Below are 201,867 nucleotides of genomic sequence, written 5' to 3' on the forward strand. Positions count from 1 at the left end.
GCCCGGTTACATTCCGAACCCGGAAGCTAAGCCTTACAGCGCCGATGGTACTGCAGGGGGGACCCTGTGGGAGAGTAGGACGCCGCCGAACAATCTTTGGAAGGACCCCTGGTCCCAGCGTTCAGCTGGGACCAGGGGTCCTTTTGCTTTTATCATGCTTGCGGTACCTAAGACAGGAGTCACCATGTCCACCAACTCTCCCGACGATCGGCCGGAGCGCGATCGCGATCAGCGGCGACGGGACGGTGGCCAGCGCGGAGATCGGGGCGGATTCCGCCGGGACGACAACCGCGGTGGTGGTGGCGGGTACGGGCGTCGGGACGACCGTGATCGTGGCCCGCGGCGCGACGACCGTGATCGTGGTCCCCGTCGTGACGATCGTGGTGAGCGGTCTCCCTTCCGTCGCGACGACCGTGACCGCGATCGCGGTCCGCGTCGTGACGACCGGGGTGACCGGCCGGCTTTCCGCCGTGACGACCGAGGTGACCGCAGGGACCGTGGCGGCTTCGGCCGGCGCGACGACAACCGCGGTGGTGGCTACCAGCGTCGCGACGACCGGGATCGCGCACCGCGCCGCGATGACCGTGGTGAGCGGCCTGCCTTCCGTCGTGACGACCGTCGCGATGACCGGCCGCCCTTCCGTCGCGACGACCGGGATCGTGGTCCGCGTCGTGACGACCGCCGTGACGACCGGCCTGCCTTCCGCCGCGACGACCGCCGTGACGACCGGCCGCCCTTCCGGCGTGACGACCGTGGCGAGCGCCCGCCGTTCCGCCGCGATGACCGGGACCGTGACCGCGCGCCGCGTCGTGACGACCGCCGGGACGACCGGCCTGCCTTCCGCCGCGACGACCGTCGTGACGACCGGCCGGGTTTCCGTCGTGACGACCGTCGCGACGATCGGCCTGCCTTCCGCCGCGACGACCGCCGTGACGACCGGCCGCCCTTCCGGCGTGACGACCGTGGCGAGCGCCCGCCGTTCCGCCGCGACGACCGTCGTGACGACCGGCCGGGTTTCCGCCGTGACGACCGGCCGGGCTTCCGTCGTGACGACCGGCCGGGCTTCCGTCGCGACGACCGGGGTGGCTACCGCGGACGGGACGACCGTCGTGACGGCGGCGGTGGGCGGTTCCGTGAGGAGCGTGACCGGGACCGGGAGCCGATCAAGCGGCTGCCGATCCCCGAGGACGTCACCGGCGACGAGATCGACAAGGACGTGCGGCAGGAGCTGCAGAGCCTGCCCAAGACGCTCGCTGAGGACGTCGCCAGGAACCTGGTGATGGTGGCCCGGCTGCTCGACGAGGACCCCGAGGCGGCGTACGGCTACTCCAAGGTGGCGCTGCGGCTCGCCTCGCGCGTCGCCGCCGTACGCGAGGCCGGTGGGTTCGCCGCGTACGCCAACCAGAAGTACGGCGAGGCGCTGGCCGAGTTCCGGGCCGCGCGGCGGATGACCGGGTCCGCGGAGCTGTGGCCGGTCATGGCCGACTGCGAGCGCGGGCTCGGGCGGCCGGAGAAGGCGCTGGACATGGCCGGTGCGCCCGAGGTGCACAAGCTGGACAAGGCCGGGCAGGTCGAGATGCGCCTGGTCGCGGCCGGTGCCCGGCGTGACATGGGGCAGCTGGACGCGGCCATCGTGACGCTGCAGAGCCCCGAGCTGGCCTCGAACTCCACCCAGCCCTGGACCGCCCGCCTGCGCTACGCGTACGCCGACGCGCTGCTGGCCGCCGGCCGGGAGGGCGAGGCGCGTGAGTGGTTCGCCAAGGCCGTCGAGGCCGACCGGGACGGCAGCACCGACGCCTCCGACCGGCTCGCCGAGCTGGACGGCGTCGAGTTCGTGGACGCCATGGGCGAGGACGACGAGGACCGGCCCACCGACGAGGGCCGCGAGCAGGACTGACGAAACACGAAAGGGGCGGGGCCGTAAGGTCCCGCCCCTTTCGCGTGCCCTCAGAGGTCCAGCGCGCGCAGCACCAGCCCCGACGCCGGCTTCGGGCCGAAGGACGTCGACTTGCGGGGCATCGTCACGCCCTGGCGGGCCAGGTCGCGGACGACCTCCTCGCGGACGGGGTGCATCAGCACGGCCGCGCCGCCGTCGCGTACCGCCTTGTCGACCGTGGCCGCCGTGTCGTGGATGTAGGAGACATGGGCCGCCGAGTCCTCCGGGACCTGCCAGACGTGGGCGAGGAGCGCGGCGTGCAGGACGGTGGCGTCCAGGGTGCGCCACGCCTCCGGGCGGTCCCGGCGGACGGTGCGGGCCAGCAGGCCGGGGTCGAGGCGGTCGACGAGGTGGAAGGCGCCGTCACCCGCGAGGAGGTAGGCGTTGCCCGCGCCGGCCGCCGCCGCGAGGGCGTCCAGGGCCTCGGGCAGCGGGGTGTCGAGGCGGCGGACGCGGGCGTGGCCGGCCAGGGCGGCGACCGCGTCGGACACGGGGACGGTGTGCAGGAGGCGGTGGATGGCGCGGACGCGAAGGGGGTAGCGGGCCGTGTCCACCAGCAGGACCAGGCCGTGGTCCCAGGGGCCGGGGGAGGGGTGCTCGGCGCGCAGCCTGCGGTAGGTGGCCCAGCGGTGGTGGCCGTCGGCGATCAGTGCCTGGTGCCGGGCGAGTCCGGCGCGGACGCGGGCCAGGTCGTCGGGGGCGGTGACCGCCCACAGGCGGTGGTGGAAGCCGTCCTCCGTGGTGGTCGCCAGGAGCGGCGGGCGCTCGGCGGCCTCCTCCACCAGGGCCGTCGTGTCGTCGGCGCCGCGGTAGGTCAGGAGGAGCGGTTCGAGGTTGGCCGAGGTCGCCCGCATGAGGTCGGCGCGGTCGGCCACGATGTGCGGCATGACGTCCTCGTGCGGGAGGACGACGCCGTCCGACGGGTCCGTCACCCGCAGGGCGCCGATGAGGCCGCGCTGGAGCAGGCCGTCGGGGGCGCGCTGCTCGTAGACGTACAGGCCGGGTTCCGGGTCGGCCGCCAGGACGCCCTCGGAGCGCCAGCGGCGCAGGGTGGCTGCGGCCTGGGCGTTGCGGGCCTGCGGGGTGGCGGCCTGGGGGAGGATCAGCCGGACGATGTTGTGCGGGTCGGCGGACTCCAGGTGGAGCAGGCCGTCCGGGCGGACCACGACGTCGTAGGGCGGGGAGGTCACGGCGGCCAGGCTGCCGACCCGGTCGGGGTCGTAGCGGAGACCTCGGAACGGGGTGAGTTCCAAGCCCCGGTGCGCCGTTGCTTCCGGGTGGCCTGCGGTGTTCATCCCGGCATCGTACGTGTGTCGGTGGCATGGGGGATGATCGGGGGAAGGCGGCACACGACACGGCGGACGAGGAGCGGAGACGGGATGAGCGGCAGCGTCAGGACCAGGCCCGAGGGCAGCGAGCGGGGGCTGAACGAGGCGTACGACACGGCGCTGCTCGACCTGGACGGCGTGGTGTACGCGGGCGGGGACGCCATCGCGCACGCCGTCGAGTCGCTCGCGACGGCCCGCGAGGGCGGCATGCACCTGGCGTACGTCACGAACAACGCCTTCCGCACCCCGGACGCGGTCGCGGAGCACCTGTCCGAGCTGGGGGTGCCGGCCGACGCCTCGGACGTGATCACCTCGGCGCAGGCGGTGGCCCGGCTGATCTCCGAGCAGGTGCCCGAGGGGGCGCGGGTGCTGGTGATCGGCGGGGAGGGGCTCACGGTGGCGCTGCGCGAGCGCGGTCTGGAGCCCGTGGAGTCGGCGGACGACGATCCGGCGGCGGTCGTGCAGGGGTACGGCGGGCCCGAGTTGGCGTGGGGCCGGTTCGCGGAGGCGTGCTACGCCATCGCGCGCGGCGTGCCGTGGTTCGCCTCCAACACCGACCTGACGATCCCCAGCGGCCGGGGCATCGCGCCGGGCAACGGCGCGGCGGTGGAGGTCGTGCGGATCGCCACCGGCGCCGAGCCGCGGGTGGCGGGCAAGCCGCTGCCGCCGATGCACCGGGAGACGATCCTGCGCACCGGCGCGAAGCGGCCGCTGGTGGTGGGCGACCGGCTGGACACGGACATCGAGGGCGCGGCCAACGGCGAAGTGGACTCGCTGCTCGTGCTGACCGGCGTGACGGACGGGCCTCAGCTGCTCGCCGCACCGCCGCAGCACCGGCCCACCTATGTCGACGCCGACCTGCGCGGGCTGCTCACCGGGCAGCCGGAGGTCACCGGGGACGCGGAGAGCGGGTTCTGCTGCGGGGGCTGGACGGCGAAGGCCGGCGGGGAGCGGCTGGAGCTGGAGGGCGACGGCGAGGCGCTGGACGGGCTGCGGGCGCTGTGCGCGGCGGCCTGGACGGCGGGCGGGGACAGCGGGTGCGAGTTGGACGGGGGCAAGGCGCTGGCCCGGCTGGGGCTGTGACGGGTGCCGTCGGCGTAAGGGGTGGGCAGGCGTTCGAGATCGAATGTGAGGGTAGGCTAACCTGACCGGGTGTTGGTCGACAGTCCCCCCGAACAGCGCGCGGAGACCGCCCCCGCGCCACCGAAACGCCTGGCCTTCCGCGTGGTCGGACTGCCCGTCTCCGCGGCGCTCCTGGTGGCCGTCGCGCTGCTGAGCCTCGCGGTCGGCGCGAAGGACCTGTCCCTGGCCCAGGTGTGGCACGGGCTGTTCCACGACACCGGGGGCTACGGCGACGTGGTCGTGGGCGACCGGCTGTCGCGGACCCTGCTCGGCCTGCTGGCCGGCGCCGCCCTGGGCGTCTCCGGCGCCGTCCTCCAGGCGCTCACCCGCAACCCGCTCGCCGACCCCGGGCTGCTCGGCATCAACGCGGGCGCCTCGGCGGCGGTGGTCACCGCGATCACGTACTTCGGCGTCACCTCGCTGACCGGCTACGTGTGGTTCGCCTTCCTCGGCGCGGCGGGCGTCGGCGCGCTGGTCTGGTTCCTCGGCGGCAGCCGCAGCGCCACGCCGGTGCGGCTGGTCCTGGCCGGCACCGCCATCAGCGCCGCCCTCCTCGGCTACATCCAGGCCACGATGATCATGGACGAGGCGGCGCTCGGCCGGATGCGCTTCTGGACGGTGGGCTCGCTGTCCTCGGCGACGGACGCGACGATCGAGCAGGTCGTACCGTTCCTGCTGGCCGGCACCGCCCTCGCCCTGCTGCTCGCCCGGCCGCTGAACGCCCTGGAGATGGGCGACGACACCGCCAAGGCCCTCGGCGCCAACCTCAACCGCACCCGCGCCCTCGCCATGCTCGCCGCGACCGTGCTGTGCGGGGCGGCGACCGCCGCCTGCGGGCCGATCGTCTTCGTCGGCCTGATGGTGCCGCACATCGTGCGCTCCTTCACCGGACCCGACCTGCGCTGGATCCTGCCCTACGCCGCGCTCCTGTCGCCGGTGCTGCTGCTCGGCGCGGACGTCGTCGGCCGGTTCGTCGCGCGGCCCGCCGAGATCCAGGTCGGCATCGTCACCGCCGTCCTCGGCGGGCCGGTCTTCATCCTCCTGGTACGGCGGCGAAGGACGGCCCAGCTGTGAAGAGTCCCCGCGCCGTGCGCAGCCCCGGCGGGCTCTCCGTCCGCCTCGACGTGCGCTCCCTCGTGGTCGTCGCCGGCCTGCTGCTCGCCGCCCTCGCCGCGAGCGTCGTCCTCATCGGCACCGGCGACTTCGCCATCCCGGCCGGCGACGTGCTCAAGACCCTGGCCGGGGGCGGCAGCGCCAGCCAGGAGTTCATCATCAACGAACTGCGGCTGCCGCGGGTCCTGGTCGCCCTCCTGGTGGGCGCCTCGCTCGGCGTGGGCGGCGCGCTGTTCCAGGCCATCTCCCGCAACCCGCTGGGCAGTCCGGACGTGCTGGGCCTCGGGCAGGGCGCGACGACCGGCGCCCTGGTGATGATCGTGCTGTTCTCCGGCAGCGCCGCGCAGGTCACCGCCGGCGCGCTGGTGGGCGGCCTGGTGACCGGCCTCGGCATCTACGCGCTCGCCTGGAAGCGGGGCGTGCACGGGTACCGGCTCGTGCTGGTCGGCATCGGCGTCTCCGCGATCGTCACCGGCGTCAACGGCTATCTGATGACCCGCGCCGACATCGTGGACGCCGCCCGCGCCCTGGTCTGGATGACCGGCTCGCTCGAGGGGCGGGACTGGAGCCAGGTCTGGCCGCTGCTTGTGCTGTGCGCCGTGCTGGTGCCGCTCGTGCTCGGCAACGGGCGGGCGCTGAAGATGATGGAGATGGGCGACGACGTCTCGTACGCCCTCGGGGTGCGCGTCGAGCGGGTGCGGATGGCGCTGCTGGTCGCCGCCGTGCTGCTCACCTCCGCCGCCACCGCCGCCGCGGGGCCGGTCGGGTTCGTCGCGCTGACCGCGCCGCAGCTCGCCCGGCGGCTGACCCGCTCGCCCGGACCCAACCTGCTGCCGTCCCTGTGCATGGGCGCCGCCCTGCTGGTCGTCTCCGACTGGGCCTCCCAGCGCCTCTTCGGCGCCGACCAGCTGCCCGTCGGCGTGGTCACCAACGTCGTCGGCGGCGTCTACCTGCTGTGGCTGCTGGTCAGCGAGCGCAGGGCGGGCCGGATATGAGCGCGAGCGCCCTTCACGACCGTGGGCCGAACGACAGCGGGCCGAACGGCCGTGGGCCGAACAACCGAAGGAGCACCGTGAACCGCCTGTCCGCAGAGAACGTCACCCTCGCCTACGACCAGCGGGTCATCGCCGAGCGGCTGTCGGTGGAGATCCCCGACAACTCGTTCACCGTGATCGTCGGCCCCAACGCCTGCGGCAAGTCCACCCTGCTGCGCGCCCTGTCGCGGATGCTCAAGCCCAGCACCGGCCGGGTGCTCCTGGACGGCGAGGTCATCCAGTCCCGGCCCGCCAAGCAGGTCGCCCGCACCCTCGGCCTGCTGCCGCAGTCGTCCATCGCGCCGGACGGCATCACCGTCGCCGACCTCGTCGGCCGGGGCCGCTACCCGCACCAGGGCCTGCTGCGCCAGTGGTCGACGGAGGACGAGCGGGTGGTCCAGGAGTCGATGGCGCAGACCGGCGTCGCCGAGCTGGCCGACCGCTATGTGGACGAGCTGTCCGGCGGGCAGCGCCAGCGCGTCTGGATCGCCATGGCGCTGGCCCAGCAGACGCCGCTGCTGCTCCTGGACGAGCCGACGACGTACCTCGACATCCAGCACCAGATCGACGTCCTCGACCTCTGCGCCGAGCTGCACGAGGAGCAGGGCCGCACCCTGGTGGCGGTGCTGCACGACCTCAACCACGCGGCCCGCTACGCCACCCACCTCATCGCGCTGCGCGCGGGCGAGGTCATCGCCGAGGGCAGGCCCAAGGACATCGTCACGGCCGAGCTGGTCGAGGACGTGTTCGGGCTGCGCTGCCAGGTCATCGACGACCCGGAGACCGGGACGCCGCTGGTGGTGCCGGCCGCGCGCCGGGCGCGGAGCGCGCGGACGGCCAAGGTGGGGGCGGCCACCGAGGCATCCTGAGCCACGGGGCTGCCGAGACCTCCGGAGCCGCGGCTACAGAAGCTTCCTGAGCCGGAACAGGTCACGCAGCCCGGCCTCCAGGCGCACCCGTCCCGACCCCCACGCCTTGGCGAAGTTCAGCTCCCCGTCGACCAGCGCCACCAGGTCGTCGCCGGTCATCGCCAGCCGGATCTCCACGCGCTCGCGGGGCGGCCCGGGCAGGGTCTCGCGCACCTCGATCCGGCCGCCGGTCATGCGGCCGGCGAAGGTGACGTCCAGGTCGGTGATGTGGCAGCTCACCGAGCGGTCGAGGTCGGCGGCGGCCCGCACGTCGCCCTGGGCGCCGCCCATGCTGTCCGAGAGCTTCTCGAGTGCGGCACGGCACTCCTCAGTCGTCGCCATCAGCGCCGACCGTACCCCAGGCGTTCGCGGTAGCGTCGGGGCATGAGCGACGCAGTACCGGAGACGGAGCCGGACCCACCGGCCGTGGAGCCGGTGGACGAGGGGTACGACCCCGCCGCCCCCGCCCCCCTGGAGGTCCCCCGCACCCCCACCGGCGACGCCGGGGTGGACGCCCGGCTCCAGCGGCTGGCCGACGCCGACCACCTCGCCACGGACGGGCACCTGGAGGTGTACGAGGATGTACACCGGGGGCTGCGCGAGGCGCTGACCGCGCTGGACGCCCGCCCCGCACCGTCCTCATGAGCACAAGGGAGCTGAACCGAACGTGGCAGGAGTCGCACGCCGCCGTCTCGACGCGGAGCTGGTCCGCCGGAAGCTCGCGCGCTCGCGCGAGCACGCCGGGCAGCTGATCGCCGCCGGCCGGGTCTCGGTCGGCAAGACCGTCGCGACCAAGTCCGCCACGCAGGTGGAGACCGCCGCGGCCATCGTCGTCAGCCAGGACGACAGCGACCCCGACTACGTCTCGCGCGGCGGCCACAAGCTGGCCGGCGCCCTCGCCGCCTTCGTGCCCGAGGGGCTGGTCGTCGAGGGCCGCCGGGCGCTGGACGCCGGCGCGTCCACCGGGGGCTTCACCGACGTGCTGCTGCGGGCCGGTGCCGCGCACGTCGTCGCCGTGGACGTCGGCTACGGGCAGCTCGCCTGGTCGCTCCAGCAGGATGAACGGGTCACCGTCAAGGACCGTACGAACGTACGGGAGCTGACGCTCGACGCGATCGACCAGGTGCCGGTGGACCTGGTCGTGGGCGACCTGTCCTTCATCCCGCTCGGCCTGGTGCTGCCCGCCCTGAAGGCGTGCACACGGCCGGACGCCGACCTGGTGATGATGGTCAAGCCGCAGTTCGAGGTGGGCAAGGAGCGCCTCGGCAGCGGGGGAGTGGTGCGCAGCGCCGAGCTGCGCGCCGAGGCCGTGACGGGCGTCGCCCGCCGGGCCTGGGAGCTGGGGCTCGGGGTGAGGGGGGTCACCGCCAGTCCGCTGCCGGGCCCCTCCGGGAACGTCGAGTACTTTCTGTGGCTGCGGGCGGGTGCCGACGAACTCGACCCGGCCGACGTTGACCGTGCAGTGGCGGAGGGGCCGCGTTGACACAGAACCGAGCACGAACGGTATTCCTGCTCGCCCACACCGGACGCCCGGCGGCCATTCGCAGCGCCGAGCTGGTGGTCAAGGGGCTGCTCCTTGCCGGGATCGGGGTGCGGGTCCTGGAGGCCGAGGCGTGCGACCTGCCGCTGCCGGCCGAGGTGGAGCTGATCGCCGAGGCCACCCCGCAGTGCCTGGACGGCTGCGAGCTGCTCATCGTGCTCGGCGGTGACGGCACCCTGCTGCGCGGCGCCGAGTTCGCCCGCGCCTCCGGGGTGCCGATGCTCGGCGTCAACCTGGGCCGCGTCGGCTTCCTCGCCGAGGCCGAGCGCGACGACCTCGACCAGGTCGTGGACCGGGTGGTGAGCCGGGCCTACGACGTCGAGGAGCGGATGACCGTCGACGTGGCCGTGCACCGCAACGGCGACATCGTGCACACCGACTGGGCGCTGAACGAGGCCGCCGTGCAGAAGGTCTCCGCCGAGAAGCTGCTGGAGGTCGTCCTGGAGGTGGACGGGCGCCCGGTGACCGGCTTCGGCTGCGACGGCATCGTGCTGTCCACGCCGACCGGGTCGACGGCGTACGCCTTCTCGGCCGGCGGCCCCGTGGTGTGGCCGGAGGTGGAGGCGCTGCTGATGGTGCCGATCAGCGCGCACGCGCTGTTCGCCAAGCCGCTGGTGACCTCGCCGGACTCGGTGCTCGCGGTGGAGGTGCTGCCGCACATCCCGCCGGGCGTGCTGTGGTGCGACGGGCGGCGGACCGTGGAGCTGCCCCCGGGCGCGCGCGTGGAGGTGCGGCGCGGGGCGGTGCCGGTGCGGCTCGCCCGGCTGCACCACGCGTCCTTCACGGACCGGCTGGTCGCGAAGTTCGCCCTGCCGGTCTCCGGGTGGCGCGGGGCGCCGCACTAGCGGGCCCGCAACGAGCCGGCGGCGGGCCGGTCACGGGTCGCCGCGTCCCCGGTCGGGTGGGGTGGCGTCGCGCGGAGCGGCCGAAACCTCGTATGGTCGTGGGCGTGCTTGAGGAGATGCGGATACGGTCGCTCGGGGTCATCGACGACGCCGTTGTCGAGCTGTCGCCCGGGTTCACCGCCGTCACCGGCGAGACGGGCGCCGGCAAGACCATGGTGGTCACCAGTCTGGGGCTGCTGCTCGGTGGCCGCGCGGACGCGGCGCTGGTGCGGATGGGCGCGCGGAACGCGGTGGTCGAGGGCCGCATCGCCGTGCCCGGCGACGCCGCCGCCGCGGTGCGGGCCGAGGAGGCCGGCGCGGAGCTGGACGACGGGGCGCTGCTGATCAGCCGTACCGTTTCCGCGGAGGGCCGCTCCCGGGCCCACCTGGGCGGCCGGTCGGTGCCGGTCGGCATGCTCGCCGAGCTGGCCGACGAGCTGGTGGCCGTGCACGGGCAGACCGACCAGCAGGGGCTGCTGAAGCTGAACCGGCAGCGCCAGGCGCTCGACCGGTACGCGGGCGACGCGGTCGCCGGGCCGCTCGCCAAGTACGCCGGGGCCTACAAGCGGCTGCGCGTCGTCGCCGCCGAGCTGGACGAGATCACCACGCGCGCGCGGGAACGCGCCCAGGAGGCCGACCTGCTGCGTTTCGGCCTCGACGAGGTCGCCGCCGTAGAGCCGCGCGCCGGTGAGGACACCGAGCTGGCCGAGGAGGCCGAGCGGCTCGGGCACGCCGAGGCGCTGGCGTCGGCCGCCGCCCTCGCGCACGCCGCGCTGGCCGGCGACCCGGAGGACCCCGAGGGCGTGGACGGGGCGACGCTCGTCGCCGGCGCCCAGCGGGCCCTGGACGCCGTACGCGCCCACGACCCGGCCCTCGCCTCCCTCGCCGACCGGATCGGCGAGGTCGGCATCCTGCTGCGGGACGTCGCCGGGGAGCTGGCCGGGTACGCCGACGACCTGGACGCCGACCCGCTGCGGCTGGCCGCGGTCGAGGAGCGGCGGGCCGCGCTCACCGCCCTCACCCGCAAGTACGGCGAGGACATCGCCTCCGTGCTGGCCTGGGCCGAGCAGGGCGCGGCGCGGCTGACCGAGCTGGAGGGCGACGACGAGCGCACCGGCGAGCTGACCGCGGAGCGGGACGCGCTCCGGGCCGAGCTGGGCGGGCTCGCGCAGGCGCTGAGCGACGCCCGGACGGAGGCCGCCGAGCGGTTCGCCGCCGCCGTCACCGCCGAGCTGGCCTCGCTCGCCATGCCCCACGCGCGCGTGTCCTTCGCGATCCGGCAGACCGAGGACCCCGAGGGCGTCGAGGTCGGCGGGCGCACGGTCGCCTACGGGCCGTCCGGCGCCGACGAGGTCGAGCTGCTGCTCGCCCCGCACCCCGGGGCCCCGCCCCGGCCCATCGCCAAGGGCGCCTCCGGGGGTGAGCTGTCCCGGGTGATGCTGGCCGTGGAGGTCGTCTTCGCGGGCACCGACCCGGTGCCGACGTACCTCTTCGACGAGGTCGACGCAGGCGTCGGCGGCAAGGCGGCGGTCGAGATCGGGCGGCGCCTGGCGCGGCTCGCGAAGACCGCCCAGGTCGTCGTGGTCACCCACCTGCCCCAGGTGGCCGCGTTCGCCGACCGGCAGCTGCTGGTGGAGAAGACCAACGACGGGTCGGTGACCCGGTCCGGGGTGAAGGTCCTGGAGGGCGAGGACCGGATCCGGGAGCTGTCCCGGATGCTCGCCGGCCAGGAGGACTCCGAGACGGCCCGGGCACACGCCGAGGAACTGCTCCGGGCGGCCCGGGCGGACGCCTGACTCGACGGGCTCCTCCCAGCTGATGCGGCCGGGACGCAACGCGCTGAGGAGACCGCCCACCCCGTTGTCCGCCAACTGCCGGACGCGTCACGGCTCGTCCGCCCCGTCCGCGCTCGGCGCCGAACCGCCGTTCGCCACCCGGCTGTTGCCGATGGCGCACGCCAGCTCGATCAGCGGTCGCGGACCGTCGGCGAGTCGCGTGCGGGCGATGTCCCGGGCGGTGGAGTCGTACGCGCGCCTGCCGGCCGGGGGCGAGCCGGACGTGATCGCCGCCGCGGTCCCGCCCGGGTCGCACATCCTCGAACTCGGCTGCGGCGCGGGCCGGGTGACCCACCCGCTGCTCCAGCGGGGCTTCACGGTGACGGCCGTCGACGAGTCGGCGGAGATGCTCGGCCGCGTGCGCGGCGCCCGCACGGTGTGCGGCACCATCGAGGACCTCCGGCTCGACGAGACGTTCGACGTGGCCATGCGCGTCCGCTGTCCGCCGAGCAGTTCGATTCGGCGCTCGCCGAGGCGGACCTGACGCCTGAGGGGAGCGCGGGAGCGCCCCTTAGGGTGATCCGGTGATCATGTCTGTCCGCCGCACCGGCGCCTCCTCGCTCCGTACCGCCGCCCTCACCCGCGTCGGCCTCGGCCTGCTGCGTGCCACCGCGCCCGGTGGCCGGGAGCGCTGGGAGCGGCGGAACCACGCCGGGCGGGCCGTCGGCCTGTACGCCGGGCCCGCCTGCGCCCTCGCGACCGCGGTGGGCGTGGGGCGGGTGCGGACCGCCGCAGGGCTCGCCGTGCTCGCCGCGGGGGCCTGCGGGGCCTACGACGACGTCGTGGGCGCCGGTGACCCCCGCAGCGGCTTCCAGGCGCACCTGGCGGCGCTGCGGCAGGGCGAGGTCACCAGCGGAGCGGTCAAGCTGTTCGGGATCTCCGCGGCCGGCCTCGCCGCCGGCGCCGCGCTGAAGGAGCGCCCGCTGGACCGGCTGCTCGCCGGTGCCGTCATCGCTGGGGCCGCGCACCTCGTCAACCTCGTGGACGTACGTCCCGGACGGGCCGCCGTGGCGGTTCTGGCGCTCGGCGCGCCGGCCCTGCCGCGCGGCAGGGCCGGCGCGCGGACGGCCGCGGCGGCGATGGGGGCAGCCGCCGCCGTGCTGCCCGACGACCTCGCCGAGCGCACCATGCTCGGCGACACCGGGGCGCACGCGCTCGGCGCGGCCGTCGGCGCCGCCGTCGTGGCAGGCACCGGCCGGGCGGGGCTCGTCGCGCACGCCGCCGCGCTGGTGGCCGCGGCGGCCTGCGGAGACCGGGTGAGCGCGCTGGCTCGCTCACTCGTGTGAGTGAACTGACCTTGTGGCGTTGCCCCGAGGGCCTACACTCCGGATCTGCGTCGTTCCCGGAACACCCGTACGGCCTGGCATCCTTGACGGTGCGGCGTGCGGGAACCCGCGCCGCATTCCCCCCGCCGAACCAGGAGCCCCGGCCCACGTGACCTCCGCGAACAGCCCCTCGCCGCACGGCCAGTCGCCGCTGCGCACCGTGCAGGTGCTGGGCGGCGGCGACGCCCGCAGCAGCGCGCACGTGCGCTCGCTCGCCGCGGGGCTGGCCGCCCGGGGCGTGCTGGTCACGGTGTGCGCCCCGCAGGAGGCGGAGGCGGCCTACGACTTCCGGGGCGCCGGCGCCGGACACGTACCGGTGCCGCGCAGCAGCGACCCGGTCTCCGTGGCCGCGCTGCGGGCGGCGCTCGCGGACGCCGACCTGGTGCACGCGCACGGGCTGCACGCCTCCTTCCGCACCGTGCTGGCCCTCGGCGGCCGGCGCGCCACCACCCCGTTCGTCGTCACCTGGCACGACCGCGTGCCCGCCGAGGGGGCCCGCGCCCAGTTCCTGCGCGTCCTGGAGCGGCGGGTGATGCGCGCCGCCACCGTGGTGCTCGGCGCCACCTCCGAACTGGTCGACCTGGCCCGCCGGACCGGCGCCCGGGACGCCCGGCTCGGCGCCGTCGCGCTGCCGGGGCGCCCCCGCAGGCCGGCAGGGCCGGACGGCGCGCCGCTGAAGCTGCGCGCCGAAGTGGGCGCCGTGGAGCGCCCGTTGCTGGTCGCCGTCGGCGCCCTGGACCGCGACGGGGGGTACGACGTGCTGCTCGACGCCGCCCGCGCCTGGCGCCGCCTCGATCCGCCCCCGCTGGTCGTCGTCGCCGGGGAGGGCCCGCTGCGCCCGGAGCTGCAGCGGCGCATCGAACGCGAGGAACTGCCCGTCGTACTGGCCGGCCGCCGGGACGACGTCACCGAGCTGCTCGCCGCGGCCGACCTCGCCCTGCTGCCAGGGCGCCGCGCGGCCCGCTCCGTCCTCGCGCAGGAGGCCCTCCACGCGCGCGTGCCGCTGGTCGCGAGCGACGCGGGCGGGCTGCGCGAACTTGTCGGCGACGCCGCCGCGCTGGTCCCGCCCGGCGACCCCGGGGCGCTGGCCGGCGCCGTCACCCGTCTCCTCGCCGACCCGGCGCGGTGCGAGGAGCTGCGCGAGCGGGGCGTCCGCCAGGCGACCGGCTGGCCGACCGAGGACGAGACGGTCGCCCAGGTGCTCAGCGTCTACGACGAGCTGACGCAGCCCCGGCCGATGCGCTGACCCCGGGTCGGGTCAGGAGACGTGCCGGCGGGCCCGCAGGGCCAGGCTGAGGGCCAGCACGGTCTGCGGGTCGTCCAGGTCGGTGCCGAGCAGCTCGCCGATCCGGGCCAGCCGGTTGTAGAGGGTCTGCCGGTTCAGGTGCAGCTCGCGGGCCGTCTCCGCCTTGCGGCCCGCGTGCGCCAGGTAGGTCTGCAGGGTGGGCAGCAGCGGCGGCCGGGAGCGCTCGTCGTGGTCGCGCAGCGGGCCGATCGCCCGCTCCACGAACGCCGCAAGGTCCGGGTGGTCGCGCAGCCGCCACAGCAGCAGGTCGATGTCCAGGCGCCGGGCGTCGTACCAGGGGCGGTCGGTCAGGCCCTGCGCCGCCGACGCGGTCTCCGCGGCGTGCCGCAGGCCCGCCGACGCCGCCGCCCAGCCGCCGGCCACCCCGACCACCACGACCGGCGGCTGCGCTCCGGGGCGCTGCATCCCGGCCCGCTCCACGCCCGCCCGCAGCGCCGCCGCGACCCGGTCGGCCACCGTCGCCCGCTCCGTCTCCGCGCGCAGGCCGAGCAGCAGGGGGACCCGGCCCTCCACCGGGCGCACACCGAGCAGCACCGGCACGCCGACCGACGCCAGCTCCTCGGCGACCGCGCGCGCCAGCACCGCCCAGCCGCCGCCGGCCGGGGCCAGCGTCTCGCCGAGCCGCATCACCACCGGGAGCAGGGGGCTGGTGCCGGGCTTGAAGCCGAGGACGCGGGCCTGGGCGGGGGCGTCCTCGGCGGTGATTCGGCCCTCGGCGAGGTCGGTGAGGAAGTCGCCACGGCCACGCGCCGCCAGCTCCTCCTCCTGGCGGGCCTGCATCAGCACCACGGCGAGGATGTCGGCGGTGCGTTCGGCCGCCATCCGGTGCACCGCCGCCAGCGGGGAGCGCACCGGCAGCAGCACCAGGCGGGCCCGGACGGAACCGGTGCCTGGGCCGGTGCCCGGGCCGCCGCCGGGGACGTCCACCAGGACCGAGCCCGCCGGGGGCGGGGTGTCCTTGTGCTGGGCGCGCAGGCCCTCCCAGACCTGGAGCGGGTCGGCGCCCTCGGGGCCCGCGCCGGCGGCGTAGAGCAGGCGGCCGTCGGTGGTCTCCAGGAAGAGCGGGTTGGCGCAGAAGTCGGCCAGGATGCCGAGGACCTGGGGGACGCCGCCACCGCCGAGCAGGGCCTCCGTGCAGCGGCGGTGGACCTCCTCGGCGCGCTGGAGCAGCGCGTAGTGGCCGTTGACGATCTCGGTGTGGATCTCCTCCGTGACCGTCACGAACGGGACCTCGCGGTGCAGCTGGACCAGGGGGAGGCCGGTGGCGCGGGCCGTGTCGACGAGGGCGCTCGGGAGGCGGGTGAAGCGGGGGCCCAGCTCCATGACGAGGGCGGCGATGCCGCGGTCGGCGAGGGTGCGGACGAAGGCGCGTTGTTCCGCGGGGCGGGTGCCGAGGCCGTAGCCGGTGGTGAGGAGGAGCTCGCCGCCCTTGAGGAGGGAGGCGATGTTGGGGACCTCGCCGGCGTGGACCCAGCGGACGGCCCGGTGCAGGCGGTCGGCGCCGGCGAGGATCTCGGGGAGGCCGCTGCGGAGGGCGGGCAGCTCCAGCGCGCGCTGGACGGTGATGCCGGTGGGGCGGGCGCTGGTGCTCATGCAACGGACGGTACCTGCTCCGGCGTGACGGGGTGCCGACGTGACTGCAACGCCCTCAGGGGCGCGGGGCTGTGTCGATTTACGGCTCCGCCGCGCGGGCGCGACCAGCCACGACGCGCCCGCACCCGGAGTCATAGCGCAACCCGGCACTACGGGGGGGCGTGGCGCAGCCCGGCGCGACGGGGTGCCGCTGCGCCCACCCGTGCCGCCCCAGCGGCACGACTGCCCGCAGCTGGGTCGGCGGGCTCAGCCCCCGTACGCCCCGCTCGCCGTCAGGCGCAACGCCGTGTCGATCAAGGGGACGTGGCTGAAGGCCTGGGGGAAGTTGCCGACCTGGCGTTGGAGGCGGGGGTCCCATTCCTCGGCCAGGAGGCCCAGGTCGTTACGGAGGGCGAGGAGCTTCTCGAAGAGACGCCGGGCCTCGTCCACCCGGCCGATCATCGCCAGGTCGTCGGCCATCCAGAAGGAGCAGGCGAGGAACGCCCCCTCGTCGCCCTCCAGGCCGTCCACACCCGCGTCGCTGCCCTCGGTCGGGTAGCGCAGGATGAAGCCGTCCGACGTGGACAGCTCACGCTGGATGGCCTCGATGGTGCCGATGACCCGCTTGTCGTCCGGCGGCAGGAAGCCCATCTGCGGGATCAGCAGCAGCGAGGCGTCCAGCTCCTTGGAGCCGTACGACTGCGTGAAGGTGTTGCGCTCCTTGTCGTAGCCCCGCTCGCACACGTCCCGGTGGATGTCGTCGCGCAGCCGGTGCCACCGGTCGAGGGGGCCGTCCGCGTCGCCGGACTCGATCAGCTTGATGGTGCGGTCCACCGCGACCCAGGCCATCACCTTGGAGTGCACGAAGTGGCGGCGCGGGCCGCGCACCTCCCAGATGCCCTCGTCCGGCTCGTGCCAGTGGTCCTCCAGGTAGCGGATCAGCTTGAGCTGGAGCACCGAGGCGTAGTCGTTGCGGGCGAGGCCCGTCATGTGGGCCAGGTGCAGGGCCTCCGTCACCTCGCCGTAGACGTCCAGCTGGAGCTGGTGCGCCGCGCCGTTGCCCACCCGGACCGGGGTCGAGCCCTCGTAGCCGGGCAGCCAGTCCAGCTCGGCCTCGCCCAGCTCACGCTCGCCGGCGATGCCGTACATGATCTGGAGGTTCTCCGGGTCGCCGGCCACCGCGCGCAGCAGCCACTCGCGCCAGGCGCGGGCCTCCTCGCGGTAGCCGGTGCGCAGCAGCGAGGAGAGGGTGATCGCCGCGTCCCGCAGCCAGGTGTAGCGGTAGTCCCAGTTGCGGACGCCGCCGATCTCCTCCGGCAGGGAGGTGGTGGGCGCGGCGACGATGCCGCCGGTGGGGGCGTAGGTCAGGGCCTTCAGGGTGATCAGGGAGCGGACCACGGCCTCGCGGTAGGGGCCGTGGTACGTGCAGTTCTCGACCCAGTCCTGCCAGAACTCCTCCGTCGCCGCCAGCGACTGCTCCGGCTCGGGCAGCGCGGGCGCCGACTTGTGCGAGGGCTCCCAGGAGATGGTGAAGGCGATGCGGTCACCCGGCGCGACGGTGAAGTCGGCGTACGTGGTCAGCGCCTTGCCGTAGGTGTCCACGGACGTGTCGAACCACACGGAGTCCGGCCCGGCGACGGCCACGGTGCGCCCCTCGTGCTTGTGCACCCAGGGCACCACCCGGCCGTAGCTGAAGCGCATCCGCAGCTCCGAGCGCATCGGCACCCGGCCCGAGACGCCCTCCACGATGCGGATCAGCTGCGGGGCGCCGTCGCGCGGGGGCATGAAGTCGGTCACCCGGACGGTGCCGCGCGGGGTGTCCCACTCGGACTCCAGGATCAGCGAGTCGCCCCGGTAGCGGCGCCGGGCGGCGGTGGGCGGCTGGGAGCCGGCGGCGTGCGCCGGGCCGAGCCGCCAGAAGCCGTGCTCCTCGGTGCCGAGCAGGCCGGCGAAGATGGCATGCGAGTCGAAGCGGGGCAGGCACAGCCAGTCGACCGTGCCGTCCCGGCAGACCAGGGCGGCGGTCTGCATGTCTCCGATGAGTGCGTAGTCTTCGATGCGCCCGGCCACGTGCATCTCCAGTAGAAAACGGCCGCGTCACCCCGCGTGGGGCGGTCGCTGGTGCGGTCAAGGTGTCTGTGGGGTCTGTCGTGCTCGTCGAGTCATGCAGCAAACCAGCCGTCGGGCCGTCGAGCCAAACGCGGTGCCACAAAGGGTCAAGTGTCCCTCAGCGAACTTCCCTCAACGAACTGACTGCCGCGAGGCAGCGAACGTCCGAGCAGGATACGACGCACGTAGATGATCTGTGTGCCCCTCCGGGCGACGCGCATCCGCCGAACGGGTGAGCAATGGGTGAGAAACCGGTGAGCGGCGCGCGTCCGTGGCCGTCCGTGCGCGCAGCGTGGCCGGAAGCCGTCCCCCTTCGGCGCTGATACGCTGGTAGCCCGTGGACCGGTGGGAGCAAAACGCCGGAACCGCAGCGACGGCGCCGCCGGCGACACCCGGGAGATCCGGGCCCCGACGACCGCACCGCACTCCAGATCGCGACCACGGGAGCCCCCTCTTGGCCATGCCGCCCAAAGCTACGACGACCAAGCACATCTTCGTCACCGGGGGTGTCGCCTCCTCCCTCGGCAAGGGGCTGACGGCCTCCAGTCTCGGCATGCTGCTCAAGGCCCGGGGTCTGCGCGTCGTGATGCAGAAGCTCGACCCGTACCTCAACGTCGACCCGGGCACGATGAACCCCTTCCAGCACGGTGAGGTGTTCGTCACCAACGACGGCGCCGAGACCGACCTGGACATCGGCCACTACGAGCGCTTCCTCGACCGCGACCTGGACGGCTCGGCCAACGTCACCACCGGCCAGGTCTACAACACGGTGATCGCCAAGGAGCGGCGCGGCGAGTACCTGGGCGACACGGTCCAGGTCATCCCGCACATCACCAACGAGATCAAGCACCGCATCCGCCGCATGGCGACGGACGAGGTGGACGTCGTGATCACCGAGGTCGGCGGCACGGTCGGCGACATCGAGTCGCTGCCCTTCCTGGAGACCGTCCGCCAGGTCCGGCACGAGGTCGGCCGGGACAACGTGTTCGTGGTGCACATCTCCCTGCTGCCCTACATCGGCCCCTCCGGCGAGCTGAAGACCAAGCCGACCCAGCACTCCGTGGCCGCGCTGCGCAACATCGGCATCCAGCCGGACGCGATCGTGCTGCGCTGCGACCGCGAGGTGCCCACCGCGATCAAGCGCAAGATCTCCCTGATGTGCGACGTCGACGAGGCGGCCGTGGTGGCCTGCCCCGACGCCCGCTCGATCTACGACATCCCGAAGGTCGTGCACACCGAGGGCCTGGACGCCTACGTGGTCCGCAAGCTGGACCTGCCCTTCCGCGACGTGGACTGGACGACCTGGGACGACCTGCTCGACCGCGTCCACAACCCCGACCACGAGATCACCCTCGCCCTGGTCGGCAAGTACATCGACCTGCCCGACGCCTACCTCTCGGTCACCGAGGCGCTGCGCGCCGGCGGCTTCGCCAACAAGGCCCGCGTGAAGATCAAGTGGGTCACCTCCGACGACTGCAAGACCGCCGCCGGCGCCGAGGCGCAGCTCGGCGACGTCGACGCGATCTGCATCCCCGGCGGCTTCGGCGATCGCGGCGTGCTCGGCAAGGTCGGCGCGATCCGCTACGCCCGCGAGCAGAAGATCCCGCTGCTCGGCCTCTGCCTGGGCCTGCAGTGCATCGTGATCGAGGCCGCCCGGAACCTGGCGGACATCGGCGACGCCAACTCCACCGAGTTCGACCCCGCCACCGGCCACCCGGTCATCTCCACCATGGCCGAGCAGTTGGACATCGTGGCCGGCGAGGGCGACATGGGCGGCACCATGCGGCTCGGCATGTACCCGGCCAAGCTGGCCGAGGGCTCGATCGTGCGCGAGGTGTACGACGGCAAGGAGTACGTCGAGGAGCGCCACCGCCACCGCTACGAGGTGAACAACACCTACCGCGCGGAGCTGGAGAAGAAGGCCGGCGTGGTCTTCTCGGGCACCTCCCCGGACGGCAAGCTCGTGGAGTACGTGGAGTACCCGCGCGAGGTGCACCCCTACCTGGTCGCCACCCAGGCCCACCCGGAGCTGCGCTCGCGCCCGACCCGCCCGCACCCGCTCTTCGCGGGCCTGGTCAAGGCCGCGGTGGAGCGCAAGACGGGCAAGTGACGGGCCGGTAGCCCGCCGGTTGTACGGTGGCCGGGGCGCGCCCGCTTCAGCGGTGCGCGCCCCGGCTTTCGCGTCGGTACGCGTCGGTGAGGCGCTGCTGGAAGGGGTAGAGGACACGGCATGACGATCAAGGACACCCCCGAGGAGTGGGAGGTCCGGGCCACCGAGACTCCCTTCCGGGGCAAGAAGACCTCCGTCCGCACCGACGACGTGGTCATGCCCGACGGCTCCGTGGTCACCCGCGACTACCAGGTCCACCCCGGCTCCGTGGCCGTCCTCGCCCTGGACGACACGGGGCAGGTGCTGGTCATCCGCCAGTACCGGCACCCGGTGCGCGAGAAGCTCTGGGAGATCCCGGCCGGCCTGCTCGACGTGCCCGGCGAGAACCCGCTGCACGCGGCGCAGCGCGAGCTGTACGAGGAGGCGCACGTCAAGGCCGGGGACTGGCGGGTGCTCACCGACGTGTACACCTCGCCCGGCGGCTGCGACGAGGCCGTGCGGGTCTTCCTCGCCCGGGGCCTGTCCGAGGCGGAGGGCGAGCGCTTCGCCGCCGAGGACGAGGAGTCGGACATGGAGCTGACCCGGGTGCCGGTCGCGGAGCTGGCGCGCGGCGTCCTCGCCGGGGACCTGCACAACAGCTGCCTGGTGGTGGGCGTGCTGTCGCTGGTCGCGGCGCAGGCGGGCGACGGCCTGGACGCGCTGCGCCCGGCGGAGGCGCCGTGGCCCGCCCGGCCGTTCGAGGTCTGAGCGGCCGTAAGGCCCCGTGCGGGGTGATGGTGTGACCATCTGTTGATCCGATCGGGCGATGTGCCCGCCGTGCCCCGCCCGGCTCCGCCGAAATCGCCCCAGAGCCTGAACTAGGCTCGGGAAACGCCCGAACCGGAGTTCCGGCGGGCGCCGGCGTTTCGGTGGGATCGGGAGTGTGGCCCGTGACGGATCAGGCGGTGGACACGGACGGCGTGCGGCTCGCGGACGAGCCGGGCGGGGAGAGCTGGTTCCTCGGCCGCAACAGAGAGCTGAAGGACCTGCGCGCCGACATCGAGCGCGCGGGTCTGGACACCCTGTCCGGCCGCAAGGCCCCGCGCGCCCGCGTGCTGCTCATCGCGGGCCGCCCCGGCTCGGGCCGCACCGCGCTCGCCGAGGAACTGGCCGCCCAGGTCGCCGACGCCTACCCCGACGGCGTGCTCCGCGCCCGGCTGAGCGAACCCGACGGCACCCGCGTCCCGCCCGACCGCCTCGCCCGCGACCTGCTCACCGAGCTGGACGTCAGCGCCCCGCCCGGCGCCGGCGCCGACGACCTCGGGGTGATCCTGCGTGACGCGCTGGCCGACCGCCGCGTGCTGCTCCTCCTGGACGACGCGGCAGACGCCGAGCAGGTCGACGCCCTGCTCCCCGACACCCCCGACTGCCTGGCCGTCGCCGTCGCCGAGGGCCCGCTGACCGGCATCGCAGACGTCCGCCCCTGCACCCTGGGCGGCCTGGACACCAAGTCCGGCGTGGAGCTGGTCTCCCGGTACACCGGCTCGGTCCGGGTCACCGTCGACCCCCGCGCGGCCGAGCACCTGGTCGAGGTCTGCCAGGCCCAGCCCGCCGCGCTGCGGCTGGCCGGCGGCTGGCTCGCCGCCCGCCCCAAGGCGGCCGTCGCGGACCTGGCCAAGCACCTGAACGCGGAGAGCGACGAGGGCACCGCGCTCAGCCGCGTCTTCCGCCTGGTCTACGCCTCGCTGCCCAGCCCCGCCGCCCGGATGCTGCGCCTGCTCTCCCTCGCCCCGGCCGGCCTGGTCGACCCGCACACCGCCTCCGCGCTGGCCGGCTGCTCGGTGGCCGGCGCCCGCGCCACCCTGGACGACTTCACCCGCCTCGGCCTGCTGCGCGCGGCCGGCACCGCACCGCCGCAGTACGAGGTGCCCGGTTGCCTGCACCCGCTGCTCAAGGCGCTCGCCGACAGCAACGACCGGGCCGGTGAGCTGCAACTGGCCCGCGCCCGGATGCTGGAGCGCACGGTGCGCCTGCTCCAGTCCTGCCGCGCGGTCACCGAGACCGACAGCGCGCAGGCCCGCGAGCGGCTCCTGACCATGCCGCGGGAGCAGCGTTTCGCGAGCCCGCGCGCCGCCGCCGACTGGCTGCGCGCCCGCCGGCCCGCGCTGCTCGCCTCGGCCCGCCTGGCGGTGGCCGACGGGGACCTCGACACCCTCGCCCGGCGGCTGATGTCCCAGCTGGTGCGCGCCATGGTGGCCCACGTCGGCACCCAGGCCGCCGCCCCCGACCTGTACGGCATCCACCGCCTGGTGCTCGACGTGGCCGTGCGCCGCGAGCTGCCCCGCGAGCAGGCCGCCGCCCTGCTGAACCTGGCCGACCTGGACGCGCGCACCGGCCGGACCGCCGAGGCGCTGGTCCGCTACCGCGCCGCGCTGGACGCCGGACGCGCGGCGGACGACCCGTACGCGACCGCCCGGGCGATGGAATCCGTAGGCGGCGCCCACCTGGAGCTGGGGGACTACGACCGGGCCGCCGACTGGTACGGCCGCGCCCTCGCCCACCGGCTGGCCCGCGGCGAGCGCGTGGACGCCGCCCGGCTGCACGGCCGGCTGGCCACCGCCCACACCTACGCGGGGCGCTACGGCGAGGCGCAGCGGGGCTGGCGTGCGGCCGTCGCCGGGTACCGCAAGGCCGGTGATGTGCCCGCGCACGCCCGGGCGTTGAGCGAGCTGGCCCGGGTCCAGGAGTACGCCGGGCGGCCCGGGGAGTCGCTGCGCACCTGCGAGGAGGCCGTCGAGCTGGCCCGGCGGGCCGAGGACGACCGGCTGCGGGCCGCGCTGCACCTGCGCCTCGCCGACACCCTGGAGCGCCTCGGCGACCCGGCGGCGGCCCGGCTGCACCGCGAGACGGGTTCGCGATTGCTGGGGGAGGGCGGCGGAAATGCCTGCGAAATCCGCAGCACATCTGGCGAAGATTGATGCATTGAAAGGCTAGACAGCGGGAACACCTTCATTAGACTGGCTCTGCCGCACCTTCTCCTGCGGTCTCTCCCGTTGTGCCCCCGCACGGACGGGTACGCGTAGCAATAGACCCATCCTCTGAGCCAAGGACCGTGATCGACGTGAAGGTCGGTATCCCCCGCGAGGTCAAGAACAACGAGTTCCGGGTGGCCATCACCCCCGCCGGTGTGAACGAGCTGGTGCGCCACGGCCACCAGGTCGTCATCGAGCGCGGCGCCGGCGTCGGCTCCTCGATCCCCGACGCCGAGTACGTGGCCGCCGGCGCGCAGATACTCGACACCGCCGACGAGGTCTGGGCCGCCGCCGACCTGCTGCTGAAGGTCAAGGAGCCGATCGCGGAGGAGTACCACCGCCTCCGCAAGGACCAGACGCTCTTCACCTACCTGCACCTGGCCGCCTCCAAGGAGTGCACGGACGCGCTCATCGAGTCCGGCACCACCGCGATCGCGTACGAGACGGTGGAGCTGCCCAACCGCGCGCTCCCGCTGCTCGCCCCGATGTCCGAGGTCGCGGGCCGCCTGGCCCCGCAGGTCGGCGCCTACCACCTGATGGCCGCCCAGGGCGGTCGCGGCGTGCTGCCCGGCGGCGTCCCCGGCGTGCTGGCCGGCAAGGCCGTCGTCATCGGCGGCGGCGTCTCCGGCTGGAACGCGGCGCAGATCGCCATCGGCATGGGCTTCCACGTGACCCTGCTGGACAAGGACATCAACAAGCTCAAGGAAGCCGACAAGATCTTCGGCACGAAGATCCAGACGGTGGTCTCCAACGCCCTGGAGCTGGAGAAGGCGTGCCTGGAGGCCGACCTCGTCATCGGCGCCGTCCTGGTGCCGGGCGCCAAGGCCCCGAAGCTGGTCACCAACGAGCTGGTCTCCCGGATGAAGCCCGGAAGTGTCCTTGTCGACATCGCGATCGACCAGGGCGGCTGCTTCGAGGACTCCCACCCGACCACGCACGCCGAGCCGACCTTCCCGATCCACCAGTCGGTGTTCTACTGCGTCGCCAACATGCCCGGCGCGGTGCCCAACACCTCCACCTACGCGCTGACCAACGCGACGCTGCCGTACATCGTCGAACTGGCCGACCGCGGCTGGGCCGAGGCGCTGCGCCGCGACCCCGCGCTCGCCAAGGGCCTCAACACCCATGACGGCAAGGTCGTCTACAAGGAGGTCGCCGAGGCGCACGGCCTGGACCACGTCGAGCTGCTCACGCTGCTGGGCTAGCCAACTCGGAGTCCCCAAAAGGCGATACGTCAACACACGTCGTCAACATCACGCATCCGGCCGGACCTTGCCGACAGGTCCGGCCGGATGTGTGTATGGTCACTTTGCGCTGCTCGGCCAACTCGCCTCGAACGCAACGCTTCGACCGATTCGTGCACCGGTGAAACCTGCCGTGCGACGGCTGTACGCCCTTGACAGAGGGTTGTTTCCTTGCCGACACATCCGGCCGGGTCCGGCGGATTGTGTTGCTGCGGACGCCCGACACGCCATAGAGTCGCCGAACGTCGGCATGGTGCCACGCTGACCTGTCGAGAAGGATCCTGGTCACCAAGGAGGTAAGACGACTTGTGAATGAGTCGACATTTACTCCCGGGGGTGGTCAACCAGGAGCCCCCGCGCGGGCCGCAGGCCCCGGGCACGGCGAGGCTGTCGGCTCCGTCGCAGTACGCACCCACACAGCCCACCGGAGTCCGCAGGAAACTCGGACAGCACACATGAGCATGGATGGCCAACACGTGAACGCCATGGCCGGCGACGGAAGTGGCGCCTCCCGCAACCACTTCACCTCCCTCGACGACGAAGTGCCCGAGGGGCACTTCTACGACCCGGACGCGGAGTACGAGCCCGATCCCGAGTACGCGGCCACGCTCGCGCCCGACGCGGCCCGCCAGCGCCGCGAGCGCGTCGGCCCGACCGGGCGTCCGCTGCCGTACTTCCCCATTCCGGGGCCGCTGACCGACCACGGTCCGGCGAAGATCATCGCGATGTGCAACCAGAAGGGCGGCGTCGGCAAGACCACGTCGACCATCAACCTGGGCGCCGCGCTCGCCGAGTACGGGCGCCGGGTGCTGCTCGTCGACTTCGACCCGCAGGGCGCGCTCTCCGTGGGCCTCGGCGTCAACCCGATGGAGCTGGACCTCACCGTCTACAACCTGCTCATGGAGCGGGGCATGGCGGCCGACGAGGTGCTGCTGAAGACCGCGGTCCCCAACATGGACCTGCTGCCCAGCAACATCGACCTCTCGGCGGCCGAGGTGCAGCTGGTGAGCGAGGTGGCGCGGGAGTCGACGCTGCAACGCGCCCTGAAGCCGCTGATGGACGACTACGACTACATCGTGATCGACTGCCAGCCCTCGCTCGGCCTGCTCACCGTCAACGCGCTGACCGCCGCGCACAAGGTGATCGTGCCGCTGGAGTGCGAGTTCTTCGCGCTGCGCGGGGTCGCGCTGCTGACCGAGACCATCGAGAAGGTCCAGGAGCGGCTCAACCCCGACCTGGAGCTGGACGGCATCCTCGCAACGATGTACGACTCGCGCACCGTGCACAGCCGCGAGGTGCTCGCCCGGGTGGTCGAGGCGTTCGACGACCACGTCTACCACACAGTCATCGGGCGCACGGTCCGCTTCCCGGAGACCACGGTCGCCGGTGAGCCGATCACCACGTACGCCTCCAACTCCGTCGGTGCCGCCGCCTACCGCCAGCTCGCCAGGGAGGTGCTCGCCCGGTGTCACGCCGAGTGAGTCTGCCGGGGGCCGACGAACTCTTCCGCACGACAGGGGGTACGGCGCTGCAGTCGTCCACCCCGCGGCGGCCGGCCGGGGGTGACACCCGGGTGCCGGCGCCGGCGGGGGAGAGCGACCCGGCGGGCGCCGAGGACGCGCCGCAGTCGGTGCCCGCGCAGGGCGGCGACGGCGAGGGCGCCGAGCACGCGGCGGCGGAGCCGGCCGGGGTCGGCGAGTCACGCAGCCGGGGCGGGGAGCGCCCGGGGCCGGACGAGGGCGGGGCGCAGGAAGGTTCAGCCGACCGGCCCCGCAAGCGCGGCGGTCGGGCCGCCGCCCGGCGGCCCAGCGGGCGTGAGCGGCACGACGAGAAGATCACCGTGTACGTCTCCGCCGAGGAGCTGATGGACCTGGAGCACGCCCGCCTGGTGCTCCGCGGCGAGCACGGCCTCGCCGTCGACCGCGGCCGGATCGTCCGCGAAGCGGTCGCGGTGGTCCTCGCCGACCTCGAATCGCGCGGGGACGCCAGCATCCTGGTGCGCCGGCTGCGCGGGCGGTGACGGGTAACCTGCGGGGGCGATGACCCCGACCGACCCGCCCCGCGCCCCCACCCGCCGCCGCACCCTGGGCAGGGGCCCGGGCACCCCGCCCGACACCGCCCCGGACTCCGAGCCGCGCGACTCGCCCCGGACCCCGGCGACCGGCCCCGCTGTCGCGCCGGACCCCGAGGTCTCGGCTGCCGACAGCGTGGACGCGTTGGGCCCGGCGGCCCGCAGCCTGGGACGGACCCGGCCGATCGCCCCTTCGCCCGCGCACCCGGCGACCGGCCCCGCTGCCGCGCCCGACCCCGAAGCCCCGGCTGCCGACGGCGGGGGCGAGCCGGATCCGGCGGCCCGCGGCCCGGTGCAGGCGCCGCCCGCCGTCCCGTCGCCGTCCGGTGAGGCCGCGGTCCCGCAGCCGGTCGCCGAGGCCGCGGCGGAGCCGTCCGGGCCGGAGGGCGACGGTGCCGGTGGGGTCTTCAAGGTGCGGCTGGCGAACTTCGAGGGGCCCTTCGATCTGCTGCTCCAGCTGATCTCCAAGCACAAGATGGACGTCACCGAGGTCGCCCTGTCGCGGGTGACCGACGAGTTCATGGCGCACATCCGGGCGCGGGGGAGCGACTGGGACCTCGACGAGACGACCGAGTTCCTGGTCGTCGCCGCCACCCTGCTCGACCTGAAGGCGGCCCGGCTGCTGCCCGTCGCCGAGGTGGAGGACGAGGCCGACCTGGCCCTCCTGGAGGCCCGCGACCTGCTGTTCGCGCGGCTGCTCCAGTACCGGGCGTACAAGCAGGTCGCCGACATCTTCAACCGGCGCCTGGAGGAGGAGGCCCACCGGTACCCCCGTACCGTCGGGCTCGAACCGCACTACGCCGAACTGCTGCCCGAGGTCGTCATCAGCATCGGCCCCGAGGGCTTCGCGCGGCTCGCCGTGAAGGCGATGCAGCCGAAGCCCAAGCCGCAGGTCTACGTCGAGCACATCCACGCGCCGCTGGTCAGCGTGCAGGAGCAGGCCGGGATCGTGGTCACGCGGCTGCGGGAACTGGGCGAGGCCAGCTTCCGGGCGCTGGTCGAGGACACCGACGACACCCTGACCGTCGTCGCCCGCTTCCTCGCCCTCCTGGAGCTCTACCGGGAGAAGGCCGTGGAGCTGGACCAGGAGACCGCCCTCGGGGAGCTGACCGTGCGCTGGACGGGCGGTGACGGCGAGGCCGCTCCCAGGGTCACCGACGAGTTCGACCGGGCGCCGGAGCCCGCCGAGGAGGGGAAGGAACCGTGAGCGAGACCACCGAGGTGCCGGCCGGCGCGGAGAGCGCCGCCGGGCTCGACCTCAAGCCCGCCCTGGAGGCCATGCTCATGGTCGTGGACGAGCCCGCGACCGAGGCGCACCTCGCCAGGATCCTGGAACGCCCCCGCCGCCAGATCGCCGACGCCCTGCGCGAGCTGGCCGACGAGTACACCGTCCAGAACCGCGGCTTCGAGCTGCGCTTCGTCGCCGGCGGCTGGCGCTTCTCCACCCGCGCCGCCTACGCCCCGGCGGTGGAGCGCCTGGTCCTGGACGGCCAGACCGCCCGCCTCACCCAGGCCGCCCTGGAGACCCTCGCGGTGGTGGCGTACCGCCAGCCGGTCAGCCGCAGCCGCGTCTCCGCGGTGCGCGGGGTGAACTGCGACGGCGTGATGCGCACCCTGCTCCAGCGCGGGCTGGTCGAGGAGGCGGGCACGGAACCCGAGACAGGTGCGATCCTGTACGTGACGACGAACTACTTCCTGGAGCGGATGGGCCTGCGCGGCCTGGACGAACTGCCGGAACTCGCGCCCTTCCTCCCCGAGGCGGCGGCGATCGAGGCCGAGACCCAGGAAGGGGTCCCGTCGTTCGATCCGGACGCCCCGGACTCCGGGGACGCAGACGACCAGACGGAAACTTGATGCGAAACAGCAGCGGCAGGAACAGCAGCGGAAACAACGGCGGGAGCCGTGGTGGCAACAGCGGCGGCCGCGGCGGGAGCAGTGGTGGCGGTCGCGGCAACTACCGCGGCGCCGGTAACGACCGCGACGACAAGCCGGCCGGCCGGCCGAAGAAGCCCCGCCCCGAGGAGCGGCGCTACGACGTCGGTCCCGGCGCCACCCAGGACGGGCCGAAGTCGGGCCGCGGCCCCTCGGCCCGCGGCGGCGCCAAGGGCGGCCCGAAGCGGCCCCAGCAGCGCGGCCGCTCGACCCCGGCCACGTCCCGCGAGTACGAGACCCGCGCCGAGGAGCGCAACCGGGACCGGTACGCCGGCAAGCCGGACGTCAAGCTGCCGAAGACCTTCCCCGGCGCCGAGCAAGAGGGCGAGCGGCTCCAGAAGGTCCTCGCCCGGGCCGGCTACGGCTCCCGGCGGGCCTGCGAGGAGCTGATCGAGCAGGCCAGGGTCGAGATCAACGGCGAGATCGTCCTGGAGCAGGGCCGCCGGGTCGACCCGGAGAAGGACGAGGTCAAGGTCGACGGCCTGACCGTGGCGACGCAGTCGTACCAGTTCTTCTCGCTGAACAAGCCCGCCGGCGTCGTCTCCACCATGGAGGACCCGGAGGGCCGGCAGTGCCTCGGGGACTACGTCACCAACCGCGAGACCCGGCTCTTCCACGTGGGCCGGCTCGACACGGAGACCGAGGGCGTCATCCTGCTCACCAACCACGGCGAGCTGGCCCACCGGCTGACCCACCCGAAGTACGGCGTGAAGAAGACCTACCTCGCGCACATCGTGGGCCCGATCCCGCGCGACCTCGGCAAGCGCCTGAAGGACGGCATCCAGCTGGAGGACGGGTACGCGCGCGCGGACCACTTCCGGGTCGTCGAGCAGACCGGCAAGAACTACCTGGTCGAGGTCACCCTGCACGAGGGCCGCAAGCACATCGTGCGCCGGATGCTCGCCGAGGCGGGCTTCCCGGTCGACAAGCTGGTGCGCACCTCCTTCGGCCCGATCACCCTGGGCGACCAGAAGTCGGGCTGGCTGCGCCGCCTGTCCAACACCGAGGTCGGCATGCTGATGCAGGAGGTCGACCTGTAGGGCGCACCTCGCGCCGTACGCCCCTCCCCCTTTATGGTCGTGCTGACGATAAGGGGGGAGTCGTACATGTCATCACGTACGACGAAGCAGCCGCCGTCGTCACCGACGACACCCAGATGACGCTGGCACTCGGCCGGGGCCTGCGCACGGCGATGGGCAGGTCGGCTCCAAGGGCTGCGGCGCCAACATGCGGGTCGCGCCGGTCGGCCTGGTGCCCGGCCTGAGCGACGAGCAGCGCGCGGGCGCGGCCCAGTTGCAGTCCGCGTTCACCCACGGCCATCCGACCGCGCCGGCCGCCTCCGACCTCACCGCGCACGCCGTACGCCTGCTCGCCGAGGGTGCCGAGCCCGCCGCGCTGACCGGCCTGCTGCGGGCCTACGCCCACGAGCACCGCACCCGCTACCGCGAGCAGTGGCTCGGCGACCTGTGGACCCGCTCCCACGACCCCACCCCCGAGCACTTCACCGCGCGCGGCTGGGACGAGTGCCTCGCGGTCCTCGACCGCCTGGAGGAGGCGGTGCGCACCGCCCCGCCCGAGGACGACCCCTGCCTGGCCGTCGGCGAGGGCTGGATCGCCGAGGAGGCGCTGGCCGCCGGACTGCTCCGCTTCCTGCTCTTCCCCGAGGACCCGGTCACCGCACTGCGCCGGGCCGCCTGCACCTCGGGCGACTCCGACTCCATCGAGTACCGGGGCGAACTGCTGGCGCTCGGGGCACTCTGGGACGCTTGATCCATGAACCCCGATGTCCGCGTCGACGCGCCCGCCGTCGACCTCGCCCCGGTGATCGCCGAGCAGCCGCACCCGGTGCTGTTCGCCACGGTCTCCGGCGCCCACCTCTACGGCTTCCCGTCCCGGGACTCCGACGTCGACCTGCGCGGTGTCCACCTGCTGCCCGCCGCCGACCTGATCGGGCTGCGGGAGCCGGAGGAGACGCGGTCGCGGATGTGGGTGCGGGACGGCGTCGAGATGGACCTGGTCACGCACGACCTGCGCAAGTTCGCGCGGCTGATGCTGCGGCGCAACGGCTACGTCCTCGAGCAGCTGCTGTCCCCGCTCGTCGTGCACACCGGGGAGGCGCACCGCGAGCTGGCGGCGCTCGCCCCGGGCGTCCTCACCAGCCACCACGCCCATCACTACCGGGGGTTCGCCGCGACCCAATGGCGGCTGTTCGAGAAGAGCGGCGAGCTGAAGCCGCTGCTGTACACCTTCCGGGTGCTGCTCACCGGCATCCACCTGATGCGCAGCGGCGCGCTGGAGGCCCATCTGCCGACCCTGATCGGGCACGTGGCGGAGGCCCCCGCCCACCTGCCGGAGCTGATCGCCGCCAAGGCGGAGCGCGAGCACGGGGACGCCGACGTGGACCACGCGCGCGTGCGGGGTGACGTGGAGCGACTGCACGCCGTCCTCGACGAGGCGCAGGCGGCCTCAGTGCTGCCCGGGGCCGCCACCGCGCACGACGCCCTGCACGACTTCGTCGTCCGGGTGCGCCTGGAGCGCTGAGGCGCGGCGGGTGCGGATCAGGAAGTCCTCCACCCGGCGGTGGTCGGGCTCCTCGGGGAGCGGGGTGCGGTGGGCGGCGTGGGCCGCCTCCTCCGTCAGGCGGGTCATCCTGGACTCCACCTCCGGCCAGGGGACCTCGCCCCGCTTCACCGCGAGGAGGGACTCGCGCTCGGCGCTCACGTCCAGGGTGAGGACGCCGGTGCGCAGCAGGTCGCGGGCGCTGGTCAGCAGGCGCAGCAGATGCATGGCGTGCTTCCAGCGCGGGGCGCCGTGCACGCGCACGTCGGCGTCCAGCCTGCGGCGCTGGCCGACGGCGTAGCGGACGAAGGTGTCGTGGACCCGGCGGGAGAGGAACGCGCCGCGCAGGGCGAGCAGTTCGCGGCCCGTGGCGTCGGCGTGCTCCACCAGCGGGGAGTGCAGGCACTCCAGGATGTTCGGGTTGGCGCGCAGGGCCAGCTCGCAGAAGCGCTCCAGCTCCCAGCTGAACTGCTCCGGCGCCGGCCCCTCCACATGGGTGGGCGGCTTCTCGAAGCGCCAGAAGAGCGGGGTGGGCGCCAGGTACACGCCCCGCCGGTCCGTGTCGCTGCCCTCCGTCGCCAGGCCGAAGGCGCGCGAGCCCATGACACAGGCGTAGACCGTGTGGTCGCGGACCAGGGACGCGGGCGGGAGTGGGGGAGGGGAGGGCATGAGGGGGAGCGTACGGCGGGCTGACGGGGCGGGCGCAGTGAATATGCCCGCGTCTCAGGGGTCGGGCCGCGCGTACCGGGGCCGCGCGTCCTGACTACGCTGGACGTGCCAGCAGACCACCCGCACATCAGCGGTACGCAGCAAGGAGCCGGAACGTGGCGGTACGAGCGGTGCGGGGCGCCGTCCAACTGGAGCGGGACGAGGCGGGGCACATGGACGAGCAGGTCGCCGCCCTGCTCACCGCCGTCCTGGAGCGCAACGACCTCACCGGCGACGACCTGATCAGCGTCTGGTTCACGGCCACGCCGGACCTGCACAGCGACTTCCCGGCCGCCGCGGCCCGCAGGCTCGGCATCACCGACGTGCCGCTGATCTGCGCCCAGGAGCTGGACATCGCCGGCGCCATGCCGCGCGTCGTGCGCGTCCTCGCCCACGTCGAGTCCGACCGGCCCCGGGCCAAGATCTCGCACGTCTACCTCGGCGCCGCCGCGGCCCTGCGCAAGGACATCGCCCAGTGAGAACCGCCCTCGTCATCGGCACCGGCCTCATCGGCACCTCCGCCGCCCTCGCCCTGTCCCGGCGCGGCGTCACCGTGCACCTCGCCGACCACGACCCCGAGCAGGCCCGCACCGCCGCCGCGCTCGGCGCCGGCACCTGCGAGGCCCCCGAAGGGCCGGTCGACCTCGCGGTGGTCGCCGCCCCGCCCGCCCTGGTGGCCGACGTCCTCGCCGACGCCATGGCGGCAGGGGCGGCCCGCGGGTACATCGACGTGGCCAGCGTCAAGGGCGGCCCCCGGCGCGAGCTGGAGGAGCGCGGCCTCGACCTGTCGGCCTACCTGGGCACGCACCCCATGTCCGGGCGCGAGCGCTCCGGCCCGCTGGCCGCCACCGCCGACCTCTTCGAGGGCCGCCCCTGGGTGCTCACCCCCACCCGGGACACCGACACCGAGGTGCTGAATCTCGCCCTGGAGCTGGTCTCGCACTGCCGCGCCGTGCCCGTCGTGATGGACGCCGACGCCCACGACCGCGCCGTGGCCCTCGTCTCCCACATGCCCCACCTGGTCTCCAGCCTGGTCGCCGCCCGCCTGGAGCACGCCGAGGAGGCCGCCGTGCGGCTGTGCGGGCAGGGCATCCGCGACGTGACCCGGATCGCCGCCTCCGACCCCCGGATGTGGATCGACATCCTCTCCGCCAACCCGGGCCCGGTCGCCGACCTGCTCACCGACGTCGCCGCCGACCTGGAGGAGACGGTGCGGGCCCTGCGCGCCCTGCAGTCCGCCGACGCCGACAAGCGTCAGGAGGGCGGCGGCGGCATCGCCGAGGTGCTGCGGCGCGGCAACGCCGGGCAGGTGCGGGTCCCGGGCAAGCACGGCTCGGCGCCCCGCGCCTACCAGACCGTGGCCGTCCTCATCGACGACCAGCCCGGCCAGCTGGCCCGCATCTTCGCCGACGCCGGGCGGGCCGGCGTCAACATCGAGGACGTGCGCATCGAGCACGCCACCGGTCAGCAGGCCGGCCTGGTGCAGCTGCTGGTCGAGCCCAAGGCCGCCGCGGGGCTCACCAAGGCGCTGGAGGAGCTGGGCTGGGCGATCCGGCAGTGACCCCGGTCCCCGGGGCCGGGGCCGGGCGGGCGGCTGTCGGAGGTGTCCCCGGGAGCCAGTAACCTGGTGCGGGGGGCCCTGGGCGTGTCCTGGCGCCCCGCACACCACCCACCGCATCGCACCAGGAAGGTGTCCTCCCGTGGAAAACGGCGCCGCCCCGACCGCCCAGGCCGTGATTGTCGCCATCGACGGCCCCTCCGGCACGGGCAAGTCGAGCACGTCGAAGGCCGTCGCCGCGCAGCTCGGGCTCAGCTACCTGGACACCGGCGCCCAGTACCGGGCGATCACCTGGTGGATGGTCACCAACGGCATCGACACCGACGACCCGCACCAGATCGCCGCCGCGGCCGGCAAGCCCGAGATCCTCTCCGGCACCGACCCGGCCGCCCCGACGATCACGGTCGACGGCACGGACGTCGCCGGGCCGATCCGCACCCAGGAGGTCACCTCCAAGGTCAGCGCCGTCAGCGCCGTCCCCGAGGTGCGGGCCCGGATCACCGAGCTGCAGCGCACCATCGCCGCCTCCGCGCCGCTCGGCATCGTCGTCGAGGGCCGCGACATCGGCACCACCGTGCTGCCCGACGCCGACCTGAAGATCTTCCTCACCGCCTCCCCGGAGGCCCGCGCGGCCCGCCGCAGCGGTGAGCTGAAGGGCGCCGACGTGCACGCCACCCGCGAGGCCCTGATCAAGCGCGACGCGGCCGACTCCAGCCGCAAGACCTCGCCGCTGGCCAAGGCCGGCGACGCGGTGGAGGTGGACACCACCGCCCTCACCCTCCCGCAGGTCATCGAGTGCGTCGTCACCCTCGTCGAGGAGAAGCGGGCCGGGAAGTGACCCAGCCCGCCCTCCCCTCCGAGAGAGGCGCCGACGTCGGGCGGCGCATCGGCGTCGGCCTGATGTACGGGCTGTGGCGCCCGCGGGTGCTCGGCGCCTGGCGGGTGCCCGCGACCGGTCCGGTGATCTTCGCCGTGAACCACTCGCACAACATCGACGGCCCCATGGTCATGGGCGTGGCGCCCCGGCCGACGCACTTCCTGATCAAGCGGGAGGCGTTCGTCGGCCCGCTCGGCACCTTCCTGACCGGCATCGGCCAGCTGAAGGTGGACCGCCACTCCGCCGACCGCGCGGCCATCGGCCAGGCGCTCGGCGTCCTGGCGGCCGGCGGCGTCCTGGGCATCTTCCCGGAGGGCACCCGGGGCGAGGGCGACTTCGCCTCGCTGCGCGCCGGGCTCGCCTACTTCGCGGTCCGCAGCGGCGCCCCGATCATCCCGGTCGCCGTGCTGGGAAGCGCGGAGCGCCGCGGACGGCTGATAGGGGGGCTGCCTCCGCTGCGCTCCCGGGTCGACGTCGTCTTCGGCGACCCCTTCGACGCCATCGAAGGGGTGCGAAGCTCGGATACGGGTGGTGGTGGGCGACGGGCGGGCGGCAGCGGGCGGCGCACCCGCAAGGCCCTGGACGAGGCGACCGAGCGGATCCAGAAGCAGCTCGCCGCGCACCTGGAGCACGCCAGGCGCCTCACCGGCGGCCGGGCGACACTTGAGTAGTGGATCACCCAGTACAGGGGTGTCCACCGATCACCACGATGAACGAGGTACGGACTTCATGAACGACCACATCCCCTCCGACGGCTCGGGCGAGGAGCACGACCACGGGGCGCTTGGCGACGCCGAATACGCGGCGTTCATGGAGCTGGCCGCCGAAGAGGGCTTCGACGCCGAGGAGGTCGAGGGCGCGATCGAGGCGGCCGGGCACGGCCCGCTGCCGGTGCTCGCCGTCGTCGGCCGCCCCAATGTCGGCAAGTCGACCCTGGTGAACCGGATCATCGGCCGCCGCGAGGCGGTCGTCGAGGACAAGCCCGGCGTCACCCGCGACCGCGTCACCTACGAGGCCGAATGGGCCGGGCGCCGCTTCAAGGTGGTCGACACCGGCGGCTGGGAGCAGGACGTCCTCGGCATCGACGCCTCCGTGGCCGCGCAGGCCGAGTACGCCATCGAGGCCGCCGACGCGGTCGTCTTCGTGGTGGACGCCAAGGTCGGCGCCACCGACACCGACGAGGCCGTGGTCCGGCTGCTGCGCAAGGCCGGCAAGCCGGTGGTGCTGTGCGCCAACAAGGTGGACGGCCCCAGCGGCGAGGCCGACGCCTCCTACCTGTGGTCCCTCGGCCTCGGCGAGCCCCACCCGGTCTCCGCGCTGCACGGCCGCGGCACCGGCGACATGCTCGACCAGGTCCTGGAGGCGCTGCCCGAGGCGCCGGCGCAGACCTTCGGCACCGCCGTCGGCGGCCCGCGCCGCATCGCCCTGATCGGCCGGCCCAACGTCGGCAAGTCCTCGCTGCTGAACAAGGTGGCGGGCGAGGACCGCGTCGTCGTCAACGAGATGGCCGGCACCACCCGCGACCCGGTGGACGAGCTGATCGAGCTGGGCGGCGTCACCTGGAAGTTCGTGGACACCGCGGGCATCCGCAAGCGCGTCCACCTCCAGCAGGGCGCCGACTACTACGCCTCGCTGCGCACCGCCGCCGCCGTGGAGAAGGCCGAGGTGGCCGTGATCCTCCTCGACGCCGCGGACACGATCTCGGTGCAGGACCAGCGGATCGTCACCATGGCCGTCGAGGCGGGCCGCGCGGTCGTGCTGGCCTTCAACAAGTGGGACACCCTTGACGAGGAGCGCCGCTACTACCTGGAGCGGGAGATCGAGACCGAGCTGGGCCAGGTCGCCTGGGCGCCCCGGGTCAACGTCTCGGCGCGGACCGGGCGGCACATGGAGAAGCTGGTCCCGGCCATCGAGGCCGCGCTGGACGGCTGGGAGACCCGCGTCCCGACCGGCCGCCTGAACGCCTTCCTCGGCGAGCTGGTCGCCGCCCACCCGCACCCCGTGCGCGGCGGCAAGCAGCCCCGGATCCTGTTCGGCACCCAGGCGGGCACCAAGCCGCCGCGGTTCGTGCTCTTCGCCTCCGGCTTCATCGAGGCGGGCTACCGGCGCTTCATCGAGCGCCGGCTGCGCGAGGAGTTCGGCTTCGAGGGCACCCCGATCCACATCTCGGTGCGGGTGCGCGAGAAGCGCGGCGCGAAGCGGAAGTAGCAGGGCAGCACGGAGGGGGGGGCCCCGCCCCCGGGCGGCCCCCCCCCCCCCCCCCCCCCCCCCCCCCCCGCCCCCGCCGCCCGCCCCCCCGGCCCCCCCCCCGGGGGGGGGGGGGGGGGGGGGGCCCGGGGGGCCCCCGGGGGGGGGGGCGGCCCCCCCGGGGGGGGGGCCCCGGCCCGGGGCCCCCCCCTCCGCCGTACCCGCCCGCTCGCTCAGAGGCCCCTGCGCGGCGCCGGCGGCAGCGCCGCCGGGATGTGGTGCGTGCCGGGCCGCTGCCAGAGCGCCTGCTGGCCCGAGCGGGCGCTCTGCGCCCCCGCGCTGTAGGCGCTGTAGCCGCCCCGGCTGCGCGGGATGCTCCGGAAGGAGGTGAACCCCAGCTCCTCCTCGCCGCTGCGGTCGCCCGGCAGCGAACGGAAGGACTTCACGTACTCGGCGTAGAGCTTGTCGTAGATCGGCGTGGCCGAGGGGCCGCCCTGGCGGTGGAAGGCGTCGTATGCGTGCACGTATGTCCAAACGACCCCGGGCGGGAAGGGATGCGGCCCGCCCGCCGGGGACGTCGGGCGGGAGGTCAGGTGCCCGCGAGCGGCAGCGCGGCGGTGACCAGGTGGCCGCCGGCGGCGGCCCGGTCCAGGGCGTCGCGCATCAGGTCCTCGCGCGGCTGACGCCCGATGGAGCCGGCCGGGCCGGCGAACATGAGCACCTGCTGGTGCTTGTTGGCCGCCGTGCGCCAGCCCTCGGTGACCTGGAGCGGCTGGTGCGCCTGCCACCAGGCCACCGGGCGTCCGCCGTCCGCCCCCGGCTGGAGCACCGCGTGCAGCTGGCCCATGGCGAGCAGCACCGACCAGCCGTGCAGCACGGACGGCACCACGGACAGCTCGGTGAGCGGCATGAAGCCCTGCTCGATCAGCAGCGGCAGGAAGTCGTCCCCGGGCCCCGTCGAGCCGGGGCGCGCGATGGGCCCGGTCGGCTCCACCACCAGGGCCGGGTGCAGCTCGCCCCCGAGCAGCACCAGGCCGCTGGTGACGCCGAGCACCGCCTGCTCGGTCGCCCCGGCGGGGGGCTCCGGCTGCTGCTGGGCGGCGTCCGCGCCGATGGAGCGCGCGGCCCCCTGGAGCTGCTCCTCGCTCACCCTGACCACCTGGGAGGGCAGACAGCCGGCGTGCGCGAAGGCGAGCACGGCCGTCTCCTCGCCGACGAACAGGACGGTGCTGGTCCGCTCCTGCTCGCAGTCGCCAGGGGTGCGGCAGGACGTGCAGTCGTAGGTGCCCGGGGCGGACTCCCCGGCGAGCAGGCGGTCGGCTTCTTCGTCGCCGATCTCGGCGCGTACGTCGTCGCCGACGTCGAGCATGCGCGGCACGGGTGGCTCCCTCGGATGCGGTGCGTGACGGGACCGGGTGGCTCCCCGGCCCTTGCAGGGGACAACGCCGGAAGCGGGGCCGGAGTAACGCCCTCGGGCCGGACGGAGCGGGGGAACCTGGCGGAAACCGTGAAGCCCGCGTGTGCGGTCCGTGTCGGTTTTCGGCGGTGGCGCATTGCGCAGAAAACGTCCTGGAAGTGAATCGGAGGCGACCGCGAAGTGCCGTCGCGGCCTTAGTCCGCCGTTCTTCCGGCGGCCGGTCGCGACACGCGGAAATGTCGCTCGAATGCCTGCTTCAGGCGGCCGGAACCGCCCATGCGGGTGACGGAGTTCGACCGGAACGTACGCCCGGTTCTTGTGACAGAAGCGTGACGGGGGCAGCGTTCGCCGCCTCGGCGGGCATAGCGTGGCGGCATGGCACCGATTCCGACACCGCAGCCCGAACCCCAGGACAGCACGGAGACCTACGTCGGCCAGGACGCCGAGGCGGCCGAGCGGCTCGCGCGCGAGCGGGGCTGGTCGACCGTCCGCTCACTGGCGCCGGGGACGGTAATCACCATGGAGTACCGGGTGGGCCGGCTCAACTTCGAGGTCGAGGACGGCCGGGTGACCCGCGCCTGGAAGGGCTGAGGCCCCGCCGGACGCCGTGGCCGCGGGGCCGTCAGCCGCCCGACAGGTGATGGCGCGGCGCCGGGGCAGCGCCCCGTGCGTGGCGCTCGGTGTGCGGCGGCCGACGGCTCCCGGCGGGGGTGACCGGCGTGCGCTCCGAGCGGGGCGTGTGCGGACCCGGGGCCAGGTGGACCGGCGTGCGGTTGCGCGCCGACGCGGCCGGCTCGCGCGCCGGGGTCCCCTCGCGGTCGGCGTCGGGCCCGGTGAGCAGCGCCGGGGTGACGGCCGGTCGGCCGGCCGGTGCGGGCCGCGGGCGGCGGCGCCGGGCGAGCCAGCCGTCGCGCAGGCCGAGCAGCCAGGTCTCGGCGCGGGTGATCAGCGGCTCGGTCCAGGGCAGCGCCAGCAGGACGAGCAGGCCCGCGGTCCAGCCCAGGACCACGTCGCTCAGCCAGTGCGTACCGAGGTAGACGGTGGACATCCCGACGCCGAGCGAGGTGACCGCCGAGATCGCGGACAGCCAGCGCCTGGCCCGCGGCGTGGACGCCAGATAGGCCAGGATTCCCCAGGTCACCACGGCGTTGGCGGTGTGGCCGCTGGGAAATATATCGCCGCCGCGCCACATCTCGTTCGAGCCGATCACGGTCGCGTAGTGCGGGCCGAGCCGGCCCATGCCGAGCTTCGCGGCACCGACGGTGATGTTCAGCAGGAGCAGCGAGGAGCCGAGCGCGAGCAGCGGGCGCAGGGTGTGCTGCCGCCAGGAGCGCCAGCCCAGCCAGGCCGCGACCATCACCGCGGTCGGGCCGCGCTGGCCGAGCACCACGTAGTAGTCGACGAAGGCGTGGATCTGCGGCCACTGCTGGTAGGGCCGGAAGAACATGACCTGCCAGTCGAGGCGGACCAGCCACGAGGTGACCACCACGGCCCACACGATGGCGCCGTAGAACACGAGGGCTCCGGCGAGCAGCGCAAGCCGGTGCCGGCTCATCGTCGGCACGTCCAGGAGGGCCGGGCGTTCCGGCTCCCGGTCGAGTCTCGCGAACACCCGGTCCAGACGGGTGAGGCTCCGTTCGGTATGCACCCAATCGACGTTACAGCGAGTGAGGTGTGAACCCGGCCGAATCAACGGCTTTGTGATGACGATGTGATGTGGGATTGCTCTCAGGCGACCACCAATTCGGGGAAATCCCTAATCCGCCCCCGTATGCGGGCTGCATTTCCTTTGATCGGCCCGGTCGGTGGTTTCCTCGTGATTGTCGATCCGTTCACCGAATACCGGTACCGAATTCAGGGCGGGCCTGATCCGTTCAGCCAGAACGCCCCGTACCCGGCCGACAGCAGCGCCACCCCGGCGAGCACCGCCGCCGGCCGGGGCATCCGCGCCCTGGCCAGGGCGAGGGCGAGCGGCAGCAGCAGCGGGAAGGCGGGCATCAGCAGCCGCGGCTTGGAGCCGAAGTAGCTCGACGCGCACAGGGCGAGGGCGGTGACGACCCCGGAGTAGACGAGCAGGGGCAGCGGCTGGCGCTGTCGTACCCCCGCCGCGTACAGCCACAGGACCAGGGCGACCCCGACGATCAGCGCGACGCCCGCGAGCGCGCCGGGGACGGACGTGAAGCGGGCGGCGACGAAACGGGCGAAGGCCAGGCCGCCGTCGAAGCCGTTGCGCCAGCCGGCCTGGACGTCGAGGTAGCCGAGGACGCCCCCGCCCGTGCGGTGGCCGACCCACAGCACGTACCCGGCGGCGCCCAGCGGCGCGAGCACCATCCCGGCGAGGCGCCGGGCGCCGCCGGGCCGGTCGTTCAGGGTCGCGGCGATCCCGGCAGCCCAGACCGCCGCCACCACCGCGAGCCCCACCGGCCGGGTCAGCCCGGCCAGCGCCGCCAGCGTCCCCGCGCTCACCCAGCGCCCGGTCAGCACCGCGTACAGCGACCAGGCGGCCAGCGCGGTGAACAGCGACTCGCTGTACGCCATCGACTGCACGATCCCGACCGGCAGCACCGCCCACACCAGCACCGCGCAGACCCCGGCCCGGCGGCCGTACACCCGGTCGGCCACCGCGAAGATGCCCCAGGCGGCGGCGAGCGAGGCGAGCAGCGCGACGGCGAAGCCGGCACCGGCGGCCGACAGCGGGGTCAGCGCCGCGCCGAGCCGTTCCAGCCAGGGCAGCAGCGGGAAGAAGGCCAGATTCGAGTGCACGTCGCCGTTGGGCAGCCGCACCTGGTAGCCGTAGCCCAGCTCGGCGACCCGGGTGTACCAGAGGGAGTCCCAGCGCGCGGTCAGCAGCGTCCAGGCACTGGTGCCGCGCGCCGCGCTCCAGACGGCCAGGACCAGCAGGCCCAGGGCGCGCACGGCCGCGTACCCGAGCAGCGCGGGGGTCGCCCGGCGCAGGGCACCGGGGCGGGCCGCCGCCGCGCGCGTCTCTTGTTCGATCACGCACCCGATTATCGGCCGCGGCACTTACCGGCCGGTCCACCGGGGCGCACGGCCCCCGCCGAGGCGGCGCCGAGTGTGAGCAGCACCATGCGGACCTCGCCGCCCCCTGGCGTAATCTGGCCAGTCACTCGCGGTCCGCGCGGGCCGGAAGGCGCCGCCGAAGCACCGGCCGAGGCGCGGGGAGTCCCCACCCCGCAGCCCACCGGACGCGAGGCACACCTTGGAGGTACGTACATGTCCGGGACGACCACGGCTGCCGCTGCCCCGCGCCGCCGGGCGGCCGGGGCCGGTGCCAACCGCTGGGTGGTCCTGGTGGTGCTCTGCGCCAGCCTGCTGCTCGTCGCGGTCGACGCGACCGTGCTCCACGTGGCGGTCCCCGCCGTCACCGAGGACCTGCGGCCGGGCGGGATCGAGCTGCTCTGGATCGTCGACGTCTACCCGCTGGTCTGCGCCGCGCTGCTGATCCTCTTCGGCACGCTGGGCGACCGGGTCGGCCGCAGACGGGTGCTCCTGCTCGGCTACGCCCTGTTCGGCCTGGCCTCCGCCCTCGCGGCCTTCGCCGGGAGCGCGCCGGTGCTGATAGCGGCCCGGGCGCTGCTCGGCGTCGGCGGGGCGATGATCATGCCGGCCACGCTGTCCATCCTGCGCCAGGTCTTCCCCGACCGGCGGGAACGGGCGCTGGCCATCGGGATCTGGACCGCCGTCGCCGCGGTGGGCGCGGCGCTCGGGCCGCTGCTCGGCGGCGCCCTGATCGAGCACTTCTGGTGGGGCTCGGTCTTCCTGGTCAACATCCCGCTGATGCTGGTCAGCCTGCCGGTCGGGCGGCTGCTCCTGCCCGAGTCCAAGGGCGACGGGCAGGGCCCTTGGGACGTGATCGGGGCGCTGATGGCCGCCGCCGGGCTGTTCGGCGTGGTCCTCGGGGTGAAGCGGCTCGGCGCCGGAGACCCGGTCCTCTCCGTCCTGACCTGGCTCCCGCTCCTGGCCGGCGCCGCCCTGCTGACCGGCTTCGTCCGCCGCCAGAAGCGCCGCACGCACCCGCTGGTCGACCTGGCGATGTTCCGGCGCCCGGCGTTCAGCACCTCGGTGGGCTGCATCGTGCTCGCCATGCTGGCCCTGGTGGGCCTGGAGCTGATCGCGGCGCAGTACCTCCAGCTGGTCCTCGGCCTCTCCCCGCTGCAGACCGGGCTGCGGCTGCTGCCGCTGACCTTCGCGGCGATGGCGGCGGGCCTCGTGGGGGCGCGGCTGCTGCGTTCCCTCGGGCCGCGCCGGATGGTGTGCGCGGGCTTCTGCCTGACGGCCGGCGCGGTGCTGCTGCTCACCGAGATGGGCCGCACCGACGACAGCGCGCTGCTGCTGACCGGCTTCGTGCTGCTCGGCTTCGGTCTGGAGACGACCCTGTTCGGGGCGTACGAGTCGATGCTGAGCGAGGTGCCCCCGGAGCGGGCCGGCGGCGCGGCGGCCATCGGCGAGACCTCCTACCAACTGGGCGCCGGGATCGGCATCGCCCTGCTCGGCAGCGTGATGAACGCCGCCTACCAGCCCGGCGCGTCGGGCGGCGTGCCCGGTGTGCCGGGCCCCGACTCCCGGGCCGCCGGGCACTCGCTGGGCGAGGCGTACGAGGTGGCCGCGCGGCTCGGCGGCCCGGCGGGCGTCGCGCTGCGCCGGGCGGCGACGGACGCCTTCGTGCACGGGCTGCACGTCACCCTGCTGGTCAGCGCGGCCCTGCTGGCGCTCGGCGCGCTGATGGCGCTGCGGTTGCCGCGGGTGATGCACTGCGAGCCGGCCAGGGTCCCGGCGCCGAGGGACGCGGCGGACTCGCGCGTCTCGGTGTAACGTCGGGGCCGAGCCGCCGTAACTAGCGGTGCTAGTTTTACGAAGCCAGGTTTCCGTCCCCGGAGGGTGTCCCATGGCCGCGTCCCGGAAGTTGCCCGCGTTCGACCCCGCCGACCCGCTCGGCCTCGACGACCTGCTGGAGCCGGAGGACCTGGCGGTCCGCGACACGGTCCGCGACTGGGCCGCCGACCGGGTGCTGCCGCACATCGCCGACTGGTACGAGCGGGGCGAACTGCCCGGCGTCCGGGAGCTGGCCCGCGAACTGGGCGCCATCGGCGCGCTCGGCATGTCGCTGAAGGGCTACGGCTGCGCCGGCGCCAGTGCCGTGCAGTACGGCCTGGCCTGCCTGGAGCTGGAGGCGGCCGACTCCGGCATCCGCTCGCTGGTCTCCGTGCAGGGCTCGCTCGCCATGTACGCGATCCACCGGTTCGGCAGCGAGGAGCAGAAGCAGGCGTGGCTGCCGCGGATGGCGGCCGGCGAGGTCATCGGCTGCTTCGGACTGACCGAGCCCGACCACGGCTCGGACCCGGCGGGCATGCGCACCCACGCGAAGCGGGACGGCTCCGACTGGGTCCTGACCGGCCGCAAGATGTGGATCACCAACGGCTCGGTGGCCGGTGTCGCCGTGGTGTGGGCGCGCACCGAGGACGGCGTCCGCGGCTTCGTGGTCCCCACCGAGAGCCCCGGCTTCTCCGCGCCGGAGATCAAGCACAAGTGGTCGCTGCGGGCCAGCGTCACCAGCGAGCTGGTCCTCGACGGCGTGCGGCTGCCCGCCGACGCGGTGCTCCCGGAGGCGACGGGGCTCGGCGGGCCGCTCTCCTGCCTCAACCACGCGCGCTACGGCATCGTCTGGGGCGCGATGGGCGCGGCGCGCAGCTCCTTCGAGGCGGCCCTCGAGTACTCCCGGACCCGGGAGCAGTTCGGGCGGCCCATCGGCGGCTTCCAGCTGACCCAGGCCAAGCTCGCCGACATGGCGCTCGAACTGCACAAGGGCATCCTGCTCGCCCACCACCTCGGGCGCCGGATGGACGCGGGGCGGCTGCGCCCGGAGCAGGTCAGCTTCGGCAAGCTGAACAACGTGCGCGAGGCCATCGACATCTGCCGGACGGCCCGGACGATCCTCGGAGCCAACGGGATCTCCCTGGAGTACCCGGTGATGCGGCACGCGACGAACCTGGAGTCGGTGCTCACCTACGAGGGCACCGTCGAGATGCACCAACTCGTCCTCGGCAAGGCGCTCACCGGGATCGACGCCTTCCGGTGAGGTGACACGAAGTCGGGCGAGGTGGGGCGGGGCCGCGGTGCGCGGCCCCGCCTCAGCTCTGGTTGAAGAAGCCGTCCGAGCGGTGCGCGGCCGGCTCGCCGGTGACGACCTGGGTGTCGGCCGGGCTGAGCAGGAACACCCGGGTGGAGACCCGCTCGATGGAACCGCGCAGGCCGAAGATGAGACCGGCCGCGAAGTCGACCACGCGCTTGGCGTCGGCGCCCTCCATGGCGGTCAGGTTCATGATGACCGGGACGCCGTCCCGGAACAGCTCGCCGATGGCCCGGGCGTCCCGGAAGCTGTCCGGGGTGACCGTGGCGATGCGCCGGCCCTTCTCCTCCGCGACGTCCGAGGCCGTCCGCACCCGCGGATCGGTGACCCAGGCGTCCCCGGAGCCGGTGGTGCCCTCGGAGTAGTCGTCGTCGTAGTAACGCTCGTCATCGTTGTCGTCGACGAGGCCGAGCCACGCACTCGCCTTGCGTACCGATCCCATGGACGCCTCCTCTCACAGCGGTCTTGTGCGCTTCCGCATCCCTATCGTCGTCCATGATGCGGACGTCGCGCCAAGTGGATAGACGCCGCACGGGGGGTTTGTGACGGTACTGGTGCACAGCGGATCCGTCGAGAGTCCATGTGTCCCAAGGGTCGTTGCTCAAACGGCCGCTGACTGCCTGTGAAATATGATGATCTGCGCGGACGGGTGAGTGACGGAGCGTACGGGTGAACCGGCGGCCGGTACGATGCCGCAGCTCAACGTCGTCCGCACCCACGGGGGAGTGCTGTGTTCGGAATCGTCAGGCCTTGCAGGCATCGGCTGGGGGAGCGGCTCGCCGGTCAGTGGATGGCGCACTTGTGCGGGTTGTGCCTCGCACTGCGGAAGGACCACGGACAGTTCGCGCGTGTCGTGACGAACTACGACGGGCTGCTCATATCGGTGTTGACGGAGGCTCAGGCCGCCCCGGGCGGCCGGGGCGCGGGGCGCCGCACCGCCGGACCGTGCCCGCTGCGCGGGATGCGCACCGCGTCCGTCGCGCACGGCGAGGGCGCCCGGCTCGCCGCGGCCGTCTCGCTGGTGCTGGCGTCGGCGAAGGTGCGCGACCACGTCGCCGACGGGGACGGACTGCTGGCCCGCCGGCCGGTCGCGCTCGCCGCCCGCCGGGTCGCCGCGGGCTGGGACGCGGCCGGCGCCCGCGGTGGCACGGCCGTCGGCTTCGACACCGCCGTCCTCCTGGACGCCGTCGACCGGCAGGCCGGGATCGAGGCGCTCGCCGGGCCCGGCACGTCCCTGCTCACCGTGACCGAGCCGACCGAGACCGCCACCGCCGCCGCCTTCGCGCACACCGCCCACCTCGCCGGCCGGCCCGGCAACGCCGCCCCGCTGGCCGAGGCCGGGCGCCTCTTCGGGCGGCTCGCCCACCTCCTGGACGCCGTCGAGGACCGGGCCGCCGACGCCGCCGCCGGCGCCTGGAACCCGCTCACCGCCACCGGCACCCCGCTCACCGAGGCCCGGCGGCTGGCCGACGACGCCGTGCACGGGGTGCGGCTCGCGCTGCGCGAGGCCGAGTTCACCGACCGGGGTCTGGTGCACCGGCTGCTCGCGCACGAGCCGGCCTCCTCGGTCGACCGGGCCTTCTCCACCGTCACCTGCGCGCACGGCGGCCCGCAGGGCGGCAACCCGTACGCCCCGCCCGGGCAGACGCCCGGCGGTCCCGGTGCGCCGCCGCCCCCGGAGCCGCCGCGCGGGAACCGGCGGGGCCTGCTGGCCGGGTGCGCGGTGTGGCTGGGACTGGCCTGCACCTGCCAGCTGTGCTGCGGCACCTACGAGGACCCGTGGAGCGGGGAGCGCAAGGAGTCACCGTGCTCCGACTGCTGCGATTGCGCCGACTGCTGCGGCAACTGCGCCGACTGCTGCAGCTGCGACGGCTGCTGCTGCGACGGGTGCGGCTGCGACTGCTGACGCCGCCCGGCAAGGCGGTTCCGCCCGTACATGTCCGCTTCACACTGGTGTGGAAGGGTGGCGGGCATGACGACGGACGCATTCGAGGAGTGGCGGCGCTGGCGCGAACACCGCGTCGCGGCGGTCTCGGCTCCCTACGGGCCGCTCGCGCTGACCGGCACGCACTGGCTGGCGGACTTTCCGGACGGGCGACTTCCGGACATCCCCGGGCACTGGACGGCCGACGGCGACGCGGTGCTGCTCTCCGCCGCCGCCGACGAAGGGCTGACCGTGGACGGGCGTCCCGTCGACGGCGAGGCCCGCCTCACGGCAGACACCGGACCCGCCGCTGAGGCCCGGGTGGCGTACGGGGACCGGCGCCTCGTCGTGCTGGCCCGCGAGGGCGTCTGGGGCGTGCGCGACTTCGACCCCGGCGCCGCGACGCGGCGGGCGTTCAAGGGCATCGCGGCCACGCCGTACGACCCGGCCTGGGCGGTGCCGGGCCGGTTCACCCCGTACGAGGAGGGGCACCGCAGCGTGCGGGTGCCGAACGCGGACGGGCGGGAGCGGGGGCTCGGGCTCGGCGGGGAGCTGGCCTTCGCCCTGGCCGGTGCGGAGCTGACCCTCCAGGTGAGCGTGGAGGCGGACGGCTCGCTGTGGGCCGTCTTCGCCGACGCCACCAGCGGGGTGAGCAGCTACCGGTTCCGGTTCCTGCGGCCGGCCGCGCCGGACGCGGAGGGCCGTACGACGGTCGACTTCAACCGCGCGCTGCTGCCGCCGTGCGCTTTCGCCGACCACTTCGTCTGCCCCTTCCCGCCGCCGGGGAACACGCTGGAGACGGGGGTGGAGGCGGGGGAGCGGGAACTGGGCTGACGCCGAAGGGGACTCGGCCGAGGCGCGAGTGAGTCCGACGGCCGAAAGGCACCCTTGTGCCGACCGGCCGTTCGGCCGAATACTCCGAACTCAGCGCTTGTCAGGGGCACGTCGTGTTCGAAATCCGGACACCCGGCCCGCTGGCTGCGCCTCACGGGCCCAACCCCACGAGAGGGCCCCCGACTTCCTTTGTGGAGGACCGAAAAGTGAGGATCAAGCGCACCAACCCCCGCAGCGGCATCACGAGACGGACCCGGCTGATCGCCGTGTCCACCGGACTCGTGGCCGCGGCCGCGATCGCGGTCCCCAGCGCGAACGCGTCCAACACCCCGGCCGCCTTCAGCGGAGCCGAACTCGCCGGCGCGAGCGCCTCGGTGCTGAAGGCCGACATCCCCGGCACCGCCTGGGCCGTCGACGGGAACCGGGTGCTCGTCACCGTCGACAGCACCGTCTCGCAGGCCGAGATCGCCCAGATCAAGGAGCAGGCCGGCGCCAAGGCCGGCGCGCTCACCATCAAGCGCACCCCCGGTACCTTCAACAAGCTGATCGAGGGCGGCGACGCCATCTACGCGAACAGCTGGCGCTGCTCGCTCGGCTTCAACGTCCGCAACAGCGCGGGCGCCTCCTACTTCCTGACCGCCGGGCACTGCACCGACGGCGCGGGCACCTGGTGGTCCAACTCCTCCCACAGCACGACCCTGGGCACCACCGCCGGGTCCAGCTTCCCGGGCAACGACTACGGCCTGGTGCGCTACACCAACACCTCGATCGCCAAGGCCGGCACGGCGGGCGGCGTGGACATCACCCGCGCGGCCACCCCGAGCGTGGGCACCACCGTCATCCGCGACGGCTCCACCACCGGCACCCACAGCGGCCGGGTCACCGCGCTGAACGCCACGGTCAACTACGGCGGCGGCGACGTCGTCTCCGGCCTCATCCAGACCACGGTCTGCGCCGAGCCCGGCGACTCCGGCGGCCCGCTCTACGGCAGCAACGGCACCGCCTACGGCCTGACCTCCGGCGGCAGCGGCAACTGCACCTCCGGCGGCACCACGTTCTTCCAGCCGGTCACGGAGGCGCTGAGCGCCTACGGCATGAGCGTCTACTAGACGCCCCCGCCAGGCCGGTCCCACCGGCCCGTCGTCCGGCACCGAGCCCCCGCACGCGTCCGCCGTGCGGGGGCTCTCCTTTGCCCGCACACAGGAGTGAAGGCCCTGTGACCGCCCTGCGTTTGTCGTGCGCACGTCCTGCTGGCGACCTTGTGTGTCCGCTGTGCGGACGGGAAGAGTGAGCGCTCGTCAACCAGCCTTCCGGCCCGCGGATCCCCCACGACCTGCGGTCCGACCCCCCACAGGAGGACGCGAGTTGAAGCACCGACGCATACCCCGGCGGCGCGCGGCACTGGCAGGCGCGGGCGTCGCCGCACTGGTCGCCGCGGGAGTCACCTTCCAGAGTGCGAACGCCAGCGAGGCCCCCGCGACCCCCGCGCCCCGGACCCTGTCGGCCACGGCGGCCGGGCAGCTCGCCCACACCCTGCTCGGCGACCTCGGCGCCGACGCGGCCGGCACGTACTACGACGCCCGGGCGAAGAGCCTCGTCGTCAACGTCCTCGACGACAGCGCCGCGCGGACCGTCGAGCAGGCCGGCGCGAAGGCGAGAGTCGTGGAGAACTCGCTCGCCGAGCTGAAGGGCGCCCGCACCACCCTCACCGCGCACGCCGCCGTCCCCGGCACCTCCTGGGCGACCGACCCGACCACCAACAAGGTCGTCGTCACCGCCGACCGCACGGTCTCCGAGGCCGAGTGGGCCAAGCTCACCAAGGTGGTCGACGGACTCGGCGCCAAGGCCGAACTGAAGCGGACCGCGGGGGAGTACAAGCCCTTCCTCGCCGGCGGCGACGCCATCTCCGGCGGCGGCGGGCGCTGCTCGCTCGGCTTCAACGTCACCAAGGGCGGCCAGCCGTACTTCCTCACCGCGGGCCACTGCACCGAGGCCATCTCCACCTGGTCCGACTCCTCCGGCACCGTCGTCGGCCAGAACGAGACCTCCGCCTTCCCGGACAACGACTACGGCCTGGTCAAGTACACCGCCGACGTGGCCCACCCGAGCGAGGTCAACCTGTACAACGGCTCCGCGCAGGCCATCTCCGGCGCCGCCGAGGCGACCGTCGGCATGAAGGTGACCCGCAGCGGCTCCACCACCCAGGTGCACGACGGGACCGTCACCGGCCTGGACGCCACCGTGAACTACGGCAACGGCGACATCGTCAACGGCCTGATCCAGACCGACGTCTGCGCCGAGCCCGGCGACTCCGGCCGCTCCCTCTTCTCGGGCAGCAGCGCGGTCGGCCTCACCTCCGGCGGCAGCGGCGACTGCACCTCCGGCGGGGAGACCTTCTTCCAGCCGGTCACGGAAGCCCTGTCGGCCACCGGCACGCAGATCGGCTGAGCACCCCCCCGGCCAAGTCCCGCCTCGTTTCTGAGGGGCGGGACTTCGCCGTGCCGTCAGGTGTCCTCCACCGGCAGCCGCAGCCGGAACAGCGCCCCGCCTCCGGGCGCCTGGTGTGCGGTGAGTTCGGCGCCGTGGGTCTGCGCGATCTGCCGGGCCATGGCCAGGCCCAGGCCCGAGCCGGGCAGGGCGCGGGCGGCGCGGGCCCGGTAGAAGCGGTCGAAGACGTGGGGCAGGTCGGCGGCGTCGATGCCGGGGCCGTGGTCCCGGACGGCGATCTCCAGCCGCCCGTCCTGCGGTGACCGGGCCGCGCTCACCTCGACCCGGCCGCCGGCCGGCGAGAACTTCGCCGCGTTGTCCAGCAGGTTGGCGAACAGCCGCGTCAGCCGGCTCGGCACGGCGGCGGCCAGGGCGTCCGGGGTGCCGGGGCCGAGGTCGAGGGTGAAGGCGAGGTGCGGCCAGTGGTCCCGGGCCGCGCCGACCGCGTGTTCAAGGAGGGCGGCAGGGCGGACCGGCTCCAGGGCCTGCCGCGGCTCCTCGTCGCGGGCCAGGTCGATCAGGTCGTTGACCATGGTCGTCACCTCCCGCAGCTGCCGGGTGAGGGCGCCGGTCGCCCGCTCCCGCTGTCGCGGGGTCAGCTGCTCCGCCCGCAGCAGGATCTCCGCGTTGGTGCGCAGCGCCGTCAGCGGGGTGCGCAGCTCGTGCGAGGCGTCGGCGACCAGGCGCCGCTGTGCGGCGAGGGACTCCTCCAGGGCGTCCAGCATGGTGTTGAAGCTGACCGCGAGCCGGCCGATCTCGTCCTCCCGGCCGCGCGGCGCGGCCGGCAGCTCGATGCGCAGGCCGGCGTCGCGGGTGGTGGTGATCCGCTCGGCCGTCGAGGTCAGCCGGACCACCGGGGCCAGGCCCGAGCGGGAGACCCAGTAGCCGAGCAGCGCGGCCACCGGCACGCCCGCCCCGCCGATCAGCGCCAGCAGCCCCGCGACCTGGTCCTCGGCCCGGCGTACCCCGTCCGAGCGGAGCGCCACCTGCATGGCCTCGCCCTTCCCGGCGTACGTGGTCAGCACCCGCACCGGGTGCCCGGCCACCCGGGCGGAGCTGTAGAAGGGCGCCCGGTCGCGGGCGGCGACCTCGCGCACGGCCCCGGTGACCGGCAGCAGGTACGCCTCCCCGGGGTCGTCCGCGGCCGAGACGGGCACGAGCTGTGCGCAGGCGGGCGCGGACAAATACCTGCACTCGCCGGCCTGTACTCCGGGCCCGTTGTCCCGCTGCTGCTGCACCGCCAGCGTCGCCGCCTGTGTCAGCTGGAGGTCGAACTGGCGGTGCAGGGTGTACACGGTGACGCCGTACGCGCCCGCGCACACCGCGAGGGCCACGCCGGCCACCGCGGCCGAGGCGGTGAGGGCGAGGCGGCGGCGCAGCGGCGGGCGGCGGTGCCGGCGAGGTGGGCGGGGCCGGCGTTGCGGGGTCACCGCTCCTCCAGCACGTAGCCCACCCCGTGCACGGTGTGCACGAGGCGCGCGGCGCCGCCGGCCTCCAGCTTGCGGCGCAGGTAACCGACGTAGACCGCCAGCGAGTTGGAGTCCGGGCCGAGGTCGCGGCCCCACACCCAGCGGGTGATCGTCTCCCGTTCGAGGACCTGGCCGGGGTGGCGGAGCAGCAGGTCGAGCAGGGCCCACTCGGTGCGGGTGAACTCCAGGCGCCGCCCCGCCCGCACCGCCGTACGGGACTCCGGGTCCACCACCAGGTCGGCGAAGCGCGGCCCGCCCGGCCGGTCGGCCTCCCCGGGGACCGCGCGGCGGAGCAGGGCGCGCAGCCGGGCCGCCAGCTCGTCCAGGGAGAACGGCTTGACCAGGTAGTCGTCCGCGCCCGCGTCCAGGCCGTCCACCCGGTCGCTGACCGCGTCCAGGGCGGTCAGCACCAGGATCGGCGTGCGGTCGCCGAGCGCCCGCAGCTGCCGGCACACGGCCAGGCCGTCCACCACCGGCATCATCACGTCCAGGACCAGGCAGTCCGGCTCCCAGGCCGCGACCGCCGTGAGGGCGGCGTGCCCGTCCGCCGCGCCGCGCACCGTGAAGCCCTCCAGGGCGAGGCCGTCCTCAAGCGCGGCGCGGACCTCGGGGTCGTCGTCCACGACCAGCACCCGGGCGGGGCCGGCGGGGGAGGGGGACCGGGCTGCGTCGTTCATGGTCCCAGCCTGCCAAAAGGCCCTCTTAGAAGCCTCTTAAGGCGGCCCCGGACCGTGTCGGCCATGAACACTCCGCTCTCCGTCGTGATCGGTGCCGGTGGGACCGGCGGTCACATCTATCCCGGGCTCGCCCTCGCCGACGCGCTGCGCCGCCTGGTGCCCGGCGCGGTGGTCTCGTTCGTCGGGACCGAGCGCGGCCTGGAAACCCGGCTGATACCGGGCGCCGGGTACCGGCTGCACACCGTGGACATGATCCCCTTCGACCGCTCCCTCGGCGCGAAGCGCTTCACCCTGCCCGCCGCGCTGCTGAAGTCCGCCGGGCAGTGCCGGGCCGTCCTGCGCGAGCAGGGCGCGCAGGTCGCCGTCGGCATGGGGGGCTATCCGAGCGCCCCGGTCATCCTCGGGGCCCGGCTGGCCGGGCTGCCCAGCCTCATCCACGAGTCGAACGCGGTGCCCGGCCGGGCCAACGCCTTCGCCGCCCGGCTCACCCCGCATGTCGCGCTCGCCTTCGCGGCCGGCGGCGAGCGGCTGCCCGCGGCCAGCCGGCCGGAGCTGGTCGGCATGCCGCTCACCGGGCCGCTGGCCGCGCTCGACCGGCAGGCGGAGCGCGCGGAGGCCCGCCGGGCCCTCGGAGTCCCCGCCGGGGCGCGGCTCCTCCTCGTCAACGGCGGCAGCCTGGGCGCGGCCCGGCTCACCGAGGCGGCCGTGGGCCTGGCGGAGCGCTGGCGCGAGCGCACCGACGTACGGCTGCTGATCAAGACAGGGCCGGACGCCCTGGACGCCGCCCGGGCCCGGCTGCGCGCCACCGGCGGCGACCGCGTCGCCGAGGCGGTGGCCTACCTGGACCGCATCGACCGGACCTACGCCGCCGCCGACCTGGTGGTGTGCCGGGCGGGCTCGGCGACCGTCGCCGAACTGGCCGCCATCGGGCTGCCCGCCGTCCTCGTCCCCTACCCGCACGCCCCGGGCGACCACCAGACCCACAACGCCCGCACGCTCACCGAGATCGGGGCGGGTCTCCTGCTGCGCGACCAGGACACCACCGCCGGCTCCCTCGACGCCGTCGCCGGCTCCCTGCTCGACGACCCGCACCGGCTGCGCGCCATGGCGGGCGCCGCCGCCGCGGCCGGCGTGGGCACGCACCACCGCGACGCCGCCGACCGGCTGGCCCAAAAGGTCATCCGGCTGGCCGGGCGCACATCTCTTGTCCCCTCCTGCTGAACTCCCTCCTGAAAGGCCCCCCATGAACACCACCGACTTCTTCCACGGCCGCACCGTCCTCGTCACCGGGGCCGAGGGGTTCATCGGCTCCACCCTGGTCGACCTCCTGCTCGCCCGGGGCGCCACGGTCCGCGCCTTCGTGCACTACAAGCCGTACGCCGAGAAGGGCAACCTCGCCCACGTCCTCGACCACCCCCGCATCGAGCTGATGGCCGGCGACGTGCGCGACGCGGGCCGGGTCATGGACGCGGTGGAGGGCTGCGACACCGTCTTCCACCTCGCCGCCCTCATCGGCATCCCCTACAGCTACGACTCCCCGGGCGCCTACGTGGCCGTCAACGTCACCGGCACCGAGAACGTCGCCGAGGCATGCCGCCGGCACGGGGTGCGCCGTCTCGTGCACACCTCCACCAGCGAGGTCTACGGCACCGCCCTGACCGCGCCGATCGGCGAGGACCACCCGCTCCAGCCGCAGTCGCCGTACTCGGCCTCGAAGATCGGGGCCGACATGATGGCCCTCTCCCACCGCCACGCCTTCGACCTGCCCGTCACCGTCGTGCGGCCCTTCAACACCTACGGCCCCCGCCAGTCGGCCCGCGCGGTCATCCCCACGATCCTCGCCCAGCTGCACTCCGGCGCCCGGGTGATCCGCCTCGGCTCGCTCACCCCCACCCGCGACTTCACCTACGTCACCGACACCGCCCGCGGCTTCCTCGCGCTGGCCCGGTGCGACCGGGCGCTCGGCGAGGTCGTCAACCTCGGCACCGGCGAGGAGATCGCCATCGGCGACCTGGCCCGGCAGCTCGTCGCCGTCTCCGGACGGGAGGCGGAGATCACCGTGGACGAGACCCGGCTGCGCCCGAGCGGCAGCGAGGTGCACCGCCTGCTGTCGGACAACTCCCGCGCCCGCGCCTGGGCGTCCTGGAAGCCTGAGGTCCCGCTGGAGGAGGGCCTGCGCCGCACCTCCGACTGGGTCCGCGACCACCTGCACCTGTTCGCGCCCGGGCGCTACGCGGTCTGAGCCGCCCCCGGCGCGGGCGGCTCGGTCTCCTGCCGCCTGCGGCGCAGCGTCGCCGCCAGCATCGTCACCGCGCTGCCCGCCACCGCCCACGCCGACAGCACGAGGAGCGGGGCGGTGAGGGCGTTGCCCTTGAAGTAGGCGATCGAGCGGGCCGCCCAGGTGCCCGCGCCCGGTGGCAGGGCCGGGCCGATCGCCTTCCAGAACGGCGGCAGCATCGGCAGCGGGAAGGCGCCGCCCGCGCTCGGGTTGCCGGCGATCACCACGAGCAGGATCGCCAGGCCGATGCCGATGATCCCGAAGAGCCCCTGGAGCGCGAGGGTGGCCGCGCCGACGGCGAAGGTGATCAGGGCGCCGGTCCACCACAGCCCCACCACGCTGCCCGGCAGGGCGCCCAGGATCGGGCCGATGATCACCGCGCCGCCCAGGCCGCCGGCGATCGCGACCAGCGCCATCACCAGCAGCCGGATCGCCGCGCGGCGCGGGTTGGCCGGCCGGGCGCCGGTGCTGATCGCCAGGATCGAGGCGCAGAGATAGCCGCCGACGCACCAGCCGACGACCAGGTAGAAGGACGACAGCCCGTTGAAGTCCTCCCCCGAGGCCGAGGCCACGTCGGCCACCCGCAGCTCGCGCCCCTCGGCCTGCTCCAGCTGGACGGTGAGGCTCTCCAGAGCGGCGGCGAGGGCCTTGCCGCCCCCGGAGGCGACCAGGAGGGTGTCGGTGCGGCCTTCCGGGTCGACGACCAGGGCGCCGTCGATCTTCCGGTCCAGGATCTGCCGCCGTGCGTCGGCCGCGTCGGCCACCGTGCGGGGGTCGAGCGGTGTGCCGGGCAGCCGTTCGAGGCGCCGCACGGTCTGCTCGGCGGCGCCCTTGGGTGCGGCGACGCCGAAGGGCACGTCCACCGGCTTCGGGGCGTGCAGGGCGCCCACGTAGGAGGCGATGAAGAGCAGCTGGAGCGCGAGCACGCCGAGGACGAGGAGGGTCGCCCGGGGGGTGACGGCGTCCCGCACCTCCCCGAGGAAGGAGCGGCGGTCCTGGGCACGGCCTGGGGTGCCGGTCGGCATGTCGTGTGACATGTCCTCATCGTCCGGGGCGCCGGGCGTTTGCGCAGGTGGGGAGGGGCCGGACGGGTATCGCACATGCATTCGAAATTTGGTCTATGGTGGAGGCGAGATAGCTGGGAACGGATGTTCGATAGAGCGTCTGCGGGTGAGAGTGCGGGAGGTGCGTGTGCCGGGTTTCACGCATCTGCACACCGTCTCCGGGTTCTCCGCGCGCTACGGCGCCTCCCACCCCGAGCGGCTGGCCGAGCGCGCCGCCGAGCGGGGCATGGACGCCCTCGCGCTCACCGACCGCGACACCCTCGCGGGCACCGTCCGCTTCGCCAAAGCCTGCGCCGCGGCCGGCATCCGCCCGCTGTTCGGCACGGAACTGGCGGTGGCACCGCCCGAGCCGGCCGCCGGTCGCCGCACGGACACCTCCGTACGCCGGGACCGGCCCCGCACCCCCGTGCGCGGCGGCGCCTTCCTCGACGAGTCCGCCCAGCGCGTCACCTTCCTCGCCCGGGACGGCGCCCGCGGCTGGGCCGACCTGTGCCGCCTGGTCACCGCCGCCCACGCCGACACGGGCGAGGCCGGCCCGCTGCTGCCCTGGGCCGGCAACCACGGCGACGGCCTGACCGTCCTGCTCGGCCCCGCCTCCGACGTCGGCCGCGCCCTCGCCGCAGGGCGCCCCGACCGCGCGGCCCGGCTGCTCGTGCCCTGGCGGGAGGTCTACGGCGACGCGCTGCGCCTGGAGGCCGTCTGGCACGGCCGGGAGGGCACCGGGCCCGGCTCCCTGCGGCTGGCCGCCCGGACCGTCGGCCTCGCCGCCGAACAGGGCGTCCGGCCCGTCCTCAGCAACGCCGTCCGCTACGCCGACCCCGGTCAGGGCCCGGTCGCCGACGTCCTGGACGCCGCCCGCCGCCTGGTCCCGGTCGGCGCCGTCGGGGAGCTGGACTCCGGCGAGGCGTGGCTGAAGGACGCGGGCGCCATGCGGGAGGCCGCCGAACGGATCACGGAAGCCGCGGGGCACCGGCGCGACACCGCCCACCGGCTCCTGGAGCAGACCCGGGAGACGGCCGCCGCCTGCCTGGTCGACCCCGAGGACGACCTCGGCATGGGCGCCGTCCACTTCCCCGAGCCGCACCTGGTCGGCGCGGGGCGCCGCACCGCCCAGCGGGCACTGGCCTCCCGGGCCGTGGCCGGCATGGTCAGGCGCGGCTACGACCGCGGGCCCGGCGCCCTGCGGTACTGGGAGCGGATGCACCACGAGCTGGACATCATCGCCCACCACGGCTTCGCCTCCTACTTCCTCACCGTCGCCCAAGTCGTCGACGACGTGAGGGAGATGGGCATCCGGGTCGCCGCGCGCGGCTCGGGTGCGGGCTCGCTCGTCAACCACCTCGTCGGCATCGCGCACGCCGACCCGGTCGCGCACGGGCTGCTGATGGAGCGGTTCCTGTCCCGGGAGCGGGTGGTGCTGCCCGACATCGACATCGACGTGGAGTCCGCGCGCCGCCTGGAGGTCTACCGCGCGATCATCGGCCGGTTCGGCACCGAGCGGGTCGCGACCGTCGCCATGCCGGAGACCTACCGGGTGCGGCACGCGATCCGCGACGTCGGCGCCGCGCTCTCCATGGACCCGGCCGAGATCGACCGCGTCGCCAAGTCCTTCCCGCACATCCGCGCCCGCGACGCCCGCACGGCCCTCGACGAGCTGCCCGAGCTGAAGCGGCTGGCGGGGGAGAAGGAGCGCTACGGGCGGCTGTGGGAGCTGGTCGAGGCCCTGGACGCCCTGCCGCGCGGGGTCGCCATGCACCCCTGCGGGGTCCTGCTCTCCGACGCCTCCCTCCTCTCCCGCACCCCGGTCGTGCCGACCAGCGGCGAGGGGCTGCCCATGGCGCAGTTCGACAAGGAGGACGTGGAGGACCTCGGGCTGCTCAAGCTCGACGTGCTCGGCGTCCGCATGCAGTCCGCGATGGCGCACGCGGTGGCCGAGGTGAAGCGGGCCTCGGGCGCCGAGGTCGACCTGGACGCGCTGCCCGAGGGCGACCCGGCGACGTACCGGCTGATCCAGTCCACCGAGACGCTGGGCTGCTTCCAGATCGAGTCGCCCGGCCAGCGGGACCTGGTCGGCCGGCTCCAGCCCGCCACCTTCCACGACCTGGTCGTGGACATCTCCCTCTTCCGGCCAGGGCCGGTCGCCGCCGACATGGTGCGCCCCTTCATCGAGGCCCGGCACGGGCGGGCGCCGGTGCGCCTGCCGCACGAGGACCTGGCGGAGCCGCTGGCGGGCACGTACGGGGTGGTCGTCTTCCACGAGCAGGTCATCGACATCGTGGCGATCATGACCGGCTGCGGGCGCGGCGAGGCGGACCGGGTGCGGCGCGGACTGTCCGACCCGGAGTCGCAGGGGCGGATCAAGGTGTGGTTCGCCCAGCACGCCGCCGAGAACGGCTACGACGCGGAGACCGTCGGGCGCACCTGGGAGATCGTCCGGGCCTTCGGCAGCTACGGCTTCTGCAAGGCGCACGCGGTCGCCTTCGCGGTGCCCACCTACCAGTCGGCGTGGCTGAAGGCCCACCACCCGGCCGCCTTCTACGCCGGGCTGCTCACCCACGACCCCGGCATGTACCCCAAGCGGCTGCTGCTCGCGGACGCCCGGCGGCGCGGGGTGCCGATCCTGCCGCTGGACGTCAACGCGTCCGGGGTCGCACACGGGATCGAACTGGTGTCTGAATCACCGGCGGTGTGGGGGCTGCGCCTCGCCCTCTCGGACGTCCACGGCATCAGCGAGGCCGAGGCCGCCCGGATCGCCGAGGGGCAGCCCTACGCCTCCCTGCTGGACTTCTGGGAGCGGGCCAGGCCGAGCAGGCCGCTGGCCGGACGGCTCGCCCAGGTCGGCGCCCTCGACGCGTTCGGCGCCAACCGGCGCGACCTCCAGCTGCACCTGACCGAGCTGCACCGGGGCGCCCGCGGCGGGCGCGGGGACCAACTGCCGCTGGCCGGCGGCCGGAGGACCGCCCCGGCCGGGCTGCCCGACCTCACCTCGGCGGAGCGGCTCAGCGCCGAGCTGGGCGTGCTCTCCATGGACGCCTCGCGCAACCTGATGGACGACCACCGGGAGTTCCTCGGCGAGCTGGGCGTGGTCTCCGCACGCCGGCTGCGCGATGCCCGGCACGGGCAGACCGTGCTGGTCGCGGGCGCCAAGGCGGCCACCCAGACGCCGCCGATCCGCTCCGGGCGCCGGGTGATCTTCTCCACCCTGGACGACGGGAGCGGCCTGGTCGACCTCGCCTTCTTCGACGACTCCCACGACGCCTGCGCGCACACCGTCTTCCACTCCTGGCTGCTGCTGGTGCGCGGGGTGGTGCAGCGCCGGGGGCCGCGCAGCCTCAGCATCGTGGGGTCCGCCGCCTGGAACCTCGCCGACCTGCTCGAGGTGCGCCGCGAGGAGGGCCTGGAGGGCGTCGCCGCGCGGCTGGCCGGGGCGTCCGGCGGCGCGGGGGAGGTGGCCGCGGCCCAGGACCCGGTGGAGCGCAACCGCGAGGAGGCCGGGCGGCGAACCATCCACATGCCCACGGGATACGAGATGCACCCCTGGGCCGATCTGCGCCCCGCGGGCGAAGGGCCCGCGGTGGGAAGGAAGTTGTGGCACCAGAGCCCCGGGAGTGCGGGATGAGGCACGGGACGAGGAGGAGTGCGGGATGACGATTCTCTGCGTACGTTTCCAGCCGCCGGCGAGCGAGACGGCCCTGCCCGGGCTGCTCGGTCTGCTGGAGGAGTTCACGCCGGTCGTCGAGGCGCTGCCTCCCGACGGGGCGCTGGCCGATCTCGCCGGCGCCGAGCGGTACTTCGCCCGCGACGCGGTGCAGCTCGCCTCGGTCATCCGGGTCCGCGCCCTCGCGCTGCACGGCGTCGACTGCGCGATCGGCGCCGGGCCCGGGCCGCTGCTGGCCCGCATGGCGCTGCGGGAGGCCATGCCGGGGACGACCCGCGCGGTGGACGCGGACGGGGCGGCGGAGTTCCTGGCCGGCAAGCCGGTCGCCGCGCTGCCCGGCGTCGGCACCGCCACCGCACGGGTGCTGTGCGAGTACGGCCTGGACACCCTCGGCCGGGTCGCCGCCGCGCCCCTGTCCACCCTCCAGCGCCTGGTCGGCGCGCGCACCGGCCGCGAACTGCGCGAGAAGGCCCAGGGCGTCGACCGCGGCCGGGTCGTCCCGAACGGCGTCTCCCGCTCACTGGCCACCGAACGCCCCTTCAGCCGCGACGAGCTGGACCCCGACCGGCACCGCCGCGCCCTGCTGTCGGCCGCCGAGGAACTGGGCGCCCGGCTGCGCGCCGTGGACAAGGTGTGCCGCACCCTCACCCTCACCGTCCGCTACGCCGACCTCCCCCACTCTCGAATCAGCTCGAGCGGGGGGACCCCCACCGCCACCACCCGCACCCGCACCCTCCCCGAGCCGACCGCCCACTCGGCCGCGCTCGCGAAGGTCGCGTACGCCCTGTACGAGTCCCTCGGCCTCCAGCGCGCCCGGGTCCGCGTCCTCGCCCTGCGCGCCGAGGGCCTCACCCCCGCCGAACACGCCTCCCACCAGCTGACCTTCGACCCGGTGGACGAGAAGGTCCGCCGCATCGAGGAGGTCGCGGACCGCGCGCGGGCGAAGTTCGGACCGAGGGCGGTGATGCCGGGGTCCCTGGCGGCCTAATTGGCCCACGGGGGCGTGAGCCGGGTGCCGTCGGCGAGTTCGGCCTCCAGGCCGACGGACGTGGTGACCCAGGCGGTGGCGGTCCGGTCGGCGGGGTTCTCCAGGGCGAGGGTCGCACCCGGATTGATGATCACCGTGTCCCCGGCGGCCACCCGCTCGGTGCGCCCGTCCACCGTCACCACCAGCTCCCCGTCGAGCAGGTGGAAGACCTCCTCCCGGCTCACGCGGTGCGCGGGCCCCCCGCTCCCCGCGGGGATCTCGACCCGCCAGGCGGCCAGCTCCCTGCTGCCGGTGCGCGGGGCGGCGTACGAGACGAAGCGGGCGCCGTGGATCTCGTGGACGACGGCCTCGGACGAGCGGACGACGGGCATGGCTGCTCCTCGGTGTGATCGGTGACCAGGATGGTCAAGCTGCTTGTCCATGCGGAACCATGGTCAAGCTGCTTGACCATTTCGTCAAGAGTGTTTCAATGGCCCCCGTGCAGCCCTCCGACGCCCTCGCCCTGTCCACCGCCCTGCTGGCCGCCGCCGGTGACCTCACCCGGCGCGTCCATGACGGGGTCGTCGCCCGGGGGTTCGAGGACCTGCGGCCCGCGCACGGGTTCGCCTTCGCCCGGCTCGCGCCGGGTGACGCGACGGCCACCGACCTCGCCGTACACCTCGGGGTGACCAAGCAGGCGGCCGGGCAGCTCGTCGACGAGCTGGTGCGCAAGGGGTACGTCGAGCGCCGCCCGCATCCCGCCGACGCGCGCGCCCGGCTGGTGGTGCTGACCGAGCGGGGCCGGGCCTGCACCCGGGCCGCCGACGAGGCCGCCGCGGAGGCGGTGGGCGCCTGGGCCGCCGTACTGGGCGAGGACGAGGTCCGCGCCCTGGCCGACCGGCTGCTCCGGCTCGCGCCCGGCGGTCCCATCCGCCCCACCTGGTGATCCCGGCGCGACGCGCCCGGAAGTTTTACCGACGCGTAACTTCCCCTTGTTCCCTACTCGCCCGTAACTTGACGGGTGAACAGCATCCCGTGATCCGGATCACAGGGCGTCATGCCGTCGCACCTCCCTTGAGCCGCAAGGAGATCACCCGATGCTGCCCTGGAGACGAGCCCTCAGACCGCTGGCCGCACTGCTGCTGGCCACCGCTGCCGCCGTCGTGCCCGCCACCACCGCCACCGCCGCCCCGGCCGCCGCCGCCCCCAGCAGCGGCTGGAACGACTGGTCCTGCAAGCCGTCCGCCGCCCACCCCCGCCCCGTCGTCCTGGTCCACGGCACCTTCGGCAACTCCGTGGACAACTGGCTGGGCCTCGCGCCCTACCTCAAGAACCGCGGCTACTGCGTCTTCTCCCTCGACTACGGGCAACTCCCCGGCGTCCCGCTCTTCAACGGCCTCGGCCCGGTCGAGAAGTCGGCCGAGCAGCTCTCCACCTTCGTCGACCGGGTGCTCGCCGCCACCGGCGCCCCCGAGACCGACCTCGTCGGCCACTCGCAGGGCGGCATGATGCCCCGCTACTACCTGCGCTTCCTCGGCGGCGCCGCCAAGGTGGGCGCCCTCGTCGGCATCGCGCCCAGCAACCACGGCACCACGCTGTCCGGCCTGACCAACCTGCTGCCCTACTTCCCCGGCGCCAAGGACCTGCTCACCACGGCCACCCCGGCCCTGGCCGACCAGATCGTCGGGTCCCCGGTGCTCACCAAGCTCAACGCGGGCGGCGACACCGTGCCCGGCGTCGCCTACACCGTCATCGCCAGCAGGTACGACGAGGTCGTCACGCCGTACCGGACCCAGTTCCTCACCGGCGCCGGCGTGCGCAACGTGCTGCTCCAGGACCTGTGCCCGCTCGACCTCTCCGAGCACCTCGCCATCGCCCTCACCGACCGGGTCACCTTCCACGAGGTGGCCCACTCCCTCGACCCCGCCCACGTCGGCCCCACCACCTGCGCGTCGGTCTTCGACTGACGGCCGCGCGTGATCATGCCGCGCACGGGCGGATACCGTGCGCGGCATGGCAGACGAGCAGATCAGGCGGGCGGACGCGGCCGACGTGCCGGCCGTGAAGGCGGTCACCGACGCGGCCTACCGGCCCTACATCGACCGCATCGGCGTGGTGCCGCAGCCGATGGAGGCCGACCACGCGGCGGACGTGGCCGCGGGGCGGGTCTTCGTCACCGGCGAGCCGGTGACCGGCCTCGTGGTCCTGGAGGCCCGCCCCGACCACCTCTTCCTCGACAGCATCGCCGTCCACCCCGACGCGCACGGCCAGGGGGTGGGGCGGCGGCTGCTGGCCTTCGTGGACGCGCACGCGCGCGCCCTCGGCCTGCCCGAGGTCAGGCTCTACACCAACGCCCTGATGTGGGAGAACCAGCGGATCTACCCGAAGTACGGCTACGAGCTGGTGGAACGCCGGGTCGACGGGCCCTACGACCGGCTCCACTACCGCAAGCGGCTGCTCTGACGCGTCTCACCGCGCCGCCCCGCTCACGCGTCCGGCCACCAGGTGCGCGCGATGTCCCGGCGCACCTCGGGCCGCCCGGCGGGGCGCTCGTCCGCCTCCTCGCGGACACGGCGGGCGTCGGTCCTCTTCAGGGGCTTCTGCACGGTCAGACGGCGCATGGCTGCCTCCTCACGGATCCACCGGGTTCCCGGGTTCTCACGGAGGTAGACCCCTTCCCCGCCCGTCACTCATCGATGCACGCGGAACGATGTCAGTTCTCACCGGGGAGACCCGGCCGTCACTCCAGGAGTCCGGCGAAGCCGTCCCCGCGGGCCAGCCGCTCCAGTTCGTCCAGCGCCGCCGTCGCCGCCGCGGCGGCCTCCGGGTCCCGCTCGGCCAGCCCGCTCGCGGCGAACTCGTCCTCGTCCAGGCGCCGTACGTCCGCGCGGTCCACGCCGCACCACAGGTCCAGGTCGAGGTCCTCGACGACCACTTCGCCGCCGCCGCGCACGGCGGGGCGGGTGACGTCGCAGTACCAGCCCTTCAGGGCCCCCGCGCCGTCCCTGACCTCCTTCACCGCGTACCAGCGGTCGCGCCAGTAGTACTCGGTGAACACGTCGCCCGGCTCGAAGCGCACGAAGCCGAAGTCGCGGACGCCGGCGCCCGCCCAGGGGGCGCGGACGGCGAGCCGGGTGCCGTCGTCGCGCAGCAGGCGGGCCGGGTAACGGATCTTCGTGCGGCCCGCCTTGACCAGCACGACCTCCAGCACCGGACCCTCAGGCGACGTCCCGGACATACCGCACCTCCGTACCGCAGATCTCGTAGCCGAACCCCTTGTTGATCGCCAGCATCGGGTCGTTGCCCGCGTCGTTGCCCGTCAGCGCCTCGGTGTACCCGGCGGCGCGGGCGCGGTGCAGCGAGGCGGCCTTGGCGAGCTTGGCCAGGCCCCGGCCGCGGAAGGCGCGGGCGGTGCCGGTCATGGCGGTGACATAGCGGGTGCCGTCGGTGTAGGCCACGCTGAAGGCGACCGGGCGGCCGTCCGCCACCACGACCGAGGTCAGCTCGCGGTTCAGTAGCGGATGGCGCCAGGTCTCCGCGAGCCACGCCTCGTAGTCGGTGAACTCCGTCTCCACGTCGCTCGGTTCGTCGGCCATGGTCTCCGCGTCCAGCGCGAACAGCGGGCGCGGGTCGGCGGCGAAGTCGGCCGCGGTGCGCAGCTCGACGCCCGGGGGAGCGGTGGGCGGGGGCGGCGGGGTGCCGTCGGTCAGGTCCAGGCGCAGGAAGTGGGCGGAGCGGCGCCGCCGGTAGCCGCGGGCCTCGGCGAAGGCGCAGTTCGCCGGCTCGTCAAGGACCCAGCTGTACAGCCGCGTCGCGCCCTCGGCCGTCAGATGCTCCTCGGCGGTGCGCACCAGCAGCCCGCCGGCGCCGCGCCGGGTGCGGTCGGGGCGGACGTAGACGTTCAGGTACCCCTGGCCGGGCTCCGGGCTGTCGTGGACGAGGCCGATCTGGGCGGTGCCGATCGTCTCCCCGTCCTCCTCCGCGACCAGCGAGCGGCTGCGGGCCTCGGCCGGGGTGTGCGCGAGCCGGTGCAGCACGGCCTCGGGCGTCCACAGGATGTACGGAAGGGCGAGGTGGCGGACATGGGCGAAGGCCGCGACATCGGCCGGGTCGTCCGGCCGGAGATCGCGTACGAGGACGGTCATGGGCAGGCACGCTACGGCCGCCGCACGCCCGGCTGCCTCCCATTTTCCACCCGCGATACGGGACAATCGGCCCCGTGACCTTGCAGATCGACATCGATGACGGCGCGGCGCCCTACGAGCAGGTGCGCGCGCAGATCGCCGAGCAGGCGCGCTCCGGGGCGCTGCCGGTCGGCTACCGGCTGCCCACCGTGCGGGGCCTGGCCGAGTCCCTGGGGCTCGCCGCCAACACGGTCGCCAAGGCCTACCGGGCCCTGGAGGCCGACGGGGTGATCGAGACCCGGGGCCGCAACGGCACGTTCGTCGCCGCCGCGGGCTCGGCCGCCGAACGCGAGCTGGCCGCGGCCGCCCGCGCCTACGCCGAACGCGCCCGGCGCCTGGGCCTCACCGAGCCCGCCGCGCTGGCCGCCGCCCGGGAGGCGCTGCGGGCGGTGTACGGGACGTAGGGGCCTCGCCCGGCCTCGCCGCCTACAGGTACAGCCCGGCCTCCGTGCCGGCCCGCGGCTCCGGCACCGCCGTCGGCGACGTGCCCCGGCGCAGCGCGAACAGCTCCGCCAGCGTGGCGCCCTCGCGGCCGAGGCCCTCCTCCGAGCCGAGCCACTCCACCGCCTCCGGGCGGGTCAGCGGGCCCACCTCGATGCGGGCCAGGCAGCGCCCTGGACGGACGACGGCGGGGTGCAGCCGCTCCAGGTCCTCGTTGGTGGTGACGCCCACCAGGACCTTGCGGCCCTGGCCGAGCAGCCCGTCGGTGAGGTTGAGCAGCCGCGACAGCGCCTGGCCCGCGGTGTGCTTGGCCTCACCGCGGATCAGCTCGTCGCAGTCCTCCAGGAGCAGCAGCCGCCAGCGGTCCTTGCCCGAGCCGTCCTCCTCGCCGATCGCGATGTCCATCAGATAGCCGACGTCGGAGAAGAGCCGCTCCGGATCGAGCACGCAGTCCACCTGGCACCAGTCCCGCCAGGACCGCGCCAGCGTGCGCAGCGCCGAGGTCTTGCCGGTGCCGGGCGGCCCGTGCAGGAGCAGCAGCCGGCCCGCGATGTCCTCCGGCGTCGTCTTCATCAGCCGGTCCATCGCGTCCGCGACCGGCGCCGTGTAGTTGGCCCGCACCTCCTCCCAGGTGCCGGCCGCGATCTGCCGGGTGGTGCGGTACGGGCCCCGGTGCGGGGAGACGTACCAGAAGCCCATCGTCACGTCCTCCGGCTGCGGCGCGGGCTCGTCGGCGGCGCCGTCCGTCGCCTCGCCGAGGACCCGCTCCGCCAGCTCCGCGCCGGTCGCCGTCACGGTGACGTCGGCGCCCCGGCTCCAGCGGCGGACCAGCAGGGTCCAGCCGTCGCCCTCCGCCAGCACGGCGCTGCGGTCGCCGTCGCGGGCGGCGCGCAGGACGCGCGCGCCGGTCGGCAGCAGTGTCGCCGACGCGCGCACCCGCTCGACGGCGGCCCCGTGCGCGTGCGGCTGCTCGCCGGTGGCGAAGCGGCCGAGGAACAGGGCGTCGATCACATCGGAGGGGGAGTCGCCGTCGTCGAGGGCCAGCCGGAGCGGCAGGGCGTCGTGCGGGTTCACGGACATGCCGCCATGATCCGGCACACACCCCTCGCGTGCACCCGGTTTCCCCGGTGCCCGGCGGGTCGCGGCGGGCCTCCCTGAGGGAACGTCAGTCTGAACGAGCGTCAGCCGAACCGGTGAACCTTTGACATGAACACTTCCCGCAAGCCCGTGTCGCTGCTACCACGGTGATGGCGGAGTTCCTGCTAAAGGGAGGTTCCATGAGACGTTCCCGACTTGCCGGCTTCCTGAGTTCCCTCCTCCTCGCCGCCGGCGCGGCCCTCACCGGCGCCACGGCCGCCCAGGCGGCCCAACCCGCCGCGGCGGGCGGCTATGTGGCGCTGGGCGACTCCTACTCCTCCGGAGTCGGCTCCGGCAGCTACATCGCCTCCAGCGGCGACTGCAAGCGCAGCACGAAGTCCCACCCGTACCTCTGGGCGGCCGCCCACTCACCCTCCACGTTCGACTTCACCGCCTGCTCCGGCGCCCGTACGGGTGATGTTCTCTCCGGACAGCTCGGCCCCCTCAGCTCCGCCACCGCCCTCGTCTCCATCAGCATCGGCGGCAACGACGCCGGGTTCGCCGACGTCATGACGACCTGTGTGCTCCAGTCGGACAGCGCCTGCCTGTCCCGGATCGCCACCGCCCGCGCCTACGTCGGCTCCACGCTCCCCGGGCAGCTCGACGGGGTGTACGACGCCATCCGCGCCAAGGCCCCCAACGCCCGCGTCGTCGTCCTCGGCTACCCCCGCTTCTACAAGCTCGGCACCACCTGCCTCGGCCTCTCCGAGACCAAGCGCAAGGCCATCAACGACGCCTCCGACGTCCTCGACACCGCCATCGCCAAGCGCGCCGCCGACCACGGCTTCGTCTTCGGCGACGTCCGCACCACCTTCACCGGCCACGAGATCTGCTCCAGCAGCTCCTGGCTGCACAGCGTCAACTGGCTCAACATCGGCGAGTCCTACCACCCCACCGCCTCCGGCCAGTCCGGCGGCTACCTCCCGGTCCTGACCAGCGCCGCCTGATCCCCTCCCGCGCGTCCCGCGCACCTGCGACACGCCCCGTCCGCCGGCCGGGGCGTGTCGTCGTCTGCGGTCACGCACCGTAACTCGCCGTCACTGTCGGCCTCGACGGGGGGTCGGCATCCGACCAGGCCGCGGGGCAGTTGTCCAACTCGCCCTGGAATGCGCTGGATTCGGAGAGTAATCGTCAACCCCCTTACGGGGAAGGTGAATACTGTGACCGCGATACACGCACGCCCCACCCAGGCGATAGGGTTACCCTGCCCGGGCCGGGTGGACTCGTACGGGTGGGGAGTGACATGGAACAGATAACGATGCGCAGCAGGGCAAGGGTCCCCGCGATCACCTGCGGGAGCAGCGCGACCAGTTCGCGTCTCGACCGTCATCTCGCCGTGCTCGGAGGGCCTGCCCTCCCGCAGCGGGAGACGGTGGAGGCCACCTCGCTGATGCGGGAGCTGACCGCACGCGACACCAGGCACGAGCGCGGCGGCCGGGGTGCCCGGGTGCGCCGGGTCTCGCTCTTCGCTCCCCTGCGACGCCTGCGCCGCACCCTCTTCGGCGCCAACTGAGGCCCGCGCCCCGGCGGTCACCCCCGTCCCGGCGCGGCGCCCAGGCCCGCCCGTGTCCCCTGGCGTCCACCCGGCAGCACGACCCCACCCGGCCGCCAGAGGCCGACCCGTCTCGCTCGACGCGCCCCACGGGCAGCGGCCCACCACGCGCGGGACGAGCACCACACGCTGCACCGCGCGCGCAGCGCCGAGGCCACCTCGCTGACCGGGTTCCAGCCGGCCGGGCTCCCTCGGCGACCGTCCGCCGCCGGCCCTCCGGGCCCGGTCAGAGGAGCGCCAGCTGACCCTCCGGGCCCTCCTCGCGGTCGTCCAGGACCGAGGCGGGCCGGCGGGCCGGGGCGGGCACCGGCAGGACGCCGGCGGCGCGCAGGTCGGCGGCCGTGACCTGGTCCGTGACCGTCAGCTCCGCCGCCTCCGCGCGGACCTCGGCGAGCAGCGCCAGGACCGTGATCAGCTCCAGCAGCTCCGAGGTGCGGGTCTGCGGCCAGCCGGCCGGGCCGAGGGCGGCCAGTGTGCCGGGCTCGGCGCCGGCGGTACGGGCCGCGAACCACTGCTCGAGCACCCGCGCCCCGCCCGCCTCGAACTCCCAGGCGCCGGGCGGCACGGGGGAGATCCGGCCGGTGTCCAGGTGCAGGGCCTCCTCGTCGCGGTCGTAGACCGGCGTCAGCGGGCGTGCGGGCAGCGGCGCCCGGACGTAGGGCCGGCGGCCACCCGGCAGCTTGGGGCGCTCCCCGTCGCGGCGCATCAGCCACAGGGCCCGGCGGCCCAGGGCGACCCCCCGATCCCACAGGGCCCGGTCCGCGGTGAGCGGCACCACCGGCGGCCCCGCCGCGCCGGTCCTGGCGGCGGTCAGGATCCAGGCCAGCACGTCCAGCGGGGCGGGGCGCCCGCCGAGGCGGGCGGCCAGCAGGTCGGTGAGTCCGGGGGCGAGGTTCGGCTCGGCCGCGCCGGGGCGGCGGTACAGGGGGCGGACGCGGGCGGTGGCGAACAGGGGCAGCAGGGAGGTCGCGAGGACCTGCGGGCCGGCCGGGGCGGCCGTCTCGACCAGGAAGACCTGCCGGGCGTCGGCCACCCGCCACAGCTCGGGCCGGGCCGCGTCGATCAGCCGGTGGTCGGGGATCAGCCACTGCTCGTCGAACGGGGCGCGCAGCACGCGGACGGGCTCCGGGCAGGGGCCCGCGGCCCGCGCCAGCCGCTCCGAACCGCCCCTCCCGCCGGGCAGCCGTCCCACCGCCGAGTGCAGGGTGCGCGAGCGGGTCGGCTGGAACAGGGCCGCGCGGTCGGGCCCCTCGGCCGCGACCAGCGCCGCCCAACGGGCCGTCAGGGACGCCGCGTCGGGGGCCGCCGGCCACCCGCGGCCCAGCCGGGGCGGTGCGACGGACCAGGGCATGAGGTCCGCCAGCGGCGGCGCGTCGTCGTCCTGCGTCACGCCGGGCATCGTACGACGGCGGGGCGCCCGCTCAGGTGGCGTCCAGGGTGACCGTGAAGGAGAACCGGTCGCCCCGGTAGTGGATCACCGCCACGTCGAGGACCCGTCCGGCCGGGTCGTGGGTGACCCCGGTGTAGTGCAGGATCGGGCTGAGCAGCGGCACGTCGAGCAGCCGGGCCGTCTCCGGATCGGCGAGCCGGGCCTCCACGGTGTCGGTGATCCGGCCGATCTCCACGCCCACCACGTCCCGCAGCACCTTGGTCATCGGCCAGCGGGCCAGGTCGGCGGGGTCGACACGGGCGGCAAGCTCGGGGCGGACGTAGTTGCGGGCGTGGTTGGTGGGCTCGCCGGTCTGCTCGTCCCGGCGCAGCCGGTGGAAGGTGACGGCCTCCGTCAGGTCCGGGTAGTGCTCGGCGGCCTCGGGCGGCACCGGCCCCGTGCCGTGGCCGAGCAGCTCGGTGCGCATGCCGGACTGCTGGGCCACGATGGCGTCCACCGAGCCGAGCAGCCGCACCGGGGCGCCCCGCCGCACGTCCGGCTCGATGAAGGTGCCCCGGCGCCGGTGACGGGTGATCAGCCCCTCCTCCTCCAGCTCCTTCAGCGCCTGCCGCATGGTCAGCACGCTCACCCCGTAGTGCCCGGCGAGCTGCTCCTCGGTGGGCAGCCGCAGCGGGTCCCGGGGCGAGCGGCCCAGTATCGAGGCGCGCAGCGACTGCGACACCTGGTACCACAGCGGCAGCTTGCGGTTCAGGACGATGGAGTCCGGGGCGAAGGAGGTCACGGGGTCATCCGTACCGGTCGGGGAAGGCTCTGAGCAAGGGGTCAGGCCCCGGCGCGGAAGTGCCGCTCCAGGCCCTGCCAGACGTCGTCGTACCGCCCCTGGAGGTGGTCGGCGCCGGCCGCGTGCGGGGTCAGCGTCACCGGCCAGCGGGTCTCGAACATGAAGGCCAGGCCGTCGTCGACCTTCTGCGGCCTCAGCTCGGCGGCACTGGCCCGGTCGAAGGTCTCCCGGTCCGGGCCGTGCGCCGACATCATGTTGTGCAGCGACCCGCCGCCCGGCAGGAAGCCATCCGCCTTGGCGTCGTAGGCGCCCTCGATCAGGCCCATGTACTCGCTCATCACGTTCCGGTGGAAGTACGGCGGCCGGAAGGTGTCCTCGCCGACCAGCCAGCGCGGCGCGAACACCACGAAGTCCACGCCGGCCAGGCCCGGGGTGTCCGACGGCGAGGTGAGCACCGTGAAGATCGACGGGTCGGGGTGGTCGTAGGAGATGGTCCCGATGACGTTGAAGCGGCGCAGGTCGTAGACGTACGGCACCAGGTTGCCGTGCCAGGCGACCACGTCGAGCGGGGAGTGGTCGTAGGCGGCGCTCCAGAGGTTGCCGCAGAACTTGTTGACCACCTCCACCGGCCCCTCGACGTCCTCGTACGCGGCGACCGGGGCGCGGAAGTCCCGCGCGTTGGCCAGGCCGTTGGCGCCGATCGGGCCGAGGTCGGGGAGGCGGAAGGGGGCGCCGTAGTTCTCGCAGACGTAGCCCCGGGCCTCCCCGTCGAGCAGCTCCACGCGGAAGCGGACCCCGCGCGGGACCAGAGCCACCTCGCCCGGCTCGGCGCGCAGCAGCCCGAACTCGGTGCGCAGCAGCAGCCCGCCGCGCTCCGGGACGACGAGCAGCTCGCCGTCGGCGTCGCCGAAGACGCGCTCCATGGAGGCGTTGGCGTGGTAGAGGTGCACGGCCATCCCGGTGCGCTGCGTCGCGTCGCCGTTGCCGCCCAGCGTCCACAGGCCGGCCAGGAAGTCGGTGCCGGCCGGCGGCTCGGGCAGCGGGCTCCAGCGCAGGCGGTTGGGGTCCGGGACGCACTCGGTGAACGGGCCGGTGCGCAGCGCGCCGTTGCCGGTGCGGGTGAACGCCGGGTGGGCGGCCGAGGGGTGGATGCGGTACAGCCAGGAGCGCCGGTTGTGCGACCGGGGTTCGGTGAACGCCGTGCCGCTGAGCTGCTCGGCGTAGAGCCCGAGGGGCGCCCGCTGGGGGGAGTTGCGGCCCTCGGGCAGGGCGCCGGGCACGGCCTCGGAGCTGTGCTCGTTGCCATAGCCGGTGAGGTAGGCCAATTGCTCCGCCGTCTTGCGCGCGTCCCCGCTCATCGATCGCTCCTCGCCATCGGATCCTGTCGCACACCGTATTCCTATGGCACACCATAGGAATACGGTTTCCATCGCGCAAGACCCGTACGGGGCGCGCCGGTCCCTCCTGTGGAGGACGGCCGAACCCGACCACGGGAGGATCCGCGGTGTCGGACCCGTGTTCTAGTCTCCGGACATGTCGTGGACACGGAGAGCGGGGAGGCGGAGTGCGGGGACCGCGCTCGCCGTCTGTGCCCTGCTGGCCGCAGCCGCGGGCTGCGGCTCACGCGGGGCGGACGAGTCGCCGGAGGGGACGTCGTCCACGTCCGCGGGGCGACCCCTCGGCACCGGGGACGAGGACGGCCGGCGTCACCGGGAGGCGGCGGCCGGGCATCCGCTCGCGGTCGGCGTCGAGGTGCAGCCCGACGACGCCGGCGGCTGGCAGGTACGCCTGACCGTGCGCGGCTTCCGCTTCTCGCCGCCCGGCACCGCGCCCAGTGCGCGGGGCGGGCGCGGCACCGCCCACCTGTTCGTGGACGGCAGGCCCGTCGCCCACCTGCACGGCCCCGACTTCCGCCTCGCCGCCGCTTTCGTGCCCCGCGGCACCCACCACGTCACCGCCCGGCTGCACGCCGACGACGGCGCGGTCTGGACGGTCGACGGCCGGCCCGTGCAGAGCACCGCCGACATCACCTCCTCGGGCCCCCTGCCGGGTAACGGAGGTCACGGTGCGCCGGACCGGGGCGGGAGGCGATCATGAGCACCGTGCCCGAAGAGACCTCGCTGCGCCGCGCCCCCGTGCAGCGGCGCAGCGCCGAGCGGCTGGCCAGGATCCTGGACGCCTGCGCCGAACTGCTCGACGAGGTCGGCTACGACGGCCTGAGCACCCGCGCCGTCGCCCAGCGGGCCGGCGTCCCCATCGGCTCGGTCTACCGCTTCTTCGGCAACAAGCGGCAGATGGCCGACGCCCTGGCCCGGCGCAACCTGGACCGCTACGCGCAGCGGGTCACCGAGCGGCTGACGCGCGGCGGCGACACCGCCCGCGCCGCCGGCGCCGGTGACGCCGGCGGCTGGCAGGCCGCGCTCGACGCGGTCCTCGACGAGTACCTGGCGATGATGCGGACCGCGCCCGGCTTCTCCCTGGTCGACTTCGGCAACCAGATACCCGTCGGCAGCCGGGGCGCCGAGCCCAACCACCGGGTCGCCGACCGGCTCACCGACCTGCTCTGCGGCCACCTCGGCCGCACCCCCGACGAGGCGCTGCGCCGGGCCTTCCTGGTGGCCGTCGAGACCGCCGACACCCTGGTGCGGCTCGCCTTCCGGGTGGCGCCCGAGGGGGACCCGCGGATCATCGAGGAGGCCCGCGGACTGCTGCGGGCCTACCTGGGGCAGATTCTGGGCTGACCCCCGCCCACCCCCTTGACCAGGACTTTCGCGCTTATTGCTCGCATGTCAACGTCTTGTTAACGCTGCTTTGCGCCACCTAACGTCGTCGCACCGCCTGCCCGGTGGGATGTTCAAGGGCGAACGTTAGGTATCCACTCATGCTGACCATCCTCGGCTTCGCCATGATCGCGACCTTCCTGGTCCTGATCATGCTGAAGAAGATGTCGCCGATCGCGGCGCTCGTGCTGATCCCCGCGCTGTTCTGTGTGATCGTCGGCAAGGGTGCCCACCTCGGCGACTACGTCATCGACGGCGTGTCCAGCCTCGCGCCCACCGCGGCGATGCTCATGTTCGCCATCGTCTACTTCGGCGTGATGATCGACGTCGGGCTCTTCGACCCGATCGTGCGGGCGATCCTGCGGTTCTGCAAGGCCGACCCGATGCGGATCGTCGTCGGCACGGCGCTGCTCGCCGCGATCGTCTCCCTGGACGGCGACGGCTCGACCACCTTCATGATCACGGTGTCGGCCTTGTACCCGCTGTACAAGCGGCTGAAGATGAGCCTGGTCGTCATGACCGGCGTCGCCGCGATGGCCAACGGCGTGATGAACACCCTGCCCTGGGGCGGCCCGACCGCCCGCGCCGCGACCGCCCTCAAGGTCGACGCCACCGACATCTTCGTCCCGATGATCCCGGCCCTGGCCGTCGGCCTGGTGGCCGTCCTGGTCCTGGCCTACGTGCTCGGGATGCGCGAGCGCAGGCGCCTCGGCACGCTGACGCCGGCCCTGGTGCTCCCCGAGGCCGAGCGGGAGGAGACGGTGCTGGTGGGAACCGGGGCCACGGCGAGTGGCGGCACGGGCGACGAGCCGGGCTCCCTGCCCGACGCCCCGTCCGCCGGCGCCCCCGGCGCGGGCGCCCCCGCCGAGGACGGCTTCCAGGGCCTCGACCCGCACCGCCCCACCCTGCGGCCCAGGCTGTACTGGTTCAACGCGCTGCTCACCATCGCCCTCCTCACCGCCATGATCATGGAGCTGCTGCCCATCCCGGTGCTGTTCCTGCTCGGCGCCGCCCTCGCGCTGACCGTCAACTTCCCGCAGATGGCCGACCAGAAGGCCCGCGTCTCCGCCCACGCCGACAACGTCCTCAACGTCTCCGGCATGGTCTTCGCCGCCGCCGTCTTCACCGGCGTCCTCACCGGCACCGGCATGGTCGACCACATGGCCACCTGGCTGGTGGACACCATCCCCGACGGAATGGGCCCGCACATGGGCCTGGTCACCGGCCTGCTGAGCCTCCCGCTCACCTACTTCATGTCCAACGACGGCTTCTACTTCGGCGTCCTGCCGGTCCTCGCCGAGGCCGGGCACGCGCACGGAGTGTCCACCCTGGAGATCGCCCGCGCCTCGATCGTCGGCCAGCCCCTGCACATGTCCAGCCCGCTGGTGCCCGCCGTCTACGTGCTGGTCGGCATGGCCAAGGTGGAGTTCGGCGACCACACCCGGTTCGTGGTCAAGTGGGCGGTCCTCACCTGCCTGGTGATCCTCGCGGCGGCCGTCCTCTTCGGCATCGTCTGACCGGCCGAAGGGACCCGATCATGGTGGCCGCAGCGCACCGCGGCTGGCTGCTGCGCCTCGTCGTCGCCTTCGGCTTCGCGCAGGGAGCGGTGTCGATGGCCCGGCCCGCCGTCTCCTACCGGGCCCTCGCGCTCGGCGCCGACGAACGCGCGGTCGGCGTCATCGCCGGCGTCTACGCGCTCCTCCCGCTGTTCGCCGCCGTCCCGCTCGGCCGGCGCACCGACCACGGGCGCTGCGCCCCGCTGCTGCCGGCCGGCGTGGTCCTCATCGCCGGCGGCTGCGCGCTCAGCGGCACCGCCGGCTCGCTCGCGGCCATGGCCCTGTGGAGCGGGGTCATGGGCCTCGGGCACCTCTGCTTCGTCATCGGCGCCCAGTCGCTGGTCGCCCGCCAGTCCACGCCGCGCGAACAGGACCGCGACTTCGGGCACTTCACCATCGGCGCCTCCCTCGGCCAGCTGGTCGGGCCCGTCGCCGCCGGCGCGCTGATCGGGGGGCCCGACCGGGCGGGCAGCAGCGCGCTCGCCCTGCTGGTCGCGGGCGCGGGCGCGGCCGTCGCCCTCACCTCGCTGTGGCGCATCGAGCACCGGGCGCCCGCGGCACCCCGGCCGGCGGTGGACGCGCGGGTCCCGCTGACCGGCATCCTGCGCACCCGGGGCGTGCCCGCGGGCATCCTGATCAGCCTGTCGGTGCTGTCCGCGACCGACGTCCTCACCGCCTACCTGCCCGTGGTCGGCGAGCACCGGGGCATCGCCCCGTCCGTGGTCGGCGTGCTGCTCAGCATCCGGGCCGCGGCCACCATCGCCTGCCGGCTGGTGCTGACGCCGCTGCTGCGGCTGCTCGGCCGCACCGCGCTGCTCACCCTCACCTGCCTGCTTGCCGCCCTGCTGTGCGCCGGGATCGCGCTGCCGGTGCCGGTGTGGGCCCTGGCGCCGATGCTGGCGGTGCTCGGCTTCTGCCTGGGCGTGGGCCAGCCGCTCTCCATGACCACCGTCGTCCGCGCAGCCCCCGACGGCGCCCGCTCCACGGCCCTCGCGCTGCGCCTCACCGGCAACCGCCTCGGCCAGGTGGCGGCGCCCGCCGGGGCGGGTCTGGTCGCGGGTGCGGTGGGCGCGGCGGCGCCGTTCGTGCTGCTCGGCGGCCTGCTGCTGCTCTCCGCCGGGGTGGCCCTGCGCGCGTCGGACGGGCCCTCGCGCGACCCCGGAGAGCGGTCGGGCGGGAACCGGCGGGTCCGCCACGCCATCAGTCAGGGCGAAGGTCCTCGCGACGGCCCGCCCCCGGGCCGGGGCTGACGGGACCCGACACGCACGGGCCCGAGGCCGACGGGACCACGACCGGAAACCGGGGATCACCATGTTCGCCACCTTCGTCCTTTCCGCCCTGGTGCTGCTCGCCCTCGGCGGCTGCGCCTGCGTCTACTGGGCCGAGCGGAACGGCGGCCCCCGCTGGGTCCGCGTGGTCTCCGCCATGACCCTCGGCGCCAGTGACATGATCCGCACGGCGCGCCGGAACTCGCGCCGGCGGAACGGGTGGGGCGGCCCGAGCGGCGGCGGGGGCGACTGACGCGGCTCCCGGGTCCCAGGTCCCGGCGGCCACCCCTGGTGCCGTAAAACTATCGGCGCTAGTTTGGGCTCCGGACGACGACGCCCGCCGGAGGGGACGCGATGAAGGCACACGACGACCTGTACATCGACGGAGCCTGGCGCCCCGCCGCCGGCCGGGACACGATCGACGTCGTGAACCCGGCCGACGAGCAGGTGATCGCCCGCGTCCCGGCCGGCACCGCCGAGGACGTCGACGCCGCCGTACGGGCCGCCCGCGCCGCCCTGCCCGGCTGGGCCGCCACCCCGCCCGCCGAGCGCGCCGCGCGGCTCGGCGCCCTGCGGGACGTCCTCGTGGCCCGGGGCGAGGAGTTCGCCGCCACCGTCACCGCCGAACTCGGCTCGCCGCTCGCCTTCTCCCAGGCCGTGCACGTCGGCGCGCCGGTCGCGGTCGCCGGCTCCTACGCCGAACTGGCGGCGGAGTACGACTTCGAGGAGAAGGTCGGCAACTCCGTCGTCCACCACGAGCCGGTGGGCGTGGTCGGCGCCATCACCCCCTGGAACTACCCCCTGCACCAGATCGTCGCCAAGGTCGCCCCGGCGCTCGCGGCCGGCTGCACCGTCGTCCTCAAGCCCGCCGAGAACACCCCGCTGACCGCGCGGCTGTTCGCGGCGGCGGTGCACGAGGCGGGCCTGCCGGCCGGCGTCTTCAACCTGGTCACCGGCCTCGGCCCGGTGGCCGGCCAGGCGCTCGCCGAGCACCCGGAGGTCGACCTGGTCTCCTTCACCGGCTCGACCGCCGTCGGCCGCCGCATCGGCGCCCTCGCCGGGGCCGCCGTGAAGCGGGTCGCGCTCGAACTCGGCGGCAAGTCCGCCAACGTGATCCTGCCGAGCGCCGACCTCGCGAAGGCGGTGGGTGTCGGCGTCGCCAACGTGATGTCCAACTCCGGCCAGACGTGCAGCGCCTGGACCCGCATGCTGGTCCACCGCGACCGGTACGAGGAGGCCGTGGAGCTGGCCGCGTCCGCCGCCGCCAAGTACGGCGAGCGCATCGGCCCGGTGGTCAGCGCCCGCCAGCGCGACCGGGTGCGCGGCCACATCGAGCGGGGCACCGCCGAGGGCGCCCGGCTGGTCGCCGGCGGCCCCGACGCGCCGCGCGAGAAGGGCTGGTTCGTCCACCCGACCGTCTTCGCCGACGTCACCGAGGACATGGCCATCGCCCAGGAGGAGATCTTCGGCCCGGTCCTCTCCGTGCTGCGCTACGAGGACGAGGACGACGCCCTGCGCATCGCCAACGGCACGGTCTACGGGCTGGCGGGCGCCGTCTGGGCCGCCGAGGAGTCCGAGGCCGTCGCCTTCGCCCGGCGCATGGACACCGGCCAGGTCGACATCAACGGCGGCCGGTTCAACCCGCTCGCCCCGTTCGGCGGCTACAAGCAGTCCGGCGTCGGCCGCGAGCTGGGGCGGCACGGGCTCACCGAGTACCTCCAGACCAAGTCGCTCCAATTCTGAGGAGTCCTGCCCCATGACCGTCCGCGCCGCCGTCCTGCCCGCCGTCGGGGCCCCCTTGGAGGTCACCGCCATCGAGCTGCCCGAGCCCGCGCCGGGGCGGGTGCGGGTCCGGCTCGCCGCCGCCGGGGTCTGCCACTCCGACCTGTCCCTGTCCAACGGCACCATGCGCGTGCCGGTCCCCGCCGTCCTCGGCCACGAGGGCGCCGGCACGGTCCTCGCCGTCGGCGAGGGCGTCACGCACGTCGCCCCCGGGGACGGCGTGGTCCTCAACTGGGCCCCGTCCTGCGGCACCTGCCACGCCTGCGCCCTCGGCGAGGTCTGGCTGTGCGCGAACGCCCTGACCGGCGCCGCCGACGTGCACGCCCGCCGCGCCGACGACGGCACCGACCTGCACCCCGGCCTGAACGTCGCCGCCTTCGCCGAGGAGACGGTCGTGGCCGCCTCCTGTGTGCTGCCCGCCCCCGAGGGCATCCCGCTCACCGAGGCGGCCCTCCTCGGCTGCGCCGTCCTCACCGGCTACGGCGCCGTCCACCACGCGGCGGCGGTCCGGCCCGGTGAGACGGTCGCCGTGTTCGGCGCCGGGGGAGTGGGCCTCGCCGCGCTCCAGGCCGCGCGCATCGCGGGCGCCTCGACGATCGTCGCCGTCGACGTCTCCCCGGCCAAGGAGGAACTGGCCCGGGCCGCCGGCGCCACCGAGTACGTCGTCGCCTGCGACACCACCGCCCGCGAGATCCGCGCGCTCACCGCCAAGCAGGGCGTCGACGTGGCCGTGGAGTGCGTCGGGCGGGCCGCGACCATCCGCGCCGCCTGGGAGTCCACCCGGCGCGGCGGACGCACCGTCGTCGTCGGCATCGGCGGCAAGGACCAGCAGGTCACCTTCAACGCCCTGGAGATCTTCCACTGGGGCCGCACCCTCGCCGGCTGCGTCTACGGCAACGCCGACCCCGCCCGCGACCTCCCGGTGCTGGCCGGCCACGTGCGGGCGGGGCGCCTGGACCTGGGCATGCTGGTGACCGAGCGCATCGGCCTGGAGGGCATCCCGGCCGCCTTCGAGAACATGCTCGCGGGGAAGGGCGGCCGGGCGCTGGTGGTCTTCTAGCAAGCGCCGAGGGGCTCGTCCGTCAGGAACGGTCGCCCGCCGTCACCGCCTCCGCCCCGGCCTCGCCCCGCACCGGCTCCGGCGTCCGGCGCCGGGAGCGGGACACCGCCACGCCCGCCAGGCACAGCGCGCCGCCCGCCAGGGTCAGCAGCCCCGGCACCTCGCCGAGCGCCAGCCAGGACATCAGCACCACCAGGGCGGGCACGGCGTACGTGGTGGCGCCCATCCGCCCCGCCGTCGTACGGGCCAGGGCGTACGCCCAGGTGGTGAAGGCCAGCGCGGTCGGGAAGACGCCCAGGTAGACCACGTTCAGCGTGGCGGACAGCGGCGCGCCGGCCGCCTCGTGCGCCAGCTGCCCGGCGAACGGCAGGCACAGCACCGCCCCGGTCAGGCACCCCCACGTCGTCACCTGGAGCGCGCTCGCGTGGGCCAGCGCCGGCTTCTGCGCCACGACACCGCCCGCGTAGGCCATCGCGGCCAGCAGGCACAGCACCACGCCGAGCAGCGAGGAGCCGCCCTCGCCCGACATCGACAGCCCCACCGTGACCGCGCCGGCGAAGGACACCGCCATGCCCGCGAGGAGCCGGGGCGGCAGCGCGTCGCCGAGCAGCCGGGCGCCGAGCAGGGCGATCAGGATCGGGCCGACGTTGACCACCAGGGCGGCCGTGCCGGCGTCCACCTGCTGCTCGCCCCAGTTCAGGACGACCATGTAGAAGCCGAACCACAGCAGGCCCGCTACGCCGATGCCCCGCCAGGCCGCCCGGGGCGGCAGCCCCTCCCGGCGCACCAGGCAGATCACGCCCAGCGCGACCGCCCCGGACAGCAACCGCCCGAGCGCCAGCGCGCCGGGTGAGTAGGACCCGCCGGCGCTGCGGATGGAGACGAAGGCGGAGGCCCACAGCACGACCGTGACGGCGGCGGCACCGGCCGCGAGCAGGTGAGGGCGACGGGAGGCGACGGGAGGGGACGTGGACATCATGCTCCAGACGTTAGGAAGGCGACGTTCTCGGCGCTGGCGGATTTCGGACGGCGGCCCGGGGGGCCGGGGTGGGGCCGGGGTGGGGCCGGGGTGGGCCGGGGGCCGGGGTGGGCCGGGTCAGCGCAGCCGGTCCGGTGTGATGCCCAGCAGTTCGGACAGCGCCGCCTCACCCGACGGCGTCACCCGCACCGCCCGCCCCGAGCCGATCCGCACGCACCAGCCGGCCGTCAGGGCGTGCCGGCACAGCGCCGCGCCCGCGACGCCCGCGAGATGGGGCCGCCGTTCGGTCCAGTCCAGGCAGGCCCGGGCCAGCGGCCGGCGTCCGGTGCGCTCCAGTGGGATCCCCGCCGTGCCGAACCAGCCGAGCCCCGCGTCCGTGAGCGCGAAGCCGGTGTCCTGGCGCAGCAGGCCGCGCCCGGTCAGCGCGTCGGTCAGGGCGATGCCGAGCCGCCCGGCGAGATGGTCGTAGCAGGTGCGACCGCGGGCCGTCGCCGCCCCCGCGCCGGCCGCGCGCAGCGTGCGCGGACGCGCCACCCGGTCCGGAGCGACCTGCGCGGCGAAGTCCTCGACGAGCTGTGCGACCCGCGGGTCCGCGAGGCGCACGTACCGGTGCCGCCCCTGCCGCTCCTGGACGAGCAGACCGCCCGCGACGAGCCTGTCCAGGTGCTCGCTGAGCGTCGAGGCGGCCACCCCGGCGTGCCGGGCCAGCTCACCGGCGGTCCAGGCCCGCCCGTCGAGCAGCGCCAGCAGGCACGCGGCCCGCGTCCCGTCGGCGAGGAGCCCCGCCAGCCGCGCGAGCCCCGGCGCCCTGCCGTCCTTCTCGGTCATGCGACCAGCATGCGCCCCGCACACTTCGGCGGACGCCGAACCGTCGTCAGGACGTCCCCTCCGCCCGCCCGTACTGCCGCTCCAGGCCCTCGAGCAGCGCAGACAGGCCGGTCTCGAAGGCCCGCTCGTCGATCTTCTCCTGCTGCTCGGCGAGCAGGTGGGCCTGGCCGAGGTGCGGGTAGTCGGCCGGGTCGTAGGCGGTGGCGTCGTCCACGAAGCCGCCCGCGAAGGAGCCGAGCGCGGAGCCCATGACGAAGTACCGCATCAGGGCCCCGATGGAGGTGGCCTGCGCCGGCGGCCAGCCCGCGTCGACCATCGCGCCGTAGACCGCGTCGGCCAGCCGCAGCCCGGCGGGCCGGCGGCCGGGGCCCCGGGCCAGGACGGGCACGATGTTCGGGTGGTCGCGCAGGGCGGCGCGGTAGGAGACCGCCCAGTCGTGCAGCGCGGTGCGCCAGTCGCGGCCGTCCTCGAACATCGACAGGTCGACCTGGGCGCTCACCGAGTCCGCGACCGCCTCCAGGATCTCGTCCTTGGTGCGGAAGTGGTTGTAGAGCGAGGGCCCGCTGACCCCCAGCTCCGCCGCGAGGCGGCGCGTGGAGACGGCCGCCAGGCCCTCCGCGTCCACCAGCGCGCGGGCCGCCTGGACGATCCGGTCGGTGCTGAGCAGGGGCTTGCGCGGTCGGGCCATGGCGCACATAGTAGGGCTGCGGCATTAAACTAGCAGTGCTAATTAAGGGGCCCGGCCGCGGCCCCGTCCGGCTTTCCTGGGAGTGACCCGGCATGAACCTTGAGCTGAGCGAGGAGCAGACCGCCGTGCGGCAGCTCGCCCGGGACTTCGTGGCGCGCGAGATCGCCCCGCACGCCGTCGCCTGGGACCGCGCCGAGGAGGTGGACCGCGGGATCGTGAAGAAGCTCGGCGAGGTCGGCTTCCTCGGCCTGACGGTCGACGAGGAGTACGGCGGCTCAGGCGGCGACCACCTCGCGTACTGCCTGGTCACCGAGGAGCTGGGCCGCGGTGACTCCTCGGTGCGCGGCATCGTCTCGGTCTCCCTCGGCCTGGTCGCCAAGACGGTCGCGGCCTGGGGGAGCGAGGAGCAGAAGCGGCGCTGGCTGCCGGGGCTGACCTCCGGCGAGTACGTCGGCTGCTTCGGCCTGACCGAGCCGGGCACCGGCTCCGACGCGGGCAACCTCGCCACCCGCGCGGTCCGCGACGGCGACGACTTCGTGATCAACGGCAGCAAGATGTTCATCACCAACGGCACCTGGGCCGACGTCGTGCTGCTCTTCGCCCGCTCCACGGACGCGCCGGGGCACAAGGGCGTCTCCGCCTTCCTGGTCCCCACCGACACCCCCGGCCTGACCCGCCGCACCATCCACGGCAAGCTCGGGCTGCGCGGCCAGGCCACCGCGGAGCTGGTCCTGGAGGACGTCCGGGTGCCCGCCTCCACGATGCTCGCCCCCGAGGGCAAGGGCTTCGCGGTCGCGATGTCGGCCCTGGCCAAGGGCCGGATGTCGGTCGCCGCCGGCTGCGTCGGGATCGCCCAGGCGGCGCTGGACGCGGCGGTGCGGTACGCGGGGGAGCGCGAGCAGTTCGGCAAGACCATCGCCCACCATCAACTCGTCCAGGAGCTGATCAGCGACATCGCCCTCGACGTGGACGCGGCCCGCCTGCTGACCTGGCGGGTCGCCGACCTGATCGACCGGGGGCAGCCGTTCACGGTGGAGTCGTCCAAGGCCAAGCTGTTCGCCTCGGAGGCGGCGGTCCGGGCCGCCAACAACGCGCTCCAGGTCTTCGGCGGCTACGGCTACATCGACGAGTACCCGGCGGGCAAGCTGCTGCGCGACGCCCGGGTGATGACCCTGTACGAGGGCACCAGCCAGATCCAGAAGCTGGTCATCGGGCGGGCGCTGACCGGAGTGTCGGCGTTCTGAGTACCCGGCCCGCCGGGGTCTGAGTACGCCGGCGGATGTGACCGGGGCCGGGTCGGCGGAGGCTTGGCCCATGAGTGAGACACCGGTCAAGCAGCAGAACACGGCGGCCTTCTACGGGCAGGCCGTCGCCTCGTTCGCGGTCGCCATGACCGCCACCGCCATCGGCATCTGGAACCTGCACGCCGACGCCTGGGTGCGGGCGTTCATGGGCATCGCCGTCCTCTACCTCGTCACCTCCGCCTTCACCCTCGCCAAGATCATCCGGGACCGCCAGGAGGCCGGACAGATCGTCAGCCGGGTCGACCAGGCGCGGCTGGAGAAGATGCTGGCCGAGGTCGACCCGTTCCGGAAGCGGGCCTGACGGCTCACCCGCGCGCCCGTCCGCTAAGCGCTCGCTCAGCTTCGGCGGTATGGTGGGGCTCCGGTGCACGAGAGGGGCGAGCGAGCGATGAGTACGGCGGCCGAGGCGGCAGGTGGCGACACGGCGGGCGGCGACATCGAGCCGTGGGAAGAGGTCACCCCGGAGGCGGCGCGGCGGCTCCTGGTCGCCGCCGTAGAGGCGTTCGCCGAGCGCGGGTACCACGCGACCACGACCCGCGACATCGCCGGTCGGGCCGGGATGAGCCCGGCCGCGCTCTACATCCACTACAAGACCAAGGAAGAGCTGCTCCACCGGATCAGCCGGATCGGCCACGACCGGGCGCTGGACATCCTGCGGACCGCCGCGCGCGGCGAGGGCGACGCGACGGAGCGGCTCGCGGACGCGGTCGGCTCCTTCGTCCGCTGGCACGCCGGGCGGCGGACGACCGCTCGCGTGGTGCAGTACGAGCTGGACGCGCTCGGCCCGGCCGCCCGGGACGAGATCGTCGCCCTGCGCCGCCAGGTGGACGCGGAGGTGCGGGGGATCATCGAGGAGGGCGTGGCCGCGGGCGAGTTCGAGGTGGCGGACGTCCAGGGCACGACGCTGGCGGTGCTCTCGCTCTGCATCGACGTCGCCCGGTGGTTCAACGTGAACGGGCCCCGGACGCCGGACGAGGTCGGCGCGCTCTACGCCGACCTCGTGCTGCGCATGGTGGGCGCGGGTCAGAGGTAGTAGCGCGAGACCGACTCCGCGACGCACACCGGCTTGTCGCCGCCCTCGCGCTCCACCGTGAAGGCGACGGTGACCTGGATGCCGCCGGTGACGTCCTCGACGCCGGTGACCTGCGCGGTGGCGCGCAGCCGGGAGCCGACCGGCACGGGGGCGGGAAAACGGACCTTGTTGGTGCCGTAGTTGACGCCCATCTTCACGCCCTCCACCGCGATCAGCTGCGGGCCGAAGAGCGGCAGCAGCGACAGGGTGAGGTAGCCGTGCGCGATGGTGGTGCCGAACGGCCCCGCGGCGGCCTTCTCCGGGTCGACGTGGATCCACTGGTGGTCGCCGGTCGCCTCGGCGAACAGGTCGACGCGCTTCTGGTCGACCTCCACCCAGTCGGTGTACCCGAGTTGTTCGCCCACCGCCGCCTTCAGCTCGTCGGCGGATGTGAAGATCCTCGGCTCTGCCATGTCCGGCCTCCCGCGTGCTCTGCTGATCTGCTGATACGCATGCTAAGCAACTGCTTAGCATGGTAGTCCCCGGGGGTCGCTGTCAACGGACCGGCCCGGCGGCGCGTTGGGTAGGCTCGGAGAGGTGCCGCAGATACCCGAGAAGGTCCACGAACTCACGGTCGGCCAGCTGTCCGCGCGCAGCGGCGCCGCCGTGTCCGCGCTGCACTTCTACGAGGCCAAGGGGCTGATCAGCAGCCGCCGCACCTCGGGCAACCAGCGCCGCTTCCACCGCGACGCGCTGCGCCGGGTCGCCTTCGTGCGCGCCGCCCAGCGGGTCGGCATCCCGCTGGCCACCATCCGCGCGGCGCTGGCCGAGCTGCCCGAGGAGCGCACGCCCACGCGCGAGGACTGGGCCCGCCTGTCGGAGGCGTGGCGCTCGGAGCTGGACGAGCGGATCAAGCAGCTCAACCGCCTCCGCGACCACCTCACCGACTGCATCGGCTGCGGCTGCCTGTCCCTGGACACGTGCGTCCTCTCCAACCCGGACGACGCCTTCGGCGAACACCGCACGGGCTCCCGCCTGATGGCGGAACGCCGCAGCACCAAGCCGACGGCGGGAGGCGCCGCCCAAGGCCCCAACAGCTGACCGCCGCCGAAGCACACCCAGGGGCGCGGAGAACTGCGCGACCGGCCACGACGCACCGGCACCCAACATCCGGCCGCCGCCGAAGTGCACCTAGGGGCGCGGGGAACTGCGCGACCGGCTACGACGCACCCGCACGCAACATCCGGCCGCCGCCGAAGCGCACCTAGGGGCGCGGGGAACTGCGCGACCAGCCACGACGCACCCGCGCCCAGAGCACCCCGCTCACCCGTCCCCGATGCCCCGCCCCCACTCCGCGAGCCCCGCTCCCACCAACTCCGCGTTGGAGGAGGCCGACCGCCCGTCCGGCAGGGTCAGCGTGTCCTCCAGGCCGATACGGGTCGCAAGACCGAGGGCACCGGCCAGGCGGAGGACCGGCCAGGTACCGCCCCCCTCACCGTGCAGCAGGACCGGACGGCCATGGGCGGAGCCCAGCGAGGCCAGCAGGGCCCGCGCGGAGCCCTCCGCGGTCGCCGGGTCCGGGTCCGTCACCTCGGCCAGCACCCGCAGCACCCTCGGCCCGACCGGTGAGCGCGCGAAGCGTTCCGCGCCGTCCGTGCCGGACCAGATGCCGGCCTCGACCCCCACCCCCCGCTCCAGCAGCGCGGCGGCGGTCTCCTCGGCGCCCGGCTCGTGCCAGTTGACGGAGGCGTGGTCGGGCAGCACGGTCCAGCTCCGGACCCGGGCCACCCGCTCCGCGGGGTCCGGCTCGGCCCAGGCGCCGGTCGTCACCCCGACCGGCACCATGACCCGCTCCCGCACCGCCTCCAACGTGGCGGCGAGCACGCTCGGCGAGAGCGTGTCCTGCCCGCACGGTGTCTTGGGATGGAGATGGACGTCCGTGGCCCCGGCCGCGACGGCCCCGGCCACCGAGTCGGCCAGCGCCTGTGGCGTCAGCGGCACGACCGCCCCGTCGGCGCTCGTCCGGGCCCCGTTCACACATACCTGCACCATGCCTACACCCTGCCCCCACCGGCCCGGCCCAGGCATCCGACCCGGCCGACGCGGTACGCCCGCCGGAGCACAGGGCCTCCCGGCCCGGCCGCACCCTCCCGGGACACGCCCACCCGGCCCCCCAGGATCACGCCGTCATCAGCAGCCGCCTCCCCCGCCGGGCGGCGGACAGCGCCTCCGGGGTGAGGACAGGACGCGGCACCAGGATGCCGCAGTCCGTGCAGACCGGGCCGGTGGAGGGCTCGTGGTCCAGGTCGTACATCCAGACCAGGCCGTCCCCGTCGCACACCGGGCACACCGACCCCGGCTCCCGCTCCAGCGCCGAGATCAGCCGCCGCAGCACCACCGCGAGCGGCTCGTCCGGATGGACCCGGGGGTCGTCGCACCAGGCCACCCCGAAGCCGCCCCACGTCAGCCGGTGCCAGTCGTCCACGCTGCCCGGCCTGCGCAGCCCGTCGTGCTTCTCCTTCCGCCGCCGCTGGGCGAAGCCCGCCTCGTAGGCCAGCCACACCGACCGCGCCTCCTCCAACTCCTCCAGTGCGGCCACGAGCCGCGCCGGATCGGGGGAGCGGTCCTCCGGGCCGAAACCGGCCCGCGAGCAGAGATGGTCCCAGGTCGCCCTGTGCCCGTAAGGGGCGAACCGCTCAAGGCACTTGCGCAGCGAATAGCGCCTCAGCGCCAGGTCGCACCGCGGATCGCGGACCTGTCTCGCCAGACTCCGGAAACCGGCCATCGCCCTGCACCTCCGTCACACGTGCGTCTGCACTTCGGTCACTTCGGCGTCGTCCGAGCGGACGTCGTCGAGTAGACGTGTCGACCCGCGAATCGGCTCCCTCCGATTCCGGGTCGTGTCCCTCGCCGGTCCGCCGCGACACCCTCCGGATGCCCCGAGTCACCGCCGAGCCGACCCGCCCGCGCGAAAAAGTGACGCATGTTCACCTTCCCAGGCGACGGATACCGGCGGTAACGTCCGGCCACCCACCCTCGTCGAGAGGAGCCGCCATGCCACGGCGCACCGCACGCACCGCCCTCGACAGACTGAGAACTCCCCACGCTTTCCACGGGTTCCTGAAGAGCGCATCCGTATGCGCCCTGATTGCCGGTCTTTTGTCACCTCTTTCCCCGGCGGTCGCCGCCGCCAGGGACGCGCAGGCGAGCCCGGCCACCCCCGCCGCCGCCGCCAACGACCACTGCGGCGGCCAGTGTTCCGACATCCTCCCGCCGGGCCAGAACGGCAACGCGACCCTCGCCGAGATCCTGCTCAACCAGGGCTTCGGCACCCAGCCCCCGCACGCCGAGGACCAGCTCGGCCCCTACGCCGGACTCGCCACCGGCTACCGGGCCCTCACCAACGACACGATCAACACCTTCTTCAACGACGCCTCCTTCGGCGTCCCCGCCGGCCAGGCCGCCTCCACCCTCCGCCCGGCGGGCCGGAGCGACGTCACGATCGTCCGGGACAAGAAGACCGGCGTCCCGCACATCACCGGCACCACCCGCTACGGCACCGAGTTCGGCGCCGGCTACGCCGCCGCGCAGGACCGGCTCTGGCTGATGGACCTCTTCCGGCACGTCGGCCGCGGCCAGTTGACCCCCTTCGCCGGCGGCGCCCCGGCCAACCAGGGCCTGGAGCAGCAGTTCTGGCGCAGCGCCCCCTACACCGAGGCCGAGATGCAGGCGCAGATCGAGAGCGCCGCCGCAAAGAACGGCGCCCGCGGCCAACAGGCCCTCGACGACGTCGACGCCTACATCGCCGGCGTCAACGCCTACATCGACGCCTCCGACAAGGGCCGCTACTTCCCCGGCGAGTACGTCCTGACCGGCCACAAGAACGCCATCACCAACGCCGGCACCATCGACCACTTCCAGCGCACCGACCTGGTCGCCCTCGCCTCCGTCATCGGCTCCCTCTTCGGCTCCGGGGGCGGCGGCGAGGTGAACAACGCCCTCTCGCTGCTGGCCGCCCAGGAGAAGTACGGCGTGAGCGAGGGCACCCGTGTCTGGGAGTCCTTCCGCGAGCGCAACGACCCCGAGGCCGTCCTCACCCAGCGCACCGGCAGCTTCCCCTACCTCACGCCCCCCGCGAACCCGCAGGGCCGCGCCCTCCCGGACGCCGGCTCGGTCACGGGCGAGCCGCTGGTCTACGACCGTACCGGCAGCGCCGGCGCCCGCGGCGCCACCACCGCCTCCGCCAAGGCCGCGGACACCGCCCTCGCCTCCGCCAAGCGCGGCATGTCCAACGCCCTCGTGGTCGGCGGCACCCACACCGCGAGCGGCCACCCCGTCGCCGTCTTCGGCCCGCAGACCGGCTACTTCGCCCCGCAGCTGCTCATGCTGCAAGAGCTGCAGGGTCCAGGGCTGAGCGCCCGCGGCGCATCCTTCGCCGGCCTGAGCATGTACGTCGAACTCGGCCGCGGCCAGGACTACGCCTGGAGCGCGACCACCTCGGGCCAGGACATCATCGACTCCTACGCCGTCGAGCTGTGCCAGGACGACTACCACTACCTGCTGCGCGGCACCTGCGTGCCGATGGAGAAGGTCGAGCGGAAGAACGCCTGGAAGCCCACCGTCGCCGACACCACCGCGGCCGGCTCGTACACCATGCGCGTCTGGCGCACCGCGTACGGCCCGGTCGAGTACCGCGCCACGGTCGGCGGCAAGAAGGTCGCCTACACCAGTCTGCGCTCCTCCTACCTGCACGAGGCCGACTCGATCATCGGCTTCCAGATGCTCAACGACCCCGGCCTGGTCACCGGCCCCGACGGCTTCCAGGAGGCGGTGCGGCACATCAACTTCACCTTCAACTGGTTCTACGCCGACGCCACGCACACCGCGTACTACAACAGCGGCGACAACCCGGTCCGCGCGGACGGCGTCGACGCCGACTTCCCCGTCTGGGCGCGCGGCGGCTACGAGTGGCGGGACTGGGACCCGGCGGCCAACACCGCCCGCTACACCCCGCCCGCCGAACACCCCCGCTCGGTGGACCAGGACTACTACATCTCCTGGAACAACCGGCAGGCCAAGGACTACTCCGCCGCCTCCTGGGGCAACGGCTCCGTGCACCGCGGCAACCTCCTCGACGACCGGGTGAAGCGCCTGGTCGCCGCCGGCGGCGTGACCCGCGCCGCGCTGGTCAAGGCGATGGGCGAGGCCGCCCTGACCGACCTGCGCGCCGAGGACGTGCTGCCGGAGCTGCTCCGGGTGCTCGGCTCGGCCCCGGTGACCGACCCCGCCGCCGCGGCGGCCGTCCAGAAGCTCAAGGCGTGGCAGGCCGCGGGCGGCCGGCGCACCGAGACCTCGCCCGGCTCGAAGGCGTACGCCGACGCCGACGCGATCCGGATCCTGGACGCCTGGTGGCCGCTGCTGGTGAAGGCCGAGTTCGAACCGGGCCTCGGCACCGGTCTGTACACCGCCTTCACCAATAACCTGCCGGTCGACGAGTCACCCTCCGCCGCGCACGGCCCGACCGGCGGGCACGCCGGCAGCGCCTTCCAGTACGGCTGGTGGAGCTATGTCGACAAGGACCTGCGGGCGGTGCTCGGCGACACCGTGCAGGGCCCGCTGGGCAGGAAGTACTGCGGGGGCGGCGACCTGGCGGCCTGCCGGGACGCCCTCACCGCCACGCTGAAGGACGCGGCGGGCCGCACGGCCGCCCAGGTCTACCCCGGCGACGACAGCTGCTCGGCGGGCGACCAGTGGTGCGCGGACTCGATCATCCACCGCACCCTGGGCGGCATCAAGCACGGCGGGATCAGCTGGCAGAACCGGCCCACCTACCAGCAGGTGGTGGAGTTCACCTCACACCGCTGACCAGTGGGCCGGGGCTTCACCCGTAGATCAGGTACTGGCGGCGGACCTTGCGGAACGCCGCCAGTTCCGTCCGCCACCCCGCCACCACCTCGTCGGTGTCCGCGCCCGCGTCGATCATCGTGCGCACCCGCTCGGACCCGGTGAGCTTGTCGATCCAGTTGTCCGGCCGCCAGGCGAAGCCCTCCCAGGCCCGCTTGGCGGTCACCAGCAGTGCGATGCCCGTGCGCACCGGGTCGAAGGCGGCCCGGTCGTGCACATGGAGCTGCACCCCGCCGACCGTCTTGCCCTGGAACTTGGAGAACGTCGGCGCGAAGTACGCCTCCCGGAACCGCACGCCCGGCAGGCCGAGCGCGTTCGCCGCCTCGGCCCACCGGCCGTCCAGGCCCTCCGCGCCGAGGAGTTCGAAGGGGCGGGTGGTGCCGCGCCCCTCGGAGAGGTTGGTGCCCTCGAACAGGCAGGTGCCCGAGTACACCAGCGCCGTGTCCGGCGTCGGCATGTTCGGGCTCGGCGGCACCCAGGGTAGCCCGGAGGCGTCGTAGAAGTCCGCGCGGTGCCAGCCCGTCATGGTCACCGTCTCCAGCGGCACCGGGGCCGGCAGGAACTCGGCGTTGAACAGCAGTGCCAGCTCGGCGACGGTCATGCCGTGCGCCTGGGAGATCGGCTGCCGCCCGACGAAGGTCGCGAACTCCTTGTGCAGCACCGGGCCGAGCGCCGCCCGCCCGGTCGCCGGGTTGGGCCGGTCCAGGACGACGAAGCGCTTGCCGGCGAGCCCGGCCGCCTCCATGCAGTCGTACAGCGTCCAGATGTAGGTGTAGAAGCGGGCGCCCGCGTCCTGGATCTCGAAGACCACCGTGTCCACGCCGGACGCGGTGAAGACGTCCGCGAGCGGCCGGCCGCTCTTCAGGTACGTGTCGTACACCGGCAGCCCGGTCGCCGGGTCGTCGTAGCGGCCCTCCGAGCCGCCCGCCTGCGCGGTGCCCCGGAAGCCGTGCTCGGGCCCGAACACGGCGGTCAGGTTCACCCGCGGGTCGGCGTGCATGACGTCCACGATGTGCCGCACGTCCCGGGTGACGCCGGTGGGATTGGTGACGATCCCGACCCGCCGGCCCTCCAGGAGCGCGTAGCCGTCGCCGGCCAGGCGCTCGAAGCCGGTGCGCAGTCGGGAGCCGCCGGCCGGGGCCGCCGCGGCCGGGACGGCGGCGCCGGTCGTGGCCGCCGCCGCGGCGGTGGTGGCGATCAGGGCTCGTCTGGACAGCGTCATGCGGTGACCTCCGTGATCACGACCGATGTCATGCGCACGCACGCTAGCGCGCGGCCCGCCCGGGCGGAACGAGGCGGGCGGGCCGGTCTGCCTCTTCCAGCCCCCTTCCCTCCTACATACCGACCGGTTAGTCTGACGGCGCGGCGGCGCCGGAGCCGCGCCCGCCGCCGCCGTGAGCCGTGCCGTGTCGAAGGAGACCGATGGTGGAAGCCGTGCAGGATGCCGGAGTGGTCGTCACCGGGGCGGGAGGCGGAATCGGCGCCGCGCTGGCCCGCCGCTTCGCCGCCGAGGGCGCCCGCGTCGTCGTCAACGACCTGGACGCCGGGCGCGCCGAGGCCGTCGCCGCGGAGATCGGCGGCATCGCACTGCCCGGCGACGCCTCCGCGATCGTCGCCGCGGCCCGCGAGGCGCTGGGCGGCCGGGTGGACGTCTACTGCGCCAACGCCGGCGTCGGCAGCGGCGGCACCGAGGCGGCCGACCCGGCGGTCTGGGCGCTGGCCTGGGACGTCAACGTCATGGCGCACGTCCGCGCGGCCCAGGAGCTGGTCCCGGACTGGCTGGAGCGCGGCGCGGGGCGCTTCGTCTCCACCGTCTCCGCCGCCGGACTGCTCACCATGATCGGCGCCGCCCCCTACAGCGTCACCAAGCACGGCGCGCTCGCCTTCGCCGAGTGGCTGTCGCTCACCTACCGCCACCGGGGGATCAAGGTGCACGCCATCTGCCCGCAGGGTGTGCGCACCGACATGCTCACCGCCAGCGGCAGCGCCGGCGACCTGGTACTGCGCCCCACCGCCATCGAGCCCGAGCAGGTGGCCGACGCCCTCTTCAAGGGCATCGCGGAGGACCGCTTCCTGATCCTGCCGCACCCCGAGGTCGCCGAGTACCACCAGGCGCGGGCCGCCGACCCCGACCGCTGGCTGACCGGCATGAACCGCCTCCAGCAGCAGTGGGAGGCCCACCGGTGACCGCCTCCGGCTACGCCGCCCAGCCCTGGCTGGCCCTGCTGACCGACGCCCAGAAGGCCCCGCTGGAGCCCGGCCCTTCCCTGGTGCACGCCCTGCGCCGGGCCGCCGCCGAGGCCCCCGACCGCGCCTTCCTCGCCTACTTCGACGGCCGCCTCACCTACCGGGAGACCGACGAGCTGAGCGACTCCGTCGCCGGGCACCTCGCCGCGCGCGGGGTGGCGCCGGGCGACCGGGTCGCCGTCCTGCTCCAGAACTCCCCGCACTTCGTGCTCGCGGTGCTCGGCGCCTGGAAGGCCGGCGCGATCGTGGTGCCGGTCAACCCGATGTACAAGTCGGCCGAGGTGGCGCACGTCCTCGAGGACGCCGAGGCCGCCGCGCTGGTCTGCTCCGACCGGGCCTGGGACGCGTACCTGCGCGAGACGGCCGCCGGCTCGCCGGTGCACACCGTGCTGACGGCCTGCGAACGGGACTTCCAGACCCGCGAGGACGCCCGCGTGCTGTCCTTCGAGCGGCTGCCGCGCCCCACCGACACCGACGACCTCACCGAGACCGCCCGCGCGGGGCACCCCGCCCCCGACGCCCGCGACCCGGAGCCGGACTCCATCGCGCTGATCAGCTACACCTCGGGCACCAGCGGCACCCCCAAGGGCGCCACCAACACCCACCGCAACATCATGTACAACGCCGAACGGCAGCGCACCGGGCTCGCCCTGCCCGAGGCGCCGGTCTACTTCGCCCTCGCCCCGCTGTTCCACATCACCGGCATGGTCTGCCAGTTCGGCGCCTGCCTGGTCAGCGCCGGCACTCTGGTGCTCGCCTACCGCTTCGAGGCGGGCGTCGTCCTGGACGCCTTCGCCGAGCACCGCCCGCACTTCACGGTCGGCCCGTCCACCGCCTTCATGGCCCTGGCCGCCCACCCGGAGGTCACGCGCGAGCACTTCGCCTCCTTCACGAACATCTCCTCCGGCGGCGCCCCGCTGCCGCCCGCCCTGGTGGAGCGCTTCCGCGCCGGCTTCGGGCCCTACATCCGCAACGGCTACGGCCTCACCGAGTGCACCGCCCCCTGCGCCTCGGTCCCGCCGCACCTGGAGGCACCCGTCGACCCGGCCTCCGGCACCCTCGCGGTGGGCGTGCCCGGGCCCGACAGCGTGGTGCGGATCGTGAACGAGGAGGGCGCCGAGGTGCCCTTCGGCGAGCAGGGCGAGATCCTGGTGCGCGGCCCGCAGGTGATCCCCGGCTACTGGCGCCGCCCGGAGGCCACCGCCGAGACCTTCCCCGGCGGCGAGTTGCGCACCGGCGACATCGGCTTCATGGACCCGCGCGGCTGGCTCTACGTCGTGGACCGCAAGAAGGACATGATCAATGCCTCCGGCTTCAAGGTCTGGCCGCGCGAGGTCGAGGACGTCCTGCACACCCACCCCGACGTCCGCGAGGCCGCCGTCGTCGGGGTGCCCGACGGCTACCGCGGGGAGACCGTCAAGGCGTACGTCAGCCTCCGCCCGGGCGCCGCGACCCGCCCGGACGACCTCGCCGCGTACTGCAAGGAGCGGCTGGCGGCGTACAAGTACCCGCGACAGGTGGAGATCCTGCCCGACCTGCCGAAGACGGCGAGTGGGAAGATCCTCCGACGGGAGCTGCGTGTGAACGCGCCCCGGGACTGACCGCGCAACGGAAAGGCAGGTGACGGCAGTGCCCAGGACCACGGACGGGGACGGCACTCCGGTGCCGCAGCGGCTCCTCGCCGCCGCCACCCGGCTCTTCGCCGAACGGGGGTACGACCGCACCTCCGTGCAGGAGATCGTGGAGGCGGCCGGCGTCACCAAGGGCGCCCTCTACCACTACTTCGGCTCCAAGGACGACCTGCTGCACGAGGTGTACGCGCGCGTGCTGCGCCTCCAGCAGGAGCGCCTGGACGCCGTCGCGGACGCCGACGCGCCCGTGGAGCAGCGCGTCCGCGACGCGGCGGCCGACGTGGTGGTGACCACCATCGAGAACCTGGACGACGCCTCGATCTTCTTCCGCTCCATGCACCAGCTCAGCCCGGAGAAGAACAAGCAGGTCCGCGCCGAGCGCCGCCGCTACCACGAGCGCTTCCGCGCCCTCATCGAGGAGGGCCAGCGCACCGGCGTCTTCACCAAGGAGGTCCCGGCGGACCTGGTGGTCGACTACCACTTCGGCTCCGTCCACCACCTCTCCACCTGGTACCGCCCCGACGGCCCCCTCACCCCGCAGGCCGTCGCCGACCGCTTGGCGGACCTGCTGCTGCGGGCACTGCGCCCGTGAGGCGACCGGCGCCGGTGAGGTGATCGGCGAGGGCCGCCGCCGCGGGATTGCGCGGACGCGGCCCCGCCCGGCCAGCACGATGGTGCGGCCCGGCTCCGGCTGCCGGATCCGCACGCACGGCAGCCCGGCGCCCTCGCCGATCGCCCGCGGCATGAAGGCCACCCCGATCCCGGCCCGCACCAGGTCGACCAGCAGCCCGACCTGGGTGACGTCACAGGTGATCCGGCGCTCCAGACCGCAGTGCGAGGCCAGTTGCCGCACCGCCGTCTCGAGTCCCGTGCCCGCCCTGAAGTCCACGAACGGCTCCTCGGCGAGGTCCTTGACGAGGGTTTGCCCTGCCGCCGCGAGCGGATGCCCCGGCGCGGTGATCAGCACCAGCTCCTCGCTCCAGGTCGCGTACGCCCGCACCCCCTCGGGCAGCGCCCGGGCGTCCGGCACCAGGAAGGCAAGGTCCAGCTCGCCCGCCCGCAGCGCCTCGGTCAGCTCCCCGACCGGCGCGTCCCGCACCGACACCTGCACGCCGGGGAAGGCGCGGTGGAAGGTGGCCAGTTCGGCGGGCAGGTCCACACAGGTCAGCGTCTGGATGGCGCCGACGGCCACCCGCCCCGCCGCCAGCCCGGTCACCTGGTCGCCGCCGTCGTCTCCTTCGCCCGCGCCCTGGCCCGCGCGGACCACCACTAATCGGGCGGTTACTAGCGCGGGCCCGGCCGCCGTCCTCAGCCCAGGTACTTCTTGATCTCCCGCCGCGCCAGCGACCGCTGGTGCACCTCGTCCGGGCCGTCGGCGATCATCAGCGTGCGGGCGCCCGCGTACAGCTCGGCCAGCGGGAAGTCCTGGCTCACGCCGCCCGCGCCGTGCAGCTGGATCGCCCGGTCGAGGATGTCGACCACCGCGCGGGGCGTGGCGATCTTGATGGCCTGGATCTCGGTGTGGGCGCCCCGGTTGCCGACGGTGTCCATCAGCCAGGCCGTCTTCAGCACCAGCAGCCGCAGCTGCTCGACGGTGACCCGGGCGTCCGCGATCCAGTTGTGCACCACGCCCTGCTGGGCCAGCGCCTTGCCGAAGGCGTCACGGGAGACGGCCCGGCGGCACATCAGCTCGATCGCCCGCTCGGCCATGCCGATCAGCCGCATGCAGTGGTGGATGCGCCCGGGACCGAGGCGGGCCTGCGCGATGGCGAAGCCGCCGCCCTCCTCGCCGACCAGGGCGGACACCGGCACGCGCGCGTGGTCGAACTCCACCTCGGCGTGGCCGCCGTGCAGATGGTCCTCGTAGCCGAAGACCCGCATGGCGCGCCGCACGGTGACGCCCGGGGTGTCGCGGGGGACCAGGACCATGGACTGCTGGCGCCGGATGTCGGGGCCGTCCGGGTCGGTCTTGCCCATCACGATGAAGATCTTGCAGTCCGGGTTCATCGCCCCGGAGATGTACCACTTACGGCCGGTGATCACGTACTCGTCGCCGTCGCGCTCGATGCGCGTGGTGATGTTCGTGGCGTCGGAGGAGGCCACGTCCGGCTCGGTCATGGCGAACGCCGAGCGGATCTCCCCGGCAAGCAGCGGCTCCAGCCACTGCTTCTTCTGCCGCTCGTCGCCGAACTGCGCCAGCACCTCCATGTTCCCGGTGTCCGGCGCCGCGCAGTTCGTGGCCGTCGGCGCGAGGTGCGGGCTGCGGCCGGTGATCTCGGCCAGCGGCGCGTACTGGAGGTTGGTGAGCCCCGCGCCGTGCTCGGCGTCGGGCAGGAACAGGTTCCACAGGCCCTGGCGGCGGGCCTCGGCCTTCAGGTCCCCGACCACCGGGGGGATGTCCCAGGGCGAGGCGAGCCCGGCGCGCTGCTCGTGGGCGGTCCGCTCGGCGGGGTACACGTGCTCGTCCATGAAGGCGAGCAGCCGGCCGCGCAGCTCCTCGGTGCGCGCGTCGTACGCGAAGTCCATCGGGGTCAGCCCTCCTGAAGGGTGGTCAGTCCGTGCTCGATGAAGACGGGCACCAGGTCGCCGATGCGGTCGAAGCCGCCGCCGACGGTCTGGCCCAGGGTGTAGCGGTAGTGGATGCCCTCCAGGATCACGGCGAGCTTGAACCAGGCGAAGGCGGTGTACCAGGCGACGGCCGAGACGTCGCGGCCCGAACCGGCGGCGTACCGCTCGACCAGCTCGGCGGGCGAGGGGTGGCCGGCGGCCTCGGCGGTGGTCGACACCGGCGAGCCGGGCAGCCCGATCGGCTGGCTGTACATGACCAGCAGCCCCAGGTCGGTCAGCGGGTCGCCGAGCGTGGACATCTCCCAGTCGAGCACGGCCCGGATCCGGTCGTCGTCGCCGATCAGGACGTTGTCCAGGCGGTAGTCGCCGTGCACCACCGTCGGCGCGGGGGAGCTGGGCAGCTCCCGGCCGAGCGCGGCGTGCAGCTCGTCGATGCCGGGCAGGTCCCGGTTGCGGGAGGCGTCCAGCTGCTTGGCCCAGCGCCGCAGCTGCCGGTCGAGGAAGCCCTCCGGCCGCCCGAAGTCGGCCAGCCCCGTCGCGGCGGGGTCCACCGCGTGCAGGGTCACCAGCGTGTCGACCAGGCCGAGCACGGCGGCCCGGGTGCGCTCGGGGCCGAGCGGGGCGAGCTGGGCGGCGGTGCGGTACGGGGTGCCCTCGACGTACTCCATGACGTAGAACGGCGCCCCCAGCACCTCCTCGTCCTCGCACAGCAGCACCGGGCGCGGCACCGGCACGTCGGTGGGGTGCAGCGCGCTGATCACCCGGTGCTCGCGCCGCATGTCGTGCGCGGTGGCCAGCACATGGCCGAGCGGCGGACGCCGGACCACCCAGCGGGCCGTGCCGTCGGAGACCGCGTAGGTGAGGTTGGACCGCCCGCCCTCGATGAGCCGGCCGGACAGGGACCCGGTCACCAGGCCGGGCCGCTCCCGGTCGAGCAGGGTGCGCAGCCGGCCGAGATCCAGGCCAGGCGGGTGGTCGGGGCTCATCGGCGCTCCTTGGCAGCGAGGCAACAGTACCCGACTCATGATGCCGACCGGTCGGTATGCCGTCCAGAGGGGGGACGGAACGTGACCGGCGCCACGACCGGCGTCCCCGCGCGTCGCGCTTGCGCGGGAGCCGCCGACGCCGGAGGGTCGGAGCCATGAAGGCGATCAGCTACGCACGGTACGGCGGCCCCGAGGTACTGGAGTACGGGGAGGTGCCCGACCCCCGGGTGGGCCCGGACTCGGTGCTGGTGGAGGTGCGGGCCGCCGGGGTCAACCCGGTCGACTGGAAGTGCCGCGAGGGCCACCTCGACGCCCTCCTCCAGCCCGTCTTCCCGGTGGTGCCGGGCTGGGACGTCTCCGGCGTGGTGGTCGAGCCCGGCGCCGCGGTCACCGAGTTCGCGGCCGGCGACGAGGTCATCGGCTACGTCCGCGAGGACTTCCTCTCCCGCGGCACCTTCGCCCAGTACGTCGCCGCCCCGGTGCGCACCCTGGCCCGCAAGCCGCGCAACCTCTCCTTCGCGGAGGCGGCGGGGCTGCCGCTGACCGGCCTGACCGCCTTCCAGGTCCTGCGGGCGCTGGGCGTCGCGCGCGGCGAGACCCTCCTGGTGCACGCGGCCGCAGGCGGCGTCGGCTCGGTCGCCGTCCAGCTGGGCCGGCACCTGGGCGCGCGGGTCATCGGCACGGCGAGCGAGCGCAACCACGACTACGTCCGGAGCCTGGGCGGCGAGCCGGTGTCCTACGGCGAGGGCCTCGCCGAGCGGGTCAGGGGCCTCGCCCCCGAGGGCGTGGCCGCGGTCTTCGACACGATCGGCGGCGACACCCTGCGCCTGTCGGCCGACCTGCTCGCCACCGACGGCCGCCTCGCCTCCATCGCCGACCCGTCCGTCGTCGAGTACGGGGGCCGGTACTGCTTCGTCCGCCCCGACGCCGCCGACCTCCTCCGGCTGACCGAGCTGGTCGAGCAGGACGTGGTGGGCGTGCACCTCTCGGAGACCTTGCCGCTGGAACGCGCGGCCGAGGCACACCGGCTGAGCCAGGAGGGGCGGACGCGCGGAAAGATCGTGGTGACGGTCGACCGGGATTAGACCCCCTGGCGTCACAGCACGAGGACGGCACCGCAGCAGGCCAGCGCCACCGTGCACAGGACCGCCGCGCCGGCGTGCGCGGGGGAGAGGGCGACGGGCTCGCCGGACGGGGCGGCCAGGGCCCGGATCCGCCGGTGGGTGAGGTACAGGAACCCCAGCCAGAGCACGCAGCACAGCGCGATGGCGAGCAGCGCGCCGGGGGTGGCCCCGTCCTTCAGCGCCGCCTTGCCCGCCAGCACGGCGACGACGGTGCCGGACAGGGTGGTACGGCGCCAGGCGAGCCGGGTGCGCTCGGGCTGGAGCCCGGGGTCCTGCGGCACGGTCAGCCCTCCCAGCCGACGACCACCACGAAGACCATCACCACGGCGACGAGGGCGACCACCAGGCTGAGCAGCGCGGGAAACCGCGAGGCGGGCAGATCCTCCCCACGCCGCATGGCTCGCTCGCACCGCACCCAGTGGTTCACGGCCCGCAACGCACACAGCACCCCGGCCCCGAGCAGCGCGAGCGCCAGCCCCACCCGCCACCCCCGGGGCAGATCGGGCAGGAACTGGTCCACCGCGAACCCGCCCCCGACGAGCGCGAGCGCGGTCCGCAACCAGGCGAGGAACGTCCGCTCGTTGGCCAGCGAGAACCGGTAGTCCGGCGTCCGCCCTTCGTTCCGAACTCCCTCGGGCGCAAACCACAGCCGGACGTTTCGCACAAATCCGTTCACGCCCAGGACCCTACCGTCGTGCCCCGGAGCGCCGGCCGTCCGTCGGCTGCGGGCACGTTGTGGCCGGTCGCGCAGTTCCCCGCGCCCCTGGGGCACGCACTCCCGCCCGCTCCTTCCGCGCGCACCCAGCCCGCACCGTACGAACGCCGTTCACCCACGAGCCGGCAGCCGCTCATACGCCGCCAAGCCGTCAGGCACCCACTCCCACTCACCGAGCCGACGCGACAGCTCCTCCTCCGAGAGAAAACCCCACCACGCCACCTCCTCCACCTGAGGCGAGACCGGCATGTCACACCGCACCTCATACACGGCGGACCACCACCGCCGCTCCCCCTCCTCGAACAGGAACTTGAACAGGAACGAGGGACGCTCCAGCCCCGAGACCCCCAGCTCCTCCTCCGCCTCCCGCAGCGCGGCGTCGTCATAGGACTCGCCCGCCCCCACCACCCCGCCCACGAACATGTCGTGCAGGGAGGGAAACACCAGCTTCCCGGCGGTACGCCGATGCACGAACACCCGCCCCGCCGCATCCCGCACCCGCACGAACACACACCGGTGCAGCAACCCCCCGGCGTACACATCCCCCCGCCGGGCCCGCCCGACCACCAGGTCGTCCTCGTCCACGACATCGAGAATCTCGTCGGCGCTCATCACCCCATCCAAGCAGCGTCACCCCCGCTCCAGCGACGGCGCCCGCTCCTCTTCCTCGCCCACCGCCCCCTGCGGCAGCGCCGGATGCAGCCCCAGCAGCACGATCCCGCAGACGACGGCCGCCAGCCCACCGGCCTCCCAGGCCAGCGCCCCGGCCGAGGTGCGGAGCCGGTCGCCGAGGAACCCCACCCCGCAGCCGATCCCCGCGAGCGGCTGCGCGGCCGTCAGCGCGGGCAGCGACCGCCGCAACGGCGCCGTCTCGAAGGCGCTCTGCACCAGCAGCACCCCGGTCACCCCGAGCACCGCGACCGCGTACGGCTGCCAGGTCGTCAGCACCCCCACCAGGCCCCCCGCGGAGAACCGCCGCCCACTGACCCGCGTCAACGCGTCCTGCACCCCGTACGCCAGCCCGGCCGCCAGGCCGAGCAGGGCCGGCCCCCAGGTCAGCCTGAACCGCGCGGCGCACAGTGTGAGCAGCAGCGCCGCGCCGAGCATCAGTCCGATGATCAGCCAGTGCCGCACCGGGTCGGTCACCACCGCGCCGCCCCGCGGCTCACCGGCCACGATGAACGCGGACACCCCGCCGGCGAGCAGCGCGAGCCCGGCCCAGCCCTGCCGCCCCAGCGGCTGGCCGGCCCGGGCGCGGGAGAGGCCGAGCGCGAAGAGCAGGTTGGTGGCGAGGAGCGGCTCGACCAGGCTGAGCTGCCCGCCGCCCAGCGCGACCGCGCCCAGCACCATCCCGGCCACCATCAGCCCCATGCCGGCCAGCCAGCTCGGCACCCGCACCAGGTCGAGGAGGAGCCGGGGGGAGAGGAAGTCGCCCAGCGGGGCACGCTGCGCCGCGTCCTGCTGGAGCACGAAGCCGAAGCCCAGGCAGCACGCGGCGCACACGGCGAGGACCAGAACCAGAACCGACATGCCGCGCACCTCGATCGTGGCCGCGAGGAGTGGGGGTGGGGCGGGGTAGGCCCGACTCTAACGGCGGCGGGCGCGCGCTGCCGGACACGTGCCCGCATCCGGGTGACGGTCCGCCCGGCCGCGCGGCACATACGTGGCAAGTTCCCCTGGCATCCCACAAGTTGACGCGTGTAACGGGCCGTCGGCCCTTGACGCCAAGCCTTGGCTGCCGGTTTGCTGTCCGTGATCAGTTCATGGCAATCACGGATCAGTTCATGGCAATCACCGGCTACCGACGACCTACCGCGTCGCGTGAGGAAAATCCGCGGTGACCCCACCCCCACCTCGTCCGGGCCGCGGCCGCAGACGTCCGGCACAGGCGTTCGACGCGGCCCTCGACGACGCCGAACTCGTCACCGCCCGCGCGGCCCTCGCCCAGGGACGCTGGCAGTCCGCCCGCACCCTGCTCGCCCACACCGACGACTGGGACCGCCGCGGACACCGGGCCACCGTACTCGCCAGGGAGCCCTACACCGCCGCCTGGGCCCGCGAGTGGCTGCTCGCCGAGCCGGACGCGGCCGACGCCACCCTGCTGCTCGCCCTCGCCCAGGTGCACCGCGCACTGCGCGGCAAGGAGAAACCGGACGGGGCCCGCGGGGCCTGCGCCCGGGCCGCCGCCCTCGCCCCCGACGACCCGACCCCCTGGCTCGGCCTGCTGCTCCTGGAGCGCGCGCTCGGCACCGAGGACGAGGTGGTCCGGGTCTTCGACATGGTCCGCGGCCGGTACGCCGACCACCACCACGCCCACCACCTCATGGTCGCCCGGCTCGCCGAACGCCACCCCGAGGCCGGTCCCGACCCGCTGCACGAGGTCTACGACTTCGCCAACTGGGCCGCCGAACAGGCCCCCGCCGACTCCGCGCTGGCCGTCCTGCCGGTGATCGCGCACGCCGAGCGGTACCGCGTCCTCGCCCTCGCCGGCCACGAGCCGGCCGACCCGGCGGCCTCGGGACACTGGACCGGGCGCCGCGCCCGGCTGGTGATGAAGGCGGCCTTCGACTGGTGGCTGGAATGGGAGCAGGACGGCCACCCGCGCCGCCTGGTCGACCTGAACTTCCTCGCCCACGCCAAGTCCTGCGAGGGGCGGGGCGCCGAGGCCGCGGCCCTCTTCCACCGCATCGGCCCGCACGCCACCCCCGCCCCGTGGTCGTACCCGGACCGCGATCCGTACCCCGCCTTCCAGGCCGCCCGCGCCGCCGCGCTCGGCACGGCCTGAACGAGAACCCCCCGAACCCACAGTGAGGACGGTCGTGTCATGACCCTGGGCAGTTCCCGCACGAGCAGACCCGCGTCCGGCGGCGGCATCAACACCTTCAAGGGGCAGGACCGGGCCCTGCGCGCCGACCGCCTGGGCACCGGCGGCCTGCTGCTCTCCGTCCTCGCCGCGACCGGCCCGATCATGGTGGTCGCCGGCGTCATGCCCACCACCTTCGCCGTGATGGGCATCGTCGGCCAGCCGCTCCTCTTCGTCCTCCTGGGCGTCGTCCTCGTCCTGTTCAGCGTCGGCTACGCCGAGATGAGCCGGCACGTCCACAACGCGGGCGCCTTCTACGCCTACATCTCGCGCGGCCTCGGCGGCACCGCCGGGGCGAGCGCCGCCCTGGTCGCCCTGGTCGCCTACAGCGCCCTCCAGGTCGGCATCTACGGCCTGCTCGGCTTCGAGGTCTCCGGGCTGCTCGCCACCTACGCCGACGTCGACGTCGCCTGGTGGATCCCGGCCCTGGTGGCCCTCGTGGTGGTCGGCGCCCTGGCCCTGCTGAAGATCGACGTCAACGCGCGCGTGCTCGGCGTGCTGCTCCTGGTCGAGGTCGTCCTCGTCGTCGTCTTCGACATCGCCGTCGTCTCCGACCCGGGCCCCCAGGGGCTCTCGCTGCACGCCTTCAACCCGGACACCCTGACCGGCGCGGGCGTCGGCACCGCGCTGTGCTTCTGCATCGCCGCCTTCCTCGGCTTCGAACAGGCGCCCGTCTACGCCGAGGAGACCAGCCGTCCGCACGTCCTGGTGCCGCGCGTGATGTTCCTCGCGGTCGCCGGCGTCGCCGTCTTCTTCGCGGTGAGCAGCTGGGCCCTGACCGTCGCCACCGGCCCCGCGAAGATCGTCGGCGCCTCGCAGGAGCAGAGCGCGGGGCTGCTGTTCGGACTGACCGAGTCCCGGCTCGGCGACACCTTCACCGACGTCCTGCACGTCCTCTTCGTCACCGGCATGTTCGCGGCCCTGCTCAGCTTCCACAACGTCGTCGCCCGGTACGCCTTCGCCATGGGCCGCGAGGGCCTGCTGCCCCGCACCTTCGGCCGCACCAGCGACGCGAGCGGCGCGCCCGGCACCGGCTCGCTGCTCCAGACCGCCATCTCGGCCGTCGTGGTCATCGGCTTCGCGATCGCCGACGACAAGCCCACCGGCGACCCGACCGCGCCGGTCCTGCACCTGTTCACCTGGGGCGGCAACATCGGCGCCCTCGGCGTGATCGTGCTCATGGCCGCCGCCTCCTTCTCCGTGGTCGCCTTCTTCGTCCGCCGCGGCGCGGCCGGCGCCCAGGGCGTGCGCCTGGTCACCTCCGTCCTCGCGGGCCTCGCCCTGCTGGTGATCGCCGGCTACACGGTCAAGGACTTCGACGTCCTCGTCGGCGCCGGGCCCGGCTCGACGCTGAGCTGGGTGCTGCCCGGCATCATCGCCCTCGCCGCGGTCGGCGGCGCCGTGCAGGGCCTGGTCATGCGCTCCCGCGCCCCCGAACGGCACGCCCGCATCGGCCAGGGCAACGAGGCGTTCCAGCTGGACAAGGCGGCGGAGAGCACCGACTGACCCGGCCCCCGGACGCCGACGGCCCCGGCACCCGGCCTCATGGGCCGGGCACCGGGGCCGTACGCGTGTCCGCGGTGGCTAGATGATCAGGGACAGCAGCAGGACCAGCGCCCCCGCGACGACGGAGATGATCGTCTCCATCACCGACCAGGTCTTGATCGTCTGCCCCACACTCAGCCCGAAGTACTCCTTCACCAGCCAGAACCCGGCGTCGTTGACATGGCTGAAGAACAGCGAGCCGGAGCCGATGGCGAGGACCAGCAGGGCCACGTGGGCGGTCGACATGTCGGCCGCCAGCGGCGCCACCAGACCGGCCGCCGAGACGGTCGCCACCGTCGCCGAGCCGGTGGCAAGGCGGATGGCCACCGCGATCAGCCAGGCGAGCAGCAGCGCCGGGATCGACCAGTCCTTGGAGATCTCCAGGATCATCTGGCCCACACCGGAGTCGATGAGCGTCTGCTTGAAGCCGCCGCCCGCGCCGACGATGAGCAGGATGCCCGCGATGGGCGCGAGGCCCCTCTCCACCAGGCCCGAGACCCGGTCCTTGGCGAACCCGGCGGGCCGCAGCAGCGTGAAGATGCCGACGATCACCGCGGTGAGCAGGGCGATCAGCGGCGCGCCGATCACGTCGAAGACGCGCTGCACCAGGTGGTCGGGGTCGTCGACGACGATGTCCACCAGGGCCTTGGCGAGCATCATCGCCACCGGCAGCAGGATCGTCGCCAGCGTCGCGCCGAAGCCCGGACGCCGCTCCAGGTCCTCCGAGGCGCGCTGCGGGATCATCCGGTCGGGGGCCGGGACGTCGACCCAGCGAGCCGCGAACTTCGAGAACACCGGCCCGGCGATGATCACCGTCGGGATGGCGACCAGCACACCGAGGGCCAGCGTCACGCCGAGGTTGGCGCCGACCGCGTCGATCGCCACCAGCGGGCCGGGGTGCGGCGGGATCAGGCCGTGCATCACGGACAGGCCGGCCAGCGCCGGGATGCCGATGCGCATCAAGGAGTAGTTGCCGCGCTTGGCCACCATCAGCACGACCGGGATCAGCAGCACGATGCCGACCTCGAAGAAGAGCGGCAGCCCGATCACGGAGGCGATCAGCACCATCGTCCACGGCATCGACCGCGGGGTCGCCCTGGCGAGGATGGTGTCCACGATCTGGTCGGCGCCGCCGGAGTCGGCGAGCATCTTGCCGAGGATCGCGCCGAGCGCGATCAGCACGCCGACACCGGCGACGGTGTCGCCGAGGCCGCTGGTGAAACTGGTGATGACCTTGTCAAGCGGTGCCCCGGCGAACGCGCCGAGCGCGAGCGAGCCGATGGTCAGCGCCAGGAAGGCGTGCAGCTTGAACTTGGTGATGAGCAGGACGATGACGGCGATGCCCAACAGCACGGCGATGCCCAGCTGGGCATGGCCGGCGGAGGTGATCGGCTCGGCGGTGTCCGCTGCCAGCATCTCGACGCTGAGTCTGGTCACGGTGGGTTCCTAGTGGTGGGGACGGGGGAGAGGTGGGGCGGGGGCTACCGCACCGGCTCGGGGAGGGCCTTCAGGGCGTCCGCCGCCCGCTCGGCGATCTCCTCCGGCGATCCGGCGACGTCCACCGCGACCCCCGCCTCGTCCGCCTCCAGCGGCTGGAGCGTGGCGAACTGGGAGTCGAGCAGGGCCGTCGGCATGAAGTGCCCCTGGCGGTGCGACATCCGGTCCGCGATCAGCTCGCGGCTGCCGGTCAGGTGCACGAAGACGACGCCGGGTGCGGCCAGCCGCAGGCGGTCGCGGTAGGCGCGCTTGAGCGCCGAGCTGCTGACCACCCCGCCGAGCCCCGCCCGCCCGTGCGCCCAGCCGCCGATGGCGTCCAGCCAGGGCCGGCGGTCCTCGTCGGTGAGCGGGGTGCCGGCCGTCATCTTGGCGATGTTGGCCGGCGGGTGGAAGTCGTCGCCCTCGGCGTAGGGGACGCCGAGCCGGGCGGCGAGCAGGGGACCGATGGTGGTCTTCCCGGTGCCCGCCACGCCCATGACCACGACGACGTGCGGGGTCTGCGGTTGCTGCATCGTGCTCTCGCTGTCTGCTGTCTTCGTCGACACCTGATGTCGACGCCACTGAAACCCATTAGGTACGACTAATTCAAGAGTCTGTGACATATAAGTCTGACTTTTTCATCCGGTGATCCGCCCCGTACGCTGAGTGCATGAGCACACCGGGCCGAGGGCTGCACGGCCGTGTCCTGGACACCCTCGGGCCCGCCATCACAGCGGGCGAGTACCCCGCGGGCAGTGTCCTGCGCACCGACGAGCTCGCGCAGCGCTTCGAGGTGTCACGCTCGGTGATGCGGGAGGCCGTCCGGGTCCTGGAATCCATGCACCTGGTCGCCTCGCGCCGCCGCGTCGGCGTCACCGTCCTGCCCGAGCGCGAGTGGAACGTCTACGACCCGCAGGTCATCCGCTGGCGCCTGGCCGGCGCCGACCGCGCCCGGCAGCTGCGCTCCCTGACCGTGCTGCGCTCCGCGGTCGAGCCGGTCGCCGCCGCTCTGGCCGCGACCCACGCCACCGCGCAGCAGTGCGCCGAGCTGACCGAGTGCGCCCTCGGCATGGTCGCCCACTCGCGCGGCCACCGCCTCGAGGGGTACCTCCGCCACGACGTGGCCTTCCACCGCGTCGTCCTCGGCGCCTCCGGCAACGAGATGTTCGCCCGGCTCGGCGACGTCGTCGCCGAGGTGCTGACCGGGCGCACCCACCACGACGTGATGTTCGAGGACCCCGACCCGGCCGCCGTCACCCTGCACGTCCGGGTCGCCGAGGCGGTGCGCGCGGGCGACGCGGTGCGCGCGGAGGCGCTGACCCGGGAGATCACCGTGGGGGCGCTCAAGGAGCTGGACATCCTGGCGCCCTGAGCGCCCTGGAAGCCCTACGGCAGGAACTCGCCGTCGACGTACACCCACGCCCCGCCGGCCCGCTCGAACCGACTGCGCTCGTGCAGCGAGCCGCCCCGGTAGGACGCCCGGAAGGTCACCGTCCCGGTGCTGTGGAAGGCCGAGCCGCCGCCGGTGCCGAGGATCTCCAGGCCGGTCCACCGCATCCCCGGATCGAGGTCGAGGCGCTCGGGCCGCGTCCCCGGGTGCCAGGTGCGGAGCAGGTAGCCGGCGTCCCCCGTGACGAAGGCGCTGTAACGCGAGCGCATCAGGGTCTCGGCGGTCGGCGCGGCGGCGGCACCCGCATGGAACCGGCCACAGCAGCCGTCGTAGGGCTCGGGCAGTCCGCAGGGGCAGGGGCGCGTCGTCATGTAGGCCATTGTCCCCCCTCCAAAACGCCGAAGACCCCTGCTCAGCAGGGGTCTTCGTGTGGTGTCCGAGGGGGGACTTGAACCCCCACGCCCGATAAAGGGCACTAGCACCTCAAGCTAGCGCGTCTGCCATTCCGCCACCCGGACAAGGTGTCTGTCGCGTGGGTCGTGGCCCGTGGCGACGACGTAAACATTACCAGGCTTTCGGGGGTGGCCGATCACCCTGCCCTTGGGCCGGGGCGGACGGGGGAGGAGGATGAGAGGGGAACCCACCAGGGGACCCACCAGCGGCCCACCAGCAGTGACAGCGGGAGGAAGCACGTGAGCGAGTCGGGCACGGCCGGGAAGAACCTCACCGGCGAGGACGAGGTCGTCGACCTCTGCCGCGAGCTGATCCGGATCGACACCAGCAACTACGGCGACCACTCGGGCCCGGGAGAGCGCGAGGCGGCCGAGTACGTCGCCGAGAAGCTCGCCGAGGTGGGCCTGGAGCCGAAGATCTTCGAGTCCCACCCCGGACGCGCGTCCACCGTGGCCCGGATCGAGGGCGAGGACCGGTCCCGGCCCGCGCTGCTCATCCACGGCCACACCGACGTCGTCCCCGCCAACGCGGACGACTGGACCCACGACCCCTTCTCCGGCGAGGTCGCCGACGGGTGCGTGTGGGGGCGCGGCGCGGTCGACATGAAGGACATGGACGCCATGACCCTCGCGGTCGTCCGCGACCGGCTGCGCAGCGGGCGCAAGCCGCCCCGGGACATCGTCCTCGCCTTCCTCGCCGACGAGGAGGCCGGCGGCACGTACGGCGCCCGATACCTGGTCGACCACCACCGCGACCTCTTCGAGGGCGTCACCGAGGCGATCAGCGAGGTGGGCGGCTTCTCCTTCACCGTGAGCGAGCAGCGCCGGCTCTACCTGATCCAGACGGCCGAGAAGGGCATGCACTGGATGAAGCTGACCGTGGCCGGCACCGCCGGACACGGCTCGATGATCCACCGGGACAACGCCATCACCGAGCTGTCGGAGGCCGTCGCCCGCCTGGGCCGCCACACGTTCCCGGTGCGGGTCACCAAGACCACCCGGGCCTTCCTCGACGAGCTGGGCGACGCGCTCGGCACCGACCTCGAACCCGAGAACATGCAGGGCACCCTCGCCAAGCTCGGCGGCATCGCCAAGCTCATCGGCGCCACGCTCAGCAACACCGCCAACCCGACGCAGCTCGGCGCCGGGTACAAGGTCAACGTCATCCCGGGCGAGGCCACCGCGCACGTCGACGGGCGGTTCCTGCCCGGGCACGAGGAGGAGTTCCTCGCCGACCTGGACCGCATCCTCGGTCCGAAGGTGCGGCGCGAGGACGTGCACTCGGACAAGGCCGTGGAGACGACCTTCGACGGGGCGCTGGTCGACGCCATGCAGTCCGCGCTGGTCGCGGAGGACCCGGCGGCCAAGGCGGTCCCGTACATGCTGTCCGGCGGCACCGACGCCAAGTCCTTCGACGACCTCGGCATCCGCGGCTTCGGCTTCGCGCCGCTCAAGCTGCCGCCCGAGCTGGACTTCGCCGGCATGTTCCACGGCGTGGACGAGCGGGTGCCGGTGGACGGCCTCAAGTTCGGCGTCCGGGTCCTCGACCGCTTCATCGACGCCTCCTGAGCGCGAGCTGTGTGTCTCCTGGGCGGGGAATCGGCCAGGCGTGCGGTGAGGAACCGGGAAGGATGAATGCGCTCATAAGCTCGTAGCCCGATTACTCCCTCCTCGTTACAGGTGATGCGACCAGCAAGCACGGGGTCGCCTTAAGTCAACTGTCAACCAGGAGGAACCATGCTCAAGAAGGTCGTCGCCGCTGCCGCCGCCACGGGTGGACTCGTTCTCGCGGGCGCGGGCATCGCCGCCGCCGACGCCGGTGCCCAGGGTGCCGCCGTGCAGTCGCCGGGTGTCCTGTCCGGCAACGTGGTCCAGGTCCCGGTGCACATCCCGGTGAACGTCTGCGGCAACACGATCAACGTGATCGGCCTGCTCAACCCCGCCTTCGGCAACGCCTGCGTCAACAAGTGACGCGGTGCCCCGCCCCATGAGGTCCTGAGTCCGCCGGCCCCGGAGCGCGCCACGCGCCCGGGGCCGGCGGACTTGGGGGGGGCGAAGACGAACACGGACGACACGGATTCTGGGGACGACGGAGGGGATGCAGGAGATGCGACAGGTCACCCGCAAGGGACTGATGACGGTGGCGGCGGCCACCGGAGTGATCGCCGCCGCGAGCGGGGCGGCGCACGCCGACTCGGGGGCGCACGGATCGAGCACCGGCTCGCCCGGCGTGCTGTCCGGCAACACCGTGCAGGTGCCGGTGGACGTGCCGGTGAACGTGTGCGGCAACACGGTCGACGTCGTCGGCCTCCTCAACCCGGCGACGGGCAACGCGTGTGCCTCAGGCGGTCACACGGGCGCCCACGCCGCGGGCCGCGCCACCCGCTCACCCGGCGTCGGCTCCGGCAACACGGTCCAGGTGCCGGTGCACGCGCCGGTGAACGTCTGCGGCAACAGCATCGACGTCATCGGCGCCCTGAACCCGACGACGGGCAACACCTGCGCCGACGGGGGCAAGGGCTCCCACCCCGGCACGCCGGGCCATCCGGGGACGCCGGGGCACCCCGGAACACCGGGTCACCCGGGGACGCCGGGAACTCCCGGTCATCCCGGTACGCCGGGTCACCCGGGGACGCCTGGGCACCCAGGCACTCCGGGCAACCCCGGGCACCCCGGAACGCCTGGGAATCCGGGCACGCCCGGCCATCCTGGAACTCCGGGGACCCCCGGCCACCCGGGGACGCCTGGAACCCCCGGCCACCCCGGTACTCCCACTCAGCCGGGCCACCCCGGCACTCCCGCCCAGCCGAGCAACCCCGGCACCTCCGCCCGGCCCGCGACCGGTACCACCGGCCATCCCGTGGCGTCGGCCGGCGTCGCCTCCCCGGCCGGGCGGCACCTCGCCGAGACCGGCAGCAGCCTGCCCATCGGCCTCACGCTGCCGATCAGCGCGGGCGCCGTGCTCGCGGGCGCGGTGCTCTACCGCAAGGCCCGCCCCGCGGCCTGACCCCCTGCGGGAGGGGTCACCAGGTGGCGCGTACCTGGCGGATGATCCGGCGCCGCAGCCGCACCCTGCGGCTGCCGTCGCGCAGCAGGCTCAGGCGGTACAACTCCCAGTGTCCGTACTCGGCATGGTCCGTCAGCAGACGCGTCGTCTCCCTGCGGGAGACCCCGCGCGGGACGAACACGTCGACAAATTCGTATTCCGGCATCGCATCTATTGTGCGGGCTGGGGCCCGGTACGGATAGCGTCTGCACTATGTCTGATGCTGCGCAGCCCACCGCTGCCGAGGTACGCGCCGCCGCCGAGGCGGTCAAGACAGCGCTCGACCGCCACTTGGCGGCGGTCGAGCGCCGGTCGGGGGAGGACGACCCGGCCGTCTACGAGGCGTTCAACCAGCTCGCCGCAGCCGCGGAGACGTACGACGAACTGCTCTACGACCGCTACGACGAGGTGACCCCCTTCGAGATCCCCGGCGCGGACGACTCCCTGCCCCCGTACACCGGGCCGGAGGAGCCGAGCGCGGTGAGCGTGCTGATCCGGCGGGACTACGCGGTGGCGGAACCGCAGCGGCTGATGGCGCAGGCCCGCCGGGTCGAGGCGGCGGAGCCCGGCAGCACGGACACGGATGTCTCGGGCACCGTGCACGGGGCGCTCGGCATCCTGTTCGGCGAGTACGAGGCGGACGAGATCGCCTCGCGGCACAAGGAGTTCGGCCTGGAGGAGGGCGACTCCACGCTCTGGGTGACGGCCGCCGACGAACCCGCCGAGCCGGGGGAGTGGCTGGAGGCCCCGTTCGAACAGGCCGACCCGCAGCGCATCGTCTGCCGCTTCGACATCAGCGCCGTCTTCGACGACGAGTTCGACGACGAGGACGAGGGCGACGCGGTGGCGGCCCTGGAGGACGGCCTCGCCGGCGGCCTCGGCACCGACCTGGACACCGATCTCGACACCGACCTGGACGGGGACGACGGAAAGCTGGAGCGGCCCGGCGCCGGGCGTTGAGCCACGGGGCGCGGACCCGCGTCAGCCCTCCTCGGCGACCGGCGGAGCCAGCAGCACCGGCAGCCGCGTCGTGCGCGGCGCGGCCGGGACCTCGGCCACCGCGCGGGGCAGCGCCTGCTCGGCGCCCTGCACCACGGACAAGTGCCGGGCGGCCCGGCCGAAGGCCGTGTAGACCCAGGGGCGGCTGAGGGCCCCCGCGGCGTCGCCGGGCAGTACCACGACCACGGCGGGCCAGCGACCGCCCGCCGCCTGGTGCGCGGTGAGCGCCCAGCCGTGCCGCACCGTCTGCTCCACCCGCTCCCTGGGCACCACGACCTCCGCGCCCGCGCAGGACAGATGCAGCCCGTCCGCGTCGGCCGCCGTCACCCGGCCCGGCCGCACGCGGCCCGGCGCGGGGGAGTGGGCGACCCGGTCGCCGGGGTCGAAGCCGCCGAACCGGCCGGGGCCGGGGTTGAGGCGCTCCTTCAGCGCCGCGTTCAGCGCCCGGGTGCCCGCCGCGCCGCCGTGGCCCGGCGTGATGACCAGGGTCTCCTCGGCGGGGACGCCGAAGGCGCGCGGCACCGACTCCGCGACCAGCTGCACGGTGCGGTGCACGGCCTCGCCCGCGTCCCGGACCGGCACGATCACGACCTCCTTGCCGGGCGCCTCGACCTGGGCCAGCTCGCCGATGCCGACGCCGGAGACCAGCTCGCCGAGCGGTCCCGGGTCCGGCCGCCGCGAGGCGATCTGGGGGCAGATCCGCGCCGCCAGCAGGTCGGCGAAGACCCGCCCGGGGCCCGCGGACCACAGCACGGCCGGGTCGCCGGCCAGCACCAGGCGCGCCCCGTCCGGCAGCGACTCCGCCAGCAGCGCCCCGGTCTCCACGTCCAGCTGCGGCGCGTCGGCGACCACCAGCAGGTCCAGGTCCAGCGCCCCGTCGGCGTCCCGACCGGGGCCCTCGGTCCCGGCCAGCAGGTCGGCCACGGTGACGGCGCCCGCCGCGCCGCCCGCCAGCAGGGCGGCGAACCGGTCCCGGCCCAGCGGACCGGGCGCGGCGGCCCAGGCGCGCAGCCCGAGGGCCCGCGCCGCGCCCAGCAGGGCCGCCGGTTCCGCCAGGGACGCCTCGCCGCCGGTGTGCAGGACCAGGCCGTGGCCGGCCACCGCGCGGATCAGGTCGGCTCCGGCGCCCTGTGCCGCCCCGGCGGACGCCTCCCAGTCGGCCGCCGGGGCGCCCCGCTCGGGCACCGAGTTGGCCAGCCGGGCCAGCCCGTCGGCGAGGCTCTCCTCCGCGAGCGCGTACCGCTCCAGGCCGACCAGCACCCGGACCGGGCGCTCCTCCTCGCCGTCCTCCTGGCCGCCCTCCTGGCCGCTCCGCCCGCGAGCCTCGCCCCGCTCCTCCAGCGCGTCCTGGAAGGCCAGCGCCTCGCCCTCGGCGAGCGTGCCCTGCACGGCGGAGCCCGGCTCGGGCACGCCCAGCCGCTCCAGCGCCTCCGTCAGCCGGGGCAGCTCCAGGGCGGTGTGCCCGCTCAGGGCGGCCTGCTCCAGGAGCCACACGGTGACGGCCCGGCCGCGCCGCTCGTCGTCCGGCCGGCACTCCGCGCCGAGCAGCGCCCGGGCGAAGGAGTCGGCCTGCTCGGGACGGACTCCGGCGACCCGGAGCAGCAGCCACGGGTCCGCGCGCAGCGCCTCTTCGGCGCCCTCGCCGAGCAGCGCCGCCGTCTGCGGTGCCAGCGCCTCCGGGGCGCCGCCCTCCGCCAGCACCCCGGACACCGCGCGGACCGCCTCCGGGGCCGGACCTGCCGGAACGGCGGGTTGCTGCGCGGCCGCCACCGGACGCGGCCGGTGCTCCGGCTCAGGGGCGGGCCGGCGCGGCGCGGGCGCGGGGTCGCCCATGACCGTGGCCGGCGGCTTCGCCCCGCCCTCCACGGCGCGCACGGCGGCGAGCAGGTCGGCGGCGCTGCCGCTCAGCTTGCCCCCGCTGTCGATCGGCCCCTGCCGCTCGGCCCTGCGCCGGGCGATCCGCTCCCGCTCGACCCGCTGAGCCGCCAACTCGGCCTCCGCCTCGGACGCCTGCGAGGCCCCGCCCTCGGGCGCCGCCTCGTCATTCCCATCCCCGGTCGCCGCCCCGCCGCCTTCCGGCGCCGTCCCCGGCCCGTCGGCCTCGGACCGCTGCCCGGCCCCCTCGTCGCCTTCGGGCGCCGCGTCGCGCCTGCCGCCCCCGGTCGCGGCCCCGTCGCCTTCGGGCGCCGCGTCGTGACTTTCGTCCCCGGTCGCGGCCCCGTCGCCTTCCTGCGCCGTCCCCGGCTCGTCGGCCTCGGACCGCTGCCCGGCCCCCTCGTCGCCTTCGGGCGCCGCCTCCCGGCCCTCACCCCCGGCCTCCGGCCCCTCGGCCTCGCCGCCTTCCGGTGCCTCCGAGCCCCCGCTTCCGGGCGCCGCCCCCGCACCCTCCGCGGGATCCCGGCCGGGCTCCCCGGCGCCCATGGCCTCGTCTGCGGCCCCCGCGGGGTCGGGCTCCGTGCTCACAGCGTGCTCCAGTCGTGATCGGGATAGCGGTGCACGGGCGCCGACACGTCGTCCAGCGCCCTGCGGATCTCGTCAGGAAGACTAAGGGTCTCCACTGACAACGCGGCCGAGAGCTGCCGCGCGTTGCGCGGCCCGACCACCGGCGCGACCACGCCGGGCCGGTCGCGCACCCAGGCCAGTGCCACCTGGAGCGGGGTCACCGCGAGGCCGTCGGCCGCCGTCGCCACCGCGTCCACGATGTGCCCGGCCGTGTCGTCCAGGTAGGGCGCGACGAAGCGGGCCATGTGCTCCGAGGCGCCGCGCGAGTCCGCCGGGGCCTCGTCCTTGCGGTACTTGCCGGTCAGCACCCCGCGCCCCAGCGGCGAGGACGGCAGCAGGCCCACCCCGAGGTCGAGGGCCGCGGGCAGCACCTCGCGCTCGACGCCCCGCTGCAGCAGGGAGTACTCCATCTGCGTGCTCGCCAGCCGGTTGCGCGCCCCCGGCGCCGCCAGCTGCCACGTCGCCGCCTTGGCCAACTGCCAGCCGCTCAGGCCCGCCACCCCCGCGTAGCGCGCCCGGCCGCTGCTCACCGCCAGGTCCAGGGCGTGCAGCGTCTCCTCCAGCGGGGTGTCCGGGTCCCAGGCGTGCAGGTGCCAGACGTCGACATGGTCCGTGCCGAGCCGGGCGAGGGACGCGTCGAGCGCGGAGAGCAGATGGCCGCGCGAGGCGTCGACGGGGCGCTCCGGGTCGGGCACGCTGCCCGCCTTGGTGGAGATCACCAGGTCCCGCCGGGGCACCAGGCCCTCCATCAGCCGTCCGAGCAGATACTCGGCCTCCCCGTCCCCGTACACGTCCGCCGTGTCCACGAGGGTGCCGCCGGCCTCCCAGAAGGTCTTCAGCAGCTCCGCCGCGGCATGCTCGTCGGTGTCCCGGCCCCAGGTCAGGGTGCCGAGCCCGATCCGGGACACGCGCAGGCCGCTGCGGCCGAGATGCCTCTGCTCCATGGACGCCGACACTACTGGCCACGCCTTCACCCGTGGGGGCCTGTGGACAACCGGATCGGCGACGGACGAGCCCAGGTGGCGCGGCCCACGGCTTACGCCCCGGCACCCCCCGCGCTAAGGTCGGGGCACCACGGACGTTACTGATCAGTAAGGGGAATCGGCGATGCAGCTCGGGATCAACCTCGGCTACTGGGGTGCCGGAATGGACGCGGACAACCTGGCCGTCGCCCAGGAGGCCGACCGGCTCGGGTACGCCGTCTGCTGGGCCGCCGAGGCGTACGGCTCCGACGCGGCCACCGTCCTGACCTGGGTGGCCGCCCAGACCGAGCGCATCGACGTCGGCTCCGCCATCTTCCAGATCCCGGCCCGCCAGCCCGCGATGACCGCCATGACGGCCGCCACCCTCGACTCCCTCTCCCAGGGCCGCTTCCGCCTCGGCCTCGGCGTCTCCGGACCCCAGGTCTCCGAGGGCTGGTACGGCGTGAAGTTCGACAAGCCGCTCGCCCGCACCCGCGAGTACGTCGAGATCGTCCGCCGCGCGATGACCCGCGAGCGCCTGTCCTACGAGGGCGCGCACTGGACGCTGCCGCTGCCCGGCGGCCCCGGCAAGCCGCTCAAGCTCACCGTGCACCCGCAGCGCGAGCACATCCCGCTGTACATCGCCGCCATCGGCCCGAAGAACCTGGAGCAGACCGGCGAGATCGCCGACGGCGCCCTGCTGATCTTCCCCTCCGCCGACCACCTGGAGGAGACCGCCGTCCGGCACCTGCGCGCCGGGCGCGAGAAGGCCGGCCTGACCCTCGACGGCTTCGACATCTGCCCCACGCTGCCGCTCGCCCTCGGCGAGGACAAGGACGTCGCCGCGCTCGCCGACACCTTCCGCCCCTACACCGCGCTGTACGTCGGCGGCATGGGCAGCCGCAAGCAGAACTTCTACAACCAGCTCGCCCAGCGCATGGGCTACGAGCGGGAGGCCGCCGAGATCCAGGACAAGTACCTCTCCGGCGACAAGGAGGGCGCCGCCGCGGCGATCCCGCACGACCTGATCGACCAGACCACCCTGCTCGGCTCCGTCGACCGCATCGCCGACCGGATGAAGGCCTACGCCGCCGCGGGCGTCACCACCCTCACCCTCGCCCCCGCGGGCTTCACCCTGGACGAGCGGCTCGCCGCGCTGCGCGCCGGCACGGAGGCCCTGGAGCGCGCCGGACTGGCCTGACCGGCCGGAAGCTCTGCGGCCGTGGTGGGGGCTCGGGGGTCTTCCCCGCCACGGCCGTCACGCGGGACAACGCGCGCCCCCACCCGATGGTTACGCCTTCGCGCCCGCCCCGCCCTCCTTCGTTCGGCGCAGTCCTCCCGCGCCCCTGTTGCCGCCGCCCCGCACCCGCACTTGACTCGTCTTCCGGCGACCGCGAACCGGCAGCGGCAGAGAGGGTGCCCCCGATGCTTTCGGCGAAGAGCCTGTTCCAGGAGATCCTCGACCACGACGAGTCGTTCCGGCTCTTCTGCTCCATCGCGGCCAGCGGCGAGTCGCAGGGCGGCTGGGAGAACGCGCGCATCGCCGCGCTGGTCCCCGAGAGCGAGCGCGCCCTCGCCCCCAAGATCACCCGGCACGGCGCCGACGAGGACAAGCACGGGCGCATCTTCCAAGCCCTGCTCAAGAAGCGCGGCCTCGAACCCGTCCCGGTCCCCCCGGAGACCGACTACACCATGCTCCTGGAGCGGCACGGCATCGGCCTCGCGCACGAGAAGCTCCAGGCCGACCAGGCGCTCACCGTGGCCGACGTCATCACCTACCTCGCGCACAGCAGGGTCACCGAGCAGCGCGCCGCCGACCAGATGGCCATGCTGCGCCGGTACTTCGCCGACCACCCGGACATCGGCCGAGCCGTGCGCATGATCTCGGCCGATGAGGACAACCACCTCGCCTACAGCCACGAGGAGCTGCTGCGCTTCGCCGCCGCCGGGCACGGCCGGTACATCCAGCGCACGCTGCGGGAGTGCGCGCTCGCCGAGATCCGCGTCTACCGGGACGTCAGCCTCGCGGTGATGGCCCACATGGGGCGCGTCCTGGGCTGGCCGCGGGCGAAGTCGGCGCTGCTCGCGGCCGGCATCCGCGCGGTCTACGCCGCCGAGCGGCTCGGCGGCTGGCGCCGCATGGTCACCCTGCGGATGCCCGAGCGCCGCGACGCCCTCGGCGGCCCGGCCACGCCCGCTCCCGAGGTCGCCTGACCTCAGGGGCCCGTTACAGCCAGCCCCGGCGCTTGAAAAGGCCGTACAGCAGCACCTCCAGGGCCGCCATCAGGGCGATCACCGCGGGGTAGGACCACACCCAGCGCAGCTCCGGCATGTGCTCGAAGTTCATGCCGTAGACACCCGCGATCATCGTCGGGACCGCGGCCATGGCCGCCCACGCGGAGATCTTGCGCATGTCGTCGTTCTGCCGGACGCTCATCTGCGCCAGATGCGCCGACAGCACGTCCGTCACCAGCCGGTCCAGGCCCTCCACCGACTCGTTGACCCGCATCAGATGGTCGCTGACGTCCCGGAAGAACGGCCGCGCCTTGTCGTTCACGAACGGCACCCCGGGGCCCGCGGCGCCCGTCCCGGCCAGCCGCGCCAGCGGCGGGCCCAGCGGCCCGGTCGCCCGGCGGAACTCCAGGACCTGCCGCTTGAAGCCGTAGATCCGCGACGCGGTGTGCCGCGAGCCGCCGCCGTCCGGCGAGAAGACCTCGGCCTCCAGCTCCTCCAGGTCCGTCTGGAGCTCCACCGCCACGTCCAGGTAGTGGTCCACGGTGGCGTCGGCTATCGCGTACAGCACCGCCGTGGGCCCCTTGCCGAGCAGCTCCGGCTCCTGCTCCAGGCGGCGCCGCACCGCCTTCAGCGGGGCGCCGTCACCGTGCCGGACCACCACCGCGAAGGCGTCGCCCAGGAAGATCATGACCTCGCCGCTGGAGACGGTGTCGCTCTCCTGCTCGTAGACCACCGGCTTGAGCACCGCGAACAGCGAGTCCTCGTACACCTCCAGCTTGGGCCGCTGGTGCGCCTTCAGGGCGTCCTCCACGGCCAGCGGGTGCAGCCCGAACTCCTGGCTGACCAGCTCGAACTCGTCCTCGGTCGGCTCGTGCAGGCCGATCCACACGAAGCCGCCCGAGGCCCTGGCCTCGCCGAGCGCGTCGGAGAAGTCCTCGGGCCCGTCCGTGCGGTGCCCGTCCCGATAGATGCCGCAGTCGACGATCACCGAACGTGCTCTCCCTCTCGTCCCGACGCCCTTGTCACGTCATGGGCCTACCCTGGCCGCATGCCCACGCTGATCCTGGTTAGGCACGGACGGTCCACCGCCAACACCGAGGGGGTACTCGCCGGCTGGACGCCCGGTGTCGCCCTCGACGAGCGCGGGGCCGCCCAGGCCGCCGCGCTGCCCGGCCGGCTGTCCGAGCTGCCCCTCGCCGAAATCGTCACCAGCCCCCTCCAGCGCTGCCAGGAGACGATCAGGCCGCTCCTGGACGCCCGCCCCGGGCTGCGGGCGCACACCGACGAGCGCATAGGGGAGTGCCATTACGGCGACTGGTCCGGACGCAAGCTCGCCGAGCTGAAGGACGAGCCCCTGATGGACGTCGTCCAGGCGCACCCCTCGGCGGCGGCCTTCCCCGGCGGCGAGTCCATGCGCGCCATGCAGACCCGCGCCGCCGAGGCGGTGCGCGAGTGGAACGCGCGCGTGGAGCGCGACCACGGCGCCGACGCCGTCTACCTGATGTGCTCCCACGGCGACATCATCAAGTCCCTGGTCGCCGACGCGCTCGGCCTGCACCTCGACCTCTTCCAGCGCGTGTCGGTCGACCCGTGCTCGGTCACCGCGATCCGCTACACCCGGCTGCGCCCCTACCTCGTGCGCCTCGGCGACACCGGCGACTTCGCCTCGCTGGCCCCGCGCGAGGAGCCCCGGCAGGACGACGGCGCGGTCGGGGGCGGCGCGGGCGCACCGTGATCGTCGGCCGCAGTAGGGTGAAGCGGTCGCAGCACCACCCGTTCAACGCATCCCATGGAGACAGGACGTGTCCCGTCAGGTGTTCCTCTACGACCAGCCGGAACGTTTCGTGGCCGGTACGGTCGGCCTGCCCGGGCGCCGTACCTTCTTCCTGCAGGCCATCGCCGGCGCCCGGGTGACCAGCGTGGCCCTGGAGAAGACCCAGGTCGCCGCGCTCGCCGAGCGCATGGACGAACTCCTCGACGAGGTCGTACGGCGCAGCGGCGGCAGCACCGTCGTGCCCGCCGTGGCCCCCACCGACGGCGCCGACACCGCCCCCCTCGACACCCCCGTCGAGGAGGAGTTCCGGGTCGGCACCATGGCCCTGGCCTGGGACGGCGACGACCAGCGCATGATCGTCGAGGCGCAGGCGCTCGTCGAGCTGGACGCCGAGTCCGAGGAGGACCTGGCCGAGGCCGAGGAGCGGATGCTCCAGGACGAGGAGAACGGCCCGCCGATGCTCCGGGTCCGCCTCACCGGCGCGCAGGCCCGGGCGTTCGCCAAGCGCGCCCTCGACGTCGTCAACGCGGGGCGCCCGCCCTGCCCCCTGTGCAGCCTCCCGCTCGACCCGGAAGGACACGTATGTCCGCGCCAGAACGGATACCGCCGCGGAGCGTGAGCACCGGAACGGATGACGGGCCGGGCACCGGCGCGGCGGCCGTCCGGCTCCTCGCCGACGGCGAGCTGACCGTGCGCGGCCGCATCCCCGACGCCTCCAACGCCGCGCTGTACTGCACGGTGCGCCTCGACGGCCAGGAGGCGGCCTGCGTCTACAAGCCGGTCGCCGGCGAGCGCCCGCTCTGGGACTTCCCCGACGGCACCCTCGCCCAGCGCGAGGTCGCCGCCTTCGAGGTCTCCGACGCCACCGGCTGGGACCTGGTGCCGCCCACCGTGCTGCGCGAGGGGCCGCACGGCGAGGGCATGTGCCAGCTGTGGATCGAGGCCGTGCCGGACACCGAGCTGCTCGCCCTGGTGGCCGAGGAGGAACCCCCGCCCGGCTGGAAGGCGATCGGCCTCGCCGAGGTCGGCGAGGGGGAGACGGCGCTGCTCGTGCACGCCGACGACGAGCGACTGCGCCGGCTTGCGGTCCTCGACGCCGTCATCAACAACGCCGACCGCAAGGGCGGCCACCTGCTGCCCGCGGCCGGCGAGCGGCTCTACGGCATCGACCACGGTGTCAGCTTCCACGCCGAGAACAAGCTCAGGACCCTGCTGTGGGGCTGGGCGGGCGAGCCGCTGACCGGGGAGGCCCTGACGGTCCTGGACGCCCTGGGACAGGCGCTCAAGGACGGCGCGCCCCTCGCCGCCCGCCTCGGCACCCTGATCACCCCCGCCGAACTCGACGCCACGCGCGCGCGGGTCGCCGCCCTGCTGGCCGCGGGCCGGCACCCGGAGCCGACCGGCGAGTGGCCGGCCATCCCCTGGCCGCCGGTGTAGCCCGGCCCCACACGCACATACGCGTACCGGGCGGCGCGGCGCAAGAGTGCCGGACCGGCCATCCGTCCCGGTCCGGTTCGTGCCCGCCACGACCCTGCGGTTACGCTCATGACATGCATGCCTGGCCCGCTTCCGAGGTCCCCGCCCTGCCTGGTCAGGGCCGCGACCTGAGGATCCACGACACCGCGACCGGCGGCGCCGTCACCCTCGTCCCCGGTCCCGTCGCCCGCCTCTACGTCTGCGGCATCACGCCGTACGACGCCACCCACATGGGGCACGCGGCGACCTACAACGCGTTCGACCTCGTGCAGCGCGTGTGGCTCGACACCGGACGCCAGGTGCACTACGTCCAGAACGTCACCGACGTCGACGACCCCCTCCTGGAGCGGGCCCAGCGCGACGGCGTCGACTGGACCGCCCTCGCCGAGCAGGAGACCGCCCTCTTCCGCGAGGACATGACCGCGCTGCGCATGCTCCCGCCACGGCACTACATAGGCGCCGTGGAGGCCATACCCGGCATCGTCCCGCTGGTGGAGCGGCTGCGGGACGCGGGCGCGGCCTACGACCTCGACGGCGACGTGTACTTCTCCGTGGAGTCCGACCCCCACTTCGGCGGCGTCTCCCACCTCGACGCGGCGGCCATGCGGCTGCTGTCCGCCGAGCGCGGCGGCGACCCGGACCGCCCCGGCAAGAAGAACCCGCTCGACCCGATGCTGTGGACGGCCGCCCGCGAGGGCGAGCCCAGCTGGGACGGCGCCTCACTCGGCCGCGGGCGCCCCGGCTGGCACATCGAGTGCGTGGCCATCGCCCTGGACCACCTCGGGATGGGCTTCGACGTCCAGGGCGGCGGCTCCGACCTGGCCTTCCCGCACCACGAGATGGGCGCCTCGCACGCCCAGGTCATCACCGGCGAGTTCCCCATGGCCAAGGCGTACGTCCACGCCGGCATGGTCGGGCTCGACGGCGAGAAGATGTCGAAGTCCAAGGGCAACCTCGTCTTCGTCTCCGCGCTGCGCCGCGACGGCGTCGACCCCGCCGCCATCCGCCTCACCCTCCTCGCCCACCACTACCGCGCCGACTGGGAGTGGACCGACCAGGTCCTCCCGGAGGCCGTCGAGCGGCTCGGCCGCTGGCGGGCCGCGGTCTCCCGGCCCGACGGCCCGCCCGCCGACGACCTGGTCGAGGAGATCCGCGCGGCCCTCGCCGACGACCTCGACTCGCCGGCCGCGCTCGCCGCGGTCGACCGCTGGGCCGCCCGCCAGCAGGAGAGCGGCGGCACGGACACCGGCGCTCCCGGCCTCGTCTCCCGCGCGGTGGACGCACTGCTCGGCGTCGCGCTCTAGAGCACCGGGCACGCACGAGGGGCGCCTCCCGCCACGGAGGCGCCCCTCGTCGCATGCTCCGGTCCTACTCCTCCGACGACTCCTCGTCGTCCCCGCCCGCCATCGGCGGCTTCGGCGGCCGGGTCCGGCCGCCCGGGTTGTCCCGCAGATACGGCGCCCCCGGCGGTCCGTCCGTGCCGTCCGCCGTGGCGTGCCCGCCCGGACCCGAACCGCCGTCCCGGCGGCGCAGATAGCGCTCGAACTCGCGGGCGATGGCCTCGCCCGACGCCTCCGGCAGCTCCGCGGTGTCCCGCGCCTCCTCAAGGGACTGCACGTACTCGGCGACCTCGCTGTCCTCGGCGGCCAGCTGGTCCACGCCCACCTGCCAGGCGCGCGCGTCCTCCGCCAGCTCGCCCAGCGGCACGCGCACGCCGATCAAATCCTCCAGGCGGTTCAGCAGCGCCAGGGTGGCCTTCGGATTAGGCGGCTGGGACACGTAGTGCGGCACCGCCGCCCACAGCGACACGGCCGGCACCCCGGCGTGCGTGCACGCCTCCTGGAGGATGCCCACGATGCCCGTGGGCCCCTCGTACTTGGTCTCCTCCAGGCCCATCCGGCCGGCCAGCTCGGCGTCCGACGTGGTCCCGCTGATCGGCACCGGCCGGGTGTGCGGGGTGTCGCCGAGCAGGGCGCCCAGGACGACCACCAGCTCGACGCCCAGCTCATGGGCGAAGCCGAGGAGCTCGTTGCAGAACGAACGCCAGCGCATGGACGGCTCGATGCCCCGGACGAGGACCAGGTCGCGCGGCTTGTCGCCGCCGACACGGACCACCGAGAGTCTGGTCGTCGGCCAGGTGATCTTGCGGACGCCGCCCTCCAGGAACACCGTGGGGCGGTTCACCTGGAAGTCGTAGTAGTCCTCCGCGTCCAGCGCCGCGAAGACCTCGCCCTTCCACTCCCGGTCCAGGTGCGCGACCGCGGTGGAGGCGGCGTCGCCCGCATCGTTCCAGCCCTCGAACGCGGCCACCATGACCGGGTCGATCAGCTCGGGCACCCCCTCGAGCTCGATCACCCAGCGCCTCCTTCCGACGTGCCCTCACGTACCCCCCAACCTTACGGCGTGCGCGGGTACCGGCCGCAGCCCCCTCGCACGGGGGAGTGAACGGATCACTGCCCCCGGAACGGCGGCAGGAACCCCCGGCCGGACGGGCCGGCCGGGGGTCGCGGGAACTCCTACCGGGCGTCGAGCAAGCCCTGCACCCGGGCGCGGACCTCGTCCGTGGCCAGGCCGCGGATCGTCAGCGTCGTACGGCGGCGCAGCACGTCGTCCGCCGTCTCGGCCCACTCGTGGTCCCGGGCCCACACCGCCTGCGCCCAGATCTCCGGGGCGTCGGGGTGCATGCGCTCGGCGAGCGCCGGGTCCTCGTTGGCGAGCCGGGCGATGTCGAAGGCCAGCGAGCCGTAGTGGGTGGCCAGGTGATGCGCGGTGTCGGCCGCCATCCGCAGGTTCGGCGCCGGGGCGTCGGACAGCAGCCGGTGCTCCACCGCGCGCGGGTTGGCGACGCCGGGCAGCGGCAGCTTCTTCGGCAGCTCGGAGATCGGTTCGAAGTCGTCGCCCAGCGGGTGGCCGGGCAGCGACTCCAGCTTCTTCATCACCGTGCGGCCGATGTGCCGGAAGGTGGTCCACTTGCCGCCGGCCACCGACAGCATCCCGCCGGGGCCCTCGGTGACGACCGTCTCCCGCTTGGCCTTCGCCGTGTCGCCGGGGCCGCCCGGCAGCACCCTGAGGCCCGCGAAGGCGTAGGTGATCAGGTCCCGGTCGAGCTGCTGGTCGCGTACCGAGAAGGCGGCCTCGTCGAGGATCTGCGCGATGTCCTTCTCGTTCACCGCGACGTCCCCCGGGTCGCCCTCGTAGACCTCGTCGGTCGTGCCGAGCAGCAGCATGTCCTCCCAGGGGAGGGCGAAGGTGATGCGGTACTTGTCGATCGGCGTCGCCAGCGCCGCCTTCCAGGGCGCGGTGCGCTTGAGCACCAGGTGCGCGCCCTTGGACAGCCGGATGGACGGCGCCGCCCCCGGGTCCTCCAGACGGCGCAGGTGGTCCACCCACGGGCCGGTCGCGTTGAGCACCAGGCGCGCGTTGACGCCGAACTCCTCGCCCGACAGCCGGTCGCGCAGCTCCGCGCCGGTCACCCGGCCGCTCGTGAAGCGCAGGCCGGTCACCTCGGCGTGGTTGAGCACCACCGCGCCCGAGTCGACCGCCGCGCGCACCGTCATCAGCGCCATCCGGGCGTCGTTCATCTGGTCGTCGCCGTAGACGGCCACGGCCTTCAGGTTCTCGGTGCGCAGCTCAGGCACGTCCTGCGCGGCCTTCGCCGGGGAGAGCAGGTGGCCGACGCCGTCGCCGAAGGCGGACAGCGCCGAGTACGCGAAGACGCCGGCGCCGAGCTTCGCCGCGCCGTGCGGGCCGCCCTTGTACACGGGGAGGTAGAAGGTGAGCGGGTTGGCCAGGTGGGGGGCCACCTGCCGGGAGACCGCGCGGCGCTCGAAGTGGTTCTCCGCCACCAGCTTGACCGCGCCGGTCTGCAGGTAGCGCAGACCGCCGTGGAGCAGCTTGGAGGAGGCGGAGGAGGTGGCGCCGGCGAAGTCGCCGGCGTCGACCACCGCCACCCTGAGACCGGACTGCGCGGCGTGCCAGGCGGTGGATATGCCCAGGATGCCGCCGCCGATCACCAGAAGGTCGTACGACGCCTTGGAGAGCTGCTCCCGGGTCTCGGCCCGGCTCGGGTTCGAGCCGGAGGCCGGGTGCGTGCCCAGGGCAGGCACGGACTGGAGGGTGGACTGAGTGGTCATCGCGGTTCTACTGCTCCTCTGTCAGTTCTCGTCCTCGAGCCAGCCCATGGTCCGCTGCACGGCCTTGAGCCAGCTCTTGTGCTCCCGCTCACGCGTCTCCGCGTCCATGCGGGGCGTCCACTCGGCGGCCCGCCGCCAGTTGGCGCGCAGGTCGTCGGTGCTGTTCCAGAAGCCGACGGCGAGGCCGGCGGCGTAGGCGGCGCCGAGGCAGGTGGTCTCGGCGACCATCGGGCGCACCACGGGGGCGTCCACGAAGTCGGCGAGGGTCTGCATCAGCAGGTTGTTGGAGGTCATGCCGCCGTCGACCTTGAGGGTGGACAGCTCGACGCCGGAGTCCTTGGTCATCGCGTCCGCGATCTCCCGGGTCTGCCAGGCGGTGGCCTCCAGGACGGCGCGCGCCAGGTGCGCCTTGGTGACGTACCGGGTCAGGCCGGCGATCACGCCGCGGGCGTCGGAGCGCCAGTACGGGGCGAACAGGCCGGAGAAGGCCGGCACGAAGTAGGCGCCGCCGTTGTCCTCGACCGACAGGGCGAGGGTCTCGATCTCGGCGGCGGTGGAGATCAGGCCCATCTGGTCGCGCATCCACTGCACCAGCGAACCGGTGACCGCGATGGAGCCCTCCAGCGCGTAGACCGTCTTCTGGTCGCCGATCTTGTAGCCGACCGTGGTCAGCAGGCCGCTGTAGGAGTTGATCAGCTTGTCACCGGTGTTCATCACCATGAAGGTGCCGGTGCCGTACGTCGACTTGGTCTCGCCCTCGGAGAAGCAGGTCTGGCCGAAGAGAGCCGCCTGCTGGTCGCCGAGCGCGGAGGCGACCGGGATGCCGCCGAGCAGTTCGCCCAGCCGGCCGCCCTTGATCTCGCCGTAGACCTCGGCGGAGGAGCGGATCTCGGGGAGCATCTGCTGGGGCACGCCGATGGACTCGCAGATCTTCGGGTCCCACGCCATGGTGTGCAGGTTCATCAGCATGGTGCGCGAGGCGTTGGTGACGTCGGTGACGTGGTGGCCGCCGTCGGCGCCGCCGGTCAGGTTCCAGATGACCCAGGTGTCCATGGTGCCGAAGAGCAGGTCGCCGGCGTCGGCGCGCTCGCGCAGGCCCTCGACGTTGTCGAGCAGCCAGCGGGCCTTGGGGCCGGCGAAGTACGAGGACAGCGGCAGGCCGGTCTCGCGGCGGAAGCGGTCCTGGCCGACGTTGCGGCCGAGTTCGCGGCAGAGGGCGTCGGTGCGGGTGTCCTGCCAGACGATGGCGTTGTGGACGGGCTCACCGGTGTTCTTGTCCCAGACCAGCGTGGTCTCGCGCTGGTTGGTGATGCCGATGGCCTTGATGTCGTCGCGGGTGACGCCGGCCTTGTCGATCGCGCCGGCGACGACCTCCTGGACGTTGGTCCAGATCTCGGTGGCGTCGTGCTCGACCCAGCCGGGCTTGGGGAAGATCTGCTCGTGCTCCTTCTGGTCGACGGCGACGATGCGGCCGTCGCGGTCGAAGACGATGCAGCGCGAGGAGGTCGTGCCCTGGTCGATCGCCGCGATGAAGGGTCCGGCGGTGTGGGCGTCGGTCACTGTGGGCTCCTGGGGTTCCGTGGTGGGTGCTGGGCGGCGGTGCGTGCGCTGTACGGAGTCTGCGCGCGGGGGCTCTAGCCGAACCAGAGCTTGTAGATGCCCGCGGCGGCGGCTCCGCCGAGCAGCGGACCCACGATCGGGACCCAGGCGTAGGACCAGTCGGAACCGCCCTTGTTGGGCAGCGGGAGCAGGGCGTGCACGATGCGGGGACCGAGGTCACGGGCCGGGTTGATCGCGTAGCCCGTGGGACCACCGAGGGAGAGGCCGATGGCGGTCACGACGAGCGCGGTGATCAGGCCGCCGATGACGCCGAGCCCGTTGCCCTCGTCGTTCAGGCCCTGGGTGAGCACCGCCAGGATCAGGACGAAGGTGCCGATGATCTCGGTGAGGAGGTTCTGCACGGCGTTGCGGATCTCCGGGCCGGTGGAGAAGATGCCGAGCACGGGGCCCGCGCCCTTCTCCTCCGCCTCGACCGACTTGGCCGGCGTCTCGCCGGGCCGGCCGACGATCTCCGGGTCGGTGAGGTGGGCGTGGAACTGCCCGAGGTACGCGGCCCAGACCAGGACCGCGCCGATCATGGCGCCGAGCACCTGGCCGCCCCAGTAGACCCAGACGTTGCTCCAGTCGTTGTCCTTGATGGCGATGCCCAGGGTCACGGCCGGGTTGAGGTGGGCGCCGGAGAGCGGCGTGGAGATGTACACCGCCGTCAGGACGGCGAAGCCCCACCCGAAGGCGATGGCGACCCACCCGGCGTTCTGCGCCTTCGAGGCCTTGAGCGTCACGGCGGCACACACGCCGCCGCCGAGCAGGATGAGTATGGCGGTACCTATGGTCTCGCCGATGAAGATGTCGGAGCTGGACACCCGCGACTCCTTTGTCCTTCGTCCAGGGGAAGCGATGGCGGCCCTTGGCGTTGTCCCACTCTAACGCGTATTGCCGGTAGGTGTTCGACAATGCCGACCGATGGACGGGAGTCTCGCCTCGGCGTCACGCGCGCGTCAAGAGCTCTGTTGTCGAAAGCGCGATCGTTATTGATCGCCTTCGGTTGCCGGTCTCGAGGGAGGGAAGAGGGACTATCTGATCATATGCCCGATTTACGGCATGTGGGCGACCGGAGCGTCCTCGACGACCCGGCGGAAGGGCGTGCACGGTGCCGCTAGAAGCGCCCCGCGCCCAGGTCCCGGGAGACCGCGCGGGCGCAGTCCCGCACCGCCGCGACCAGCTCGGGGCGCAGCTCGCCGTCCCGGCACAGGCGTTCCACGGCGCCCGTGGTGCCGACCGCCCCGACCGGCATCCGGCGACGGTCGTGGATCGGGGCGGCGATCGCGGCGACGCCCTCCCAGGTCTCCTCGACGTCCGTCGCGTAGCCACGCGCGCGCGTGATGTCGAGGACGTGCTCGAAGCCGGCCGGGTCGCAGATCGTGCGGTCCGTGAACGCCGTGCGGTCGGCCTCCACGGCCTCGCTGTGCGCGACCGGGTCGTAGGCGGAGAGCACCTTGCCGAGCGCGGTGGAGTGCAGCGGCTGCATGGCCCCTATCTCCAGGACCTGGCGGCTGTCGTCGGGGCGGAAGACGTGGTGCACGATCAGGACGCCCTGCTGGTGCAGGACGCCCAGGTGGACGCTCTCCCCGCTGGAGCGGGCCAGGTCGTCGGTCCACACCAGGGCGCGGGCGCGCAGCTCGTGCACGTCGAGGTAGGTGGTGCCCAGGCGCAGCAGCTCCGCGCCGAGCTGGTAGCGCCCCGAGGCGCCCTCCTGCTCGACGAAGCCCTCGTGCTGGAGGGTGCGCAGGATGCCGTGGGCGGTGCCCTTGGCCAGGCCGAGCGAGGAGGCGATGTCGGACAGGCCGAGCCGCCGCTCGCCGCCCGCGAGCAGGCGCAGCATCGCGGCCGCGCGTTCCAGCGACTGGATGTTCCGGGCCATGGGCGTCCCGCCTCCTCCGTCCTGACGTGGTTCGGCAATGCCGAACAGTACCGGCCGATGCCGACCTCTCGCCATCGGCCGGCGGGCAACTGTCGCACGCCGGTCCAGCAAAGGGGTGGTCGCGGGTACGTCGCCGGGTGCGGGCCGGTGGGGGCTGGTCGCGCAGTTCCCCGCGCCCCTGGGGGCATGCGCCCGGACGTCGTGAGAAACGCGCCGAGGCTTCGCGACGAACGGCGCGGCCGGCCACGATGCGCCCGCACCCGGCGAAACGACCCGACCCCCGGCGGAGCGCCCCCGTGTCACCCCGTCGGCTCCATTCGAGGGCGCCACGACCGTCCGTGTAGTGGACGGGCTGACCGGCCCGGCAGCATGGCCGCTACGCTGGCGGCGTGCGTCATCCCGGGTCCGCTCCCGCAGAGACCCGGCGACGCAAAGCCGACAGCCGTCGCATCCTAGGGAGCCCCTCCATGGCCTCGTCGCCGTCCGCCCCGTCCGCCGACACCCGGACCCGTGTCTCCGCCCTGCGCGAGGCCCTCGCCACCCGCGTGGTGGTCGCCGACGGGGCGATGGGCACCATGCTCCAGGCGCAGAACCCCACCCTGGACGACTTCCAGCAGCTGGAGGGGTGCAACGAGGTCCTGAACCTCACCCGCCCCGACATCGTGCGCTCGGTGCACGAGGAGTACTTCGCGGCCGGCGTCGACTGCGTGGAGACCAACACCTTCGGCGCCAACCACTCCGCCCTCGGCGAGTACGACATCCCCGAGCGCGTCCACGAGCTGTCCGAGGCCGGCGCCCGCGTCGCCCGCGAGGTCGCCGACGAGTTCGCCGCCCGCGACGGACGCCAGCGCTGGGTGCTCGGCTCCATGGGCCCCGGCACCAAGCTGCCCACCCTCGGCCACGCCCCCTACACGACCCTGCGCGACGCCTACCAGCGCAACGCCGAGGGCCTGGTCGCCGGCGGCGCCGACGCGCTGCTCGTCGAGACCACGCAGGACCTGCTCCAGACCAAGGCGTCCGTGCTCGGCGCCCGGCGCGCCCTGGACGCCCTCGGCCTGACCGAGGTCCCGGTCATCGTCTCCGTCACCGTCGAGACCACCGGCACCATGCTGCTCGGCTCCGAGATCGGCGCCGCGCTGACCGCGCTCGAGCCGCTCGGCATCGACATGATCGGCCTGAACTGCGCCACCGGACCGGCCGAGATGAGCGAGCACCTGCGCTACCTCGCCCGGCACTCCCGCATCCCGCTGTCCTGCATGCCCAACGCCGGCCTGCCCGTCCTCGGCAAGGACGGCGCCCACTACCCGCTGACCGCACCCGAGCTGGCCGACGCCCAGGAGACCTTCGTCCAGGAGTACGGCCTCTCCCTGATCGGCGGCTGCTGCGGCACCACCCCCGAGCACCTGCGCCAGGTCGTCGAGCGCGTCCGCGGCCTCGCCCCCACCGAGCGACACCCGCGCCCCGAGCCCGGCGCCGCCTCGCTCTACCAGACCGTGCCCTTCCGCCAGGACACCTCCTACCTGGCCATCGGCGAGCGCACCAACGCCAACGGCTCCAAGAAGTTCCGCGAGGCCATGCTGGACGGCCGCTGGGACGACTGCGTGGAGATGGCCCGCGACCAGATCCGCGAGGGCGCGCACCTGCTCGACCTGTGCGTGGACTACGTCGGCCGCGACGGCGTCGCCGACATGGCGGAGCTGGCCGGCCGCTTCGCCACCGCCTCCACCCTGCCGATCGTCCTGGACTCCACCGAGGTCGACGTCCTGCGCGCCGGGCTGGAGAAGCTCGGCGGGCGCGCCGTGATCAACTCGGTGAACTACGAGGACGGCGACGGCCCCGAGTCCCGGTTCGCCAAGGTCACCCGCCTCGCCCAGGAGCACGGTGCCGCGCTGATCGCGCTGACCATCGACGAGGAGGGCCAGGCCCGCACCGCCGAGAAGAAGGTCGAGATCGCCGAGCGGCTGATCGACGACCTCACCGGCAACTGGGGCATCCACGAGTCGGACATCCTGGTCGACTGCCTCACCTTCACCATCTGCACCGGCCAGGAGGAGTCCCGGGGCGACGGCATCGCCTCCATCGAGGGCATCCGGGAGCTGAAGAAGCGCCACCCGGACGTGCAGACCACCCTCGGCCTGTCCAACATCTCCTTCGGCCTCAACCCCGCCGCCCGCATCCTGCTGAACTCAGTCTTCCTGGACGAGTGCGTCAAGGCGGGCCTCGACTCGGCGATCGTGCACGCCAGCAAGATCCTGCCCATCGCCCGCTTCGACGAGGAGCAGGTCACCACCGCCCTCGACCTGGTCTACGACCGCCGCCGCGAGGGCTACGACCCGCTCCAGAAGCTCATGGAGCTGTTCGAGGGCGCCACCGCCAAGTCCCTGAAGGCGTCCAAGGCCGAGGAACTGGCCGCGCTGCCGCTGGACGAGCGCCTCAAGCGCCGCATCATCGACGGCGAGCGCAACGGCCTGGAGGCCGACCTCGACGCCGCCCTCGCCGAGCGGCCCGCCCTGCGGATCGTCAACGAGACCCTGCTGGACGGCATGAAGGTGGTCGGCGAGCTGTTCGGCTCCGGCCAGATGCAGCTGCCGTTCGTGCTCCAGTCCGCCGAGGTGATGAAGACCGCGGTGGCCCACCTGGAGCCGCACATGGAGAAGACCGACGAGGACGGCAAGGGCACCATCGTGCTCGCCACCGTCCGCGGCGACGTCCACGACATCGGCAAGAACCTCGTCGACATCATCCTCTCCAACAACGGCTACAACGTCGTCAACCTCGGCATCAAGCAGCCGGTCTCCGCGATCCTGGACGCCGCCGCCGAGCACAAGGCCGACGTCATCGGCATGTCGGGGCTGCTGGTCAAGTCCACGGTGATCATGAAGGAGAACCTGGAGGAGCTGAACCAGCGCGGCATGGCCGCCGACTTCCCCGTCATCCTCGGCGGCGCCGCCCTCACCCGCGCCTACGTCGAGCAGGACCTGCACGAGATCTACGACGGCGAGGTCCGCTACGCCCGCGACGCCTTCGAGGGCCTGCGCCTGATGGACGCCCTGATCGGCGTCAAGCGCGGCGTGCCCGGCGCCCAGCTGCCCGAGCTGAAGCAGCGCCGGGTGCGGCCCGCCGCCGTCCAGGTCGAGGAGCGGCCCGAGGAGGGCCACGTCCGCTCCGACGTCTCCACCACCAACCCGGTCCCCGAGCCGCCGTTCCGGGGCACCCGCGTCATCAAGGGCATCCAGCTCAAGGAGTACGCCTCCTGGCTGGACGAGGGCGCCCTCTTCAAGGGCCAGTGGGGCCTCAAGCAGGCCCGCACCGGCGAGGGCCCCTCCTACGAGGAGCTGGTGGAGACCGAGGGCCGCCCCCGGCTGCGCGGCCTGCTCGACCGGCTCCAGACCGAGAACCTCCTCGAGGCGGCCGTGGTCTACGGCTACTTCCCGTGCGTCTCCAAGGACGACGACCTGATCGTCCTGGACGAGGACGGCAACGAGCGCACCCGCTTCACCTTCCCCCGCCAGCGCCGCGGCCGGCGCCTGTGCCTGGCCGACTTCTTCCGCCCGGAGGAGTCGGGGGAGACGGACGTCGTCGGCTTCCAGGTCGTCACCGTCGGCTCCCGCATCGGCGAGGAGACCGCCCGGATGTTCGCCGCCGACGCCTACCGCGACTACCTGGAGCTGCACGGCCTGTCCGTCCAGCTCGCCGAGGCGCTCGCCGAGTACTGGCACGCCCGTGTGCGCTCCGAACTCGGCTTCGCCGGGGAGGACCCGGCCGCCATGGAGGACATGTTCGCCCTGAAGTACCGGGGCGCCCGCTTCTCCCTCGGCTACGGCGCCTGCCCCGACCTGGAGGACCGGGCCAAGATCGCCGACCTGCTGAAGCCCGAGCGGATCGGCGTCCACCTCTCGGAGGAGTTCCAGCTGCACCCCGAGCAGTCCACCGACGCCATCGTCATCCACCACCCCGAGGCGAAGTACTTCAACGCCCGCTGACAGCCCCCTCCAGGGTCACACCAGGCGTCCGCCACCCCGACGACGTACACTGGTCGGTCCACCGCAGGCCGGTTCCCCCGTGGGAACCGGCCTGATCGTCCCTGAAGGAGGTACGTGGATGACCAGCACGGTCCCCGCGCTCGCAGCCCAGACGGCCGAAGGCTCAGCCCTGCAGGCCGTACTCCTCGACATGGACGGCACCCTGGTGGACACCGAGGGCTTCTGGTGGGACGTCGAGGTGGGCGTCTTCGCCGCCCTCGGCCACCGCCTGGACGACTCCTGGCGCCACGTGGTCGTCGGCGGCCCGATGAGCCGCAGCGCCGCCTTCCTGATCGAGGCGACCGGCGCCGACATCTCGCTCGCCGAGCTGAGCGTGCTGCTCAACGACGGCTTCGAGGAGCGCATCGGCCGCGACCTGCCGCTCATGCCGGGCGCCGCCCGCCTCCTCGCGGAGCTGACCGCGCACGGCATCCCGACCGCCCTGGTCTCCGCCTCGCACCGGCGCATCATCGACCGCGTGCTCACCTCGCTCGGCGCCCGGCACTTCGCGCTCACCATCGCCGGCGACGAGGTGCCCCGCACCAAGCCCTACCCCGACCCGTACCTGGCCGCCGCGGCCGGCCTCGGCGCCGACCCGGCCCGCTGCGCCGTCGTCGAGGACACCGCGACCGGCGTCGCGGCGGCGGAGGCGGCCGGCTGCCACGTCGTGGCCGTCCCCTCCGTCGCCCCCATCACCCCGGCCCCGCGCCGCACCGTGGTCGGCTCCCTCGAAGAGGTCGACCTGCCCTTCCTGCGCGGCCTGATGGCGCCGGTCGCCTAGGCCGCCGTGCACCGGCGGGCCATGTGACGTTCCCCACTCCCCGAGGGGTCGACACTCTCGGGGAGATGTGCCGCCGCTCGCTCGGCGAACGTTGTCGGAGCACCCTTGTGTCCCATTTGATGGAACGCTGCACTAATCCTTCCGCTGTCGGGTTTTCGGTGTGTCCACGCCCGGTTTCGCTCCGTGATGAGCTTTCAACTCCGGTGGCCGCGAACCCGCGTGCGGGCGCGGACTAATCTCGTCGCCAGAACCTCGGCCATACCCCCGTGATCGGTTGCGACACCCCTGCATGCCGAATACACGGACCCGACAGCTCTGGAGAAACTCGAGCATGAACCGCAAGACTTTGGTGCTGCCGGCCGTCGTCGGCCTGCTCGCGCCGGTGCTCGCCGCCTGCGGCGGGTCCGACGGTGGCAGCGGCGGCGGGGACGCGATCGTCGTCGGCACCACGGACCGGTTCACCGCCTCGAAGGACGCTCCGGCGCCCCTCGACCCGGCCTACGCCTACGACGTCGGCAGCTGGAACATCCTGCGCCAGACCGTGCAGACCCTGATGACCCAGCCCCGCGGCGACGGCGAGCCGGTGCCCGAGGCGGCCGAGAAGTGCGGCTTCACCGACACCGGCAACGAGCGCTACGCCTGCACCCTGCGCGACGGCCTGAAGTTCGCCAACGGTGACCCGATCACCGCCAAGGACGTCAAGTTCTCCATCGAGCGGGCGCTGTCCCTCAAGGCCGACAGCGGCGTCTTCGCCCTGCTCTCCGGCATCGACACGGTCGAGACCCAGGGCGACCGCGAGGTCGTCTTCCACCTCAAGACCGCCGACGCCACCTTCCCGTTCAAGCTGTCCACCCCGGTCGCCGGCATCGTCAGCCCGAACGACTACGCCAAGGACAAGCTGCGCGACGGCTTCGAGGTGGACGGCTCCGGCCCGTACACCCTCAAGTCCGAGGTCGCGAACGGCGAACTGACCAAGGCCGTGTTCACCAAGAACCCCAATTACAAGGGGAGCACCGAGGTGAACAACGACGAGGTCGAGCTGAAGTCCTTCCCCGACGCCGACACCATGGGCACCGCCCTCGACAAGGGCGACATCGACCTGATGACCCGCGCCATGACGCCGGAGCAGGTCCAGAAGCTGGCCAACTCCACCGACACCGACGTCAAGCTCGTCGAGGTCGCCGGCCTGGAGATCCGCTACCTGGCCTTCAACACGGCCGCCGCGAGCGTGAAGGACAAGGCCGTCCGGCAGGCCATGGCCCAGGTGATCAACCGCAGCGAGCTGGTCAGCAAGGTCTACGGCTCCCAGGCCGAGCCGCTGTACTCCTTGGTCCCGGCCAGCATCACCGGCCACTCCAACTCGTTCTTCAACAAGTACGGCGACCCCAGCGTCAGCAAGGCGAAGAACCTGCTGAAGGGCGCGGGCGTCAACCAGCCGGTGAAGCTGACCCTGCACTACACGACCGACCACTACGGCGCGGCCACCAAGACCGAGTTCGAGCAGATCCAGAAGCAGCTCAACGACAGCGGCCTGTTCGACGTCGACATCCAGGGCACCCCCTGGGACAAGTTCCGCCCGGCCGAGCTGAAGGGCCAGTTCGACGTGTTCGGCATGGGCTGGTTCCCCGACTTCCCCGACGCGGACAACTTCATCGCGCCGTTCCTCGACAAGGACAACACCCTCAACTCGCCGTACGCCAACCCCAAGATCATGAACACCCTGATCCCGCAGTCCCGGCGCGAGGCCGACCGGCTCTCCGCCGCGGACAGCCTCACCGAGATGCAGGACATCGTCGCCGCCGACGTGCCGATGATCCCGCTGTGGCAGGGCAAGCAGTACGTCGCCGCCCGCGACGACATCACCGGCACCGCCTACGCCCTCAACTCCTCCTCCACGCTCCAGCTGTGGGAGCTGGGCCGCGGCGTGAGCGACTGACGCGCCGACCCGGCCGCACCGGAGAAAGGGCCGGCCCCCTCCCGAGCGGGAGGGGGCCGGCCCTTTTCGGCGTCGTGAGCGGTCACTGCGCGCCCGGGCGCACCAGACCGCTCTCGTACGCGTACACCGCCGCCTGCACCCGGTCGCGCAGGCCCAGCTTGGTCAGCACGTGCCCCACATGGGTCTTGACCGTCGTCTCGCTCACGAAGAGGTCCGCGGCGATCTCCGCGTTGGACAGCCCGCGCGCCACCAGCTTGAGCACCTCCACCTCACGCTCGGTCAGCGTGTGCAGGGCGTCCGGCACCGGCTCCTCCCCGGAGGGCAGGTGCGTGGCGTACTTGTCGAGCAGCCGGCGGGTGATGCTGGGCGCCAGCATCGCCTCGCCGCCCGCCACCACCCGGATCGCCTGCACCAGCTCGTTGGCCGGGGCGTCCTTCAGCAAGAAGCCGCTGGCGCCCGCCTTCAACGCCTCCACCACGTACTCGTCGAGGTCGAAGGTGGTCAGCACCAGGACCTTCGCCGGGCCGTCGCGGTCGGGCCCGGTGATCTGCCGGGTGGCCTCCACCCCGTCCATCCGCGGCATGCGGATGTCCATCAGCACCACGTCGGGCTGCAGCGCCCGCACCTGGTCGAGAGCCTGGAGGCCGTCACCGGCCTCGCCGACGACGGCGAGATCCTGCTCGGCCTCCAGGATCATCCGGAAGCCGGTGCGCAGCAGCGGCTGGTCGTCGACCAGTAGGACGCGGATGGCCACGGTGAGTCTCCTTCGCTAGTCCGGCCCCATTGTGCCCTGCGCGTCCTGGCCGCCCCGCGCCTGGTCGGGCACCGTGGCCAGGGGCAGCGGATAGGGCGGGGGAGTGCCACCGAACTCCGGGCAGTGCGCCTGGTGGTCGCACCAGCCGCACAGCTTCGTCGGCCGGGGCCGCCAGTCGCCGGTCTCCGTCGCCCGGCGGATCGCCTCCCACAGCGCCAGCAGCTTGCGCTCCACCCGCTCCAGGTCCGCCGGGACCGGGTCGTAGGTCAGGACGTCGCCGCTGCCCAGGTAGACCAGCTGCAGGCGGCGCGGGACGACCCGCTTCAGCCGCCACACCACCAGCGCGTAGAACTTCATCTGGAACAGGGCGCCCTCGGCGTACTCGGGGCGCGGGGCCTTGCCCGTCTTGTAGTCGACGATGCGGACCTCGCCGGTGGGCGCCACGTCGACGCGGTCGATGATGCCGCGCAGCCGCAGCCCCGAGTCCAGCTCCGTCTCCACGAACAGCTCGCGCTCGGCGGGCTCCAGGCGGCTCGGATCCTCCAGCGTGAACCAGCGCTCCACCAGCCGCTCCGCCTCGGTGAGCCAGCCCGCCAGCCGCTCGCCCGCCGGATCGTCGGCGAACAGCTCGCCGACCTCCGGGCGGTCGGCGAGCAGCCGCTCCCACTGGCCCGGGACCAGCGCCTTCGCCCGTGGGGCGGTGCGCTCGCCGGCGGGCGCGTCGAAGAGGCGCTCCAGCACCGCGTGCACCAAGGTGCCCCGCGTCGCCGCCTCGCTGGGCTTCTCCGGCAGCCGGTCGATCACCCGGAACCGGTACAGCAGCGGGCACTGCATGAAGTCACCGGCGCGGGAGGGCGAGAGCGAGGCGGGCGCTATCGCGACCACCGGCCTCGGCACGGCGGCCGTCGCCGCCACCGCCCCCGCCGGCGCACCGGCGTCCTCCGCGACACCCTCGCTGCTCGTCTCCATGCCCACAGACCTTACGGCCCCCCACCGACAGACCCGGTCACGGTTGTGACGTGCGGGTCCGGGGGTAGGCACTGGGGTGCCGGGGCGGGCCCGACGGTGCCCGCCGCATACCATCGACACCAGACCCACCCGCCCGGCAGGCGCGGGAGACGCGACGAACGAGGGGACACCGTGGACGTGAGCGGCGGCAACGAACGGCCGCGACCCGGCGACGCCCAGTCGCCCGACCCCCACGCACACCCTCCGGCCGACCAGAACCCCACGCCGTCCGAAACCGAAACCGACCCGACCCCGCCCCCCGAGCCGGCCCCGACCGACGCGCCCTCGGACGCCCGACCCCCGGCTCACCCGGACCCGTCCGGAAACGACCCGGCCCCGCCGCCCGGCCCGCACCAGTCCGCCCCGACCCCGGACGCCCAGCCGCCGTCGGACGACCCCGCTCGGCCCCACCCACCCGCCGCGCCCGCCGACCGGCCCGTGCCGCCCGGCAGCGGTGCCGCCGAGCCCGGCGAGACCGAACCCCGGCACACCCCCTCGTCCGAGCCGCACGGGCACGCCCCGACGCCGGACAGCCGGCCGGCCAGGACCCCCGCCCACTCCGGCCCGCACAGCGCCCGCCGGCCCCCGGCCAGGCGACGGCGCGGGGATCCCGGGGGCGGGCTGCTGATGGGGCGGCCGTTCGGGGTGCCGGTGTACGTCGCGCCCAGCTGGTTCCTGGTCGCCGCCCTGATCACCTGGGTGTTCGGCGGCCAGCTCGACCGCGTGCTGCCCGAGCTGGGCGCCGCCCGCTACCTCGTCGCCCTCTTCTTCGCGGTCGCCTTCTACGCCTCCGTCCTCGTCCACGAGCTGGCCCACACCGTCGCCGCCCTCCGCTTCAAGCTTCCCGTCCGCCGCATCCAGCTCCAGTTCTTCGGCGGCGTCTCCGAGATCGAGAAGGAGTCGGAGTCCCCGGGCCGCGAATTCGTGCTGGCCTTCGTCGGCCCCCTGCTCTCCCTCGTCCTCGCCGGCGTCTTCTACCTCGCCCTGCTGCCCGTGGAACCCGGGACCGTACCCGGCGTACTGCTCGCCGGCCTGATGATCTCCAACCTCCTCGTGGCCGCCTTCAACCTCCTCCCCGGCCTCCCCCTGGACGGCGGCCGGATGCTGCGCGCCGTCGTCTGGAAGATCACCGGCCGGCCCATGAGCGGCACCGTCGCCGCCGCCTGGGTCGGCCGCGCGCTCGCCCTCACCGTCCTCATCGGCCTGCCCCTGCTGACCCAGTCCGGCGCGCTCGGCCCCGCCGCCGAGGACAACATCGGCACCGACACCGTCATGGACGCCCTGCTCGCCGCCATCCTCGCCGCGATCATCTGGACCGGCGCCGGCAACAGCCTGCGCATGGCCCGCCTGCGCGAACACCTCCCCGAGCTGCGCGCCCGCACCCTCACCCGGCGCGCCGTCCCCGTCGCCGCCGACACCCCCCTCTCCGAGGCCCTGCGCCGCGCCAACGCCTCCGGCGCCCGCGCCCTGGTCGTCGTCGACGCCGACGGCGGCCCCGTCTCCCTGGTCCGCGAGGCCGCCATCGTCGGCGTACCCGAGCACCGCCGCCCCTGGGTGCCGGTCAGCGGCCTGGCCCAGGACCTCACCGAGGGCATGCGCGTCTCCGCCGAGCTGTCCGGCGAACAGCTCCTCGACGCCCTGCGCGCCTCGCCGGCCACCGAGTACCTGGTCATCGAGGACACCGGCGAGATCTACGGCGTACTCTCCGCGGCCGACGTCGAGCGCGCCTTCGTCAAGGCGATGGCCCGCCCCTCCTGAGCCCCCGCAGCCCCGGCGTGGTCGGGGCGGCCCACCGGGACCGGTAGGCTGGTCACATGTCCGAACCGACCGGTGCCGCCCGCAGGCGCGGGCCCTTCAAGGTCGGGGACCAGGTACAGCTGACCGACCCCAAGGGCCGCCACTACACGTTCACGCTCGAGGCCGGGAAGAACTTCCACACCCACAAGGGTTCCTTCCCGCACGACGAGCTGATCGGCGCACCCGAGGGCAGCGTCGTCCGCACCACCGGGAACGTCGCCTACCTCGCGCTGCGCCCCCTGCTCCCCGACTACGTCCTGTCCATGCCCCGCGGGGCGGCCGTCGTCTACCCCAAGGACGCCGGACAGATCCTCGCCTTCGCCGACATCTTCCCCGGCGCCCGCGTCGTCGAGGCCGGCGTCGGCTCCGGCTCGCTCAGCAGCTTCCTGCTGCGCGCCATCGGCGACCAGGGCATGCTGCACTCCTACGAGCGCCGCGAGGACTTCGCCGACATCGCCCGGCAGAACGTGGAGCGCTACTTCGGCGGCCCGCACCCCGCCTGGCAGCTCACTGTCGGCGACCTCCAGGACCACCTGTCCGACACCGACGTCGACCGCGTCATCCTGGACATGCTGGCCCCCTGGGAGTGCCTGGAGGCCGTCTCCAAGGCCCTGGTGCCCGGCGGCATCCTGTGCTGCTACGTCGCCACCACCACCCAGCTCGCCCGGACCGTGGAGTCCATCCGCGAGATCGGCTCCTTCAACGAGCCGACCGCCTGGGAGTCGATGATCCGCAACTGGCACATCGAGGGCCTCGCCGTCCGCCCCGACCACCGCATGATCGGCCACACCGGCTTCCTGCTCACCGCCCGCCGCCTCGCCGACGGCGTCGAGCCGCCCATGCGCCGCCGCCGCCCCGCCAAGGGCGCCTACGGCGAGGACTACGCCGGCCCCAACGCCGACGGCGGCACCACCGGCCGCTGAGCCGCACCGCCCGCCACGCCAACACCCCGGCGCCGTGGCGCACTTCCGGCACCCGCCCGGCAAGTGCGACGCGGCGCCGGTGCGTTGACCACCCATCCCTGGAGTCACGGCGGAAGCCTGCCCCCGGGCAACCGCATCGGGTACCCACCCCGCCGTTCCCCCGCACTGTGACGTGTGGCACGATGCCGAGACCCCCGCCGGCACCGCCCTCACAGGAGACGCGCCCCGTGCAGCCACCCTCCGCCGCCCCGGACCTCTCGCACACGCACACCCGGCCGATCCACTGGGTCGCCACCGCCACGGCCCTCGCCGGCGTCATCGCGCTGTCCGCGCTCCTCCAGCCCGACGCCGCGACGGCCGCCCAGCCCCCCGCGTCCGCCGCCGGCCCCCGAAGCACCCCCGCCGACACCGCACCGCCCGACCCGGCACACGTCGCCTTCCCACTGCGGTGCGGCCCGGTCGAGACCGTCGTGCGCACCAAGGCCGCCGGCGACCTCGACGGCGACGGCCGCCCCGAGACGGTGGTGGCCGTCCACTGCGACGCACCCACCGGGACCCCGCCCGACGCGGTCTACGTCCTCACCCGGGGCCCGTCCGCCAGCACACCCCGCGTGGTGGCCACCCTCGTCGGCCCCGAGGAGCGCCGCAACGTCACCGCACTCGCGGTGCGCGACGGCGCCGTCCTAGCCACCCTGCTCGGCTACTCGTCGGTGGATGTGCCCAGTTGCTGCCCCGACGTCACCGATGACGCGAAGTGGCGGTGGAAGGGCGGCGCGTTCGTCCGCTCCACGCCCACGCAGGCGCGGCCCGTGTGACACGAGGGAGCCGACACCGGGGCCGTCAGCTGTGACCCATCAGACAGCGGTCACGCAGAGTACAGGAAGTATCACGATTTGGTCACTCTGCGTCCGGACCGTACACCTCGGCCCTGTCCGAAACCCGCCGTACGTGGATGCACTCCCCGGGACACTCCTTCGCCGAGTCGACCACGTCCGGCAACAGCGGCAACGGCACCGGCGCCGTCGCGCCCGCGCTCTGCAGCAGCTCGTCGCCCGCGCCCTTCACATAGGCCAGACCGTCGATGTCCAGCTCGAACACCTCCGGCGCGTACTGCGCGCAGATGCCGTCACCGGTACACAGGTCCTGATCGATCCAGACCTCCAGCGCCTCACCCTCGGCCCCGGCCCGCTGCTGCACGATGCTCCTCTCCTGCCCTCCGCTGCCCCGAGCCGCCCGGGAATCCGGCCAGCTCCGACGGGTGTTGAACACGTCGACCCTACCCGCGCCGGGGTTCCGACCACGATCGGTGGGTATTCCCCTGGCGTGAGGGAGAGCGCAAGGGTGAAGATCGGACACACCCCGACGGTCTTTGTGATCTAGGGGTTTCAATCGACACCCACCCAGGTAGGGTCTGGAAGCGTCCAGCTCCCCATGGAGGAGGTGAGGACCGTGGCAGCCCACGACGACGACATGAACCGCGGCATCCGCCCGGGACGCGGGTCCGAGGACCCGGCCGGGCAGATGGCCTACCTTGAGCAGGAGATCGCCGTCCTGCGACGCAAGCTCGCCGACTCTCCGCGGCACACGAGAATTCTCGAAGAGCGGATCGTCGAGTTGCAGACCAACCTGGCCGGCGTGTCCGCCCAGAACGAACGACTCGCCGGCACCCTGCGCGAGGCCCGCGACCAGATCGTGGCCCTCAAGGAAGAGGTCGACCGGCTCGCCCAGCCGCCCGCCGGCTTCGGCGTCTTCCTGCAGGCCAACGAGGACGGCACCGCCGACATCTTCACCGGCGGCCGCAAGCTCCGGGTGAACGTCAGCCCCAGCGTCGAGCTGGACGACCTGCGCCGCGGCCAGGAAGTCATGCTCAACGAAGCGCTCAACGTGGTCGAGGCCATGGAGTTCGAGAGCGTCGGCGACATCGTCACCCTCAAGGAGATCCTCGAGGACGGCGAGCGCGCCCTGGTGCTCGGACACACCGACGAGGAGCGCGTGGTCCGCCTCGCCGAACCCCTGCGGGGCATCACCATCCGCCCCGGCGACGCCCTCCTGCTCGAACCCCGCTCCGGCTACGTCTACGAGATCGTCCCCAAGAGCGAGGTCGAGGAACTCGTCCTCGAAGAGGTCCCCGACATCGGCTACGAGCAGATCGGCGGCCTCGGCGGACAGATCGAGATGATCCGCGACGCGGTCGAGCTCCCCTACCTCTACCCCGACCTCTTCAAGGAGCACGAGCTGCGCCCGCCCAAGGGCGTCCTGCTCTACGGACCCCCCGGATGCGGTAAGACCCTCATCGCCAAGGCCGTGGCCAACTCGCTCGCCAAGAAGGTCGCCGAGGTCACCGGCCAGGCCGCCGGCAAGAGCTTCTTCCTCAACATCAAGGGCCCCGAGCTGCTCAACAAGTACGTCGGCGAGACCGAGCGGCAGATCCGCCTGGTCTTCCAGCGGGCCCGGGAGAAGGCCAGCGAGGGCACCCCCGTCATCGTCTTCTTCGACGAGATGGAGTCCCTCTTCCGCACCCGCGGCTCCGGCGTCAGCTCGGACGTGGAGAACACCATCGTCCCGCAGCTGCTCGCCGAGATCGACGGCGTGGAGGGCCTGCAGAACGTGGTCGTGATCGGCGCCTCCAACCGCGAGGACATGATCGACCCCGCCATCCTGCGACCCGGCCGGCTCGACGTGAAGATCAAGATCGAGCGTCCGGACGCCGAGGCGGCCAAGGACATCTTCGGCAAGTACCTCACCGAACGCCTCCCGCTGCACGTCGACGATCTCGCCGAGCACGGCAAGGACAAGTCGGTCACCGTCGCCAGCATGATCCAGACGGCGGTGGAACACATGTACGCCGAATCCGAGGAGAACCGCTTCCTGGAAGTCACCTACGCCAACGGCGACAAGGAAGTCCTCTACTTCAAGGACTTCAATTCCGGCGCCATGATCGAGAACATCGTGGGCCGCGCCAAGAAGATGGCGATCAAGGACTTCCTGGACAAGGACCAGAAGGGCCTCCGCGTCTCCCACCTCCTCCAGGCCTGCGTGGACGAGTTCAAGGAGAACGAGGACCTGCCCAACACCACCAACCCGGACGACTGGGCCCGAATCTCCGGAAAGAAGGGCGAGCGGATCGTCTACATCCGCACCCTCGTCACCGGAAAGCAGGGCGCGGACACCGGACGCTCCATCGACACGGTGGCCAACACCGGTCAGTACCTCTAAAAAGCGGGACGGCTGCGGGTCCCCACAGCGGGTACCCGCAGCCGACTGCTTTCCGGGGACACGGCTGGAGCACAGCAAATGACGCAAATGATCTCCCCACCAGCGCAAAGGCGTTCTAGGCTCTTCCATACCGCCGAGTCGCGCAGTGCAAGGAGGGCCGCATGACCGTACGGCGAGTGATGGGTATCGAGACGGAGTACGGGATCTCCGTCCCCGGTCACCCGAACGCCAATGCCATGCTCACCTCGTCCCAGATCGTCAACGCCTACGCGGCGGCGATGCACCGGGCCCGCCGGGCCCGCTGGGACTTCGAGGAGGAGAACCCGCTGCGGGACGCGCGAGGCTTCGACCTCACCCGGGAGGCCGCCGACTCCAGCCAGCTCACCGACGAGGACATCGGCCTCGCCAACGTCATCCTCACCAACGGAGCCCGGCTCTACGTCGACCACGCCCACCCCGAGTACAGCTCGCCCGAGATCACCAACCCGCGCGACGCCGTCCTGTGGGACAAGGCCGGCGAACGGATCATGGCCGAGGCCGCCGAGCGCGCCGCGCAACTGCCCGGCGCCCAGCCGATCCACCTCTACAAGAACAACACCGACAACAAGGGCGCCTCCTACGGCACCCACGAGAACTACCTGATGAAGCGGGAGACCGCCTTCTCGGACATCGTGCGCCACCTGACCCCCTTCTTCGTCTCCCGGCAGGTCTTCGCCGGCGCCGGACGGGTCGGCATCGGGCAGGACGGCCACGAACACGGCTTCCAGCTCAGCCAGCGCGCCGACTACTTCGAGGTCGAGGTCGGCCTGGAGACCACCCTCAAGCGGCCCATCATCAACACCCGCGACGAACCGCACGCCGACGCGGAGAAGTACCGCCGGCTGCACGTGATCATCGGCGACGCCAACCTCTCCGAGATCTCGACCTACCTCAAACTGGGCACCACCTCGCTGGTCCTGTCCATGATCGAGGACGGCTTCATCGCGGTCGACCTCGCCGTCGACCAGCCCGTACGCACCCTCCACCAGGTCTCCCACGACCCGACCCTCAAGCGCCAGGTCACCCTGCGCAGCGGACGCACACTGACCGCCGTGCAGCTCCAGATGGAGTACTACGAGCTGGCCCGCAAGTACGTCGAGGAGCGGTACGGGGCGGACGCCGACGACCAGACCAAGGACGTCCTCGGCCGCTGGGAGGACACCCTCAACCGGCTCGAGAACGACCCCATGAGCCTGGCCGGCGAACTGGACTGGGTCGCCAAGCGCGAGCTGATGGAGGGCTACCGGCGCCGCGACGGCCTCGACTGGGACGCCGCCCGGCTCCACCTGGTCGACCTCCAGTACGCCGACGTACGACCCGACAAGGGCCTCTACAACCGCCTCGTCGACCGCGGGCGCATCAAGCGGCTGCTGGACGAGGACGAGGTCGAGCGGGCCCGCACCAAGCCCCCCGAGGACACCCGGGCGTACTTCCGCGGACGCTGCCTGGAGCAGTACGCGGACGACGTCGCGGCGGCCTCCTGGGACTCGGTGATCTTCGACCTCCCGGGCCGGGACTCGCTCCAGCGGGTACCGACCCTGGAACCGCTCCGCGGCACGCGCAACCACGTCAAGGAGCTGCTCGACCGCTGCCGCACCGCGGACGACCTGGTCAGGGTGCTGGCCGGGGAGTGATCGGCAGCGAGCGGGTACACATCAGGACAACGACGAACCGAGCGGGGTGAGGGACATGGCGACCAAGGACACCGGCGGCGGGCAGCAGAAGGCCACGCGGTCCACGGAGGAGGTCGAGGAGCAGGCGCAGGACGCACAGGCGTCCGACGACCTCAAGGAGCGCCAGGAGAAGCTGAGCGACGATGTCGACTCGGTGCTGGACGAGATCGACGATGTCCTCGAGGAGAACGCCGAGGATTTCGTGCGTTCCTTCGTTCAGAAGGGTGGACAGTAGATTCGCCTTCGAATCTAAGGTCCGGGAATCGGGGGGTCGGTGAGCGAAGGTCAGGGGACGAAGCGTTGCTCGCGGTGCAAGGAGGTCGTGCCGCGGGCGGCCTTCGCCCGTAATGGGGCGATGCGCGACGGTCTGCAGGCCTACTGCCGGGAGTGCTGGGCGGCGTATCACCAGGCTCGGCAGGTGGCCAAGGGCAAGAATGTCCGTCCGCGGGTGGCGACGCCCGAGGGGCACAAGTACTGCCGGAGCTGCGGTGAGATCAAACCGCACAGTGAGTGGCACCGGAACGCAACCGCGTCCGACGGGCTGTCGACACGGTGCAAGGCATGTCGGGCCACGCAGGCGCGGCGGGATCATCTGAAGCGGCAGTACGGCCTCACGGAGGACGAGCGGGAGGCGTTGGTCTCGGCTCAGCGGGGTGTCTGCTGCATCTGTCTGGCGGCTTCCCCCGTACATGTGGATCACTGCCACGAGACGGGTAGGGTCCGTGGCGTACTGTGCTTCAGCTGCAACGCAGCGCTGGGGCAGTTCAAGGATCAGCCCGAGGCCATAAGGCGGGCTGCCGCATACGTGGAAGGAACCGCGTGGAAGCCAACACTCGTAGCACCGGGCGTCTACCAGCTGCCTTCCTGACCCCGGGGTCCTCCTCCTTCATGGACTTCCTCGGGGAGCACCAGCCGGAGATGCTGCCCGGGAAGCGGCAGCTGCCTCCGGTGCAGGGTGTCGTGGAGGCACCGCACGGCACGACGATCGTGGCCGTGACCTTCCCGGGCGGCGTGGTGCTGGCCGGTGACCGGCGGGCCACGATGGGCAACGTCATCGCGCAGCGCGACATCGAGAAGGTCTTCCCCGCCGACGAGTACTCGGCGGTGGGCATCGCTGGCACGGCGGGCCTCGCGGTGGAGATGGTGAAGCTCTTCCAGTTGGAGCTGGAGCACTTCGAGAAGGTGGAGGGTGCCCAGCTCTCGCTGGAGGGCAAGGCGAACCGGCTGTCCACCATGATCCGGTCCAATCTGGGCATGGCGATGCAGGGTCTTGCCGTGGTGCCGTTGTTCGCCGGGTTCGACCTGGATCGGGACCGAGGTCGGATCTTCTCGTACGACGTGACGGGCGGGCGTTCCGAGGAGCACAACTTCGCCGCGACCGGGTCCGGGTCGGTGTTCGCGCGGGGTGCGATGAAGAAGCTGTTCCGCGACGACCTGAGCGAGGACCAGGCGACCACGCTGGTCGTCCAGGCGCTGTACGACGCGGCCGACGACGATTCGGCGACCGGTGGTCCGGATGTCGCCCGGCGGATCTTCCCGATCATCACCGTGATCACCGAGGACGGTTTCCGGCGGCTGACCGAGGAGGAGTCCTCCCGGCTCGCCCGGTCGGTGCTCGAGCGGCGGCTCGAGCAGCCCGACGGGCCGCGCGCCGAGCTGCTTTAGGAGGCCCCGGTGAGGGCAGGTGGTCCAGTGACTTCGACAGAAAGGGACGGTTGACCGGTGTCGACGCCGTTCTATGTCTCACCCCAGCAGGCCATGGCCGACCGTGCGGAGTACGCCCGTAAGGGCATTGCTCGCGGCCGGAGCCTGGTCGTGCTCCAGTACGCCGACGGGATCGTGTTCGTCGGCGAGAACCCGTCCCGCGCGCTGCACAAGTTCAGCGAGATCTACGACCGCATCGGTTTCGCCGCGGCCGGCAAGTACAACGAGTACGAGAATCTGCGCATCGGTGGCGTGCGCTATGCCGACCTGCGGGGTTACACCTACGACCGGGACGACGTCACGGCGCGTGGGCTGGCCAACGTCTACGCGCAGACGCTGGGCACGATCTTCTCCAGCCAGGCCGAGAAGCCGTACGAGGTGGAGCTGGTCGTCGCGGAGGTCGGGGAGGGCCCGGAGAGCGATCAGATCTACCGGCTTCCGCACGACGGCTCGATCGTGGACGAGCACGGCTCGGTGGCGGTCGGCGGGAACGCGGAGCAGATCAGCGGGTATCTGGATCAGCGTCACCGTGATGCCATGACGCTGGCGGAGGCGCTGAAGCTGGCGGTGCAGGCGCTCTCCCGGGACACGAACGGTTCGGAGCGGGAGATTCCAGCGGAGCGTCTCGAGGTGGCGGTGCTGGACCGTACGCGTCCGCAGAAGCGCAAGTTCAAGCGCATCACCGGTAACCAGCTGTCCCGCCTCCTGGAGGGCGGGGCGGTGTCTGCGCCGGACGAGGACGAGGAGTAGCGGGTCGGTGGGCGCCCGTCGGTCACCGGCCGCCGGGCGCCGCGGTGGAGGTCCGTACCACGAGTTCCACCGGCATGTCGCCGCTTTCGGGGGTCTCGCCCTCCAGGACGGCCAGCAGTGTGCGCATGCCCCGTGCGCCGAAGGCTTCGGCGTCGAGGCGTACCGTGGTCAGTTCGGGGTCGATGACGGTGGCCGTACCGAGGTCGTCGAGTCCGGTCACGGAGAGGTCCTGCGGGATGCGCACCCCGACGCGTCGCGCGGCCTTGTAGGCGCCCGCTGCCAGCTTGTCGTCGTCGCAGACCAGTGCGGTGGGCCGGGGTCCCGGTGCGGTGAGCGCGGCCTCGACGGCGCGTTGGGCGTCCTCCACGGAGATGGCGGCGCGCGCCGTGCGCAGGGTGGTGCCGGGGGAGTCGGCGAGTCGGGCGGCCAGTTCGCGCGCCCGTACCTCGAAGGTCCATGAGGGGATGTCCGCCGCGAGGTGCAGGAACCGGCGGTGGCCGAGGTCGAGCAGGTGTTCGGCGACCTGTCGCACGCCGTCCGCGATGTCCAGGTTCACGGTGGTGGCGCCGAGGCTGCCTTCGGGGTCGCTGTCCAGCATCACGAGTGGCAGGTGGTCCCCTCGGATGGCGCTGAGCGCGTCCGCCGACATCGAGGAGGCGAGCACGCCGTCCAGTGCGGACTGGGCCGAGGCGAAGGGGTCCCGGGCGGGGCCGACGCCCTCGGGGGAGGGGTAGAGGACGACGCCGAAGCCGTGCTCGGCGGCCACCCGCGCCGCCCCGGTGTATACGCCGGCGAAGAATTCCGTGGTCAGCGCCGGCACGACAAGGAGCACCGTCCGGGTGCGGCCGAGGCGCAGGTTGCGCGCGGCGAGGTTGGGTCGGTAGCCCAGTTCGCGCGCCGCCTCGCGTACGCGTCGTGCCGTCGGTTCGGAGACGCGTCCTCGCCATTTGTCGCCGAGGACGAGGGAGACGGCGGCCTGGGAGACGCCGGCGGCCTGGGCGACGTCCCGGCTCGTGGGGCGGGTGCTGCCTCGTGCCACCGTGGGCCTGCTTCCTCGTCTGGACTCGCGAACAGCCGTCATGGTACGTATGACCGCGGTAGTTATACGTACAACGTGAAGGAAGGCGGGTACGGCATGGCCGGTGGCTACGCGGAGATCCTGCGCACTCGGCACGCCGCCCGGCTGCTGGTCGGCACGCTCGTCGGGCGGCTGCCCAACGCGACCGCCGCGATCGCGATCGTGCTGTTCGTGCGCGCCGAGGGGGGTTCGTACAGCCTGGCGGGGGCGCTGGCCGCGGTGTACGGCGTGTCCAACGCGGTGGGGCAGCCGGTGCTGGGCCGGCTGGTGGACCTGCACGGGCAGCCGCGGGTGCAGTTGCCCGCCGCGGTGCTGTCGGCGGCGGCGATGGCCGTCTTCGCCTTCGCCGGCACCGGTTCGCCCCTGCTGGCCCATGCGGCCGTCGCGCTCTCGGGGCTCTTCACGCCCCCGCTGGAGGGCGGTCTGCGGGCGCTGTGGCCGAGTGTGCTGCGGCAGGAGGGGCAGGTGCACACGGCGTACGCGATGGACGCGGTCGCCCAGGAGGTGATGTTCACCGTCGGGCCGCTGCTGGTGACGGTGTGCGTGGCGCTGTGGTCGCCGCAGGCGGCCCTGCTGGCGCTGAACGCGCTGGGCGTGCTCGGCGCGCTGTCGGTGGTCGTCTCGCCCCCGTCGCGCGCGTGGCGTTCGGCGCCGCGCGAGGCGCACTGGCTGGGCGCCCTGCGCTCGCCGGGGCTGCTGGCGCTCCTCGGCGCGTTCCTGTTCATCGGCATGGCGCTGGGTTCCATCACCGTGGCCTCGGTGCCGTACGCGGACGGCCACGGGGGTGACGCGGTCTACGGCTGGCTGATGGCGGCCCTCGGGCTCGGCGCGCTCGTCGGAGGCGCCGTGTACGGGGCGCGGCGGTGGGCGGGGTCCCCGGCCCGGCGACTGCGGTGGCTGGTGGCGCTGCTGGCGGTGTGTTATCTCCCGTTGCTGCTGATGCCGGGCGCGTTGGCCATGGTGGCGCTCACGGCGCTGGCCGGTGTCTTCCTGGCGCCGTGCATCGCCTGCGCGTTCGTGCTGGTCGACCTGCACGCGCCGCGGGGGACGGTGACGGAGGCGTTCTCCTGGCTGGTGACGACGTTCACGGTGGGCGCGTCGGTGGGTACGGGCCTGGCGGGGCCGGTGGTGGAGGCGGGCGGGGCGCTGTGGGGGTTCGCGCTGCCGGGGGCGGCCGGGGCGGCCTCGCTGGCGGTGTTGCTGTGCACCGGGCGGGTCCTCGCAGCTCCCGCCGGGGGAGGGGTGGTTGCGGCTTCATCGGAAAATGATCCGAACCGGGCGGCCGAACCCCGTTTCAGTTCGGGGGATCGGGCGTAATGTTCAGTCATGGACCGCCGCATTTTCGGGCTGGAGAACGAGTACGGCGTCACGTGCACGTTCAGGGGACAGCGCCGCCTGTCGCCTGACGAGGTGGCGCGCTACCTCTTCCGCCGTGTCGTGTCATGGGGCCGCAGCAGCAATGTGTTTCTGCGCAACGGGGCCCGCCTCTATCTCGACGTGGGATCACATCCGGAATACGCCACACCCGAGTGTGACAACGTGATCGAGCTCGTCACCCACGACAAGGCGGGCGAGCGCATTCTCGAGGGACTGCTGGTCGACGCCGAGCGCCGCCTGCACGAGGAGGGAATCGCGGGCGACGTCTACCTCTTCAAGAACAACACGGACTCGGCCGGCAACTCCTATGGCTGCCACGAGAACTATCTGGTGGCCCGGCACGGGGAGTTCTCCCGGCTCGCGGACATCCTGATCCCGTTCCTGGTGACCCGCCAGCTGCTGTGCGGCGCGGGCAAGGTGCTGCAGACGCCGCGCGGTGCGGTGTACTGCGTGAGTCAGCGCGCGGAGCACATCTGGGAGGGCGTCTCCTCGGCGACCACCCGTTCCCGGCCGATCATCAACACCCGCGACGAGCCGCACGCGGACGCCGAGCGCTACCGCCGGCTGCATGTCATCGTCGGTGACTCGAACATGTCGGAGACGACGATGCTGCTCAAGGTCGGCGCCACCGACCTGGTGCTGCGCATGATCGAGGCGGGCACGGTGATGCGGGACCTCACCCTGGAGAACCCGATCCGGGCGATCCGCGAGGTCAGCCACGACATCACCGGGCGCCGCAAGGTGCGTCTGGCCAGCGGCCGGGAGGCGTCGGCGCTCGAGGTGCAGCGGGAGTACTTCGAGAAGGCCGTGGACTTCTGCGAGCGGCGCGGCATCCGCACGGGCACGGTGGAGCGGGTCCTGGAGCTGTGGGGCCGCACGCTGGACGCGATCGAGGCCGAGGACCTCGACCGCATCGGCACCGAGATCGACTGGGTGATGAAGTACAAGCTCATCGAGCGGTACCGGGCCAAGCACAACATGACGATGTCGCATCCGCGGGTCGCGCAGATAGACCTCGCCTACCACGACATCCACCGGCGTCGTGGGCTGTACTACCTGCTGGAGAAGAAGGGTCAGGCGGCGCGGGTCGCCAACGACTTGAAGATCTTCGAGGGCAAGTCGGTGCCGCCGCAGACCACCCGGGCCCGGCTGCGCGGTGACTTCATCCGGCGGGCGCAGGAGCAGCGCCGGGACTTCACCGTCGACTGGGTGCATCTGAAGCTCAACGACCAGGCGCAGCGCACCGTGTTGTGCAAGGACCCGTTCCGCTCGGTGGACGACCGGGTGGAGAAGCTGATCGCCGGGATGTAGGGCGAGGTGGTGTGAGGCCGGAACGCCACACGGGCACCGTGCGTTATGCGTACGGTGCCCTTCGCACGCCGTAGAGTTGCGCGGGCACTTTCGTTCAGGCACCACCGACCGACATCGATTACGAGGCCCCCACCGTGCGCCGACGCTCCCTCCTCATCGCCGTCCCCGCCGGAATGCTGACGCTCGCCGCTTGCGGTGACGACGACTCCGGTTCGGGCAAGGCCAGCGACAGTGCGACGCCGCAGGCGTCGGGCAGTTCCTCCGCGCCGCCGGCGCCGAAGGTGACCGACGGCCCGCTGCCGGCGATCACGGCGGGGACGAAGTTCGGCCAGAAGCCCACCGTGGCCAAGGGCAGCGGCGAGCCGTCCAAGGAACTGGCGGTCAAGACGGTCATCGCGGGCAGCGGGAAGACCGTCGCGGAGAACGACTACGTGTCGGCCGACTACCTCGGCCAGGTCTGGAACACCGCGAAGGTCTTCGACAACTCCTACGACCGCAAGACGCCGCTGGTCATCCAGCTGGCCCAGGGCAGCATCATCGACGGCTGGAGGTATGCGCTGACGGGCAAGAAGGCCGGCAGCCGCGTCCAGTTCTCCGTCCCGCCGACCTGGGGATACGGCGAGCAGGGCAACCAGCAGGCGGGCATCAAGGGCACCGACACACTGGTCTTCGTGGTGGACATCAAGGACACCTTCAACGCGAAGAGCTCCGCGAAGGGCACGAACGCCCCGCAGGACGACAGCGCGCTGCCGAAGGTGGGCACCGACACCGACGGCAAGGCGCCCTCCATCGAGCTGCCGAAGTCCGCCGCGCCGAAGAAGCTCGTCGCCGAGTACGTCATCGAGGGCGACGGCGCGAAGGTCGGCGCGCAGGACAGTGTGCTCGTGCAGTACAAGGGCGTGGTCTGGGACGGCGGCAAGGAGTTCGACTCGACGTACCAGCGCAAGCAGCTGACGTCGTTCTCCCTGCAGCAGGTCGTCAAGGGCTGGGCGCAGGGTCTGACGGGCAAGAAGGTCGGCAGCCGCGTCCTCATCGTCATCCCGCCGGACCTGGGGTACGGCGACAACCCGCCGCAGGGCAGCGGTATCGAGAAGGACTCGACGCTGGTCTTCTCCGTGGACATCCTCGCCAAGATGTGACGCCCGGGGATGTAAGACTGGCCCCGTTGCCTTTCCGCGAACACAGCAGGAGCAAGTCACGTGAGCATCGACAAGCCCGAGATCGACTTCCCTGAGGGCGCCGCCCCGGTGGACCTCGAGATCAAGGACATCTGGGAGGGCGACGGCGAGGTGGCGCAGGCGGGCCAGACCGTCACCGTCCACTACGTGGGTGTCGCCTTCAGCACGGGTGAGGAGTTCGACGCCAGCTGGAACCGCGGCACCCCGTTCCGCTTCCCGCTCGGTGGCGGCCGGGTCATCAAGGGCTGGGACCAGGGCGTGCAGGGCATGAAGGTCGGTGGCCGGCGTCAGCTGACCATCCCGGCCCACCTGGCGTACGGCGACCAGAGCCCGACCCCGGCCATCAAGCCCGGCGAGACGCTGATCTTCGTGGTCGACCTGCTCGGCGTCTGATCGGAACCGATCACTCGCCGATCACCTGGGGTCCATGCCCGGCCGGGCATGGACCTTCGGCTTTTGCCGGGCCCCCGCGGGGCGGTACGGTCATCCGTCGTAAGCACCATAGGGAGAGAAGCGTCGATGGCCATTGCCAAGGCCGAGCGGCTGATGAACCTGGCGCTGTGCCTGCTCGGCACCAGCCGGCCGCTCAGCAAGCGCGAGCTGCGCGACTCCGTCGAGGCGTATGTCGAGGCGTCCCGGGGTGCCGCGGGCGACGACTCCTTCAACCGCATGTTCGAGCGGGACAAGGACGACCTCAGGGAGCTGGGCCTGGTCATCGAGACCGTCGAGGGCCTGGACGGCGAGGTCGGCTACCTGGCCCGCCGGGACAGCAACCGCCTGCCGGCCATCACCCTGGACGCCGAGGAGGCCGCCGCGCTCGGCCTGGCCGCCAAGGTGTGGCAGCAGGCCCGGCTGGCCGGCGCCGCCAGCGGGGCGCTGCAGAAGCTGCGCGCGGCCGGCCTGCCCGAGGACGTCGACCCCTACGGGGCGCACAGCGCCCTGGAGCCGCGCATCCCCGTGCACGAGGCCGCCTTCGAGCCGCTGATGCTGGCCTGCCGCGACCGCCGCCCGGTCGCCTTCGACTACCGCAAGGCCACCGCCGCCCAGCCCGAGCCGCGCACCGTGGAGCCGTGGGCGCTGGAGTGCTGGCGAGGCCACTGGTACCTGGCCGGCTTCGACCGGGACCGCGGCGCCGAGCGGGTCTTCCGGCTGTCCCGGATCACCGGCCGGGTCCGCTCGCGCGGCGGGCGGTTCACCGCGCCGGTGCCGGACGTCGTCACCGTCCGGGAGACGGTGGCGAGCTGGGCGGGGGAGACCGCCGACCGCTCCGCCCGCATCCGGCTGCGCGCCGGCGCCGGCTACCCGCTGCGCGCCCGGGCCGGCGCGGTGCGCGAGGGCGGCGACGGCTGGGACGAGCTGGAGATTCCGTACGGGCACGGCCTGGACGCCTGGCTGGTGGAGTTCGGACCGGACGTGGTGGTCCTGGAACCCGCCGAGCTGCGCGCGGACGTGCTGGACCGGCTGCGTGCCGTGGCCAAGGGCTGAGGGGGCGGACGACACCGTGGCAGGCAGAGCAGTGGCGGGCAGGGCAGTGGCCGGCGGGGCGGTGCCGGGCGGGGCCGGGGCGGGCCGGCCGGTCAAGGCGGTGAACGCCATCGACCAGACCCGGCGGATGCTGTCCCTGGTGACGTATCTGCGCGAGCGCCCCGGCGCCCGGGTCGAGGACGTCGCGCGCGCCTTCGGCATCACCGAGGACGAACTGGTCTCCGACCTCGACGTGCTGCCCATGTGCGGGACCAGCTTCCGCGGCGGCGACCTGCTGGACATCGACACCGACGGCGAGCGCATCTGGTGGCACAATCCGGCCGCGCTCGGCGCCGACGCGGCCGAGCCGCTGCGGCTGGCCGCCGACGAGGCGACCGCGCTTCTCGTGGCCGCCCGGGCGGTGGCGACCCTGCCGGGCCTGCGCGAGGGCGACCGGCAGGCGCTGCTGCGGGCGACGGCCAAGGTGGAGGCGGCGGCCGGCGAGGCGGCCGCCGCCAGCTCGCGCCTCTCCGTCACCTTCGAGTCCGAGGGCGGCGTCTTCGCCGACGTCGACCGGGCCATCTCCGAGCGCCGCCGGCTGTGGATCCGCTACTACTCGCCGGCCCGCGACGAGCTGACCGAGCGGGAGATCGACCCCATCCGGCTGGTCAGCGTCGGCCACACCTACGTGGAGGCGTGGTGCCGGCGCTCCGAGGCGCGGCGCACCTTCCGCCTCGACCGGGTCGCCGAGATCCGCATCCTGGACGAGCCGTCCGCGCCGCCCGAGGTGGAGCTGCGCGACCTGTCGGAGGCGCTGGTGCAGCCGGCCGCCGAGGATCCGGAGGTCGTCGTGGAGGTCGGCCCGGGCGGGCGCTGGGTCGCCGAGTACTACCCGCACGACGAGGCCGAGGAGCTGCCCGAGGGCGGGCTGCGCATCACGCTGCGCACCCCCGACCCGGCCTCGCTGCGCCGACTGGCGCTGCGGCTCGGCCGGGACGGGCGCATCGTCTCCCCGGCCGATCTCGCGGACAGTGCCCGACAGGCCGCCCGCGACGCCCTCGCGGCGTACGACGGGGTGGACCTGGTCGGGGCGGAGGCCGCCGGGGGAGCGGGCGGGTCCGACGCCGGCGGGCGGCACGACAGGCAGGAGCGAGGGCTGTGAACGAGTCGGCGGCGGGCCGGACGGCCGGAGCGAGCGCGGTGAACGAGCCGTCGGCAGGCAGGCCGGCCGGGGCGAGGACGGTCGACGAGTCGGCGCCGGGTCAGACGGCCGGAGTGACGGCGGCGTCCGCGTTCGCCGGGATGCGCCGGGTGTCCCCGGTGGTGTTCAAGGCGGGCTGCCCGGACTGCCGGGGCCGGTTCGAACTCGCCGCGAGCGCGCTGCGGCTGGCCATCGGGGCCAGCAGCCGCACCACCTTCTACTCCTTCACCTGCCCCGACTGCGGCGCGGCCGTCCGCAAGCCGGCCGGGGAGCGGATCGTGGAGCTGCTGACCGGCGGCGGGGTCCGCACCCTGCGGCTGCACCCCACCGTCTGAGACCGTCTAGGCTCGCCCCATGTTCTGGCCGATGTTCGCGGTTGCCGCGGGGTTCCTGGGTCTCGCCGTCCTCACGGTGTTCGCCGTGCCGGTGTTCGTGGAGGCGCAGCGCCTCGGCCGGCAGGTGAGCGAGTCCGCCGACCGGCTCGGACGGGCCGCCGAGGACCTGGAGCGGGCGACGCGCAGCGCGGCTCGGGCCGCCGACGCGCTGTAGTCGCTTGTCCGTGTGATGCGATATGCGTCGCTTCGCCCTGTCACCGGGCGGTCCTGTGCAGGTACGCTGCTGGTCGCGGCGCGGAGAACGAGGCCCGGCCGCGGACGGGAGTACGCACGGGGATTGCCTGACGTTCACCCCCGAGCGTTACGATCGCTGCACACGACGATCGTTCGGACACGTGTCCGGCCGGTCGGACAGCTCCCCCACCCAGTCGCCTCGGTGAGAAGGTAAAGACTTATGTTCGGAAGGCTCGGCGCCCCCGAGATCATTCTCATCCTCGTCGTCATCATCCTGCTGTTCGGCGCGAAGAAGCTTCCGGACATGGCGCGCTCCCTCGGCAAGTCCGCGCGCATCCTCAAGAGCGAGGCCAAGGCGATGAAGGACGACGGCAAGTCCTCCGCCCCCGCCGACCCGCCCAACCCGGACCAGGCCGCGGCGCAGCGCACCATCCAGGCAGCCCCCGGCGACGTGACCAGCTCCCGCCCGGTCACCGAGCCGACGGACTCGACCAAGCGCTGACGAGAGGGCCGGTGACTTCCGGCCCGCCGCACGAGATGGGAACGTGGGTGCCGAAGCCTGCCCGCATCAAGGAGAAGGACCCCGAGGGGCGGATGCCCCTCGCGGAGCACCTGCGTGAGCTGCGCAACCGCCTCGCCAAGGGGCTGCTGGCCATCGTCGCCGTCACGATCGTGGCCGCCTTCTTCTACAACGACATCATCAACTTCTTCACCGACCCGGTCCTCGACTCGGTCGGCTGCTCGAAGTCGTTCGAGGAGCTGGCGAACTCCACCAACGCGGATCCCTGTGCCCAGATCACCATCAACGGCCTGCTCGGCCCCTTCACCCTCGCGCTGAAGGTGTCCCTGATGGCCGGTGTCGTCCTCGCCTCGCCGGTCTGGCTCTACCAGCTCTGGGCCTTCGTCGCGCCCGGTCTGCACCGGCACGAGAAGAAGTACGCGTACGCCTTCGTCGCCACCGGCGTGCCGCTGTTCTTCGCCGGCGCGTTCTTCGCCTACGTCGTGCTGCCCAAGACGGCCGAGGTGCTGATCGAGTTCACGCCGTTCGGTGTCGACAACCTGCTTCCCCTGGACGACCTGCTCGACCTGGTCACGCGCATGGTCGTCGTCTTCGGCCTCTCCTTCGAGCTGCCGCTGCTCCTGGTCATGCTGAACTTCACCGGGATCCTGACCGGCCGGCGGATGCTCGGCTGGTGGCGGGCCATGATCATGGGGATCACCGTCTTCGCGGCGGTCGCCACGCCCAGCACCGACCCGCTGACCATGCTGGCGCTGGCCGGGCCGATCTGGATCCTGTACTTCGGCGCGGTCGCCGTGTCCCTCGTGAACGACCGCCGCCGGGCCCGCCGGATCGCCCTGGAGCCCGCCGACGACGAGGCATCCGACCTCGACCTCACCCCCGAGGACATCGGCGAGATCGAGCCGGTGACCACCGCCCGCGCCCTGCCCGAGCAGTCCTCCCGCGACCGGGTCAACGGCTACGACGACGTGACCTGATCCGGCGGGCGCCCGGCGCCCGGCGTAAAGATCGTCCTGATGTCGGTGCGGCCCGGTACGCTCGAAAGCACGATGACAGAGGATCTCTCCCCGGCCGAGCGGTACGCGGCAGCCCGCGAGCGCGCCGCCGAGCAGGCCACCGCCCTCGCGTCCTTCCGCGAGATGTACGACTTCGGCCTCGACCCCTTCCAGATCGACGCCTGCCGGGCGCTCGAGGACGGCAAGGGCGTGCTGGTGGCCGCGCCCACCGGCTCCGGCAAGACCATCGTCGGCGAGTTCGCCGTCCACCTCGCCCTCCAGCAGGGCAGGAAGTGCTTCTACACGACACCCATCAAGGCCCTGTCGAACCAGAAGTACGCCGACCTGTGCCGCCGGTACGGATCGGACAAGGTGGGCCTGCTCACCGGCGACAACAGCGTGAACTCCGACGCCCCGGTGGTCGTGATGACCACCGAGGTGCTGCGCAACATGCTCTACGCGGGCTCCCAGACCCTCCTCGGCCTCGGCTACGTGGTCATGGACGAGGTGCACTACCTCTCCGACCGCTTCCGCGGCGCCGTGTGGGAAGAGGTGATCATCCACCTCCAGGAGTCGGTCACCCTGGTCTCCCTGTCGGCGACCGTGTCCAACGCGGAGGAGTTCGGCGACTGGCTGGACACCGTGCGCGGCGACACCCAGGTGATCGTCTCCGAGCACCGCCCGGTGCCGCTGTTCCAGCACGTGCTGGCGGGGCGCCGGATGTACGACCTGTTCGAGGAGGGCGAGGGCCGCAAGCGGGCCGTCAACCCCGACCTCACCCGCATGGCCCGCCTGGAGGCCAGCCGGCCCTCCTACCAGGACCGGCGGCGCGGCCGGCACATGCGCGAGGCCGACCGGGAGCGCGAGCGCCGCCAGCGCACCCGGATCTGGACGCCGGGCCGGCCCGAGGTCATCGAGCGGCTCGACAACGAGGGGCTGCTGCCCGCCATCACCTTCATCTTCAGCCGGGCCGGCTGCGAGTCCGCCGTCCAGCAGTGCCTGTACGCCGGGTTGCGGCTCAACGACGAGGAGGCGCGGGAGAGGGTGCGCGCCCTGGTCGAGGAGCGCACCGCCGCCATCCCGCCCGAGGACCTGCACGTCCTCGGCTACTACGAGTGGCTGGAGGGCCTGGAGCGCGGCATCGCCGCCCACCACGCCGGCATGCTGCCCACCTTCAAGGAGGTGGTCGAGGAGCTGTTCGTGCGCGGCCTCGTCAAGGCCGTCTTCGCCACCGAGACCCTGGCCCTCGGCATCAACATGCCGGCCCGCTCGGTGGTCCTGGAGAAGCTGGTCAAGTGGAACGGCGAGCAGCACGCCGACATCACCCCCGGCGAGTTCACCCAGCTCACCGGCCGGGCCGGGCGGCGCGGCATCGACGTCGAGGGCCACGCCGTGGTGCTGTGGCAGCGCGGCATGAACCCCGACCACCTCGCGGGCCTGGCCGGCACCCGCACCTATCCGCTGCGCTCCAGCTTCAAGCCGTCGTACAACATGGCGGTCAACCTGGTCGAGCAGTTCGGCCGGCACCGCTCCCGGGAGCTGCTCGAGACGTCCTTCGCGCAGTTCCAGGCGGACAAGTCGGTGGTCGGCATCTCCCGGCAGGTGCAGCGCAACGAGGAGGGCCTTGAGGGCTACCAGGCGTCCATGACCTGTCACCTCGGCGACTTCGAGGAGTACGCGGGGCTGCGCCGCCAGTTGAAGGACCGCGAGACCGAGCTGGCCCGGCAGGGCGCGGGGCAGCGGCGCGCCGAGGCCGCCGTGGCGCTGGAGAAGCTGAAGCCGGGCGACGTCATCCACGTGCCCACCGGCAAGTACGCGGGCCTCGCCCTGGTGCTCGAGCCGGGGCTGCCCGCCGGCCGGTCCAACGGGCACCGCGGCTTCGAGGGCCACGACGGTCCGCGCCCGCTGGTGCTGACCGCCGAGCGGCAGGTCAAGCGGCTGGCGGCGATGGACTTCCCGGTGCCCGTCGAGCCGCTGGAGCGGATGCGGATCCCCAAGACCTTCAACGCGCGCTCCCCGCAGTCCCGCCGCGACCTCGCCTCCGCGCTGCGCACCAAGGCCGGGCACATCCCGGCCGACCGGCACCGCAAGAAGCGCTCCCAGGCCGCCGACGACAAGGAGATCGCCCGGCTGCGCAAGGCGATCCGCGCCCACCCCTGCCACGGCTGCGACGACCGCGAGGACCACGCCCGCTGGGCCGAGCGCTACCACCGGCTGATGCGCGACACCTCGCAGCTGGAGCGCCGGATCGAGGGCCGCACCAACACCATCGCCCGCACCTTCGACCGCATCGTGGCCCTGCTCACCGAGCTGGACTACCTGCGCGGCGACGAGGTCACCGAGCACGGCAAGCGCCTCGCCCGGCTCTACGGCGAACTCGACCTGCTCGCCAGCGAGTGCCTGCGCGAGGGCGTCTGGGAGGGCCTGGCCCCGGCCGAGCTGGCCGCCTGCGTCTCGGCGCTGGTGTTCGAGTCGCGGGCCGCCGACGACGCCACCACGCCCAAGGTGCCCTCCGGCAAGGCCAAGGCCGCGCTCGGCGAGACCGTACGGATCTGGGGCCGGCTCGACGCCCTGGAGGAGGACTTCCGGATCAGCCAGACCGAGGGCGTCGGCCAGCGCGAGCCCGACCTCGGCTTCGCCTGGGCCGCCTACATGTGGGCGTCCGGCAAGGGCCTGGACGAGGTGCTGCGCGAGGCGGAGATGCCGGCCGGCGACTTCGTGCGCTGGTGCAAGCAGGTCATCGACGTGCTCGGCCAGATCGCCGCCGCCGCGCCCGGCGCGGAGTCGACCGTGCCGAAGAACGCCCGCAAGGCGGTCGAGGCGCTGCTGCGCGGGGTGGTCGCCTACTCGTCGGTGGGCTGACCCCCTCTCAGGGGCCCGGTGGACACCGTCCGCCGGGCCCTTTCGCACGCTCGTACGCCGTCACGTGTGGTGTTCGAGTGACTTCGGGGTGTGCGGAATCCCCGAGGGTACTGCGCCGCCCGCGCCCGTTTCAGGCGCTTGCCGAAGTCTGCCCGGCGTTGATCCGCTCGCCGCTAAGCTCGCCCGCAGCGCACCGAGTTGAGGTGGAATCGCGCGTTTGTTCCCGATGCGCCGAACCTCCCGACGTGCCGCACCCCCAGCGAGCATCCCCGCCCCGCCGACCCGTCTTCAGAGGCCCATATGGTGAGTGTCGATACCCCTCCAGGGCGCCGTGAACTGCCCTACGCGCGCGTGCTCCTGCTGCCGGCCATCGTGATGGCCGCGGCAACCGGGGCCGCCGTCGCCCTGGTGACCGGCCCGGCCCGGCTCGCCGTGCTCTGCTGCGGCGCCGTCGCCACCGTCCTGGTGCTCGCGACGGCGGCCGAGGCGGTGCGCCGAGGCCGCGTCCTGCGCGAGGTGCGCGCCGAACACGCACAGCACAGCGCCCAGTTGGAGCGCCGGGCGGCCGGGCACCACGCCGAGATGGTCCGCCTCGGCGACGAGATCGTGCCCACCGCGCTGCGCTACATGCGGCACGGCAACACCCCCGACGAGACCCTGCGCCACCTCGGCGACCTCGACCCGTCCTACGCCGGCCTCGGCGAACCCCAGCGGCGGCTGATCCGCATGGTGTGCGGCCTGGTCGACCACGAGATCGCGATGCGCGAGTCGGCCGAGCGGTCCTTCGTCGACATCGCCCGGCGCGTCCAGGCCATCGTCCACCAGCAGAACAAGGAACTGCGCGAGATGGAGGAGGACCACGGGCGCAACCCCGAGGTCTTCGACGACCTGCTGCGCATCGACCACGGCACCGCGCTGATCGGCCGCCTCGCCGACTCCATCTCCGTCATCGGCGGCGGCCGGCCCGGCCGCCAGTGGCCCGAACCGGTCGCCCTCTACAGCGTGCTGCGCGGCGCCATGTCCCGGATCCTGGAGTACCGCCGGATCAACCTGGCCTCCATCGCCAAGGTCAACATCAAGGGCACCGCCGTCGAGCCGGTCATCCACGCCGCGGCCGAGCTGCTCGACAACGCCACCCGCTACTCGCCGCCGCACGCCAAGGTGCACGTCACCGCGACCGAGGTGCAGTCCGGGGTGTGCATCGAGATCGAGGACGCCGGCGTCAGCCTCAGCGAGGAGTCCCGGGGCCGCATCGAGGCCCTCCTGGAGCGCGCCAAGCGCGGCACCGACGTCCAGGACCTCAGCTCCCACCCGCGCCTCGGCCTCTCCGTCGTGGGCCGGCTGTGCACGCAGTACGACATGGACGTCTCGCTGCGCGCCTCGGCGTACGGCGGGGTGCGGGCCATCCTCATCGTGCCGGGCAAGATGATGACCAACGAGCCCGGCGTCGGCCTCGCCCACGGCATCGGCGCCACCTCGATCCCCGCGCCAGGACCCGACGCGCTGCCCGGCCCGGAGCGCAAGCCCAAGAAGCGCCGACCCACCAGCCCGCGCGTCCCGGCCGCCGCGAGCCCCTTGGAGGACGACGTCCCCGAGGTCACCGAGTGGACCCCGGGCGGGCTGCCGCAGCGCCGCAGCCGGGTCAAGACCCCGCTCAGCGAGCGGATCGCCGCCGAGGCCGCCTGGGAGCGCGAGGACGCCGAGCGCGAGGCCCGGCAGGCCGCCGAACGGGCCCGCCGGGCCACCCTGACCCCCGCCGAGCCGGAGCCCGAACCCGCCCCCGCGCCCCCGCCGGGCCAGTGGGTCGGGTCCTTCTGGGAGGGCCTGCGCGCCCACCCGGAGCTGACCCAGGCCTTCCAGCAGCCCACCACCGAGCCGGCCCACACCCCGGCCGACGACGAGGGGAACCTCACGTGATCGAGCAGCAAGGCAAGTTCGACTGGATGCTCCGGGACCTCTACGACGGCGTCCCCGGCATCGAGATGATCGTCGTGCTCTCCGCCGACGGCCTGCGCATCGCCCGCTACTCCGGCGACCCCGACGCCGCCGACCGCGTCGCCGCCGCCTGCGCCGGCCTGCAGAGCCTGGCCGGCGCCGTCGCCCAGGAGATCCCCACCAGCGACGGCGCGATGCGCCTGGTCATCGTCGAGATGAACGGCGGCTACTTCTACCTGATGGCCGCCGGGCCCAACGCCTACCTGGCGGTGCTCTCCGACGTCCGCTGCGAACCCGGCCGGATGAGCATGAGCATGGGCGACCTGGTCGCCCGCATCGGCCCGCACCTGACCAGCCCCGCCCGGCGCAGCGGGCAGACCGTATGAGCCCTCCCCGGCGCCAGAGGCGCGCACCCGGAGACCCGCCGCCGGCCGCGCCCCCGCAGACGCCCGGCGGGGAGGGCGAACGGCGCAACCCCGAGCGGCTGTTCGTCATCGGCGGCGACGGCGGCGGCGAACGCGCCGACATCGACCTGGTCACCCTGATCGTGGCCCGCGCCGACCCACCGGTGTCCGCCACCCCCGAACAGGCGGCCCTGCTGCGGCTGTGCGCCGCGCCGCTGTCCGTCGCCGAGCTGTCGGCCTATCTGAGCCTGCCGTTCAGCGTGGTGACGGTGCTCCTCACCGACCTGCTCGCGGCCGAGCTGGTGCACGCGCGCGCCCCGGTCGCCCGCCGCAGGACCGCCGACCGAACCCTCCTCGAAGCGGTGATGCATGGACTTCAAAAACTCTGAGACGGACTTCCACGGCTCGGCGACCGTCCCCGGTCCGCGCACCGAGGACCGGCTGCCGCAGACCGCCGAGGCCGCCGTGAAGATCGTCATCGTGGGCGGCTTCGGGGTCGGCAAGACCACCATGGTCGGCTCGGTCAGCGAGATCCGGCCGCTGACCACCGAGGAGACCATGACGCAGGCCGGCATCGGCATCGACGACAACTACGGGTCACCCTCCAAGACCGCCACCACCGTGGCCATGGACTTCGGCCGGATCAGCATCACGGAGCAACTCGTCCTCTACCTCTTCGGCACCCCCGGCCAGGAGCGCTTCTGGTTCCTGTGGAACGGCCTGTTCGAGGGCGCGCTCGGCGCCGTGGTGCTGGTCGACACCCGCCGCCTGGAGGTCAGCTTCGACGTCATGGGCCGCCTGGAGGAGCGCGGGGTGCCCTTCGTCGTCGCCGTCAACACCTTCCCCGACGCGCCCCGCTACCCCGTCGCCGAGCTGCGCCAGGCCCTCGACCTGCCCGAGGAGATCCCGATCCTCGACTGCGACGTGCGGCGCCGGGCCTCCAGCCGCGACGTCCTGCTGACCCTGACGCGCTTCCTGCACTCCCTCGCCCTGAAGGGCGCGCCCGCCTGACCCGCCCCACCGACCGATCCCCTCACTGCCCCGGAGCGACACTGTGACGCCTGAACGCCACGCCCCGAACGGAACGGGCGACTCCCTGCTCCAGCCGCCCCCCGGCTGCCCCGCCCACGACCTCGGACCCGGCGGACTGCACCGGCTCTCCGAGGCGGCCGACCCGGACGAGCTGTACGAGCGGCTGCGCGGCCAGTACGGGCCGGTGGCGCCGGTCCTGCTGCACGACGACGTCCCCATGTGGGTGGTCCTCGGCCACGCCGAGAACCTGCACATGGTGAGCACCCCCGCCCAGTACTGCCGCGACAGCCGCATCTGGGGGCCGCTCGGCGAGGGCATGGTCAAGCCCGACCACCCGCTGATGCCGCACATCGCCTGGCAGCCCATCTGCTCGCACGCCGAGGGCGACGAGCACAAGCGGCTGCGCGGCGCGGTGACCGCCGCCATGTCGGGGCTCGACTTCCGCGACCTGCGCCGGCACATCAGGCGCCACACCCAGCGCCTGGTCAACCGCTTCTGCGAGGAGGGCCGCGCCGATCTCGTCGGCCAGTTCGCCGAGCACCTGCCGATGGGCGTGCTGTGCCATCTGCTCGGCATGCCGGACGAGTTCAACGACCGGATGGTGGAGGCGGCCCGCGACACCCTCAAAGGCACCGAGACCGCCATCGCCAGCCACGGCTACGTCATGGACGCCCTCGCCCGGCTCACCGCCCGCAGCCGCGCCGAGCCCGGCGACGACATCGCCGGGCGCCTGGTCACCCACCCGGCCGGGCTCAGCGACGACGAGGTCCGCGAGCACCTGCGGGTGGTGCTGCTCGCCGCCTACGAGGCGACCACCAACCTCCTCGCCAACGTGGTGCGCGTGGTGCTCACCGACCCCGGCTTCCGCGCGCAGCTCAGCGGCGGGCAGATGACCGTGCCGGAGGCGGTGGAGCAGTCCCTGTGGGACGAGCCGCCCTTCAGCACCGTCTTCGCCTACTTCGCCAAGCAGGACACCGAACTGGGCGGCCAGCGCATCCGCAAGGGCGACGGGCTGCTCCTCGGCATCGCGCCCGGCAACGTCGACCCCCGGGTGCGGCCCGACCCCGAGGCCGGGATGCAGGGCAACCGCTCCCACCTCGCCTTCGGCGGCGGCCCGCACGAGTGCCCGGGGCAGGACATCGGGCGCGCCATCGCCGACGCCGGCATCGACGCGCTGCTCCTGCGGCTGCCGGACGTCCAGCTGGCCGTGCCGGAGGAGGACTTGCGCTGGCGGTCCTCCATCGCCTCGCGGCACCTGGTGGAGCTGCCGGTGCGGTTCGAGCCCAAGGCCCAGCAGGACGTGATGCAGCAGCCGAGCCACGCGCCGGTGCCGCCGCAGCGGGCCGACTGGCACGTGGGGCTGCCGCCGGAGCCGCGCCCCGAGCCCCAGCCTGTGCCGGCGGCCGCTGCTGTCCCGCCCGAGCCGGTCCTGCCGCCGGAGGTGCCTCGGCCCCGGGGAGCCTGGCAGCGCTTCCTGGTGTGGTGGCGCGGCTACTGAGCCCAGTCCTCGTACGCCTCCCACGCCGCGAGGGAGCGCGCGCTGCGGAAGCGGTGCTCGCGGCCCGTGACCGGGTCGGTGAACGCCAGCTCCCGGGCCAGCAGTTGCAGCGGGCGCCGGAAGTCGCCGGGCGGCACGCGGGGGGCCACCTCGGGGTAGAGGGGGTCGCCGAGGATGGGTACGCCGAGGGTGTTCAGGTGCACGCGGAGTTGGTGGGTCTGGCCGGTGCGCGGGACCAGCCGGTAGCGGGCCAGGGCGGGTGCGGTGGCCGTCGCGGGGCGGTGCGCGGCCTCCTCGACGAGGGTCTCGGCGTTGGGCTCGCCCGGGATCTCGCGGGCGGCCAGCACGCCGCGCTCCTTGAGGATGCGGCTGCGTACGGTGCGGGGGAGGGCCAGCTCCGGGGCGTACGGCGCTACGGCCTCGTACTCCTTGCGCACCCGGCGGTCGCGGAACAGCGCCTGGTACGCGCCGCGTTCGTCCGGGCGCACGGTGAACATGACGAGGCCGGCGGTGAGCCGGTCCAGGCGGTGCGCGGCGCCGAGCGCCGGGAGGTCGAGGTCGCGGCGGAGGCGGGCCAGCGCGGTCTCGGTGACGTGGCCGCCGCGGGGGGTGGTCGCGAGGAAGTGCGGCTTGTCGGCGACGACGAGGTGGGCGTCGCGGTAGACGACCTCCAGGGGGAAGGGCACGGGCACCTCCGGGCGGAGGTCGCGGTGGAAGAAGACGTACGTGCCGGGGTGGTAGGGCGTGTCCGCCGTGACGGGGTGTCCGTCGCCGGCGACGAACTCGCCGGTGGCGAGCATGGCGTCGACCGTCCCGGGGCCCGCGCCGGAGAGCCGCTCCAGCAGGTACGCGCGTACCGTGCCCCAGCCTCCGGCGGGCAGTCGGACCCGTACCGCGTCCACGCCGGCGCGCTGCGGGAGGGGGGAGGGCGGGGGTGGGGTGCGGCGGCGTCTCATCGACGGCCAGACTACGGGGGCATGCCCTATCTGACACGTCCGGTGCTGCCTGTCGGCACCTTCTCCCGCCGTTCCCAGCCCACGCTTTCCAGCGGTGACGGCTTGCTGCTGGGACTGAGGTGGTCTTGAGGGTGCGGGCGCGTCGTGGCTGGTCGCGCAGTTCCCCGCGCCCCTAGGTACGCGTAGCTGCGGGCAGTCGTGCCGCTGGGGCGGCACGGGTGGGCGCTGGGGGTCCCCCCTGCTCGAAGAGCTTGGGGGAGGCACCCCGCTGCGCCGGGCTGCGAGAGGCCCCCGCGCTCAGGCGCCGGCACCCCCGTTGCGCCGCGGCGCGTCACGCCCCCCCGGTTACGCCGACGGAGTCTCCTGTTCCGCCTCGATCCGCGCGTTCCACTCCGGCTTCGACGCCTGCCAGCCGTCCTCGTTGTGGCCGAGGCGCCAGTAGCCGGAGATGGAGAGGTCCTCGCGGGCGATGGACCGGTCCATGCGCAGGTAGCGGCGGAGTTCCTTCACGGAGCCCGCCTCGCCGTGCACGAAGGCGTGGACGCGGCCCTCGGGGAAGTCCAGGGCGCGTACGGCCTCGACCAGTGCCTCGCCGGACGGGCGGCCGGCGCGGTGCAGCCAGATCACGTCCACGTCGGAGTCGATCTTCTGCTCCTCCTCGGGCCCGTCCACCTCCACGAAGGCGAAAGCGCGGGCCCCGGCGGGCAGTGCCTCCAGGGAGCGGGCGATGGCGGGCAGCGCGCTCTCGTCGCCGGCCAGCAGGTGCCAGTCGGCGGCCGGGTCGGGGGCGTAGGCGCCGCCGGGGCCGAAGAAGCGGACCGTCTCGCCGGGCTGGACGCGGCGCGCCCAGGGGCCGGCCAGGCCCTCGTCGCCGTGGATGACGAAGTCGAGGGTCAGCTCGCGGTGCTCGGCGTCCCACTGGCGCACGGTGTAGGTGCGGGTCACCGGCCAGTGCTCGCGCGGCAGCTCCTCGCGGATGCGCTCCATGTCGAAGGGCTCCGGATACGTGACGCCGTCCACCGGGAAGAGCAGCTTCACGTAGTGGTCGGTGCAGGTGTCCGCCGAGAAGGCGGCGAGTCCCTCACCGCCGACCACCACGCGCTGCATGTGCGGGGTCAGCCGCTCGGTGCGGACGACCTGCGCAGTGTGCGCCACGCGCGGCTTGCGTCCCGGACGGTCTGCCATGACGGCCTCCCATATGACGGAGTTAGGTATACCTAAGCTAGCATCCCCGGCGTTATGCGGTGAGCGTCGACAGGAGACGGTCGAGCGAGCCGCCCAGGCCCCAGCGTGCCGCCAGCTCCTTCAGCGCCGCCGGGTCGCGCGGGGCGTGCGGCAGCTCGGTCGGCACGTCGGGCAGCGGCACGTCGCCGGCCACCCGGACCACCTTCGGCGCCACCGCGAGGTAGGGCTCCGCCTCGGTCAGCCGCCGGCGCTGGGTGGGCGTCAGCTTCGCCGCCGGGTCCGCCGCCGCGGCCTGGATGCCGGCCAGGTCGCCGTACTCGGCGAGCAGCTTGGCCGCCGTCTTCTCGCCGATGCCGGGCACCCCGGGCAGGCCGTCGCTCGGGTCGCCGCGCAGCAGCGCCAGGTCGGCGTAGCCGGCGCCGTCGACGCCGTACTTCTCGCGCAGCCACGCCTCGTCGGTGAGCTGGAGGGTGCCGACGCCCTTGAGCGGGTAGAGCACGCGCACCCCGCGGGCGTCGTCGACCAGCTGGTAGAGGTCCCGGTCGCCGGTGACGATGTCGACCGGCCCGGTGGCGCGGGCGGTGTAGGTGCCGATGACGTCGTCGGCCTCGTAGCCGGGCACGCCGACGCGGGCGATGCCGAGCGCGTCCAGGACGGTCTCGATCACCGGGACCTGGGGGGAGAGGGTGTCCGGTACCTCCTCCTGGTCGGGGCCCGCGGGGCGTTCCTCGGCGACCCGGTGGGCCTTGTAGGAGGGGATCAGCTCCACCCGCCAGTGCGGGCGCCAGTCGGCGTCCATGCAGGCGACCAGGAGGTCGGGGCGGTGGTCCTTCACCAGGCGGTCGATGAAGTCGAGCAGTCCGCGCACGGCGTTCACCGGTGTGCCGTCGGGGGCCTTCACCGAGTCCGGCACGCCGAAGTAGGCGCGGAAGTAGAGGGAGGCGGTGTCGAGGAGCATCAGTCGTCCGGTCACGCCTCGCATCATGCCGCAGGCCCGGGCCCCGGGCGGGAGCGGCATGTGAACTGGGCCACTTCCGAGTTTGACCGAAGGCGATCGGGGCATGCGCGCAGCCGGGTCGAAGCTGGTTGATGCGATCAACAATCGCACCGGTTCCGGACCCGTGTCCCTGTCCCCGAGCCGCGAGGTGAGCGTGTCAGCAAGGCTAGAGGCCGAGAACCTGTACAAGGTCTTCGGCAGACGACCCGACCAGGCGGTCGAACGACTGCGTGAGGGAACCGACCGGGAGGAGCTGCGCGCCGACGGCACCACGGCCGCCGTCATCGACGCCTCCTTCACGGTGGAGCCCGGTGAGATCTTCGTGGTCATGGGGCTGTCCGGGTCCGGCAAGTCCACCCTGCTGCGCATGCTCAACGGCCTGCTCGAGCCGACCGCCGGGCATGTCCGCTACGGCGGCCAGGACCTGACCGAACTCGGTGACCGGGGCCTGCGCGAGGTCCGCTCCAAGCAGATCAGCATGGTCTTCCAGCACTTCGCGCTGTTCCCGCACCGCAGCGTCCGCGACAACGCCGCCTACGGCCTGGAAGTGCAGGGCGTGCCCCGCGCCGAGCGCGAACGCCGCGCCGACGAGGCGCTCGCCCTGTGCGGCCTGGCCGGCTGGGAGAAGTCCTGGCCCGACGAGCTGTCCGGCGGCATGCAGCAGCGGGTGGGCCTGGCCCGCGCGCTGGCCACCGACGCCGACCTGCTCCTCATGGATGAGTCCTTCAGCGCGCTGGACCCGCTGATCCGCCGCGACATGCAGGACCAGTTGCTGGAACTGCAGAAGAAGCTGAAGAAGACCATCGTCTTCATCACCCACGACCTGAACGAGGCCATGCGCCTGGGCGACCGCGTCGCCATGATGCGGGACGGCCGGATCGTGCAGATCGGCACCGCCCAGGACATCCTGATCAAGCCCGCCAACGACTACGTCGCCTCCTTCACCCAGGATGTCGACCGCTCCCGGGTGCTGACCGCCGGCGCGGTCATGGACACCGACGTGCGCGGCGACGAGGCGGACTGCGGCTGCGAGACCGCGACGCCCGAGACGCCGTTCACCGAGCTGTGCGCCATCAGCGCCCGTGTGCCGCACCCCGTGGCCGTGGTCGAGAAGGGCGGCCGGCTGGTCGGCGTCGTGCCGGACCGGCGGCTGATCGGCTTCCTCGGCGACGAGCAGGCCGAGGCCGGCATCTGCGACACGCCGCGTGACAAGGGCGGCGAGAAGGTGATGGCCCGTGCCTAGGATCCCGCTCGGCGACTGGGTCAACGACGCGGTCGACTGGCTGCTCGCCCACGTCTCGTGGCTGTTCGACTTCTTCAAGAGCGTCTTCACCGGCGCCTACGACGCCATCGTCGCCGTCCTCCAGGCGCCCCAGCCGCTGCTTCTCGCCGGCATCTTCGCGGTGATCGCCTTCTGGCTGCGCGGCACCGTGGCCGGCGTCCTGACCTTCCTCGGCTTCGCCTTCATCGACTCCCTGGAACTCTGGGACAACGCGATGGTGACGCTGTCCCTGGTGCTGGTCGCCACACTGATAGCCCTGGTGATATCCGTGCCGGTCGGCATCTGGGCGGCCCGCTCGGACCGGGTCAGCGCCGTGGTGCGGCCGGTGCTCGACTTCATGCAGACGCTGCCCGCGATGATCTACCTCATCCCGGCGATCCTGTTCTTCGGCACCGGCGCCTCCGCCGGCATCGTCGCCACGCTGATCTTCGCGCTCGCCCCCGGCGTCCGCATGACCGAGCTGGGCATCCGCCAGGTCGACCAGGAGCTGGTCGAGGCCGCCGAGGCGTTCGGCACCTCCAAGCGCAACACACTGCTGCGCGTCCAGCTGCCGCTGGCGCTGCCCACCGTGATGGCGGGCGTCAACCAGGTGATCATGCTCGGCCTGTCCATGGCCGCGATCGCCGGCATGGTCGGCACCGGCGGCCTCGGTGGCGACGTCAACGAGGCCATCGGCCAGCTCAACGTGGGCCTCGGCTCCGAGGCCGGCGTCGCCATCGTGATCCTCGCGATCTACCTGGACCGGATGACCAGTGCCCTGGGCACCCAGGTCTCCCCGCTGGGGCGCCGCGCCGCCGCCAAGGCGCGCGCCGCGCAGGGCCTCAAGATCTGGTCCTACCGCCCCCGCCCGCAGGTCGCCGTGATCGGCGTCGTGATCCTCGGCCTGGTGGCCGGCGGCATGGGCCTCTTCGGCGGGAGCGACGGCGACTCCGCCCCGGTCGCCGACGGCAAGAACGTCGGCCAGGGCAAGAAGGTCACCATCGGCTACATCCCGTGGGACGAGGGCGTCGCCTCCACCTTCCTGTGGAAGGAGATCCTCGAACAGCGCGGGTACAAGGTCGACGTCAAGCAGTACGAGGCCGGCCCGCTCTACACCTCGCTGGCCCAGGGCAGCGTCGACTTCGAGACCGACTCCTGGCTGCCCACCACGCACGAGCAGTACTGGAAGAAGTACGGCAAGCAGCTCGACGACCTCGGCGCCTGGTACAAGCAGACGTCCCTGGAGCTGGCCGTGCCCTCCTACGTCAAGGGCATCGACTCCCTGGACGACCTCAAGGGCAAGGGCGGCACCTTCGACGGCAAGATCACCGGCATCGAGTCCAGCGCCGGTGAGATGTCCCTGCTCAAGAGCAAGGTGATGAAGGAGTACGGCCTCGACAAGGAGTACAAGGCCGTCGACAGCTCCACGCCCGCCATGCTGGCCGAGCTGAAGCGCGCCTACTCCAAGAAGGAGCCGATCCTCACCACCCTGTGGTCCCCGCACTGGGCGTACAACGACTACGACCTGAAGAAGCTCAAGGACCCCAAGGGCGCCTGGGGCAAGGGCGACGGCGTGCACACCCTGTCCCGCAAGGGGTTCGCCGGGGACAACCCGGCCGTCGCCAAGTGGCTGAAGAAGTTCTCGCTGACCGAGAAGCAGCTCACCAGCCTCGAGGCCGCGATCAACAAGGCCGGCAAGGGCGGCCAGCAGGACGCCGTCCGCGGCTGGCTGAAGGACAACCCGGGCCTGGTCGACAAGCTGGCCCCGGTCGAGGGCGCCGGCGCCAAGCCCGCCGAGGCCAAGCAGGCCCTCGACGTGGCCTGGTTCCCCTGGGACGAGGACGTCGCCGTCACCTACCTGTGGAAGAACGTCCTGGAGCGGCGCGGCTACAAGCTGAACCTCAAGCAGATGGACGTCGGCCCGGTCTACACCGGCCTCGCCTCCGGCGACCTGGACGTCAACTTCGACGCCTGGCTGCCGTACGCCCAGAAGAACTTCTGGGACAAGAGCAAGGACAACCTCACCGACCTCGGCAGCTGGTACCAGCCGACGTCCCTGGAGGTGGCCGTCCCCTCGTACGTGAAGGACGTCAAGTCCCTCGCGGACCTCAAGGGGAAGTCCGGCACCTTCCACGGGAAGATCATCGGTATCGAGCCCGGCACCGGTGAGATGGACCTGCTGAAGAACAAGGTGCTGCCCGGCTACGGCCTGGACAAGGAGTACAAGGTCGTCGACGGCTCCACCCCGGCGATGCTGGCCGAGCTGAAGCGGGCCTACGCCAAGAAGGAGCCGGTCGCCGTCGTGCTCTGGTCGCCGCACTGGGCGTACAACGAGTACAAGCTGACCAAGCTGGCCGACGACAAGAAGCTCTTCGGCGAGGGCAACACCATCCGCACCATCTCGAACAAGAAGTTCCCGGGCGAGTATCCGCAGCTCACCAAGTGGATCAAGAACTTCAAGATGAGCGAGGACGAGCTGGGCAGCCTGGAGGCCGAGATCAAGGACCAGGGGCAGGGCCACGAGGAGGACGCCGTGGCCGCCTGGCTCAAGGAGCACCCGGACATGGTCGGCCGGATGACTCCGTAGCGGCCGGTCCGCGGTCACCCGAGGGGGGGGGGGGGGGGGGGGCGGCGGGGGGGGCGCCCCCCCCCCCCCCCCCCCCCCCCCCCGCGGGGGCGGGGGGGCGGGCGGCGGCGGGGGGGGGGGGGGCCCCCGGGGGGGGGGGGGGCCGGCCCCCGCGGGGCCCCCCCCCCCACCCCTCGCTCGTCGCACGGCAAGGATCCGGCCAACCACGGAGCGCCAGGCCGCCGACCGGTCGCGGTATCCGAAGGGGGCGGACCGGTGGGAACATGGAGACCCGTCGACGGACGGGACGCCCGCGGTGGCGAGAGCCGTGAGGTCCCGGCCACCGCACCGTGACGCCGATGTGACGACCGCGTGAAACGGTTTGCCGGACCTGCGTAGGGTGCAGAGAACCCCTTGGGCGGTGAAGGCGCGGCGAAGGTGCGGCGCAGGGGCGGCGACGGGCGAAGGAGGGAGCCGGAGCGATGGGCGACCACAAGGACCAACCCCTGCGGGTGGGCGCGGCGGTGCGGCGGCGCCGGCGCGGCCTGGAGCTGACCCTCGCCGTCGTGGCCGAGCGCAGCGGCCTGTCCGTGCCCTTCCTGAGCCAGATCGAGAACGACCGGGCGCGGCCCAGCCAGAGCTCCCTGGAGAAGGTGGCCGACGCGCTGCGCACCACCGCGGTGGAGCTGCTCGCCGCCGCCGACCCCGCGTGCAGCGTGGACGTGGTACGGGCCGAGGAGTCCGGGCCCGACCTCGCACCGCAGGTGCGCTCCCTGGTGCGCGGGCACCACCAGATGCACGCCTCGGAGTTCACCGGCGACCATGACGCGGGCCGCGAACTCCAGTACCGCAACGACCAGTTGATGTACGTCGCCGAGGGTGCGGTGGAGATCGAGGCCGAGGGTCGCGCCTACCGCCTCGGCCGCGGCGACACCCTCTACCTCACCGGGGGCGTCCGGCACCGCTGGCGGGCCACCGTGCCCGACACCCGGCTGCTGGTCGTCGCGGTCGCCGAGCACATCGAGGCGGTCAGGAACCGGCCCCGCCGGTGAGGGTCGTCTCCCTGGTCCCCTCGCTCACCGAGGCCGTCGCCGCCACGGTCCCCGGCGCGCTGACGGGAGCCACCGACTGGTGCACGCACCCGGCCGGCCTGGACGTGGCCCGGATCGGCGGCACCAAGAACCCGAAGACCGACCGGATCATCGCCCTGCGCCCCGATCTCGTCCTCGCCAACGAGGAGGAGAACCGCGCCCCCGACCTGGACGCGCTGCGCGCGGCGGGCGTCGAGGTGCTGGTCACCGAGGTGCGCACGGTGCCACAGGGCCTCGCCGAGCTGGCCCGGGTGCTCACCGCCTGCGGCGCGCGCTCCCGGCCCCGTTGGCTGGACGCGGCCGAGGAGGCGTGGGCGGCGCCGCCCCGGCCGGAGGCCCGCCGCACCGCCGTCGTGCCGATCTGGCGCCGGCCGTGGATGGTGCTCGGCCGGGACACCTTCGCCGGCGACCTCCTCGCCCGCCTCGGCGTCGACCACCTGTACGCCGGGCACGCCGAGCGCTACCCGAAGGTGCCGGTCGAGGAGCTGCGCGCCGCGGAGCCCGGCCTCGTCGTCCTGCCTGACGAGCCCTACCGCTTCACCGCCGACGACGGCCCGGAGGCTTTCCCCGGGCTGCCGTGCGCCCTGGTGGACGGCCGCAGCCTCACCTGGTACGGGCCGTCACTGGCCGACGCTCCACGGGTGCTCGGCCGGGCCCTCGCAGCAGCGCGCCGCTGACGACTCCGCGGGCGGTGTGCACGGCGGCGACCGCCCAGGCGACGGCCAGGGCGGCGTACAGGGCCGGTGCGAATACGTTGTAGGCGGCCAGGCCGGTGTGCCGGGCCAGGGCCGCGGCGCCGGTGACGCAGGTGCCGACCGGGAAGGTGAACGCCCACCAGGTCATCGAGAAGCCCATGCCCGCGCGCCGGGCCCGCACCACGTGCGCGGTGGCCAGACACAGCCACAGCAGCGCGAACCCCATGACCGGCATCCCGTACAGCACGGCGAAGCCGCGCAGGGCCGTGGCGCCGGGGGCGGTGCCCCGGGCCGCGTCGGCGATCGCGGCCGTGGCGGTGGTGGACTGGCCGAGCGGGCCGAGCACCAGGAAGAGCGTCGGCGTGAGGGCGAGCGGCAGGGGATCGCCGGTGAGCAGCCGTCCGACGATCAGCCGCAGCACGGCGAGGACGGCGAGCAGGCTCGCGCCGAACAGGGCGAGGCAGCCGAGCAGCAGGGTGCGGGCGGGCAGGCCCGGCGGCAGGTGCGGGACGAGCAGCGGGCCGACGGCGGCGGACACCATCGGCGCGACCAGCGGCAGCAGCCAGACGGGAGTGGCGGTGGCCGGGTCGACGCGGTGCCGCACGGCCATCAGGTACGGCACCGCGACGGCCGCCGCGAGCGCGGTGACCGTGCCGGCGGTGAACAGCGCGGCGCCGAGGGCGACCGAGACCGTGGTCCCCGTCCAGTCCTTCCCGACGGTCAGTGTGGCGCCGGCGGTCGCCGTGAGGGCCATCGAGAGGCAGCCGTAGAAGGGGGCCGCGGCGGGGTCGGCGAGGTGGGCTCGGGCCCGGTCGCGGTGGTGGCGCCAGTGCAGGGAGCGGGCGGTGAGCAGCGCCGTCAGCAGGAGGAGGGAGAGTGCCCAGAAGGCCGTGCAGAGGGTGCGCAGGCCGGGCGGGTGCCAGGGGAGGGCGGCTCCGGCGGTGGCCATGGCGGCGGTGCCCATGACGCAGGCATACCAGTTGGGTCCGAGGTGGCGCACCGCCGGGAACCTGGGGGAGAGGGTGGGGGTGGGGGTGGGTTGGGCGACGGTGACCATGGATCCACCCTTGCCGGGGCGGGCGGCGGCGACCAGGGAGTACGTGTCTATGAGGGCATAAGCTGGGGTTATGGGTGAGGAGCAGCGGGCGGGAACACTGACGCACCGGGTGCCGGACCTCGGGGCGCTGGAGCTGCTCCTCGCGGTGGCCCGGCTGGGCAGTCTCGGCGGGGCGGCGCGCGAGCTGGGCATCACGCAGCCGGCCGCCAGCAGCCGGATCCGGTCCATGGAGCGTCAGCTGGGCGTCGCCCTGGTGGACCGCTCGCCGCGCGGCTCCCGGCTCACCGACGCCGGTGCGCTGGTCACCGACTGGGCGCGGCGGATCGTCGAGGCGGCGGAGTCCTTCGACGCGGGGGCGCAGGCGCTGCGGGACCGGCGGGACTCGCGGCTGCGGGTGGCGGCGAGCATGACCATCGCGGAGTACCTGCTGCCGGGCTGGCTGGTCGCGCTGCGCACGCAGTTGCCCGACACGGCGGTGTCGCTGCTGGCCGGGAACTCGGCGGCGGTGGCGCGGCGGCTGCTGGACGGCGAGGCGGACCTGGGGTTCGTGGAGGGGGTGAGTGTGCCGGCCGGGCTCGACTCGACGGTCATCGCCCATGACCGGCTGGTGGTGGTGACGGCGCCGGGCCATCCCTGGGCGCGGCGCCGGCGCCCTCTGGCGGCGGCGGAACTGGCGTCGACCCCGCTGATCCTGCGCGAGCAGGGGTCGGGGACGCGGCAGGTGCTCGACGCGGCGCTCGGGGGGTTGGCCCGGCCGCTCATCGAGGTCTCCTCCACGACGGCGGTCAAGGCGGCGGCGGTGGGTGGGGCGGGGCCTGCCGTACTGAGCGAACTGGCCGTCGGCGAGGAGCTGACCACGCGCCGCCTGGTGGCTGTCCCCGTGGCGGACGCGGGTCTCTCGCGAGACCTGCGCGCGGTGTGGCCCACGGGGCATCGTCCGACGGGCCCGGCCCGGCGGCTGCTGTCGCTGACGCGGGGGTGAGGGTTGCGGTCCTGCGGCGGGCTGCGGCTGCGTCGTGGCCGTTCGCGCAGTTCCCCGCGCCCCTGAGCGCCCAGGAGGCAGCGGGGTGCGGTCTCATTGCGGCTGCGGGCGATCGGCGGTTGCTCGCGCAGTTCCCCGCGCCCCTGGGGCGCCTACGGGGTAGGGGGTTGCTGCTCCATGGCGGCTGCGGGCGGTAGGGGGTTGTTCGCGCAGTTCCCCGCGCCCCTGGAGGGACGATGCCCCGAACGCCCCTCCAGGGGCGCGGGGAACTGCGCGACGAGCCACGACGCGCCCGCAGCCTCGTCCCCGGCCGCAACCCATGGCTTTTAGGGGCGCGGGGAACTGCGCGATCAACCACGACGTGCCCGCAGCTCCGTCGCCGGCCGCAACCCATGGCTTTAGGGGCGCGGGGAACTGCGCGAACAGCCACGACGTGCCCGCGGCCTGCATACGACCGCACCACCCCCGGGGCCCTCAGACGCCCGCCGCCGCCTCCACCAGGGCCCGCATCACCCGCACGTCCTCGCCCATCTCGGGGTGCCACTGCACACCCAGCACCCACCCGGAGGCCCGCGGCAGCTCAACCGCCTCCACCGTGCCGTCGGCCGCGTGGGCGGAGGGGATCAGGCCGGTGCCCAGGCGGGCGACCGCCTGGTGGTGGTAGGTCGGGACGAAGCAGACCTCCGGCACGATGTCCGCGTACCGCGTGCCCGGCACCGGACGGACGGGGTGCCCCCCGAAGACGCCCACCACCTCCGCGTGCCCCTCGATGTGCTGCACCAGCGTCCCGCCCAGCGCCACGTTCAGCAGCTGCATCCCCCGGCAGACCCCGAGCAGCGGCACCCCCCGGGCCAGCGCCGCCTCGATCAGCGCCAGCTCCCACGTGTCGCGGGCGCGGGCCGGCGGCCCGGTGCGCGGGTCCGGTTCGGCGCCGTAACGGGCCGGCTCCACGTCCGGGCCGCCCGCGATCACCACCGCGTCCACCCGGGCCACGGTCGCCGCGGCGTGCTCCGGCGCGTCCGGCGGCAGCATCACGGCCAGACCCCCCGCCCGCTGCACCAGCCTCGGGTACCCGGCCGGCAGCAGCGCCGCCTCCAGCTCCCACACGCCCCAGCGCGCCCCGTGCTCCAGATACGTACTGACCCCGATCAGCGGCCTGCCCGCCGCGCCCGTCGTCATCCGGCCCGTCCTGCCTTCCGCAATGGATCGTCCACGTACCTTTATGTCAGGAACCCGCGCAGCAGCGCCGCCGTCCCGGCGCAGTGCTCCCGCATGGTCTCCCGCGCCCCGTCCGCGTCCCCGTCGAGCACGGAAGTCACCAGCGCCGCGTGCTGCGCCTGCGAGTGCTCCAGGTTCCGTACCAGGAGCGGGATACAGTCCAGCAGCCCGTTCACCGTCGCCCGCACCGCCGCGTACCGCTCCGCCAGGCTCGGCGACCCGCACAGCTCGGCCAGCGTGAGGTGCAGCAGCGTGTCCCGGCGCCGGTACTCCGCCAGCGGCGCCTCCCGCGTGCCGGCCAGCGCCGCCCGCAGCCGCTCCGCCGCCCCGTCCGCCAGACCGTGCGCGGCGCACAGCCCCGCCGCCCCCACCTCCAGGACCTCCCGGAAGCGCAGTACGTCCTCCAGGTCCACCCCGGCCATCCGGCGCCGCAGCTCGCCCGCGCCCGCCGGTTCCGCGCCGGGCAGCACGAAGGTGCCCCCGTACCGTCCCCGGCGCGCCTCCACCAGCCCCTGGTCGTGCAGCACCCGCAGCACCTCGCGCAGCGTGACCCGGCTGATCCCGAGCCGTTCCGCCAGCTCCCGCTCGGCCGGCAGCCGTCCGCCCGCCGGCACCAGGCCGAGCCGCAGCACCTGGAGGACCTGCTCCAGGGCCTCCTCGAACCCGTTGCCCGCCCGTCGCACCGGCCGCAGCACCCCGGCCAGCGCCTCCGTCCCCGCCCCGGCGTCCGGCGGGCGGCCGGTTTCCTCCGTCACAGGGCCGCGCCCCCTTCCCAAGCAATGGTTCCCGGTCATACCTTATGGCTTCCAGCCGTCGAAGGACGATCGAGGAGCCCCCGTGGCACACCGCACGCCCCCGCTCGCGGTCGAGGAACTGCACGCCCTGGTCGCGAGCGGCGAGATCGACACCGTCGTGCTGGCCTTCCCGGACATGCAGGGCCGCCTCCAGGGCAAGCGCTTCGCGGCCCGCTTCTTCCTGGACGAGGTCCTCGAGCACGGCACCGAGGGCTGCAACTACCTGCTCGCCGTGGACGCCGAGATGAACACCGTCGACGGCTACGCGATGTCCTCCTGGGACCGCGGCTACGGCGACTTCGCCATGCGCCCCGACCCCGCCACCCTGCGCCGGATCCCCTGGCACCCCGGCACCGCCCTGCTTGTCGCCGACCTCGCCTGGGACGACGGCACCCCGGTCACCCCCGCCCCGCGCCAGATCCTGCGCCGCCAGCTGGACCGCCTGGCCGAGCACGGCTGGACCGCGCAGGCCGGGACCGAGCTGGAGTTCATCCTCTTCAAGGACACCTACGAGCAGGCCTGGGACGCCGCCTACCGGGGGCTGACCCCGGCCAACCAGTACAACACCGACTACTCGGTCCTCGGCACCGGCCGCGTCGAACCCCTGCTGCGCCGCATCCGCAACGAGATGGCCGGCGCCGGTCTCACCGTCGAGTCCGCCAAGGGCGAGTGCAATCCGGGTCAGCAGGAGATCGTCTTCCGCTACGACGAGGCCCTCACCACCTGTGACCAGCACGCGATCTACAAGACCGGTGCCAAGGAGATCGCCGCCCAGGAGGGCATGTCGCTGACCTTCATGGCCAAGTACGACGAGCGCGAGGGCAACTCCTGCCACATCCACCTCTCCCTCGCCGACGCCGACGGCGGCAACGCGATGGCCGGACCCGACGGCGCGGCCGACGGCATGTCCGAGGTGATGCGGTACTTCCTGGCCGGCCAGCTCGCCGCCCTGCGCGACTTCTCCCTGCTCTACGCCCCGCACATCAACTCCTACAAGCGCTTCCAGCCGGGCTCCTTCGCGCCGACCGCCGTCGCCTGGGGCCACGACAACCGCACCTGTGCCCTGCGAGTGGTCGGTCACGGCCGTTCGCTGCGCTTCGAGAACCGCCTGCCCGGTGGGGACGTCAACCCCTATCTCGCCGTCGCCGGGCTCGTCGCGGCCGGCCTGTACGGCGTCGAGCACCGGCTCGACCTGCCCGAGCCCTGCACCGGCAACGCCTACACCGCCGACTACGCGCACGTCCCCACCACCCTGCGCGAGGCCGCCGAGCTGTGGGAGCGCAGCGAGATCGCCCGTGCCGCCTTCGGCGACGAGGTGGTCGCCCACTACCGCAACATGGCCCGCGTCGAACTGGACGCCTTCGACGCCGCGGTCACCGATTGGGAGCTGCGCCGCTCCTTCGAACGCATGTAACGCAGCCGAAGACCGACCGGTGATGAAAGGCCGTCACGTGTCCGACCCGCACCAGCTGACCGTCCGCAACCCCGCCACCGAAGAGGTCGTCGCCACCGTCCCCGCCGCGTCCGAGGAGGACGTGGCCGCCGCCGTGGTACGTGCCGTCCGCGCCCAGCACCGGTGGGCCGCCACCGCCCCCGCCGACCGGGCCCGGCTGCTGCGCCGCTTCGCCGACCAGGTCGACGCGCACGCCGAGGAGCTGGCCCGCCTGGAGGTCCGCGAGGCCGGCCACATCCTCGGCAACGCCCGCTGGGAGGCGGGCAACGCCCGCGACCTGCTGCTGTACGCGGCCGGCGGCGCCGAGCGCCTCCTGGGCACGCAGATCCCGGCCCCCGGCGGCTGGAACGTCACCTTCCAGGAACCGCTCGGCGTCGTCGGCGTCATCGCCCCCTGGAACTTCCCGATGCCCATCGCCGCCTGGGGCGCCTTCCCGGCGCTCGCGGCCGGCAACGCGGTCGTCCTCAAGCCCGCCGAGACCACCCCCCTCACCGCCCTGCGCCTCGCCGAACTCGCCCTGGCGGCCGGCCTGCCCGAGCACCTCTTCCAGGTGCTGCCCGGTCATGGGCACACCGCGGGACGCGCCCTGGTGGACCACCCGGACGTCGCCAAGATCGTGTTCACCGGCTCCACCCGCACCGGCCGCGAGGTCATGGAGCGCTGCGCCCGCCAGGCCAAGCCGGTCACCCTGGAGCTGGGCGGCAAGAGCCCCAACGTCGTCTTCGCCGACGCCGACCTCACCGCCGCCCTCGACCCGTTCTCCTTCCTCGACAATGCCGGCCAGGACTGCTGCGCCCGCACCCGGATCCTGGTCCAGGAGCCGGTGTTCGAGGAGGCCCGCGAACTGCTCGCCGCGTCCCTCGCCGCCGTCGTGGTCGGCGACCCGGCCGACGAGAAGACCCAGATGGGCCCGCTGATCTCCGCCGCCCAGCGCGACCGCGTCCGCTCCTACGTCCCCGACGACGCCCCCGCCCTGCGCGGCACCGCCCCCGACGGGCCCGGCTTCTGGTTCCCGCCCACCGTCCTCACCGGGGAGCAGGCGGACGCCCCGGCCGCCCGCGAGGAGGTCTTCGGACCGGTCGCCGTGCTGCTGCCCTTCACCGACGAACAGGACGCCGTCCGCCTCGCCAACGACACCCCCTACGGCCTCTCCGGCTCCCTGTGGACCCGGGACGTCGGCCGCGCCCTGCGCGTCGCCGGAGCCGTCAAGGCCGGCAACCTGTCCGTCAACTCCCACTCCAGCGTCCGCTACTTCACCCCCTTCGGCGGCTTCAAGCAGTCCGGCCTCGGCCGCGAACTCGGCCCGGACGCCCTGACCGCCTTCACCGAGACCAAGAACGTCTTCATCAGCACGGAGGGCCCCGCACAGTGACCGACTCCCACGTCTGCCGCCGCCTGGTCGGCCGTACCGCCGTCGTCACCGGTGCCAGCAGCGGCATCGGCCTCGCCTCCGCCCGCCGCCTCGCCGCCGAGGGCGCCCACGTCGTCTGCGCCGACATCGACCACGCCGCCGGCGAGGCCGCCGCCGAAGAGGTCGGCGGACTCTTCGTCAAGGCCGACGTCACCGACGCCGAACAGGTCGAGGCGCTGTTCCGGGCGGCGCACGACGCCTACGGCAGCGTCGACGTCGCCTTCAACAACGCCGGCATCTCACCGCCCGACGACGACTCGATCCTGGAGACCGGCCTGGAGGCGTGGCGGCGGGTGCAGGAGGTCAACCTCACCTCCGTCTACCTGTGCTGCAAGGCCGTCCTGCCGTACATGCGGCGCCAGGGCCGGGGGTCGGTCATCAACACCGCGTCCTTCGTGGCCCGGATGGGCGCGGCCACCTCCCAGATCTCGTACACCGCGTCCAAGGGCGGCGTGCTCGCCATGTCCCGGGAACTGGGCGTGCAGTTCGCCCGCGAGGGCATCCGCGTCAACGCGCTGTGCCCGGGTCCGGTGGACACCCCGATGCTGCGCGAGCTGTTCGCGAAGGACCCGGAGCGGGCCGCCCGCCGGCTGGTGCACGTCCCGGTCGGCCGGTTCGCCCGGGCCGAGGAGATCGCCGCCGCCGTCGCCTTCCTGGCCAGTGACGACTCCTCCTTCGTCAACGCCACCGACTTCCTGGTCGACGGCGGAATCTCCGGGGCGTACGTCACACCGCTGTAACCCGCCGCGCACGGCGGCCTACAGTGCCGTAATGAGCATGACGCCCCCGCCCGGCTGGTACCGCGACCCCACCGCCCCGCACCAGGAGCGCTGGTGGGACGGCACGGCCTGGACCGAGCACCGGCGCGTCCCCGAGGCGCCGACGCAGCCCCTGGCCGGCGGGCGGGGCGGCGGGCGCGGGAGGGCCGTCGCCCTGGTGACGGCGGCGGCCGTGCTGGTCGCCGCGATCGTCACCGGCGTGTTCTTCCTCCGCGAGGACGACGGCGGCGACCCGGGGGCGCGCACCCTGCCGACCACGGCGCCCTCCCCGCCCGCCGACCCGGCGCCGCCGACCACGGTTCCCGGCTCGTCCCCGGCCGCCCGGGAGGATCCCGACGCGGTCCGGGACGAACTCAACGGCATCAGCTTCCGGCTCCCGAAGGGCTGGGAACGGCCGCGCTACGTCGCCGAGCACGACGTCATGATGACGACCGCCGGGTCCTACGACTGCCCCGCCGACGGCAGCGTGTGCCACCACGGCCTGGTCATCTCCCGCACCGTCACCGCCAACGCCGAGTCCGCGCCCCGGGCGCTGGCCGAACAGGACATCCAGGACGCCGCCGACGACGCCTACGACCGCGACCTGGTCGGCAACAAGCCCTTCGGCGGCGTCACCTCGCACCGGGTCGTGGGAGCCGGCCCGGTCGCGGTGGCCGGCCGCGCGGGGTACTTCGTGCGCTGGCAGGTCAGCACGGCCAAGGGCCCCGGCGGATACGTGCAGTCGATGGCCTTCCCCGCCAGCGTCGGCACCGAGTCCCCGGTCCTGGTCCGCTACGTCTTCGACGCCGGCGAGGACGGGCCGCCGCTCGCCGACATGGACCGCATCACCAAGTCCATCAGGGCCGCCGGCGCCACGGGCGGGGGAGTGGGCAGCAGCGTCGGCCCCTGACCGGGGCGTTCAGAGGAACGTGCGGCCCTCGCCCCGGTACGTCGGCACCGTCGCCGTCACCGCGTCCCCCTCCACCAGGTGCAGCGTGTCGAACCGCTCGCACAGCTCACCGGCCTTGGCGTGCCGGAACCACACCTTGTCGCCGATCAGCAGGTCGTCGGCCGGCGGGCCGAGCAGCGGCGTCTGCACCTCGCCGGCGCCCTCCTGGGGGTCGTAGCGCAGCCCCTCGGGCAGGTACGGCACCGGCAGCCGGTCGGGTCCGGCCGCGCCGGAGGCCGGGTAGCCGCCGCCGAGGACGGTCACCACGCCGACGCCGGGGCGGCGCACCACGGGCTGGGCGAACAGCGCGGCCGGACGGCCGGTGAACGACGTGTAGTTGTCGAAGAGCCGCGGCACGTACAGGCCGGAGCCGGCGGCGATCTCCGTCACCGCGTCCTCCGCTGCGGTGTGCTGCACGCTGCCCGTGCCGCCGCCGTTGACGAACTCCAGGTCCGGCACCACCGCGCGCACCGCACGCACCACCGCTGCCCGCCGCTCGGCCAGTTCACGGCGCGCGGCGGCCTGCATCAGCCGCACCGCCCGCGACCGCAGCGGGTGCCCCGCCACCGCGTCCCCGACGCCGGCCACGTGCCCCTCGTACGCCATGACGCCGACGACCCGGAACCCCGGCCGGCGGGCCACCGCCCGGGCCAGCTCGGCGACCTGGGCGGGGGAGTGCAGCGGGGAGCGGCGGGCGCCGACCCGCACCCGGCCGCCGAGCAGCCGCAGCGAGGTGTCCAACTCCAGGCAGACCCGCACCACTTCGCCGCCTCCGTCGCGGGCCGCGTCGATCAGGTCCAGCTGGGCCGGGTCGTCGACCATCACGGTCACCGCCGCCGCCAGCTTCGGGTCGGCGGCCAGTTCGGCGAAGCCGGCGCGGTCCGCCGAGGGGTAGGCCAGCAGCACGTCCTCGAACCCGGAGCGGACCAGCCACAGGGACTCGGCCAGCGTGTACGACATCAGCCCCGCGAACCCGTTGCGCGCGAGGACCCGTTCGAGCAGCGCACGGCACCGCACGGACTTGCCGGCCACCCGCACCGGCTTGCCGCCGGCCCGGCGGACCAGGTCGTCGGCGTTGGCGTCGAAGGCCGCCAGGTCCACGATCGCCACGGGGGCGTCGAGATGGGCGGTGGCCCGGTCGTAACGGGCCCGGTCGGCGGCGCGCGCAGTCATGGACGCAGCCTGCCAGATGGGATTACCGCAGGGTAGGGGGACGTTCCGGGCCAATGCCGCCGCCCCGCCCGCCGGTTCCCCGCCCGGTGGGGGCAGGTCGTAGAGTGACGCGCACGCTCGGCGGACGGACCACCGGGCGGCGGCCCGTGCGGAGCTGAGGAACGGGGGGTGCATGAACACGGAAGCGCACCGCGCCTCCTACCCCCCACGCCCCACGGCCCCACCACCCCCCGAGGCTCCGCCCCGCCCGTCGTCCCCGCCCGCCACGGGCAGCGTCATCCCGCCGCGCCCCCCGGCTCCCCCTGCCGCCGTGGTTCCGCCCGCCGTTGCGCCGCCGCGTCCGTCGGGGCCCCCGGCTCCGTCCGCCGCCGTGCCGCCGCCCGCCGCTGCGCCGCCGCGCCCGCCGCGCCCGTCGGGTCCGTCGGCGTCCGTCGGCGCGGTCGGCGGCCCCGGTCGCATGCGGGCCGGTGAAGGGGCGCTCGACGCCGGGGAGTCGGTGGCGGACGGGACCCGCGAGGGAGCGCTCAGCCACCCCCGGCTCAGCCACCCCCGGCCGCGGCCCACCGGCCCCGGCCCCCGGGACACCGGCGACGCGCCCCCGCCGCCGCGGGCCTCCGCCCGCTTCCCCGACGGTCCGCCGACCGTGGGCCGGCAGGCCCCGGAAGAGCCGACCGCCCGGCTGCGTCCCGTCCCGGCGGAACCCGACCCGATCCTGGCGGAACCGGACCCGACCGGGACGCGGTCACCCGGCGGGCGTGCCCGGACCCGCGTGGTCGCCGCCATCGTGTGCCTCGTACTCGGGGCCGGCCTCATCGCCGGATCGGTCGCCGGCAGCCGGCTCGCCGGCGACGGCGCGGCGGACGGCGCCCGCGACGCGTACGCCACCGCCGGGGAGCTGTGGCACAGCCGGCCCGTCGACGAACTGTTCCCGCCCACCGTGCGGGGGACCGGCGCGGGACCCGGCGGCGCCGACCGCACCTGGACCCGCGTCGCCGTCGCCCCGGACGGCGGCTGCGCCCGCGCCTTCGACCCGCTGCTCGCCAAGGTCCTCGCCCCGGTCGGCTGCCGCCGCCTGCTGCGCGCCACGTACACCGACGCCACCCGCAGCCACGTCACCACCGTCGGCCTGCTCTTCACCGAGGCCGACGCGGCCGGCATGGCCGCGCTGGCCGCCCGGTTCGAGAAGGAGGGCCTCGGTCGCCGCGCCGACCTGATGCCGCTGCCGTACGCCGCCCCGGACACCCCCGCCGCCGGCTTCGGCGCCGCCCAGCGCGCCGCCTGGACCGTCTCCGTGCTCACCGACGCGCCCGTGGTCGTCTACGCGGTGACCGGCTGGGCCGACGGCCGCGAGACGGACGAGCCCGTCTCCGCCGAGGCCGCGACGGAGGAAGGCGCCGACGACCCCTCCGCACCCGCCCAGGCAGGGCTCGGCCACGAGGCGCGGGGCCTCGCCGACCGCGTCGAACGCGCCCTGCGCCGCCACGCCGGACCGGCCACGGAGCCCCCGTCATGAAGCCCGCCGCGCCCCGCCGCACCGCCGCCCTGAGCGCCCTCCTCGCCGCCGCGCTCGCCCTCGTCCCGGCCCCCGCCGCGCACGCCGACGGCATACGCGCCAAGCAGTGGGGCCTTGACGCCCTGCACACCCGGGAGGCCTGGCGCACCACCAAGGGCCACGGCGTCACCGTCGCCGTCCTGGACACCGGCGTCGAGGCCGACCACCCCGACCTCGAGGGTAACGTCCTGCCCGGCAAGGACCTGGTCGGCTTCGGAGCCCGCGAGGGCGACCGCTCCTGGGCCCGGCACGGCACCGCCATGGCCGGCGTCATCGCCGGGCACGGCCACGGACCCGGCGACACCGAGGGCGTCCTCGGCATCGCCCCCGAGGCCCGGATCCTGCCCGTCCGGGTGATCCTCGAGGACGGCGACCCGGCCCGCGCCGAGGCCCGCAAGAAGCGCGGCGGCGCGCTCGCCGAGGGCATCCGCTGGGCCGCCGACCACGGCGCCGACGTCATCAACCTCTCCCTCGGCGACGACTCCGCCTCCGCGCACCCCGAGCCCACCGAGGACGAGGCCGTGCAGTACGCCCTCGCCAAGGGCGTGGTCGTGGTCGCCTCGGCAGGCAACGGCGGCGAGAAGGGCGACCACGTCTCCTACCCGGCCGCCTATCCCGGCGTGATCGCGGCGACCGCCGTCGACCGCTTCGGCACCCGCGCCTCCTTCTCCACCCGCCGCTGGTACGCCACGGTCAGCGCGCCCGGCGTGGACGTGATCATCGCCGACCCGGACCACCGCTACTACGAGGGCTGGGGCACCAGCGCCGCCTCCGCCTTCGTCTCCGGCGCCGTCGCCCTGATCGAGTCCGCCCACCCGGGCCTCCCCCCGGCGCAGATCAAGAAGCTCCTGGAGGACACGGCCCGCGACGCCCCGGCGGCCGGCCGCGACGACTCCCGCGGCTTCGGCTTCGTCGACCCCGCCGCCGCCCTGGCCGCGGCCGGCCGCCTCGAGCCGGAGGGCCTGCGCCCCGCGGCGTACGGCGACCGGTACTTCGGGCCGGGACCGTCCGCACCCGCCGACGAGTCCGGCGCCCCGTCCTGGGCGGCCCCGGCGGCCGGCGGCGCGGGGGGCGTCCTGGTCGTCGCCGCCGTCCTGCTGTGGCGTGGCCGCCGCCCCCGCCGGGACCCGTCGCGCTGACCGGGCCGACCGGTTCCGCGGCCCTCCCGATAGGGTCGGCGACCGTGGCGAACAAGAACATCCCCGACTCCGGCTACTCCGACGACGACGGCTCCGCCGACCCCCGGCTCGGCGCCGCGCTGGCCGCCTGGGACGCGGACCGCACCGCCTTGGCGCCGGTCCTGGAAGCGCTCAAGGACGCCCGGCTGCTCGTCCCTGTGGTGGCCGTCCTGGGTGAGGTCGAGGAGGACGAGAACGGACTGCGCCGCGAGAAGAGCAGCGACATGGCGGTCCCCACCCTCAAGGCCGGCGGTCGCGTCGCCCTGCCCGCCTTCACCTCCACCGCCGCGCTGGCCCGCTGGGACCCCGCCGCCCGCCCCGTCGCCGTACCGCTGCGCCAGGCGCTCGAGGCCGCCGCGCACGAGAAGGCCGACACCCTGGTGCTCGACCTCGCGGGGCCGGTGCCCTTCGAGCTGACCGGCCCCGCCCTGCTGGCGCTGGCCGAGGGCCGCACCAGCACCGACCCGCTGGCCGACCCGGCCGTCACGGCGGCCGTACGCGCGGCGGTGGCCGCCGAGCCCGCCGTGCTCCGCGCCCACCTCGGCCCGGGACAGGCCGACGGCACCCTCGCCCTCGTCCTCGCGCCGTCCGCGCCGCCCGCCGAGGCCGCCCGCGCGGTCGCCGAGCGGCTCGCGGCCGACGAGACACTGCGGGCCCGCCTGGTGCGCGGCCTCGACCTGGCACTGCTGCCGGCCGAGGCCACGCCGCCGGGCGAGCCCCTGTTCGTACGGGAGTGAGCCGCGTAGGCGGGTGAGCCGCGTACGCGAGGGAGCGGTCAGCCGTAGATCGCGCCGGTGTACTTCTCGCCCGGCCCCTGCCCCGGCTCGTCCGGGACGAGGGACGCCTCGCGGAAGGCCAGCTGGAGCGACTTCAGGCCGTCCCGCAGCGGGGCCGCGTGGAAGGAGCTGATCTCGGTGGCGCTCGCGTCCAGCAGCCCGGCCAGCGCGTGCACCAGCTTGCGCGCCTCGTCCAGGTCCTTGTGCTCCTCGCCCTCCTCGCTCAGTCCGAGCTTCACGGCGGCGGCGCTCATCAGGTTGACGGCGACCGTCACGATCACCTCGACCGCGGGGACCTCCGCGATGTCGCGGGTCATGGCGTCGAAGTCGGGGGTCTGGGGAGGGGTGTCACTCATGCCCCACACGATATGCGGTGCGGGCGAAGGCCCCGGTTCCGCCCCGATTAGCCCCGCACCACCGATCCTGGTAACCTCGTGTGACGACCGGCTGGACACCAGTGCCCAGCCCACAAGTGGAGGCTCCGATCTCCCACCCGACCGCCTTCCGGGCGGCGGGTCACCCGGTCAGGCGGCCGCCATCGTTCCGTACGGACGATGGAGTCGCCCGAAAGCGCGCCCCGCGGCATCGCGGCGGTGCTCCGGTAGTGCTTGGAGCCCGCATGTGATCGTCCCGGGGCATTTTTCATGGTCCGGCGCGGTTAGGTCTATATCGAACACAGACGTTACGCGGCTGTCCGCCAGACCGTCGCGTGGTGCTACCGAGGAGGATCCATCAGCGCCGAGCCCCGCATCAACGACCGGATTCGCGTTCCCGAGGTGCGACTTGTCGGTCCCAGCGGCGAGCAGGTCGGGATTGTCCCGCTTGCCAAGGCCCTGGAGCTTGCGCAGGAGTACGACCTCGACCTCGTCGAGGTCGCGGCGAACGCCCGTCCGCCCGTGTGCAAGCTCATGGACTACGGGAAGTTCAAGTACGAGTCGGCCATGAAGGCCCGTGAGGCGCGCAAGAACCAGGCGCACACGGTCATCAAGGAGATGAAGCTCCGGCCGAAGATCGACCCGCACGACTATGACACCAAGAAGGGTCACGTCGTCCGGTTCCTCAAGCAGGGCGACAAGGTCAAGATCACGATCATGTTCCGTGGTCGCGAGCAGTCCCGGCCGGAACTCGGCTACCGGCTGCTCCAGCGGCTCGCGGAGGACGTTCAGGACCTCGGCTTCATCGAGTCGAACCCGAAGCAGGACGGCCGAAACATGATCATGGTTCTCGGTCCGCACAAGAAGAAGACCGAGGCCATGGCCGAGGCCCGTCAGGCGCAGGAAGCCCGCAAGGCGGACGCGAAGGCCAACCCGGGCCGCTCGCAGAACGCCGCGGACGCGGACGGCGTCGACGACATCGACGACACCGACAGCGTGGAGACCGCCGAGGCCCAGGCCGAGGCGCCCGCCGAGGCGTGACCCCCGGGGACGCGAGTCCCCAGGACGTAAACCGAAAGAAGAGCGACGCTCCACCGTGCCCGGTTCTCGCGACCGGGCACCGGAGCGCCACCGACGAGGAGAGAACGGCGCCATGCCGAAGAACAAGTCGCACAGCGGTGCCAGCAAGCGCTTCAAGATCACGGGCTCCGGCAAGGTGCTCCGCGAGCGCGCCGGCAAGCGCCACCTGCTCGAGCACAAGTCGTCCCGCGTGACGCGCCGCCTCACCGGCAACGCCGAGATGGCCCCGGGCGACGCCGCGAAGATCAAGAAGCTTCTCGGCAAGTGACGCACCGGCGCTCACCACGAGCGCCGTACGTCAGTCAGGACCGGGACCCAATCGTTTCCGGGCCGCGTGCGGACCACCGCGGCCCCGCTACAAGGAGTTAACAAGTGGCACGCGTCAAGCGGGCAGTCAACGCCCACAAGAAGCGCCGGGCGATCCTCGAGCAGGCCTCCGGCTACCGCGGTCAGCGTTCGCGCCTGTACCGCAAGGCCAAGGAGCAGGTCACCCACTCGCTGGTCTACAACTACAACGACCGCAAGAAGCGCAAGGGCGACTTCCGTCAGCTGTGGATCCAGCGCATCAACGCCGCTGCCCGCGCCAACGGCATCACGTACAACCGCTTCATCCAGGGTCTGAAGGCCGCCAACATCGAGGTGGACCGCAAGATCCTCGCCGACCTGGCGGTCAACGACGCGGCGGCGTTCGCGGCGCTGGTCGAGGTCGCGCAGAAGGCGCTGCCGAGCGATGTGAACGCGCCCAAGGCGGCGTGACGCTTGTCGCTGCGCCGGCTTGTGCCGGTGATGTGAGTTGAGGGCCCGCGAGCTTTGAGGCTTGCGGGCCCTCACCGTTCGGGCGGGTGCGGTTGTTCGTCGGCTGCGGGTGCGTTGTGGTTGGTCGCGCAGTTCCCCGCGCCCATAGGAGCCTCACCCCAAGCTTCGTTCGAAGGTGACTGCATGTCTTTCGTCAGCCCTGAGCTGATCTCCCCTCGGTCGGCTCGGGTCGTTGCCGCTCGGCGGTTGGCCAAGCGGAACTTCCGGAGCAAGGAGCGGCTGTTTCTTGCCGAAGGGCCGCAGGCCGTGCGGGAGGCGGCCTCGCATCGGGGGACGCTGGTCGAGTTGTTCGCCACCGTCGAGGCCGCTGAGCGGTATGCCGACATCGTGGGGGAGGCGCGGGGGGCCGGGGCCCGGGTGCACCTCGCCGCCGAGGAGGTGATCGAGGACATCTCCACGACCGTCACCCCCCAGGGGCTGGTCGGGGTGTGCCGGTTCCTGGACACCTCCTTCGAGGACGTGCTCGCCGCGCGGCCCCGGCTCGTCGCCGTGCTCGCCAATGTGCGGGATCCCGGGAACGCCGGGACCGTGCTGCGGTGTGCGGACGCCGCCGGGGCCGAGGCCGTCGTGCTGACCGACGCCTCCGTGGACCTGTACAACCCGAAGGCGGTGCGGGCGTCGGTCGGGTCGCTGTTCCATCTGCCGGTCGCCGTGGGCGTGCCCGTCGAGCGGGCCGTGGGCGGGCTCAAGGAGGCCGGGGTGCGGGTGCTGGCCGCCGACGGGGCGGGGGAGCGGGATCTCGACGCCGAGCTGGACGAGGGCACCATGGGCGGGCCGACCGCCTGGGTGTTCGGCAACGAGGCGTGGGGGCTGCCCGAGGAGACCCGGGCGCTGGCCGACGCCGTGGTGCGGGTGCCGATCCACGGGAAGGCCGAGAGTCTGAACCTCGCGACCGCCGCCGCCGTATGTCTCTACGGGTCCGCCCGTGCACAGCGTGCCGCCGGAGGGTGCCGCAGCGTCACCACGAGCTAGTAGGGTGACCAGCTCGGGGGCCCCGGCACGGCGGAGAGGTGGGGTACGGGGATGAGGGTCGGCACCAGCAGCGTTCCGGGCGCACGGCAGGCGCCGCGCCCGCCCGCGGACCCGGTCGGCCTGGGCGTCGACCCCGACGACCTGCCCGACGGCCTCGTCGTCGCCGACGAGCACGGGCTGGTGCTCTGCTTCAACCGGGCCGCCGAGCGCATCACGGCCCGCTCCGCCGGCGAGGCCCTCGGCCGCCCCCTGGAGGCCGTCCTGCCGCTGGTGAACCTGGACGGCTGCCGCTGGTGGCAGCTGACCGACCCCTACGGCGGCCTCGCGATCCGGGTCCGCCAGCCCGAGCGCAACCTCCTCCTGCCCGGTGGCCGCGAGGTCCTCGTCGCCGCCCGCTACGTGCGCACCGAGCCCGCCGGCCCGCTGCACCGCCTCGTCGTCACCCTGCGCGACACCGAGGCCCGGCGGCGCACCGAGCGCAGCCACGCCGAGCTGATCGCCACCGTCGCCCACGAGCTGCGCTCGCCGCTCACCTCCGTCAAGGGCTTCACCGCCACGCTGCTGGCCAAGTGGGAGCGGTTCACCGACGACCAGAAGCGGCTGATGCTGGAGACCGTCGACGCCGACGCCGACCGCGTCACCCGGCTCATCGCCGAGCTGCTCGACATCTCCCGCATCGACTCCGGGCGCCTCGAGGTGCGCCGCCAGCCCGTCGACATCGGCGCCGCCGTCGGCCGGCACATCCAGGCGTACGTGGCGGCGGGCCAGGGCGCCGACCGCTTCCTGCTCCGCCTCGCCCAGCCGCTGCCCGCGCTGTGGGCCGACCCCGACAAGGTCGACCAGGTGCTGAGCAACCTGCTGGAAAACGCGGTGCGGCACGGCGAGGGAACCGTCACCATCGACATCACGCCCGCGGCGTCCCCCCGAGAGGGCGAGGACACCGGCACGTCGGTCACGGTGAGCGACGAGGGGGCGGGCATCCCGGAGGAGTCCATGGACCGCGTCTTCACCCGCTTCTGGCGTGGCAGCAAGCGCGGCGGCACCGGCCTCGGGCTGTACATCGTCAAGGGCATCGTGGAGGCCCACGGCGGCACGATCACGGTCGGCCGGGCCCCCGGCGGCGGCGCCCTGTTCCGATTTACCCTGCCCGTGGCGGCACCGGCGTACCTCAGCTGACACCGGCTGGGACGGCCGGGCACCCCACGGGCGCCATCGCCCTTCTCCACCCCCGTTAGACTCGGCCTTTGGCACCTTTGTGTCCTGCACACGGCCAGCGAGTCGGGTGACGGGGACGTCAGCCAGCCAATCGCACGTACGGGAAGTACGGGAAGTACGGGAAGAGATGTCGGCACCCAATAAGTCGTACGACCCTGTAGAGGTCGAGGCGTTGAAACCGGACGAGATCGAGCGCATGCGGGACGAGGCGCTCGCCGCCTTCGCCGCCGCGGGCTCCCTCGACGCGCTCCAGGAGTCCAAGGTCGCCCACACCGGCGGCACCTCCCCGCTGGCGCTGGCCAACCGCGAGATCGGCGCCCTGCCCCCGCACGCCAAGGCCGACGCCGGCAAGCGCGTCGGGCAGGCCCGCGGCGCGGTGAACAAGGCGCTGGCCGCCCGCCAGGAGGAGCTGGAGGCCGAGCGCGACGCCCGGGTCCTGGTCGAGGAGGCCGTGGACGTCACGCTGCCCCACGACCGCGTCCCGGCCGGCGCCCGCCACCCGCTGACCACGCTGTCCGAGCGCATCGAGGACGTCTTCGTCGCCATGGGCTACGAGGTCGCCGAGGGCCCCGAGGTCGAGGCCGAGTGGTTCAACTTCGACGCCCTCAACATCGGCCCGGACCACCCCGCCCGCGGCGAGGCGGACACCTTCTTCGTGAAGGGCCCCGAGGGCGGCACCGAGTCCGGTGTCGTGCTGCGCACCCACACCTCCCCGGTGCAGATCCGCTCCCTGCTCCAGCGCGAGCTGCCGGTGTACGTGATCTGCCCCGGCCGCGTCTACCGCACCGACGAGCTGGACGCGACGCACACCCCCGTCTTCCACCAGGTCGAGCTGCTCGCCATCGACGAGGGCCTGACCATGGCGGACCTCAAGGGCACCCTGGACCACATGGTGCAGGCCCTGTTCGGGGAGGGCATGAAGACCCGGCTGCGCCCGGACTTCTTCCCCTTCACCGAGCCCAGCGCCGAGATGGACATGCTCTGCTACGTGTGCCGTGGCGAGTCCGTCGGCAACCCCGACCGGCCCTGCCGCACCTGCTCCAGCGAGGGCTGGATCGAGCTGGGCGGCTGCGGCATGGTCAACCCGCGGGTGCTCGTCGCCTGCGGCGTCGACCCGGAGAAGTACAGCGGCTTCGCCTTCGGGTTCGGCATCGAGCGGATGCTGATGTTCCGGCACAGCGTCGAGGACATGCGAGACATGGTCGAGGGTGACGTCCGGTTCACCCGGCCGTTCGGGATGGAGATCTGATGCGGGTCCCGCTTTCCTGGCTGCGGGAGTACGTCGACCTGCCGGCCACCGAGACCGGCCGCGACGTGCAGGCCAAGCTGATTTCGGCCGGCCTGGAGGTCGAGGCGGTCGAGCACCTCGGCGCCGACCTCAAGGGCCCGCTGGTGGTCGGCCAGGTGCTGACCATCGAGGAGCTGGAGGGCTTCAAGAAGCCGATCCGCTTCTGCACCGTCGCCGTGGGTGCCGCCAACGGCACGGGTGAGCCGCAGGAGATCGTCTGCGGCGCCCGCAACTTCGCCGTCGGCGACAAGGTCGTCGTCGTCCTGCCCGGCGCCACTCTGCCCGGCGGCTTCTCCATCGCCGCCCGCAAGACGTACGGCAAGACCTCGCACGGCATGATCTGCTCCGCCGACGAGCTGGGCATGGGCGACGACGGCACGCACGGCATCATCGTGCTGCCGCCCGAGACCGAGGTCGGCAAGGACGCGATCGAGCTGCTCGAACTGGTCGACGAGGTCCTGGACATCGCCGTCACCGCCGACCGCGGCGACTGCCTGTCGCTGCGCGGCGTCGCCCGCGAGCTGGCCATCTCCTACGGCCTGCCGCTGCGCGACCCGGCGCTGCTCGACGTGCCGGGGCCCAACGCCCACGGGCACCCGGTGAAGATCGCCGACCCCGCCGGCTGCGACCGCTTCACCGCCCGCACGGTGACCGGCCTCAGCCCCGAGGCGCGCTCCCCGATCTGGCTGCAGCGCCGCCTGCAGAAGGCCGGCATGCGCCCGATCTCGCTCGCCGTCGACGTCACCAACTACGTGATGCTGGAGCTGGGCCAGCCGCTGCACGCCTACGACCGCTCCCTGGTCCAGGGCACCATCGGAGTGCGCCGGGCCGAGGGCGGCGAGCACCTCACCACCCTCGACGGTGTCAAGCGCACGCTGACCGCCGAGGACCTGGTCATCACCGACGAGCGCGGCCCGATCGGCCTCGCCGGCGTGATGGGCGGAGCGAACACGGAGATCGCCGACCACGACGACCTCTCGGCCGCCACGGCCGACGTGGTCATCGAGGCGGCCCACTTCGACGCGGTGTCCATCGCGCGCACCGCCCGCCGGCACAAGCTGTCCTCCGAGGCGTCCCGCCGCTTCGAGCGGGGCGTCGACCCGCAGGCCGCGGCAGCCGCCGCGCAGCGCACCGTCGACCTGCTCGTGCTGCTCGCCGGCGGCACCGCCGAGGCGGGCGTCACCGAGATCAGCGCGCCGGCCGCGCCGCACACCATCAGCATGGCCGCCGACCGCCCGGACAAGGTCGCGGGTGTCTCCTACGGCCGCGAGATCGTCGTCCGCCGCCTCCAGGAGGTCGGCTGCGACGTGTACGGGCAGGACGAGCTGCTCGTCACCGTGCCGTCCTGGCGGCCCGACCTCACCGACCCGAACGACCTGGCCGAAGAGGTCATCCGCCTGGAGGGCTACGAGAACCTGCCCTCCACGCTGCCCCGGCCCCCCGCCGGGCGCGGTCTGACCGCCGGGCAGCGGATGCGCCGCCGGGTCGGCCGGGCGCTGGCAGGCGCGGGGTATGTCGAGGCGCCGAACTACCCGTTCGTCTCCGAGCGGGTCTTCGACCAGCTCGGCCTGGCCGCCGACGACCCGGCGCGCCGGGTGGTGCGCCTGGTCAACCCGCTCAGCGACGAGGAGCCCGCGCTGCGGACCTCGCTGCTGCCGGGACTGCTCGGCGCGCTGCGCCGCAACGACGGGCGGGGCGCGCACGACCTGGCCCTCTTCGAGACCGGCCTGGTCTTCCACCCCCGCGCCGAGCAGCGGCCGGCCGTCTCGCTGCCGGTCGACCGGCGCCCGAGCACCGAGGACATCGCCGCGCTGGACGCGGCCCTGCCTGACCAGCCACGGCACGTCGCCGTCGTCATGGCCGGCGCCCGCGAGCAGGCCGGCTGGTGGGGCAGGGGCCGTCCGGCGGACTGGGCCGACGCGGTCGAGGCGGCGCGGACGGTGGCCCGGGAGACCGGGGCGGAGCTGATCGTCCGCAAGGGCCAGTACGGGCCGTGGCACCCGGGCCGCTGCGCCGAGCTGGCCGTCACCGTGGACGGCGCGCCCGTCGTCATCGGGCACGCCGGTGAGCTGCACCCGCGGGTGCTGAAGTCGCTGGGGCTGCCCGCGCGGAGCTGCGCGATGGAGCTGGACCTCGACGCGCTGGCCCTCGCGGGCGACGACACGCCTCGGGCGCCGGGTATCTCGGCCTTTCCCATGGCCACGCAGGATGTCGCCCTGGTGGTGGAGGCGTTCGTGCCGGCCGCCGAGGTGGAGGCGGCGCTGCGGGAGGGTGCGGGTTCGCTGCTGGAGTCCATCCGCCTGTTCGACGTCTACGACAACGCCGAGCAGCTCGGTGAGGGCCGCAAGTCCCTCGCGTACGCGCTCCGCTTCCGCGCGGTCGACCGGACGCTGACGGTGGACGAGGCGTCCGCCGCCCGCGACGCGGCGGTCGCCCTCGCGGGCGAGCGCACGGGGGCCACGCTGAGGGCCTGACGCCCCTCTTGGCAGGGTTGCTTCGCCCAAGGGGGCGGGGGGCTGCGACAGTTCGGCGGCTGCGGGTGCGTCGTGGCCGTTCGCGCAGTTCCCCGCGCCCCTTGGGCGCCCAAGGGGTGGGGGAGCGCTGTGCATGGGCGACTGCGGGTCCGCTGTGGTTGCTCGCGCAGTTCCCCGCGCCCCTAAAAGCAGGGCCGTTCACGGCAAGGGCATTCAGGGGCGCGGGGAACTGCGCGACCAGCCACGACGCTGCCGCAGCCCGCACACCACCGCAGCCGGAACCGGGCCGCCGGACTGTAAGAGGGGGGAGTCGGCGGCCCGGCCAGCCAAGTGAACCGGGGATGGCCGGCCGAGCGGCACCGTACGCGGGCCCCGGAGGCTCGTACTCCGTTCACACCCCGTGTGAGGACCGGGACACTACGCTTACGGCACCCAGTCCCCGCCGGAGCGGCCATGTATCCCAACACCCTCCTCGACGCCATCCTCGACGAGGCCGGCGTCTCGCACGCGGGCCTCGCCGCCCACGTCAACCACGCGGGACGCGCCCGCGGACTCGCCCTGCGCTACGAGCACACCGCCGTGGCCCGCTGGCTGAAGGGCCAGCGCCCCAGGGGCCAGGTCCCCGACCTGATCTGCGAGGTCCTCGCCGCGCGCCTGCACCGCCCCGTCACCCTCGACGACATCGGCCTCGGCGTCCCCGGCGAGCCCGTCACCCCGCACACCGGCTCGCTGTCGGGGTTCGTGGAGCGGGCCACCGCCCTGTGGCGCTCCGACGAGCAGCAGCGCCCGCATGTCCTCGGCGCCCCCGCGCTCACCGGCACGCCCGCGGTGATGCCGGTGTGGGAGTGGGAGAACCCGCCCGAGGACGTCGACGTCTCCCGCGGCGGCCCGCACCGCGTCACCGCCGCCGACCTGGAGATGCTGCGCTGCGCCCGCGCGCACTACGAGCAGATGTACCGCAAGACCGGCGGCGTCGCGACGCGCGTCCGCATCGTCTGCTTCCTCAACTCCGAGACCGCCCCCCTGCTGCGCGGCGGCTACACCGACGCCACCGGCCGCCAACTGCACCGCGCCACCGGCGGGTTGGTGGCGGTGGCCGGCATCTGCGCGTACGACTCCGACGCGCACGGCCTCGCCCAGCGCTACTTCCACCAGGCCCTGCGCCTGGCCAAGGCGAGCGGCGACCGCGGCCTGGGCGCCTACGTCATCGCGCTGCTGGTCAATCAGGCGTTGTTCTTACGGGAGTACCGCCAGGCCGTCGCCTTCGCCGAGGCCGCGCTGCGTACCGCGGGCCGGCACATCACCCCCGCCCTCGCCTCCGACCTGTACGCGATGCAGGCGAAGGCGTACGCCCATCTCGGCGACGCCACCGGCGCGCTGGCCCGTATCCGGCAGGCCGAGCAGGCCGCCGAGCGGATCCGGCGCGGGCACGAGCCGGACGAGACGGGCTACGTCCAACCCGGCCTGGTCAACGTCCAGGTGGCCGAGGCGCTGCTCAGTCTCGGCGAGCTGGCCGCGGCCGGCGAGCACGCCGCCGCGGCGGTCGACACCCCCGCCCACGACCGGGGCCGCGTGCACCGCCTCGCCATGCTCAGCACGGTCGAACTGCGCCGGGGCAACGCGGAGAAGGCGGTGGCCACCGCCGTGCAGATGGCCGAACAGGCCCGGGGCATGGAGTCCCAACGGCTGCGCGACCGGCTCAGGGCGGTGCGCGAGCACCTGGTGCGCAGCGGCGGGTCGGGGACGGTCGAGGCCGCCGAACTGATCGACGGGGCACTGCGCGTACCGCTTTAGCCGCCCCCACTACTACTGCGATTCTGCCACCTAACGAACGAAAGGTGGCAGAACCGTGCAGTGGACGAAAGAGAAAGAACAAACCGTGTACGCGAACCGCTGGTTCAGCGTCAATCTCGCCGACGTCGGGCTGCCCGACGGCCGGCACCTCGACCACTTCCTGATCCGTATGCGCCCGGTGGCCGTGGCCACCGTCGTGAACGAGGCCCAGGAGGTGCTGCTGCTGTGGCGGCACCGGTTCATCACCGACAGCTGGGGCTGGGAGCTGGCCGCCGGCGTGGTCGAGGACGGCGAGGACGTCGCGGTGGCGGCGGCCCGGGAGCTGGAGGAGGAGACCGGCTGGCGGCCCGGACCGCTGCGCCACCTGATGAGCGTGGAGCCGTCCAACGGCCTCACCGACGCCCGGCACCACGTCTACTGGGCGGACGAGGCCGCGTACGTGGGCCACCCCGTGGACGACTTCGAGTCCGACCGCCGGGAGTGGGTCCCGCTCAAGGTCGTCCCCGATCTGGTCGCCCGCGGGGAGGTGCCGGCCGCCAACATGGCGGCGGCGTTACTGCTCCTGCACCACCTGCGCCTGGGCTGACCGGGTCAACGCCCCATCGCCTGCCAGACGGTGACGACCAGGGCGCCGGCCGCCGTGACGGCCGTGATCGTGGGCAGCGGCCAGCGGGCGTGTTCCAGGGAGACGAGCCGGGTGCTCAGCTCGTCCAGTTCCTTCGCCGTCTCCTCGGTGCGATGGCTGAGCAGCGCCAGCCCGCCCTCCACGCGGGCGTAGGCGACGTCCAACCGACGCCGTAACTCTGCGAGTTCACCGGGGGCGAGGGGAAGATGGTCGGGATCGGTGGTCATGGGTCCGCTCCTTTCCGTTCCGGGTGTGGCCCGGATCGACATGTGTGCCATGTACATGATCAGTGAACTCGCCTGGTGGGCGCCTGGGGAGCGTGTGCGGAAGGCATATGCGTGCCCGCCGCGCACACGCCGTGTGAATGGAGCGGGCCCGGCACCTGTGAGGGTGCCGGGCCCGTCGGGGTGCGCGCCTGCGCGTCACTGACCGTAGCTGTAGAAGCCGGAGCCGCTCTTGCGGCCGAGGCGGCCCGCGTCGACCATGCGCTGGAGCAGCGGGGGAGCGGCGTACAGCGGTTCCTTGTATTCCTCGTACATGGAGTAGGCGACCGAGGCGACCGTGTCCAGGCCGATCAGGTCGGCCAGCTTGAGCGGGCCCATCGGGTGGGCGCAGCCCATCTCCATGCCGTTGTCGATGTCCTCGCGGCTGGCGATGCCCGACTCGAACATCCGGATCGCGGAGAGCAGGTACGGGATCAGCAGCGCGTTGACCACGAACCCTGAGCGGTCCTGGGCGCGGATGGCGTGCTTGCCGAGCACCTTCTCGGTGAACAGCTGCGCCCGGCTCAGCGTGCCCTCGGAGGTGGTGAGCGCCGGGATCAGCTCGACCAGCTGCTGGACCGGGGCCGGGTTGAAGAAGTGGATGCCGATCACGCTGTCCGGGCGCGAGGTGGCGACCGCGAGCTTCACCAGTGGGATCGAGGAGGTGTTGGACGCCAGGATCGCGTCGGGGCGGGTCACCACCTGGTCGAGCACCTGGAAGATCTCGGTCTTGACCTGCTCGTTCTCCACCACGGCCTCGATCACCAGATCGCGGTCGGCGAACTCGCCGAGGTCGGTGGTGAAGCTGAGCCGCGCCAGCGTCGCGTCCCGCTCCTCCTCGGTGATCTTGCCGCGCTCGGCGGCCTTGAGCAGCGAGTTGTGCAGCCGGGTGCGACCGATCTCCAGGGCCTCGCCGGTCGTCTCGGCGACCATCACCTCCAGACCGGAGCGCGCGCACACCTCGGCGATGCCGGCCCCCATCTGGCCGCAGCCCACCACGCCGACGCGTGCGATATCTCCCGAGAAGCCGGTCACATCGTCCCTTTCGCTGACCAACGGCTGCCGCAGACCGGCCGGGGTCTCCGGCGCCTGCTCCGATCGAGCACGTTACCTCCGATGTGCCGCGGATCCGTCCTCCGGGTCGGGCATGCTGAGGCCCCGTACACGATCCGTGACCGTGCGGATCCACAGCGTTCAGGAGACCGCTCATGCATCGGATCTCGCGCCGGGCCTTCGCGGTGGCGGCGTTGTCGGCGTTCACCCTGGCCCCCCGCGCCGCGTCCGCGGCACCCGCGCACCGGCCGCACGCCGGGGGCGCGCCCCGCGCGGTGCCGGAGATGCGCGGCATGTGGCTGGCCACCGTCGCGGGCCGGGACTGGCCGAGCCGCCCCGGGCTGCGGGCCGCCGAGCAGCGCGCCGAGCTGACCGCCCTGCTCGACGCGGCGGTGGAGCACCGGCTCAACACGGTCTTCCTCCAGGTGCGCCCCACCGCCGACGCGCTGTGGCCCTCGCCGTACGAGCCCTGGTCGGAGTTCCTCTCCGGCAGCCAGGGCCGGGACCCCGGCTGGGACCCGCTGGGCACCGCCGTCACCGAGGCGCACGCCCGCGGCCTGGAGCTGCACGCCTGGTGCAACCCGTACCGCGTCGCCACCCACGACGAGCCCGCCCGGCTCATCCCCGCCCACCCCGCACGCAAGCACCCCGAGTGGGTGGTGCCCTACGGCGGCAAGCTCTACTACGACCCGGGACAGCCGGAGGTCCGTGCCTTCGTGCAGGACGCCATGGTGGACGCGGTGGAGCGGTACGAGGTGGACGGCCTCCACTTCGACGACTACTTCTACCCCTATCCGGTGGCCGGCCAGAGCTTCGCCGACGCCGGCACCTTCGCCGCGCACGGCAAGGACCACGCCACCAAGGCCGACTGGCGGCGCGCCAACATCGACCTGCTGGTGCGCGAGACGGCGGAGCGGGTGCGGAGCGTGCGGCCCACCGCCCGTTTCGGTGTCAGCCCGTTCGGGGTGTGGCGCAACGCCGCCGACGACGCGCGCGGCTCGGACACCCGGGCGGGCGTGCGGACGTACGACGACCTCTACGCGGACACCCGGAAGTGGGTGCGCGAGGGCTGGCTCGATTACGTCGTGCCGCAGCTGTACTGGTCCATCGGCCAGGACGGCGCCGACTACGCGAAGCTGCTCGCCTGGTGGGCGGATGTCGCTGAGGGCAGCCGGACCGAGCTGTTCGTCGGGGAGGCGCTGTACAAGGCGGGCGGCGAGGCGCAGCCCGCGCCCTGGCAGGACGCGGGCGAGCTCTCCCGCCACCTGGAACTGGCGCGGGAGCACCCGCAGGTGCGCGGCCACGTGTTCTTCTCCGCCCGCGAGGTGGCCGAGGACCGGATCGGCGCACTGGCCCGGGTGGCCGCCGACCACTACGGGGAAGCGGCGCGCGGCGCCGGACGCTGAGAGCCCCTTCAGCCGGTCCCCTCAGCCGATCCCTTCAGGTCAGGTCAGGTACCCGGCCCGCGTGGTCGGGTCCTGGTCCTGCCGCCGGTCCGTGAGCTGCCGCTCCTCGTGCCGGTGGCGGATCTCGGAGTCGGGTCCCGGGGAGCACACCGCCTCGTGCCCGTCCTCGAACCGCACCCGGTACGGCGGACCGCCGCCCCGGCCCATCACCTCGGTGATCTCGGCGACCTTGTCGTGTTCGCCGACCACCCGGCCGTGCTGGACGAGCTGGTCGCCCTGGTTGGCTTGCATGCGCGACGCCTCCTCACCGCAGGTGCCGCTCAGATTCGCTCAGCCTCGGGCCCGCTGGGTGACCGCGATGCAGACGAGAACCGCCGCGGCCGTCAGCGGAGCGGCCACCGGCAGGTGTTCGCCCAGGAGAATTACCGACCACACCAGTGTGAGCAGCGGCTGGGCCAGCTGCAACTGACTGGCCTTGGGGATGCCGATCGCCGCCATGCCCCGGTACCAGACCACCAGGCCGAGGAACTGCGAGCCGACCGCCACCCACAGCAGCCCGGCCACGCCGTGCGCGGTCAGCCGCACCGGCTCGAAGGACAGCGCGACGGCGGCCATCGGCACCGTCAGCGGCAGGCACAGCACCAGCGCCCAGCCGATGACCTGCCAGCCCGGCATCGTCCGGGCCAGCCGCCCGCCCTCGGCGTAGCCCGCCGCGCACACCAGCAGGGCGCCGAAGAGGTAGGCGTCGGCCGAGGTCAGCGCGCCGCCGCTCTGCTGCACCGTGAAGCCGAGCACCGCCGCCGCGCCGGCCAGGGCGGCGGCCCAGAAGGTGCGCGAGGGCCGGGTGCCGAAGCGCAGCGCGGACACCAGCGCCGTGGTCAGCGGCAGCAGGCCGACCACCACGGCGGCGTGCGCGGTGGTCGAGGTCTCCAGGGCGAGCGTGGTCAGCAGCGGGAAGCCCAGCACCACACCGGCGCCCACCACCGCGAGCCCGGCCAGCTCGCGCCGGCCGGGCAGCGGGACGCGCAGTGCCAGCAGGCAGCTGCCGGCGATCAGCGCGGCGAGGACGCTGCGCACGCCGATCAGCGACCAGGGGCCGAAGCCCTCAAGGCCCCAGGCGGTGGCCGGGAAGGTGAGGGAGAAGGCGACGACACCGAGGGCGGCCAGCAGGGTGCCGGAGGACGTGGCGGCCGGCGAGGCGGAGGCGGCGGCGGGCTCGCCGGTCGCGGTGACCGGGGCCTCGACCGCTATCTTCGCATCTGCGGTAGCGCTACTCTTTCTTCTCATGCACCAGCGTAGCAGTGTCGCGGAACTGACGAAAGAGCTGCGGAAGGAGCTCGACCGCTACTCATCCGGCGGAAAGCTCCCGTCCAGCCGAGCCCTCGTCGAGCGCTTCCGGGTCAGCCCGGTGACCGTCTCCCGGGCCCTCGGGCAGCTCGCCGCCGAGGGCCTGGTGGTGACCCGGCCGGGCGCCGGGGCGTTCCGGGCCGACCGGCCGCCGCACGCCGGGCAGGCGCCCGCCGGTGACACCTCCTGGCAGGAGGTCGCGCTCAGCGTCGACGGCTCCGCCGACCTCGTGCCGCGCTCCGTGGACGCCTCCGGGGTCCTCGTCTCGCTGGCCGCGCCGCCGCCCGGCGTCATCGAGTTCAACGGCGGCTACCTGCACCCCTCCCTCCAGCCCGAGCGGGCCATGGCCGCCGCCCTCGCCCGTGCCGGGCGCCGCCCTGGCGCGTGGGGCAGGCCGCCGATGGAGGGGTTGCCGGAGCTGCGGGAGTGGTTCGCGCGGGGGATCGGCGGCGCGATCACCGCCGCGGAGGTGCTGATCACCGCTGGCGGCCAGTCCGCGCTGACCACGACCCTGCGCGCGCTCGCCCCGCCCGGCGCCCCGGTCCTGGTGGAGTCGCCGACCTACCCCGGCATGCTGGCCATCGCGCGGGCTGCCGGGCTGCGCCCGGTGCCGGTCCCGGTGGACGCGGACGGCGTGCGCCCCGCCCTGCTCGCCGACGCCTTCCGGGCCAGCGGGGCCCGCCTCTTCGTGTGCCAGCCGCTGTTCCAGAACCCGACCGGCGCCGTGCTCGCCCCCGAGCGGCGGGGCGAGGTGCTGCGGATCGCCCGGGAGGCCGGGGCCTTCGTGGTCGAGGACGACTTCGTACGGCGGCTGGTGCACGAGGACGCCGGGCCGCTGCCGGCGCCGCTCGCCGCCGACGACCCGGACGGCGTGGTCGTGCACGTCTGCTCGCTGACCAAGGCGACCTCGCCGAGCTTCCGGGTGAGCGCGCTGGCCGCGCGCGGGCCGGTCGTGGAGCGGCTGCGGGCCATCCAGGTGGTGGACACCTTCTTCGTGCCCCGGCCGCTGCAGGAGGCGGCCCTCGAACTCGTCGGCTCGCCCGCGTGGCCCCGCCACCTGCGCGCCGTCGCGGGGGAGTTGCGGGCCCGGCGCGACGCCGTCACCACCGGCCTGCGGCAGCACCTGCCCGCCCTCGCCCTGCCCCACATCCCTTCCGGCGGCTACCACCTGTGGCCCCGGCTGCCCGACGGCACCGACGAGTCGGCCCTGGCGGCGGCGGCCCTGCGCGCCGGGGTCGCGGTCACGCCGGGCCGCCCCTACTTCAGCGCCGAGCCCCCGGCCCCGCACCTGCGGCTGAGCTTCGCGGGAGTCGCCGGGACCGGCGAGATCGCGGAGGGCGTGCGCCGGCTGGCGGCGGCCTGCGCGGAGGTGCTGCCGCTGTCCTAGGAGGCGTCGGCGCGGACGTACTCGGTGGTGAGCAGCAGGTCCTTGGCGGGACCGCCCACCCGCCACACGGTCCGCCAGCGCTCCTCGTCCAGCACGGTGAACTCGCCGCGGTAGAGGTCGGCGGCGCACGGGTGGTCGGCCACGTGACGCCCCTCGGCCAGGTCGAGGAGGTGGAAGGGCCGCCCGTCCGCGAAGCGCACGTCGGCCGTGTTCGGCGTGGGTCCCGGCAGCCAGCGCAGGGTGCGCTCGGCGGGCCGGCTCACACCCTGCCAGGTGAAGCGGCCGTCCTCGCGGCTGAGCAGCCCGCCGCCGTCGAGCGGGCCGAACACCGTGACCCCCGTGAAGCGGCCCTCGGCGCCGCCCGCCAGATCCACCACCGCCCGCTCGGTGCGCCACCGCCCGGCCAGATACGCCAGCACGTCCGGCACCGGCCATCCCGCGCCCATCCCTGTTCTGCCTTCCGCTTCACGACGTCCGTCAGCGCGGGCGCCGGATCCGGACCGGGCCCTTCGCTTCCCGGGGATCGACGACGCGCCCCCGCTGCGTCACCTCGACCTCGCCCGCATCGGCCAGCCCTCGCACAGCCTCCCGCACCGGCTCCATCAGCTCACGCCACCCCTCGTCGTCCCCGTCGTACGCCGCCCGCGCGACGTCTGAGGGGCAGATGCTGGAGGTGGGTGCGCGCTCGTCCAGGAGACCGAGCACGACCCGGGCGAGGGCGTCCACCGCCTCAGCCTGGCACCGGGACGACCGAGCGCGCCACTCAGCGCCTACCCTCACCCGATGACGAGGGCACAGCGAAGCACAGCCGGTACGCGGCTCACGGCGGCGGTCCGACGCGGGGACGCGGAGGCCGTGACCGCCTCGCTGACAGCCGGAGCGGCCCCCGACACGGTCACCGACGACGGCCTGCCGGTCCTGTGCCTGGCGATCGCCGCTTACGACGCCGCCGTCGCGGAGGCGCTCGTCGAGGGCGGCGCGGACCCGGACCGCGAGCTGCCGGACGGCACGACACCGCTGCGCCGGGCCGTCGAGGGCGGCTCCCCGGCGGTGGCGTCGGCGGTGCGCGGCCGAGAATCCCGGCTGCGCCTCCCGGAGGCCGAGCGGGAGCGGCTGCTCGCCCTGGCCCGGTGGTGGTACGAGCGGGGCGTGGAGTCCGGACTTCGCGACCGGACGGGCGCCCCGGGACCGGCGCTCCGCACCCGGATGCCGGACGACGAGTACCACCATGCGACACAGCTGACGCTCGGCGGCCTGACGGCCCGCGACGGGCACGGCGCGATCCTCACCGACCTGGAGTGGGCCTTCCGCGTCCTGACCCCCGTGGACGAACTGGTGGCCAGGGCCGTGGCCTGCCGCGACCCCGACCACGTCGACTGGTGGTCCGCCCGGTGGATCCTCGGCCGACGCCGCAGCAAGGAGACGTGGACGGCCCTCACCACCCACCGCCACGCCCCGGCCCCGGAGACCCGTCGCTTCGTCGTCGACGTGCTCGACACGTACCTCATGTGGTGGCCGTCGAGCCACCGGGACTCCTACGTGGGGGAGACGGCAGACCTGCTCGTCGCCTGGGCCACCGAAGGGGACGACGACCCGGGCGTCCTCGCTGAGGTGCTCCGCGTCCTGAGCGAGACGGAGCACCGGCAGAGCGAGGCCGTCGGACTGCGGCACGCCGGTCACCCGGACCCACGCGTCCGCGCCCGGGTCCCCGATCTGCTGCGCGGCTGGGACCCCCCTGTTCCGCCGCTGAGCGCCGAGGCCCGCGCCGCCCTGCTGGTACTCGCCCGGGACGCGGACTGGCTGGTGCGCGCCGGGGCGGGCCGGGTGCTGACGGCGGTCCACGACGGCAGCGCGGAGTTCACGGACGTCGTCGTCACGCTGCTCCGGGACCCGGTGGCCGATGCCCGGGGCTTCGTCGCGGAGGGGGTCGCGAACGACGTGATCCGCTCGCCGGCGGTCGCCGACGCCCTCGTGGCCCTGCTCGACGAGGCCGACCTGGGAACGCGGCTGAACGCCGCCTACGCCCTCCTCAGGCTGGACGACCCGCGCACCGGGGAGGCCATCGAGCGGGTCGGCCCGCTCTCCCGCCCCGGGTACGAGCACGACCACCGCCTCTCCGCGTTCTGGACCTGGCAGCGGAACCGGGAGAACACGCCCTAGGTGTATTGACCCGCAGCGTTGTTCACACGGCTGATCGGTGGCTTGCCTCCGAGTGCGGTGTGGCCGCGGTGGTGGTTGTAGGTGTGCAGGA

The 201,867-nt window shown here is 73.6% G+C and carries 188 protein-coding genes, 1 tRNA gene, 1 rRNA gene and 4 pseudogenes; 128 read left to right on the top strand and 66 right to left on the bottom strand.

The features are described 5' to 3' along the window. From rrf to ACGFZL_RS24650, 3 genes are all read left to right on the top strand, one after another. A 5S ribosomal RNA gene (gene rrf / locus ACGFZL_RS24640) occupies positions 1-91 on the top strand; the annotation flags it as partial. Positions 92-245: 154 nt separating this feature from the next. Further along, a complete protein-coding gene (locus tag ACGFZL_RS24645; protein ID WP_393695051.1) occupies positions 246-1,280 on the top strand; it encodes a hypothetical protein in 1,035 nt (344 codons plus the stop codon). Then, positions 1,172-1,897, top strand: coding sequence for a hypothetical protein (locus ACGFZL_RS24650; protein ID WP_355175522.1), 726 nt, complete (start codon positions 1,172-1,174; stop codon positions 1,895-1,897). The genes ACGFZL_RS24645 and ACGFZL_RS24650 overlap by 109 nt, the downstream gene beginning before the upstream one ends. A gap of 50 nt (positions 1,898-1,947) precedes the next feature. Here ACGFZL_RS24650 and ACGFZL_RS24655 read toward each other — a convergent pair whose 3' ends face one another. Further along, positions 1,948-3,231 (bottom strand): DUF1015 family protein, encoded by a 1,284-nt coding sequence (locus tag ACGFZL_RS24655; protein ID WP_393694797.1) that lies wholly within the window; start codon positions 3,229-3,231, stop codon positions 1,948-1,950. Between the two features lie 84 nt (positions 3,232-3,315). On the opposite strand from ACGFZL_RS24655, the gene ACGFZL_RS24660 reads away from it, so the two are divergent. The 4 genes from ACGFZL_RS24660 (at position 3,316) to ACGFZL_RS24675 (ending at position 7,402) form a co-directional block, all read left to right on the top strand. After that, positions 3,316-4,347 carry an HAD-IIA family hydrolase gene (locus ACGFZL_RS24660; RefSeq protein WP_393694799.1) on the top strand — a complete coding sequence of 344 codons (1,032 nt, stop codon included), beginning with the start codon at positions 3,316-3,318 and terminating at the stop codon, positions 4,345-4,347. A 69-nt stretch (positions 4,348-4,416) separates the two neighbouring features. Then, entirely contained in the window at positions 4,417-5,460 is a 1,044-nt protein-coding gene (locus ACGFZL_RS24665; RefSeq protein ID WP_393694801.1) for a FecCD family ABC transporter permease, read from the top strand. Then, positions 5,457-6,494, top strand: a complete 1,038-nt coding sequence (locus ACGFZL_RS24670) for a FecCD family ABC transporter permease (protein ID WP_393694803.1) — start codon at positions 5,457-5,459, stop codon at positions 6,492-6,494. The genes ACGFZL_RS24665 and ACGFZL_RS24670 overlap by 4 nt, the downstream gene beginning before the upstream one ends. After that, positions 6,491-7,402 (top strand): ABC transporter ATP-binding protein, encoded by a 912-nt coding sequence (locus ACGFZL_RS24675; RefSeq protein WP_393694805.1) that lies wholly within the window; start codon positions 6,491-6,493, stop codon positions 7,400-7,402. The genes ACGFZL_RS24670 and ACGFZL_RS24675 overlap by 4 nt, the downstream gene beginning before the upstream one ends. Before the next feature lie 33 nt (positions 7,403-7,435). Here the strand turns inward: ACGFZL_RS24675 and ACGFZL_RS24680 are convergent, their stop codons facing one another. Then, positions 7,436-7,783, bottom strand: a complete 348-nt coding sequence (locus ACGFZL_RS24680; protein ID WP_393694807.1) for a sterol-binding protein — start codon at positions 7,781-7,783, stop codon at positions 7,436-7,438. Positions 7,784-7,825: 42 nt separating this feature from the next. On the opposite strand from ACGFZL_RS24680, the gene ACGFZL_RS24685 reads away from it, so the two are divergent. The 7 genes and pseudogenes from ACGFZL_RS24685 (at position 7,826) to ACGFZL_RS24715 (ending at position 14,271) form a co-directional block, all read left to right on the top strand. Continuing rightward, positions 7,826-8,086: a hypothetical protein gene (locus ACGFZL_RS24685; protein ID WP_393694809.1), complete on the top strand. Its 261-nt coding sequence runs from the start codon at positions 7,826-7,828 to the stop codon at positions 8,084-8,086. A gap of 22 nt (positions 8,087-8,108) precedes the next feature. Continuing rightward, on the top strand, positions 8,109-8,924 hold the full coding sequence (locus ACGFZL_RS24690; RefSeq protein ID WP_393694811.1) for a TlyA family RNA methyltransferase: 816 nt from the start codon (positions 8,109-8,111) through the stop codon (positions 8,922-8,924). Then, positions 8,921-9,826 (top strand): NAD kinase, encoded by a 906-nt coding sequence (locus ACGFZL_RS24695; protein ID WP_355175379.1) that lies wholly within the window; start codon positions 8,921-8,923, stop codon positions 9,824-9,826. The genes ACGFZL_RS24690 and ACGFZL_RS24695 overlap by 4 nt, the downstream gene beginning before the upstream one ends. 92 nt (positions 9,827-9,918) lie before the next feature. Next, on the top strand, positions 9,919-11,661 hold the full coding sequence (gene recN, locus ACGFZL_RS24700) for a DNA repair protein RecN (RefSeq protein WP_393694813.1): 1,743 nt from the start codon (positions 9,919-9,921) through the stop codon (positions 11,659-11,661). Positions 11,662-11,869: 208 nt separating this feature from the next. Further along, positions 11,870-12,130 (top strand): annotated as a pseudogene (locus ACGFZL_RS24705) (class I SAM-dependent methyltransferase); the annotation flags it as partial. A gap of 100 nt (positions 12,131-12,230) precedes the next feature. Then, complete coding sequence (locus ACGFZL_RS24710) at positions 12,231-12,986, top strand: hypothetical protein (protein ID WP_393695053.1); 756 nt, start codon at positions 12,231-12,233, stop codon at positions 12,984-12,986. Positions 12,987-13,134: 148 nt separating this feature from the next. After that, positions 13,135-14,271 carry a glycosyltransferase family 4 protein gene (locus tag ACGFZL_RS24715; protein ID WP_393694815.1) on the top strand — a complete coding sequence of 379 codons (1,137 nt, stop codon included), beginning with the start codon at positions 13,135-13,137 and terminating at the stop codon, positions 14,269-14,271. A 12-nt stretch (positions 14,272-14,283) separates the two neighbouring features. Here the strand turns inward: ACGFZL_RS24715 and ACGFZL_RS24720 are convergent, their stop codons facing one another. Then, on the bottom strand, positions 14,284-15,924 hold the full coding sequence (locus ACGFZL_RS24720) for a PucR family transcriptional regulator (protein WP_393694817.1): 1,641 nt from the start codon (positions 15,922-15,924) through the stop codon (positions 14,284-14,286). Positions 15,925-16,170: 246 nt separating this feature from the next. Continuing rightward, on the bottom strand, positions 16,171-17,973 hold the full coding sequence (locus ACGFZL_RS24725) for a glycoside hydrolase family 15 protein (RefSeq protein WP_355175387.1): 1,803 nt from the start codon (positions 17,971-17,973) through the stop codon (positions 16,171-16,173). 499 nt (positions 17,974-18,472) lie between these two features. Here ACGFZL_RS24725 and ACGFZL_RS24730 point away from each other — a divergent pair, with 499 nt between their 5' ends. From ACGFZL_RS24730 to ACGFZL_RS24780, 11 genes and pseudogenes are all read left to right on the top strand, one after another. Continuing rightward, positions 18,473-20,122, top strand: coding sequence for a CTP synthase (locus tag ACGFZL_RS24730; protein ID WP_355175389.1), 1,650 nt, complete (start codon positions 18,473-18,475; stop codon positions 20,120-20,122). 120 nt (positions 20,123-20,242) lie between these two features. Beyond that, on the top strand, positions 20,243-20,869 hold the full coding sequence (locus ACGFZL_RS24735) for an NUDIX domain-containing protein (RefSeq protein ID WP_393694820.1): 627 nt from the start codon (positions 20,243-20,245) through the stop codon (positions 20,867-20,869). A gap of 182 nt (positions 20,870-21,051) precedes the next feature. Beyond that, positions 21,052-23,079: a tetratricopeptide repeat protein gene (locus ACGFZL_RS24740; protein ID WP_393694822.1), complete on the top strand. Its 2,028-nt coding sequence runs from the start codon at positions 21,052-21,054 to the stop codon at positions 23,077-23,079. 134 nt (positions 23,080-23,213) lie between these two features. Continuing rightward, complete coding sequence (ald, locus tag ACGFZL_RS24745; RefSeq protein WP_355175395.1) at positions 23,214-24,338, top strand: alanine dehydrogenase; 1,125 nt, start codon at positions 23,214-23,216, stop codon at positions 24,336-24,338. Between the two features lie 494 nt (positions 24,339-24,832). Further along, the gene (locus tag ACGFZL_RS24750; protein ID WP_355175397.1) at positions 24,833-25,858 is read left to right on the top strand and encodes a ParA family protein; all 1,026 of its coding nucleotides are present in this window, start codon (positions 24,833-24,835) and stop codon (positions 25,856-25,858) included. Then, on the top strand, positions 25,843-26,397 hold the full coding sequence (locus ACGFZL_RS24755; protein WP_393694825.1) for a hypothetical protein: 555 nt from the start codon (positions 25,843-25,845) through the stop codon (positions 26,395-26,397). Before ACGFZL_RS24750 ends, ACGFZL_RS24755 begins: the two co-directional genes overlap by 16 nt. A gap of 19 nt (positions 26,398-26,416) precedes the next feature. Next, entirely contained in the window at positions 26,417-27,655 is a 1,239-nt protein-coding gene (locus ACGFZL_RS24760) for a segregation/condensation protein A (protein WP_393694827.1), read from the top strand. Further along, the gene (scpB, locus tag ACGFZL_RS24765) at positions 27,652-28,302 is read left to right on the top strand and encodes an SMC-Scp complex subunit ScpB (protein WP_355175403.1); all 651 of its coding nucleotides are present in this window, start codon (positions 27,652-27,654) and stop codon (positions 28,300-28,302) included. The genes ACGFZL_RS24760 and scpB overlap by 4 nt, the downstream gene beginning before the upstream one ends. Further along, a complete protein-coding gene (locus tag ACGFZL_RS24770; protein ID WP_355175405.1) occupies positions 28,302-29,420 on the top strand; it encodes a pseudouridine synthase in 1,119 nt (372 codons plus the stop codon). Before scpB ends, ACGFZL_RS24770 begins: the two co-directional genes overlap by 1 nt. A 92-nt stretch (positions 29,421-29,512) precedes the next feature. Next, positions 29,513-30,150, top strand: a pseudogene (locus ACGFZL_RS24775) (ADP-ribosylglycohydrolase family protein); the annotation flags it as partial. Between the two features lie 3 nt (positions 30,151-30,153). Continuing rightward, positions 30,154-30,921, top strand: a complete 768-nt coding sequence (locus ACGFZL_RS24780; protein WP_393694830.1) for a DNA polymerase beta superfamily protein — start codon at positions 30,154-30,156, stop codon at positions 30,919-30,921. Here the strand turns inward: ACGFZL_RS24780 and ACGFZL_RS24785 are convergent. Then, positions 30,847-31,608 (bottom strand): DNA polymerase beta superfamily protein, encoded by a 762-nt coding sequence (locus ACGFZL_RS24785; protein WP_393694832.1) that lies wholly within the window; start codon positions 31,606-31,608, stop codon positions 30,847-30,849. The genes ACGFZL_RS24780 and ACGFZL_RS24785 overlap by 75 nt on opposite strands. A 155-nt stretch (positions 31,609-31,763) precedes the next feature. On the opposite strand from ACGFZL_RS24785, the gene aroH reads away from it, so the two are divergent. From aroH to der, 5 genes are all read left to right on the top strand, one after another. Beyond that, a complete protein-coding gene (aroH, locus tag ACGFZL_RS24790) occupies positions 31,764-32,126 on the top strand; it encodes a chorismate mutase (RefSeq protein ID WP_393694834.1) in 363 nt (120 codons plus the stop codon). Then, entirely contained in the window at positions 32,123-33,208 is a 1,086-nt protein-coding gene (locus ACGFZL_RS24795) for a prephenate dehydrogenase (RefSeq protein ID WP_393694836.1), read from the top strand. The genes aroH and ACGFZL_RS24795 overlap by 4 nt, the downstream gene beginning before the upstream one ends. A 139-nt stretch (positions 33,209-33,347) precedes the next feature. Then, positions 33,348-34,043, top strand: coding sequence for a (d)CMP kinase (cmk, locus tag ACGFZL_RS24800; RefSeq protein ID WP_355175413.1), 696 nt, complete (start codon positions 33,348-33,350; stop codon positions 34,041-34,043). A gap of 62 nt (positions 34,044-34,105) precedes the next feature. Next, the gene (locus tag ACGFZL_RS24805; protein ID WP_393695055.1) at positions 34,106-34,753 is read left to right on the top strand and encodes a lysophospholipid acyltransferase family protein; all 648 of its coding nucleotides are present in this window, start codon (positions 34,106-34,108) and stop codon (positions 34,751-34,753) included. Positions 34,754-34,811: 58 nt separating this feature from the next. Next, a complete protein-coding gene (der, locus tag ACGFZL_RS24810) occupies positions 34,812-36,290 on the top strand; it encodes a ribosome biogenesis GTPase Der (RefSeq protein WP_393694839.1) in 1,479 nt (492 codons plus the stop codon). Between the two features lie 212 nt (positions 36,291-36,502). Here der and ACGFZL_RS24815 read toward each other — a convergent pair whose 3' ends face one another. Beyond that, positions 36,503-36,793: a hypothetical protein gene (locus ACGFZL_RS24815; RefSeq protein WP_355175419.1), complete on the bottom strand. Its 291-nt coding sequence runs from the start codon at positions 36,791-36,793 to the stop codon at positions 36,503-36,505. A gap of 65 nt (positions 36,794-36,858) precedes the next feature. Next, positions 36,859-37,647 (bottom strand): hypothetical protein, encoded by a 789-nt coding sequence (locus tag ACGFZL_RS24820; RefSeq protein WP_393694841.1) that lies wholly within the window; start codon positions 37,645-37,647, stop codon positions 36,859-36,861. A gap of 414 nt (positions 37,648-38,061) precedes the next feature. Between ACGFZL_RS24820 and ACGFZL_RS24825 the strand changes: the two genes are divergently transcribed. Beyond that, positions 38,062-38,277, top strand: coding sequence for an I78 family peptidase inhibitor (locus ACGFZL_RS24825; protein ID WP_355175423.1), 216 nt, complete (start codon positions 38,062-38,064; stop codon positions 38,275-38,277). A gap of 31 nt (positions 38,278-38,308) precedes the next feature. Here ACGFZL_RS24825 and ACGFZL_RS24830 read toward each other — a convergent pair whose 3' ends face one another. Both ACGFZL_RS24830 and ACGFZL_RS24835 read right to left on the bottom strand, forming a co-directional pair. After that, positions 38,309-39,334 carry a phosphatase PAP2 family protein gene (locus tag ACGFZL_RS24830; RefSeq protein ID WP_393694843.1) on the bottom strand — a complete coding sequence of 342 codons (1,026 nt, stop codon included), beginning with the start codon at positions 39,332-39,334 and terminating at the stop codon, positions 38,309-38,311. Positions 39,335-39,540: 206 nt separating this feature from the next. Beyond that, on the bottom strand, positions 39,541-40,686 hold the full coding sequence (locus ACGFZL_RS24835; protein ID WP_393694845.1) for a hypothetical protein: 1,146 nt from the start codon (positions 40,684-40,686) through the stop codon (positions 39,541-39,543). 234 nt (positions 40,687-40,920) lie between these two features. On the opposite strand from ACGFZL_RS24835, the gene ACGFZL_RS24840 reads away from it, so the two are divergent. After that, positions 40,921-42,519, top strand: a complete 1,599-nt coding sequence (locus tag ACGFZL_RS24840) for an MFS transporter (protein ID WP_393694847.1) — start codon at positions 40,921-40,923, stop codon at positions 42,517-42,519. A 73-nt stretch (positions 42,520-42,592) separates the two neighbouring features. Continuing rightward, a complete protein-coding gene (locus ACGFZL_RS24845; protein ID WP_393694849.1) occupies positions 42,593-43,783 on the top strand; it encodes an acyl-CoA dehydrogenase family protein in 1,191 nt (396 codons plus the stop codon). A 52-nt stretch (positions 43,784-43,835) separates the two neighbouring features. Here the strand turns inward: ACGFZL_RS24845 and ACGFZL_RS24850 are convergent, their stop codons facing one another. Then, a complete protein-coding gene (locus tag ACGFZL_RS24850) occupies positions 43,836-44,276 on the bottom strand; it encodes a cell division protein SepF (protein ID WP_355175433.1) in 441 nt (146 codons plus the stop codon). A gap of 288 nt (positions 44,277-44,564) precedes the next feature. Here ACGFZL_RS24850 and ACGFZL_RS24855 point away from each other — a divergent pair, with 288 nt between their 5' ends. The 4 genes from ACGFZL_RS24855 to ACGFZL_RS24870 all read left to right on the top strand — a co-directional run bounded on the left by ACGFZL_RS24855 (position 44,565) and on the right by ACGFZL_RS24870 (position 49,040). Then, positions 44,565-45,740 (top strand): DUF5685 family protein, encoded by a 1,176-nt coding sequence (locus ACGFZL_RS24855; RefSeq protein ID WP_393694851.1) that lies wholly within the window; start codon positions 44,565-44,567, stop codon positions 45,738-45,740. Positions 45,741-45,806: 66 nt separating this feature from the next. After that, positions 45,807-46,592 (top strand): DUF1684 domain-containing protein, encoded by a 786-nt coding sequence (locus tag ACGFZL_RS24860; protein WP_393694853.1) that lies wholly within the window; start codon positions 45,807-45,809, stop codon positions 46,590-46,592. Positions 46,593-46,798: 206 nt separating this feature from the next. Continuing rightward, positions 46,799-47,701 (top strand): S1 family peptidase, encoded by a 903-nt coding sequence (locus ACGFZL_RS24865; protein WP_355175439.1) that lies wholly within the window; start codon positions 46,799-46,801, stop codon positions 47,699-47,701. A 256-nt stretch (positions 47,702-47,957) separates the two neighbouring features. Beyond that, a complete protein-coding gene (locus tag ACGFZL_RS24870) occupies positions 47,958-49,040 on the top strand; it encodes a S1 family peptidase (RefSeq protein ID WP_393694855.1) in 1,083 nt (360 codons plus the stop codon). A 56-nt stretch (positions 49,041-49,096) separates the two neighbouring features. On the opposite strand, the gene ACGFZL_RS24875 is transcribed toward ACGFZL_RS24870, so the two are convergent. Both ACGFZL_RS24875 and ACGFZL_RS24880 read right to left on the bottom strand, forming a co-directional pair. Continuing rightward, on the bottom strand, positions 49,097-50,509 hold the full coding sequence (locus ACGFZL_RS24875; RefSeq protein WP_393694857.1) for an ATP-binding protein: 1,413 nt from the start codon (positions 50,507-50,509) through the stop codon (positions 49,097-49,099). Then, a complete protein-coding gene (locus ACGFZL_RS24880) occupies positions 50,506-51,225 on the bottom strand; it encodes a response regulator transcription factor (protein WP_393694859.1) in 720 nt (239 codons plus the stop codon). Before ACGFZL_RS24880 ends, ACGFZL_RS24875 begins: the two co-directional genes overlap by 4 nt. A gap of 63 nt (positions 51,226-51,288) precedes the next feature. Here ACGFZL_RS24880 and ACGFZL_RS24885 point away from each other — a divergent pair, with 63 nt between their 5' ends. Further along, a complete protein-coding gene (locus tag ACGFZL_RS24885) occupies positions 51,289-52,446 on the top strand; it encodes a glycosyltransferase (RefSeq protein WP_393694861.1) in 1,158 nt (385 codons plus the stop codon). 22 nt (positions 52,447-52,468) lie between these two features. Continuing rightward, positions 52,469-53,467 carry an SDR family NAD(P)-dependent oxidoreductase gene (locus tag ACGFZL_RS24890; protein ID WP_393694863.1) on the top strand — a complete coding sequence of 333 codons (999 nt, stop codon included), beginning with the start codon at positions 52,469-52,471 and terminating at the stop codon, positions 53,465-53,467. Here ACGFZL_RS24890 and ACGFZL_RS24895 read toward each other — a convergent pair. Further along, the gene (locus ACGFZL_RS24895; RefSeq protein WP_393694865.1) at positions 53,455-54,540 is read right to left on the bottom strand and encodes a DUF3533 domain-containing protein; all 1,086 of its coding nucleotides are present in this window, start codon (positions 54,538-54,540) and stop codon (positions 53,455-53,457) included. The two genes, ACGFZL_RS24890 and ACGFZL_RS24895, sit on opposite strands and share 13 nt — an antisense overlap. Before the next feature lie 154 nt (positions 54,541-54,694). Between ACGFZL_RS24895 and ACGFZL_RS24900 the strand changes: the two genes are divergently transcribed. Together ACGFZL_RS24900 and ACGFZL_RS24905 are read left to right on the top strand one after the other, a co-directional pair. Continuing rightward, positions 54,695-58,186: a DNA polymerase III subunit alpha gene (locus ACGFZL_RS24900; RefSeq protein ID WP_393694867.1), complete on the top strand. Its 3,492-nt coding sequence runs from the start codon at positions 54,695-54,697 to the stop codon at positions 58,184-58,186. A gap of 25 nt (positions 58,187-58,211) precedes the next feature. Beyond that, positions 58,212-59,213 carry a DNA polymerase thumb domain-containing protein gene (locus ACGFZL_RS24905; RefSeq protein WP_393694869.1) on the top strand — a complete coding sequence of 334 codons (1,002 nt, stop codon included), beginning with the start codon at positions 58,212-58,214 and terminating at the stop codon, positions 59,211-59,213. On the opposite strand, the gene ACGFZL_RS24910 is transcribed toward ACGFZL_RS24905, so the two are convergent. Next, positions 59,210-59,584 carry a cupin domain-containing protein gene (locus ACGFZL_RS24910; RefSeq protein ID WP_393694871.1) on the bottom strand — a complete coding sequence of 125 codons (375 nt, stop codon included), beginning with the start codon at positions 59,582-59,584 and terminating at the stop codon, positions 59,210-59,212. The two genes, ACGFZL_RS24905 and ACGFZL_RS24910, sit on opposite strands and share 4 nt — an antisense overlap. Positions 59,585-59,691: 107 nt before the next feature. On the opposite strand from ACGFZL_RS24910, the gene ACGFZL_RS24915 reads away from it, so the two are divergent. The 3 genes from ACGFZL_RS24915 to ACGFZL_RS24925 all read left to right on the top strand — a co-directional run bounded on the left by ACGFZL_RS24915 (position 59,692) and on the right by ACGFZL_RS24925 (position 61,655). Beyond that, positions 59,692-60,138 carry a MarR family winged helix-turn-helix transcriptional regulator gene (locus tag ACGFZL_RS24915; protein WP_355175457.1) on the top strand — a complete coding sequence of 149 codons (447 nt, stop codon included), beginning with the start codon at positions 59,692-59,694 and terminating at the stop codon, positions 60,136-60,138. A gap of 151 nt (positions 60,139-60,289) precedes the next feature. After that, positions 60,290-61,159 (top strand): esterase/lipase family protein, encoded by an 870-nt coding sequence (locus tag ACGFZL_RS24920; protein ID WP_393694873.1) that lies wholly within the window; start codon positions 60,290-60,292, stop codon positions 61,157-61,159. Positions 61,160-61,205: 46 nt separating this feature from the next. After that, complete coding sequence (locus ACGFZL_RS24925) at positions 61,206-61,655, top strand: GNAT family N-acetyltransferase (protein WP_393694875.1); 450 nt, start codon at positions 61,206-61,208, stop codon at positions 61,653-61,655. Positions 61,656-61,678: 23 nt separating this feature from the next. Here the strand turns inward: ACGFZL_RS24925 and ACGFZL_RS24930 are convergent, their stop codons facing one another. From ACGFZL_RS24930 to ACGFZL_RS24940, 3 genes are all read right to left on the bottom strand, one after another. Further along, positions 61,679-61,813 carry a hypothetical protein gene (locus tag ACGFZL_RS24930; RefSeq protein ID WP_355175463.1) on the bottom strand — a complete coding sequence of 45 codons (135 nt, stop codon included), beginning with the start codon at positions 61,811-61,813 and terminating at the stop codon, positions 61,679-61,681. Positions 61,814-61,932: 119 nt separating this feature from the next. Continuing rightward, complete coding sequence (locus ACGFZL_RS24935) at positions 61,933-62,430, bottom strand: DUF402 domain-containing protein (protein WP_393694878.1); 498 nt, start codon at positions 62,428-62,430, stop codon at positions 61,933-61,935. Beyond that, a complete protein-coding gene (locus tag ACGFZL_RS24940; protein WP_393694880.1) occupies positions 62,411-63,337 on the bottom strand; it encodes a GNAT family N-acetyltransferase in 927 nt (308 codons plus the stop codon). Before ACGFZL_RS24940 ends, ACGFZL_RS24935 begins: the two co-directional genes overlap by 20 nt. 74 nt (positions 63,338-63,411) lie before the next feature. On the opposite strand from ACGFZL_RS24940, the gene ACGFZL_RS24945 reads away from it, so the two are divergent. Further along, entirely contained in the window at positions 63,412-63,780 is a 369-nt protein-coding gene (locus ACGFZL_RS24945) for a GntR family transcriptional regulator (RefSeq protein ID WP_355175469.1), read from the top strand. Positions 63,781-63,802: 22 nt separating this feature from the next. Here the strand turns inward: ACGFZL_RS24945 and ACGFZL_RS24950 are convergent, their stop codons facing one another. Next, positions 63,803-64,897 (bottom strand): DUF5925 domain-containing protein, encoded by a 1,095-nt coding sequence (locus tag ACGFZL_RS24950; RefSeq protein WP_355175470.1) that lies wholly within the window; start codon positions 64,895-64,897, stop codon positions 63,803-63,805. Between the two features lie 197 nt (positions 64,898-65,094). Between ACGFZL_RS24950 and ACGFZL_RS24955 the strand changes: the two genes are divergently transcribed. Continuing rightward, positions 65,095-65,901 carry an SGNH/GDSL hydrolase family protein gene (locus ACGFZL_RS24955; RefSeq protein ID WP_355175471.1) on the top strand — a complete coding sequence of 269 codons (807 nt, stop codon included), beginning with the start codon at positions 65,095-65,097 and terminating at the stop codon, positions 65,899-65,901. Positions 65,902-66,197: 296 nt separating this feature from the next. Beyond that, positions 66,198-66,467, top strand: coding sequence for a hypothetical protein (locus ACGFZL_RS24960; protein WP_393694883.1), 270 nt, complete (start codon positions 66,198-66,200; stop codon positions 66,465-66,467). A gap of 265 nt (positions 66,468-66,732) precedes the next feature. On the opposite strand, the gene ACGFZL_RS24965 is transcribed toward ACGFZL_RS24960, so the two are convergent. Genes ACGFZL_RS24965 through hmgA form a run of 3 tightly spaced genes read right to left on the bottom strand, consistent with a single transcriptional unit; the run spans position 66,733 to position 70,035 of the window. After that, entirely contained in the window at positions 66,733-67,905 is a 1,173-nt protein-coding gene (locus tag ACGFZL_RS24965) for a type ISP restriction/modification enzyme (RefSeq protein ID WP_393694885.1), read from the bottom strand. 22 nt (positions 67,906-67,927) lie between these two features. Beyond that, on the bottom strand, positions 67,928-68,677 hold the full coding sequence (locus tag ACGFZL_RS24970) for a GntR family transcriptional regulator (protein WP_393694887.1): 750 nt from the start codon (positions 68,675-68,677) through the stop codon (positions 67,928-67,930). Between the two features lie 41 nt (positions 68,678-68,718). Further along, entirely contained in the window at positions 68,719-70,035 is a 1,317-nt protein-coding gene (gene hmgA / locus ACGFZL_RS24975; protein WP_393694889.1) for a homogentisate 1,2-dioxygenase, read from the bottom strand. A 175-nt stretch (positions 70,036-70,210) separates the two neighbouring features. Here hmgA and ACGFZL_RS24980 point away from each other — a divergent pair, with 175 nt between their 5' ends. The 7 genes from ACGFZL_RS24980 (at position 70,211) to ACGFZL_RS25010 (ending at position 77,123) form a co-directional block, all read left to right on the top strand. Beyond that, the gene (locus ACGFZL_RS24980) at positions 70,211-70,774 is read left to right on the top strand and encodes a hypothetical protein (RefSeq protein ID WP_393694891.1); all 564 of its coding nucleotides are present in this window, start codon (positions 70,211-70,213) and stop codon (positions 70,772-70,774) included. Further along, the gene (locus ACGFZL_RS24985) at positions 70,771-71,418 is read left to right on the top strand and encodes a TetR family transcriptional regulator (protein ID WP_393694893.1); all 648 of its coding nucleotides are present in this window, start codon (positions 70,771-70,773) and stop codon (positions 71,416-71,418) included. The genes ACGFZL_RS24980 and ACGFZL_RS24985 overlap by 4 nt, the downstream gene beginning before the upstream one ends. A 140-nt stretch (positions 71,419-71,558) precedes the next feature. Next, on the top strand, positions 71,559-72,974 hold the full coding sequence (locus ACGFZL_RS24990) for a CitMHS family transporter (protein ID WP_393694895.1): 1,416 nt from the start codon (positions 71,559-71,561) through the stop codon (positions 72,972-72,974). Between the two features lie 20 nt (positions 72,975-72,994). After that, positions 72,995-74,263 (top strand): MFS transporter, encoded by a 1,269-nt coding sequence (locus ACGFZL_RS24995; protein WP_393694897.1) that lies wholly within the window; start codon positions 72,995-72,997, stop codon positions 74,261-74,263. 61 nt (positions 74,264-74,324) lie between these two features. Beyond that, positions 74,325-74,534, top strand: a complete 210-nt coding sequence (locus ACGFZL_RS25000) for a hypothetical protein (RefSeq protein ID WP_355175480.1) — start codon at positions 74,325-74,327, stop codon at positions 74,532-74,534. A gap of 101 nt (positions 74,535-74,635) precedes the next feature. Continuing rightward, positions 74,636-76,024: an aldehyde dehydrogenase family protein gene (locus tag ACGFZL_RS25005; protein WP_393694900.1), complete on the top strand. Its 1,389-nt coding sequence runs from the start codon at positions 74,636-74,638 to the stop codon at positions 76,022-76,024. A gap of 13 nt (positions 76,025-76,037) precedes the next feature. Beyond that, entirely contained in the window at positions 76,038-77,123 is a 1,086-nt protein-coding gene (locus tag ACGFZL_RS25010; RefSeq protein WP_393694902.1) for a Zn-dependent alcohol dehydrogenase, read from the top strand. A 22-nt stretch (positions 77,124-77,145) separates the two neighbouring features. On the opposite strand, the gene ACGFZL_RS25015 is transcribed toward ACGFZL_RS25010, so the two are convergent. From ACGFZL_RS25015 to ACGFZL_RS25025, 3 genes are all read right to left on the bottom strand, one after another. Further along, a complete protein-coding gene (locus ACGFZL_RS25015) occupies positions 77,146-78,099 on the bottom strand; it encodes a DMT family transporter (protein WP_393695057.1) in 954 nt (317 codons plus the stop codon). Positions 78,100-78,219: 120 nt separating this feature from the next. Next, positions 78,220-78,930, bottom strand: a complete 711-nt coding sequence (locus ACGFZL_RS25020; RefSeq protein ID WP_393694904.1) for an ArsR/SmtB family transcription factor — start codon at positions 78,928-78,930, stop codon at positions 78,220-78,222. 46 nt (positions 78,931-78,976) lie between these two features. Then, positions 78,977-79,618, bottom strand: coding sequence for a TetR/AcrR family transcriptional regulator (locus ACGFZL_RS25025; RefSeq protein WP_393694906.1), 642 nt, complete (start codon positions 79,616-79,618; stop codon positions 78,977-78,979). A 92-nt stretch (positions 79,619-79,710) separates the two neighbouring features. Between ACGFZL_RS25025 and ACGFZL_RS25030 the strand changes: the two genes are divergently transcribed. The 3 genes from ACGFZL_RS25030 (at position 79,711) to ACGFZL_RS25040 (ending at position 81,955) form a co-directional block, all read left to right on the top strand. Beyond that, a complete protein-coding gene (locus ACGFZL_RS25030) occupies positions 79,711-80,862 on the top strand; it encodes an acyl-CoA dehydrogenase family protein (RefSeq protein WP_355175485.1) in 1,152 nt (383 codons plus the stop codon). 70 nt (positions 80,863-80,932) lie between these two features. Continuing rightward, complete coding sequence (locus ACGFZL_RS25035) at positions 80,933-81,223, top strand: YiaA/YiaB family inner membrane protein (RefSeq protein WP_355175486.1); 291 nt, start codon at positions 80,933-80,935, stop codon at positions 81,221-81,223. Between the two features lie 87 nt (positions 81,224-81,310). Then, positions 81,311-81,955, top strand: coding sequence for a TetR/AcrR family transcriptional regulator (locus ACGFZL_RS25040; protein WP_355175487.1), 645 nt, complete (start codon positions 81,311-81,313; stop codon positions 81,953-81,955). On the opposite strand, the gene ACGFZL_RS25045 is transcribed toward ACGFZL_RS25040, so the two are convergent. Further along, entirely contained in the window at positions 81,946-82,407 is a 462-nt protein-coding gene (locus ACGFZL_RS25045) for a MaoC family dehydratase (RefSeq protein ID WP_393694910.1), read from the bottom strand. The two genes, ACGFZL_RS25040 and ACGFZL_RS25045, sit on opposite strands and share 10 nt — an antisense overlap. Before the next feature lie 124 nt (positions 82,408-82,531). Between ACGFZL_RS25045 and soxR the strand changes: the two genes are divergently transcribed. After that, positions 82,532-83,035 carry a redox-sensitive transcriptional activator SoxR gene (gene soxR, locus ACGFZL_RS25050; protein WP_355175489.1) on the top strand — a complete coding sequence of 168 codons (504 nt, stop codon included), beginning with the start codon at positions 82,532-82,534 and terminating at the stop codon, positions 83,033-83,035. A gap of 222 nt (positions 83,036-83,257) precedes the next feature. Here the strand turns inward: soxR and ACGFZL_RS25055 are convergent, their stop codons facing one another. Both ACGFZL_RS25055 and ACGFZL_RS25060 read right to left on the bottom strand, forming a co-directional pair. Next, positions 83,258-83,986 carry a 3-keto-5-aminohexanoate cleavage protein gene (locus ACGFZL_RS25055; RefSeq protein WP_393694913.1) on the bottom strand — a complete coding sequence of 243 codons (729 nt, stop codon included), beginning with the start codon at positions 83,984-83,986 and terminating at the stop codon, positions 83,258-83,260. Between the two features lie 127 nt (positions 83,987-84,113). After that, positions 84,114-84,719 carry a hypothetical protein gene (locus ACGFZL_RS25060; RefSeq protein ID WP_393694915.1) on the bottom strand — a complete coding sequence of 202 codons (606 nt, stop codon included), beginning with the start codon at positions 84,717-84,719 and terminating at the stop codon, positions 84,114-84,116. A gap of 269 nt (positions 84,720-84,988) precedes the next feature. On the opposite strand from ACGFZL_RS25060, the gene ACGFZL_RS25065 reads away from it, so the two are divergent. Next, positions 84,989-87,799: a penicillin acylase family protein gene (locus ACGFZL_RS25065; RefSeq protein WP_393694917.1), complete on the top strand. Its 2,811-nt coding sequence runs from the start codon at positions 84,989-84,991 to the stop codon at positions 87,797-87,799. Positions 87,800-87,815: 16 nt separating this feature from the next. Here the strand turns inward: ACGFZL_RS25065 and ACGFZL_RS25070 are convergent, their stop codons facing one another. After that, positions 87,816-89,060 (bottom strand): exo-beta-N-acetylmuramidase NamZ domain-containing protein, encoded by a 1,245-nt coding sequence (locus ACGFZL_RS25070; protein ID WP_393694919.1) that lies wholly within the window; start codon positions 89,058-89,060, stop codon positions 87,816-87,818. 200 nt (positions 89,061-89,260) lie between these two features. On the opposite strand from ACGFZL_RS25070, the gene ACGFZL_RS25075 reads away from it, so the two are divergent. From ACGFZL_RS25075 to ACGFZL_RS25085, 3 genes are read left to right on the top strand one after another with little or no spacing between them, the layout of a single operon-like run. After that, positions 89,261-90,025: an SDR family oxidoreductase gene (locus ACGFZL_RS25075; protein WP_393694922.1), complete on the top strand. Its 765-nt coding sequence runs from the start codon at positions 89,261-89,263 to the stop codon at positions 90,023-90,025. Then, positions 90,022-91,686, top strand: a complete 1,665-nt coding sequence (locus ACGFZL_RS25080; protein ID WP_393694924.1) for a class I adenylate-forming enzyme family protein — start codon at positions 90,022-90,024, stop codon at positions 91,684-91,686. The genes ACGFZL_RS25075 and ACGFZL_RS25080 overlap by 4 nt, the downstream gene beginning before the upstream one ends. Positions 91,687-91,714: 28 nt before the next feature. Then, entirely contained in the window at positions 91,715-92,308 is a 594-nt protein-coding gene (locus ACGFZL_RS25085) for a TetR/AcrR family transcriptional regulator (RefSeq protein WP_393694926.1), read from the top strand. Between the two features lie 126 nt (positions 92,309-92,434). Here ACGFZL_RS25085 and ACGFZL_RS25090 read toward each other — a convergent pair. The 3 genes and pseudogenes from ACGFZL_RS25090 to ACGFZL_RS25100 form a co-directional block, all read right to left on the bottom strand. Next, positions 92,435-92,986, bottom strand: a pseudogene (locus ACGFZL_RS25090) (LysR substrate-binding domain-containing protein); the annotation flags it as partial. Between the two features lie 38 nt (positions 92,987-93,024). After that, positions 93,025-94,242, bottom strand: coding sequence for an acyl-CoA dehydrogenase family protein (locus ACGFZL_RS25095; protein WP_393694928.1), 1,218 nt, complete (start codon positions 94,240-94,242; stop codon positions 93,025-93,027). 5 nt (positions 94,243-94,247) lie between these two features. Beyond that, a complete protein-coding gene (locus ACGFZL_RS25100; protein ID WP_393694930.1) occupies positions 94,248-95,270 on the bottom strand; it encodes a phosphotransferase family protein in 1,023 nt (340 codons plus the stop codon). A gap of 155 nt (positions 95,271-95,425) precedes the next feature. Here ACGFZL_RS25100 and ACGFZL_RS25105 point away from each other — a divergent pair, with 155 nt between their 5' ends. Further along, the gene (locus ACGFZL_RS25105; protein WP_393694932.1) at positions 95,426-96,355 is read left to right on the top strand and encodes an NADP-dependent oxidoreductase; all 930 of its coding nucleotides are present in this window, start codon (positions 95,426-95,428) and stop codon (positions 96,353-96,355) included. An 11-nt stretch (positions 96,356-96,366) separates the two neighbouring features. On the opposite strand, the gene ACGFZL_RS25110 is transcribed toward ACGFZL_RS25105, so the two are convergent. The 4 genes from ACGFZL_RS25110 to ACGFZL_RS25125 all read right to left on the bottom strand — a co-directional run bounded on the left by ACGFZL_RS25110 (position 96,367) and on the right by ACGFZL_RS25125 (position 98,639). Further along, positions 96,367-96,681: a DUF202 domain-containing protein gene (locus ACGFZL_RS25110; RefSeq protein ID WP_355175526.1), complete on the bottom strand. Its 315-nt coding sequence runs from the start codon at positions 96,679-96,681 to the stop codon at positions 96,367-96,369. Further along, entirely contained in the window at positions 96,678-97,070 is a 393-nt protein-coding gene (locus tag ACGFZL_RS25115) for a DUF202 domain-containing protein (protein WP_355175500.1), read from the bottom strand. Before ACGFZL_RS25115 ends, ACGFZL_RS25110 begins: the two co-directional genes overlap by 4 nt. A gap of 150 nt (positions 97,071-97,220) precedes the next feature. Then, positions 97,221-97,724 carry an NUDIX hydrolase gene (locus tag ACGFZL_RS25120; protein ID WP_393695060.1) on the bottom strand — a complete coding sequence of 168 codons (504 nt, stop codon included), beginning with the start codon at positions 97,722-97,724 and terminating at the stop codon, positions 97,221-97,223. 15 nt (positions 97,725-97,739) lie between these two features. Beyond that, on the bottom strand, positions 97,740-98,639 hold the full coding sequence (locus tag ACGFZL_RS25125) for a DMT family transporter (protein ID WP_393694935.1): 900 nt from the start codon (positions 98,637-98,639) through the stop codon (positions 97,740-97,742). A gap of 307 nt (positions 98,640-98,946) precedes the next feature. Here ACGFZL_RS25125 and ACGFZL_RS25130 point away from each other — a divergent pair, with 307 nt between their 5' ends. Both ACGFZL_RS25130 and ACGFZL_RS25135 read left to right on the top strand, forming a co-directional pair. Beyond that, positions 98,947-99,894: a hypothetical protein gene (locus ACGFZL_RS25130; RefSeq protein ID WP_393694936.1), complete on the top strand. Its 948-nt coding sequence runs from the start codon at positions 98,947-98,949 to the stop codon at positions 99,892-99,894. A 39-nt stretch (positions 99,895-99,933) separates the two neighbouring features. After that, complete coding sequence (locus ACGFZL_RS25135; protein WP_393694937.1) at positions 99,934-101,478, top strand: APC family permease; 1,545 nt, start codon at positions 99,934-99,936, stop codon at positions 101,476-101,478. 78 nt (positions 101,479-101,556) lie between these two features. Here ACGFZL_RS25135 and ACGFZL_RS25140 read toward each other — a convergent pair whose 3' ends face one another. Both ACGFZL_RS25140 and ACGFZL_RS25145 read right to left on the bottom strand, forming a co-directional pair. Next, positions 101,557-102,954: a gluconate:H+ symporter gene (locus ACGFZL_RS25140; RefSeq protein ID WP_393694939.1), complete on the bottom strand. Its 1,398-nt coding sequence runs from the start codon at positions 102,952-102,954 to the stop codon at positions 101,557-101,559. Between the two features lie 44 nt (positions 102,955-102,998). After that, positions 102,999-103,526, bottom strand: coding sequence for a gluconokinase (locus tag ACGFZL_RS25145; protein ID WP_355175506.1), 528 nt, complete (start codon positions 103,524-103,526; stop codon positions 102,999-103,001). A gap of 137 nt (positions 103,527-103,663) precedes the next feature. On the opposite strand from ACGFZL_RS25145, the gene ACGFZL_RS25150 reads away from it, so the two are divergent. Then, the gene (locus tag ACGFZL_RS25150; protein ID WP_393694941.1) at positions 103,664-104,365 is read left to right on the top strand and encodes a FadR/GntR family transcriptional regulator; all 702 of its coding nucleotides are present in this window, start codon (positions 103,664-103,666) and stop codon (positions 104,363-104,365) included. 14 nt (positions 104,366-104,379) lie between these two features. On the opposite strand, the gene ACGFZL_RS25155 is transcribed toward ACGFZL_RS25150, so the two are convergent. Together ACGFZL_RS25155 and ACGFZL_RS25160 are read right to left on the bottom strand one after the other, a co-directional pair. Next, entirely contained in the window at positions 104,380-104,763 is a 384-nt protein-coding gene (locus ACGFZL_RS25155) for a YchJ family protein (protein WP_393694943.1), read from the bottom strand. 50 nt (positions 104,764-104,813) lie between these two features. After that, positions 104,814-104,901 (bottom strand) — tRNA-Leu (locus tag ACGFZL_RS25160). 174 nt (positions 104,902-105,075) lie between these two features. On the opposite strand from ACGFZL_RS25160, the gene ACGFZL_RS25165 reads away from it, so the two are divergent. The 3 genes from ACGFZL_RS25165 to ACGFZL_RS25175 all read left to right on the top strand — a co-directional run bounded on the left by ACGFZL_RS25165 (position 105,076) and on the right by ACGFZL_RS25175 (position 107,842). Further along, a complete protein-coding gene (locus ACGFZL_RS25165; protein WP_393694945.1) occupies positions 105,076-106,404 on the top strand; it encodes a M20/M25/M40 family metallo-hydrolase in 1,329 nt (442 codons plus the stop codon). A 168-nt stretch (positions 106,405-106,572) separates the two neighbouring features. Beyond that, positions 106,573-106,806 carry a chaplin ChpH gene (gene chpH / locus ACGFZL_RS25170; protein ID WP_355175510.1) on the top strand — a complete coding sequence of 78 codons (234 nt, stop codon included), beginning with the start codon at positions 106,573-106,575 and terminating at the stop codon, positions 106,804-106,806. Positions 106,807-106,942: 136 nt separating this feature from the next. After that, a complete protein-coding gene (locus tag ACGFZL_RS25175) occupies positions 106,943-107,842 on the top strand; it encodes a chaplin family protein (protein WP_393695062.1) in 900 nt (299 codons plus the stop codon). Between the two features lie 16 nt (positions 107,843-107,858). Here the strand turns inward: ACGFZL_RS25175 and ACGFZL_RS25180 are convergent, their stop codons facing one another. Beyond that, entirely contained in the window at positions 107,859-108,047 is a 189-nt protein-coding gene (locus ACGFZL_RS25180) for a DUF5703 family protein (protein ID WP_355175511.1), read from the bottom strand. 47 nt (positions 108,048-108,094) lie between these two features. On the opposite strand from ACGFZL_RS25180, the gene ACGFZL_RS25185 reads away from it, so the two are divergent. Continuing rightward, positions 108,095-108,841 (top strand): hypothetical protein, encoded by a 747-nt coding sequence (locus tag ACGFZL_RS25185; RefSeq protein WP_393694948.1) that lies wholly within the window; start codon positions 108,095-108,097, stop codon positions 108,839-108,841. Positions 108,842-108,862: 21 nt separating this feature from the next. Here the strand turns inward: ACGFZL_RS25185 and ACGFZL_RS25190 are convergent, their stop codons facing one another. Together ACGFZL_RS25190 and ACGFZL_RS25195 are read right to left on the bottom strand one after the other, a co-directional pair. Next, a complete protein-coding gene (locus tag ACGFZL_RS25190) occupies positions 108,863-111,301 on the bottom strand; it encodes a helix-hairpin-helix domain-containing protein (protein ID WP_393695064.1) in 2,439 nt (812 codons plus the stop codon). Positions 111,302-111,339: 38 nt separating this feature from the next. Next, positions 111,340-112,326: an aldo/keto reductase gene (locus ACGFZL_RS25195; RefSeq protein ID WP_393694950.1), complete on the bottom strand. Its 987-nt coding sequence runs from the start codon at positions 112,324-112,326 to the stop codon at positions 111,340-111,342. Between the two features lie 163 nt (positions 112,327-112,489). On the opposite strand from ACGFZL_RS25195, the gene ACGFZL_RS25200 reads away from it, so the two are divergent. Next, positions 112,490-113,545 carry an LLM class F420-dependent oxidoreductase gene (locus ACGFZL_RS25200; protein ID WP_355175514.1) on the top strand — a complete coding sequence of 352 codons (1,056 nt, stop codon included), beginning with the start codon at positions 112,490-112,492 and terminating at the stop codon, positions 113,543-113,545. Positions 113,546-113,769: 224 nt separating this feature from the next. After that, positions 113,770-114,558, top strand: a complete 789-nt coding sequence (locus tag ACGFZL_RS25205) for a ferritin-like domain-containing protein (RefSeq protein WP_393694952.1) — start codon at positions 113,770-113,772, stop codon at positions 114,556-114,558. A 13-nt stretch (positions 114,559-114,571) separates the two neighbouring features. Here the strand turns inward: ACGFZL_RS25205 and corA are convergent, their stop codons facing one another. After that, the gene (gene corA / locus ACGFZL_RS25210) at positions 114,572-115,567 is read right to left on the bottom strand and encodes a magnesium/cobalt transporter CorA (RefSeq protein WP_355175516.1); all 996 of its coding nucleotides are present in this window, start codon (positions 115,565-115,567) and stop codon (positions 114,572-114,574) included. Positions 115,568-115,627: 60 nt separating this feature from the next. Here corA and ACGFZL_RS25215 point away from each other — a divergent pair, with 60 nt between their 5' ends. The 4 genes from ACGFZL_RS25215 (at position 115,628) to mshC (ending at position 119,133) form a co-directional block, all read left to right on the top strand. Next, a complete protein-coding gene (locus ACGFZL_RS25215; protein ID WP_393694954.1) occupies positions 115,628-116,314 on the top strand; it encodes a histidine phosphatase family protein in 687 nt (228 codons plus the stop codon). Positions 116,315-116,381: 67 nt separating this feature from the next. Beyond that, a complete protein-coding gene (locus ACGFZL_RS25220) occupies positions 116,382-116,972 on the top strand; it encodes a DUF3090 domain-containing protein (RefSeq protein ID WP_355175518.1) in 591 nt (196 codons plus the stop codon). Continuing rightward, a complete protein-coding gene (locus ACGFZL_RS25225) occupies positions 116,936-117,790 on the top strand; it encodes an SCO1664 family protein (protein ID WP_393694957.1) in 855 nt (284 codons plus the stop codon). Before ACGFZL_RS25220 ends, ACGFZL_RS25225 begins: the two co-directional genes overlap by 37 nt. A 113-nt stretch (positions 117,791-117,903) precedes the next feature. Then, positions 117,904-119,133, top strand: a complete 1,230-nt coding sequence (mshC, locus tag ACGFZL_RS25230; protein ID WP_393694959.1) for a cysteine--1-D-myo-inosityl 2-amino-2-deoxy-alpha-D-glucopyranoside ligase — start codon at positions 117,904-117,906, stop codon at positions 119,131-119,133. Between the two features lie 64 nt (positions 119,134-119,197). Here the strand turns inward: mshC and ACGFZL_RS25235 are convergent, their stop codons facing one another. The 5 genes from ACGFZL_RS25235 to ACGFZL_RS25255 all read right to left on the bottom strand — a co-directional run bounded on the left by ACGFZL_RS25235 (position 119,198) and on the right by ACGFZL_RS25255 (position 125,443). After that, complete coding sequence (locus tag ACGFZL_RS25235) at positions 119,198-120,184, bottom strand: PAC2 family protein (RefSeq protein ID WP_393694961.1); 987 nt, start codon at positions 120,182-120,184, stop codon at positions 119,198-119,200. 161 nt (positions 120,185-120,345) lie between these two features. Beyond that, positions 120,346-121,962 (bottom strand): FAD-dependent oxidoreductase, encoded by a 1,617-nt coding sequence (locus ACGFZL_RS25240; RefSeq protein ID WP_393694963.1) that lies wholly within the window; start codon positions 121,960-121,962, stop codon positions 120,346-120,348. 21 nt (positions 121,963-121,983) lie between these two features. Continuing rightward, positions 121,984-123,522 (bottom strand): glycerol kinase GlpK, encoded by a 1,539-nt coding sequence (gene glpK / locus ACGFZL_RS25245; RefSeq protein WP_393694965.1) that lies wholly within the window; start codon positions 123,520-123,522, stop codon positions 121,984-121,986. Positions 123,523-123,596: 74 nt separating this feature from the next. Then, positions 123,597-124,385: an MIP/aquaporin family protein gene (locus ACGFZL_RS25250; RefSeq protein ID WP_355172706.1), complete on the bottom strand. Its 789-nt coding sequence runs from the start codon at positions 124,383-124,385 to the stop codon at positions 123,597-123,599. Between the two features lie 293 nt (positions 124,386-124,678). Further along, a complete protein-coding gene (locus ACGFZL_RS25255) occupies positions 124,679-125,443 on the bottom strand; it encodes an IclR family transcriptional regulator (RefSeq protein ID WP_393694967.1) in 765 nt (254 codons plus the stop codon). A 467-nt stretch (positions 125,444-125,910) separates the two neighbouring features. Here ACGFZL_RS25255 and metH point away from each other — a divergent pair, with 467 nt between their 5' ends. From metH to ACGFZL_RS25270, 3 genes are all read left to right on the top strand, one after another. Further along, positions 125,911-129,426, top strand: a complete 3,516-nt coding sequence (gene metH, locus ACGFZL_RS25260; protein ID WP_393694969.1) for a methionine synthase — start codon at positions 125,911-125,913, stop codon at positions 129,424-129,426. A 118-nt stretch (positions 129,427-129,544) separates the two neighbouring features. Then, entirely contained in the window at positions 129,545-130,246 is a 702-nt protein-coding gene (locus ACGFZL_RS25265) for an HAD family phosphatase (protein ID WP_355172712.1), read from the top strand. 331 nt (positions 130,247-130,577) lie between these two features. After that, a complete protein-coding gene (locus tag ACGFZL_RS25270; RefSeq protein ID WP_355172714.1) occupies positions 130,578-132,182 on the top strand; it encodes an ABC transporter substrate-binding protein in 1,605 nt (534 codons plus the stop codon). Positions 132,183-132,264: 82 nt separating this feature from the next. On the opposite strand, the gene ACGFZL_RS25275 is transcribed toward ACGFZL_RS25270, so the two are convergent. Next, on the bottom strand, positions 132,265-132,936 hold the full coding sequence (locus tag ACGFZL_RS25275) for a response regulator transcription factor (protein WP_355172716.1): 672 nt from the start codon (positions 132,934-132,936) through the stop codon (positions 132,265-132,267). A gap of 15 nt (positions 132,937-132,951) precedes the next feature. Next, positions 132,952-133,905 (bottom strand): RecB family exonuclease, encoded by a 954-nt coding sequence (locus tag ACGFZL_RS25280; RefSeq protein ID WP_393694971.1) that lies wholly within the window; start codon positions 133,903-133,905, stop codon positions 132,952-132,954. Between the two features lie 171 nt (positions 133,906-134,076). On the opposite strand from ACGFZL_RS25280, the gene ACGFZL_RS25285 reads away from it, so the two are divergent. From ACGFZL_RS25285 to ACGFZL_RS25295, 3 genes are all read left to right on the top strand, one after another. Then, the gene (locus tag ACGFZL_RS25285) at positions 134,077-135,702 is read left to right on the top strand and encodes a site-2 protease family protein (protein WP_393694973.1); all 1,626 of its coding nucleotides are present in this window, start codon (positions 134,077-134,079) and stop codon (positions 135,700-135,702) included. A gap of 56 nt (positions 135,703-135,758) precedes the next feature. Then, positions 135,759-136,664: a tRNA (adenine-N1)-methyltransferase gene (locus ACGFZL_RS25290; protein WP_393694975.1), complete on the top strand. Its 906-nt coding sequence runs from the start codon at positions 135,759-135,761 to the stop codon at positions 136,662-136,664. A 227-nt stretch (positions 136,665-136,891) separates the two neighbouring features. Continuing rightward, positions 136,892-137,479 carry a hypothetical protein gene (locus tag ACGFZL_RS25295; RefSeq protein WP_393694977.1) on the top strand — a complete coding sequence of 196 codons (588 nt, stop codon included), beginning with the start codon at positions 136,892-136,894 and terminating at the stop codon, positions 137,477-137,479. Between the two features lie 82 nt (positions 137,480-137,561). Here the strand turns inward: ACGFZL_RS25295 and ACGFZL_RS25300 are convergent, their stop codons facing one another. Next, positions 137,562-137,861 carry a ferredoxin gene (locus tag ACGFZL_RS25300; RefSeq protein ID WP_393694979.1) on the bottom strand — a complete coding sequence of 100 codons (300 nt, stop codon included), beginning with the start codon at positions 137,859-137,861 and terminating at the stop codon, positions 137,562-137,564. 252 nt (positions 137,862-138,113) lie between these two features. Here ACGFZL_RS25300 and arc point away from each other — a divergent pair, with 252 nt between their 5' ends. The 6 genes from arc (at position 138,114) to prcA (ending at position 144,046) form a co-directional block, all read left to right on the top strand. Then, positions 138,114-139,880: a proteasome ATPase gene (arc, locus tag ACGFZL_RS25305; RefSeq protein ID WP_355172728.1), complete on the top strand. Its 1,767-nt coding sequence runs from the start codon at positions 138,114-138,116 to the stop codon at positions 139,878-139,880. A 161-nt stretch (positions 139,881-140,041) separates the two neighbouring features. Continuing rightward, the gene (gene dop / locus ACGFZL_RS25310; protein ID WP_355172730.1) at positions 140,042-141,553 is read left to right on the top strand and encodes a depupylase/deamidase Dop; all 1,512 of its coding nucleotides are present in this window, start codon (positions 140,042-140,044) and stop codon (positions 141,551-141,553) included. Positions 141,554-141,608: 55 nt separating this feature from the next. Then, positions 141,609-141,827, top strand: coding sequence for a ubiquitin-like protein Pup (locus tag ACGFZL_RS25315; protein WP_108011740.1), 219 nt, complete (start codon positions 141,609-141,611; stop codon positions 141,825-141,827). A 120-nt stretch (positions 141,828-141,947) separates the two neighbouring features. Further along, positions 141,948-142,460, top strand: a complete 513-nt coding sequence (locus ACGFZL_RS25320; protein ID WP_393695066.1) for an endonuclease VII domain-containing protein — start codon at positions 141,948-141,950, stop codon at positions 142,458-142,460. Beyond that, positions 142,412-143,257 carry a proteasome subunit beta gene (gene prcB, locus ACGFZL_RS25325; protein ID WP_355172734.1) on the top strand — a complete coding sequence of 282 codons (846 nt, stop codon included), beginning with the start codon at positions 142,412-142,414 and terminating at the stop codon, positions 143,255-143,257. Before ACGFZL_RS25320 ends, prcB begins: the two co-directional genes overlap by 49 nt. Before the next feature lie 57 nt (positions 143,258-143,314). After that, entirely contained in the window at positions 143,315-144,046 is a 732-nt protein-coding gene (prcA, locus tag ACGFZL_RS25330; RefSeq protein WP_393694983.1) for a proteasome subunit alpha, read from the top strand. A gap of 22 nt (positions 144,047-144,068) precedes the next feature. Here the strand turns inward: prcA and ACGFZL_RS25335 are convergent, their stop codons facing one another. Then, positions 144,069-145,085, bottom strand: coding sequence for a LacI family DNA-binding transcriptional regulator (locus ACGFZL_RS25335; RefSeq protein ID WP_393694985.1), 1,017 nt, complete (start codon positions 145,083-145,085; stop codon positions 144,069-144,071). Positions 145,086-145,181: 96 nt separating this feature from the next. Here ACGFZL_RS25335 and ACGFZL_RS25340 point away from each other — a divergent pair, with 96 nt between their 5' ends. The 16 genes from ACGFZL_RS25340 (at position 145,182) to ACGFZL_RS25415 (ending at position 161,470) form a co-directional block, all read left to right on the top strand. Then, a complete protein-coding gene (locus ACGFZL_RS25340; RefSeq protein ID WP_393695068.1) occupies positions 145,182-146,441 on the top strand; it encodes an MFS transporter in 1,260 nt (419 codons plus the stop codon). 9 nt (positions 146,442-146,450) lie between these two features. Continuing rightward, entirely contained in the window at positions 146,451-147,812 is a 1,362-nt protein-coding gene (gene pafA, locus ACGFZL_RS25345) for a Pup--protein ligase (protein WP_355172742.1), read from the top strand. Between the two features lie 134 nt (positions 147,813-147,946). Further along, positions 147,947-148,951, top strand: a complete 1,005-nt coding sequence (locus ACGFZL_RS25350) for an FKBP-type peptidyl-prolyl cis-trans isomerase (RefSeq protein WP_393694988.1) — start codon at positions 147,947-147,949, stop codon at positions 148,949-148,951. 60 nt (positions 148,952-149,011) lie between these two features. Beyond that, positions 149,012-149,383 carry an FKBP-type peptidyl-prolyl cis-trans isomerase gene (locus tag ACGFZL_RS25355; protein ID WP_355172746.1) on the top strand — a complete coding sequence of 124 codons (372 nt, stop codon included), beginning with the start codon at positions 149,012-149,014 and terminating at the stop codon, positions 149,381-149,383. Positions 149,384-149,509: 126 nt separating this feature from the next. Further along, positions 149,510-150,475, top strand: coding sequence for a helix-turn-helix transcriptional regulator (locus tag ACGFZL_RS25360; RefSeq protein WP_393694990.1), 966 nt, complete (start codon positions 149,510-149,512; stop codon positions 150,473-150,475). Between the two features lie 127 nt (positions 150,476-150,602). Beyond that, positions 150,603-151,616: a helix-turn-helix transcriptional regulator gene (locus tag ACGFZL_RS25365; protein ID WP_393695070.1), complete on the top strand. Its 1,014-nt coding sequence runs from the start codon at positions 150,603-150,605 to the stop codon at positions 151,614-151,616. 140 nt (positions 151,617-151,756) lie between these two features. Then, positions 151,757-151,990, top strand: coding sequence for a hypothetical protein (locus ACGFZL_RS25370; RefSeq protein ID WP_355173148.1), 234 nt, complete (start codon positions 151,757-151,759; stop codon positions 151,988-151,990). A 19-nt stretch (positions 151,991-152,009) separates the two neighbouring features. After that, positions 152,010-152,204 (top strand): hypothetical protein, encoded by a 195-nt coding sequence (locus ACGFZL_RS25375; RefSeq protein ID WP_355172750.1) that lies wholly within the window; start codon positions 152,010-152,012, stop codon positions 152,202-152,204. Between the two features lie 240 nt (positions 152,205-152,444). Next, entirely contained in the window at positions 152,445-152,726 is a 282-nt protein-coding gene (gene tatA, locus ACGFZL_RS25380) for a Sec-independent protein translocase subunit TatA (protein ID WP_393694993.1), read from the top strand. Positions 152,727-152,773: 47 nt separating this feature from the next. After that, the gene (tatC, locus tag ACGFZL_RS25385) at positions 152,774-153,721 is read left to right on the top strand and encodes a twin-arginine translocase subunit TatC (RefSeq protein ID WP_355172754.1); all 948 of its coding nucleotides are present in this window, start codon (positions 152,774-152,776) and stop codon (positions 153,719-153,721) included. Positions 153,722-153,793: 72 nt separating this feature from the next. Continuing rightward, entirely contained in the window at positions 153,794-156,601 is a 2,808-nt protein-coding gene (locus tag ACGFZL_RS25390; RefSeq protein ID WP_393694995.1) for a DEAD/DEAH box helicase, read from the top strand. A 300-nt stretch (positions 156,602-156,901) separates the two neighbouring features. Beyond that, complete coding sequence (locus tag ACGFZL_RS25395; protein ID WP_393694997.1) at positions 156,902-158,518, top strand: sensor histidine kinase; 1,617 nt, start codon at positions 156,902-156,904, stop codon at positions 158,516-158,518. A gap of 26 nt (positions 158,519-158,544) precedes the next feature. Next, entirely contained in the window at positions 158,545-158,922 is a 378-nt protein-coding gene (locus tag ACGFZL_RS25400) for a roadblock/LC7 domain-containing protein (protein ID WP_393695072.1), read from the top strand. Next, entirely contained in the window at positions 158,919-159,329 is a 411-nt protein-coding gene (locus ACGFZL_RS25405; RefSeq protein ID WP_355172762.1) for a DUF742 domain-containing protein, read from the top strand. The genes ACGFZL_RS25400 and ACGFZL_RS25405 overlap by 4 nt, the downstream gene beginning before the upstream one ends. Next, the gene (locus ACGFZL_RS25410; RefSeq protein WP_355172764.1) at positions 159,310-159,951 is read left to right on the top strand and encodes an ATP/GTP-binding protein; all 642 of its coding nucleotides are present in this window, start codon (positions 159,310-159,312) and stop codon (positions 159,949-159,951) included. Before ACGFZL_RS25405 ends, ACGFZL_RS25410 begins: the two co-directional genes overlap by 20 nt. A gap of 43 nt (positions 159,952-159,994) precedes the next feature. After that, positions 159,995-161,470 (top strand): cytochrome P450, encoded by a 1,476-nt coding sequence (locus ACGFZL_RS25415; protein ID WP_393695000.1) that lies wholly within the window; start codon positions 159,995-159,997, stop codon positions 161,468-161,470. On the opposite strand, the gene ACGFZL_RS25420 is transcribed toward ACGFZL_RS25415, so the two are convergent. From ACGFZL_RS25420 to ACGFZL_RS25430, 3 genes are all read right to left on the bottom strand, one after another. Beyond that, the gene (locus ACGFZL_RS25420) at positions 161,464-162,426 is read right to left on the bottom strand and encodes a pseudouridine synthase (RefSeq protein WP_393695002.1); all 963 of its coding nucleotides are present in this window, start codon (positions 162,424-162,426) and stop codon (positions 161,464-161,466) included. The genes ACGFZL_RS25415 and ACGFZL_RS25420 overlap by 7 nt on opposite strands. Positions 162,427-162,771: 345 nt before the next feature. Then, positions 162,772-163,611, bottom strand: coding sequence for a siderophore-interacting protein (locus tag ACGFZL_RS25425; protein ID WP_393695004.1), 840 nt, complete (start codon positions 163,609-163,611; stop codon positions 162,772-162,774). A gap of 52 nt (positions 163,612-163,663) precedes the next feature. Further along, positions 163,664-164,569 carry a 5'-3' exonuclease H3TH domain-containing protein gene (locus tag ACGFZL_RS25430; RefSeq protein WP_393695074.1) on the bottom strand — a complete coding sequence of 302 codons (906 nt, stop codon included), beginning with the start codon at positions 164,567-164,569 and terminating at the stop codon, positions 163,664-163,666. 193 nt (positions 164,570-164,762) lie between these two features. On the opposite strand from ACGFZL_RS25430, the gene ACGFZL_RS25435 reads away from it, so the two are divergent. The 4 genes from ACGFZL_RS25435 (at position 164,763) to ACGFZL_RS25450 (ending at position 170,203) form a co-directional block, all read left to right on the top strand. Then, positions 164,763-165,851 carry a glycine betaine/L-proline ABC transporter ATP-binding protein gene (locus ACGFZL_RS25435; protein ID WP_393695006.1) on the top strand — a complete coding sequence of 363 codons (1,089 nt, stop codon included), beginning with the start codon at positions 164,763-164,765 and terminating at the stop codon, positions 165,849-165,851. Continuing rightward, entirely contained in the window at positions 165,844-168,456 is a 2,613-nt protein-coding gene (locus ACGFZL_RS25440) for an ABC transporter permease/substrate binding protein (protein ID WP_355172776.1), read from the top strand. Before ACGFZL_RS25435 ends, ACGFZL_RS25440 begins: the two co-directional genes overlap by 8 nt. A 461-nt stretch (positions 168,457-168,917) precedes the next feature. Continuing rightward, positions 168,918-169,487 (top strand): XRE family transcriptional regulator, encoded by a 570-nt coding sequence (locus tag ACGFZL_RS25445; protein ID WP_355172778.1) that lies wholly within the window; start codon positions 168,918-168,920, stop codon positions 169,485-169,487. After that, entirely contained in the window at positions 169,484-170,203 is a 720-nt protein-coding gene (locus tag ACGFZL_RS25450; protein ID WP_393695009.1) for a helical backbone metal receptor, read from the top strand. The genes ACGFZL_RS25445 and ACGFZL_RS25450 overlap by 4 nt, the downstream gene beginning before the upstream one ends. Here the strand turns inward: ACGFZL_RS25450 and ACGFZL_RS25455 are convergent. Beyond that, positions 170,130-171,278 (bottom strand): C4-dicarboxylate ABC transporter, encoded by a 1,149-nt coding sequence (locus ACGFZL_RS25455; RefSeq protein WP_393695011.1) that lies wholly within the window; start codon positions 171,276-171,278, stop codon positions 170,130-170,132. The genes ACGFZL_RS25450 and ACGFZL_RS25455 overlap by 74 nt on opposite strands. Before the next feature lie 70 nt (positions 171,279-171,348). Here ACGFZL_RS25455 and ACGFZL_RS25460 point away from each other — a divergent pair, with 70 nt between their 5' ends. Next, on the top strand, positions 171,349-172,260 hold the full coding sequence (locus ACGFZL_RS25460; RefSeq protein ID WP_355172784.1) for a LysR substrate-binding domain-containing protein: 912 nt from the start codon (positions 171,349-171,351) through the stop codon (positions 172,258-172,260). Between the two features lie 474 nt (positions 172,261-172,734). On the opposite strand, the gene ACGFZL_RS25465 is transcribed toward ACGFZL_RS25460, so the two are convergent. Further along, positions 172,735-173,439: a gamma-glutamyl-gamma-aminobutyrate hydrolase family protein gene (locus ACGFZL_RS25465; protein ID WP_393695013.1), complete on the bottom strand. Its 705-nt coding sequence runs from the start codon at positions 173,437-173,439 to the stop codon at positions 172,735-172,737. Positions 173,440-173,480: 41 nt separating this feature from the next. Next, a complete protein-coding gene (locus tag ACGFZL_RS25470; RefSeq protein WP_393695015.1) occupies positions 173,481-174,233 on the bottom strand; it encodes a FadR/GntR family transcriptional regulator in 753 nt (250 codons plus the stop codon). A gap of 82 nt (positions 174,234-174,315) precedes the next feature. On the opposite strand from ACGFZL_RS25470, the gene ACGFZL_RS25475 reads away from it, so the two are divergent. Genes ACGFZL_RS25475 through ACGFZL_RS25490 form a run of 4 tightly spaced genes read left to right on the top strand, consistent with a single transcriptional unit; the run spans position 174,316 to position 178,804 of the window. Then, positions 174,316-175,686 carry a glutamine synthetase family protein gene (locus ACGFZL_RS25475; protein WP_393695017.1) on the top strand — a complete coding sequence of 457 codons (1,371 nt, stop codon included), beginning with the start codon at positions 174,316-174,318 and terminating at the stop codon, positions 175,684-175,686. A 37-nt stretch (positions 175,687-175,723) separates the two neighbouring features. Beyond that, positions 175,724-177,097, top strand: coding sequence for an aldehyde dehydrogenase family protein (locus tag ACGFZL_RS25480; protein ID WP_393695019.1), 1,374 nt, complete (start codon positions 175,724-175,726; stop codon positions 177,095-177,097). Then, the gene (locus ACGFZL_RS25485) at positions 177,094-177,876 is read left to right on the top strand and encodes a 3-oxoacyl-ACP reductase (RefSeq protein ID WP_393695021.1); all 783 of its coding nucleotides are present in this window, start codon (positions 177,094-177,096) and stop codon (positions 177,874-177,876) included. The genes ACGFZL_RS25480 and ACGFZL_RS25485 overlap by 4 nt, the downstream gene beginning before the upstream one ends. Before the next feature lie 37 nt (positions 177,877-177,913). Then, positions 177,914-178,804, top strand: a complete 891-nt coding sequence (locus tag ACGFZL_RS25490) for a DUF2510 domain-containing protein (protein ID WP_393695076.1) — start codon at positions 177,914-177,916, stop codon at positions 178,802-178,804. Between the two features lie 9 nt (positions 178,805-178,813). On the opposite strand, the gene ACGFZL_RS25495 is transcribed toward ACGFZL_RS25490, so the two are convergent. Beyond that, positions 178,814-180,016, bottom strand: coding sequence for an amino acid deaminase/aldolase (locus ACGFZL_RS25495; RefSeq protein WP_393695023.1), 1,203 nt, complete (start codon positions 180,014-180,016; stop codon positions 178,814-178,816). Between the two features lie 457 nt (positions 180,017-180,473). Here ACGFZL_RS25495 and ACGFZL_RS25500 point away from each other — a divergent pair, with 457 nt between their 5' ends. Genes ACGFZL_RS25500 through ACGFZL_RS25510 form a run of 3 tightly spaced genes read left to right on the top strand, consistent with a single transcriptional unit; the run spans position 180,474 to position 183,483 of the window. Further along, on the top strand, positions 180,474-181,529 hold the full coding sequence (locus ACGFZL_RS25500; protein ID WP_393695025.1) for a hypothetical protein: 1,056 nt from the start codon (positions 180,474-180,476) through the stop codon (positions 181,527-181,529). Then, positions 181,526-182,707, top strand: coding sequence for a type VII secretion-associated serine protease mycosin (mycP, locus tag ACGFZL_RS25505; RefSeq protein ID WP_393695027.1), 1,182 nt, complete (start codon positions 181,526-181,528; stop codon positions 182,705-182,707). Before ACGFZL_RS25500 ends, mycP begins: the two co-directional genes overlap by 4 nt. Before the next feature lie 44 nt (positions 182,708-182,751). Further along, positions 182,752-183,483, top strand: a complete 732-nt coding sequence (locus tag ACGFZL_RS25510; protein WP_393695029.1) for an SseB family protein — start codon at positions 182,752-182,754, stop codon at positions 183,481-183,483. A gap of 38 nt (positions 183,484-183,521) precedes the next feature. On the opposite strand, the gene ACGFZL_RS25515 is transcribed toward ACGFZL_RS25510, so the two are convergent. Continuing rightward, complete coding sequence (locus ACGFZL_RS25515; protein ID WP_355172801.1) at positions 183,522-183,878, bottom strand: DUF1844 domain-containing protein; 357 nt, start codon at positions 183,876-183,878, stop codon at positions 183,522-183,524. A gap of 375 nt (positions 183,879-184,253) precedes the next feature. Between ACGFZL_RS25515 and infC the strand changes: the two genes are divergently transcribed. The 9 genes from infC (at position 184,254) to ACGFZL_RS25560 (ending at position 194,121) form a co-directional block, all read left to right on the top strand. After that, entirely contained in the window at positions 184,254-184,937 is a 684-nt protein-coding gene (gene infC, locus ACGFZL_RS25520) for a translation initiation factor IF-3 (RefSeq protein ID WP_393695078.1), read from the top strand. Positions 184,938-185,049: 112 nt separating this feature from the next. Next, a complete protein-coding gene (rpmI, locus tag ACGFZL_RS25525; protein WP_003977225.1) occupies positions 185,050-185,244 on the top strand; it encodes a 50S ribosomal protein L35 in 195 nt (64 codons plus the stop codon). A gap of 104 nt (positions 185,245-185,348) precedes the next feature. Next, a complete protein-coding gene (rplT, locus tag ACGFZL_RS25530) occupies positions 185,349-185,732 on the top strand; it encodes a 50S ribosomal protein L20 (RefSeq protein ID WP_053128232.1) in 384 nt (127 codons plus the stop codon). 183 nt (positions 185,733-185,915) lie between these two features. After that, on the top strand, positions 185,916-186,764 hold the full coding sequence (locus ACGFZL_RS25535) for a TrmH family RNA methyltransferase (protein WP_393695031.1): 849 nt from the start codon (positions 185,916-185,918) through the stop codon (positions 186,762-186,764). A gap of 51 nt (positions 186,765-186,815) precedes the next feature. After that, a complete protein-coding gene (locus tag ACGFZL_RS25540; protein WP_393695033.1) occupies positions 186,816-187,940 on the top strand; it encodes an ATP-binding protein in 1,125 nt (374 codons plus the stop codon). Between the two features lie 166 nt (positions 187,941-188,106). Next, positions 188,107-189,228 carry a phenylalanine--tRNA ligase subunit alpha gene (gene pheS / locus ACGFZL_RS25545; RefSeq protein WP_393695035.1) on the top strand — a complete coding sequence of 374 codons (1,122 nt, stop codon included), beginning with the start codon at positions 188,107-188,109 and terminating at the stop codon, positions 189,226-189,228. Then, a complete protein-coding gene (pheT, locus tag ACGFZL_RS25550; RefSeq protein WP_393695037.1) occupies positions 189,228-191,741 on the top strand; it encodes a phenylalanine--tRNA ligase subunit beta in 2,514 nt (837 codons plus the stop codon). Before pheS ends, pheT begins: the two co-directional genes overlap by 1 nt. A gap of 453 nt (positions 191,742-192,194) precedes the next feature. Next, positions 192,195-193,535, top strand: a complete 1,341-nt coding sequence (locus ACGFZL_RS25555; RefSeq protein ID WP_355172811.1) for a transcriptional regulator — start codon at positions 192,195-192,197, stop codon at positions 193,533-193,535. Positions 193,536-193,590: 55 nt separating this feature from the next. After that, entirely contained in the window at positions 193,591-194,121 is a 531-nt protein-coding gene (locus ACGFZL_RS25560) for an NUDIX hydrolase (RefSeq protein ID WP_355172813.1), read from the top strand. A 5-nt stretch (positions 194,122-194,126) separates the two neighbouring features. Here the strand turns inward: ACGFZL_RS25560 and ACGFZL_RS25565 are convergent, their stop codons facing one another. Further along, on the bottom strand, positions 194,127-194,387 hold the full coding sequence (locus ACGFZL_RS25565) for a hypothetical protein (RefSeq protein WP_355172815.1): 261 nt from the start codon (positions 194,385-194,387) through the stop codon (positions 194,127-194,129). A 195-nt stretch (positions 194,388-194,582) separates the two neighbouring features. After that, positions 194,583-195,458 carry a 3-hydroxybutyryl-CoA dehydrogenase gene (locus ACGFZL_RS25570; RefSeq protein WP_355172817.1) on the bottom strand — a complete coding sequence of 292 codons (876 nt, stop codon included), beginning with the start codon at positions 195,456-195,458 and terminating at the stop codon, positions 194,583-194,585. 173 nt (positions 195,459-195,631) lie between these two features. On the opposite strand from ACGFZL_RS25570, the gene ACGFZL_RS25575 reads away from it, so the two are divergent. Further along, positions 195,632-196,882 carry a glycoside hydrolase family 10 protein gene (locus tag ACGFZL_RS25575; protein ID WP_393695041.1) on the top strand — a complete coding sequence of 417 codons (1,251 nt, stop codon included), beginning with the start codon at positions 195,632-195,634 and terminating at the stop codon, positions 196,880-196,882. Positions 196,883-196,993: 111 nt separating this feature from the next. On the opposite strand, the pseudogene ACGFZL_RS25580 reads toward ACGFZL_RS25575, so the two are convergent. Next, positions 196,994-197,173 (bottom strand): annotated as a pseudogene (locus tag ACGFZL_RS25580) (DUF1918 domain-containing protein); the annotation flags it as partial. A gap of 39 nt (positions 197,174-197,212) precedes the next feature. Then, positions 197,213-198,169 (bottom strand): DMT family transporter, encoded by a 957-nt coding sequence (locus ACGFZL_RS25585; RefSeq protein ID WP_393695043.1) that lies wholly within the window; start codon positions 198,167-198,169, stop codon positions 197,213-197,215. Here ACGFZL_RS25585 and ACGFZL_RS25590 point away from each other — a divergent pair. Next, positions 198,168-199,616 (top strand): PLP-dependent aminotransferase family protein, encoded by a 1,449-nt coding sequence (locus ACGFZL_RS25590; RefSeq protein WP_393695045.1) that lies wholly within the window; start codon positions 198,168-198,170, stop codon positions 199,614-199,616. The two genes, ACGFZL_RS25585 and ACGFZL_RS25590, sit on opposite strands and share 2 nt — an antisense overlap. Here the strand turns inward: ACGFZL_RS25590 and ACGFZL_RS25595 are convergent. Beyond that, the gene (locus ACGFZL_RS25595) at positions 199,613-200,062 is read right to left on the bottom strand and encodes a DUF6314 family protein (RefSeq protein WP_393695047.1); all 450 of its coding nucleotides are present in this window, start codon (positions 200,060-200,062) and stop codon (positions 199,613-199,615) included. The two genes, ACGFZL_RS25590 and ACGFZL_RS25595, sit on opposite strands and share 4 nt — an antisense overlap. Positions 200,063-200,093: 31 nt before the next feature. Next, positions 200,094-200,342, bottom strand: coding sequence for a DUF3253 domain-containing protein (locus ACGFZL_RS25600; protein ID WP_355172827.1), 249 nt, complete (start codon positions 200,340-200,342; stop codon positions 200,094-200,096). Positions 200,343-200,399: 57 nt separating this feature from the next. Here ACGFZL_RS25600 and ACGFZL_RS25605 point away from each other — a divergent pair, with 57 nt between their 5' ends. Further along, positions 200,400-201,776, top strand: coding sequence for an ankyrin repeat domain-containing protein (locus tag ACGFZL_RS25605; RefSeq protein WP_393695049.1), 1,377 nt, complete (start codon positions 200,400-200,402; stop codon positions 201,774-201,776). Positions 201,777-201,867: the final 91 nt, after the last annotated feature.

The sequence above is a fragment of the Streptomyces sp. NPDC048182 genome (genome assembly GCF_043202555.1).
In the GTDB taxonomy this organism is placed as follows: domain Bacteria; phylum Actinomycetota; class Actinomycetes; order Streptomycetales; family Streptomycetaceae; genus Streptomyces.

Coding starts and splice junctions, on each gene's coding strand:
- ACGFZL_RS24655 (WP_393694797.1), bottom strand. CDS start 3,231: ATGAACACCGCAGGCCACCCGGAAGCAACGGCGCACCGGGGCTTGGAA.
- ACGFZL_RS24660 (WP_393694799.1), top strand. CDS start 3,316: ATGAGCGGCAGCGTCAGGACCAGGCCCGAGGGCAGCGAGCGGGGGCTG.
- ACGFZL_RS24675 (WP_393694805.1), top strand. CDS start 6,491: ATGAGCGCGAGCGCCCTTCACGACCGTGGGCCGAACGACAGCGGGCCG.
- ACGFZL_RS24680 (WP_393694807.1), bottom strand. CDS start 7,783: ATGGCGACGACTGAGGAGTGCCGTGCCGCACTCGAGAAGCTCTCGGAC.
- ACGFZL_RS24685 (WP_393694809.1), top strand. CDS start 7,826: ATGAGCGACGCAGTACCGGAGACGGAGCCGGACCCACCGGCCGTGGAG.
- recN (WP_393694813.1), top strand. CDS start 9,919: ATGGTCGTGGGCGTGCTTGAGGAGATGCGGATACGGTCGCTCGGGGTC.
- ACGFZL_RS24710 (WP_393695053.1), top strand. CDS start 12,231: ATGTCTGTCCGCCGCACCGGCGCCTCCTCGCTCCGTACCGCCGCCCTC.
- ACGFZL_RS24720 (WP_393694817.1), bottom strand. CDS start 15,924: ATGAGCACCAGCGCCCGCCCCACCGGCATCACCGTCCAGCGCGCGCTG.
- ACGFZL_RS24730 (WP_355175389.1), top strand. CDS start 18,473: ATGCCGCCCAAAGCTACGACGACCAAGCACATCTTCGTCACCGGGGGT.
- ACGFZL_RS24735 (WP_393694820.1), top strand. CDS start 20,243: ATGACGATCAAGGACACCCCCGAGGAGTGGGAGGTCCGGGCCACCGAG.
- ACGFZL_RS24750 (WP_355175397.1), top strand. CDS start 24,833: ATGAGCATGGATGGCCAACACGTGAACGCCATGGCCGGCGACGGAAGT.
- ACGFZL_RS24760 (WP_393694827.1), top strand. CDS start 26,417: ATGACCCCGACCGACCCGCCCCGCGCCCCCACCCGCCGCCGCACCCTG.
- ACGFZL_RS24770 (WP_355175405.1), top strand. CDS start 28,302: ATGCGAAACAGCAGCGGCAGGAACAGCAGCGGAAACAACGGCGGGAGC.
- ACGFZL_RS24780 (WP_393694830.1), top strand. CDS start 30,154: ATGAACCCCGATGTCCGCGTCGACGCGCCCGCCGTCGACCTCGCCCCG.
- ACGFZL_RS24785 (WP_393694832.1), bottom strand. CDS start 31,608: ATGCCCTCCCCTCCCCCACTCCCGCCCGCGTCCCTGGTCCGCGACCAC.
- ACGFZL_RS24805 (WP_393695055.1), top strand. CDS start 34,106: ATGTACGGGCTGTGGCGCCCGCGGGTGCTCGGCGCCTGGCGGGTGCCC.
- der (WP_393694839.1), top strand. CDS start 34,812: ATGAACGACCACATCCCCTCCGACGGCTCGGGCGAGGAGCACGACCAC.
- ACGFZL_RS24825 (WP_355175423.1), top strand. CDS start 38,062: ATGGCACCGATTCCGACACCGCAGCCCGAACCCCAGGACAGCACGGAG.
- ACGFZL_RS24840 (WP_393694847.1), top strand. CDS start 40,921: ATGTCCGGGACGACCACGGCTGCCGCTGCCCCGCGCCGCCGGGCGGCC.
- ACGFZL_RS24845 (WP_393694849.1), top strand. CDS start 42,593: ATGGCCGCGTCCCGGAAGTTGCCCGCGTTCGACCCCGCCGACCCGCTC.
- ACGFZL_RS24850 (WP_355175433.1), bottom strand. CDS start 44,276: ATGGGATCGGTACGCAAGGCGAGTGCGTGGCTCGGCCTCGTCGACGAC.
- ACGFZL_RS24860 (WP_393694853.1), top strand. CDS start 45,807: ATGACGACGGACGCATTCGAGGAGTGGCGGCGCTGGCGCGAACACCGC.
- ACGFZL_RS24880 (WP_393694859.1), bottom strand. CDS start 51,225: ATGAACGACGCAGCCCGGTCCCCCTCCCCCGCCGGCCCCGCCCGGGTG.
- ACGFZL_RS24885 (WP_393694861.1), top strand. CDS start 51,289: ATGAACACTCCGCTCTCCGTCGTGATCGGTGCCGGTGGGACCGGCGGT.
- ACGFZL_RS24890 (WP_393694863.1), top strand. CDS start 52,469: ATGAACACCACCGACTTCTTCCACGGCCGCACCGTCCTCGTCACCGGG.
- ACGFZL_RS24895 (WP_393694865.1), bottom strand. CDS start 54,540: ATGTCACACGACATGCCGACCGGCACCCCAGGCCGTGCCCAGGACCGC.
- ACGFZL_RS24905 (WP_393694869.1), top strand. CDS start 58,212: ATGACGATTCTCTGCGTACGTTTCCAGCCGCCGGCGAGCGAGACGGCC.
- ACGFZL_RS24910 (WP_393694871.1), bottom strand. CDS start 59,584: ATGCCCGTCGTCCGCTCGTCCGAGGCCGTCGTCCACGAGATCCACGGC.
- ACGFZL_RS24920 (WP_393694873.1), top strand. CDS start 60,290: ATGCTGCCCTGGAGACGAGCCCTCAGACCGCTGGCCGCACTGCTGCTG.
- ACGFZL_RS24925 (WP_393694875.1), top strand. CDS start 61,206: ATGGCAGACGAGCAGATCAGGCGGGCGGACGCGGCCGACGTGCCGGCC.
- ACGFZL_RS24930 (WP_355175463.1), bottom strand. CDS start 61,813: ATGCGCCGTCTGACCGTGCAGAAGCCCCTGAAGAGGACCGACGCCCGC.
- ACGFZL_RS24935 (WP_393694878.1), bottom strand. CDS start 62,430: ATGTCCGGGACGTCGCCTGAGGGTCCGGTGCTGGAGGTCGTGCTGGTC.
- ACGFZL_RS24940 (WP_393694880.1), bottom strand. CDS start 63,337: ATGACCGTCCTCGTACGCGATCTCCGGCCGGACGACCCGGCCGATGTC.
- ACGFZL_RS24950 (WP_355175470.1), bottom strand. CDS start 64,897: ATGTCCGTGAACCCGCACGACGCCCTGCCGCTCCGGCTGGCCCTCGAC.
- ACGFZL_RS24955 (WP_355175471.1), top strand. CDS start 65,095: ATGAGACGTTCCCGACTTGCCGGCTTCCTGAGTTCCCTCCTCCTCGCC.
- ACGFZL_RS24960 (WP_393694883.1), top strand. CDS start 66,198: ATGGAACAGATAACGATGCGCAGCAGGGCAAGGGTCCCCGCGATCACC.
- ACGFZL_RS24965 (WP_393694885.1), bottom strand. CDS start 67,905: ATGCCCGGCGTGACGCAGGACGACGACGCGCCGCCGCTGGCGGACCTC.
- hmgA (WP_393694889.1), bottom strand. CDS start 70,035: ATGAGCGGGGACGCGCGCAAGACGGCGGAGCAATTGGCCTACCTCACC.
- ACGFZL_RS24980 (WP_393694891.1), top strand. CDS start 70,211: ATGTCGTGGACACGGAGAGCGGGGAGGCGGAGTGCGGGGACCGCGCTC.
- ACGFZL_RS24985 (WP_393694893.1), top strand. CDS start 70,771: ATGAGCACCGTGCCCGAAGAGACCTCGCTGCGCCGCGCCCCCGTGCAG.
- ACGFZL_RS24990 (WP_393694895.1), top strand. CDS start 71,559: ATGCTGACCATCCTCGGCTTCGCCATGATCGCGACCTTCCTGGTCCTG.
- ACGFZL_RS24995 (WP_393694897.1), top strand. CDS start 72,995: ATGGTGGCCGCAGCGCACCGCGGCTGGCTGCTGCGCCTCGTCGTCGCC.
- ACGFZL_RS25000 (WP_355175480.1), top strand. CDS start 74,325: ATGTTCGCCACCTTCGTCCTTTCCGCCCTGGTGCTGCTCGCCCTCGGC.
- ACGFZL_RS25005 (WP_393694900.1), top strand. CDS start 74,636: ATGAAGGCACACGACGACCTGTACATCGACGGAGCCTGGCGCCCCGCC.
- ACGFZL_RS25010 (WP_393694902.1), top strand. CDS start 76,038: ATGACCGTCCGCGCCGCCGTCCTGCCCGCCGTCGGGGCCCCCTTGGAG.
- ACGFZL_RS25015 (WP_393695057.1), bottom strand. CDS start 78,099: ATGTCCACGTCCCCTCCCGTCGCCTCCCGTCGCCCTCACCTGCTCGCG.
- ACGFZL_RS25020 (WP_393694904.1), bottom strand. CDS start 78,930: ATGACCGAGAAGGACGGCAGGGCGCCGGGGCTCGCGCGGCTGGCGGGG.
- ACGFZL_RS25025 (WP_393694906.1), bottom strand. CDS start 79,618: ATGGCCCGACCGCGCAAGCCCCTGCTCAGCACCGACCGGATCGTCCAG.
- ACGFZL_RS25030 (WP_355175485.1), top strand. CDS start 79,711: ATGAACCTTGAGCTGAGCGAGGAGCAGACCGCCGTGCGGCAGCTCGCC.
- ACGFZL_RS25035 (WP_355175486.1), top strand. CDS start 80,933: ATGAGTGAGACACCGGTCAAGCAGCAGAACACGGCGGCCTTCTACGGG.
- ACGFZL_RS25040 (WP_355175487.1), top strand. CDS start 81,311: ATGAGTACGGCGGCCGAGGCGGCAGGTGGCGACACGGCGGGCGGCGAC.
- ACGFZL_RS25045 (WP_393694910.1), bottom strand. CDS start 82,407: ATGGCAGAGCCGAGGATCTTCACATCCGCCGACGAGCTGAAGGCGGCG.
- ACGFZL_RS25055 (WP_393694913.1), bottom strand. CDS start 83,986: ATGGTGCAGGTATGTGTGAACGGGGCCCGGACGAGCGCCGACGGGGCG.
- ACGFZL_RS25060 (WP_393694915.1), bottom strand. CDS start 84,719: ATGGCCGGTTTCCGGAGTCTGGCGAGACAGGTCCGCGATCCGCGGTGC.
- ACGFZL_RS25065 (WP_393694917.1), top strand. CDS start 84,989: ATGCCACGGCGCACCGCACGCACCGCCCTCGACAGACTGAGAACTCCC.
- ACGFZL_RS25070 (WP_393694919.1), bottom strand. CDS start 89,060: ATGACGCTGTCCAGACGAGCCCTGATCGCCACCACCGCCGCGGCGGCG.
- ACGFZL_RS25075 (WP_393694922.1), top strand. CDS start 89,261: ATGGTGGAAGCCGTGCAGGATGCCGGAGTGGTCGTCACCGGGGCGGGA.
- ACGFZL_RS25095 (WP_393694928.1), bottom strand. CDS start 94,242: ATGGACTTCGCGTACGACGCGCGCACCGAGGAGCTGCGCGGCCGGCTG.
- ACGFZL_RS25100 (WP_393694930.1), bottom strand. CDS start 95,270: ATGAGCCCCGACCACCCGCCTGGCCTGGATCTCGGCCGGCTGCGCACC.
- ACGFZL_RS25105 (WP_393694932.1), top strand. CDS start 95,426: ATGAAGGCGATCAGCTACGCACGGTACGGCGGCCCCGAGGTACTGGAG.
- ACGFZL_RS25125 (WP_393694935.1), bottom strand. CDS start 98,639: ATGTCGGTTCTGGTTCTGGTCCTCGCCGTGTGCGCCGCGTGCTGCCTG.
- ACGFZL_RS25135 (WP_393694937.1), top strand. CDS start 99,934: ATGACCCTGGGCAGTTCCCGCACGAGCAGACCCGCGTCCGGCGGCGGC.
- ACGFZL_RS25145 (WP_355175506.1), bottom strand. CDS start 103,526: ATGCAGCAACCGCAGACCCCGCACGTCGTCGTGGTCATGGGCGTGGCG.
- ACGFZL_RS25150 (WP_393694941.1), top strand. CDS start 103,664: ATGAGCACACCGGGCCGAGGGCTGCACGGCCGTGTCCTGGACACCCTC.
- ACGFZL_RS25155 (WP_393694943.1), bottom strand. CDS start 104,763: ATGGCCTACATGACGACGCGCCCCTGCCCCTGCGGACTGCCCGAGCCC.
- chpH (WP_355175510.1), top strand. CDS start 106,573: ATGCTCAAGAAGGTCGTCGCCGCTGCCGCCGCCACGGGTGGACTCGTT.
- ACGFZL_RS25175 (WP_393695062.1), top strand. CDS start 106,943: ATGCGACAGGTCACCCGCAAGGGACTGATGACGGTGGCGGCGGCCACC.
- ACGFZL_RS25180 (WP_355175511.1), bottom strand. CDS start 108,047: ATGCCGGAATACGAATTTGTCGACGTGTTCGTCCCGCGCGGGGTCTCC.
- ACGFZL_RS25185 (WP_393694948.1), top strand. CDS start 108,095: ATGTCTGATGCTGCGCAGCCCACCGCTGCCGAGGTACGCGCCGCCGCC.
- ACGFZL_RS25190 (WP_393695064.1), bottom strand. CDS start 111,301: ATGGGCGCCGGGGAGCCCGGCCGGGATCCCGCGGAGGGTGCGGGGGCG.
- ACGFZL_RS25195 (WP_393694950.1), bottom strand. CDS start 112,326: ATGGAGCAGAGGCATCTCGGCCGCAGCGGCCTGCGCGTGTCCCGGATC.
- ACGFZL_RS25200 (WP_355175514.1), top strand. CDS start 112,490: ATGCAGCTCGGGATCAACCTCGGCTACTGGGGTGCCGGAATGGACGCG.
- ACGFZL_RS25205 (WP_393694952.1), top strand. CDS start 113,770: ATGCTTTCGGCGAAGAGCCTGTTCCAGGAGATCCTCGACCACGACGAG.
- ACGFZL_RS25215 (WP_393694954.1), top strand. CDS start 115,628: ATGCCCACGCTGATCCTGGTTAGGCACGGACGGTCCACCGCCAACACC.
- ACGFZL_RS25225 (WP_393694957.1), top strand. CDS start 116,936: ATGTCCGCGCCAGAACGGATACCGCCGCGGAGCGTGAGCACCGGAACG.
- mshC (WP_393694959.1), top strand. CDS start 117,904: ATGCATGCCTGGCCCGCTTCCGAGGTCCCCGCCCTGCCTGGTCAGGGC.
- ACGFZL_RS25240 (WP_393694963.1), bottom strand. CDS start 121,962: ATGACCACTCAGTCCACCCTCCAGTCCGTGCCTGCCCTGGGCACGCAC.
- ACGFZL_RS25255 (WP_393694967.1), bottom strand. CDS start 125,443: ATGGCCCGGAACATCCAGTCGCTGGAACGCGCGGCCGCGATGCTGCGC.
- metH (WP_393694969.1), top strand. CDS start 125,911: ATGGCCTCGTCGCCGTCCGCCCCGTCCGCCGACACCCGGACCCGTGTC.
- ACGFZL_RS25265 (WP_355172712.1), top strand. CDS start 129,545: ATGACCAGCACGGTCCCCGCGCTCGCAGCCCAGACGGCCGAAGGCTCA.
- ACGFZL_RS25270 (WP_355172714.1), top strand. CDS start 130,578: ATGAACCGCAAGACTTTGGTGCTGCCGGCCGTCGTCGGCCTGCTCGCG.
- ACGFZL_RS25280 (WP_393694971.1), bottom strand. CDS start 133,905: ATGGAGACGAGCAGCGAGGGTGTCGCGGAGGACGCCGGTGCGCCGGCG.
- ACGFZL_RS25290 (WP_393694975.1), top strand. CDS start 135,759: ATGTCCGAACCGACCGGTGCCGCCCGCAGGCGCGGGCCCTTCAAGGTC.
- dop (WP_355172730.1), top strand. CDS start 140,042: ATGACCGTACGGCGAGTGATGGGTATCGAGACGGAGTACGGGATCTCC.
- ACGFZL_RS25315 (WP_108011740.1), top strand. CDS start 141,609: ATGGCGACCAAGGACACCGGCGGCGGGCAGCAGAAGGCCACGCGGTCC.
- ACGFZL_RS25320 (WP_393695066.1), top strand. CDS start 141,948: ATGCGCGACGGTCTGCAGGCCTACTGCCGGGAGTGCTGGGCGGCGTAT.
- ACGFZL_RS25340 (WP_393695068.1), top strand. CDS start 145,182: ATGGCCGGTGGCTACGCGGAGATCCTGCGCACTCGGCACGCCGCCCGG.
- pafA (WP_355172742.1), top strand. CDS start 146,451: ATGGACCGCCGCATTTTCGGGCTGGAGAACGAGTACGGCGTCACGTGC.
- ACGFZL_RS25360 (WP_393694990.1), top strand. CDS start 149,510: ATGGCCATTGCCAAGGCCGAGCGGCTGATGAACCTGGCGCTGTGCCTG.
- ACGFZL_RS25365 (WP_393695070.1), top strand. CDS start 150,603: ATGCTGTCCCTGGTGACGTATCTGCGCGAGCGCCCCGGCGCCCGGGTC.
- ACGFZL_RS25370 (WP_355173148.1), top strand. CDS start 151,757: ATGCGCCGGGTGTCCCCGGTGGTGTTCAAGGCGGGCTGCCCGGACTGC.
- ACGFZL_RS25375 (WP_355172750.1), top strand. CDS start 152,010: ATGTTCTGGCCGATGTTCGCGGTTGCCGCGGGGTTCCTGGGTCTCGCC.
- tatA (WP_393694993.1), top strand. CDS start 152,445: ATGTTCGGAAGGCTCGGCGCCCCCGAGATCATTCTCATCCTCGTCGTC.
- ACGFZL_RS25390 (WP_393694995.1), top strand. CDS start 153,794: ATGACAGAGGATCTCTCCCCGGCCGAGCGGTACGCGGCAGCCCGCGAG.
- ACGFZL_RS25395 (WP_393694997.1), top strand. CDS start 156,902: ATGGTGAGTGTCGATACCCCTCCAGGGCGCCGTGAACTGCCCTACGCG.
- ACGFZL_RS25400 (WP_393695072.1), top strand. CDS start 158,545: ATGCTCCGGGACCTCTACGACGGCGTCCCCGGCATCGAGATGATCGTC.
- ACGFZL_RS25405 (WP_355172762.1), top strand. CDS start 158,919: ATGAGCCCTCCCCGGCGCCAGAGGCGCGCACCCGGAGACCCGCCGCCG.
- ACGFZL_RS25410 (WP_355172764.1), top strand. CDS start 159,310: ATGGACTTCAAAAACTCTGAGACGGACTTCCACGGCTCGGCGACCGTC.
- ACGFZL_RS25420 (WP_393695002.1), bottom strand. CDS start 162,426: ATGAGACGCCGCCGCACCCCACCCCCGCCCTCCCCCCTCCCGCAGCGC.
- ACGFZL_RS25425 (WP_393695004.1), bottom strand. CDS start 163,611: ATGGCAGACCGTCCGGGACGCAAGCCGCGCGTGGCGCACACTGCGCAG.
- ACGFZL_RS25430 (WP_393695074.1), bottom strand. CDS start 164,569: ATGCTCCTCGACACCGCCTCCCTCTACTTCCGCGCCTACTTCGGCGTG.
- ACGFZL_RS25445 (WP_355172778.1), top strand. CDS start 168,918: ATGGGCGACCACAAGGACCAACCCCTGCGGGTGGGCGCGGCGGTGCGG.
- ACGFZL_RS25455 (WP_393695011.1), bottom strand. CDS start 171,278: ATGGTCACCGTCGCCCAACCCACCCCCACCCCCACCCTCTCCCCCAGG.
- ACGFZL_RS25460 (WP_355172784.1), top strand. CDS start 171,349: ATGGGTGAGGAGCAGCGGGCGGGAACACTGACGCACCGGGTGCCGGAC.
- ACGFZL_RS25465 (WP_393695013.1), bottom strand. CDS start 173,439: ATGACGACGGGCGCGGCGGGCAGGCCGCTGATCGGGGTCAGTACGTAT.
- ACGFZL_RS25490 (WP_393695076.1), top strand. CDS start 177,914: ATGACGCCCCCGCCCGGCTGGTACCGCGACCCCACCGCCCCGCACCAG.
- ACGFZL_RS25495 (WP_393695023.1), bottom strand. CDS start 180,016: ATGACTGCGCGCGCCGCCGACCGGGCCCGTTACGACCGGGCCACCGCC.
- ACGFZL_RS25500 (WP_393695025.1), top strand. CDS start 180,474: ATGCGGGCCGGTGAAGGGGCGCTCGACGCCGGGGAGTCGGTGGCGGAC.
- mycP (WP_393695027.1), top strand. CDS start 181,526: ATGAAGCCCGCCGCGCCCCGCCGCACCGCCGCCCTGAGCGCCCTCCTC.
- ACGFZL_RS25515 (WP_355172801.1), bottom strand. CDS start 183,878: ATGAGTGACACCCCTCCCCAGACCCCCGACTTCGACGCCATGACCCGC.
- rpmI (WP_003977225.1), top strand. CDS start 185,050: ATGCCGAAGAACAAGTCGCACAGCGGTGCCAGCAAGCGCTTCAAGATC.
- ACGFZL_RS25535 (WP_393695031.1), top strand. CDS start 185,916: ATGTCTTTCGTCAGCCCTGAGCTGATCTCCCCTCGGTCGGCTCGGGTC.
- ACGFZL_RS25540 (WP_393695033.1), top strand. CDS start 186,816: ATGAGGGTCGGCACCAGCAGCGTTCCGGGCGCACGGCAGGCGCCGCGC.
- pheS (WP_393695035.1), top strand. CDS start 188,107: ATGTCGGCACCCAATAAGTCGTACGACCCTGTAGAGGTCGAGGCGTTG.
- pheT (WP_393695037.1), top strand. CDS start 189,228: ATGCGGGTCCCGCTTTCCTGGCTGCGGGAGTACGTCGACCTGCCGGCC.
- ACGFZL_RS25555 (WP_355172811.1), top strand. CDS start 192,195: ATGTATCCCAACACCCTCCTCGACGCCATCCTCGACGAGGCCGGCGTC.
- ACGFZL_RS25565 (WP_355172815.1), bottom strand. CDS start 194,387: ATGACCACCGATCCCGACCATCTTCCCCTCGCCCCCGGTGAACTCGCA.
- ACGFZL_RS25575 (WP_393695041.1), top strand. CDS start 195,632: ATGCATCGGATCTCGCGCCGGGCCTTCGCGGTGGCGGCGTTGTCGGCG.
- ACGFZL_RS25590 (WP_393695045.1), top strand. CDS start 198,168: ATGCACCAGCGTAGCAGTGTCGCGGAACTGACGAAAGAGCTGCGGAAG.
- ACGFZL_RS25585 (WP_393695043.1), bottom strand. CDS start 198,169: ATGAGAAGAAAGAGTAGCGCTACCGCAGATGCGAAGATAGCGGTCGAG.
- ACGFZL_RS25595 (WP_393695047.1), bottom strand. CDS start 200,062: ATGGGCGCGGGATGGCCGGTGCCGGACGTGCTGGCGTATCTGGCCGGG.
- ACGFZL_RS25605 (WP_393695049.1), top strand. CDS start 200,400: ATGACGAGGGCACAGCGAAGCACAGCCGGTACGCGGCTCACGGCGGCG.